206 protein-coding genes (2 of these 206 only partly in view) are annotated in these 227,145 nt (G+C 71.7%); 79 read left to right on the forward strand and 127 right to left on the reverse strand.

All coding sequences use genetic code 11. The features are described 5' to 3' along the window. The 4 genes from FXF65_RS16355 to FXF65_RS16370 all read right to left on the reverse strand — a co-directional run. Window positions 1-450, reverse strand: the 5' portion of a protein-coding gene (locus FXF65_RS16355; RefSeq protein WP_187412335.1) for an STAS domain-containing protein. 21 nt of this gene lie to the left of the window's left edge; the window shows 450 of its 471 coding nt (coding positions 1-450); the start codon lies at window positions 448-450; its stop codon lies off the left edge, out of view. Window positions 451-576: 126 nt separating this feature from the next. After that, window positions 577-1,239 (reverse strand): sigma-70 family RNA polymerase sigma factor, encoded by a 663-nt coding sequence (locus FXF65_RS16360; RefSeq protein WP_148350821.1) that lies wholly within the window; start codon window positions 1,237-1,239, stop codon window positions 577-579. Between the two features lie 237 nt (window positions 1,240-1,476). Further along, window positions 1,477-2,505: an SAM-dependent methyltransferase gene (locus tag FXF65_RS16365; RefSeq protein WP_246198801.1), complete on the reverse strand. Its 1,029-nt coding sequence runs from the start codon at window positions 2,503-2,505 to the stop codon at window positions 1,477-1,479. After that, window positions 2,486-3,925 (reverse strand): tetratricopeptide repeat protein, encoded by a 1,440-nt coding sequence (locus FXF65_RS16370; RefSeq protein WP_148350822.1) that lies wholly within the window; start codon window positions 3,923-3,925, stop codon window positions 2,486-2,488. Before FXF65_RS16370 ends, FXF65_RS16365 begins: the two co-directional genes overlap by 20 nt. A 195-nt stretch (window positions 3,926-4,120) precedes the next feature. Between FXF65_RS16370 and FXF65_RS16375 the strand changes: the two genes are divergently transcribed. Beyond that, complete coding sequence (locus tag FXF65_RS16375) at window positions 4,121-4,588, forward strand: Pycsar system effector family protein (RefSeq protein WP_148350823.1); 468 nt, start codon at window positions 4,121-4,123, stop codon at window positions 4,586-4,588. On the opposite strand, the gene FXF65_RS16380 is transcribed toward FXF65_RS16375, so the two are convergent. From FXF65_RS16380 to FXF65_RS16390, 3 genes are all read right to left on the reverse strand, one after another. Further along, window positions 4,578-5,291, reverse strand: coding sequence for a Crp/Fnr family transcriptional regulator (locus tag FXF65_RS16380; RefSeq protein ID WP_148350824.1), 714 nt, complete (start codon window positions 5,289-5,291; stop codon window positions 4,578-4,580). The genes FXF65_RS16375 and FXF65_RS16380 overlap by 11 nt on opposite strands. A 37-nt stretch (window positions 5,292-5,328) precedes the next feature. Further along, on the reverse strand, window positions 5,329-6,294 hold the full coding sequence (locus FXF65_RS16385; RefSeq protein WP_222868591.1) for a hypothetical protein: 966 nt from the start codon (window positions 6,292-6,294) through the stop codon (window positions 5,329-5,331). Window positions 6,295-6,538: 244 nt separating this feature from the next. Next, window positions 6,539-7,426 carry an NAD(P)H-binding protein gene (locus tag FXF65_RS16390; protein ID WP_148350825.1) on the reverse strand — a complete coding sequence of 296 codons (888 nt, stop codon included), beginning with the start codon at window positions 7,424-7,426 and terminating at the stop codon, window positions 6,539-6,541. Between the two features lie 45 nt (window positions 7,427-7,471). Here FXF65_RS16390 and FXF65_RS16395 point away from each other — a divergent pair, with 45 nt between their 5' ends. Beyond that, window positions 7,472-7,858 carry a MerR family transcriptional regulator gene (locus tag FXF65_RS16395; protein WP_222868592.1) on the forward strand — a complete coding sequence of 129 codons (387 nt, stop codon included), beginning with the start codon at window positions 7,472-7,474 and terminating at the stop codon, window positions 7,856-7,858. 25 nt (window positions 7,859-7,883) lie between these two features. On the opposite strand, the gene FXF65_RS16400 is transcribed toward FXF65_RS16395, so the two are convergent. Beyond that, window positions 7,884-9,131 carry an alpha/beta hydrolase family protein gene (locus FXF65_RS16400; RefSeq protein ID WP_222868593.1) on the reverse strand — a complete coding sequence of 416 codons (1,248 nt, stop codon included), beginning with the start codon at window positions 9,129-9,131 and terminating at the stop codon, window positions 7,884-7,886. 181 nt (window positions 9,132-9,312) lie between these two features. Between FXF65_RS16400 and FXF65_RS16405 the strand changes: the two genes are divergently transcribed. Then, window positions 9,313-10,515 (forward strand): sensor histidine kinase, encoded by a 1,203-nt coding sequence (locus FXF65_RS16405; protein ID WP_148350827.1) that lies wholly within the window; start codon window positions 9,313-9,315, stop codon window positions 10,513-10,515. Further along, entirely contained in the window at window positions 10,473-11,252 is a 780-nt protein-coding gene (locus FXF65_RS16410; RefSeq protein ID WP_246198803.1) for a response regulator transcription factor, read from the forward strand. The genes FXF65_RS16405 and FXF65_RS16410 overlap by 43 nt, the downstream gene beginning before the upstream one ends. An 8-nt stretch (window positions 11,253-11,260) precedes the next feature. Here the strand turns inward: FXF65_RS16410 and FXF65_RS16415 are convergent, their stop codons facing one another. Then, entirely contained in the window at window positions 11,261-11,743 is a 483-nt protein-coding gene (locus tag FXF65_RS16415) for an SRPBCC family protein (protein WP_148350828.1), read from the reverse strand. Window positions 11,744-11,745: 2 nt separating this feature from the next. Then, window positions 11,746-12,063 carry an ArsR/SmtB family transcription factor gene (locus FXF65_RS16420; protein ID WP_222868594.1) on the reverse strand — a complete coding sequence of 106 codons (318 nt, stop codon included), beginning with the start codon at window positions 12,061-12,063 and terminating at the stop codon, window positions 11,746-11,748. A gap of 62 nt (window positions 12,064-12,125) precedes the next feature. Between FXF65_RS16420 and FXF65_RS16425 the strand changes: the two genes are divergently transcribed. Both FXF65_RS16425 and FXF65_RS16430 read left to right on the forward strand, forming a co-directional pair. After that, window positions 12,126-13,106: a threonine ammonia-lyase gene (locus tag FXF65_RS16425; RefSeq protein ID WP_148350829.1), complete on the forward strand. Its 981-nt coding sequence runs from the start codon at window positions 12,126-12,128 to the stop codon at window positions 13,104-13,106. A gap of 158 nt (window positions 13,107-13,264) precedes the next feature. After that, window positions 13,265-13,669: a hypothetical protein gene (locus FXF65_RS16430; protein ID WP_148350830.1), complete on the forward strand. Its 405-nt coding sequence runs from the start codon at window positions 13,265-13,267 to the stop codon at window positions 13,667-13,669. A 97-nt stretch (window positions 13,670-13,766) separates the two neighbouring features. Here the strand turns inward: FXF65_RS16430 and FXF65_RS16435 are convergent, their stop codons facing one another. Then, window positions 13,767-14,372 (reverse strand): TetR/AcrR family transcriptional regulator, encoded by a 606-nt coding sequence (locus FXF65_RS16435; protein ID WP_148350831.1) that lies wholly within the window; start codon window positions 14,370-14,372, stop codon window positions 13,767-13,769. Between the two features lie 63 nt (window positions 14,373-14,435). Here FXF65_RS16435 and FXF65_RS16440 point away from each other — a divergent pair, with 63 nt between their 5' ends. The 4 genes from FXF65_RS16440 to FXF65_RS16455 all read left to right on the forward strand — a co-directional run bounded on the left by FXF65_RS16440 (window position 14,436) and on the right by FXF65_RS16455 (window position 18,609). Beyond that, window positions 14,436-15,209: an ABC transporter ATP-binding protein gene (locus FXF65_RS16440; protein WP_148350832.1), complete on the forward strand. Its 774-nt coding sequence runs from the start codon at window positions 14,436-14,438 to the stop codon at window positions 15,207-15,209. Next, window positions 15,206-16,042 (forward strand): ABC transporter permease, encoded by an 837-nt coding sequence (locus FXF65_RS16445; protein WP_222868595.1) that lies wholly within the window; start codon window positions 15,206-15,208, stop codon window positions 16,040-16,042. The genes FXF65_RS16440 and FXF65_RS16445 overlap by 4 nt, the downstream gene beginning before the upstream one ends. A 72-nt stretch (window positions 16,043-16,114) precedes the next feature. Further along, window positions 16,115-17,926 (forward strand): alkyl/aryl-sulfatase, encoded by a 1,812-nt coding sequence (locus tag FXF65_RS16450; protein ID WP_148351102.1) that lies wholly within the window; start codon window positions 16,115-16,117, stop codon window positions 17,924-17,926. Window positions 17,927-17,928: 2 nt separating this feature from the next. After that, complete coding sequence (locus FXF65_RS16455; RefSeq protein ID WP_148350833.1) at window positions 17,929-18,609, forward strand: GAP family protein; 681 nt, start codon at window positions 17,929-17,931, stop codon at window positions 18,607-18,609. Between the two features lie 15 nt (window positions 18,610-18,624). On the opposite strand, the gene FXF65_RS16460 is transcribed toward FXF65_RS16455, so the two are convergent. Then, on the reverse strand, window positions 18,625-18,864 hold the full coding sequence (locus tag FXF65_RS16460) for a hypothetical protein (protein ID WP_148350834.1): 240 nt from the start codon (window positions 18,862-18,864) through the stop codon (window positions 18,625-18,627). Between the two features lie 231 nt (window positions 18,865-19,095). Between FXF65_RS16460 and FXF65_RS16465 the strand changes: the two genes are divergently transcribed. The 3 genes from FXF65_RS16465 (at window position 19,096) to FXF65_RS16475 (ending at window position 22,252) form a co-directional block, all read left to right on the forward strand. Next, on the forward strand, window positions 19,096-20,310 hold the full coding sequence (locus tag FXF65_RS16465; RefSeq protein ID WP_222868596.1) for a sensor histidine kinase: 1,215 nt from the start codon (window positions 19,096-19,098) through the stop codon (window positions 20,308-20,310). Then, window positions 20,298-20,954 (forward strand): response regulator, encoded by a 657-nt coding sequence (locus FXF65_RS16470; RefSeq protein ID WP_148350836.1) that lies wholly within the window; start codon window positions 20,298-20,300, stop codon window positions 20,952-20,954. Before FXF65_RS16465 ends, FXF65_RS16470 begins: the two co-directional genes overlap by 13 nt. 119 nt (window positions 20,955-21,073) lie before the next feature. Next, window positions 21,074-22,252 (forward strand): serine hydrolase domain-containing protein, encoded by a 1,179-nt coding sequence (locus FXF65_RS16475; protein WP_148350837.1) that lies wholly within the window; start codon window positions 21,074-21,076, stop codon window positions 22,250-22,252. Window positions 22,253-22,305: 53 nt separating this feature from the next. Here FXF65_RS16475 and FXF65_RS16480 read toward each other — a convergent pair whose 3' ends face one another. The 6 genes from FXF65_RS16480 to FXF65_RS16505 form a co-directional block, all read right to left on the reverse strand. After that, the gene (locus FXF65_RS16480; RefSeq protein WP_148350838.1) at window positions 22,306-23,517 is read right to left on the reverse strand and encodes an NADase-type glycan-binding domain-containing protein; all 1,212 of its coding nucleotides are present in this window, start codon (window positions 23,515-23,517) and stop codon (window positions 22,306-22,308) included. Further along, window positions 23,514-24,026: a phage tail protein gene (locus tag FXF65_RS16485; RefSeq protein WP_222868597.1), complete on the reverse strand. Its 513-nt coding sequence runs from the start codon at window positions 24,024-24,026 to the stop codon at window positions 23,514-23,516. Before FXF65_RS16485 ends, FXF65_RS16480 begins: the two co-directional genes overlap by 4 nt. Window positions 24,027-24,138: 112 nt before the next feature. Further along, complete coding sequence (locus FXF65_RS16490) at window positions 24,139-26,091, reverse strand: putative baseplate assembly protein (RefSeq protein WP_148350840.1); 1,953 nt, start codon at window positions 26,089-26,091, stop codon at window positions 24,139-24,141. Next, window positions 26,091-26,564, reverse strand: a complete 474-nt coding sequence (locus FXF65_RS16495) for a GPW/gp25 family protein (RefSeq protein ID WP_148350841.1) — start codon at window positions 26,562-26,564, stop codon at window positions 26,091-26,093. Before FXF65_RS16495 ends, FXF65_RS16490 begins: the two co-directional genes overlap by 1 nt. A gap of 14 nt (window positions 26,565-26,578) precedes the next feature. Continuing rightward, entirely contained in the window at window positions 26,579-28,363 is a 1,785-nt protein-coding gene (locus FXF65_RS16500) for a VgrG-related protein (RefSeq protein ID WP_148350842.1), read from the reverse strand. Window positions 28,364-28,385: 22 nt separating this feature from the next. Continuing rightward, window positions 28,386-29,090, reverse strand: a complete 705-nt coding sequence (locus tag FXF65_RS16505; protein ID WP_148350843.1) for a CIS tube protein — start codon at window positions 29,088-29,090, stop codon at window positions 28,386-28,388. Window positions 29,091-29,223: 133 nt separating this feature from the next. On the opposite strand from FXF65_RS16505, the gene FXF65_RS16510 reads away from it, so the two are divergent. Then, complete coding sequence (locus tag FXF65_RS16510) at window positions 29,224-30,396, forward strand: RNA-guided endonuclease InsQ/TnpB family protein (RefSeq protein WP_246198805.1); 1,173 nt, start codon at window positions 29,224-29,226, stop codon at window positions 30,394-30,396. A gap of 32 nt (window positions 30,397-30,428) precedes the next feature. Here the strand turns inward: FXF65_RS16510 and FXF65_RS16515 are convergent, their stop codons facing one another. Continuing rightward, window positions 30,429-30,857, reverse strand: coding sequence for a phage tail protein (locus FXF65_RS16515; RefSeq protein ID WP_148350845.1), 429 nt, complete (start codon window positions 30,855-30,857; stop codon window positions 30,429-30,431). 10 nt (window positions 30,858-30,867) lie between these two features. Beyond that, complete coding sequence (locus tag FXF65_RS16520; RefSeq protein ID WP_148350846.1) at window positions 30,868-31,272, reverse strand: dihydrolipoyllysine-residue succinyltransferase component of 2-oxoglutarate dehydrogenase complex; 405 nt, start codon at window positions 31,270-31,272, stop codon at window positions 30,868-30,870. Between the two features lie 910 nt (window positions 31,273-32,182). Between FXF65_RS16520 and FXF65_RS16525 the strand changes: the two genes are divergently transcribed. Next, window positions 32,183-33,031, forward strand: coding sequence for a hypothetical protein (locus FXF65_RS16525; RefSeq protein ID WP_148350847.1), 849 nt, complete (start codon window positions 32,183-32,185; stop codon window positions 33,029-33,031). Window positions 33,032-33,601: 570 nt separating this feature from the next. Beyond that, window positions 33,602-34,066 carry a hypothetical protein gene (locus FXF65_RS43775; protein ID WP_187412337.1) on the forward strand — a complete coding sequence of 155 codons (465 nt, stop codon included), beginning with the start codon at window positions 33,602-33,604 and terminating at the stop codon, window positions 34,064-34,066. Here FXF65_RS43775 and FXF65_RS46235 read toward each other — a convergent pair. Genes FXF65_RS46235 through FXF65_RS16540 form a run of 4 tightly spaced genes read right to left on the reverse strand, consistent with a single transcriptional unit; the run spans window position 33,970 to window position 36,586 of the window. Beyond that, complete coding sequence (locus FXF65_RS46235) at window positions 33,970-34,173, reverse strand: DUF6760 family protein (RefSeq protein ID WP_378234324.1); 204 nt, start codon at window positions 34,171-34,173, stop codon at window positions 33,970-33,972. The two genes, FXF65_RS43775 and FXF65_RS46235, sit on opposite strands and share 97 nt — an antisense overlap. After that, a complete protein-coding gene (locus FXF65_RS16530; protein WP_222868598.1) occupies window positions 34,110-34,514 on the reverse strand; it encodes a hypothetical protein in 405 nt (134 codons plus the stop codon). Before FXF65_RS16530 ends, FXF65_RS46235 begins: the two co-directional genes overlap by 64 nt. Next, window positions 34,514-34,963, reverse strand: a complete 450-nt coding sequence (locus tag FXF65_RS16535; RefSeq protein WP_148350848.1) for a phage tail protein — start codon at window positions 34,961-34,963, stop codon at window positions 34,514-34,516. The genes FXF65_RS16530 and FXF65_RS16535 overlap by 1 nt, the downstream gene beginning before the upstream one ends. A 48-nt stretch (window positions 34,964-35,011) precedes the next feature. After that, window positions 35,012-36,586 (reverse strand): phage tail sheath family protein, encoded by a 1,575-nt coding sequence (locus FXF65_RS16540; RefSeq protein WP_148350849.1) that lies wholly within the window; start codon window positions 36,584-36,586, stop codon window positions 35,012-35,014. Window positions 36,587-36,871: 285 nt separating this feature from the next. Between FXF65_RS16540 and FXF65_RS16545 the strand changes: the two genes are divergently transcribed. Together FXF65_RS16545 and FXF65_RS16550 are read left to right on the forward strand one after the other, a co-directional pair. Continuing rightward, window positions 36,872-37,495 carry an eCIS core domain-containing protein gene (locus FXF65_RS16545; protein WP_148350850.1) on the forward strand — a complete coding sequence of 208 codons (624 nt, stop codon included), beginning with the start codon at window positions 36,872-36,874 and terminating at the stop codon, window positions 37,493-37,495. Window positions 37,496-37,589: 94 nt separating this feature from the next. Further along, window positions 37,590-39,041 carry a COG1470 family protein gene (locus tag FXF65_RS16550; protein WP_148350851.1) on the forward strand — a complete coding sequence of 484 codons (1,452 nt, stop codon included), beginning with the start codon at window positions 37,590-37,592 and terminating at the stop codon, window positions 39,039-39,041. A gap of 28 nt (window positions 39,042-39,069) precedes the next feature. Here FXF65_RS16550 and FXF65_RS16555 read toward each other — a convergent pair whose 3' ends face one another. The 7 genes from FXF65_RS16555 to FXF65_RS45880 form a co-directional block, all read right to left on the reverse strand. Further along, window positions 39,070-41,094, reverse strand: coding sequence for an ATP-binding protein (locus FXF65_RS16555; protein ID WP_148350852.1), 2,025 nt, complete (start codon window positions 41,092-41,094; stop codon window positions 39,070-39,072). After that, the gene (locus FXF65_RS16560) at window positions 41,091-41,705 is read right to left on the reverse strand and encodes a Pvc16 family protein (RefSeq protein WP_148350853.1); all 615 of its coding nucleotides are present in this window, start codon (window positions 41,703-41,705) and stop codon (window positions 41,091-41,093) included. The genes FXF65_RS16555 and FXF65_RS16560 overlap by 4 nt, the downstream gene beginning before the upstream one ends. After that, window positions 41,705-42,316 carry a helix-turn-helix transcriptional regulator gene (locus tag FXF65_RS16565; RefSeq protein WP_222868599.1) on the reverse strand — a complete coding sequence of 204 codons (612 nt, stop codon included), beginning with the start codon at window positions 42,314-42,316 and terminating at the stop codon, window positions 41,705-41,707. Before FXF65_RS16565 ends, FXF65_RS16560 begins: the two co-directional genes overlap by 1 nt. 4 nt (window positions 42,317-42,320) lie before the next feature. Continuing rightward, window positions 42,321-43,733, reverse strand: a complete 1,413-nt coding sequence (locus FXF65_RS16570; RefSeq protein ID WP_187412338.1) for a peptidase inhibitor family I36 protein — start codon at window positions 43,731-43,733, stop codon at window positions 42,321-42,323. A 267-nt stretch (window positions 43,734-44,000) separates the two neighbouring features. Continuing rightward, complete coding sequence (locus FXF65_RS16575; protein ID WP_148350855.1) at window positions 44,001-44,621, reverse strand: dihydrofolate reductase family protein; 621 nt, start codon at window positions 44,619-44,621, stop codon at window positions 44,001-44,003. A 97-nt stretch (window positions 44,622-44,718) separates the two neighbouring features. Beyond that, window positions 44,719-45,357, reverse strand: coding sequence for a response regulator transcription factor (locus FXF65_RS16580; RefSeq protein WP_148350856.1), 639 nt, complete (start codon window positions 45,355-45,357; stop codon window positions 44,719-44,721). Continuing rightward, window positions 45,335-47,299 (reverse strand): sensor histidine kinase, encoded by a 1,965-nt coding sequence (locus tag FXF65_RS45880; RefSeq protein WP_148350857.1) that lies wholly within the window; start codon window positions 47,297-47,299, stop codon window positions 45,335-45,337. The genes FXF65_RS16580 and FXF65_RS45880 overlap by 23 nt, the downstream gene beginning before the upstream one ends. A 111-nt stretch (window positions 47,300-47,410) precedes the next feature. Between FXF65_RS45880 and FXF65_RS16590 the strand changes: the two genes are divergently transcribed. Together FXF65_RS16590 and FXF65_RS16595 are read left to right on the forward strand one after the other, a co-directional pair. Continuing rightward, window positions 47,411-47,722, forward strand: a complete 312-nt coding sequence (locus FXF65_RS16590; protein ID WP_148350858.1) for a hypothetical protein — start codon at window positions 47,411-47,413, stop codon at window positions 47,720-47,722. Window positions 47,723-47,918: 196 nt separating this feature from the next. Then, on the forward strand, window positions 47,919-48,638 hold the full coding sequence (locus FXF65_RS16595; protein WP_222868600.1) for a barstar family protein: 720 nt from the start codon (window positions 47,919-47,921) through the stop codon (window positions 48,636-48,638). 17 nt (window positions 48,639-48,655) lie between these two features. Here FXF65_RS16595 and FXF65_RS16600 read toward each other — a convergent pair whose 3' ends face one another. From FXF65_RS16600 to FXF65_RS16645, 10 genes are all read right to left on the reverse strand, one after another. Then, window positions 48,656-50,164 (reverse strand): sensor histidine kinase, encoded by a 1,509-nt coding sequence (locus tag FXF65_RS16600; RefSeq protein ID WP_222868601.1) that lies wholly within the window; start codon window positions 50,162-50,164, stop codon window positions 48,656-48,658. Further along, on the reverse strand, window positions 50,161-50,922 hold the full coding sequence (locus FXF65_RS16605; RefSeq protein WP_222868602.1) for a response regulator transcription factor: 762 nt from the start codon (window positions 50,920-50,922) through the stop codon (window positions 50,161-50,163). The genes FXF65_RS16600 and FXF65_RS16605 overlap by 4 nt, the downstream gene beginning before the upstream one ends. Before the next feature lie 23 nt (window positions 50,923-50,945). Next, the gene (locus FXF65_RS45885) at window positions 50,946-53,084 is read right to left on the reverse strand and encodes an ArnT family glycosyltransferase (protein ID WP_148350860.1); all 2,139 of its coding nucleotides are present in this window, start codon (window positions 53,082-53,084) and stop codon (window positions 50,946-50,948) included. Next, on the reverse strand, window positions 53,081-54,391 hold the full coding sequence (locus FXF65_RS16615; protein ID WP_148350861.1) for a bifunctional glycosyltransferase family 2/GtrA family protein: 1,311 nt from the start codon (window positions 54,389-54,391) through the stop codon (window positions 53,081-53,083). Before FXF65_RS16615 ends, FXF65_RS45885 begins: the two co-directional genes overlap by 4 nt. 178 nt (window positions 54,392-54,569) lie before the next feature. Beyond that, complete coding sequence (locus FXF65_RS16620; RefSeq protein WP_187412339.1) at window positions 54,570-56,747, reverse strand: MMPL family transporter; 2,178 nt, start codon at window positions 56,745-56,747, stop codon at window positions 54,570-54,572. Window positions 56,748-57,070: 323 nt separating this feature from the next. Continuing rightward, window positions 57,071-57,727: a Rieske (2Fe-2S) protein gene (locus FXF65_RS16625; RefSeq protein ID WP_246198878.1), complete on the reverse strand. Its 657-nt coding sequence runs from the start codon at window positions 57,725-57,727 to the stop codon at window positions 57,071-57,073. 10 nt (window positions 57,728-57,737) lie between these two features. Beyond that, window positions 57,738-58,358, reverse strand: a complete 621-nt coding sequence (locus tag FXF65_RS16630) for an RNA polymerase sigma factor (RefSeq protein WP_148350863.1) — start codon at window positions 58,356-58,358, stop codon at window positions 57,738-57,740. A gap of 167 nt (window positions 58,359-58,525) precedes the next feature. Then, complete coding sequence (locus tag FXF65_RS16635) at window positions 58,526-59,467, reverse strand: metallophosphoesterase family protein (protein ID WP_222868603.1); 942 nt, start codon at window positions 59,465-59,467, stop codon at window positions 58,526-58,528. Then, the gene (locus tag FXF65_RS16640) at window positions 59,464-59,922 is read right to left on the reverse strand and encodes a cupredoxin domain-containing protein (protein ID WP_148350864.1); all 459 of its coding nucleotides are present in this window, start codon (window positions 59,920-59,922) and stop codon (window positions 59,464-59,466) included. Before FXF65_RS16640 ends, FXF65_RS16635 begins: the two co-directional genes overlap by 4 nt. A gap of 20 nt (window positions 59,923-59,942) precedes the next feature. Next, window positions 59,943-61,259 carry a vanadium-dependent haloperoxidase gene (locus FXF65_RS16645; protein ID WP_148350865.1) on the reverse strand — a complete coding sequence of 439 codons (1,317 nt, stop codon included), beginning with the start codon at window positions 61,257-61,259 and terminating at the stop codon, window positions 59,943-59,945. 160 nt (window positions 61,260-61,419) lie between these two features. On the opposite strand from FXF65_RS16645, the gene FXF65_RS16650 reads away from it, so the two are divergent. Next, window positions 61,420-61,884 carry a hypothetical protein gene (locus FXF65_RS16650; protein WP_148350866.1) on the forward strand — a complete coding sequence of 155 codons (465 nt, stop codon included), beginning with the start codon at window positions 61,420-61,422 and terminating at the stop codon, window positions 61,882-61,884. Window positions 61,885-62,004: 120 nt separating this feature from the next. Here the strand turns inward: FXF65_RS16650 and FXF65_RS16655 are convergent, their stop codons facing one another. From FXF65_RS16655 to FXF65_RS16725, 14 genes are all read right to left on the reverse strand, one after another. After that, the gene (locus FXF65_RS16655) at window positions 62,005-63,165 is read right to left on the reverse strand and encodes an LLM class flavin-dependent oxidoreductase (protein ID WP_148350867.1); all 1,161 of its coding nucleotides are present in this window, start codon (window positions 63,163-63,165) and stop codon (window positions 62,005-62,007) included. Window positions 63,166-63,233: 68 nt separating this feature from the next. Further along, a complete protein-coding gene (locus FXF65_RS16660) occupies window positions 63,234-64,235 on the reverse strand; it encodes an ABC transporter substrate-binding protein (RefSeq protein WP_148350868.1) in 1,002 nt (333 codons plus the stop codon). After that, the gene (locus tag FXF65_RS16665; RefSeq protein ID WP_148350869.1) at window positions 64,232-64,969 is read right to left on the reverse strand and encodes an ABC transporter ATP-binding protein; all 738 of its coding nucleotides are present in this window, start codon (window positions 64,967-64,969) and stop codon (window positions 64,232-64,234) included. The genes FXF65_RS16660 and FXF65_RS16665 overlap by 4 nt, the downstream gene beginning before the upstream one ends. Then, entirely contained in the window at window positions 64,942-65,769 is an 828-nt protein-coding gene (locus FXF65_RS16670) for an ABC transporter permease (RefSeq protein ID WP_148350870.1), read from the reverse strand. Before FXF65_RS16670 ends, FXF65_RS16665 begins: the two co-directional genes overlap by 28 nt. A 189-nt stretch (window positions 65,770-65,958) precedes the next feature. Further along, window positions 65,959-66,480, reverse strand: coding sequence for an NADPH-dependent FMN reductase (locus FXF65_RS16680; protein ID WP_148350871.1), 522 nt, complete (start codon window positions 66,478-66,480; stop codon window positions 65,959-65,961). A gap of 36 nt (window positions 66,481-66,516) precedes the next feature. Next, on the reverse strand, window positions 66,517-67,653 hold the full coding sequence (locus tag FXF65_RS16685) for an LLM class flavin-dependent oxidoreductase (RefSeq protein ID WP_148350872.1): 1,137 nt from the start codon (window positions 67,651-67,653) through the stop codon (window positions 66,517-66,519). Next, window positions 67,650-68,846 (reverse strand): LLM class flavin-dependent oxidoreductase, encoded by a 1,197-nt coding sequence (locus FXF65_RS16690; RefSeq protein WP_148350873.1) that lies wholly within the window; start codon window positions 68,844-68,846, stop codon window positions 67,650-67,652. Before FXF65_RS16690 ends, FXF65_RS16685 begins: the two co-directional genes overlap by 4 nt. Then, window positions 68,843-70,171 carry an NtaA/DmoA family FMN-dependent monooxygenase gene (locus tag FXF65_RS16695; RefSeq protein WP_148350874.1) on the reverse strand — a complete coding sequence of 443 codons (1,329 nt, stop codon included), beginning with the start codon at window positions 70,169-70,171 and terminating at the stop codon, window positions 68,843-68,845. Before FXF65_RS16695 ends, FXF65_RS16690 begins: the two co-directional genes overlap by 4 nt. 31 nt (window positions 70,172-70,202) lie before the next feature. Then, window positions 70,203-70,715, reverse strand: coding sequence for a flavin reductase family protein (locus tag FXF65_RS16700; RefSeq protein ID WP_148350875.1), 513 nt, complete (start codon window positions 70,713-70,715; stop codon window positions 70,203-70,205). After that, a complete protein-coding gene (locus tag FXF65_RS16705) occupies window positions 70,712-71,911 on the reverse strand; it encodes an LLM class flavin-dependent oxidoreductase (protein ID WP_148350876.1) in 1,200 nt (399 codons plus the stop codon). The genes FXF65_RS16700 and FXF65_RS16705 overlap by 4 nt, the downstream gene beginning before the upstream one ends. A gap of 246 nt (window positions 71,912-72,157) precedes the next feature. Next, complete coding sequence (locus FXF65_RS16710; RefSeq protein WP_148350877.1) at window positions 72,158-73,381, reverse strand: FAD-dependent monooxygenase; 1,224 nt, start codon at window positions 73,379-73,381, stop codon at window positions 72,158-72,160. 14 nt (window positions 73,382-73,395) lie between these two features. Then, window positions 73,396-74,094, reverse strand: coding sequence for a maleylpyruvate isomerase family mycothiol-dependent enzyme (locus FXF65_RS16715; RefSeq protein ID WP_148350878.1), 699 nt, complete (start codon window positions 74,092-74,094; stop codon window positions 73,396-73,398). After that, on the reverse strand, window positions 74,094-74,927 hold the full coding sequence (locus FXF65_RS16720; RefSeq protein WP_148350879.1) for a fumarylacetoacetate hydrolase family protein: 834 nt from the start codon (window positions 74,925-74,927) through the stop codon (window positions 74,094-74,096). The genes FXF65_RS16715 and FXF65_RS16720 overlap by 1 nt, the downstream gene beginning before the upstream one ends. Before the next feature lie 73 nt (window positions 74,928-75,000). After that, complete coding sequence (locus FXF65_RS16725) at window positions 75,001-76,122, reverse strand: cupin domain-containing protein (protein ID WP_148350880.1); 1,122 nt, start codon at window positions 76,120-76,122, stop codon at window positions 75,001-75,003. Window positions 76,123-76,200: 78 nt separating this feature from the next. On the opposite strand from FXF65_RS16725, the gene FXF65_RS16730 reads away from it, so the two are divergent. Beyond that, window positions 76,201-76,974: an IclR family transcriptional regulator gene (locus FXF65_RS16730; protein WP_148350881.1), complete on the forward strand. Its 774-nt coding sequence runs from the start codon at window positions 76,201-76,203 to the stop codon at window positions 76,972-76,974. On the opposite strand, the gene FXF65_RS16735 is transcribed toward FXF65_RS16730, so the two are convergent. Then, window positions 76,971-77,627 carry a TetR/AcrR family transcriptional regulator gene (locus FXF65_RS16735; RefSeq protein ID WP_222868604.1) on the reverse strand — a complete coding sequence of 219 codons (657 nt, stop codon included), beginning with the start codon at window positions 77,625-77,627 and terminating at the stop codon, window positions 76,971-76,973. The genes FXF65_RS16730 and FXF65_RS16735 overlap by 4 nt on opposite strands. A 195-nt stretch (window positions 77,628-77,822) precedes the next feature. Between FXF65_RS16735 and FXF65_RS16740 the strand changes: the two genes are divergently transcribed. The 8 genes from FXF65_RS16740 (at window position 77,823) to FXF65_RS16775 (ending at window position 85,445) form a co-directional block, all read left to right on the forward strand. Continuing rightward, window positions 77,823-79,376 carry a bifunctional 3-(3-hydroxy-phenyl)propionate/3-hydroxycinnamic acid hydroxylase gene (locus FXF65_RS16740; RefSeq protein WP_148350883.1) on the forward strand — a complete coding sequence of 518 codons (1,554 nt, stop codon included), beginning with the start codon at window positions 77,823-77,825 and terminating at the stop codon, window positions 79,374-79,376. A 43-nt stretch (window positions 79,377-79,419) separates the two neighbouring features. Continuing rightward, window positions 79,420-80,361 carry a VOC family protein gene (locus FXF65_RS16745; protein WP_148350884.1) on the forward strand — a complete coding sequence of 314 codons (942 nt, stop codon included), beginning with the start codon at window positions 79,420-79,422 and terminating at the stop codon, window positions 80,359-80,361. Then, window positions 80,361-81,206 (forward strand): alpha/beta fold hydrolase, encoded by an 846-nt coding sequence (locus FXF65_RS16750; RefSeq protein ID WP_148350885.1) that lies wholly within the window; start codon window positions 80,361-80,363, stop codon window positions 81,204-81,206. Before FXF65_RS16745 ends, FXF65_RS16750 begins: the two co-directional genes overlap by 1 nt. A gap of 612 nt (window positions 81,207-81,818) precedes the next feature. Next, window positions 81,819-82,541 carry a S1 family peptidase gene (locus tag FXF65_RS16755; protein ID WP_148350886.1) on the forward strand — a complete coding sequence of 241 codons (723 nt, stop codon included), beginning with the start codon at window positions 81,819-81,821 and terminating at the stop codon, window positions 82,539-82,541. A gap of 33 nt (window positions 82,542-82,574) precedes the next feature. After that, window positions 82,575-83,135 carry a snapalysin family zinc-dependent metalloprotease gene (locus tag FXF65_RS16760; protein ID WP_148350887.1) on the forward strand — a complete coding sequence of 187 codons (561 nt, stop codon included), beginning with the start codon at window positions 82,575-82,577 and terminating at the stop codon, window positions 83,133-83,135. Window positions 83,136-83,327: 192 nt separating this feature from the next. Continuing rightward, entirely contained in the window at window positions 83,328-84,008 is a 681-nt protein-coding gene (locus FXF65_RS16765; RefSeq protein WP_148350888.1) for a hypothetical protein, read from the forward strand. A 13-nt stretch (window positions 84,009-84,021) separates the two neighbouring features. After that, the gene (locus FXF65_RS16770; RefSeq protein WP_187412340.1) at window positions 84,022-84,903 is read left to right on the forward strand and encodes an MBL fold metallo-hydrolase; all 882 of its coding nucleotides are present in this window, start codon (window positions 84,022-84,024) and stop codon (window positions 84,901-84,903) included. After that, window positions 84,900-85,445: a carboxymuconolactone decarboxylase family protein gene (locus tag FXF65_RS16775; protein WP_148350890.1), complete on the forward strand. Its 546-nt coding sequence runs from the start codon at window positions 84,900-84,902 to the stop codon at window positions 85,443-85,445. Before FXF65_RS16770 ends, FXF65_RS16775 begins: the two co-directional genes overlap by 4 nt. A 3-nt stretch (window positions 85,446-85,448) precedes the next feature. On the opposite strand, the gene FXF65_RS16780 is transcribed toward FXF65_RS16775, so the two are convergent. From FXF65_RS16780 to FXF65_RS16815, 8 genes are all read right to left on the reverse strand, one after another. Then, window positions 85,449-86,264 carry an SDR family oxidoreductase gene (locus FXF65_RS16780; RefSeq protein WP_148350891.1) on the reverse strand — a complete coding sequence of 272 codons (816 nt, stop codon included), beginning with the start codon at window positions 86,262-86,264 and terminating at the stop codon, window positions 85,449-85,451. 49 nt (window positions 86,265-86,313) lie between these two features. After that, window positions 86,314-87,417 (reverse strand): ABC transporter substrate-binding protein, encoded by a 1,104-nt coding sequence (locus tag FXF65_RS16785; RefSeq protein WP_148350892.1) that lies wholly within the window; start codon window positions 87,415-87,417, stop codon window positions 86,314-86,316. A 61-nt stretch (window positions 87,418-87,478) separates the two neighbouring features. Then, window positions 87,479-88,642: an acyl-CoA dehydrogenase family protein gene (locus FXF65_RS16790; protein ID WP_148350893.1), complete on the reverse strand. Its 1,164-nt coding sequence runs from the start codon at window positions 88,640-88,642 to the stop codon at window positions 87,479-87,481. Further along, window positions 88,642-90,786 (reverse strand): acetate--CoA ligase family protein, encoded by a 2,145-nt coding sequence (locus FXF65_RS16795; RefSeq protein WP_148350894.1) that lies wholly within the window; start codon window positions 90,784-90,786, stop codon window positions 88,642-88,644. Before FXF65_RS16795 ends, FXF65_RS16790 begins: the two co-directional genes overlap by 1 nt. Further along, entirely contained in the window at window positions 90,786-91,538 is a 753-nt protein-coding gene (locus tag FXF65_RS16800; protein ID WP_187412341.1) for an enoyl-CoA hydratase/isomerase family protein, read from the reverse strand. The genes FXF65_RS16795 and FXF65_RS16800 overlap by 1 nt, the downstream gene beginning before the upstream one ends. Before the next feature lie 116 nt (window positions 91,539-91,654). Next, window positions 91,655-92,818 carry an ABC transporter ATP-binding protein gene (locus FXF65_RS16805; RefSeq protein ID WP_148350896.1) on the reverse strand — a complete coding sequence of 388 codons (1,164 nt, stop codon included), beginning with the start codon at window positions 92,816-92,818 and terminating at the stop codon, window positions 91,655-91,657. After that, a complete protein-coding gene (locus tag FXF65_RS16810; protein WP_187412342.1) occupies window positions 92,815-93,696 on the reverse strand; it encodes an ABC transporter permease in 882 nt (293 codons plus the stop codon). Before FXF65_RS16810 ends, FXF65_RS16805 begins: the two co-directional genes overlap by 4 nt. Further along, a complete protein-coding gene (locus tag FXF65_RS16815; RefSeq protein WP_148350898.1) occupies window positions 93,693-94,586 on the reverse strand; it encodes an ABC transporter permease in 894 nt (297 codons plus the stop codon). The genes FXF65_RS16810 and FXF65_RS16815 overlap by 4 nt, the downstream gene beginning before the upstream one ends. Before the next feature lie 341 nt (window positions 94,587-94,927). Here FXF65_RS16815 and FXF65_RS16820 point away from each other — a divergent pair, with 341 nt between their 5' ends. From FXF65_RS16820 to FXF65_RS16870, 11 genes are all read left to right on the forward strand, one after another. Further along, window positions 94,928-96,187, forward strand: a complete 1,260-nt coding sequence (locus FXF65_RS16820; protein WP_148350899.1) for a PucR family transcriptional regulator — start codon at window positions 94,928-94,930, stop codon at window positions 96,185-96,187. A 141-nt stretch (window positions 96,188-96,328) separates the two neighbouring features. Further along, window positions 96,329-97,762, forward strand: a complete 1,434-nt coding sequence (locus tag FXF65_RS16825; protein ID WP_148350900.1) for an aldehyde dehydrogenase family protein — start codon at window positions 96,329-96,331, stop codon at window positions 97,760-97,762. Then, the gene (locus tag FXF65_RS16830; protein WP_148350901.1) at window positions 97,759-99,420 is read left to right on the forward strand and encodes a thiamine pyrophosphate-binding protein; all 1,662 of its coding nucleotides are present in this window, start codon (window positions 97,759-97,761) and stop codon (window positions 99,418-99,420) included. Before FXF65_RS16825 ends, FXF65_RS16830 begins: the two co-directional genes overlap by 4 nt. A gap of 72 nt (window positions 99,421-99,492) precedes the next feature. Further along, a complete protein-coding gene (locus FXF65_RS16835; RefSeq protein ID WP_148350902.1) occupies window positions 99,493-100,122 on the forward strand; it encodes a PadR family transcriptional regulator in 630 nt (209 codons plus the stop codon). Between the two features lie 52 nt (window positions 100,123-100,174). After that, window positions 100,175-101,809 (forward strand): urocanate hydratase, encoded by a 1,635-nt coding sequence (locus FXF65_RS16840; RefSeq protein WP_148350903.1) that lies wholly within the window; start codon window positions 100,175-100,177, stop codon window positions 101,807-101,809. Continuing rightward, window positions 101,806-102,963 (forward strand): CaiB/BaiF CoA transferase family protein, encoded by a 1,158-nt coding sequence (locus FXF65_RS16845; protein WP_148350904.1) that lies wholly within the window; start codon window positions 101,806-101,808, stop codon window positions 102,961-102,963. Before FXF65_RS16840 ends, FXF65_RS16845 begins: the two co-directional genes overlap by 4 nt. Beyond that, entirely contained in the window at window positions 102,963-104,072 is a 1,110-nt protein-coding gene (locus tag FXF65_RS16850; protein WP_148350905.1) for a GDSL-type esterase/lipase family protein, read from the forward strand. Before FXF65_RS16845 ends, FXF65_RS16850 begins: the two co-directional genes overlap by 1 nt. A gap of 141 nt (window positions 104,073-104,213) precedes the next feature. Next, entirely contained in the window at window positions 104,214-105,434 is a 1,221-nt protein-coding gene (locus FXF65_RS16855) for a M20 family metallopeptidase (protein WP_148350906.1), read from the forward strand. Then, on the forward strand, window positions 105,427-106,716 hold the full coding sequence (locus tag FXF65_RS16860; RefSeq protein WP_148350907.1) for a M20/M25/M40 family metallo-hydrolase: 1,290 nt from the start codon (window positions 105,427-105,429) through the stop codon (window positions 106,714-106,716). Before FXF65_RS16855 ends, FXF65_RS16860 begins: the two co-directional genes overlap by 8 nt. Then, a complete protein-coding gene (locus FXF65_RS16865) occupies window positions 106,713-108,188 on the forward strand; it encodes a flavin-containing monooxygenase (protein ID WP_148350908.1) in 1,476 nt (491 codons plus the stop codon). The genes FXF65_RS16860 and FXF65_RS16865 overlap by 4 nt, the downstream gene beginning before the upstream one ends. A 4-nt stretch (window positions 108,189-108,192) precedes the next feature. Further along, window positions 108,193-108,861 carry a carboxymuconolactone decarboxylase family protein gene (locus tag FXF65_RS16870; protein WP_148350909.1) on the forward strand — a complete coding sequence of 223 codons (669 nt, stop codon included), beginning with the start codon at window positions 108,193-108,195 and terminating at the stop codon, window positions 108,859-108,861. A 51-nt stretch (window positions 108,862-108,912) separates the two neighbouring features. On the opposite strand, the gene FXF65_RS16875 is transcribed toward FXF65_RS16870, so the two are convergent. Then, window positions 108,913-111,216: an outer membrane protein assembly factor BamB family protein gene (locus FXF65_RS16875; protein WP_187412343.1), complete on the reverse strand. Its 2,304-nt coding sequence runs from the start codon at window positions 111,214-111,216 to the stop codon at window positions 108,913-108,915. Window positions 111,217-111,495: 279 nt separating this feature from the next. Further along, complete coding sequence (locus FXF65_RS16880; RefSeq protein WP_148350911.1) at window positions 111,496-111,819, reverse strand: hypothetical protein; 324 nt, start codon at window positions 111,817-111,819, stop codon at window positions 111,496-111,498. A gap of 230 nt (window positions 111,820-112,049) precedes the next feature. Here FXF65_RS16880 and FXF65_RS16885 point away from each other — a divergent pair, with 230 nt between their 5' ends. After that, window positions 112,050-112,862: a helix-turn-helix domain-containing protein gene (locus tag FXF65_RS16885; RefSeq protein WP_148350912.1), complete on the forward strand. Its 813-nt coding sequence runs from the start codon at window positions 112,050-112,052 to the stop codon at window positions 112,860-112,862. Then, on the forward strand, window positions 112,859-113,050 hold the full coding sequence (locus FXF65_RS16890; RefSeq protein WP_148350913.1) for a DUF397 domain-containing protein: 192 nt from the start codon (window positions 112,859-112,861) through the stop codon (window positions 113,048-113,050). Before FXF65_RS16885 ends, FXF65_RS16890 begins: the two co-directional genes overlap by 4 nt. A gap of 152 nt (window positions 113,051-113,202) precedes the next feature. On the opposite strand, the gene FXF65_RS16895 is transcribed toward FXF65_RS16890, so the two are convergent. Next, window positions 113,203-113,604, reverse strand: coding sequence for an NUDIX hydrolase (locus FXF65_RS16895; RefSeq protein ID WP_148350914.1), 402 nt, complete (start codon window positions 113,602-113,604; stop codon window positions 113,203-113,205). A gap of 59 nt (window positions 113,605-113,663) precedes the next feature. On the opposite strand from FXF65_RS16895, the gene FXF65_RS16900 reads away from it, so the two are divergent. Both FXF65_RS16900 and FXF65_RS16905 read left to right on the forward strand, forming a co-directional pair. Then, complete coding sequence (locus FXF65_RS16900) at window positions 113,664-114,023, forward strand: hypothetical protein (protein ID WP_148350915.1); 360 nt, start codon at window positions 113,664-113,666, stop codon at window positions 114,021-114,023. A gap of 222 nt (window positions 114,024-114,245) precedes the next feature. After that, complete coding sequence (locus FXF65_RS16905; RefSeq protein ID WP_148350916.1) at window positions 114,246-114,737, forward strand: hypothetical protein; 492 nt, start codon at window positions 114,246-114,248, stop codon at window positions 114,735-114,737. Between the two features lie 263 nt (window positions 114,738-115,000). Here FXF65_RS16905 and FXF65_RS16910 read toward each other — a convergent pair whose 3' ends face one another. From FXF65_RS16910 to FXF65_RS16925, 4 genes are all read right to left on the reverse strand, one after another. Continuing rightward, complete coding sequence (locus FXF65_RS16910) at window positions 115,001-116,881, reverse strand: RCC1 domain-containing protein (RefSeq protein ID WP_222868605.1); 1,881 nt, start codon at window positions 116,879-116,881, stop codon at window positions 115,001-115,003. A gap of 200 nt (window positions 116,882-117,081) precedes the next feature. Beyond that, window positions 117,082-118,056: an NAD(P)/FAD-dependent oxidoreductase gene (locus FXF65_RS16915; RefSeq protein WP_148350918.1), complete on the reverse strand. Its 975-nt coding sequence runs from the start codon at window positions 118,054-118,056 to the stop codon at window positions 117,082-117,084. Continuing rightward, a complete protein-coding gene (locus FXF65_RS16920; RefSeq protein WP_148350919.1) occupies window positions 118,053-120,314 on the reverse strand; it encodes a LodA/GoxA family CTQ-dependent oxidase in 2,262 nt (753 codons plus the stop codon). The genes FXF65_RS16915 and FXF65_RS16920 overlap by 4 nt, the downstream gene beginning before the upstream one ends. Before the next feature lie 10 nt (window positions 120,315-120,324). Then, window positions 120,325-121,755, reverse strand: coding sequence for a ferritin-like domain-containing protein (locus FXF65_RS16925; RefSeq protein WP_148350920.1), 1,431 nt, complete (start codon window positions 121,753-121,755; stop codon window positions 120,325-120,327). Between the two features lie 62 nt (window positions 121,756-121,817). On the opposite strand from FXF65_RS16925, the gene FXF65_RS16930 reads away from it, so the two are divergent. Both FXF65_RS16930 and FXF65_RS16935 read left to right on the forward strand, forming a co-directional pair. Next, a complete protein-coding gene (locus FXF65_RS16930; protein WP_148350921.1) occupies window positions 121,818-122,780 on the forward strand; it encodes a M28 family peptidase in 963 nt (320 codons plus the stop codon). 9 nt (window positions 122,781-122,789) lie between these two features. Further along, window positions 122,790-124,046: a M14 family metallopeptidase gene (locus tag FXF65_RS16935; RefSeq protein WP_148350922.1), complete on the forward strand. Its 1,257-nt coding sequence runs from the start codon at window positions 122,790-122,792 to the stop codon at window positions 124,044-124,046. Between the two features lie 85 nt (window positions 124,047-124,131). Here the strand turns inward: FXF65_RS16935 and FXF65_RS16940 are convergent, their stop codons facing one another. From FXF65_RS16940 to FXF65_RS16950, 3 genes are all read right to left on the reverse strand, one after another. Continuing rightward, entirely contained in the window at window positions 124,132-124,971 is an 840-nt protein-coding gene (locus FXF65_RS16940; RefSeq protein ID WP_187412344.1) for an NAD(P)H-binding protein, read from the reverse strand. An 86-nt stretch (window positions 124,972-125,057) separates the two neighbouring features. Next, entirely contained in the window at window positions 125,058-125,528 is a 471-nt protein-coding gene (locus FXF65_RS16945) for a methyltransferase family protein (protein WP_222868606.1), read from the reverse strand. A gap of 591 nt (window positions 125,529-126,119) precedes the next feature. Further along, window positions 126,120-127,436, reverse strand: a complete 1,317-nt coding sequence (locus FXF65_RS16950) for a methyltransferase (protein WP_187412345.1) — start codon at window positions 127,434-127,436, stop codon at window positions 126,120-126,122. On the opposite strand from FXF65_RS16950, the gene FXF65_RS43780 reads away from it, so the two are divergent. Continuing rightward, window positions 127,428-127,883 carry a hypothetical protein gene (locus FXF65_RS43780; protein WP_187412346.1) on the forward strand — a complete coding sequence of 152 codons (456 nt, stop codon included), beginning with the start codon at window positions 127,428-127,430 and terminating at the stop codon, window positions 127,881-127,883. The two genes, FXF65_RS16950 and FXF65_RS43780, sit on opposite strands and share 9 nt — an antisense overlap. Before the next feature lie 358 nt (window positions 127,884-128,241). On the opposite strand, the gene FXF65_RS16955 is transcribed toward FXF65_RS43780, so the two are convergent. Then, window positions 128,242-130,212, reverse strand: coding sequence for a right-handed parallel beta-helix repeat-containing protein (locus tag FXF65_RS16955; RefSeq protein WP_222868607.1), 1,971 nt, complete (start codon window positions 130,210-130,212; stop codon window positions 128,242-128,244). A gap of 251 nt (window positions 130,213-130,463) precedes the next feature. Between FXF65_RS16955 and FXF65_RS16960 the strand changes: the two genes are divergently transcribed. The 4 genes from FXF65_RS16960 to FXF65_RS16975 all read left to right on the forward strand — a co-directional run bounded on the left by FXF65_RS16960 (window position 130,464) and on the right by FXF65_RS16975 (window position 134,737). Beyond that, window positions 130,464-131,924 (forward strand): MFS transporter, encoded by a 1,461-nt coding sequence (locus FXF65_RS16960; RefSeq protein ID WP_148350926.1) that lies wholly within the window; start codon window positions 130,464-130,466, stop codon window positions 131,922-131,924. Window positions 131,925-132,122: 198 nt separating this feature from the next. Beyond that, the gene (locus FXF65_RS16965) at window positions 132,123-133,232 is read left to right on the forward strand and encodes a zinc metalloprotease (protein WP_222868608.1); all 1,110 of its coding nucleotides are present in this window, start codon (window positions 132,123-132,125) and stop codon (window positions 133,230-133,232) included. A gap of 30 nt (window positions 133,233-133,262) precedes the next feature. Next, on the forward strand, window positions 133,263-133,589 hold the full coding sequence (locus FXF65_RS16970) for a hypothetical protein (protein ID WP_148350927.1): 327 nt from the start codon (window positions 133,263-133,265) through the stop codon (window positions 133,587-133,589). A 140-nt stretch (window positions 133,590-133,729) separates the two neighbouring features. Beyond that, window positions 133,730-134,737 (forward strand): DUF2278 family protein, encoded by a 1,008-nt coding sequence (locus tag FXF65_RS16975; RefSeq protein ID WP_148350928.1) that lies wholly within the window; start codon window positions 133,730-133,732, stop codon window positions 134,735-134,737. Window positions 134,738-134,780: 43 nt separating this feature from the next. On the opposite strand, the gene FXF65_RS16980 is transcribed toward FXF65_RS16975, so the two are convergent. From FXF65_RS16980 to FXF65_RS17020, 9 genes are all read right to left on the reverse strand, one after another. Beyond that, window positions 134,781-135,938: a hypothetical protein gene (locus FXF65_RS16980; protein ID WP_148350929.1), complete on the reverse strand. Its 1,158-nt coding sequence runs from the start codon at window positions 135,936-135,938 to the stop codon at window positions 134,781-134,783. A gap of 21 nt (window positions 135,939-135,959) precedes the next feature. Continuing rightward, complete coding sequence (locus FXF65_RS16985; RefSeq protein ID WP_148350930.1) at window positions 135,960-136,433, reverse strand: peptidoglycan-binding domain-containing protein; 474 nt, start codon at window positions 136,431-136,433, stop codon at window positions 135,960-135,962. A 134-nt stretch (window positions 136,434-136,567) separates the two neighbouring features. Further along, a complete protein-coding gene (locus FXF65_RS16990; RefSeq protein ID WP_148350931.1) occupies window positions 136,568-137,896 on the reverse strand; it encodes an FAD-dependent oxidoreductase in 1,329 nt (442 codons plus the stop codon). After that, complete coding sequence (locus FXF65_RS16995; RefSeq protein ID WP_148350932.1) at window positions 137,893-138,696, reverse strand: aspartate/glutamate racemase family protein; 804 nt, start codon at window positions 138,694-138,696, stop codon at window positions 137,893-137,895. Before FXF65_RS16995 ends, FXF65_RS16990 begins: the two co-directional genes overlap by 4 nt. A gap of 2 nt (window positions 138,697-138,698) precedes the next feature. Beyond that, window positions 138,699-140,150: an FAD-dependent oxidoreductase gene (locus tag FXF65_RS17000; protein ID WP_148350933.1), complete on the reverse strand. Its 1,452-nt coding sequence runs from the start codon at window positions 140,148-140,150 to the stop codon at window positions 138,699-138,701. A gap of 12 nt (window positions 140,151-140,162) precedes the next feature. Beyond that, window positions 140,163-140,816 carry a cysteine hydrolase family protein gene (locus FXF65_RS17005; RefSeq protein ID WP_222868609.1) on the reverse strand — a complete coding sequence of 218 codons (654 nt, stop codon included), beginning with the start codon at window positions 140,814-140,816 and terminating at the stop codon, window positions 140,163-140,165. After that, window positions 140,813-141,589 carry an SDR family NAD(P)-dependent oxidoreductase gene (locus FXF65_RS17010; RefSeq protein ID WP_148350934.1) on the reverse strand — a complete coding sequence of 259 codons (777 nt, stop codon included), beginning with the start codon at window positions 141,587-141,589 and terminating at the stop codon, window positions 140,813-140,815. Before FXF65_RS17010 ends, FXF65_RS17005 begins: the two co-directional genes overlap by 4 nt. Then, window positions 141,583-142,992 carry an FAD-dependent oxidoreductase gene (locus tag FXF65_RS17015; RefSeq protein WP_148350935.1) on the reverse strand — a complete coding sequence of 470 codons (1,410 nt, stop codon included), beginning with the start codon at window positions 142,990-142,992 and terminating at the stop codon, window positions 141,583-141,585. The genes FXF65_RS17010 and FXF65_RS17015 overlap by 7 nt, the downstream gene beginning before the upstream one ends. Continuing rightward, window positions 142,989-143,948, reverse strand: coding sequence for an isocitrate lyase/PEP mutase family protein (locus FXF65_RS17020; protein ID WP_148350936.1), 960 nt, complete (start codon window positions 143,946-143,948; stop codon window positions 142,989-142,991). Before FXF65_RS17020 ends, FXF65_RS17015 begins: the two co-directional genes overlap by 4 nt. Before the next feature lie 246 nt (window positions 143,949-144,194). Here FXF65_RS17020 and FXF65_RS17025 point away from each other — a divergent pair, with 246 nt between their 5' ends. Genes FXF65_RS17025 through FXF65_RS17045 form a run of 5 tightly spaced genes read left to right on the forward strand, consistent with a single transcriptional unit; the run spans window position 144,195 to window position 149,158 of the window. Then, entirely contained in the window at window positions 144,195-145,370 is a 1,176-nt protein-coding gene (locus FXF65_RS17025; protein WP_148350937.1) for an acyl-CoA dehydrogenase family protein, read from the forward strand. Beyond that, on the forward strand, window positions 145,367-146,284 hold the full coding sequence (locus FXF65_RS17030; protein WP_148350938.1) for a VOC family protein: 918 nt from the start codon (window positions 145,367-145,369) through the stop codon (window positions 146,282-146,284). The genes FXF65_RS17025 and FXF65_RS17030 overlap by 4 nt, the downstream gene beginning before the upstream one ends. Then, window positions 146,281-147,129: an alpha/beta fold hydrolase gene (locus FXF65_RS17035; RefSeq protein ID WP_148350939.1), complete on the forward strand. Its 849-nt coding sequence runs from the start codon at window positions 146,281-146,283 to the stop codon at window positions 147,127-147,129. Before FXF65_RS17030 ends, FXF65_RS17035 begins: the two co-directional genes overlap by 4 nt. Beyond that, entirely contained in the window at window positions 147,126-148,301 is a 1,176-nt protein-coding gene (locus FXF65_RS17040) for an acyl-CoA dehydrogenase family protein (protein ID WP_148350940.1), read from the forward strand. Before FXF65_RS17035 ends, FXF65_RS17040 begins: the two co-directional genes overlap by 4 nt. Further along, a complete protein-coding gene (locus FXF65_RS17045; protein ID WP_148350941.1) occupies window positions 148,298-149,158 on the forward strand; it encodes an alpha/beta fold hydrolase in 861 nt (286 codons plus the stop codon). Before FXF65_RS17040 ends, FXF65_RS17045 begins: the two co-directional genes overlap by 4 nt. 361 nt (window positions 149,159-149,519) lie before the next feature. Here the strand turns inward: FXF65_RS17045 and FXF65_RS17055 are convergent, their stop codons facing one another. The 10 genes from FXF65_RS17055 to FXF65_RS17100 all read right to left on the reverse strand — a co-directional run bounded on the left by FXF65_RS17055 (window position 149,520) and on the right by FXF65_RS17100 (window position 158,813). Then, window positions 149,520-149,987, reverse strand: coding sequence for a hypothetical protein (locus tag FXF65_RS17055; RefSeq protein WP_148350943.1), 468 nt, complete (start codon window positions 149,985-149,987; stop codon window positions 149,520-149,522). Window positions 149,988-150,096: 109 nt separating this feature from the next. Beyond that, a complete protein-coding gene (locus tag FXF65_RS17060; RefSeq protein WP_148350944.1) occupies window positions 150,097-150,522 on the reverse strand; it encodes a VOC family protein in 426 nt (141 codons plus the stop codon). Window positions 150,523-150,551: 29 nt separating this feature from the next. Then, window positions 150,552-150,896: an ArsR/SmtB family transcription factor gene (locus FXF65_RS17065; protein WP_148350945.1), complete on the reverse strand. Its 345-nt coding sequence runs from the start codon at window positions 150,894-150,896 to the stop codon at window positions 150,552-150,554. After that, window positions 150,893-151,354 carry an SRPBCC domain-containing protein gene (locus tag FXF65_RS17070; protein WP_148350946.1) on the reverse strand — a complete coding sequence of 154 codons (462 nt, stop codon included), beginning with the start codon at window positions 151,352-151,354 and terminating at the stop codon, window positions 150,893-150,895. The genes FXF65_RS17065 and FXF65_RS17070 overlap by 4 nt, the downstream gene beginning before the upstream one ends. A gap of 177 nt (window positions 151,355-151,531) precedes the next feature. Then, a complete protein-coding gene (locus tag FXF65_RS17075; RefSeq protein ID WP_187412347.1) occupies window positions 151,532-153,085 on the reverse strand; it encodes an APC family permease in 1,554 nt (517 codons plus the stop codon). Between the two features lie 62 nt (window positions 153,086-153,147). After that, window positions 153,148-153,780: a DUF1989 domain-containing protein gene (locus tag FXF65_RS17080; protein ID WP_222868610.1), complete on the reverse strand. Its 633-nt coding sequence runs from the start codon at window positions 153,778-153,780 to the stop codon at window positions 153,148-153,150. Window positions 153,781-154,071: 291 nt separating this feature from the next. Continuing rightward, window positions 154,072-154,782, reverse strand: coding sequence for an ABC transporter ATP-binding protein (locus FXF65_RS17085; protein ID WP_148350949.1), 711 nt, complete (start codon window positions 154,780-154,782; stop codon window positions 154,072-154,074). 10 nt (window positions 154,783-154,792) lie between these two features. After that, window positions 154,793-156,487, reverse strand: coding sequence for a branched-chain amino acid ABC transporter ATP-binding protein/permease (locus tag FXF65_RS17090; RefSeq protein ID WP_148350950.1), 1,695 nt, complete (start codon window positions 156,485-156,487; stop codon window positions 154,793-154,795). Between the two features lie 4 nt (window positions 156,488-156,491). Further along, window positions 156,492-157,406 carry a branched-chain amino acid ABC transporter permease gene (locus tag FXF65_RS17095; protein ID WP_148350951.1) on the reverse strand — a complete coding sequence of 305 codons (915 nt, stop codon included), beginning with the start codon at window positions 157,404-157,406 and terminating at the stop codon, window positions 156,492-156,494. 60 nt (window positions 157,407-157,466) lie between these two features. Beyond that, window positions 157,467-158,813, reverse strand: a complete 1,347-nt coding sequence (locus FXF65_RS17100; RefSeq protein ID WP_187412349.1) for an ABC transporter substrate-binding protein — start codon at window positions 158,811-158,813, stop codon at window positions 157,467-157,469. Between the two features lie 191 nt (window positions 158,814-159,004). On the opposite strand from FXF65_RS17100, the gene FXF65_RS17105 reads away from it, so the two are divergent. From FXF65_RS17105 to FXF65_RS17120, 4 genes are all read left to right on the forward strand, one after another. Beyond that, on the forward strand, window positions 159,005-159,640 hold the full coding sequence (locus FXF65_RS17105; RefSeq protein ID WP_148350953.1) for a TetR/AcrR family transcriptional regulator: 636 nt from the start codon (window positions 159,005-159,007) through the stop codon (window positions 159,638-159,640). A gap of 5 nt (window positions 159,641-159,645) precedes the next feature. Next, a complete protein-coding gene (locus tag FXF65_RS17110) occupies window positions 159,646-160,266 on the forward strand; it encodes a TetR/AcrR family transcriptional regulator (RefSeq protein ID WP_148351112.1) in 621 nt (206 codons plus the stop codon). Between the two features lie 113 nt (window positions 160,267-160,379). Next, on the forward strand, window positions 160,380-160,895 hold the full coding sequence (locus FXF65_RS17115) for a flavin reductase family protein (RefSeq protein ID WP_148350954.1): 516 nt from the start codon (window positions 160,380-160,382) through the stop codon (window positions 160,893-160,895). 75 nt (window positions 160,896-160,970) lie between these two features. Then, a complete protein-coding gene (locus FXF65_RS17120) occupies window positions 160,971-162,032 on the forward strand; it encodes an isoaspartyl peptidase/L-asparaginase family protein (RefSeq protein WP_148350955.1) in 1,062 nt (353 codons plus the stop codon). Between the two features lie 5 nt (window positions 162,033-162,037). Here FXF65_RS17120 and FXF65_RS17125 read toward each other — a convergent pair whose 3' ends face one another. Together FXF65_RS17125 and FXF65_RS17130 are read right to left on the reverse strand one after the other, a co-directional pair. Continuing rightward, on the reverse strand, window positions 162,038-163,666 hold the full coding sequence (locus tag FXF65_RS17125) for a TerD family protein (protein WP_148350956.1): 1,629 nt from the start codon (window positions 163,664-163,666) through the stop codon (window positions 162,038-162,040). A 6-nt stretch (window positions 163,667-163,672) separates the two neighbouring features. After that, window positions 163,673-164,242 carry a TerD family protein gene (locus FXF65_RS17130; protein ID WP_148350957.1) on the reverse strand — a complete coding sequence of 190 codons (570 nt, stop codon included), beginning with the start codon at window positions 164,240-164,242 and terminating at the stop codon, window positions 163,673-163,675. A 166-nt stretch (window positions 164,243-164,408) separates the two neighbouring features. Here FXF65_RS17130 and FXF65_RS17135 point away from each other — a divergent pair, with 166 nt between their 5' ends. Further along, window positions 164,409-164,939 (forward strand): DUF6939 family protein, encoded by a 531-nt coding sequence (locus FXF65_RS17135; RefSeq protein WP_148350958.1) that lies wholly within the window; start codon window positions 164,409-164,411, stop codon window positions 164,937-164,939. 112 nt (window positions 164,940-165,051) lie between these two features. Beyond that, window positions 165,052-167,145 carry a peptidoglycan recognition protein family protein gene (locus FXF65_RS17140; protein WP_148350959.1) on the forward strand — a complete coding sequence of 698 codons (2,094 nt, stop codon included), beginning with the start codon at window positions 165,052-165,054 and terminating at the stop codon, window positions 167,143-167,145. Between the two features lie 51 nt (window positions 167,146-167,196). On the opposite strand, the gene FXF65_RS17145 is transcribed toward FXF65_RS17140, so the two are convergent. The 5 genes from FXF65_RS17145 to FXF65_RS17165 all read right to left on the reverse strand — a co-directional run bounded on the left by FXF65_RS17145 (window position 167,197) and on the right by FXF65_RS17165 (window position 172,369). Then, window positions 167,197-167,820 (reverse strand): DUF305 domain-containing protein, encoded by a 624-nt coding sequence (locus FXF65_RS17145; protein ID WP_148350960.1) that lies wholly within the window; start codon window positions 167,818-167,820, stop codon window positions 167,197-167,199. A gap of 74 nt (window positions 167,821-167,894) precedes the next feature. Beyond that, on the reverse strand, window positions 167,895-168,299 hold the full coding sequence (locus tag FXF65_RS17150; protein ID WP_148350961.1) for a DUF6153 family protein: 405 nt from the start codon (window positions 168,297-168,299) through the stop codon (window positions 167,895-167,897). A gap of 46 nt (window positions 168,300-168,345) precedes the next feature. Continuing rightward, window positions 168,346-168,978, reverse strand: a complete 633-nt coding sequence (locus FXF65_RS17155) for a response regulator (RefSeq protein ID WP_148350962.1) — start codon at window positions 168,976-168,978, stop codon at window positions 168,346-168,348. After that, window positions 168,975-170,195 (reverse strand): sensor histidine kinase, encoded by a 1,221-nt coding sequence (locus FXF65_RS17160; RefSeq protein ID WP_148350963.1) that lies wholly within the window; start codon window positions 170,193-170,195, stop codon window positions 168,975-168,977. Before FXF65_RS17160 ends, FXF65_RS17155 begins: the two co-directional genes overlap by 4 nt. 5 nt (window positions 170,196-170,200) lie before the next feature. After that, window positions 170,201-172,369, reverse strand: coding sequence for an MMPL family transporter (locus FXF65_RS17165; RefSeq protein WP_148350964.1), 2,169 nt, complete (start codon window positions 172,367-172,369; stop codon window positions 170,201-170,203). A gap of 155 nt (window positions 172,370-172,524) precedes the next feature. Between FXF65_RS17165 and FXF65_RS17170 the strand changes: the two genes are divergently transcribed. Both FXF65_RS17170 and FXF65_RS17175 read left to right on the forward strand, forming a co-directional pair. Next, complete coding sequence (locus tag FXF65_RS17170) at window positions 172,525-174,003, forward strand: MDR family MFS transporter (protein WP_148350965.1); 1,479 nt, start codon at window positions 172,525-172,527, stop codon at window positions 174,001-174,003. Between the two features lie 176 nt (window positions 174,004-174,179). Next, window positions 174,180-177,914, forward strand: coding sequence for a multicopper oxidase domain-containing protein (locus FXF65_RS17175; protein WP_148350966.1), 3,735 nt, complete (start codon window positions 174,180-174,182; stop codon window positions 177,912-177,914). Between the two features lie 73 nt (window positions 177,915-177,987). Here the strand turns inward: FXF65_RS17175 and FXF65_RS17180 are convergent, their stop codons facing one another. The 9 genes from FXF65_RS17180 to FXF65_RS17220 all read right to left on the reverse strand — a co-directional run bounded on the left by FXF65_RS17180 (window position 177,988) and on the right by FXF65_RS17220 (window position 188,157). Further along, window positions 177,988-178,704, reverse strand: coding sequence for a lasso peptide biosynthesis B2 protein (locus tag FXF65_RS17180; RefSeq protein WP_148350967.1), 717 nt, complete (start codon window positions 178,702-178,704; stop codon window positions 177,988-177,990). 39 nt (window positions 178,705-178,743) lie between these two features. Continuing rightward, window positions 178,744-180,621 carry an asparagine synthase-related protein gene (locus FXF65_RS17185; protein WP_148350968.1) on the reverse strand — a complete coding sequence of 626 codons (1,878 nt, stop codon included), beginning with the start codon at window positions 180,619-180,621 and terminating at the stop codon, window positions 178,744-178,746. 4 nt (window positions 180,622-180,625) lie between these two features. Continuing rightward, the gene (locus FXF65_RS44680) at window positions 180,626-180,826 is read right to left on the reverse strand and encodes a lasso RiPP family leader peptide-containing protein (RefSeq protein ID WP_222868612.1); all 201 of its coding nucleotides are present in this window, start codon (window positions 180,824-180,826) and stop codon (window positions 180,626-180,628) included. Window positions 180,827-181,065: 239 nt separating this feature from the next. After that, a complete protein-coding gene (locus FXF65_RS17195) occupies window positions 181,066-182,277 on the reverse strand; it encodes an ROK family transcriptional regulator (RefSeq protein WP_187412350.1) in 1,212 nt (403 codons plus the stop codon). A 232-nt stretch (window positions 182,278-182,509) separates the two neighbouring features. Then, window positions 182,510-183,577: a glucokinase gene (locus FXF65_RS17200; RefSeq protein ID WP_148350971.1), complete on the reverse strand. Its 1,068-nt coding sequence runs from the start codon at window positions 183,575-183,577 to the stop codon at window positions 182,510-182,512. Continuing rightward, a complete protein-coding gene (locus FXF65_RS17205; protein ID WP_148350972.1) occupies window positions 183,574-183,963 on the reverse strand; it encodes a hypothetical protein in 390 nt (129 codons plus the stop codon). Before FXF65_RS17205 ends, FXF65_RS17200 begins: the two co-directional genes overlap by 4 nt. Further along, on the reverse strand, window positions 183,960-186,773 hold the full coding sequence (locus FXF65_RS17210; protein WP_148350973.1) for an NACHT domain-containing protein: 2,814 nt from the start codon (window positions 186,771-186,773) through the stop codon (window positions 183,960-183,962). Before FXF65_RS17210 ends, FXF65_RS17205 begins: the two co-directional genes overlap by 4 nt. A 210-nt stretch (window positions 186,774-186,983) precedes the next feature. Continuing rightward, a complete protein-coding gene (locus FXF65_RS17215) occupies window positions 186,984-187,409 on the reverse strand; it encodes a DUF7144 family membrane protein (RefSeq protein ID WP_148350974.1) in 426 nt (141 codons plus the stop codon). A gap of 145 nt (window positions 187,410-187,554) precedes the next feature. Beyond that, a complete protein-coding gene (locus tag FXF65_RS17220; RefSeq protein WP_148350975.1) occupies window positions 187,555-188,157 on the reverse strand; it encodes a TetR/AcrR family transcriptional regulator in 603 nt (200 codons plus the stop codon). A gap of 65 nt (window positions 188,158-188,222) precedes the next feature. Here FXF65_RS17220 and FXF65_RS17225 point away from each other — a divergent pair, with 65 nt between their 5' ends. The 4 genes from FXF65_RS17225 (at window position 188,223) to FXF65_RS17240 (ending at window position 191,394) form a co-directional block, all read left to right on the forward strand. Then, window positions 188,223-189,218, forward strand: a complete 996-nt coding sequence (locus tag FXF65_RS17225; protein ID WP_222868613.1) for an ABC transporter ATP-binding protein — start codon at window positions 188,223-188,225, stop codon at window positions 189,216-189,218. Window positions 189,219-189,223: 5 nt separating this feature from the next. After that, window positions 189,224-189,958 carry an ABC transporter permease gene (locus FXF65_RS17230; protein ID WP_148350976.1) on the forward strand — a complete coding sequence of 245 codons (735 nt, stop codon included), beginning with the start codon at window positions 189,224-189,226 and terminating at the stop codon, window positions 189,956-189,958. Window positions 189,959-190,039: 81 nt separating this feature from the next. Next, window positions 190,040-190,645: a TetR/AcrR family transcriptional regulator gene (locus FXF65_RS17235; protein ID WP_148350977.1), complete on the forward strand. Its 606-nt coding sequence runs from the start codon at window positions 190,040-190,042 to the stop codon at window positions 190,643-190,645. Window positions 190,646-190,710: 65 nt separating this feature from the next. Beyond that, the gene (locus FXF65_RS17240; protein WP_246198807.1) at window positions 190,711-191,394 is read left to right on the forward strand and encodes a GntR family transcriptional regulator; all 684 of its coding nucleotides are present in this window, start codon (window positions 190,711-190,713) and stop codon (window positions 191,392-191,394) included. Between the two features lie 8 nt (window positions 191,395-191,402). Here FXF65_RS17240 and FXF65_RS17245 read toward each other — a convergent pair whose 3' ends face one another. Continuing rightward, window positions 191,403-192,227 (reverse strand): ATP-binding protein, encoded by an 825-nt coding sequence (locus FXF65_RS17245; protein WP_187412351.1) that lies wholly within the window; start codon window positions 192,225-192,227, stop codon window positions 191,403-191,405. Window positions 192,228-192,279: 52 nt separating this feature from the next. Between FXF65_RS17245 and FXF65_RS17250 the strand changes: the two genes are divergently transcribed. From FXF65_RS17250 to FXF65_RS17260, 3 genes are all read left to right on the forward strand, one after another. After that, entirely contained in the window at window positions 192,280-193,236 is a 957-nt protein-coding gene (locus tag FXF65_RS17250) for a LysR family transcriptional regulator (RefSeq protein WP_148350980.1), read from the forward strand. 74 nt (window positions 193,237-193,310) lie between these two features. Then, entirely contained in the window at window positions 193,311-193,979 is a 669-nt protein-coding gene (locus FXF65_RS17255; protein ID WP_148350981.1) for a GntR family transcriptional regulator, read from the forward strand. Between the two features lie 137 nt (window positions 193,980-194,116). Continuing rightward, on the forward strand, window positions 194,117-195,361 hold the full coding sequence (locus FXF65_RS17260) for a S1 family peptidase (RefSeq protein ID WP_148350982.1): 1,245 nt from the start codon (window positions 194,117-194,119) through the stop codon (window positions 195,359-195,361). Window positions 195,362-195,436: 75 nt separating this feature from the next. Here FXF65_RS17260 and FXF65_RS17265 read toward each other — a convergent pair whose 3' ends face one another. Beyond that, window positions 195,437-196,879, reverse strand: coding sequence for an aminopeptidase P family protein (locus FXF65_RS17265; protein WP_148350983.1), 1,443 nt, complete (start codon window positions 196,877-196,879; stop codon window positions 195,437-195,439). A 168-nt stretch (window positions 196,880-197,047) separates the two neighbouring features. Between FXF65_RS17265 and FXF65_RS17270 the strand changes: the two genes are divergently transcribed. The 5 genes from FXF65_RS17270 to FXF65_RS17290 are packed head-to-tail and all read left to right on the forward strand — an operon-like array spanning window position 197,048 to window position 202,569. Next, complete coding sequence (locus tag FXF65_RS17270; protein ID WP_148350984.1) at window positions 197,048-198,733, forward strand: ABC transporter substrate-binding protein; 1,686 nt, start codon at window positions 197,048-197,050, stop codon at window positions 198,731-198,733. Further along, window positions 198,730-199,677 (forward strand): ABC transporter permease, encoded by a 948-nt coding sequence (locus tag FXF65_RS17275; RefSeq protein ID WP_148350985.1) that lies wholly within the window; start codon window positions 198,730-198,732, stop codon window positions 199,675-199,677. Before FXF65_RS17270 ends, FXF65_RS17275 begins: the two co-directional genes overlap by 4 nt. After that, a complete protein-coding gene (locus tag FXF65_RS17280; protein WP_148350986.1) occupies window positions 199,674-200,663 on the forward strand; it encodes an ABC transporter permease in 990 nt (329 codons plus the stop codon). The genes FXF65_RS17275 and FXF65_RS17280 overlap by 4 nt, the downstream gene beginning before the upstream one ends. Continuing rightward, window positions 200,660-201,622, forward strand: a complete 963-nt coding sequence (locus FXF65_RS17285) for an ABC transporter ATP-binding protein (RefSeq protein ID WP_148350987.1) — start codon at window positions 200,660-200,662, stop codon at window positions 201,620-201,622. The genes FXF65_RS17280 and FXF65_RS17285 overlap by 4 nt, the downstream gene beginning before the upstream one ends. Beyond that, entirely contained in the window at window positions 201,619-202,569 is a 951-nt protein-coding gene (locus FXF65_RS17290; protein ID WP_148350988.1) for an ABC transporter ATP-binding protein, read from the forward strand. The genes FXF65_RS17285 and FXF65_RS17290 overlap by 4 nt, the downstream gene beginning before the upstream one ends. 81 nt (window positions 202,570-202,650) lie before the next feature. On the opposite strand, the gene FXF65_RS17295 is transcribed toward FXF65_RS17290, so the two are convergent. The 4 genes from FXF65_RS17295 to FXF65_RS17310 all read right to left on the reverse strand — a co-directional run bounded on the left by FXF65_RS17295 (window position 202,651) and on the right by FXF65_RS17310 (window position 214,327). Continuing rightward, on the reverse strand, window positions 202,651-205,203 hold the full coding sequence (locus FXF65_RS17295; RefSeq protein WP_246198829.1) for a collagenase: 2,553 nt from the start codon (window positions 205,201-205,203) through the stop codon (window positions 202,651-202,653). Between the two features lie 223 nt (window positions 205,204-205,426). Further along, complete coding sequence (locus FXF65_RS17300) at window positions 205,427-206,581, reverse strand: serine hydrolase domain-containing protein (RefSeq protein WP_148350989.1); 1,155 nt, start codon at window positions 206,579-206,581, stop codon at window positions 205,427-205,429. 93 nt (window positions 206,582-206,674) lie between these two features. Next, window positions 206,675-207,481 carry a leucine-rich repeat domain-containing protein gene (locus FXF65_RS17305; protein WP_148350990.1) on the reverse strand — a complete coding sequence of 269 codons (807 nt, stop codon included), beginning with the start codon at window positions 207,479-207,481 and terminating at the stop codon, window positions 206,675-206,677. Window positions 207,482-207,496: 15 nt separating this feature from the next. Next, window positions 207,497-214,327 carry a polymorphic toxin-type HINT domain-containing protein gene (locus FXF65_RS17310; RefSeq protein ID WP_148350991.1) on the reverse strand — a complete coding sequence of 2,277 codons (6,831 nt, stop codon included), beginning with the start codon at window positions 214,325-214,327 and terminating at the stop codon, window positions 207,497-207,499. Window positions 214,328-214,669: 342 nt separating this feature from the next. Here FXF65_RS17310 and FXF65_RS17315 point away from each other — a divergent pair, with 342 nt between their 5' ends. After that, window positions 214,670-216,400 (forward strand): hypothetical protein, encoded by a 1,731-nt coding sequence (locus FXF65_RS17315; RefSeq protein WP_222868614.1) that lies wholly within the window; start codon window positions 214,670-214,672, stop codon window positions 216,398-216,400. On the opposite strand, the gene FXF65_RS17320 is transcribed toward FXF65_RS17315, so the two are convergent. From FXF65_RS17320 to FXF65_RS17350, 7 genes are all read right to left on the reverse strand, one after another. Further along, complete coding sequence (locus FXF65_RS17320; RefSeq protein ID WP_222868615.1) at window positions 216,388-217,566, reverse strand: low temperature requirement protein A; 1,179 nt, start codon at window positions 217,564-217,566, stop codon at window positions 216,388-216,390. The genes FXF65_RS17315 and FXF65_RS17320 overlap by 13 nt on opposite strands. A 28-nt stretch (window positions 217,567-217,594) precedes the next feature. Then, on the reverse strand, window positions 217,595-218,560 hold the full coding sequence (locus tag FXF65_RS17325) for a lysophospholipid acyltransferase family protein (RefSeq protein ID WP_148350993.1): 966 nt from the start codon (window positions 218,558-218,560) through the stop codon (window positions 217,595-217,597). An 18-nt stretch (window positions 218,561-218,578) separates the two neighbouring features. Beyond that, window positions 218,579-219,574: an NAD-dependent epimerase/dehydratase family protein gene (locus FXF65_RS17330; protein WP_148350994.1), complete on the reverse strand. Its 996-nt coding sequence runs from the start codon at window positions 219,572-219,574 to the stop codon at window positions 218,579-218,581. Window positions 219,575-219,620: 46 nt separating this feature from the next. Then, window positions 219,621-219,719: a 30S ribosomal protein bS22 gene (locus tag FXF65_RS17335; RefSeq protein WP_018654693.1), complete on the reverse strand. Its 99-nt coding sequence runs from the start codon at window positions 219,717-219,719 to the stop codon at window positions 219,621-219,623. A gap of 392 nt (window positions 219,720-220,111) precedes the next feature. Further along, entirely contained in the window at window positions 220,112-220,315 is a 204-nt protein-coding gene (locus FXF65_RS17340; protein ID WP_021591693.1) for a helix-turn-helix domain-containing protein, read from the reverse strand. A gap of 352 nt (window positions 220,316-220,667) precedes the next feature. Then, on the reverse strand, window positions 220,668-221,513 hold the full coding sequence (locus tag FXF65_RS17345) for a phosphatase (protein ID WP_281288913.1): 846 nt from the start codon (window positions 221,511-221,513) through the stop codon (window positions 220,668-220,670). 7 nt (window positions 221,514-221,520) lie between these two features. Continuing rightward, complete coding sequence (locus FXF65_RS17350; protein ID WP_148350995.1) at window positions 221,521-222,732, reverse strand: acetoin utilization protein AcuC; 1,212 nt, start codon at window positions 222,730-222,732, stop codon at window positions 221,521-221,523. A gap of 144 nt (window positions 222,733-222,876) precedes the next feature. Here FXF65_RS17350 and FXF65_RS17355 point away from each other — a divergent pair, with 144 nt between their 5' ends. After that, on the forward strand, window positions 222,877-223,911 hold the full coding sequence (locus FXF65_RS17355; protein WP_246198831.1) for an alpha/beta hydrolase: 1,035 nt from the start codon (window positions 222,877-222,879) through the stop codon (window positions 223,909-223,911). 3 nt (window positions 223,912-223,914) lie between these two features. On the opposite strand, the gene FXF65_RS17360 is transcribed toward FXF65_RS17355, so the two are convergent. The 4 genes from FXF65_RS17360 to FXF65_RS17375 form a co-directional block, all read right to left on the reverse strand. Further along, window positions 223,915-224,349, reverse strand: coding sequence for a hypothetical protein (locus FXF65_RS17360; protein WP_148350997.1), 435 nt, complete (start codon window positions 224,347-224,349; stop codon window positions 223,915-223,917). A 72-nt stretch (window positions 224,350-224,421) separates the two neighbouring features. After that, window positions 224,422-225,216: a pyrroline-5-carboxylate reductase gene (gene proC, locus FXF65_RS17365; protein WP_148350998.1), complete on the reverse strand. Its 795-nt coding sequence runs from the start codon at window positions 225,214-225,216 to the stop codon at window positions 224,422-224,424. A 67-nt stretch (window positions 225,217-225,283) separates the two neighbouring features. Next, window positions 225,284-226,204, reverse strand: coding sequence for a proline dehydrogenase family protein (locus tag FXF65_RS17370; RefSeq protein ID WP_148350999.1), 921 nt, complete (start codon window positions 226,202-226,204; stop codon window positions 225,284-225,286). Window positions 226,205-226,306: 102 nt separating this feature from the next. Further along, window positions 226,307-227,145, reverse strand: the 3' portion of a protein-coding gene (locus FXF65_RS17375) for an LCP family protein (protein ID WP_148351000.1). The gene runs 358 nt beyond the window's last position; the window shows 839 of its 1,197 coding nt (coding positions 359-1,197); the start codon falls outside the window, past its right edge; its stop codon occupies window positions 226,307-226,309.

Below are 227,145 nucleotides of genomic sequence, written 5' to 3' on the forward strand. Positions count from 1 at the left end.
CTGAGCCGTGGGCCGGTGCGGGGTTCGTGCCCGTCCCGGCGCGGTCAATACGGCGGCCAGGGCCTGCCGCACCGTGTCGTGGACGGGAATGTGCTCGCCGAGCCGCAGCACCCCGAAGACGCGCCTGACCAGCGGAGGAAGGGCGGCGACCCGCACGGTGGCGCCGTTCCGGGCGGCGGCCAGGTGCGCGTCCAGCAGGATTTGGAATCCGCTGGAGTCCATGAAGGTCACCTCGGACAGGTCGAACACCACGTGCCGCGCACTTTCGGGTGGCGCGTGCCGTTCGCAGTAGGCACGCAATTGCGGCGCGGTGGCGAGGTCGACCTCACCGGCGACGGCGATCAAGGTGACCCGGTTCAGCAGGACACGGTGAACGAGCTGCAATTCGTCCGCCGACGCCTCCCAGGTACTGCGGTGGACGGTTCTGGTCATGGCCGCGTCGGTGGTCACTGTTCCTCCACTGCTTCTTTCAGGTTCGTTTTGGAGCGTCATCAACAAATGTCGTCGGAATGGGCGCGCCCGGGACCCGGGTGAGTCACTGGGCAGGTCCCTGGCCCGGTGCCCCGGGCCCGGGGATCACGCGACTCGGCAGCCGTGCGGGGCGGCGGGCCGTGCCGCGTCCGCGGCGAAGAGGTCTTCGAGGGGGGCGGTGTCCCCGGTCTGGGCGGCGTTGACGAAGACCGTCAGGAGGCGGCGGTGCTCGGCCCGGTCGATCGGCCCGCGCCGCCGCGCGGTCAGGCGCTTGCGGGCCCGGCTCACGAGCTGGCGGGTGTTGGCCTGGCCGAGCTGGAGGATCTCCGCGATCTGCGGATACGGGTAGTCGAACGCCTCGCGCAGGACGTAGGCGGCCCGCTCGGTCGGGGAGAGCCGCTGGAGCAGCAGCAGGAGCGCGAGTTCGAGGGCCTCTCCCCGCTCGGCTTCGAGCGCGGGGTCGGCGCCGGTGTCGACGGGTTCGGGCAGCCAGGGCCCGATGTAGGTCTCGCGCTGCGACCGGGCGGAGGTCGCGCTGTTGATGGCGAGGCGCGTGGTGACCAGCGCCAGGAACGCCGACGGGTTCGCGACGGCCGGACGGTCGGCGCGCTGCCACCGCAGCCAGGCGTCCTGCACGACGTCCTCGGCCTCGGCGGCGCTGCCGAGCATCCGGTAGGCGATGCCGAAGAGGCGCGGGCGCTCCCGGGTGAAGACGGACGCGGCCTGATCGAGGGAGCCGTCCACCGGCTCTGGCGCGTGGTTGGTCATGAACGGTCGTCCCTTCCGTCCGGCTGCCCGGTGCGGTTGCCGATACCGATCACGATCACCGGACCAGGGACGAAAGGGCACCAGTGAGCTCCCTAGCCCACCCCCCGGCCCCCACCCCCGGTCACGGGCACGGGCCCCGCCCGCCAGGGACACCCCCTGGCCGCGCTCCCACGACCACTCACGCGAAAGCGCCGCCCCGCATCCGCGGGGCGGCGCTCTAGGGCCAGGGAGATTCTTTTAGGGCTTTCGGGCTATGGCGCCGTAGCCGTTGACGTGGGCGGGTAGGCCGTTTTCGGGGTTGTCCGGGCGCCATTGGGTGATGGGGACGAGGCCCGGGTCCACCTTTTCCAGGCCGTCGAAGAAGCCGTCGAGTTGTTCGACGCTGCGCAGGATGTAGGGCAGGGTTCCGGAATCGGCGTATTGGTCGGTGCTCTGCTTGGCTGCCTCGGAAGTGTCGGTGCAGTCCCACAATGCCAGCAGGCTGCCCGAGGGGACGCCCGCCATGGTGTCGGCGACGATCTGCTTCGCGGTCTCGTATTCCTGGCAGAACCCGAGGACGCCCATGAACATCACCGCGATCGGCTGGCCGAAGTTCAGGACGTTCGCGGCCTGTTCGAGGATCTGCTTGGGGTCGTGGTAGTCGGCGTCGAGATAGTCGGTGACGCCCTCCGGGGTGGTTCCGCGCATTAACGCGCGTGCGTGGGCCAGGACCATCGGGTCGTTGTCCGTGTAGACGATGCGCGCCTCGGGTGCGACACTTTGGGCGACCTCGTGGGTGTTGGTCTCTGCGGGCAGACCGGAGCCGATGTCGAGGAAGTTGCGGATGTTCTCCTCGGCCGCCAGGTGCCGCACGACGCGGATCAGGAACGGGCGTGACGCCCGGGCCAGCGTGATGACCTCGGGGTTGATCGCGGCGGTGGAGTCGCCGACCAGCCGGTCGGCCGCGTAGTTGTCCTTGCCGCCCATCCAGTAGTTCCACGTCCGCGCCGGGGACGGAATGTCGGTCCTGAGCCGTTCGTGAGCGTACTGAGGCAGGTGGGGAGGAAATTCAGCGGTGGGGTCGCCGGAAGAATTTTCGGCAGGAGACATCATCGGCTCCTCGAAGGGGATTGACCGGTCGAGAGAATCTAACGGGCGATGCATCGCACTTCGCGCCCCTATTATGCCCTTCGCCGGGCCACTGGCGGCGGTTATGCGTTTGATCGTTCCGATCAAACGCAATGTGCGGGCTTTTGAACGCGGCGCCTCACCCGGGGTTGTGGTCACCGCTGATGGTGATGACGCGGTCATCGAGGTCGAAGAGCACGGTCAGCCGGTACGGGTCCCCCCGCCGCTCGCCCTGGATGCGGGCGGGCGTGTTCGCGACGATCCTGGCGTTGTCGCGCCCGAGGACGGCGGCGACCTCCGGGTGCTCCTTGGCGTTCGCGAACGGGCAGCGGACGGTGACGCGGTGCCCGTCCGCCGATTCGACGACGATGACGGCAGGCGACTCGGAGACCTCGAACCCGTGGCGTTCCATGAAGCCGCGAACCACCCGGTGCTGCTCCTCCGGCCAGACTTCGGCGGCGTGCGTGAGAAGCCGGGGAACGGCTAGCGGATCGAACGTCGCGGTCGGGATGCCCGGGTCGTCGACGGCCAGGACGAGACGCCCCTTCCCGCCGTTCACGGTGACGAGGCTGACTCCCTTGGCGCCGATCAGCGCGGCGGCGGAAAGGGCCATCGTGGACGCGCCCTCGGCCGGATGGTTGAACCGCGAGAAGTCCAGGTGGCCCTTGACCAGTTCGGGGAGCTGGTGCCGTTCACCGAATCCGCGAATGGTGCGCAGTTCCGCCAACGCGGGCAGGTCCTGGTCCCAGCTCGGGTTGTCCCATGCCCACAGCCAGCTTTGGGAGAGGTTGGAGAAGCTGCCGAGGACGGTGAGTCCGCGCAGGGTGCGACCGTCCAGTGTCACGGTCGCGGCCTCCGGGTCCCATTCGATGTGGTTCTGCGCGAAGGCGTCGTTGAAGACGTCCTGCTGCTGGATTCCGACGGCGGAGATCTCGCTCGCGAACGCCTGGAATTCCGGGCTGTAGAAGGTCGGGCCGTCCGGGAATCCGCTCCAGAACCGGGCCATGCGGTGCCGTCCCGCATTCGCGTAGATGTCGCCGAGCCTGCGCGCGGCCTTCTCGTTTCCGACGTCCAGCACCGCCCTGCGCAGCCACGCGACCCCCTCGTTCACGTCCTGCCGTGAGAGATGGATGTCCGCTAGCGCGTAGGCGGCGTCGGGGTGCTTGAGGTCGGCGGCGCGCCGCCAAGCGTCAAGGCGCTTTTCGGGTTCGCCCCGGTCCTGCCAGACGAACCCCAGGTTGTACGCGGCGATGGCGTTACCGAGGTCGGCCGCCCGGCCATACCATTCGGCGGCGGCGATCAGGTCGCCCTTCCCTTCGTCGTCGTAAATCGCCCCGAGGTTGGAGGCTGCCTTGTCGTTGGCTTCCAGTTCCCACGCACGCAGGTAGCACCGCTTCGCCTCGTCCACGTCCCCGCGCTCGCCCAGCAGGACTCCGAGGTTGAGGCAGGCGCCCGCGTGGCCCTTCTCGGACGCCTCTCGGAAACAGCGTTCCGCCTCTGCGGGGTCGTCCTCGCGTAGGGCGCGGAGGCCCTTCTCGAACAGGGCGGTCGCCTCTGCCGGGTGTCCGGCATCGCTCATGGGAGCACTCCCCGTGATCTCGTGTTCGCCGATCGTTTCGTAGTGACCGACGCCGAGAGCGGATCACCGGTTCGCCGCGAGCCGTTGCCGTGAGGTCGTCTACGTCACTCCGGCATTTGGCATTAGTACCCATTCTCGGGGGTGCCGGGCTGGTTCGCTGAACAGACGCGAGGCCCCCGCCGCTGAGGAGAGAACGTGGATTCCGAATCCATCGCTCATGACCCCGCACACGACGCGATGGTCGCCCTGAACGCCATGGGAACCTTCCAGAACTATCTGCAGCACGCCGACGCGAAGGTCTCCGTCCTCTACGCGGTGCTCGCGAGTTCGGCGGCGGCGATGCTGAGCGCGGCGGGCGACACGTCCGCGGTGTTCGCCCTCGTCTACCTGGCGGTGTTCCTCGGCGCGGGCGTCCACCTCACCCAGGCGATCCGGCCGCGTCTCAACGGCGAGCCCACGACCAGCGCGTTCGGCATCCTGGGGATCACCGAGCGGCTGCCCGCCGACGCCGTGTCCCAGCGGGACGAGGCGTGGGCGATGGCGCGGGCGCTCGCCGAGGCGGCCGCGCTGAAGCACCACCACGTCGTCCGGGCGATCCCCTGGACGGCGGCGTCCGTGGTGCTCGCCCTCGTCCAGGTCCTCTGGGGCGCGGTCAGCGGCTGACCATGGCGAACTCCCGCAGCCCCTCGAGGTCGGACACCACGACGCAGCGGTAGCCCGTACTGATCAGCCCGGCGCCGCGCAGTTGCTTGACGGCCTTGACCGCCGACTCCCGCGCGGCGCCGACCAGCTTCCCGAGCTCCTCCTGGGTGAGCTCGATCCCGAGGTTGACGCCGCCCGCGACCGGGTGGCCGTGCCGTTCGGCGAGCTGGACGAGCACCCGCGCGAGCCGCTGGTCGACGGGGTATCCCGCGAAGTCCAGCCGCCGCTGGTTGGCCCAGTCGAGCCGGTCGCCGATCATGGTCGCGAGCAGCCGCCACGCTTCCGGATTGCGGTGCAGGAAGCCCAGGAACCGCTCCTTCGGCAGCCGGTGGACGGCCCCGTCCGTGCACGCGATCACGGTCGCGGACCGGTCGGTGTCACGGATCGCCGCGAGCTCCCCGACCAGGTCGCCGCTGACCCTGACGCCGAAGAGGACCTCCGCGCCGTTGTCCAGGCCGCCGACGACCTTCACGCACGCCGGGGACTTGCTGCCCCGCGCCCGCAGCACCAGCACCTGGTCGGTGGACGCCCCCTGCGCCATCAACCGCTGTCCGGCGCGTACGCTCTGCTCGGGCGCGATCGCCAGCAGCTCGCTCTGGAGGGACGCCTTGAGCCCCGCCATGAACGTGCCGATCGGCCAGTTGTCTCTCCCCGCATCGCCCACATTCTTACTATCCCCGTCCGAGGCGGGGCGATGGGTGTCAAGTGGTGCAGTGTTTGTCGGTGTCGCGGCGTACGGTGGCGCCGGTGAACTCCTCGACGATGGCGAGGTTCGCCGGGGAGTAGTTCGTCGCGGTGATCTTGTCGGCGTCGGGGCTGCCGAGCTTGCCCGTGTAGGGCGCGGACCTGTCGAGCCAGTACGCGGTGCGCAGGAACTGGATCAGGACGAGTTCGCGGAGTTTCGGCTCGTTCTTGATCTGGGACCAGTAGTCGGGGTGCTTGTCCTTGGCGACCCGCAGGTAGAGGAGCAGGTAGCGGAGGTTGGTGGCGGCGATGTCGCGGGCGTTGCTGGCCCCGACGCCCTTGATGTACTCCTGCACGACGGTGACGGCGGGCAGCCCCATCAGCCCGGCGTTCAGTTCCGCGAGGACGCCCTGCAGTTTGTACTCGCCCTGCTGGGAGTCCCGCAGGTAGATGCCGTCCATGCTGTCGCTGAGCTTGTCGGTGATCAGCGGCAGGATCTCCTTGCGGGGGAAGCCGCCGTGCAGCGGGACGGCCGTCGTCTGCTGCGAGGCGTTGATCCAGGACGCTATTCGCACGTCCCACTGCGTCCGGGACGGATCCAGATCCCACATATGGGTCTCCTCGTGGATCGCCACCATCATCGACTCCGCGAAAGACTCGAAGCTCTTCGTGTTCACGAACTGGCTCCAGTACTTGTCGCCCGCCTGCGCGACGGCGAGTTTCTCCCCGCTGGGCCAGCGCCGCCGGTACATCTCCTGAAGGACCGGCATCCAGTTCGACGGCCCGAAACGGCCCTTGAGGTCGCTGACGTCGGCGGTCGGGGTCGAGGGCTCCCCGTAGCAGAACGGCTCGGCCGCGGCGGGACGGCCCGGCGGGGAGGCGGCACTGGACGACGAGGCACTGGACGACGAGGCACTGGACGAGGCGGCGGCCAGCGGGCCGGTTGCCAGCGACAGCGCGACGGTGGCGGACAGGAGGGTCAAACGACGGCCGGTACGTTTCACGGGAGACCTCGCTTCGGCAGAGCCGTGTCGGCCGCGCCCTGCTCCGCTAGGGGCTCCGTAAGGGCGCGACGCATGTCTGCCCGGCGATGGTATTTTGCGTCGTCCTTCTCCGCCTCTGTCGATTGCCGTGAATCGCGGTCAAGTAGGCTCTGAAACCGCAGCTCAATCCCGGCTCGTCAGAGCGTGCGGGTCTTGGAAATTCGATTCCACGCGGGACGTTGATTCAGGTTTCGTCCGGCCGGTTGAATTCGGCGGCGTGGTCGGCGGCCCATCCGGCGAACGTGCCGGGCGAACGGCCGGTGAGGCGTTCGACGTCGCCGCTGACGCGGGACGACGGCGGCCGCGACACGGCGGCGGCGATCAGCGCCTCGACCAAGGGTTCCGGACGGCCGTCCGCGAGCATCCGCGCTCGCGCGAGGTCGGCGGGGACCGGCTCGAATCTCAGCGGGCGGCCGAGGGCGGCACCGAGGCGGGCGACCATGTCGGCGCGGCTCAGCGCCTCGGGCCCGGTCAGCACGTACGGGCCTTGGTCTGGTTCGCCATGCGGCGCGAGCAGCACGGACACGGCGGCGTCGGCGACGTCGCGCTCGTCCACGACCGGCGTGGGCGCCATGTCCGGGCCCGACACGACGTCGCCCGCCCGCAACTGCGCCGTCCAGCCACGGGTGTTGGAGGCCAGCGTGTCGCTGCGCAGCACCACGGGACGGACGCCGCCGTCGCGGAGCAGGGCCTCCATGTCCGCGTGCACCTGGACGATGGGGTCGCTCTGGCGATCGGCGAGATCGTCGACGGCGGCCGAGGACACGTAGACGACGCGCGCCGTTCGCAGTTCCGCGACCAGCGGACGCGCCGGAGCGGAGTCGAGCAGCGGCCAGATGAGGAAGACGGCGTCGATCCCGATGAGCGCCTCGCGGAGAACGGCCGGATCCGTGAGGTCGCCCACCACCGGCTCGGCTCCGGGACGAGGGCTGCTCCGCCGCCGCTCCAGCGTCCGGACCTGCGCGCCGCGGCCGAGGAGCCGGGCGGCGACTTCGCGGCCGAGGTTGCCGCTCGCGCCCGTGACCAGGATCGATGGACGGCGACGGGTGCCGGTGAGGTGAGTGTCGGGCATGATCGGAACGGTAGGGGTTCAGGTCGACATGAAGGCAAGGCGCGCGTGACGAGAACGATCGGCAGGACGATCGGACAGGCCGCCGCGGAGCTCGGCGTCGAAGCCCACGTCCTCCGGCACTGGGAGGACGTGGGCGCGCTCGCCGTGCCCCGCGACGCCAGCGGATACCGCAGTTACGACGACCATGCGCTGGAGCAGGCGCGCACCGTCCTGAAACTGCGGCGGGTGGGGCTCTCGCTGCCCGAGATCACGGCCGCCATGTCGCCGAAGAAGGCCACGGCGCAGGCGGTCGTGAAGGCGAAGATCGAGGCGCTCGAAACGGAGGTCGTCCATCGGCGGCGGGCGATTTCATTTCTGCGGCACACCGTCGAATGCCGGCATCGGTATCTCGACGAGTGCCCGGACTGCGCGTCCTTCGCCCGCGAAGCCTGAACACCCTGAATTTGCCCGGAATTCGTCAGGGCTTGAGGCCGTCGAACCAGGTCAGGATCTCGGGAAGCGCGGCGCGCTTGGACGCCCCATGCGGCACGTCCCCGAAGTCGGTCAGCGGCGCCTCAACGCCGTTGGCGCGAAGAGCCGCGACGCAGTGCTTGGCGTTGAGGATGCTCACGTCCTTGTCACCGGTCGCGGCGTAAAGCCGGACGGGCACCCGCGGCTTCCAATCGGTGCAGGTGGTGTCATTGGAGCGAAGGGCGTTCAGCAGATTCCCCGTCGGCTCGGACGCCCACGCGATGAACCGCGGAGTGAGCAGTTCCTGCGGCGTCGCCGGAAGTGCCATCGCCACGTCGCGGTCGGTGTGCTCGCCGTCGAACAGGTCCTCCACGATCCCGGCGTACGGCTCGTTGAACACCTCGGACGGCTGCTCGTAGAAGTGGTGGATCCGGTTCAGCGCGGTCAGCGAATAGGCGAAATAGAGCGTGGCCCGCCTCGGATCCAGCGAATCGCCTGACAGTGCCGCCGGAATTTCCGCGTTCTGCACGTCGTACGCGCCACTGATCGGCGCGACGGCCGCCAGCCGGTAGTACGGAACCTGCCCGCGCTGGAGCGCCCGCGCCAGCCCCATCGCCGCCGCGCCACCCTGCGAGAACCCTGAGACCAGCACGCGGGAGCGAAGGCGCCGCTGCTGCTTCGCGGCGAACGTCCGGGCAGCCCGAAGCAGGTCCGCCGACGCGGTGACCTCGGACGACACGTCCCCGTACGGATGGCGGCCGGGCCCGAGCCCGAGACCGAGGTAGTCGGGCGCCACGGCGGCGTAACCGGCCGACCCGAAGAGGAACGCGTCCGCCCGCTGCTGCGGCTGGACGGACGGCGCCTGCGCCTTGGAGATCATCGTCCCGTGCTCGTACGCGACGACCCGCAGGTCGCGGCTGCCGTCGCGGGGCAGCACCACCAGTCCGCCGGCGGTGGTCGGCCGCTTGTCGGGCGCGATGGTGCGGTAGACGATCCGGTAGGCGTCCAGGCCGTGGCGCGCTCCGGCGGTGTCCGCGCCCGCCTGCGCCAGGTATTGGACGACCTCGTCCCGCGTCATACCGGCGACGGCCTCGGCTGAGACGATCGTCCCCCGCGCCGCACGCGCGTCCGACGCCGTGACGACTACACGTTCAGGTGTCTCCGCCTGGGCTTTCACGGCCCAGGTCACGGGCGCCGCGGCGGCTGTCAAGGCCGCGGCGGCCAGCGCGAAAAGTCGCATTCGGGCCCCGGTCATCGTTCTCATTCGCTGTCCAAACCCTTCGGGTCCTGGTTCTCGCATCGGTCAGATGGAGACGCTAAGAGAGCGTGATGGGACACGGCGTCGGCCCGGAAGACGGTTCTGAAATGGCCGGGGCAACCTTCGATGCGTCCCCGAGGAGGATCATCGGCGCCCTTTCGCCGAATAGCCTGCGGCAATGACGACAGCCCGGACGGCGGCCGTCCTGCGGGACGCGCGGCGGCGCCTCGCGGACCGGCCGAGGCTCGCCGACGCCCTGCTCGGCGGCGGCCTGACCGCGTTCGACGTCGCGGCGATCCTGGTCCGGGAGCCGCCGCCGGGCGCGGCGGCCGTCGCGCTGTGGGGAGCGCAGAGCCTTCCGCTCGTCTGGCGACGCACCCGTCCACTGGCGGTGCTGGCGGCGATGACCGCCGCGTTCGTCGCGTTCGAGGCGGCGCACGCCATTCCGCACACCACGCCGGGCCCCTATTTCCTCGTGTTCGCCGTATACACGGTGGCCCGCTGCGTCCGGTATTCGTCCAGCCTGGGTTGGACGGTGCTAGCAGCGACCGTCGTCATCGCGACTGAGCTGCTCACCCGGCAGGACGCGGCGCCGCGCCTGTGGTCGCTGGAACCGGTCAACGCGACGACGTTCGCCGTGTTCTTCGCCGTCGCCTGGCTCGTCGGCGCGGGCCGCCGCCGGATCGACGCCGACACCGCCCGGCTCACGCGGCTCAACGACCTCCTGCGCGCCGAGCGGGCGGAGAACGCCGAACGCGCGGTGCTCACCGAGCGGGCGCGCATCGCCCGCGACCTGCACGACGTCGTCGCGCACCACGTGTGCGCCATCGCCGTGCAGGCCCGCTCCACCGAGGAGGTGATCCAGGACGACCCGCGCGTCGCCCGCCGGGGCGTCGCGCTGATCGCGGACACGGCCGACGTCGCGCTGGAGGAGATGCGCCGCATCCTCGGCCTGCTCTCCGCGCGGGAGGAGGAACTCCGGCCCGAGCCGTCCCCGCGCGTGCTGGACGACCTCGTCCGGACGGCGGAGGCGGCGGGCTGCCGTGTGAAGGCGGTCCTGGACGAGGCGGCGGTCGGCGGCGCACCGGCCGCCGTCCAACTGTCGGCGTACCGGATCGTCCGGGAATGCGTGACGAACGCGATGAAACACGCCGGGCCGACCGACGTCCGGATCGAGATGCGGGTCGAGGCGGGGGCGCTGGTCGTCCAGGTCGAGAACGGGCCGCCGCCGGACGGGCACCGGCCCGTCCCCGGCTCCGGCCTCGGGCTGATCGGCGTCCGGGAGCGCGCCGCCGCGTTCGGCGGCACGCTGGAGGCCGGGCCGATCCCGGACGGCGGATGGAGCGTCCGGGCCACGCTCCCGATCGGCGGGCGGCCGTGACCGTCCGCGTCCTCGTCGTCGACGACCAGGACATGGTCCGGGCCGCGTTGCGCGCCGTCATCGACCGGCGGGACGGCCTGCACGTCGTAGGCGACGCGGCCGACGGGGAAAGGGGCATCGCGGAGGCGCGGAGGCTGCGCCCCGACGTCGTGGTCATGGACGTCCGCATGCCTGGCATGACCGGCGTCGAAGCGACACGTCAGATCCTCGCCGACTGGCAGCATCCGGAGCCACCGCCGCGCGTCCTGATCCTCACGACGTTCGACCTGGACGAGTACGTGCACGCGGCGCTTCGCGCGGGCGCGGCGGGCTTCCTGCTGAAGAACAGCCCGCCGGACCAGCTCGCCCACGCCATCCGCGTCATCGCGGACGGCGAGTCGATGCTCGCCCCGAGCGTCACGAGGCGGCTCATCGACACCTTCTCGGCACTGCCTCCCGGCATCGCGGACGGACGCTCCCGCCTCACGCCGAACCGCCCGCTCGGCAGGCTCAGCGAGCGGGAGATCCAGGTACTCGTCCAGGTGGCGCGGGGTCTGTCGAACGCGCAGATCGCCGTGGAACTCGGCCTGACGGAGGCCAACGTGAAGAGCCGCGTCAACCGCGTGCTGACCAAGCTCGGCCTGGCCAACCGCGTGCAGGCGGCGATCTTCGCCCACGAGGCCGGGCTCGTCCCGGCAGAGGAGCCGCCTCCCCGCCCGGACGAGCCCGGCCTCCCCGCGAACAACGGAAGGCCGTAGCCTCCGGCTCAGCCGGACTTGGCGACGAGGGCGGCGTACCGGTCCAGGTAGAGCGGCCAGCCCCCGTCGTTCTCGACGCCGTCGCGAACCGACTCCCAGCCGGGCCCGTGCCGGTCGAGGTGGCGGTGCTCCAGCTCCACGCGGGTGCGCTCGGGGGTCTCGGCGACGAACCGGACCTCGACCTCGCTCGTGTTGTCCGGCTCTGTCTCGACCTGCCACTGCGGGCTGATGTCCCAGCTGAACACCACGCGGTCCGGCGGGTCGTAGGCGAGGACGCGCGCCCACCGGCACTCGGCCCCGTCCTCGCCCCGGTCGTAGATGTGTCCGCCGACCTTCGGCTCGAACACGGTCTCGGCGATCGGCGCGCCGAGCAGGTTGTGCTCGGGCGGCTTGAAGTCGCCGAAGCGCGCGGTGAATATCTCGAAGGCCCGCTCGATCGTCGCGTCCACGACGATCTTCCGGCGGACCACCACGTCCGCTGCCTGAGTCATGATCACTCCTCGGTGGGTCGGTCGACGACGTCCTGGTAGCCGGTCAGCGCGCGGTCCCAGAACGTCTCGAGCTGGTCGCGCAGCGCCGCGAGGCCCGCCGGGTTCAGCCGGTACACCCGCCGCGTCCCCTCGGCGCGGTCGGTGACCAGCCCGGCGTCCTTCAGGACCTTCAGATGCTGGGACACCGCCGGCCTGCTGATCGGCAACCGCTCCGCCAGCTGGCCGACGGCCTGCGGCCGCTCGGCCAGGCAGACCACGATGGCACGCCGGGTGGGATCGCCCAGCGCCGCCCAGCCGGAACCGCTTCGGTAAGCATCCACGAACCGTAAGCTACGGCTTACGGTTGGAGCGTGTCAAGGAATCGTCGCTACGCTGCCGTACCGTGCCGCAGACGCGCCTCGACCTCGCCCGGATCCGGGCGGCCCGCCGGATGATCGACCCGCTCTTCCTCGACTCCCCGCTCTACCGCTGCGAGGCGCTGGAGCCCGTCCTCGGCTGCGCGGTGAGCGTCAAGCTCGAAACGGCGAACCCGGTCCGGAGCTTCAAGGGCCGCGGCACCGAGCTCGTCTCAAGCCTGCTCGCCGAGGGCGATCGACAGGCGGCGGTGTGCGCCAGCGCGGGCAACCTCGGCCAGGCCCTCGCCTGGTCGGGACGCAAGCGCGGGCTGGACGTCACCGTCGTCGCATCCCGGTTCGCGCCCGCCGCCAAGCTCGACCGCATCCGCGCGCTGGACGCGACGCTGGAGCTGGTGGACGGCGACTTCGACCTCGCCCGCGAGCGGGCGGCGGCCATCGCGCGGCACGACGGCGTCCGGCTGGTCGAGGACAGCCTGGACATCGAGACCTGCGAGGGCGCGGCGACCATCGGCCTTGAGCTGGTGGACGCCGTCCCGCGGTTCGACGCCGTCCTGATCGCGCTCGGCGGCGGGGCGATGGCCACCGGCGTCGGCCACGTGCTGAAGGCGCTGGCGCCGGACGTCGAGGTGATCTGCGTCCAGCCGGCGGGGGCGCCCGCGATGACGCTGTCGTGGCGCGGGCGGCGCGTCGTCACCACCGACTCGACCGACACGATCGCGGACGGCGTCGCCGGTCGTCGCCCCATCGCCGCCGTCCTGGACGATCTCCTCCTCGTCGCCGACGACGCCGTCCTGGTCGAGGAGGCGTCGATCGTCGCCGGCATGCGGCTGCTCCTCGACCACGCGGGGCTCGTGGTCGAGCCGTCCGCCGCGCTCGGCGTCGCGGCGGTCCTCGAAGACCGCGACCGCTTCGCCGGACGGCACGTGGCCGCCATCGTGTGCGGCGGCAACGTGGACATGGACGCTTATCGCCAGTGGGTGGGCATATCCACCCCTCACCGGGCTTGACAATTCAGCCATTCGGCCGACAAGCCCGAATATCAAGGCACCCGGCGCTCCGCGGGCACTGATCGTTGCCCTTCGGGCTGCCTTTCCGAGGCTTACCTCCCCACCACCGGGATGGAATGGTGAATATGCAAGAACATCCTGCGCAAAAGGAGAGTGTGATGCGCAAAGCAATCCTGGCGGGAGCTTCCCTGGTCGTCGCCGCCCTGGCGACGGGACCGGTGGCCGCCCCCGCCCTGGCCGCTCCCGGCAAGCCCGCTCCCGCCAAGGCCAACGCGTCGTGCGAGGCCAGGCTGTTCGCGGACGAGGTGACCGTCCGCGACCTGGGCCCGGACGGCATCGCCGCGGACGGCTGGTCCGTCCGCTGCTCGGCCGACAGCCAGGTGAGGGTGGTCATCGACTACGTCACGGGACGCCATGTCACCTCGGCGGCGAACGTCGCCGCCGGCGACCAGTGGCAGGGCCTCGACCTCACGCCGTCCCCCGACGGCCGCGGCACGAACGCCGTCGTCTCCGTCTACGAGGGCCGCGAACTCCTGACCCAGGAAGCCATCAACTGGGACTGATCCCACTGCCTACTGAAGATCATTGACCACGCCGAACAAGGGCCGGAAGAATTGCACGACCGGCCCTTGTTCGGCGTGGCATTACCGCATTCCCGCCTTACTCGGCCGGACCCGCGCCGCATACGCGGAGGGCGCTTTCCAGGAGGAGGGCCGAGGCCCTGGAGGTGGTCAGGCGGCCGGTGGCGACCTGTTCGGCGGCGGTGTGGGTGAGGCCGAGGACGGCGTCGGCGAGCCAGGACGCGGTGAGCCCGCGGTCGAAGTCACCGGTGCGCTGGCCCCGCAGGACGACGCGTTCGAGGCGGGCCGTGGCGGCGCGGTGGACGGCGTCGCCCTCCGCGCGGTGGTTCCGGGTGAGGGCCGGTTCGAGCAGCAGCGGGTACCGCCGGACCAGCTCCCAGCAGATGTCGAGGACCTGGCGGAGCGCGTCGGCGGGCGGGACGGCGTCCAGGTGCGTGGCGTCGAAGGCGGCGATGGTCTCGGCCGCCGCGTTGCCGACGAGCGTCGCGACGAGCGCGTCCCGCGACGGGAAGTGCGCGTAGACGGTCTGCCGGGTGACCCCGGCCGCGGTCGCGATCTCCACCATGCTCGCGTCCGGACGCTCCCCGAGCACGGCGCGGGCCGCGTCGAGGATGGCGTCGATGTTGCGCCGGGCGTCGGACCTGCGGCGGCGCGCGGGCGTGGAGGGGTCCAGGGTCTCGGCCATCGGAGCAAAGATACCCGGCGGTGAAAACTTGACAGCATGTAAGAGCTTGTTAATGTTGACAGCATGTCAAAGAACGGGGACGGCCTCGCGGTCGAGGCACACGGCCTGGTCAAGGTCTACGGCGACACCCGGGCGCTGGACGGGATCGACCTCGCCGTCCGGCGCGGCCAGGTCTTCGGCTTCCTGGGCCCGAACGGGGCGGGGAAGACGACCACGATCCAGATCCTGGCGACCCTGGTCCGGCCGGACGGCGGCACCGCCCGCGTCCTGGGGTTCGACGTGCTGCACGGGCGGCGGGAGATCCGGTCCAGGGTGGCGGTGACGGGCCAGTTCGCGTCGCTCGACGACGACCTGACCGGCTACGAGAACCTCGTGGTGTTCGGCCGCCTGCGCGGCCTGTCGCGGGCCGCGAGCAGGCGGAGGGCGGACGAGTTGCTCACGGCGTTCGACCTGACCGGCTCAGCCGGACGTCCGGTGCGCGGCTATTCGGGCGGGATGCGCCGCCGCCTCGACATCGGGGCCAGCCTCATCGTCACCCCCGACCTCCTCTTCCTGGACGAGCCCACCACCGGCATGGACCCGCGCAGCCAGATCCAGGTGTGGGAGCTGGTCCGCCGGATCGCGGCGGCCGGGACCACGGTGCTGCTCACCACCCAGTACCTGGAGGAGGCCGACCGGCTCGCCGACCGGATCGCGGTCGTCGACCACGGCCGGATCGCGGCCGAGGGGACGAGCGCCCAGCTCAAGGCCCAGGTCGGCGCGGGCACCCTGCACGAGGTGTTCTTCGCCCTCACCGGCGATCCGGCCGGCGCCGACCGCGCGGAGGCGGCGTCGTGAGCGTCACCGACTCCCGCGACGTGCCGGAGGCCGACCGGCTCGGCGGCCTGCTCGCCCCCGCCGGGCCGCCCCGCCGCGCCGGAGCGCTCGCCGCGACGGCGACCTTCGGCTGGCGGGCCATGCTCAAGATCAAGCACGAGCCCAAGCAGCTCGTGGACGTCGTCGCCATCCCGGTGGTGTTCACGGTCCTGTTCACCTACGTCTTCGGCGGCGCGCTCGGCGGGACGCCGGGCGAGTACCTGCGGACCCTGCTGCCCGGGACGCTGGTCATGGGCGTCGTGTCCTGCACCATGTACGGCGGCGCGCGCCTCGCGCAGGACGTGACCACCGGCGTGTTCGACCGGTTCCGCGCGCTGCCCGTGTGGCGCGGGGCGCTCGTCCTCGGCGGCCTGCTCGGGGACGCCGGGCGCTACCTGATCGCCGCGTCCATCTCGGTGGCCCTCGGCGTCGCCATCGGGTACCGGCCGGACGGCGGCGTGCCGGGCGTGGTCGCCGGCGTGGCGCTCGTCATCGCGTTCGGGCTCGCGCTCTCCTGGCTGTGGGCCGCGGTGGCGCTGCTCGTCCGCGACCCGGCCACCGTCATGAGCCTCGGCCTCGCCGTGCTGATGCCGCCGACGTTCGCCAGCAACATCTTCGTCCAGCCCCGGACAATGCCCGGCTGGCTCCGCGCGTTCGTCGAGGTCAACCCGATCAGCCATGTCGCCGACGCGGCGCGGGGCCTGATGAACGGCACCGGCGGCGCGGCGCCCGTCGCGTGGTCCCTCGCCGCGACGGCGGCCATCACGCTCGTGTTCGCCCCGGTCGCCCTCCACCTCTACGCCAGGCGGGCGTGACGCTGCGTCCGCGCGAAGAGCCTTTGCCAGCAGGGGGCTTTGGGTTGGTATGGGGCTGGACAAATGGACGTCATGGGAGATCTCGCCTTCACGGACCGGACGGATTTCGAGAACGCGGAGCGCGGCCTGCTCGGGTCGCTGTCGCCGGGGGTGGTCAGGGACGCGGGCGGACGGGTCGTGTGGGACAACGACGTCTTCGCCTTCCTCGACGCCCCCTGCCCCGACACGGCGAACCCGTCCCTCTGGCGGCAGTCGCAGTTGTGCGCCAAGCAGGGCCTCTTCGAGGTGACGGACGGCATCTACCAGGTGCGGGGCCTGGACCTGTCGAACATGACGCTGGTCGAGGGCGAGCGCGGGGTGATCGTGATCGACCCGCTCGTGTCGGTGGAGACCGCCGCCGCCGCGCTCGGGCTGTACCGGGAGCATCGGGGCGACCGGCCGGTGACCGGGCTTGTCTACACCCATTCGCACGTCGACCATTTCGGCGGCGCGGAAGGCGTCATCGAGGCCGGGAATCCCGACGGGGTGCCGATCGTCGCGCCCGCCGGATTCGTGGAGAACGCCGTCGCGGAGAACGTGTACGCCGGGACGGCCATGGCCCGCCGGGGCATGTACCACACGGGCGTCCTGCTGGATCGGGGCCCGGACGGAATGGTCGGCACCGGTCTCGGCCAGACCGCGTCGTCGGGGCGCGTCTCGCTCATCCCGCCGAACACGCACATCACCCGCACCGGGCAGGAGGAAGTCCTGGACGGCGTGCGAATCGTGTTCCAGTTGACGCCGGGAACCGAAGCCCCGGCGGAGATGAACTTCCATTTCCCGGAACGGCGCGCCCTGTGCATGGCGGAGAACGCCACGCACAACCTCCACAACATCCTGACTCTGCGCGGTGCGCTCGTCCGCGACGCGCGGGTGTGGGCGCGCTACCTGGACGAGGCGATCACGCTGTTCGCCGACTCCAGCGATGTGGCGTTCGCGTCCCACCATTGGCCGATCTGGGGACGCGACGCCATCGTCGCCTTCCTGTCGCAGCAGCGGGACCTCTACGCCTACCTGCACGATCAGACGCTCCGCCTGCTCAACCAGGGCCACACCGGCATCGAGGTCGCGGAGATGATGGAGCTGCCGCCCGCGCTGTCCAACGCCTGGCACGCCCGCGGCTACTACGGCTCGGTGAGCCACAACGTGAAGGCGATCTACCAGCGCTACATGGGCTGGTTCGACGGCAATCCCGCGCACCTCTGGGAGCATCCGCCGGTCGAGAACGCGAAGCGGTACGTGGAATGCATGGGCGGGGCGTCCAAGGTGATGTCGATGGCCCGCGACTACGCCGGCCAGGGCGATCTGCGGTTCGCCGCGACCCTTTACAACCATGTCGTTTTCGCCGACCCGGACAACGCCGACGCCAAGTCCGGGCTCGCCGACGTCTACCAGCGGCTCGGCCGGGGCGCGGAGAACGGGACGTGGCGCAATTTCTATATGACCGGGGCGATGGAACTGCGCGAGGGAATCAAGCCGGTCCCGATGAGCATCTCCGGCGGGATGACCGCCGGGCTGACGGTCGAGCAGGTCTTCGACTCGATGGCGATCCGCGTGAACGGCCCCAAGGCGTGGGACGAGCGCGTCACCATCGACTGGGACTTCAGCGACACCCGCGAGCGGTACCGGATGATGCTGTCCAACGGCGTCCTCATCCATCGGCGGGTGACCGGCGAACCCGACGGCGCCGATCTGACGCTCACGCTCGCCCGTCCGCAGTTGTTCGCGCTGATAGCGGGGAAAGGCTCGGAAGGCATCACCAGTTCCGGTGACGCGGGGGCGCTGCGCAGGCTGCTGGCCGTCATGGACGCGCCCGAGCCCGACTTCCCGATCGTCACCCCCTGACCGTGGGCGAGGTCATCGGAGACCTGCTCCCCCTCGCCGTCGGGGTGGCGATCAGCCCGATCCCGATCATCGCGGTGATCCTGATGCTGCTGGCGCCCCGGGCCCGCGACGCGGGCCTCGGGTTCCTCGGCGGGTGGGTGGCCGGGATCGTGGTCGCCACGACGGTGCTGGTGGTGATCGCGAACGCGATCGGCATGACGGACACGTCCGGGCAGCCCAAGACGCCGGTGTCGTGGATCAAGCTGCTGCTGGGCGTGCTCGTGCTGACGCTGGCCGCCAAGCAGTGGACCGCGCGTCCCGGACCGGGCGCGCCCGCCGAGCTGCCCGCCTGGATGAAGGCGATCGACAGGCTGACCCCCGTGAGATCCGCGTCGCTGGGGGTTCTGCTGTCGGCGGTGAACCCGAAGAACCTGGTCATGTGCGCCGCCGCCGGAATAGCCATCGCGCAGGGCGAGCTGAGCATCGGCGGCGAGGTCGTCGCGGTCGCCGTCTTCACCGTCATCGCGGCGTGCACGGTCGCGATTCCCGTGGCCGTCTACGTCACCGACGCCGAACGGATGCGCGGGCCTCTGGACTCGCTGAGAGCGTGGCTGGAGCAGAACAACGGCACGGTGATGTTCGTCCTGCTGCTGGTGATCGGGGTCGTCCTGGTCGGGAAGGGCCTCTCCGGCCTCATCGGCTGACCGGCACGTTCCCGGTCAGCCGCGGCGGTTCCGGTAGTGGTGGACGATGAGGCACGTCGCGCAGGCCATCGTGGCCAGCCCGAACGCCGTGTCGACGACCATGTTCGCGTCGAGCCTCGACAGGACCATGTCGGCCGCGGCGAAGAACACGAGGAGCACCCACAGCACCGGCCGCACGGCCCTGCTCCGCGCGCTCGGGGACGCCCCGCCGGCGGCCGGGGTGGTCGCCTCCGACCGACCGTGAGGATCATTCATCTTTTTTCTCCGAGTACGGGGTGACGATCGCCGCGAATCACTCTAGGAACTACGAACGCGGCGAACGATCCAGCCTTCCCGTCCACGTTGGTATAGCAGGCTGTACTCCTGCCCCGCCCTTCGGGCGATTTCCGACTTGTCGTCTTAAAGTCAGGGGGCGCGAGGAGGGTGCGGATGGTGGCGGGCAGGCCGGAGCCGGCGGTTCCCCGGTATGCCGGGCATGGTCTCGTCATGCGCCGCGCCCGCGCCGTCCTCGACGCGCTGGAGCATCTCGTCGGCGGGCTCGGCACCGCGCTGCTGGCGTTCGTCGCGATGGCGTGGGTCACCTCGGTCGCGGTGCTGTGCCTCGCCGGGGTCGGGCTGCTGCTCGCGCCGAGCGCGCTGCGCGGCGTCCGCGCGGTGGCGTCCCGGGAGCGGGCCCGGCTGTCCCGCTGGGGCCCGGAGATCATCGGGCCGGGGCCGGTGCCGTCCCGGCTCAGCGCCGCCCTCGCGGACCCGGCCGTCCCCCGCGAGCTGTGCTGGGTGCTCGGGCACGGGACGGCGGGCCTGCTGTTCAGCGCGGCCGCCATCACGATGCCGGTCGCGTCCGCGCAGGACATCACCTACCCGCTGTGGTGGCGGTTCCTGCCCGCGCAGAACCGCGAGCCCACCGGCGTGTTCTGGACGGTCCGCGACTTCTCCGACGCCCTGCCGGTCACCCTCCTCGGGATCGGGCTGGCGCTGGCGTTCGTCCTGCTCGGCCCGGGGATGGCCCGGTTGCAGGCGTGGCCGGGACGGCGGCTCCTCGCGCCCACCGACGACACCGACCTGTCCCTGCGGGTCGCGCAGCTGTCGGCGACCCGGGCCGCCGCGCTGGACGCGCACGCGACGGAGCTGCGGCGGATCGAGCGCTCGCTGCACGACGGCGCGCAGAACCGCCTCGTCGGCGTGACCGTGCTGCTCGGCGCGACCCGGCGCGCCCTGGCGCGCGACCCGGCGAGCGCGCCCGCGATCCTGGAACGCGCGCAGGTGGCGGCCGAGGAGGCGCTGGCCGAGCTGCGCGCGGTGGTGCGCGGCATCCTGCCGCCCGTCCTGGACGACCGGGGCCTGACCGGCGCGCTGACCGGGCTCGCGGCGAACTGCGGCGTGCCCTGCGAGGTGGACGTCGACATGCCGGGCCGGTGCGCGGCGTCGGTCGAGGCGACCGCGTACTTCGTCACGGCGGAGGCGCTGACCAACGTGTCCCGGCACAGCCGGGCGCGGCACGCGCTGGTGACCGTCCGCCGCGACGGCCCGCGCCTGCGGCTGCGGATCGAGGACGACGGCGTCGGCGGCGCGGACGCGCGCCGCGGCTCCGGCATCGCCGGGATCCGCAGCCGGATCGAGGCGCACGACGGGCGACTCGTCCTGACCAGCCCACCCGGTGGGCCGACGATCTTAGAGGTGGAGCTCCCATGCGGATCGTGATCGCCGAGGACGACCCGCTGCTGCGCGAAGGGCTGGCGTTACTGCTGCGCGCCGAGTCCTTGGACGTGGTCGCCACCACCGACTCCGCCGACGCGTTCCTCACGGCCGTCGACGACCACGAGCCGGACACCGCGATCGTCGACGTCCGGATGCCGCCGACCCACACCGACGAGGGGATCCGGGCGGCGGTCGAGGCGCGGCGGCGGCGTCCGGACCTCGCCGTGCTCGTCCTGTCGGCGTACGTCGAGCAGGCGTTCGCGACGGAGCTGCTGCACGGCGGCGCCCGCCGGGTCGGCTACCTGCTCAAGGAGCGCGTCGGCCGCGTCGAGCAGTTCCTGGACGCGCTGTACCGCGTCGCGGGCGGCGGCACCGCCATCGACCCCGAGGTCGTCGCGCAGTTGCTCACCCGCACCCGCTCCGACTGCGCGCTGGAGCGGCTGACGCCGCGCGAGCTGGACGTGCTCGCCCTGATGGCGGAGGGCCTCGGCAACACCGCGATCGCGGAGGGCCTCGTCGTCACCGAGGGGGCCGTGCACAAGCACATCCGGAACATCTTCGCCAAGCTCGGCTTGGAGCCCACCAGTGGCGCGGACCGGCGCGTCACCGCCGTCCTGCGCTATCTGGAGGCCAATTCCCGGAGCTGAACCGGGCGGATGGTGGGGCTGGCTACACCCCATTTCTGGGGCCGCGCTGTCTCGTTCCGGCGGCGGCGAGTGGAGATGCTTTGTGCATCCGAGAAAACGCCACTCGCAAGGAGCTCCCGATGGTTTCTCCCATCAAGTCGAAGATTCCCGTTTTGCTCGCCGCGCTCACCGTGTTCGGCGGAACCGTCGCGGTGGGCGCGCCCGCTCTGGCCCGTACGGAAAAGGGCGGCGGGGCGCCTGGCAATTCCGCTGTTCGGGCGAAGATGGACGCTCTGGTGCGCGACGGGTTCCCTGGCGTGCTCGCCGCCGTCCGGGGGCGGGACGGGCGCGCCGCCGACTACGTCGCGGGCGTCGGCGACCGCGCCACGGGCGCGAAACCACCGGTGAACGGCCATGTCCGGATCGCCAGCAACACCAAGACGTTCACGGCGACGGTCGTCCTGCAACTGGTGGGCGAAGGGAAGGTCGGGCTGGACGCCCCGATCGAGAAGTACCTGCCGGGCCTCGTCCGCGGCAAGGGAATCGACCCGAACAAGATCACAGTGCGGAACCTGCTCCAGCACACGAGCGGCATTCCCAACTACTCCCAGGACCTCGACCCGAACGCCTTCAACACGCGCGACGTCTACCGGGAACCGCGCGAACTGCTCGACATGGGGCTCCAGCACCCCGCCGATTTCCCGCCCGGCGCCAAATGGGAGTACAGCAACACCAACTATGTGATCGCGGGGCTGCTCGTCCAGAAGGTGACGGGACGTCCGATCGGCGAGGAGATCACCAATCGGATCGTCCGGCCGCTCGGGCTGCGCGACACGTACTGGCCGCAGGTCGGGGAGCGCGGCATCCGCGGACCGCACCCGAAGGGCTACGACGCGGCCAAGCCCGGCGGTCCGCTGCGCGACATCACGAGGCTCGACCCGTCCGCGGCCTGGGCGGCGGGGCAGCTCGTCAGCACCCCGCGCGATCTGAACCGCTTCTTCGGCGCGCTGCTCGGCGGCCGGTTGCTCCGCCCGGCGGAGCTGACGGAGATGAAGCGGACCGTCCCGGCGCCGGGCGAGACGCCGGGCGCGTCGTACGGCCTCGGCCTCATGAAGGCGCCACTGTCCTGCGGCGGCTACCTGTGGGGCCACGGCGGCGACATCAACGGCTACGAGACGCGCAACGGCGTCACCACGGACGGGCGGGCCGCCACAGTCGCGGTCACCGCGCTGCCGAGCGCGATCAGGACGACGGAGGACGAGATGATGAAGGTGCACCAGCACGTCCTGGACACGCTGGACACCGCGCTCTGCTCCTGACCCTCCCGCAAGGCGAAGCTCCCGGCGCCCCGGCGGCCGGGAGCTTCGCCTTGTCAGAGGTTCCTGACGGTCGATCGCGTGAAGAACTCGACCTCCGCTATGCAGACCTGCCGGTTGGGCGCGGCGCCGTAGGCGGAACGGATGGTGAGCCGGACGCGGACGACGTTCTCCCCGCGCAGCTTGAGCTTCTGCGGGCCGGGAGCGTCGTCGAGGCGCAGCTCGGTCGTCCTGCTCATGCCGTCGGACGAGAAGACCGTCGCGTCCAGGATCTGCGGGCGGGCCTGGGTGGCGTACTGGTCCGGCTGCTTCGAGACACCCGGGGTAATGATCACGTTGAGCAGGCGGCGGGGCTGGACGAACGACGCCTCCAGGAAGACGCCCTGGCTGCCGCCGCCGAAGCCGGTCCCCCAGAAGGTGTTGCTGAGGCCGTCGACCGCGAGCTGCGGACCGTGCTTCGGGTCGGTGTGCGACGCCTTCGCCGCGTTCGGCGGGGCGGGCGCCCGCTTGACGAAGTGGTCCACGACGCCGTTGGCCACGTCGTCGGCCTTCACGACCGCCGTCCCGACGACGGCCACGCCCGCGAGGACCAGCACGGCGGCGGTCAGCAGGTTGCCGGGCCCGCGCCTTATCCGCGGCCGCTCCCCCGCCCACGGCACCTCCCGGTTCCGGTCGCCGTGGACGAGCCGCTGCCACCAGGTGCGGGTGCGGAACCCGTCCTTGTCCGCCGCCGCGAGCGGCATCGCGCACTGGCGGCAGAAGTGCCGGTCGGGCGGGTTCAGCGTGTCGCACCAGGGGCACGGGACGCCGCCCGTCATCTCCGGGCCCCGCGCCCGCATCCGCGGGCGGGCCGCCTCCGGACGTCCCGGCAGCACGGGCGCCGGGCCCGCGGGAGGGGGTTGCGCCGGGGTCTCCGGAGTCACCGGGATCAGCAGGCGCCGGGCCCGGTCGTCCCGCGCGGGCGGCCGCCCCGGCAGCGGTGCGACCCGCCGGTCTGGCGGAGCCGCCTCCGGCGGCCCCGCGGGCGGGCGCGGCAGGCTGGCGGGCCGTTGACCGGGGGCGCCGCGCGGCGGGGCCGGTGGGAGGGGCCGTTCGATCCGCGTGTCGGGCGGCGGGGGCGGCGGTTCCGCGGGCGGCGGCTCGTCGGGGGCGGGCAGGGGGACGCCGTGGGCGGGCGTCCAGTTCAGCACCGCGCCGCAGCGGTCGCAGAACGAGCCGCCCTGACCGGTGGCCCCGCAGTCCGGGCAGACTCCTCCGGGGGACGTCATTGGGCCGCTCCTTTCTCCAGGACGTGCACGGCATAGGGGACGTGGGCGGGACGGACCGCGCCGACCAGCGCGTCCAGCCGCCGCGCGTCCACCCGGGACGGGTCGGGGACGCGCAGGATCACCTCAAGGCGCGGCGCCGCCTCGCCCGGGAACGCGCCGAGCGGCCGTTCCGACCAGGTCGCGCCGCCGCTCTCGACGATCTCCGGCGCCACGCCGAACGCCATCAGGACGGCCGCCGCGACACCGTGCCGGGTGCCGCGCAGACGGTGCAGGCCCGTCGCCTTCGCGACCGCGTCCCGGGCCTGCTCCTCGGGCTCGTCGCCCCGCAGCTCGGCGCCGACCCACCCGGCGAGCCAGCCGACGAAGTCGGCCGGGGCGAGCGCGGGCGAGAAGTACGCCTCCATGTTGTCGAGGACGGCGAGCAGCGGCGCGAACAGATCGTCGAGCCCGGCCACGAACCGCTGGGCGAGCTCGTCCTCCGCGAACACCGACGGCAACCGCTCCCCCAACGGATAAGCCGACCGCACCCCATCAACCCCACCCCTCAAGACGCCCTGCCTTCCTGGGGGGCGCCCCCCAGACCCCCGAAGGGGGAGCGCCGTGATCCTCGCTTCGCTCCGGTCACGACGCTCCTCCCCTCACCCGAATTTTGTGGTCGTAGGAGAAGACCAGGGCGGAGGGGTCCAGGTCGATGCGGTCTACGGCGTCGCCGCGTTTGCCGGTCAGAGGGTCGGCGGCGTGCAGGCGGACCTCGTCCACGAGTTCCACGCCCGGCACCCGCTGCAGGACGGCGAAGATCTCGCCCGCCTGGAGGGGGCGGCCGAACTGCCAGCCCTGGCCGTCCGCGCCGCCGGTCAGCGGGTCGAGGTGGGCGTAGAGGGCGTCGAGCGAGGCGCGGCGGACGGACTCGGCCTCAAGGGTCCCGAAGGCGTGCACCGTCGCGACGACCGTGACGCCCTGGTAGAACGGCGGGCCCACGGCGAGCCTGACCCCGATGGGGCGGCGGTCGTCCAGGTAGCGGGTGACGCGGCGGAGCAGGTCGTCGCCGGGGACGAGCTGCTCGAACCGGAGCCGTCCGTCCGTGTCGGCCACGGCCTGCGGCACCACCAGGACCCGGACCGCGCCCGCGCCCGCGTCGTCCACGGGCAGGCAGCGGATCCGGGCCGTCTCGGGCGCGGCGCGGCGGGCCAGTTCCTCGTAGTCGCGGGCGGTGACGGCGCGGTCCTGGGCGCGGAGCGCGACGGGGGTGCGGCGCTTGGCCTCGTCGAGGGTCTCGGCGTCGACGCCGCCGCGCGCCGCCTCCCGGTTCTCGACCTGCGCGACGTACGGGATCGACGTGCGGAGCACGCTCAGCGCGCCGCGCGCCACGTTCCCGGCGCGGCCGCCGCCGGTCCGGTAGCGGCGGGCGCGTAGCACCGCGCCCTTGTCCGGGACGGCCCCGTACTGCCGGAGCAGCCCGTCCGGGGCGCGGACGGCCGGGCCGAACGAGACCTCGCCGGTCGCCGCGTCCAACCGGAAGTGCCGGTCGTCCGGCCCGGACGCGGAGAAATGGTCGACCACCTCCCATTCCTGCCAGCCGTCGCCGTCCGACAGCTCCAGGACGAGCGGCGGGTCGCCCGCCACGACGGGCGCGTTCTCGGTCCGGAACCGCTCGCCGGGGACGCCCGCGGACTCGCCGAGCGTCTCGTCCCGGACCGTCTCCGCGTGGACGGCGCCGGTCGTCCCGCCGACCGTGGCGGCCTCCGCGTCGCGGACGGTCGGCGACACCGAGTAGAACGGCTGGCCGGGCAGCGGCTCGGTGACCCGGCAGCGCAGCCATCCCGCCTCGTGGACGCCGAGCCGCGACATGACGTGCCCGTCCGGGACGTGCAGCACGACCTCCCCGGCCCGGTTGAGCCCGCCGGTCCCGTCGGAGGCGACCTCGCACTCCCGCCAGCCCTCGCCGGTCCACGCCTCCCAGCGCAGCGGCGGCTGCCGCGGGTCGACGCCGACGCCGTCGACGCGGCTGTCCAGCCTGATCATCACCGCGCAGGACGGGACGGCCGCCGACAGCCCGAGCGCCAGCACGTCACCGGGCCGGGGCACGGCGGAGAAACACGCGAAATCCTCTCCGGAGCGGACGTCGGCGGTGTGGTCGGCGACGGTCCCGCCGTCCGGCTGCGCGATCACGGCGGACAGCTCGCACGGCACGACGCGCAGGTCGCGCTCGGTGGTGAACACGACGGCCTCCTCGTGCTCGGTGCGCAGCGTCGCGATCTCCGCCCCGGCGGGCAGCACGACGTCCTCCTCCTGCGGCGCGGACAGCCAGAACGTCACGTCCGTGCGGGCGGCGGCGGGCGGCAGCAGCGTGACGCCGAGCAGGTCGAGGAACGCCGCGTAGTTCTTCTCCGGCACGCGGTTGAGCCGGTACACGAGCTGGTCGACCATGTGCGCGACGGTCTCGATCAGCGTCACGCCCGGGTCGGAGACGTTGTGGTCGGTCCATTCCGGGCAGCGCTGCTGGATGTAGCGCTTGGCGTCGTCCACGAACTGCTGGAAGCGCCGGTCGTCGAGGTTGGGCGCGGGCAGGGGCATCAGGTTCCGCTCTCGAAGGACGGTCGGCGGCCCGGCAGGGATGTCGCGTCTGTTGCGTCCGCCTCATCCGCCGGGTCGTCGTGGGACGGGATCACATAGAACGGGAAGACCAGGTTGCGCGGGTTGTTCGTGCCGCGGACCTCGTACCGGACGTCGATGAACAGCACCGCCGCGTCGTCCGGCGCCACGCTCACCCGGACGTCGGCGACCTCGATGCGCGGCTCCCAGCGGTCCAGGCTGCCGCGCACCTCGTAGGCGATGCGCCCGGCGGTCTCCTCGTTGACGGGCGCGAACACGAGGTCGTGGATCGCGCAGCCGAACTCGGGCCGGGACGGGCGCTCGCCCGGCGCCGTCGCGAGCACCAGCCGGATCGCCTCCTCGATCTCCCGCTCCCCGGTGACCAGCACGATCCCGCCGGACGCGCTGACCCGCATCGGGAACCCCCAGCCCGCGCCGACGAACTGCTCCCCCATCGAAATCCCCCCGTTCAGCCCGCTGGAATGATCATGACCGGCGCGTGGTTCTGGGTGAGCAGCCCGGTGACGTTGACCTTGCCCTGCACCTCGACGATGCCGTGGACCATGAGGTTCGCCGCGCGGAGCCCGATGCTCGCCGCCTGGAGGTCGAGCCGCGTGGTCGCGCTGACCCGGATGACCGGGCCGCTGACCGTCACCGTCCGGTTGCCGGATATCTCCACGCTGCCGTCGCTGTGGACGGTCAGCCGCGTCCCCGTCTCCCGCATCTCGACCGTCATCCGGTCGTCGCCGCTGGACACCTTCACGCCCTGCTGGCCGGGCGCGTCCACCAGCTCGATCCGGTTCCCGGTGCGGGACGCGACGCTGCGCCAGTTCACCCGGCCGGACGTCCCGACCACCGGCATCCGCCGGTACTTCGGCAGCCGGTCGACGCCGTTGTAGAGCCCGCCGATGACGTAGGGATGGTCGAGGGCGCCCCGGTCGAACGCGACGAGGACCTCGTCGTTCACGTCCGGCATGAGGAGCCCGCCGCCGCGCACCCCGCCGTACTGCACCACCCGGGCCCAGTCGCTGACGTAGTCGTCGCTCAGCCAGGGGAAGCGCAGCTTGACACGTCCCTGGTTGCGCGGGTCCTGGATGTCGGTGACGATCGCGGACGCGACGCCCGGCACCCTCGGCGCGGCGGGCGCGGCGCCGCCCGACGCCAGCCCGAACAGCGACCGGTGCTGGCGGCCGGACACCGTCAGCCACGTCTCGTAGGAGTCCCCGATCCCGAACACGTGCCGCGCGGTGGTGACCGTGTACCGGCCCTCGAAGGGGCGGCCGATCCGGTTCACCGCGACCGGCAGCCCGGGGCGCAGCTTCGGGTCGCCGTCCGCGGCGAGCTCAAGCTCGGCGAACGCGCCGCTGACGTCGCCCGCGAGCGCCTTCGCGGCCTCCTTCACCTGCGCGTGCGTGTCGTAGGGGACGCCGGTCTCGACCAGCTCCGCCTTCCCGAACGGCCGGACGGCGTCGACGCCGGTCAGCCCGATGTCCAGCTCGGGGTTGCGGGTGGCGTCGGCGCGTCCGATCACCTCGCGTTTGCGGCGGACGTCCCAGCCCCGCACCCGCACCGTGCCGACCTGGTCGGCGGCGGTGACGCCGGTGCGGCAGCGGCGCAGGTTCGCGCCGAACTCCAGCACGTACGGGCTGGACGCGGCCTTCGCCGCCTTGCCGGGCGCGCCCGACGCGGGCTTCGGCTCGACGAACCGGAACTCGCCCTCGTCCGAGAAGTAGGCGTCGACGCCGTTCTCGTGCGCCAGCCTGATCAGGAACTCCCAGTCGGTGACGTTCGGCTGGGTGATCGTCTCGTACAGCGTCCGGGTCGGGTCGATCCGGCCGATCCGCAGCCGGTTCCGCGACGCGATCTTCCGCGCGATGTCGGACGCGGTCATGTTCTGGTAGCCCTCGACGCGCCGGTTCCGCAGCAGCCGGTGCCCCGGGTCGTGGCCGCGGACCACGCTGAACTTGCCGGTGTCGTCGAAGTCGGCCTCCAGCGCGGTGACCTCCCCGGTGAACAGCGGCCTGCCGCCGTCCCGGCCGACGGAGAGGGCCCGCAGCACCACCTTCGAGCCGATCTTCACGCCCAGTTCGCCGAGCAGCCGCCGGTACTGGTCCCGGAAGGTCAGCTGGAAGGACGCGGGGACGTTCACGCTGGAGTCCACCCATGCCTGGACCAGGCTCCGCCGCTGCTCGCGCGTCAGTGGACGGCCGTCGACGGTCACCGAGAGCTGGTTGGTGTATGCGCCCTTCGACACGTTTCCTCTTCTCCTGGGCTTCCTAGGCCCGGACGTCCTCGGCGGCGGGCAGCAGCAGCTCCCGTCCCGGCTCCAGCCGCGTCGGGTCGTCGATCTCGTTGGCCTCGGCGATCACCCGCCACGCGGTCGCGTCGCCGTACTCCCGCCAGGCCAGCGACTGGAGCGTGTCGCCCGCCACCAGCCGGTGCACGCTCCGCGCCGTCAGCGCGCCCGACGTCGGGTTCTGGTTCGGCGTGTCCTGCGGGATCTCCTCAAGCGACACCCGGCACGTCGCCCGGACCGGCGACCCGGTCGGGCTGAACAGCGTGTACGTCGCGCTGACCCGCCGCACGTAGGCGACGAACTTCACGGTCGCGAACTTGCCCCACTCGAAGATCACCCACGGCGGGGACGACCGGTCCGGCAGGCTGGACGGCGCGGGCCGCAGGCAGGAGAACAGCGTCTCGACGTCCTCCCGCACCCGCGTGCCGTCGGGGCGGTTCGACGAGTCGAGGAAGATCTCCAGGTCGAGGCTCTGCTGCTCGGAGCCGAGGAACTCCACCTTGGCCCCGTCCCTGGTCGCGACCGCCGGCGTGTACTTCCAGTTCGCCGACTTGCTCAGCTCCAGCTGCGCCGGGTTGAACTGGAACTTGATCTCCTTCATCTGCGCGCCCGGCTGCGTCCCGGTCCCCGCCGGCGGGTTGTGGAGGGCGAGCGTCGCCCGGACATGGCTCGCGTTCCCTGCCATCAGGTTTGCGCGGAGGGACCGCCTGCTTCAGCAGACGGGGGAATCCGCGCTCCCTCCCTTCGGATTTTGTCGGTGCCGGTCGGTACCGTCGGCCGGGTCTGGTTCTGGTGTGGGGGTGAGTGTGCGCAGGTCGTTGAAGTTCCCGCTGCGCCTTACCGCGCGGCAGGCCGGGTCTTTGGCGGCGTGTCTGGAGGACCACCGGCAGTTGTACAACGCCGCCCTTGAGCACCGCCGCACCGCCTACCGCAAAGCCGGGGTGACGATCCGGTACGGCGACCAGTCCGCCGACCTGAAGCACATCCGTGCCGATGACGCGGGTGGGCAGGGCCGCTGGTCGTTCTCTTCCCAGCAGGCCACACTCCGCCGGTTGGACAAGGCGTTCGCGGCATTCTTCCGCCGCCTCAAAGCCGGACAACGGACCGGGTTCCCCCGCTTCAAGGGGCGGGGCTGGTTCGACTCGGTGACCTGGCCCCGGGACGGTGACGGGTGCCGCTGGAACTCCCAACCCCAGCACCCGGCCACCGCCTTCGTCCGGCTTCAGGGGGTCGGGCACGTCCGCGTCCACCGGCACCGTCCCGTCCACGGCGTGGTGAAGACCATCAGTGTGAAGCGGGAAGGACGCCGCTGGTTCGTGATCCTGTCGTGCGATGACGTGCCCGCTCAGCCCTTGCCCGAGACCGGTGCGGCAGCCGGGATCGACATGGGTGTGGCGTCGCTTGCCACCACCAGTGACGGGGAGCACCTGTCCAACCCCCGCCACCTGCGAACCTCCGCCGAACGCCTCGCCCGCGCCCAACGCGACCTGGCTAGGAAGAGGCGCGGGTCCGCTCGTCGTCGTAAGGCGGTGGCGCGGGTGGCCGCGCTGCATGCCAAGGTCCGCCGTCAGCGGTTGGACGGTGCGCACAAGGCCGCGCTCACTCTGGTCCGCGCCTACGACGTGATCGCGCACGAAGACCTGCGGATCACCAACATGACCCGCTCGGCGTCCGGCACCGCTGAGGAGCCGGGACGCAACGTCGCGCAGAAGTCCGGCCTGAACCGCAGCATCCTGGACGCGGGTTGGGGGGTATTCCTGCGTGTGCTCGCGCACAAGGCTGAAAGCGCCGGTCGAGAGCTGATCGCAGTCAACCCCGCCAACACCTCCCGCACCTGCTCGCATTGCGGGCACTGCGCGAAGGAGAACCGTGTCACCCAGGCCGAGTTCGCATGCACGGCGTGCGGGCACACCGCACACGCCGACGTAAACGCGGCTATCAACATCTTGAGGGCAGGGCTTGCCCTTCGCGACGCCTCGGAAGCGGCTTAGCGAGAAGCCGCTTCCTTCGGGGAGCGGAGGAGTCACCAGCCCATGAACCCGTGATGCGCGATCTCCAGGACCTCGGTCGCGACGGACGAGGTGTCGGGGTCGAGCGTCGGGCCCGTCCAGCTCACCGGCACCACTTCGAGCAGCGACCAGCGCGCGACCAGCGACCCGTTGGCCCGCAGCGCCTCGATCTGCGCGGTCGGACGCTCGATGCCCGTCGCCACGGAGGAGATCCAGGCCATCACCTTGGCCGTCTCCTCGTTGATCGGACGGGTCAGCCGGATGTTCGAGTGCCGCACCCGCGTGGGCAACTGCCACACGTGCCCGTTGTTGCCGCCTTCTTCACGCTGCTCGATGTCCACCTGGGCGTCGAGCCCCTCGCACCCGTTGAAGTTCCCCAGGCTCTCCCCGTCGATGAGGAGCCTGAAGAACGTCGTCGAGCCGGGATCGTTCTTCTTCGGCATCGCATTCCGTTCAGTAGGTCCGCGGGTCGCGCAGCCGCCCGACCCTTTCCCGGTCCAGTCGCAGTTCCGCCCGCAGGAGCCGCGTCAGCGGCCCGATGAGGCGGCGGGCGAGTTCGTCCAGGTCGATCTCCGGTTGCCGTTCGGCCTTGCGCTGCGTCCCCGAAGTCCCCGCGGTCTGCGTCCGCCGCTGAATCGGCGCGGACGCGGCCGTTCTGGCCACCGGCGCGGGCGGGGACCGCTTGGGCGGCGCCGCCGCCGGTTCCGTGGCCTGCTGTTTCTGAGGAGGCGGCGGCGGCGTCGGCGGCGCCATTTTCCGCTGAACGGGCAGGGCCGCGGACGGGGGACGGGATGCGGGCCCGGCGACCTCCCAGGCAAGGGCGGTGTCGAAGGAGGCCGCCGGGCGCGCAACGGGCATACCCGGAGCCGATTGAAATCCGGGTGCCCGGCCCATCGGAACACGCGACGCAGTGGAGGATGGGGCAACCACGCCGCGCTGAACCGATGGCCGCGAAAGAGCGACCGGTCGAGCCGCACCAGCGCGCTCGACCCGCCGCATTACAACAGGAGCCCCCGCCGCCTGGGGGACATCCCTACGAGCAGGTGCGGTAATCGTGCTCCCCGTCCGAGCCGCCCGCCGAACCGGCCGAACAACTCCGACGGGACGCGAAGAACCCGCCCCCTCATCACCGCCCGCCGAAACCGGAGCAACACCGGCCAACGCGGCACCCGGCACCGCCGAACGCTGAATCGGGCGAACGACCACGGGCGGCCGAGGCACGGAGGCATCGCCATGCGAATCAGCAGGCGGCGAAGCCGTCCCGCCATCCGCACCCTCAGAAACCGGAGCAACGCCGGTCGCCGCGACACCCGGCGCCGACGAACGTTGGATTGGACGAACGACCGAAGGTGGCTGTGGCGCCGAAGCACCGCCTCCCCTATCGGGCTTCGGTGCGTCTGGCACAGCGCGCGGCATCGGAGAGCGTTGGGGCGGGGTCGGGTGCGGATCCGCCGTCGAGCGTTGGACGGGTGGGCCGAGCCCCACCCGCCGTCCCGCCCGTGCGGTGGGCGGAACGACGGGTGAGGGACCGGGAACCTGAGCGGAGACGCGCACGGCACGGAGCGCGCTCTCTTCTCCCGCCGGTTCCGCGGCCGCCCGTCCCATCGAGGTGGGACGGGATCCAGGACGATCAACTCGAGCTTCCGGTGAGGGGGCGTTCGCTTCCCCGCCCGGTCCTTTCACAGGCGGTTCCACGCTCGAAGCCTCCGGAGTTTCCGGAGTCACTTGCGATGGGGCTGCCGCCGCCTTGCGCTGGACCGGACTCCCGATGGTCGGCGGCACGGACAACGGCGCTCCCAACCCCGCGCGCCTCCCAGCCCGCGCCACGTCCACCACATCGCGCGCGGCAGGCGCGGAGGCACTCGACGGCCGCTCCGAAACCGGCACCTCCGCCGAAGGCCGAACCGGCGAATCGGACTTAGGCGCGGCAGGTGCGGCAGGTGCGGCAGCGTTCGGCGGCGGCCCCGAAACGGGCCCCTTCACCGAGCGCTGCACCGGCAGTTCAGGCTCGGGCTCCGAACGCTCAAAAGATGTGGGAGCGGCCGACGGCGGCCTCGAAACCGGGCTCTCCGTCGAGCGCTCAACAGGTCGTTCGGGCTTGGACGCGGCAGGCGTGGGCGCGGTCGACGGCGGCTCCGACACCGGCGTCCCCGCCGAGCGCCGAACCGGCGGCTCAGCCTCCTTGGGTACGGCAGGCGCGGGAGCGCTTGGCGGCGACTCCGCAACCGGCCCCTTCGCCGAGCGCTGCACCGGCAGTTCAGGCTCGGGCGCCGAGCCCTCGACGGGCGTGGGAGCGGTCGACGGCGGCCCCGGATTCGGGGCCCTCACCGAACGCTGGACCCGCAACTCAGGCTTGGACGCCGCACGCGCGGGCGGCGCGGAAGCATTCGAGGGCCGCTCCGAAACCGGTGCCTCCACCGAACGCTCAACCGGCGATTCGGACTTGGGCGCGGCAGGCGCGGTGGGCTCGGCAGGTGTGGGAGCACTCGAAGACGGCGAGATCCGTGCCTCCGCCGAGCGCCGCACCGGCGGCTCAGCCTTAGATGCTGCGCGGACGGGAGGCGCGGGAGGGCTCGAAGGTGGCCGCTCTGAAACCGGTGCCTTCGCCGAGCGCTGAACCGGGAGGTCGGGGTCGGGCGTTGAAGGTTCGGAGGGGGCAACGGCGTTCGGCGGCGGGGCCGACATCGGTGGCCCCGCCGAGAGTTGGGCCGGTGGCTCGGGTTCGGGTGCCGGACGTGCCGAAGGCTTGGCAGGGCTCGGCGGCGGCTCCGAGACCGGTGGCTTCGTTGAGCGCTGTACCTGGCGTCTGGGTTCGGAGATCGAGCGTGCGACTCGTCCTCCGCGTGACCGCGACCGCGCGGGCGCGGCGGGCGGCTTCGCCGTTGTCCCCCCGCTCGGTTCCGCGACCGAGCGCATCGGCGTGCTCTCCTCAGTTGGCGACGGAGGAGTGCTCGGAGCCGCCCGCCGCGCGGTCGGTGTCGTCCCTGGAGCCGCCGCCTTGCGCTGAACCGCACGTCCGCCAGGCCGCGACGCGGACACCGGGCCCACCGAACCGGAACTCGGCGGCGGAGCGTCAGCCGGTGCGGCAGGCTCGGCGTCGGCCGGGAGGTCGCCGCCGGCGTCGGCCGGAGGGGCCGCAGGCGTGGGCGTCTCCTTTCGCTGCACCGGTGGTTCGGCGGGGCGCGACTTGAGCGGGCGCACCGGGCGAGGTACCGCCCGCGCGGCCGTCAAGGGCGTCGCCGGGCGCGGCGCCGGGTCGGGCTCCGGAGCCGCCAGCGGCATCGGCGGAGACGTGCCCTCGTGCGCGGGACGGGGCGGGTCCCACTCCATGCTGCTCGGCGCGTCCGACCGGACCTGGCGCGCGATCTCCCCCGAGAGCGACGGCGACCGCCACGTGGCCAGCGCCGAACTGAACGACGTGCTGGAGATCGTCCCGATCGGCGGCGCCGTGCGCGGCTCCGGCAGCGAGCGCCATCCGGGCGTGCCGGACGGAGCCGCGGCCGCGGCCGAGGCCGGGCGCGGGCGGCGGGTGAACAGGTCGCGGAGGCCCATCGGTCAGTCGCTCACCAGGGAGGCGATCTGGGTGACGTACCGGCGCCGGTCGGGATGCTCCAGGTTCATGATCTCCTCAAGGGACCAGTGGAAGTGGTAGGCGATGTAGGCGATCTCCCGGTGCAGGCGGTCCGGCGGGTACGTCACGATTCCCCCAGGCGGCTCCCGGCGAGGTCCACCTGGAAGGACTCCGCGCAGGACGGGCATTCCACGCTGGCCAGGGTGTGGCCCTCGGCGTTGATCTGGCGGTAGAAGTCCTGGAGGAACGCCAGGTCGGAGGCGAACATCCCCTCCACGACGCCGTCGTGGACCTCCGTCAGCGAGCCCAGCCGGGTGATCACCCGGGCGAGCAGCACCACCGAGAGGTACGGCGGGTTCTCCCGGACGCGCACGTCCTGGAGGGGGATGAGCTCGTCCTTGGCCGTGGCCAGGCGCATCGCGCCCTCGCGGTGGACGGTCCCGCTCTTGTCCACGTAGCCGCGCGGGAGTTCGAAGGTGAACTCGGTCCGCATCCGGACCGAGTCCACGGCGGGCGCTGACCGGCGCATCAGCCGCCTTCGACCTTCATCTCTTCGTAGGTGATGGTGACCGTCTCGGTGACGGGCGAGGTGCTGCCCGCCTCCAGGTCGTCGAACTTCTGGCTGCTGCACCAGGCGTTGCGGAGGTTGAACCGCCGCACCGGGTTGTTCTGGTAGTCCATCTGGATGATCGTGGCGTTCTTGCGGGCGGAGCTCATGTCGCCCTCGAACGACTTCTTGATCCAGTCGGAGAACGCCTGGCTCTGCGTCGTGGCGCGGACGACCTGGATCTCCCCGGCCTTGGCGACGCCGGGCATCTTCGCGGTCGCCGGCTGGCCCTTCGCCGAGTTCTGCTTGAACTCGATGACGTCCTGCTCCTGGCCGAGCCCGCTCACCCGCTGCAGATACTCGACGGTGGTGCCGTCGATCTGGAGGCCGAAATTGTGCGCGGCCGCCGAGTCGGCTTTGTTGAATGCCATGGTTCTCCCTGTCCTTGAAGACCGTCACGTATTGAGCGGCGGGGCGCCCTACTCCTCCAGCTCGCCGCCGCCGGAGATCTGCGCCAGCCGGAAGACGACGAACTCGGCGGGCTTCACCGGGGCGACGCCGATCTCGCAGACCACACGTCCCAGGTCGACCGACTCCGGCGGGTTGGTCTCCTCGTCGCACTTCACGTAGAACGCCTGGTCGGCGGTGGCGCCGAAGAGCGCGCCGTCCCGCCATTCGGTGACCAGGAAGGCGGAGATGTTGCGGCGGATCCGCGCCCACAGTTCCTGGTCGTTCGGCTCGAAGACCACCCATTGGGTGCCGATGAGGATCGACTCCTCCAGGTAGTTGAAGTAGCGCCGGACGTTCAGGTACCGCCAGGCCGGGTCGGACGCCAGCGTCCGCGCGCCCCACACCCGGACGCCCCGTCCCGGAAAGGCGCGGATGCAGTTCACGCCGATCGGGTTGAGCAGGTCCTGCTCACCCTTCGTGACCTGGAGCCCGAGGTCCACGGCGCCGCGGACGATCTCGTTCGCGGGCGCCTTGTGCACGCCGCGCTCGACGTCGCTGCGCGCCCAGATCCCCGCCATGTGGCCGCTCGGCGGCACCAGCCCGGTCTGCCCGGACGACGGATCGAAGACCTTGATCCACGGGTAGTAGAGGGCGGCGAAGCGCGAGTCGTACCCGGCGGTCTCCTGCCGCCACTCGTGCACCTGCCGGACGTTCAGCCCCGGCGGCGGGTCGATGATCGCCACCCGGTCGCCCATCAGCTCGCAGTGCGCGATCATCCCGAGCTGGACGGCCTTGACGCTCTCCAGGTCGAGGACGCCGCGCTCGTAGGCGCTCATCAGGTCCGGCGCGGCGACCATCGTGACCGCGTCGATGGCCTCCAGGCCGCCGAAGCCGGTCCGGTCGGCGGTGTCGCCGAGGTAGTGCTCGGGCGTGATCGCCTGCCCGTCGGCGGTCGGCGCGGCGGGCGCGGCCGGGACGGTCAGCGTCACGCTCTGGTTGTCCGGCCGGACGAGCTGCCCCGCCGCGGCCTCCGACACCGTGATGAGCTTCGACCGCTCACGCACCTGCGTGACGACGTAGTTGCGGGTGTTCTTCTTCGTCGAGACGTTGAAGCTCTCCACGACCGAGCCGTCGACCTTGACGACCAGCTTGAACCGGTCGTCGGACTTCTCGCCGCCCTTGTCGCCGCCGTCGGCGTCGGCGACCTCAACCGTGACGCTCGCGGCCTCCGCCCCCGCGACGGCCGCCACGTCGAACCCGCCGAGCCGGGCGGGCTCCGCCGCGGGGAGCTGCTTCGGCGCGCCGCCCGCCCCGTTCCCGTTCGCGTTCCCGTTCTGGGCCGTCCCGCCGACGCGGATCACGTAGCAGGTGGCGCCGCCGTTGTTGAAGAACCCGTACACGGCGTGCGCGAGGTAGTAGCCGTCGGCGAAGTCCCCGAACGAGGCGACGTACTGCGACCAGTTCGTGACCAGCACGGGCTCGTTCAGCGGGCCTTCGGGAGCGAATCCGACGAAGGCCGCCACGGACGTGCCCACCCCCTCGATCGGGCGGGACCCGCTGGCCACCTCCTCGACGTAGACGCCGGGCGACAGGTACGTGGGCATTGGCAGCTACTCCCCCGGTTCGGGACGGCTTGGTCTACCGAAACCTTGCCGTCCCGCCGCTTTGCCCGGAACGTCCGTTCGTCCCGTCCCGGGGGCACCCTCGACTGCCCGCCCGGACCACCCGGACCGCCCGCCCGCCCTCGACAGCGTCGGGCGCCGCTTGGTCCGGGTGTCCGTTCGGGCATCTCCCCGTGCCGCCTTCGGTGCCCGCGCGTCCCTTCACAGGCGGCGATGGCACGAACCACCCTTGGCGCGAGGAACGGACTCGTCGTGGAGGTGCGTGCTGTGCGTGAGCTGAGGAATCAGCGGGACGACGACGGGGCGCGGCGGACGCCGAGCGCCGGGAAGGCCCGCGCCGGCGACGCCGCCACGGCCGGGGTCACGCCGTCCGCTCGGTCGGTGGTCGCGCTGCAACGGCTGGTGGGGAACGCCGCCGTGGCCCGCATGCTCTCCGCCCGGTCCCAGGGCGAGGACGGCGAGCAGGCGGCGGCCGTCCAGCGCGAACACGTCGAACAGGTGCTCCGGTCGCCGGGACGTCCGCTGGAGGCGCCCGTCCGCGCGGAATGGGAGGCCCGGTACGGCACGGACCTGTCCGGCGTCCGCGTGCACACCGATTCGACGGCGCATCAGGCCGCCGTCTCCGTCCAGGCTGTGGCGTTCACGTCCGGTTCGCACATCGCGTTCCAGCAAGGCCAGTACGCTCCCGGCTCGCCGGGCGGCAACCGGCTTCTCGGGCACGAACTGTCGCACTACAACCAGCAGCGTTCCGGGACGGTCCCCGGCACGGACAACGGCAACGGCCTCTCGGTGTCGGACCCGTCCGACGCCCTGGAGAAGGCCGCCGACGCCGACGCGGACGCCGCGCTCCGGCGTCCCGTCCCGGCCGAACCCGAGCACGACCACACGTAGCGAGCGCCAGTGTCAGCGGGGGCAGGGAAGCGTGCACCCGAGGGTGCACGCGGGGCCATGCCCGCCGCGTGCGGGCGCGCCTAGTGTCCGGTCGGTGAGCATCTGGAGTTCTCTTGATCCGGCGTCCGCCACCGTGGACCCCGGTGCCGCCGCGACCGTCACGCTGCGGCTGCGCAACACGACCGACCTGGTGGAGGAGTACCGCGTCTCGGTCGCGGGCGGGCCCGCGGTGTGGGCCGCGGTCGAGCCGCGGTCGCTGCGCCTCTACCCGGGGACGACCGGCACCGCCGAGATCACGTTCCGGCCGCCGCGCACCCCGGACGCCCCCGCCGGCGGGCACCCGTTCGCCGTCGAGGTGGTCCCGACCGAGCAGCCCGGGGACAAGACCGTCGTCGAGGGCCACCTCACCGTCACGCCGTTCACCGAGGTGCGGGCGGAGCTGCTCCCGCACACCGTGGCCGGACGGTTCCGCGCCAAGCCCAAGTTCGCCCTGGACAACCTCGGCAACACCCGGCTGACCGCGTCGCTCACCGGCAAGGACAACACGGGGCAGCTCGGCTTCGAGCTGCATCCCGCGAACGTGCAGGTCGATCCGGGCCGGGCCGCGTGGGTGCAGGGACGGATCAGGCCCGGCTCCATCACCTGGTTCGGGCAGCGCGAGTCGCACCCCTACACGGTGAACGTGCTGCGCTCCGGGGTGGAGCCGGTCGAGGTGGGGGGCGTGTTCGTCCAGCGGGCGGTGATGCCGCGCTGGCTGCTCGGCTTCATGGGCGTGCTCGTCTCGGCAGCCGTCGCTTTCACCATCGCCTGGTTCGTCTTCGACCCGAAATTCGGCTCGCGGGCGCGCGACGGCGGAATGGTCCCGGTGGGGAATCCGCTGAGCATGCCGGACGGAAAGCCGTCCAAGGCGCCGGAGCCCGACCAGGAGCCGCGGAAGGCGCCGCCCGCGCCGCCGCCCGGCGGCGGCGAAGAGGAACCGCAGGGCGGCGACGGCGGGGAGCGGCAGCTCGGCGGCCCCGGCCGCCGGCTCCTCTACCTGAGCAGGGCCGCCCCGTGGCCGGACCCGCCGAAGCCCGAGGAGCAGCCCGCCACCTGGCCGTTCCCCGTGCAGAGCCCGGGGTTCGAGCGGCTGAACGACGAGTGGAAGTGCACGTGGAGCTCCGTCCGGTACACGCTCTGCGGCATGAAGTACGCCTACGTCCCGGGCAGCGAGACGACGTTCGACTTCTGGGTCAAGTCGAACGGCGACCCCAACGCCAGCATTTCCGTCATCTTCGACTGGAACTTCGACGGGGACAAGGAGGTGCTCCAGCGCCGCGAGGTCTTCAAGCCGTTCAAGCTCGAACCGAACCAGGAATGGCAGAAGTACACCGAGGAGGTCGGCCTCCAATTTGCCGAGGGCCAGGACTTCCGCGACATCAACGGAGGAAAGCTGAGCGTCGGCTTCTGGGTGCGGTCGGGCGACTCCCCGATCGAGGTCCGCTCGAACGTCCCGCTCGACCAGGACCAGATCTCCGCGATGCGCATCCCCTACGACCCGCGATGAGCCGGGCCCAGCAGACGGAGACGGCGGGTCAGAGGTCCGCCGCCGGGATGTCGCCCGGCAGCAGGCGGCCCAGCTTGCGGTACTCGCGGCGCGCCCCGGCGAGCAGGTCGGCCATCGCGACGGGACGTCCGGCCGCCGCCGCCAGGTACCCGGCGGTGACGGCCGCGCCGCGGATCGCGCCGCCCGCCAGCTCGAACTCCCGGGCGCACCGGTCGAGGTCGACGGCGCCGTCCACCGGGACGGGCGGGGCGAGGCACTGCTCCCACAGCGCGCGGCGCTGCGCCGCGTCCGGGAACGGGAAGTCGATGACGATGTCCAGGCGGCGGGTGAAGGCGTCGTCGATGTTGGCGCGCAGGTTGGTGGTGAGGACGGCGATCCCGCCGAACGACTCCAGCCGCTGCAGCAGGTAGGCGCTCTCCAGGTTGGCGTACCTGTCGCGGGCGTCCCGGACGTCGGAGCGCTTGCCGAACACGGCGTCGGCCTCGTCGAACAGGAGCACCGCGTCCATCCGGTCGGCCTCGGCGAAGATCCGCTCAAGGTTCTTCTCGGTCTCGCCGACGTACTTGTCGACGACGGCGGACAGCTCCACGACGTACAGGTCGAGGCCGAGTTCGGCGGCGAGCACCTCCGCCGACATGGTCTTGCCGGTGCCGGAGTCCCCGGCGAACATCGCCACCACGCCCCGGCCCCGGCCGCCGCCGCTGCGCAGCCGCCATTCGCCGAGCACCCGGTCGCGGTGCCGGGCCCGCTGGATCAGCTCGCGCAGCCGCCCGGCCGGTTCGGCCGGCAGGACGAGATCGTCCCAGCCGACCGCCGGGACGATCCGCCGCGCGTGTTTGTGCAGGCCGCCGGCGTTCTGCAGGCGCGCTCCCCGGTGCAGGTGCGCGGCCGACAGCGGGACGCCGTCGAGCGCCGCGTGGTCGAGCGCCGCCCGCACCGCCCGCCGGACCTGGTCCGGGGTGAAGCGGTAGGTGGCGGTGGCGGCGTCCAGGTCGAAGCCGGGTTCGTCCGGCAGTTCCGCGCGCCAGGCCCCGGCGGCGTTCTCCCGCGCGGGGACGTCCAGGACGAGCGGCTGCGCCTCGCTCCACCCCGGGTCGAACGGCTGCGGGCCGGTCAGCAGCACCGGGACCTTCGCGGACGCTTCGGCGAACGCGCGCAGCAGGGCGCCGCCGTCCGGGAGCGGGCCCGCCACGACGGCCGCGCCGCGCATCGCCGCCTCCCGCACGACGACCGGGACGAGCGCGGCGTCCAGCCGGTCCGGGTCGGCGGCGAGCACGGGCAGCCCGGCGGACGCCGCGGCGGATCGGGCCGCCGCGACTCCCGCGCCGGGCCGCGGTTCGTGCAGGTAGACGAGCGGCGGGTCGGCGGAGCGCAGCCGCTCCGCGAGCCCGGGCAGCGGCCCGCCGGGCGCGGCCTCGTCCTCGGCCTCGGCCTCGTCTTCGGCCTCGCCGTCGAGGCGGACCACGCCGGTCAGCTCGCCGTCGGGCGCGTCGTCGCCGAGCAGGAACGCGGCGACCCGGTCGGGGACGAGCAGCGCCCGGCTCAGGAACGGGCGGTCCGCGTCCTGCGTGACGATCAGGCGCCCGGCGATCAGCGGAGCCCCGGCCGCGAAGCGAGCGCGGCCCGCCGCCGAGGACACGGGCGTCCCGCACAGGTCGAGCGCGAGCCCCACCGACGCGCGGCGGCGGCTCACGTCGTCGTTGAGGTAGCCGTACAGCGCCTCGAACGAGCGGTCCAGGTCGGGCGCGACCGCGATGAGCAGGACCTCCAGGTCGAGGGCGGTGAGCCCGAACGCGGCGGCGAGCCGGTGCACGCGCGCCTCCGAGCCCGCCGCCTCCGCCAGCTCCCGCGCGGCCCGGTCGTAGCGGGGGTCGGGGACGGGCTCCGGCCCCGGCCCCCCGGCCAGCCACTTCGCCGTCTCCGGCGGGACGTACAGGCCCCGGTACTCGTCCCCGGCGGACGGGTCCGCGCCCGACCGCTCCTCGACCAGCCGCCGCACCCGGGTGCGCAGCAGTTCGATCCGGGCCAGCAGGTATCCGGCCGGGTCGGTCACGTCAGCCGCTTCCGCCGGACGTCCACCAGCGCGGACACGCTCTCGCGCACCGTCACCTCCACCTCGGTGACCGGCGGCGCGGCGCCGACGTCGGGCGCGAGCGGGAACGGCGCGAGGACGACGACGTCCAGCGACGGTTTCAGCTCGCCGCCGAGCGCCGACCACAGGTCGGTGATCGACCGCGGCTCCGCCGGCGGGACGGCGACCGTCACCGGGATCGCCATCCCGGTAGCGGCGAGCACGCCCCCGTCCGGCAGCGTCTCCGCGGGGAGGGTCTCGTAGCGCAGGAGGCAGCCGAGCACCGCCGAGAGGAGGCGGTGCTCGTCCTCGGGCCGCTTCGTCCACGCGCTGATCAGGTAGGAGAGGCGGTAGTGGCGGGGCGGCCGCCGGTAGCCGGTCACCCGCCCGTCCCCGCCGTGCACGCGGACCGGGCCGAGCTCCCGTCGCGCCATGTCCTCGCGGACGTCGTACAGGTAGGCGTTCACGGTCGGGGTGTTGCGGCGCGCCGCCCAGTCGCGGGTCGGCGCGTCGAACACGAGTTGCACGTCCCCGCCCGCGAGCGCGCGGGCGCTCAGCAGGGCGCGGAGCGCGGCGTCCACTTCGTGGAGCATCAGATGTAGCCCTCCTTGAGGGCGTAGGCGACGGCGTGGGCACGGTTGCGCAGGTGGAGACGGGTCATCAGGCCGTGCAGGACGTTCTTCACCGTCCGCTCGGAGTAGGCGAGCTTCCCGGCGATCTCGGAGGTGTCGAGCCCGTCCGCGACGAGGCACAGCACCTCGCGCTCGCGGTCGGCGAGGCCGGCGGCGGCGAGGCCCTGGGCCTGCGCGCCGCGCTGCATGCGGCCGACCTGCTTGAGCAGGCGCCCTTGCAGGTCGGGGGGCAGGCTGCCGCCGCCGCCCGCGGCCGCGACGACGGCCCGGACGATCCCGTCCGGGGTGGCCTCGCGGCGCCACAGCATCGCGACGACGCCGCATTCGACGGCCTCCAGCAGGTGCGCCTCCTTGAGGTCGCTCACGATCAGGACGGGGCGGGCCCCGACGGTCCGGGAGAACCGCCGCAGGACCGTCTTGACCTGCTCGTCCACGACCTCGGCGACGACCACCACGACGACCGCCTCGGCCTCGCCGACCAGGTGCAGCTCGGGACGGCGGCGCAGCCCGCCGACCACTCCCTCGTGCGTGATGGGGTCCGGAGCGTGCACCGCCACGGGAATCGTCTGCACGGCGTCACCGCCTCCCCGCCGGGGCCGGGCCGGGCGCTTCGGCGTCCGGCGGCTCGGCGTCCTTCGCCAGCAGGTCGGCAGGCGGGACGACCGTTCCGTCGCGGCGGACGGGCCAGATCGTCCCCGCGCGTTCCGGACGCCCGACCGACACGACCGCCGAACCCGGCGGGATCTTCCCCGGCACCTCCATGCCGTCGTCGATGAACACGACCCGGCCGAGCTCGGCCCCCGCCTCGGGCTCGATCGACGCCTCCGGCGGGAAGCCCACCGTCCGGACGCGGACCGTCCAGTGCCACGGGTCGTCCCGCAGCCGCCGCGCCATCCCGAGCGCGGCTCTGCGCGCGGCCTTCCGGCCGCCGACCAGCGCGATCGGCCCCGGATACGCGGCCAGGTTCACCCACATGCCGGGGCGCAGCCCCGCGAGCAGCGGGTAGGGCGCGTCCGGTTGGACGTCGTCGGTCAGCTCGTCGATGTCGCTGACGAGCAGGCGCCAGCGCCGCCCGCCGGGGGCGACCCGCCACGGCTGCGGCGCGGCCTCGTCGGCGCCGGCCAGGTGCAGCGTGACCTCGGTGTCGTCGATGGTGACCGCGCGGACCTTCGGCACGTCGCGGCCCGCCTGCTCGCAGTCGACCGCCAGCAGCAGGAGCGCGCTGTGGACGCGCCCGGCCGCCCCGGGGTCGGTGCTGGTGCGGGGCGCCGGGACGGCGGTGGTGCGGCGGCGGCCCCAGGCCCAGCCGCCCGCGCCTAACGCGAGGAGCGTCGCCACCGTGCCGCCGACGGCGCCGACCACCCCCCACGGAACGCCGCCGGAACCGTCGGCGGGCTCGTCCGCCGACGCGTTGACCGGCGGCGCCTTGGGCAGCTTCGGCATCGCGTCCAGGGACGGCAGCGCCAGGCTCGGAGAAGGGTCGACCGGCTCTTCGGACTTCTTCGGACGGTCCGCCGGAATGTCGGTGTTCTGCGCGGACGGCGCCTCCACCGGCCTGGTCTTCTTCGGCTTCGGCTTCGGCCGTCCGGCGGACGCGGGTTTGCCGCACGCCGCCGAGCTGGTCGGATGGATGCGCAGGGAACTGACGCCCGCGCCGATCCCGTTCAGCGTCGAACTGGGCGGGAGGCACGCCATCAGGCCCTTGAAATCGATGTCGTCGTAAAGACCCAGGTAGCTCCCGCTCCGATTGCTGACCGAACGTGTCCGGTCGTTGAAGAACGTCCAATCACCGTCCATTTTCAGGTCGGTGTCGCCATTGTTGGTGCCGATGAGCCCGCCGCCGTCCTGAAGGTCGGGCTTTCCGTAAAGGCACCAGAACCCCTCCTGGTCGCGGCACGGGACGGCGTCCCGCGCACGTGCCGGAGAGCCCGTCATCGCGGCGGCCACGAGCAGCGCCCCGGACACCGCACCGGCTCTCAGGAAAGACACCGGCGGCCCTTGCCTCATGCGACGCCCCGCCCGAAGGCGGCGGCCGCGACCATGTCCCCCTTCGCGGCGGGCCCGCGGGCCCCCGCGATCACATGTCGACTCATGTCGACAAGCCTCGCGAAGGCCGCCCTCCCCGGAATCCCCGGAGGCTACCCAATCGCCGGTACAGGCTGCTGTACCCGCCGAACGATCCCGCAGTTCAGCGGCGCCCCCGCCACACCTCTCGTGTTTCGCCGCCCGACCCCGCCGGTCGGGAAAGCGAAACGGTTACTCCTCGTCTTGCGGAAGGCTCGTCTTGGCCGTGCCGTAGTCGCCGGTCGGCGCGTTCTGGTCGCGACGGTAGACCAGGTGGAGAACGCCCGTCTCGAACGTCTTGGACGACACGAGCTCCAGCGGCAGCGGCGCGTCGCGGTCCTCGAACAGCCGCGTCCCCTTGCCTACCACGATCGGGTGGACGAGCAGGTGCAGCTCGTCGAGCAGCCCCGCCTCCAGCAGTTGCCGGACGATCGAGACCGACCCGCTGATCCCGATCTGCGACGTGGCCGGCCCCTCCTCCTTCAACGCGGCCACGGTCTCGATGAGGTCGCCCTGGAGCTGCTCGGAGTTGCGCCAGGTGAAGTCGAGCCGCTGCCCGGACGCCACGATCTTGCGCGCCTCGCCGAGCTTCTTCGCGAACGGCGCGTCCTCGCCCCCGGCCTGCTCCCGCTCCGGCCACGCGCCGGCGAAGCTGTCGTAGGTCTTCCGCCCGAACAGCAGGGTGTCGGCGGCGCCGAGCTGGCCGTCGACGGCCTGCCCCATCTCCTCGTTGAAGTACGGGAAGTGCCAGTCCTGCGGGTCGTCGATGACGCCGTCGAGCGAGATGAACAGCCCTGCCGAGATCTTCCGCATGGTGCGGTTCCTTCCGATCGGTTCCTCGTGTCACCAAGTACGACCAGGGCCGCGCGCCGAACTCATCGGCGTCGAGCCGACTTTTCACCGGGATCCGCTAGCGGGTCACGTAGGCGAGGACGGCGAGGACGCGGCGGTGCCGGTCCCCGTCGTCGGTGATGCGCAGTTTCTGGAAGATGCTGCGCATGTGCGTCTCGACCGTCCGTTCGGCCAGGCACAGCCGCGCGGCCACGCCCGCGTTGGTGTGGCCTTCGGCGACCAGGGCGAGGACGTCGTGCTCCCGCTCGGTGAGCGCGGCCAGCGGGTCCGGGCGTCCGGCCGGGGCGAGGAGGGCGCCGACCACCTCCGGGTCGAGCGCGGAGCCGCCGGAGGCGACGCGGTTCAGCGCGTCCAGGAAGTCGTCGACGCGGAGCACCCGGTCCTTCAGCAGGTAGCCGAAGCCGCCGGACGCCACCAGCGACACCGAGTGCCGCGTCTCCACGTGCTGCGACAGCAGGACCATCGGCAGGCCGGGCGTCGCCGCGCGGAGCCGCAGCGCGGCGCGGGCGCCGTCGTCGGTCATCGCCGGGGGCATCCGCACGTCGATCACGGCGAGGTCGGGGCGGTGGACGGCGACGGCCGCCTCCAGCGCGTCCGCGTCCCCGACGGCGGCGACCACGTCGTGGCCCGCCTCGGTCAGCAGCCGGACGATCCCCTCCCGGAACAGCACCGAGTCATCGGCCACCACGATCCGCATGCGGGATGCTCACCTCCACCAGCGTGCCGCCGCCCGGCGGGCTGGACACCGCGAGGCCGCCCCCGGCGGAGGCGACCCGGTCCCGGACGGACCCGAGCGCGCCGCGCGCCCCGCCGACCCCGTCGTCCGCGACCATGATGCGCAGGACGCCGCCGTCGTCGTCCACCCGGATGGTGACCGTTGCGGCGTCGGCGTGCTTGAGCGCGTTCGCGTACGCCTCCGCGACGACGTAGTACGCGGTCGTCGCCGCGACCTCGTCCACCCGGACGTCGCCGGGGACCGACAGCCGCACCTCGACCGGGCTCGCCGCGACCAGCGCGCCGAGCGCGGCGGCGAGCCCGTCGTCCAGCCGGGCCGGGCGGACGCCGTGCGCGAGCCGCCGCAGCTCGACGACGGTCGCCTCCAGCGTCTCCACCACGGCGTCGAGGTCGCGGTGCTCAGCCGTGCCGGGACGGAGCCCGCGCTGCACGGACCGCAGCCGCATGCCCGCCGCGACGATCTGCTGCTGCGCGCCGTCGTGCAGGTCCCGTTCAAGCTGGCGGCGCTCCCGCGCGGACGCCGACAGCAGGCGGGCGCGGCTGGTGCGGACCTCGTCCAGCGCGGCGCGCAGCTCCAGCCGCAGCCGGGTCACCTCGATCGGGAGGCGGGCCTGCACCGCCGCGTGCCGGGCGCGGCGCAGCCGCCGGGCGGACGCCGCGCCGAGCACGACCACGCCGACCTCGATCTCGCCGGTGCGGAGCGGGATGCGCGTCCGTCCCTCCGCCGGGACGGCCGCCTCGCCGGACAGGCCGACGTACTCGCCGGGCGGCCCGTCCGGCAGCCGCACCAGGAGCCGCAGCTCCGGGTCGCCGAGGACGTCGCGGAGCACGGCTTCGACCGTCTCCGGCTGGGCCGTGCCGTCCCGGACGTCGCGGACGAAGTCGCGCACGCGGGCGTCCAGGACGAACCGCTCCCGGTCCACGAGCCGCCCGACCCGGTCGTTGACGTGGCGGTGCAGGACGGGCAGCGCCAGCGCGGCGACGAACGCGGCGCCGCTCACGCCGAGCCGGGCGTCCGCGCCGAGCAGGCTCCCGGCCGCGTATCCGACGCACGCGAACACGGCGGCGGAGGCGAGCGAGGTGAGAAGCCAGGCCAGGGACGAGCCCAGCAGCCGGTCCACGTCGAACAGGTCGTGGCGCAGGACGGCCACGACGACGGCGGCGGGCACCGCGACCAGCATCGCCAGCAGGAAACCGGTGTAGGCGACGGTGTCGCCGGCGTCCCACCAGGTCTGCGCCGCCCATCCGCAGGCCAGCAGCACCGGCACCGAGCCCGCGCCGAGGATCAGCCAGCGGAGCTGCGTCCGGGTCGTCCGCGTCCCGCGCCGGTACCGGACGACGAGGCTCAGCACGGACGCGCCGAGCGCCGCGAGCAGCACGCCGAACGCGGTCAGCACGGCGGGGGTCTCGGCGGGGCCGTCCCGCAGGTTCGCCGCCGTCCAGGACACCGTCGCGTTGACCGCGACGCCCGCCGCCGCGACCGTCCACGCGACGGCCCGCCACCGCGGCCCCGGCAGCAGCCCGGACGGGAACACCAGGCACAGCGCCGCGAACCCGGCGAGGTTCCACACCCACGCGCCGAGTTTCACCAGGTAGACGGCGTGCGCACCCGGCCACGGGCTGGACGTCAGGTCGGTCTCGCCCCACATCTCGACCGCGAACACGGCCGCGGGCGCCGCCCCGACCCAGGCGAGCGCCGCGCCGACCTGGCCGTCGGGTACCCGCGTGCCGACCAGGCAGCCCAGCACGACGGGGATCGCGAGGACCGCGAGCGTGACCGCCAGCACCGGCGCCGGGTCCCCCTGCCCCGGACGCGCCGTCAACGCGACCTGCAACCCGGCCCCCACCGCGAACACGCCCGCCGGAACCGCCGCACGCGGGCGCGACGCGAGACCGATGCCCATCCCGACATCATGCGCCTTCGCAGGTCACCTGCACATCCGTGCCAGCACGTGCCCGCACTCCGGCACTGGCCCGGATGTGCCGCTCACCCCCGTTTCACGACGCTTGGCGGCATGGAACTCATCCTCATGGTGCTGCTGCCCCTCCCGCTGGGCTACCTCGTCCGCAACCGGACGGCCGCCTACCTGACGTACGTCGGCGTCCACTCGTTCGCCTTCACCTTCCAGACGATGACGCTGACCAGGGCGTGGGTCGGCGGCGAGACCCGCGCCTTCGCGAAGGACCCGGACTCCGTCCCGTGGAGCTACGCCGCCGTCAACGTCGCCATCTACGCCGCCGGGCTCGGTCTCGTGACCCTGGGCGCGTGGCTCCGCTCGCGCCGCGCCTCGACCCCCGGCCCCAAGCCCGTCGACATCTCCGGCTGATCCCACCGCCCGCCCGGACTTTCCGCCTGGGCGGGCCTGATGTCCGCGGAATCGGGCAGACTCCGAAGTTCTCGGAGAGGGGCAGGCACTAGGAGATGCGGCGGGACGGATGCGCATAGACAAGGTCTCTTTGGAGGACGCGGGCGAGGCCCGGTTCGCACTCATCGGCGGTGTCGAGGACGACGAGCTGTTCTGCGTGTTCACCGAACTCGAAGGGTTCTTCGTTCCCGACGCCGACGACGAGGCCAGGCATATGACGTTGCGCGGCGTTTCGCTGCGTGGGTGGCTGCGCGAGGAGATCCTCGATCGGGAGAAGCGCCGGGTCGATGCGGGCACCCTCGACATCTACGTCCTGAACGGCGAAGGCGACGTCATCGGCGAGTACGCGCTCGCGTCCGCGGTCGTCGAAGCGGACGCGGCGCTTCTGGACGCCGGGGAGTTGAGGCTCGTCGCCGCGCCGATGAATCCACCGCACCCGGAGGCGGGCGAGGTCTGGAAACTCTGGCAACAGCGGCAGCCGAATGAGAGGGGTCAGTGGGTTCCGCTTTCGCGGTCGCGCCGGGAGGCTTGGCTGGAAGCAGTCCGGCTGCATCACTCCCGCTTCTACGGCCGGTACCGCGACAAGCCCCCGAATGAGACCTACACCCTCAACGGGCGAAACATCACGGACGGCACATCGTTCTACCTCGCGATCGGCGAGGCGATCAACGGGCCCGGCGGGTATTTCGGCGCCGGGGCCGACGGGCTCAACGACTGCCTCGCCGGGGATTTCGGCGCCGAGACGCCATTCACCCTGGAATGGCCGGACGCCGACGTCGCGCGGGCCGGAATGGGCAGGCTCCCCAGCGGGATCGACCATTTCCAAAAGGTCAACGAAATCCTCACGGAAAGCGGCGTGACGGTGCTCCTGCGATAACCGCGAGCAGCGGCGACTCAGGTCGTGGTGGGCGGGAGAACCAAGCGGAACGTGCAGCCCTGGCCGGGGGCGGTGTCGAGTTCGAGGCGGCCGCCGTGGTTCTCGGCGATGGCGGCGGCGATGGCCAGGCCGAGTCCGCTGCCGCCGTGGTCGCGGGACCGGGACGGGTCGACGCGGTAGAAGCGCTCGAAGAGGTGGGCGGCCTTGTCCGGGGCGAGTCCGGGGCCCTCGTCGGCGACCTCGATGACGCGGACGCGCGTCCCGTCCTCGATCGGCGGGGACGGGCTGACCCGCCCGTCGCGGTCGGCGCCGCAGGCCGGGCCCGCGTACGCGGTGCCGACGCGGACGTGGATCGGCGTGCCGGACGGCGTGTGCGCCAGCGCGTTGGACACCAGGTTCGTCAGCACCTGCCGGAGCCGGTGCGGGTCCCCGGTCGTCTCGACCAGCTCCAGTTCACCCGTGTCGTCGTACAGCGGTTTCAGGCCGATCGGGCGGCCGGGGTGCCGGACGGCGGCGGTGCCGATCGCGTCCGCCGCGATGGCGAGCAGGTCGACCGTCTCGCTGCGGTAGATCGGCTCCTGGTCCAGCTTGGCCAGCAGCAGGAGGTCGTCGACCAGGACGCTCATCCGCTCGGCGTTCTGCCGGATCAGCCGGTCGGCGGCGCGCCGCTGCCGCTCCGGGAGCTCGGCGTGCCGCAGCGACAGCTCGGCGAAGCCCTGGATCGACGTCAGCGGGGTGCGCAGCTCGTGCCCGGCGTCGGCGACGAAGCGGCGGAGCCGCGCCTCCGACGACTCGTGCTCGCGCAGCGCGCCCTGGAGCTGTTCGAGCATGGCGTTCAGGACGCCGCCGAGGCGTCCGATCTCGGTGCGGGGGTCGGCGTCGGCGACGCGCTCGTCCAGCCGTCCGGCGGTGATCTCCTCGGCGGTCCGCTCCATCCGGGTCAGCGGGAGCAGGCCGAGGCGCACCACCCAGCGTCCGGCGACGACGAGGGCGGCGAGCGTCAGCGCCAGGACGACCGCGTTCAGCCACAGCAGCCTGGACAGCGCGCCGTCGACGGTGTCCATGGGGAGGGCGACGATGAAGGCGTGGCCGTCGGGCCCCGTCCCGCGCCGCACCCGCCAGCGGCCGTCGCCGGCGGACGCGGGCAGCGTCCCCAGCCCGCCCGGACGGACGTCCAGCTCCGCCAGGGTGCGCGGAAGGCGGGGCGCCGACTTCGGGCCGCGGCCGAGGGTGTGCGGGGAGAGGCGTCCGGAGGCGTCGTAGAAGTAGAGGCGGAACTCGGACGGCAGCTCCGCGCCGTCGGGCGGCGGGTGCGGCGGCTCCCGCCGTCCGGACGACGCGTCGAGATGGCGCGGCGCCGGAGGGAAGCCGCGGAGCTGCTCGTCGACCTGGCCGAGCAGCCAGGACCGCATGACGACGTACCCGATCGCCTGCGAGGCCAGCACCGCCGCCGCCGCGAGCGCCGTCGCGCCGAGCACCAGGCGGCGGCGCAGCGACCCCGGCCCGCCGGGCAGCGCGCGGATCACGGCTCCGCCGTCTCCGCGCGCCCCGCCGTCTCGGCGCCCTCGCGGGGCAGGCGCAGGCAGTAGCCCACCCCGCGGACGGTGTGGATGAGCGGCGGGTCGAAGCGGTCGATCTTGCGGCGCAGGTACTTCACGTAGGTCTCGACGATGCGGCCGTCCCCGTTGAAGTCGTACCGCCAGACGTGGTCGAGGATCTGCGCCTTGCTCAGCACCCGGCGCGGGTTCGCCATCAGGTACGCGAGCAGGCTGAACTCGGTGGGCGACAGCCGGATGTACTCGCCCGCCCGGTGCACCTCGTGGGCCGACTCGTCCAGGACGAGGTCGGCGTAGCGCAGGACGTCGTCGCGCGCCGCCGCCCCGTTGCCGGTCGCGCCGGACCGCCGCAGGATCGCCTGGACGCGCAGCAGCACCTCCTCCAGGCTGAACGGCTTCGTGACGTAGTCGTCCGCCCCCGCGGCCAGCCCGGCGACGCGGTCCTGGACGTCGCCGAGGGCGGTCAGGAACAGGATCGGGGTGTCGACGCCCACGGCCCGCAGGCTCGCGGTGACGGTCAGGCCGTCGACGTCCGGGAGCATCACGTCGAGGAGGATCAGGTCCGGGTGGAACCGCTCGACGGCGAGCAGCGCGCCCTGGCCGGTGCCGCGGCTGTCCACCTCGTACCCGGACAGCCGCAGCGTCGACTCCAGCAGGACGCGGATGCCGTCGTCGTCCTCCACGACCAGCACGCGCCGGGGGGTGTGCTCGGCGTCCGTCGCAGCCACGATCGATCACCTCGCCCACGGGGTCAGCGAGCCGCGCAGTCGTAGAGGGTAGCGCCGCGCCCGAAGCCCATCGGGCCGCCGCTGGTCGGCGCGGCCGCGCCGCCGTAGGCGGACGGCGGGACGGCCCGGCAGTGCCCGGACACCCACGCCGTCCGCCGTGCGGGCGCGCCGCCGCGTCCGGGGAAGGGGCCGCCGCCGGGCATCGCGGAGCCGAGGACGAAGCGGAGCTCACCGCGCCGCGTCCAGCGCTCCAACTGCCGGACGGACGGGGCGTCGTCCGCCGACATGAAGCCGCCCATGCCGATGACGCGCGAGTCGCTGTGCAGGATGTACGGCGACGCCGCCATCGCCCCGCCCTCGACGGCGAGGGTGATCCGCGCGCGGCCCGACTCGCGGCGCGCGTAGTCGAGGATCTTCCGCTGGTCGCCGCTGAGCCCGGCCCCGTCCCGCGGCCCCGGCCCGGGTGGGAACGGCCCCGGCGGAAGGGCCCCGCCGCGCGGCACGGCTCCGGGCATGCCTCCGGGCATCGGCGGGCCGGGCGGGAAGCCGCGCGGCCTGCTTCGTCCGCTCCCGCCGAAGGGCGTCATCATCGGGCCCGCCGCCGGGATGACGCCGCCCATCGACCCGGACCCGTCCGCCGGGACGGCCACCGCCCACGCGCCCGGCGCGACGAGAACCGCCGCCGCACCGACCGCGAGCGCGACGGGCAGCAACCGCGCTGGACGCCACGCCGCCGCGCACAGCAGGACCACGCCGACCGCGCCGGTCGCGGCCACCGGCCACACCAGCCAGCCGTGCCACTCCGGCGTCCGGCGGATGACGACGACGGCCCACGCCACCGTGACCGCGACGATGACCGCCGCGACCGGGGCGGGCCACCGGGCGCCCGCCCGATGCGCGCGGACCAGCACGGTTACCAGCCCTCCGCACAGAGCGCCGACCGCCGGGGCGAGCTGCGTCGTGTAGTACGGGTGGAAGATCCCTTCCTGCATGGAGAACACGCCGGCGCACACCAGCAGCCAGAGGCTCCACAGGACCCATCCCGAAGCGGGGGGCAGAACCACGTCGGCCAGCCGTCCGCGGCGGCGCAGCACGGCCACCGCCAGCGCGGTCGCGATCGCCGCCGCGCACACCGGCAGCAGCCAGCTGATCTGGCCGCCGACCGCGTCCCCGAACATCCGCAGCGGGCCGGTGCCGCCGCCGAACATCGCGCCCGGTCCGCGCGGCGCCCCCGACCCGCCTCCGGGCCCGCCCCACGGCGGCGGCCCCCCAGGGCCGGGACCGCCGCCGGGGCCGGGTCCCTGGCCGAAGACACGGCCGAGGCCGTTGTATCCGACGACCAGGTCCCAGGCTGAACCGTCCTCGCTGCCGCCGATGTACGGCCGGTCGCCCGGCCACAGCGCCACCATCGCGACCCACCACAGCGACGAGACCGCGAGGACCACACCGGACGCCGCGAGCCGCCCCAGCCTGCCGAGCCACGGGCCGCCCGCGCCGACGAGCCACGCGGCCGTGAAGGCGGGCAGGACCATCCACGCCGCCAGCATCTTGGTGACGAACCCGCAGCCGACGAGGAACGCGGCCCCGCACAGCCACCACGTCGCGGCCCGTCCCGCCCGCGCTTCGAGGGCCCTCGTCAGCGCGTAGGCCGCGCACACCAGCAGCAGGAGCAGCGGGGTGTCGAGGTTGTTGCTGCGGGTGATCGCGACGGTGATCGGCGTCAGCGTCAGGACGAGCGCGGCGGCGAGCCCGGCGCCCTCGCCCGCCCAGCGGCGCACCGTCCGGTGCAGGACCAGCACGGCGAGGACGCCCTCGACCACCTGCGGCAGGACCAGCGCCCACCCGTGCGGCCCGAAGACTTTCGCGCTGAGCACCTGCGGCCACAGTCCGGCGGGCGGCTTGTCCACGGTGACGACGCCCGCCGGGTCGTAGGAGCCGAACATGAAGTTGGTGAAGCCCTCGCCCATCGACTTCACGGCGGCGGAGTAGTAGGTGTTGCTCCACCCGAGCGATCCCAGCGCCCACCCGTACAGGACGCCGGCCAGGACGAGGATCGCGCCGAGCGCGGCGGTCGGCGCCCAGCCCGGCAGGACGCGCGGGCGGGCTTCGGACGGCCCCGTCCGGGACCCTTCCGAGGCGACGACGTCGGAGGAGGAGCTCATGAGGGGTCGCTTTCATCGGAGGCGGGAGCGGAGGCCGGACGGCGGCGGAACACCGCCGTGCGCAACACGACGAAACGGATCGCGGTGACCAGCACCGACGTGATCGCCAGAACGAGCGTCTCGGCGCCGTGCGAAGCGCCGGGATCGGCCCGCTGGAACAGCAGCACCGCCGCGGACGTCACCGTGTACCCGAGGGCGAACAGGGCTCCGGCGCCCAGATGCGCGCGCCTCGCGCCGACCGCCGACCCGCGGAACGTCAGCCGCCGGTTGGCCTCGGTGTTGAGCACCGTCAGCACCACCAGGGAGACCAGGTTGGCCAGCGCCGCGGGCCACCACGAGCGCAGCAGCCAGTAGAGCAGCGCCTGCCCGGCCGTCGAGACGACGCCGATCGCGACGAAGCAGACCAGCTCCCAGGTGAGCGCCGCCCGCCTCCGCGCGGGCGCGAGCACCGCGTCCGGGTGCTCCGCGCACGGATCGGCCCGGCGCGGCACCGCCACGTCCGCGGCCCCGGACGCCTTCCGCCTCGCCATCCGCCACATCCCCTTGAGGTCGTCGAGCGCGGTCCGGACGACGTTGACGCGGGTGTCGACGTCCTCCACCCAGTCGACCGGCACCTCGTGGATGCGCAGCCCGTTGTGCTCCGCTAAGACGAGCAGTTCGGTGTCGAAGAACCACGCGTCGTCCTCGGTCGCCGCGAGCAGCGGCCGGACGACCCGCGTCCGCGCGGCCTTGAAGCCGCACTGGGCGTCGCTGAACCGGGCGCCGAGCCCGTAGCGGAGCAGCGCGTTGTAGCAGCGCGAGATCAGCTCGCGGCGCGGGCCGCGGACGGTGCGGGCGCCGGGCGCGAGGCGGCTGCCGATCGCGATGTCGGAATGCCCGCTGGCGAGCGGGGCGATGAGCGGCAGCAGGCCGTCCAGGCCGGTGGAAAGGTCGACGTCCATGTAGGCGACGATGTCGGCGTCGCTGGTCGCCCAGGCGGTGCGGAGGGCCAGGCCGCGTCCCTTGCGGTGCAGGTGCACCACGTCGACCCCGGGCAGGTCGGACGCCAGCCACTGCGCGACCCGGAGGGTGCGGTCGGTGCTGGCGTTGTCGACGACGGTGATGCGCCACGGGAACGGCAGCCGTTCGAGCAGGTAGACGTGCAGCGTGCGCACGCAGCCGGGCAGTGCCCGCTCCTCGTTGTGGACGGGCAGGACGATCTCGACGGTCGATGTCCCCGGCACGGACACGTCCGGGACGGCGGGGGGCTGGTAGGGCCCGGTCGCGCTGTGCGCGGCCGGGCCCAGCTCGCTGGGAGCGGGCGTCATGGAGACCTCGGAGGGCAGGGAGCGGGGAGCGCCCGCCGCACCGGGTGCGGGGACGCCTGCCGCGTCCCGGGGCGGGGACCCCATGACACTTCCGGCGCCCCCGGAAGATCAACGGGGAGGACCCTGGGAATTGCCCGAGAATCCCGAAACCGCCGCTCGCCCCTTTAACGGCCCTTCCCTAATGGCGTTCCAGCTCGACCCTCGGGAGGAGCCGGGCCAGCGGCGCGGGGAGCCACCAGGCGCGGCGGCCCATCAGCTCCATCGCCGCCGGGACGATCAGGCAGCGGATGACCACCGCGTCCGTGAAGATCGCCACGGCCATGCCGAACCCGGTCTGCTGGAGCAGCCGGTCCGGGCTGAGCATGAACGCGCCGAAGATCACCACCATGATCGCGCCCGCCGCCGTGATCACCGAGCCGGTGTGCGCGAGGCCCTCCCGGACGGCGTGCGACGGGTCGTCCGACCGCGTCCACTCCTCGTGGATGCGGGAGATCAGGAAGATCTCGTAGTCCATGGACAGCCCGAAGACGATGGCGAACACCATCACTGGCAGGTACGCCTCGATCGGTCCCGGCTCCACGCCGAACAGTCCGTGCTGGAAGACGAGCGTCATCGCGCCGAGCGCCGCGCCGATGCTGAGCAGGTTCAGCAGCGCGGCCTTCAGCGGGACGAGCACCGACCGGAACACCGCCATCAGCAGCAGCACCGACAGCCCGACGACGATCGCCATGAACAGCGGCAGCCGTTCGGCGACCTTGTCCGAGTAGTCCTCGGACGCGGCCGTCGCCCCGCCGACCAGGTACCGCGCGCCGTTCTTCGCGGACAGTCCCGGCAGGACGTCGTCGCGCAGCGTGCCGACGAGGTCGGTGGTCGCCTCGTCCTGCGGCGCGGAGGACGGGAACGCGAGGACGGTCGCGGCCCGTCCGTCCGGGGTGGGCACCGGGTCGGCGGCGGCCTTCACACCGGGCGTGTCGTACAGCGCGAGGACCGCCGCCGCGGCGGCCTTCTGAGCGCCCTCCCGGCCGCCGTCGGTCACGACCAGCAGCGGGCCGTTGAACCCGGGACCGAAGCCCGTGGACAGCAGGTCGTACGCCTTCCGGCTGGTGGTGCCGGACGGGTCGCTGCCCGCGTCCGAGAAGCCGAGCCGCATCCCGAGCGCCGGGACGGCGAGCGCGCCGAGCAGCACGCCCGCCGCGAGCAGCGCGGCCAGCGGACGCCGCTGCACCACGCCCGCGAGCCGCCGCCAAGCGGTGCCCGGCGCGGCCTTGCCCTTGGCCTCGCGGCGCTCGGCGCGGCGGGTGAACCGGCGGGCGAAGCGGCGGCCGAAGACGCCGAGCAGCGCGGGCAGCAGCGTCAGCGCGGCGACCATCGTGACCAGCACGGTCAGCGCGACCGACAGCGCCATGCCCTGCAGCGAGCCGAGCCCGAACGCGACGAGGCCGAGCAGCGCGAGGATGACGGTGCAGGCGGCGAAGAACACCGAGCGCCCGGCGGCGTCGAGCGCGTTCACGGTGGCGCGTTCCGGATCCGCGCCGCGCACCAGTTCGGCCCGGTAGCGGGCGAAGATCAGCAGCGCGTAGTCGATGCCGACGCCGAGGCCGACGAGGATCATCACCGGCGGCGTCCAGTCGGCGATCGTGAAGACGTGCGACGCCGCGACGATGACGGCGACCGTGGACCCGACGGCGAACAGCGCGATGACGATCGGCAGCCCGGCCGCGATGACCGTGCCGAACATCAGCACCAGGACGACCAGCGCGGCGAGCAGGCCCGCGCCCTCCGCCGCGCCGGTCCCGCCCGCGCCGAGCAGCCGGGCCGCGTCGCCGCCCAGCTCGACCTGGAGCCCGCCGCCCGCCGCCTTCCGCGCGGTGTCGAAGATCCGCTGCGTGTTGGCCTTCGGCATCTCCCGCGCCGGGACGTCGAGCATGACGGTGGCGTACCCGATCCTCCTGTCCGCGCTGACGGCGGCCTTGTCCTGGTACGGGCCGCGGACCTGGCCGACCTCGGGCAGCTTGGCGACGTCGCCCAGCATGGCCGTCACGCGCCGTCGCACGTCGGGCTCGCCGAGGCCGCCGTCGTCGTGCAGGACGATCTGCACCGTGTCCCCCGCCCGCGCCGCGCCGTGCCCGGCCAGCACGTCGGCGGCCTGCTGCGACTCGGTGCCGGGCAGCGAGAAGTCGTTGCGGTAGTCGTCGCCCGCGACGGACGCGACCGCCCAGGTTCCGGCGAGCACCCCGACCCACAGGATCAGGGCGAGCCATTTCCGGCGGTGCGCGAAGCCCGCGACGCGCACGAACACCCCGCGCGGCTCGGGCGGCCGGGTGCCCTCTTCTCGGTTCGTCTCGGTCAGCGTCATGTTCTCCCCCCGAAGGGTCGTCCGCGGGTGGACCCCGTTCGGTACTTGACGAAGCGGCCCGCCGAGCTGTGACGCCGATACCGGCGATGTCACATCCGGGCGGGCCGAGCCGTCACCGGGACATGGGACGGACGGGATCGAACGCCGAAGACCCGCTCGCCAGGTCCTTCGAGGAGCACCGGCCGCGGCACGCTGCCGTACGAGTTGCGGGAGGCGGCGCGGGTGGCGCCGATGCCGCTCGCCCGCGCGCAGGGCTCCGGCCCCCTGGACGTCCGCCCCGCCGCGGTCAACGGCGCCCCCGGCCTGGTCGTCCCCCTGGCCCGTCAGGCGGGGCCCTGCGGGACGAAGACCTCCACGACCCCGTTCCGCTGCCGGATCGCGAGGCGCGGCAGGGCCGGGATCGGGGCCTTGAGGCGGTGGTACAGGACTTCGCCGTCGAGGGCGAAGAGGGCGCCGTGGCAGGGGCAGCGCAGCTTGGTCCGCTCATGGACGCCGAGGCGGCAGCCCTGGTGCGTGCAGGTGCCGGACACCGCGCGCAGCCGTCCGCCGTCGCGGGTCAGGAAGCCGTCGACGCCGCCCGCGGAGAACCCGTGCACGGCGCCCTCGGCCACGTCCGCGGCGTTCACGACGGGATGCCAGGCGCCGATGTCGGGGGTCAGGCGCTCGGCGGCGGGCACGGCGGCCGGCGGGCCGACGATCATCCGGTCGGCGAAGACCCCGGCGGCGGCCCCGGCCGCGCCCACCGCGCCGCCGACGAGGATGCGGCGGCGTACCGGCACGGGCGCGGCGTCGGCCTGGTCGCGGGCGAGGCGGCGGTGCAGCCCGGCGATGAACTCCTCGCGGGGCGCGCCGGAGCCGGGACGGGCCGCGCGCAGCTCGATGGCCACCCGCAGCGCGTCCGCGTCGGCGTCGTCCGCCGGGAACGGGCGCGGCCGGCCGCCGTTCAGCAGCTTCTCGACGAAGCGGTGCAGTCGTCTCATGGTCACCTGCTCATCCCTGGGGAGCCTGGGCGGGCGGGTCGTCGCGGTCCAGTTCGGCCGCGCGGCGGAGCGCGCGGTGCTGCAGCACCTTGACGTTGCCCACGCTGAGCCCGAGCTCCGCCGCGGTCTGCTTGATCGTGTACGAGTGCAGGAACCGTAACTCCAGGACGCGCCGGTAGCGCTCGGGCAGCGCGGCGAGGAGCCGTTCCGCCCGCCGCTCGGAGCCGCCCGTCCCGGGCGCGACACCGGACTCGGCGCCCGGCGCCGGGTCGTTGTCGGCCAGCAGTTCCAGGTCGATGCTGGTGATCTCCCTTCCGAGGGTGCGCCGCCAGTGCGCGGCCAGCACCGTGCGGGCGGTGGCGAGCAGGTACGCGCGGACCTCGCCGACCGTCGCCGACACCCGCAGCGGCCGCAGCGCGGTGAGGAACACCTCGGCCGTGAGGTCCTCGGCGTCCGGCCGGTTGCCGACCTTGCTGAACATCAGCCGGTAGATCCGGTCCACATTGTGCAGGTAGATCGCCTCCCAGTTCGCGTACGTCTCGCCGTGGACGAGGTGCAGCCGCGCCCGCGGCTCGGGCTCGTCCCCCGCCGGTTCGGCGGTGCCGCGCCGGGCTGACTTCCAGTAGCGCATGACGGTTCCCTCTGCCTCCTGCCGCCGTGCCGGAGCGTCTGCCTGGAACACGTCCGCCGGACCCCGGAGGATCACCCGCCCGGCCGAGAGGACGGGTGATCCGGTCCCGGGAGCCATGTCCGGCGGCGTCGCCAGGCCAGCCGCCAGGCCAGTCGCCAGACCAGCCGCTAGGCCAGCCGCCGGTCCTTCACGGCCAGCGCCCTGCGCCCCTTCACGTAGCCGACCTCGCGGACGCCGAGCGCGTCGCGGAGCCGTCCCGCCGGGAGCGTGACCGGGGCGGGCGCGGGCCCGTCGCCCGGGTGCGGCAGCGGGTACGCGGTGGTCGTGGCGCTGTGGAACGTCACGTTTCCCTCCGTCTTCGTGAAGAGCTGGTGGACGTGCCCGTTCAGGCAGGTCACGGACGAGAACCGGCGCAGGAGCGACAGGACCTGCGCGGCGTCGTCCGTCCCCCAGCCCCAGTTCGGGTACATGGCGAACAGCGGGATGTGGCTGAACACGACGACCGGAGTGTCGGACGACAGCCCGGCCACGTCCTTGCGGACGAAGTCGACCTGGTCGGCGCCGAGATGCCCGAGCTTCTTCAGGTGCAGCGTGTTGACGAGCGCGATGAAGTGCACGCCGCGCACGTCGAAGCTGTACCAGCCGTCGCCGCGCGAGCCCGCGCCGAACGCCGTCCGGTACTTCTGGCCCGCGTCGTCGACGGAGTCGTGCTCGCCGGGGACCGTCCACACGTGGCCGGTCTTCAACGTCCCCATCATCTGCTTCACCTGGTCGAACTGGGCCGGTGTCGCGAGATGGGTCAGGTCGCCGGTGTGGATGACGAAGTCCGGCCGCTCGTCCAGTGCGTTGATCTGCGCGATCGCCCGCGAGAACGAGCCGGTGACGTCGGTGTTGGCGGGCCCCTTGAAGCCGAGGTGGCTGTCGCTGACCTGCACGAAGCGGGGGGACGCGTCGTCCGGGATCCCCCCGCCGCCGTCGTCGGCGTCGCCGACGACCTTGCTGACCACCTCGCCGCCGGCCACCGCGAGGACGACCGCGCCGCCGAACCACGCGCCGTGCCGCAGCAGCCCGCGCCGCGACATCCCCTCGGCGGCGTGCTCTCCGCTCACGGCTTCACCACCACCGTGCCGTGCATGAACGGGTGGATGGTGCAGATGTAGTCGTAGGTTCCCGGACGGGCGAAGCGGTGGCGGTAGGTCGCCTTGGCGTCCATCGCCGGGGAGCGGAGCGGCCCCTTCCCGGACGTGACGGTGTGCGGTTCCTCGTCGTCGTTCGTCCAGGTGACGGTCGCGCCCGCGTGGACGGTCAGGGTCGCGGGCACGAACGCGAAGCCCTTGATGGACACCGCGTTCCCCGCGACCGGGGCCGCCTGCGTCGCCGGGGCCGACGACCCGGACGGCATCGTCATCCCAGGCATCGGCGCCGTCTTCGACGACGCCGCACCGGACGGCGACTTCCCGGCCGCGTGGCTCGTCCCGCCGCCGCAGGCCGCGAGCAGCAGCATGAGCCCGCCCGCCATCGCGACCGCTCCCGGCCATCGCGTCCGGACGGCGATCTCGCTCATCGGACTCCTCACTCCGGCCCTCAGCGGGTCGCGCCGTGGGCCAGGTCGAACCGGGCGACCCGCACGCCGAGCAGCGCGCCCGCGAAGTGGTCGGGACGGGTGTGGACGCCCGCGTAGATGCGGCTGATCCCGGCCTCGTCCGCCGCGTCCTGGTAGGACGTGAACGACCGGGTGACCCCCGGCAGCGACTCCGAGCTGACCGTGAACGTGTCGTCCGGCCCGAAGAAGGACCCCAGCACGATCGCCCCCGCTTCGGCGACGACGCTGTGCGCGCCCGGATAGGACGGGTCGGCGGGCGTCGTCGCGAGCGGGTTCCAGCCCGAGTCGGCGTGCGTGTCGGGGTTGCCGTCGGTGTCGGCCTCGCGGATCGCCGTGATCGGACGCCACACCCGGTAGTGGTACTTGCCGTCGTAGAACGCGATGACCGAGTCGGCGAACGTCCGGTCGAGCGCGGCGAACAGCGCGGCGGTGGCGGCGAGGCCGATCCCGTGGCGGCGGGCGGCGTTCTGCGCGATCTCGTTCCAGTAGTTCCAGATCGGCGCGGCCCAGAAGCGGGCCTGCGTGGTCTGGTCCGCCGTCCGGGTGGTGCTGGTGTCCTGGCCCAGCGACTGCACCTCGTTGATTCCCCTGGCGTAGGCGCGGGTGGTCAGCGCCGGGGGCGGGACGGGCCGGAACCTGTCGCCGCGTCCGAGCGCGAACGGCCGCACGGCCGCCCAGTGCGTGAACACCGGGGCGGGGAACGACGGCGGCGTCGGCCGGTAGTCGCCGGGACTGCCAGTCGGCACGTACGGCGGCGGCGTCGCGTCCGACCCGTCGTGCGCGCGGTCGGCGAGGACGGCCGCGGCGGCGCGCTGCCCGGCACGGATCCCGGCGGCCTTGGCCGGGCCGTCCGGGATGTCGGCCAGCTCGTCGGTCAGCCTGCGGTCCAGGTCCGCGCGGCGCGCCGGGTAGAGGGCGGCCAGGCTGTCGTGCCCGGCCTGCGCCGCCGCGGCCTCCCCCGACGCCGAACCCGACGCCGAACCCGACACGGAGCCCGACGCGGAGCCCGATCCCGCCGCGCCGCGCCCGGTGGCGGCGACGCCGCCCGCGATCGCCGTGTGCAGGATCGCGAAGCTCCGCGTCGGATGGACGGTCGCGGGCTGCGCGCCGGGCGTCCGCACGATCTCCAGCAGGGCCCGGTTCCAGTCGATCACCACCTCCCGGCCCTGCGCGGCACGCGCGCGCCCGCTGCCCTGGATCCCGTCCGGCTGCGCCCCGACTGCCTGGGCTCCCGACGTCGCGGCCACCGCGAACACCGTCCCTACCGCGAGGCCCGTGACGGCCAGCGTTCTCCTCATCTCCCCGTCCCTTCGTCGACAACGGTCGAGAAGAAGTAGGCGGGCGGGTTACACGACCTCGATCCCCGAGCCGATTCCCAAGCCGGATTCCCGAGCCGTGTAACCCCCGCGCCTATCCATTCACCGAGACGAACCACCGCTCAGGGGGAGGAGAACGACGATGCGAATTCGAGCAGGGGCCGGGCTGCTGGTCGTGGGGGCGCTCGCGCTGTCCACGGCCGTCGCCGCGGGGGGCGCCGCTCAGGCGAAGGAACGCCCGTGCGGCCGTCCCGTGTCGACTTCGGGGCACGGCACGGCGGGCACGCCGTGGACGCTCAAGTCGCAGTACGACGACGACGGCACGCCGCCGAACCGGCTCGTCGCCGGGGAGGAGTTCGAGATCGACACCGGCGTCGCCGGGCAGCACTGGTCGGTCGTGTTCACCGACAACGGCACGGAGTTCTTCCGCAACAACGACGACGTCTCCATCGCGACCGGGATCCGGGAGGTCCACCCGAACCCGGTGCCGCGGGGGCTGCCGAACGTGATGGCCGCGCACGCCGAGCGCAAGGACGCGGCCGGCAACGTGATCGAGACCATCGACGGCTCGGTCAAGCTCGACCCGCCGCCGCCGCGCTGCGGCTGACCGGACGGGCGTCCGGCGGCCCCAGTGCCGCCGGGCGCCCTCCACCCTCCCGGGCCTGCGCAGGGCCTCCGGGGGTCTACTCGGTGCTCACGCGGTGCTCACTCGGTGCTCACTGGGTGCTCACGCGGAGCTGCGGCGCAGCCGGGCCTCGGACACGGCCGCCGCCTCCCGCCATTCGGCGGCGAGCAGCTCGTAGGAGCGGACGCGGTCCGCGTGGCCGTGCGTGACCGTGGTGATGAGCAGCTCGTCCGCGCCGGTGACGCGCTGGAGGACGTCCAGCCCGGCGGCGACGGTCCGGGGCGAGCCGAAGAACTGCGTCTCGACCCGGTCGGCGACGAGGTCCAGCTCGTCCGGTTTCCACTGGTGCGCGGCGGCGTCGTCCGCCGTCGGGAACGGGACGGCGCCGAGCCCCGTCCTGATCCGGTGCACCCACAGCGAGTACGGGGACGCGAGCACCTCCGCCTCGTCGTCGGTCGGCGCCGTCACGACGTCGGCGGACACGATGACGTACGGCGCGTCCAGGACGGCCGACGGACGGAACGCCGCCCGGTAGGCGTCCACCGCCTGGAGGACGGTCGCGGGGCTGGAATGGTAGTTCGCCGCGAACGGCAGGCCGTGCCGCCCGGCGATCCTGGCGGTCCGGTGGTCGTCGCCGAGGATCCACGGTTCCAGGTCGGCGCCCTCGCCCGGGTTCGCGCGGACGCGCTGCCCGTCCTGGACGTAGGAGCCGTCCAGCAGGGCGAGCACGGCGGCGACGACGTCGGCGAACTCGGCCGGCATCGCGCCGAGCTGGACGAGCAGCGTCTCCTGGAGCTTGAGCGCGGCGGACCGCGCGAGCCCCGGCGGGTCCGACGCGACGGGGATGAGGAGCCCGTCCACGAACTCCACCGCCCGGCGCGGCGGGCGCCGCCTCCCGCCCGCCGCCCGGACGGTGGCCCGGTCGCGTTCCCGGTCGGAGCGGCCGAGGCCGAGGTCGATGCGTCCGGGGTAGAGGGCGTCGAGCGTGCCGAACTGCTCGACGATCGAGAGCGCCGTCCGGTGCCTGGTCTGTAAGGCGCCCGACCCGACGCGGATCCGGGACGTCGCCGCCGCGACCGCCGCGATGAGGACGGGCGGGGCCGCCGCCGCGAGTCCGGGCGCGAGGTGGTGCTCGGCGATCCAGTACCGGCGGTAGCCCGCCCGTTCCGCGTGCCGGGCCAGGTCGAGGGAGTTGCGCACCGCGTCCGCCGGGCCGCCGCCCGCCGGGACCGGCGCGAGATCGAGAACGGAGAGGGGGATCATGGGAGACCGTCCGTCCGGGAGCGGAGGGCGGCGGGCGGGTGACCCGCCGCCCTGGGGATGGTGAAGGGTCACGTTCCTTGCTGGGGCCGCGCCGTCACGGCCAGGTCGTTGAAGCGCCGGTCGAAGAACCCGGCGATCGAGACCTTGCGCGGGACCAGCCCGACCCCGGCGAAGGAGTCGGCGATCTGCTGCTCCGAGGCGATCACGGAGTCGTCGATCGGGATGGTCGTGGTGAGCCGCCGCTGCACGGCGCGCTGGGCGACGGGCCCGGGGAGCCGGGTCTGCTTCGCCCAGATGGCCGCCCACTGGTCCGGATGCGAGCTGGACCACTGCACCGCCCGCTGGTACCGGGACAGGAAGTCCTTGAGCGCGGCGCTCCGGGCCTTGTTCTTGAGGGTGCCCTTGGACGTGACCTGGAATCCGTAGCCATTGGTGTAGCCGGTGCCGTCCGCCAGGATCCGGGCGCCGTTCTGCAGTTCGGCCTGGGCGGTGTACGGCTCCCAGGTGGCCCAGGCGTCGACTCGTCCGCCGGTGAGGGCGGTGAGGGCGTCGGCGGGCTGGAGGTACTGCGGCTGGACGTCGCCGAACTTCAACCCGTTCTTCGTCAGCACCGACAGCAGGTGGTAGTTGGCGGAGCTGCCCTTGGCGACCGCCACCTTCTTCCCCTTGAGGTCGGCCGGGGTGCGGAGCGGCGAGTCCTTGGGCACCACGATCGCCTGCCCGGTCAGCCGGGACGTGGTCGCGCCGACGAGCACGATCCGCGCCCCGGACGCCGCCGCGAACACCGGCGGCGTGTTCCCGACCACCCCGAAGTCGACCGACCCGGCGTTGATCCCCTCCAGGATCGGCGGCCCGGACGTGAACAGCGACCACTTGACCTTGTAGGTGAGGCCGTCGAGCTGACCGGCGGCGGCCAGCATGTCCTGGAGGCTGGCGCCCTTCTGGTCCCCGACCCGGAGGACGACCTGCCCGTTCTCCTCCGCCCCGTCGCCGGACGAGCACCCGCCCAACGCCGCGACCAGCGCGCCCAACGCGACCAGCACGAGCGCCGCACTCCGCGTCCCGCTCACTTGGATCCCTCCAGAGCCACACCCAGCCGAGTGAGAAGAACCGAGCGCAGCTCGACCAGCTCCGGGTGGTCGCGCTCGCGCGGCCGGGGCAGGGCGACCTCGGACTGGTGGGCGATGCGGCCGTCGTCCAGGACCAGGACGCGGTCCGCGAGCAGCAGCGCCTCGTCCACGTCGTGCGTCACCAGCAGCACGCCGGGGCGGTGCCGCTCCCACAGGTCGAGCACCAGCCGGTGGACGTTGATGCGCGTCAGCGCGTCGAGCGCGCTGAACGGCTCGTCGAGCAGCAGCAGGTCCGGGTCGCGGACGAGGGCGCGGGCGAGGGACACGCGCTGCGCCTCCCCGCCGGACAGGGTGAGCGGCCACACGTCCCGCCGCTCGGTCAGCCCGACCTCGGCGAGCGCCGTGTCGGCGGCGGCCACCGGGGCCGGGACGCGCAGCCCGAGCGTGACGTTGCCGAGCACCCGCTTCCAGGGGACGAGCCTCGGCTCCTGGAACGCGACCGCGACCGTGCCGTCGACGCGGAGGTCGCCGGAGGTGTCGCGGTCCAGCCCGGCGAGCACGCGCAGCAGCGTGGACTTGCCCGAGCCGCTGCGGCCGAGCAGGGCGACGAACTCGCCGCGCGCGATGTCCAGGTCCAGCCCGTCGAGGACGACCCGCGACCCGAACCGCTTGGTCAGCCCCTTCACCTGGGCGGCGGTCGTGGAGGTCACGTCCCGAGCAGTCCGCGTCGCCATGACAGGGCCCTCCTCTCGGCCAGCCGGACGAGCGCGTCCGTCGCGAGCCCGAGGACCGCGTACACGAGCAGCCCGAGGACGACGATGTCCACCCGCAGGAACTCGCGGGCGTCGTTGATCATGAAGCCGAGGCCCTTGCTCGCGTTGATCTGCTCCGCCACGATCAGCGCGAGCCAGGCGACGCCGAGGCTCTGCCGGAGCCCGACCAGCGCCTGCGGCAGCGCGCCGGGCAGCACGATGTGCCTGATCAGCGCTATCCGGCCGAGCTGGAGAACGCGCCCGACCTCGGCGAGCTTGGCGTCCACGCCGCGGATCCCGGCGTAGGTGTTGAGGTAGATCGGGAAGAGCACGCCGAAGGCGACGAGGATGACCTTCGGGGTCTCCCCGATCCCGAACCAGAGGATGAACAGCGGGATCAGCCCGAACAGCGGCAGCGCCCGCAGCATCTGGAGCGGCGGGTCGAGGAGCCCCTCGCCCGCGCGGCTGAGCCCGGCGGCCAGCGCCAGCGCGAGCCCGGCGGCGGCGCCGAGCGCGAAGCCGATGAGGGCCCGCTGGAGCGACACGGCGACGGCGTCGCCGAGCGTCCCGTCGGCGGTCAGCGTGGCGGCGGTGCGGGCGACGGTCGCGGGCGCCGGCAGCAGCCGGTCGGACAGGAGGCCCGTGCTGCTCGCGACCTGCCAGAGGATCAGCAGGGCGGGCGGGCTGACCGCGCGGAGCCCGAGGCGCGGCCGCGGAAGCGCGGGGAGTCGGGGACGCGCCCGGGTCGCCGGGCGCGCGATATCGACGGACGATGTGGACATGGACCTGCGAGTCCCTTCGTGAGAACCGGTCGGCTGGACGGCCGGTCGGCGGTCGCCGCGGCGTCCGGAGTCGCGTTCGTCAGCGCGGACACAGGGCGCTCGCCTGCAGCCGCAGATCCACGTGCAGCCGCGCGACGAGGGTGATCAGGGCACTCACGGGAACCACGATGAACGACATTTCCTACCAAGTCAATAGGAAATACATGAAACGGCGGCCTCGACCTGGGGGGCGACGCGGCGGGCCCAGTCGTCCAGGACCTTGTCCGCCTGCTCGAACTGGCTCTCCAGCAGCACGCCGCCCGGAGTGGGGACGAACGCGCCCAGCTCGACCAGCACCGGACGCAGGTGGACCTCCACGGCGAGCGCGTGCCGCGCGTCGCCCATCACCATCAGCGGCAGCGCCACGGTCGAGGCGAGCGCCCCGCTGGACAGGCGGTCCAGGAACGTCTTCAGCAGGCCCGTGTAGGCGCCCTTGTAGGTCGGGCTCGCGACGACGAGCACGTCCGCGTCGAGGACGGTCTGCACCGCCGCCTCCACCGCCGCCGACGCGGACGGCGAGCCGAGCGCGGGCGCCAGCGCCGACAGGTCGAGGATCTCCTGCTCGACCGGCCCTATCCGGCCGCCGACCAGCTCGGCGGCCTGGACGGCGGCGGCCCGGGTGCGCGACCCCGGCCGGGGATTGCCGATCAACGAGACGAGGCGCGTGGCCATCGGCCCTTCCTTTCGGTCTGAATCCGGTGGAGCGGTTTACGTGAGGGCCCATTCGGCGGCGAGCATCTCGTAGGAGCGGACGCGGTCGGCGTGGTCGTGGGTGATCGTGGTGATGAGCAGCTCGTCCGCGCCGGTGACGCGGCGGAGCGTCTCCAGGCGTTCCACGACGGCGCCGGGCGCGCCGGTGAACTGGGTGTCGACGCGGTCGGCGACGAGGGCGCGGTCGGCGTCCGTCCAGCGGTGGGACGCGGCGTCCGCCGGGGACGGGAACGGCACGGCGGCGAGCCGCGAGCGGATGCTGTGCACCCACACCCCGTACGGGGACGCCAGCTCGCGGGCGTGCTCGTCGGTCCGCGCCACGACGACGTCGGCGGACACCATGACGTACGGCTCGTCCAGCTCGGCGGACGGCTTGAACGCCTCCCGGTAGGCGGTGACCGCCTCCAGCACCTTGGCGGGCGCGACGTGGTAGTTCGCCGCGAACGGCAGCCCGCGCTCCCCCGCGACCCGCGCGCTCTCGCCGCCGCTGCTGCCGAGGATCCACAGCCGCAGGTCGGCCCCCTCGCCCGGTATGACGTGGGCCGGGTGCCCGCGCGCGGAACGGTAGGCGCCCTCCAGGAGGGCGATGATGGCGTCGACCTGGTCGGGATAGTCGGGCGGTTCGGCGCCGGGCTGCTGGAGCAGCTCGTTCATGAGCGCGACCGTCGCGGACTCGGCGAGCCGGGCCGGGTCGAACGGCTTCGGGATGAGCAGCCCGTCGACCACGCGCGCCTCGGGCGGCGGCGGTTCTTCGTCGCCGTTCTTCGCGCGGCGCGCGGCATCGGCCCGCCGCCGCTGCCCGGAGCGGCCGAGGCCGAGGTCGATGCGTCCGGGGTGGAGCGCGTCGAGGGTGCCGAACTGCTCGACGATGGAGAGCGGCGTCCAGTGCCCGGTCTGCACCGCGCCCGAGCCGACCCGGATCCGCTCGGTCGCGGCGGCCACCGCGCCGATCAGGACCTGCGGCGCGGAGCTGGCCACGCCGGGCGCGAAGTGGTGCTCGGCGAGCCAGTAGCGGTGGTAGCCGAACTCCTCCGCGCGGCGGGCGAGGTCGAGCGTGCCGCGCAGCGCCTCGCGCGGCGTGCCCCCGGCCGGGATCGGCGCGAGGTCCAGGATGGACAGCGGGACGGCGCTCATGATCCTCCTCCGGTGGTCGCGGCGGCGGGCGCGCTGTATCGGCCCTCCGGGCGGGAAAGGCCGAGCCGGGCGCGCAGCGTCGTCTCCCGGTACGCGGTCCGGAACGCGCCCCGGCGCTGGAGCTCCGGCACGAGCCGCCGGGTGATCCCGGTCAGGTCGTGCGGCAGGACGCCGGGCCGCAGCCGGAACCCGGTGAGGCCGGCGTCGAGCCGCTCCTCCAGCAGGTCGGCCAGTTCGGCGGCGGTGCCGGTGAAGACCTCGACCGCCGACGCGGGTCCGGCGCCGTCCAGCTCGTCCAGCCGGGCCTTGCGGACGGCCGCCGCGCCCGGCCGGTCGTCGATGAAGACCAGCAGGTCGGCGAACACCCGGAGCGGCTCGCCGCCGCGCCCGGCCGCCGCCTCGGCGGCGCGGACGCGGGAGACGGCGGCCCCGGTCCCGGCGCGCGAGTCCGGGGTCAGGTAGACGACGTCGGCGCCGCGGGCGGCGAACTCGTAGGCGGGCGGGCTGTCCGCGAGGACGGTGACGACCGGCTGCCCCTGCGGCGGACGCGGCGTGATCGACGGCCCGCGCACGTCGAAGTAAGGGCCCTCGAAGTCGATGTAGTGGAGCCTGTCACGGTCCAGGAACCGTCCGGTGGAGGCGTCGCGGATCTCGGCGTCGTCCTGCCAGCTGTCCCAGAGCCGCCGGACGACCTCGACCGCGTCGGCGGCCTCCGCGTTCAGGTCGGCGTCGGAGGCGATCCGCCCCGGCGGCGCGGCGGCGGACGCCCGGCGGCGGCCGAAGTGCCCGGCCTCCCGCACCCCGGCCGAGACGCGCGGACGCCAGCCCGCGCGCCCGTAGGACGCGAAGTCGAGCGACGCGACGCCGATCGAGACGTGGAACGGCTCGGTGTGCGTGACGTCCGTGGTCGGCACCAGCCCGATGTGCCCAGTGACCGGCGCGAGCCGGGCCGCGACCAGGACCGCGTCCAGCCCGCCCTGCAACCGCCCGGACGGTCGCGGGGTCAGTGCGTCCTCGATCGTGACGAAGTCGAGCAGGCCGCGCTCCGCCTCCCTCGCGAGGTCGGCCCAGTAGCGGGCGGTGAACAGGTCGGCCGGACGGGCGTCCGGGGCGCGCCACGCGGCCGGATGCCAGCCGACGCCTTCCAGCGCCACGGCCAGGTGCAGCCCGGTCCCGCCGTAGAGGCCGGTCATGACACGGCCTCGGCATGTGCGCGCCGCACCGCACCGCGCGGCGGGCCCAGGCCGAGATGGTCGCGCAGCGTCGTCCCGGTGTAGTCGGACCGGAAGACGCCCTTCTCCTGGAGCAGCGGGACGACGTGGTCGACCAGGTCGTCCAGCCCGCCGGGGGTCAGGTGCGGGACGAAGATGAACCCGTCCGCGACGCCCGTCTGCACGAACTCGTCGATCCGGTCGGCGACGGATCGGGGCGTGCCGACGAACGTCTGCCGCCCGGTCGCCTCGATCACCAGTTCGCGGATGCTGAGGCCGCGGTCGGCGGCGAGCGTCCGCCACCTGCGGACGGTCTCGCCCCGGTCGCCGCGGAACTGCGCCCGCCCCTTCGAGACGCCCTCGTCCAGGTCGGGTTCGACGTCGGGGAGGGGGCCGTCCGGGTCGTAGGCGGAGAGGTCGCGTCCCCACACGCCCTCCAGGTAGGCGATCGCGGTCTCCGGGCCCACCTGCGCGCGGCGGATGTCGGCGGCGCGCTCGGCCGCGTCCTCCTCGGTGTCGCCGAGGACGTAGGTCACGGCGGGGAAGATCTTCAACTCGTCGGGGTGCCGCCCGTACCGGGGCAGGCGGCGTTTCACGTCCGCGTAGAACGCGCGTCCGGCGGCCGGCGCGCCGTGCCTGCTGAAGATCACGTCGGCGTCGGAGGCGGCGAACTCGCGGCCCTCCGCCGAGTCCCCCGCCTGGATGATCACCGGATGGCCCTGCGGCCCGCGCGGCGTGCCGAACCGTCCGGCGATGTCGAAGTGGCGCCCGCTGTGGGCGAACTCGCCCTCCGCCCCGCCGTCGTCCGACCACGAGTCCCACAGTTCGCGGGCGGTCTGGAGGAACTCGGCGGCGCGGGTGTACCGGTCGGCCTCCGCGAGGAACCCGCCGCGCCGGAAGTTCTCGCCGGTGAAGGCGTCGTAGCTGGTCACGACGTTCCAGGCGGCGCGTCCTGCGCTGAGGTGGTCGAGCGTCGCGAGCCGTCCGGCCACCTCGTAGGGCTCGTTGAAGGTGGAGTTGACGGTCGCGGCCAGCCCGAGGCGCGTCGTGACGGCGGCGAGCGCGGACAGCACCGTCAGCGACTCGGGACGCCCCGCCACGTCGAGATCGTGGATCCGGCCCTTCATCTCCCGCAGCCGCAGCCCCTCGGCCAGGAAGAAGAAGTCGAACTTGCCGCGCTCGGCCGTCCGCGCCAGGTGGACGAACGAGGCGAAGTCGATCTGGCTCCCGGACGCCGGGTCCGACCAGACCGTGGTGTTGTTGACGCCCGGGAAATGCGCCGCGAGATGGACCTGCCTTACGGGCATCGCGAGAACTCCCTCCGTCGGAAGACCTTCGTCAGGGCAGTCGGTGGAAGCGGCTGGCGTGGAAGACGAGCGGGGAGATTCCGGCGGCGGCGTCCAGGTCGTGGACGCGCAGCACCACGATGTCGTGGTCGCCGGACCTGACCTGCTGCTCGACGGCGCAGTCGTACCAGGCGGCCGCGTCCTCGATCAGCACGCAGCCGGTCGCGGTGGCGCGCCACGCGATGCCCGCGAAGCGGTCGCCGCCGCGCGCGCCGAGCCGCCGTCCCGTCTCCTCCTGGTGGGCGCCGAGCACGCTGATCCCGATGTGCGGGAGGTCGCGCAGCAGCGGCCAGGTCGTGGACGTGTGCGCCATGCAGACCGACACGAGCGGCGGGTCCAGCGACACGGGCACGAACGAGCTGGCGGCGAGGCCGACCGGCCGGCCGCCGACGAGGCCCGCGACCGCCGCGACGCCGGTCGGGTACGTGCCGTAGACGCGGCGCAGGTCGAGCTCCGTCAACGCCGCGCCCGGCGGCCCGCCGGGCGCGGTGCCGGTGGCGCTCACGCCGGGGCCCCCACCGCGCCGGACGCCGCGCCGGGGGCGGGGGCGGGCCGGGTCTCGCCGCGACGGCGCAGCTCGGGCAGGACGCCCTCGCCGAACCAGTACGCCTCCTCAAGGTGCGGGTAGCCGGACAGGATGAACTCCTCGATGCCCAGCTCCGCGTACTCCTGGATCCGGTCGGCGACCTCGGTGTGGCTGCCGACCAGCGCGGTGCCCGCGCCGCCGCGCACGAGCCCGACGCCCGCCCACAGGTTGGGGTAGATCTCCAGCTCGCGGGCGTCCGTGCCGTGGGCGACCTTCCCGTTCGCGCGGTACCGCTCGTGCAGGGCGCGCATCCGCCGCTGGCCGACCGACTCGCTGGCGGCGAGCGCCTTCTGCGCCTGCCCGACGGAGTCCCGGTCGAGGCTGTCGAGCAGGCGTCCGGCCTCGCGCCACGCCTGCGCGGAGGTGTCGCGGCTGAGGGTGTGCAGCCGGATGCCGAAGCGCAGCGTGCGGCCCTCCGCGGCCGCGAGCCGGCGCAGCAGGGCGATCTTGGCGGCGACCTGGTCCGGCGGCTCGCCCCAGGTCAGGTAGACGTCCACGTGCCGGGCCGCGACGGGCCCCGCCGCGTCGGACGAGCCGCCGAAGTACACCTCCGGGACGGGCTCCGGCCGCCGCCGCACCGTCGCGCCCTCCACCCGGTAGTGCTTGCCGGTGAAGTCGAACGGCTCGGCGCCCCAGGCGCCGCGCACGACCGACAGGAACTCGTCGGTGCGGGCGTAGCGCTCGTCGTGGTCGAGGTGGTCGCCGAACCGGCGCTGCTCGGTGCTCTCGCCGCCGGTGACGACGTTGAGCGCGAGGCGTCCGCCGGAGATCCGCTGGTACGTCGCGGCCATCTGCGCGGCGAGCGTCGGCGAGACGAGCCCGGGGCGGAACGCCACCAGGAACTTCAACCGGCTCGTCTCGCGGATCAGCGCGGCGGTCACCAGCCAGGCGTCCTCGCACCACGTGCCGGTCGGGGTCAGCACGGCCTCGAAGCCGAGGTGCTCGGCGGTCCGCGCGATCTGGGCGAGGTAGTCGATGTCGGGGTCGCGGAACCGGTCCGCGGCGCCCCGCCGGGCGGCCGGGAGGCCGACCCCGCGGGGCACGTTGTGGCCGCCGCCGATCAGCGTCCGGCCGTCTCCGTTGGTGGGCAGGAACCAGTGGAATCGCAGCGTCATGGCGTCCCTTCCGTCGTGCTGCTGCTGCGCCGCGCGCCGCTCCCGGCGCGGGCGGCGAGGTCACCGGGTTCTCAGCGTGGACAGAGGGCGCTGGCCTGCAACCGAAGGTCGACGTGCAGCCGCGCGACGAGCAGGATCACGACAGCAAGGACGTGGTGGTACACACCAGACACTCTGCTGAAGATTTCCTATCAAGTCAATAGGAAATATGGGTTGCGCAGGCGACGAGCCGCCACGCGGCCCCCTCTAGAGCGGGATCGGCTTGAACATCTCCGGTTCCTGGCCCGGCTCCAGAGCGGTCGGGCCGTAGAGCCAGTCGACGAACGAGTAGTCGCGGACGTCGCGGTCGCGGAGCAGCGCGTTGCGCCGGTCGCGGCGCGGCCCGTCGAGGTGCCAGAGGCCGCCCCAGTCGCGGGCGGTGGACTGCACGCGGCGGCAGTGCTCGGGACGGACCGCCTGGTAGGCCGCGAGGGCGGCGTCCCAGTCGACGTCCCCGGACGCGGACCGCCGTCGGGCGGCGTGCTCGGCGAGCACCCAGCCGTCCTCGATCGCCATGACCGCGCCCTGCGCGAGGTACTGGAGCGGCGGGTGCGCGGCGTCGCCGAGCAGCGCGACGCGGCCGAACACCCAGCGGTCGACCGGGTCGCGGTCGAACATCCGCCAGAAGCGGTCCCGCCACATCAGCGGGATGCCGCGCTGGACCTGGTCGCACGCGCCCTCGAACGCCTGGTCCAGCTCGTCGGGGAGGCCCCAGTCGGCCTGCCCCGCCTTGGCGCGGGGCGACTCGAACACGGCGACCTGGTTGAACATCGAGCCGCCGCGCAGCGCGTACTGGACGAAGTGGCAGCGCGGCCCGACGTACACGACGACGGCGTCCTCGTGGACGTCGTTGCCGCGCACGTCCTCGATCGGCATCGCGCCCCGGTAGGCGACGTAGGACGAGCTGACCGGCGCGTCCGCGACGAACGACGCCCGCGCGACCGAGTGCAGGCCGTCGGCGGCGATCACCACGTCCGCGCGCTCAATCTGGCCGTCCGCGCGGATGACGCCCGTCCCGTCCGGGGCGAGCCCGTCGACGCGGCCGTCGGTGACCAGCTCGACGCCCGCCCGCTCGCAGCCCCGGAGCAGCAGCGCGTGCAGGTCGCTGCGGTGCATGACGAGGTAGGGGAAGCCGTAGCGGCGTTCGAGGTCGCGGAGGTCGAGCCGGGTCAGCTCGGACGCGTCCAGCGCGTCGAACATGATCATGTCGGCGGGGGCGACGCCGAGTTCGCGGGCCTCGTCCAGGAGGCCGTACTCGGCGAGCACGCGCGTGCCGTTCGGAGCGATCTGGAGCCCGGCCCCGACCTCCCCGAACGTGGACGCCTGCTCCAGCACCCGGGCGCGCAGCCCCTTCCGGGCGAGCGCGAGGGCGGCGCCGAGGCCGCCGATTCCGCCGCCGACGATGATCGCGTCGGGGTCGCTCTGGGACATCGAGGTTTCCGTTTCTACAGCCAGTCGGGGAGCGTGGGCGCGTCCGGGAGAGCGGCGGCGCGTCCGGTGAGATAGGCGGCGACGTCGGCGAGCCGGGCGGAGACGTGCGCGGGGGCGCCGTCGCCGGGCAGCTCCCAGCGGTCGCCGGAGTCGGTCGCCGTCAGGACGACCCAGGGCCCGGGACGGGTGCGGCGCTTGCCGGCCGCGTCCTCGCACAGCGCGCTGAGGAAGGCCGCCGGAAGATCGCCGAACCCGACCCCGGCGTCCAGGTCCACGGCGTGGACGCAGACCTCGCGGGCGCGCATCCACGGCACCTCCGTCGCGGGGATGGTGCGGCCCTGCGCGGTGACGACCTCGTGCGCCCACTGCTCGGGGGTGAGCGCGGACATCGCCGCGTCCAGCTCCATGGCCGAGTTCCGCAGCCAGCCGACCAGTTCCGTGCGGCCGAGGACCGCGCCGCGCTCGATCCCGGCCTTCCGCTCCTCCAGCGAGGCGTACATCGGCGTCGGCTCGCCCGTGGCCGCCCAGTGGAGGAGGTTGCCGAGCCCCTCGGCGTTGGCGGCGACATGGGCGGCGACGTGCTTGCGCGTCCAGCCGGGCAGCGGGCTCGGCGCCGCGAACGCGGACTCGTCCAGGCCCGTGGCGGCGTTGAGGAACAGGCGGGTGCCGAGGGACGTCCAGCGGCGGGCGTCGGCGAGCGTCCTGCCGTCCATCAGGCGTCCTTGACCACGCGGTTGACCAGGCGGCCGATGCCCTGGATCTCGGTCACGACCGTCTCGCCGCCGAGCAGGTAGCGCTTCGGGTCGCGGGCGTGCCCGACGCCGCCCGGCGTGCCGGTGGCGATCAGGTCGCCGGGGTTCAGCCGGACGATCGTCGAGACGTACTCCACCAGCGCGACCGGGTCGAAGAGCAGGTCGCCGGTCGTGTCGGACTGCATCTGCTCGCCGTCCACCGTCAGCTTCACGTCCAGCGCGGGACGGACGCCGCCGGGCAGCTCGTCCGGCGTCACGACGTACGGGCCCACGGGCGTCGTCGAGTCCCATGCCTTGCCCTGGAGCCATTCGCGGGTGCGGAACTGCCAGTCGCGGCAGGTGACGTCGTTGAGGACGGTGAACCCGGCGATCGCCCGCTCGGCCTCCGCCGTGCTGGCCCGCCGGACCTGCGCGCCGATCACGACCGTCAGCTCCGCCTCCCAGTCGAACTCCGCCGTCTCGCCCGGACGGACAATGTCGTCGCCCGCGCCGATGAGGCTGTCCGCGAACTTGGCGAAGAGGGTCGGGTGGCTCGGCAGGTCGCGTCCCATCTCCAGGATGTGGTTGCGGTAGTTGAGGCCGACGCACACCACCTTGGACGGACGCGGAACGACGGGCGCGAAGTCCGCGCCCTCGGCCGGACGGACGGGGCCGGTCGCGTCCGCCGCCCGGTCCCGCCAGTCGGCGTGCGCGAGGAACGCGCCCACGTCGGTCGAGCCGAGGTCGATCAGCCCGTCGCCCTCCGCCTTCACGGCGCGGGTGCCCTCGGACGTGCGAACGGTGGCCAGCTTCATCGGTTCCTTCCTTTCTGGGGGGCGACCCCCAGACCCCCGGGGCGGAGCCCCGACGATCCTCGCTTCGCTGCGGTCATCGGGGCTCTCGACGATTGAGGCGAAGCGCCTCGAAGATGGGCGCGTCGCTGAAACGGAACAGGTCGAGGGATCCGGAGTCGGAGTCGGACGGCCCCGCCTCGGACTTGGCGGAGAACGGCTCCCAGGACGGCACGACGAAGAGGTCGCCTCGGGTGACCGTCCAGGTCGTGTCGCCGACCGTCACGGTGCCCGACCCGTCGAACACCGTGTAGACCGACGAGCCGGTCTCGCGGACGGGCGCGGTCTCCGCGCCCCGCACCACGCGGTGGAACTCGGCGCGGACGGTCGGCAGGACGTCCCCGCCCGTCGCGGGGTCGGTGCAGCGCACCGCCGCGTGGCCGGGCTCGACCGTCCCGCCCGAGTCGAGCTGGTCGGCGAGGGCGCGGTCGGTGACCTCCCACGGGTAGCGCAGCAGCGGGGTTCCGGTCCCGGCGGGCGCCCCGATCGGGCGCAGCCCGGCGTGCCCCCACAGCCGCTCGGACCGGGAGCGCTCCGGCGTGGCGTGCTCGTCCGCGGAGATCTGGTCGCGGCCGAACTCGAAGAACTGCGCGTCGGTCGCGTACTGGAACGGGATGTCGAGCCCGTCGATCCAGGCCATCGGCTCGGCGGCGGCGTTGTGGTGGGCGTGCCAGTTCCAGCCCGCCTGGGGCAGGAAGTCGCCCCGGTTCATCGGGACGGGGTCGCCGTTCACGACCGTCCACACGCCGGAGCCCTCGACGACGAAGCGGAAGGCGTGCTGGGTGTGGCGGTGCTCGGGCGCGTCCTCGCCCGGCATCAGGTACTGGATCGCCGCCCACAGCGTCGGCGTCGCGAACGGCCGCCCGCCGAGGCCCGGGTTGGCGAGCGCGATCGCGCGGCGCTCCCCGCCGCGCCCGACCGGCACCAGCTCGCCCGCCCGCGCGGCCAGCTCCAGCAGGTTCCGCCACCTCCACAGGTGCGGGACGGCCCGCGACCGCGGCCGCCGCGGCATCAGGTCGCCGATCTCCGTCCACAGCGGGACGAGCAGCTCGCGCTCGAAGCCCCGGTAGAGGTCCTCCAGGGCGGGCGTGACGGCCGGCTGGTCCGGCGCGTCGGCGGCCCGGAGCCGGACCGGGGTTTCGTCGGGGATGGTGGCCATACCCTTACCATGGCCTGGATTACGCAAGACGGAAAAGGACATTCTGTCTTACAGAACCGCCCTGCGGAGAGGAGCCGCGTGGACAAGCCGCTGAAGACCCCGCCGCCGTACGCGGTGGCGAGCGTCGACAACGCCCTCCGCATCGCCGCGATGCTCCAGCTGGAGGGACCGATGACGGTCACCGAGGTGGCCGGACGGCTCGGCGTCGCCGGGTCCACCGCGCACCGGCTGCTGGCGATGCTCGTCTACCGCGACTTCGCCGTCCAGCAGCAGGACCGCTCCTACCGGGTCGGGCCCGTCCTCGAACTGGCGGCGCACTCGCAGTCGGCGGCGTCCCGGCTGCGGGCGGCGGCGCTGCCGCACCTGCGGCGGCTGGTCGACCTGCTGGACGAGTCCGCGAACCTCGCCGTCCGCACCGGCGACACCGTCCGCTTCATCGCGAGCGTCGAGTCGGGGCAGGCGGTGCGGGTCGGGTCGCGCGAGGGCATGGTGTTCCACGCGCACCGCACGACCGGCGGCCTCCTCCTGCTCGCCGAACTGCCGCCGGACGAGCTGGACGACCTCTACCGCGACACCCGGCGGGACGCGGCGGCGGGCGACCGTCTCGCCCTCGCCGACCTCAGGGCGGAGCTGGCGCGCATCCGGCGCAACGGGTTCGCGGTCAACGACGGGCGCTCCGAGCGCGGCCTCGTCGCGGTCGGCGTCCCGGTGCGCGACCCGGACGGCACGGCGGTCGCGGGCCTGTCGGTGTCCATGCCGAGCATCCGGTACGAGAAGGAGCGGCTGCCCAAGCTGGTCGCGACGCTCCGGACGGCGGCGGCCGCGCTCGAACGCGGCCTCCAGCCGGGTTAACCGATCTTCGCGGCCGCGCGCAGCCTGGCCACGCGCGCCTCGCCGAGCGCGGCCACGGCCTCGGCGAGCAGCCGCATCGGGGCGGCGATGCCGCGCTCCGGCTCGGCCTGCATCGCGACGAAGGCGCCGTCGAACCCGGCGATGGCGAAGTAGTCCAGCTCGTCCGCGACGGCCTGGGCGATCTCTGTGCCCGCGGCCGCGAAGGACGCGGCGATCATCGTGTTCATGTGCGCGCGGCCGTCCCGCCTGACCTGCTCGATCAGGGCGTCCACTTCGGCCTCGGCCGCCTCGGCGCTCATCACCAGCAGCAGGTGCAGGCGCAGGAAGTCGGTGCGCGCCTGGAAGACCTCCCCGGTGCGCAGGAGGTACCAGGTCAGCCGCTCCAGCGGGGTGTCGCCCTCCGGGCCGTCCGCCTGCGTGTCGCGCATCGCCGCGTAGAACTCGTACGCGCCGCGCGCCATGACCGCCGAGAGCAGCCCGGCCTTCGACTGGAAATGGTGGTAGACGACGCTCTTCGGGAGCCCGCTCTCCCGGCTCAGCACGGACAGGGACGTCGCGGCGTATCCGCGCTCCGCCATGACCCGCGCGGCGACGTCCAGGATCTCGTCCCGGGACCTGCGGCCACGGCGGTTGCCGGTCTTCTCGCTGTCCACGCGATGAAGCATAGGCACCCTCCGGCCCGCCCCGTCCCGGCTCCGTCCCGGCTCGGTCGCCCCCCGCCCCACCTGCCGTTCTGCACAGCGGAATTCCATGGACGGCCACCCGATGGTCATGTGAGGGTGGTCACGATCGTACCGAACGATCGGTACAATACTTGTTCCGAACCGGCACGTCATTCCGGAGTCCGCATGACCCAGCAGTTCGACGCCGACGTCGCGATCGCCGGCTACGGCCCCACCGGCGTGACCGCCGCGCTCACCCTCGCCCGGCACGGCCTGCGGGTCGTCGCGTTCGAGCGGGACGCGGCGATCTACCCGCGCGCCCGCGCCGTCACCGTCAACGACTGGACGATGCGGATCTTCCAGAGCCTCGGCGTCGACGAGCGCGTCGAGAAGGTGATCGAGCCGCAGCGGGCGCTGCGCTGGGTGACCTACGACGGCGCCGAGATCATGCGGGTCGAGCACCCGCCGTCCTCGCTCGGCCGCGAGCCCCGCTTCTACAACATCTACCAGCCGGTGATGGAGGCGGAGCTGCGCGCCTGCGCCGCCGACCACGGCGACCTGATCCAGGTGCGCACGGGCGTCGAGGTCAGCGGCCTCGACCAGGACGCCGACGGCGTCACCGTCACGACGACCGACGCCGTGACCGGCGAGACGCGCGCCACCCGCGCCCGCTACCTGATCGGCGCGGACGGCGGCGGCTCCGCCACCCGGAGCATGATCGGCGCGAAGCTCCTCGGCGACACGATCGACGTGCAGTGGATCGTCATCGACTGCCGGGTCAAGCGCTGGTGGCCGGACCGGGACGTCCTCACCTTCTGGTCCGACCGGGAGCGCCCGGTCGTCGACATCGCGCTGTCCGCCGGGAACCACCGCTGGGAGATCCCGCTCAAGCCCGGCGAGACCGAGGCCGACTTCGCCGCCGAGAACGACGTCTGGCCGCTGCTCAAGGCGCTCGGCGTCACGCCGGACGACGTCTCCATCCACCAGTGGGCGTTCTACCGCCACCACACCCGGGTGGCCGACACCTGGCGCGCCGGGCGCGTGTTCCTCGCCGGGGACGCCGCGCACCTCATGCCGCCGTGGGCCGGGGCCGGGATGCAGACGGGCATGCGGGACGTCCACAACCTCGGCTGGAAGCTCGCCCGCGTCCTCAAGGGCGAGCTGGACGAGGGCTGGCTCGACACCTACGAGGCCGAGCGTCGTCCGAACGCCGCGTTCTACACCGGGCTCGCCGTCCAGCTCGGCCGCGTCATCAAGCAGGAGGCGACGCCCGCCGAGATCGAGCGGATGAACCGCGTGCCGGAGAACACCGTCACGCCGTTCGAGCCGCCGCTGACCGCGCCGCCGGTGCTCGACGCGGGCTGGATCCGCGGCCCGGTCGGGGACGCGAGCGTCGTCGGCCGCATGGTCCCGCAGCCCATCGCCGGGGACGTCGCGGGCCGCATGGCGCGGCTCGACGACCTCCTCGGGGACGGCTTCGTCCTGCTCGGCGCGGACGTGAACCCGGCCGAGCTGCTCACCCCCGAGGAGAAGGCGGGCTGGGACGCGCTCGGCGCCCGCTACGTGGCGGTCCGCCCGCGCGCCGCCTACACGCGCGGCCCGGACGAGCTGGTCGACCTCGCCGAGACGCTGCTGCCGTGGCTCGCGCGGTACGGGGCCCGCGCGGTCGCCGTGCGCCCGGACCGGTTCGTCGCGGCGGCGGACGTGTCCGGCCTCGCCGTCCCCGACCTGCCCGCCTGAACCCGCCCCACCCGAGAGCCGCACCTACGAGGGAAGGAACGTGATGACCGGAGTCAACGAGCTGGCCTACGTCGTGTACGAGGCGAGCGACCTCGCCGACTGGGAGCACTTCGCGGTCGACCTGCTGGGCATGCAGCTCGCGAGTAAGGACGCCGACACGCTCACCCTTCGCACCGATGAGAAGGCGTACCGCTGGCTCGTCCGGCGCGGCCCCGCCGACGACCTGGTGGCGAGCGGCTACGAGGTGGCGGACGGCGCCGCCCTCGACGCGATCGCGGCCCGGCTGGCGGCGGCGGGCGTCGAGGCGACCGAGGGCGACGCGGCGCTCGCCGCGTCCCGCAAGGTCGACCGGATCCTGCTGACCGCCGACCCGATGGGCAACCGGATCGAACTGGTCACCGGATTCGCCGACGCCGAGAGCCCGTTCCATTCCGACGTGCTGCTCGGCGAGTTCGTCACCGGCTCCGGCGGCGCCGGACACCAGGTGCTGCTGTCCAAGGGCGTCGCGCGCGAGACCTATCTGGAGTTCTACGAGGGGCTCCTCGGATTCCGCATCTCCGACATCATCGTGGAGGAGCTGGCGCCCGGCGTCTTCGCGGACCTCATCTTCCTGCGCTGCAACCCGCGCCACCATTCCGTGGCGTTCGGCGACATGCCGCACCCGAAGCGGACGCACCACTTCATGGTCGAGGTCACCGACATCCGCGACGTGGGCACCGCCTACGACCGCTGCATGGACGCCGGGCAGCCGTTCGAGATGACCCTCGGCATGCACCCGAACGACCACATGTTCAGCTTCTACGTGCAGACGCCGTCCGGGTTCAGCGTGGAGTACGGCTGGGGCGGCCTGCTCGTCGACGACGAGACGTGGGAGGTCAAGACCCTGGACCGGCTGCACAGCTGGGGCCACCGCCCGCCCGGGGCCGTCGCCTCGCTGCTCGCCAAGGCCACGCCCGCCCCCGCTCCCGGAGAGGACGCCCGCTGATGACGCTCACCCAGGCCGAGGCGGCGCGGACCGTCCAGACCAAGGACTGGAACCTCCGCTACTACGAGGCGGGCGATGGGCATCCCGTCGTCCTTCTCCACGGAAGCGGTCCGGGCGCGACCGGCTGGAGCAATTTCGCCGGGAACATCGAGGCGCTCGCCGAGCACTTCCACGTCTACGCGGTGGACATGCCCGGCTGGGGCGACTCGGACGCCGTGACCGTCGACCGGCTCGACCACGTCGAAGCCGCCGTCCAGTTCCTGGACGCGCTCGGCATCGACAAGGCCGCGTTCGTCGGGAACTCGATGGGCGGGCAGACCTCGCTCCGCCTCGCCACCGAGCACCCCGACCGGATCACGCACCTCGTCACGATGGGCCCGCCCGTCGGCCGGGCGCCGTCGCTGTTCGCCCCGGGCGACGGGCCGTCCGAGGGACTCAAGGTGCTCATCGAGGCGTACCGCGACGCGAGCCCGGAGAACATGCGGCGGCTCGTCGAGATCATGTGCTTCGACAAGGCCCGCTTCGCCACCCCGGAGCTGTGCCAGGCCAGGTCGGACGCGGCGCTGGCCCGTCCCGAGCACCTGCGCAACTACGTCGACGGGCTCCCCGGGGGCGCGCCGCTGCCGGTCTGGGTGAGGCCCGAGCTGCTGCCCGGGATCGCCGTCCCGACGCTGCTGATCCACGGCCGGGACGACCGGGTCGTGCCGTTCGAGAACTCGCTCCGGCTGCTCGCCACCATCCCCGACAGCCGCCTGGTCCTGCTCAACCGGTGCGGGCACTGGGCGATGATCGAGCACGCCGACGAGTTCAACCGGCTGGTGGCCGACTTCGTCCGGAACGCCTGACGAAACCCCACGTCAACGGGCCTTTATCACACACCGTAACGGTTTCAGTGCTGATTGAAATCAACATTGAACATCTAGTCGTTTCACCCGGTGGTAAAGGCCCGTATAGCTCGACTACCCTCCCGTAGTTGTGGCAACCGCGAGAGAATTAATGGAGCAGCGCAGCGCCCTGTGCAAGCGTTGCTCCATTATGCCGTTCCCTGGCGCCATTCTCGCAACCGGATTCCCGTGCCGTCTGCCGGGAAATTGTCAGGGCGAGCACGTCTCGCCGGCGGAGATCGACACCGCATCGTCGACGAAGGCCCAGGTGGGCTACTCCCAGGTTCTCTGGTGGGCACTTCGCGACCGGCTCCCAGCTCCCGGGTCGACACGCCGCGACGAAATCGCCATTGAGAGTTACAGTCCCCTCGCCAAACCGGACTCGCATGGCCCGGCAACGCCATGCCCGACCATTCGCGCCGTCGGCGGTCGCGAGGAATCCAGGCCACGTCCGGGACACGGAGACAGGCTCCGATGTCCCGAGCGAACCCGCCGTTCCGGGACCGCGCCACCCCGCTCCGATCGCGTAGCGGGAGCACCTCCCCGGAACGAACCGCCGATTGGAGAATCACCATGCGCAAGCTGATGCGAGCGACGGTGGCCGCCTGTGCGGTCGCCCTCGCGCTGAGCGGCGCGTCCGCCGCGAACGCGGCCGGCCCCGACAGCGGGGGCGGCCAGCCGATCATCGGTGGCCACAACGCCACCGAGACCTACCCCTGGATGATCGCCCTGAGCAACGGCTGCGGCGGCAGCCTCGTCTCGCCCCAGTGGCTCATCACCGCCAACCACTGCGGCTCCGCGTCGTCGGGCCGCATCGGCTCGAACAACAAGAGCTCCGGCGGCGAGGTCGCGCAGATCGACCGGCGCGTCACCAACCCGGGCACCGACCTCACGATGATGCACCTCAGCTCCCCGGCCAAGTCCACCCCGGTGAAGATGGCGCAGTCCAACCCCGCCGCGAACACCCCGGTGCGGCTCCTCGGCTTCGGCTGCATGAGCTGGCCGAGCTGCCAGCAGGCCAGCTACCTCCAGGAGATCGACCTCACGATCCTGCCGAGCAGCAGCTGCTCCGCGGGCGGCGGCACGGCGAACGACGTGTGCGTCTCCGGCGGCCAGGGCCGGTCCGCCTGCCACGGCGACTCCGGCGGCCCCGCGGTCACCGGCAGCAGCGGCAACTGGACGCTCGTGGGCGAGACCCACGGCCCCGGCGACAACCGCGGCGAGTGCGCCACCAGCACCCTCTACACCGGTATCGCGCCGTACCTGACCTGGATCAACCAGCAGATCGGCGCCTGACCCCCCGCGTCCTCGCACCAGAGGAGTTACCGAATGTCCTTCCGCAAGATCATGGCGGCGCTGTCCGTCGCCTTCGGTGTGGCCTTCCTGGTCCCCACCGTCACCACCGCTCCGGCGTCGGCCGCCGCTCCCGTCGCGGTCCGCACGATCTACTACGACGCCAGCATGTCCCAGGAGTTCAAGGCCGCCGTCGACGAGGGCGCCGCCGCCTGGAACAAGGCCGTGCCGATCATCGAGCTCAAGCCCGCGACCGCCGGGCAGGCCACCATCCGGATCACCGCCGACGACGGCTGGCCCCGCACCTACATGCAGGGCTTCGGCCGCGCCGACATCGTCATGGGCCGCCAGGCCGTCCAGGACGGTTTCTACCCGCCGCGGATCGCCGCGCACGAGCTGGGGCACGCCCTCGGCCTGCCGGACAACCGCAACGGCCGCTGTGACTACCTGATGTCGGGCCACAGCTCGCCGACGTCCTGCCAGGTCACCGCCCCGCACCAGACCGAGGCCGACCAGGTCCGGCGGAACGCGGGCGGCCGCCTCCCGGCCGCGCTCGCCGCCAAGCAGGCCCAGTACGCGGACTGCTTCGTCTTCTAAGCGGTCGCACTTCCCGGGCCCCACCGCGGACACACCGTCATCGCCGTGTCCGCGGTGGGGCTTCGGCATTTCCGGAGGATCTTGCCGGGGCGCTCTCGGCGACCCCGGCCGCGCGGGGTCGATCACCGATCTGACATGCTACGGAGTGCATGATTCATTTCGGATGGTCCCGGACGCGGAGGTAAGCGCTTCATGGGGAGGCAGCCGTTCAGTTGCCCGTTCTTCCTGGCCGTGGGACTGCGGGCCGAACCGGGCGAGCCGGAGGCCGAACTCCGCGCGCTCGCCGACTTCTACGACTCGGTCCATCTCGACGAGGTGGTCCGTCTCAACGAGGGCTTCGTGAGCGCCGCGCGATATGAGGTCATCGATCCGGTGGACGACGAAGGCGTCCCCCATTGGCTGGCCGTCTACGGGATCGGCGACGAGCAGTCCGCCCGCGACTTCCTGAAGCGCGAGCGTCCCGTTTACATGGCGGGGCCGGGCGCCTGGCAGCGGGCCACCGCGGTATGGCGGATGGTCTGGGAGAACACCGGTTCGGTCGGGGCGGCCGATGTCGATCCCGGCCGGATGTCCATGATCGGGATGGATCCCGCCACTGACGCGACCGCCGCCGAGATCGCGGAGTTCGACGACTTCTATACCGGCGTCCATCTCCCCGAAATCCTTCCGCGATTCGGCTATGACCGGGGGTCGCGTTTCCGGCTCTGGCACGAGTTCATCCACCCTGCGCCCGGCGCTCCTCGGTACAACGCCATCTACGAGGCGGACGATCCCGAGCCGAAACCGCCGTCCGGAGAACCGCTGACCCCCGGACCGCGCGCCTGGGAGGAACGCCAGGTGCGGTGGCGGGTCAAGTTCCGGCGGGCGTCCTGAAATGGAGCGCGAAATGGCAGTCCCTTCGGCGACCTTCGCTATTGGCCGGACCCGGATATCGCATCTCAGCGACGGCGTGGCCACCGGGCCGCGCCGCTTCTGGTTCACCGGGGCCGAGCCGTCCGAATGGATGCCGGTCGTCGGCGTCGACGACCCGGACACCCCGTTCCCCGTGACGTTCGGCGGGTTCGTCGTCACCGGCGACGGCCACGTCACGCTGGTCGACGGGGGCTGGGGCCACCGCGCGCACGAGATCCCGGGCCTCGCGGGCGCCGGGAGACTCCTGGACGGCCTCGCCGCCCTCGGCATAGCCCCCGCCGACGTCGACCAGATAGTGCAGACCCATCTGCACGCCGACCATTGCGGCTGGCTGATCCGGGACGACGAAGGCTCGCTGACATTCCCGAACGCGACCGTCCACGTCCATGAGCGCGAGGCCGCCTACTGGACGGGCGACGACGTGAAGGCCATCCCCTTCAACCACGGAATGGCCGACAAGGTGCGCGCCCGCCTGCGCGCCGTCGAGAACGCCGGACGGCTCCGCCTCTTCGACGGCGACCTCGCCCTCTCCGAGGAAATGCGGATCGTGCGCACCCACGGCCATACGCCCGGACACGTGTCGGTCGTCGTCACGGACGGCCCCGACACCGCGATCCTCGCCGGGGACCTGGCGCACCATCCGGCGCATGTCGAGCACCATTGCTGGCTGCCGTCCGTCGACGAGGAGCCGTCCGAGTCGGTGCGCAGCCGGGAGAAGATCGCGGCGCTCGCCGCCGACACCGAGGCGATCGTCCTCGCGCCGCACTTCCCCATTCCGACCGCCGTCCAGGTCGGCCGCGACCCCGGCGGCAAGATCAAGACCGTTGCCCGCGACGACCTTCAGGAAAAGGAATGACCGAGCCGCGCATAGCACCACTGGACATCGACGCCTACCACCGCCTGGAACGCGAGGCGTTCGGCGCGGAAGGATGGACGGGAACCGCGCACGTCTCCCGCATGTGGGCGCACAGCCCCGGCCTGATGAAGGCGCAGCGTCCGCTCCAGCATTACCTGCTCGACGAATCGCCGCTCCCCGCCCGCGAACGCGAACTCGCCATTCTGCGGGTCGTCTGGCGCCGCCGCTGCGAGTACGCCTTCGGGCAGCACGTCAGGATGAGCGCCGACGCCGGGGTAACTCCGGACGAGATCGAGCGCGTCACCCGCGGCCCCGGCGCGGAGGGCTGGACGCCTTTCGAGGCGGCCCTCCTCCGCGCCGTGGACGAACTGCACGACGACGGCAACATGGCAGACGCCACCTGGGCGGAACTCGCCGAGACCTACGACCGCGCGCAGCTCATCGACCTGATCGCCGTCGTCGGCCGGTACTGGACGGTCGCCACCACGCTGAACACGCTCGGCGTCCCGCCCGAGCCCGGCCTCCCCGGCTTCCCCGCGTAGCGGCTATCGCGCGGACGCCGCCGGGGCGGCGGCGTCCGCGATCGGCGGGCCGTAGATCTGCGTGCCGAGCGACTGCCCGCCGTCCGCGGTGAGGATCGAGCCGGTGACGTACCCGGCGCGGTCGCTCAGCAGCAGCCCGACGAGGTCCCCGACCTCGGGGGCGCTCGCGAACCGGTTCAGCGGGACGGACGCGAGGACGCGCTCGCGGTCGGCGTCGTCCGCCCACAGCGCCGCGCCCGCGCCCTCCGTCTCGGTCGGGCCCGGCGCGATGCAGTTCAGCCGGATCCCGTAGCGGGCCCATTCGACGGCGAGCGTCCGGGTCATGGCGACGACGCCCGCCTTCGCCGCCGCGCTGTGCACGGTGCCGGGGTGACCGGTCCAGGCGTAGGTGGCGATCACGCTGACGATCGAGCCGGGGGTGCCCGCCTCGATCATCCGGCGGGCCACGGCGGACGTGCAGTTCCACGTCCCGTTGAGGACGATGTCGACGACCGCCCGCCAGCCGTTCGCGGACAGCCGCTCAGCGGGCGCGACGAAGTTCCCGGCCGCGTTGTTGACGAGGCCGTCGAGCCGTCCGAACCGGGCGAGCGCGGCGTCGGCCGCCGCCTCGACGGCGGCCGGGTCGCGGACGTCGGCGGGGTGCGCCAGGGCGTGCCCGCCCTGGCGCTCCACGTCCGCGACGACCGCGTCCAAGGGTTCGCTGCGGCGCCCGACCACGGTCACCGACGCGCCGAGCGCGGCGAGGCGGCGGGCGGTGGCCGCGCCGATGCCGGTGCCGCCTCCGGTGATGAGGTAGGCGCGGCCTGCCAATGATTCCACTGCGTTCTCCCTTGGTGCGCGTACGGGCGGCCGGTTCGTGCGGCGCCGGTCAGGACTTCGAGAACTCCTGGAAGCGCTTGAGCACGGTGTCGCGGTTCTTGCCCCACCATTCGGCGTCCTGGAGGAACTGCACCTCCACGTTCTGCGGGTGGGAGGGCAGCGTCTTCGCGAATTCCTTGTCCATCAGGTCGAGCGCCTTGGCGTTCGACGGGCCGTTCGGGTACTTGCTCCAGACGCTCGCCTGGATGTCCGGACGGACGGAGAACTCCATCAGCTTGAAGGCGTTCTCCTTGTTCGGCGCGCCCTTCACGACCGACCAGGCGGCCAACTGGAACATGCCGCCGTTCCACGTGAAGTCGAGCGGCGCGCCCTTCTGCTTCAGCTCGCCGATGCGGCCGGAGAAGATGCTCGACGCGCCGACCTGCTTGCTGACCAGCATCTGGCCCGGCTGGGCGCCGGACGTCCACCACTGCGGGACGTGCGACTTGAGCTTGTCGAAACTGCGGAACGCGCGGTCGACGTCGATCGGGTAGACCGACTTCATGTCGACGCCGTCCGCGAGGACCGCGAACTCCATGTCCGGCGGGACGCCGTTGTCGGCGCCGCGCAGCGAACGCCGACCCGGGAACTTCTCGGTGTCCCAGAAGTCGGCCCAGCTCTCCAGCTTCTTCCCGCTGCCGACCACCGACGTGTTCCACGCCAGGACGATCGAGAAGAGGTAGTAGGTGAGCCAGTTCGGGTCGACGTAGGACTTGTCGACGCCCGGGATGTTGAGCAGTTTGTCGGGCAGCGTCTCGAAGTACTTGCGCCCGATCGGCAGGACGGTGCTCGGGCCGCCCGCGATGAGGTCCCATTCGATGTTGCCGGTCTCGACCATCGCCTTGATCTTGGCGGGCGTCGGCGGCCCGGCGACGACGACCTCGATGCCGGTCTCCTTGCTGAACGGTTCGAAGATGTACTTCTTCTCCGCCTCGACGAGCGCGCCGCCCCAGTCGGCGACGACGACCTTCTTGCTGCCGCCGCCCCCGCCGCCGGAGCCGCCGCAGGCGGACAGCAGCGGCGCGGCGGCGATGCCGCCGGCGAGCAGGGCGCCGCCGCGCAGCAGGTTCCTGCGGGACAGTGCGGGACTGTGCGAGGTGCCGGGAATGTTCATGATTCGTTCCTTCGTTGGGGCGCGGAATCAGGGGTGGGTGGTGACCTGGCCGAGGCGGGAGTCAGCGGAACATTCCTCGTTTGAGCAGGTTGCGGGCGATGATGATGCGCTGGATCTCGGAGGTGCCCTCCCAGATCCGCTCGATCCTGGCGTTGCGGTAGGCGCGCTCGACGTACGTCTCGTTCATGTAGCCGGTGCCGCCGAAGATCTGCAGGACGCGGTCCGCGACCCGGCCGAGCGCCTCGCTGGCGAAGAGCTTCGCCGTGGACGCCTTGGCGTGCACCGTCTTCGGCGGCTGCCCCTGGTCGGCCGCCCACGCCGCCTCGTACGTCATGAGCCGGGAGGCGTGCAGGTCCGTCGCGCAGTCGGCCAGCATGAACTGGATCGCCTGGTAGTCCGCGATGGGCCGGCCGAACTGGACGCGCTGCTTCGACCACTCCAGCCCGTCGTCGATCAGCCGGGCCATCGGGCCGAGGCAGCGCGCGGCGGTCATGATCCGTCCGGCGCTGAGCGCGCCGTGGCCGAGGCTGAACCCGCGTCCCGGCTCGCCGAGCACGTTCGCGGCCGGGACGGCGCAGTCGTCGAAGACCAGCTCCGCCTGCCGGTAGCCGCGGTGTCCCATCGTCTTGTGAAGCTGCCCGACGCCGAACCCGGGCGTGCCCTTCTCGACCAGGAACGCGGTGATGCGGTCCTGCTCGCGGTCGGGGTGGGTGAGCGCGAAGACGATCGCGAAGTCGGCCGTGTCGCCGTGGCTGATGAACCGCTTCCGCCCGTTGATCACCCACGAGCCGTCGTCGCGGAGCGCGGCCCGGGTGCGGATCGCGGCGGCGTCCGACCCGGTGTCCGGCTCGGTCAGCGCGAAGCACCACTGGATGTCGCCGCGCACACACGGGATCAGGAACCGCTCGCGCTGCTCCTCGTCGCACGCCAGCATGACGCTCGGCGTCGTCGGCACGCATTCGGCGACGCCGCCGAGCGCGCGGAACAGCTCCTCCGTCACGAGGACCTGGCCGAGGACGTCCATCCCTCCCCCGCCGACGTCCTCGGGCATGCCCATCGAGTTCAGCCCGATGGCGAGCGCGCGTTCCCGGATGCGCCGTTCGACGTCCTCCGGGAGCGCGTCGTGCTCCTCCACGTAGTCCTCGTGCGGGATGAGCTCGGTCTCGGTGAACCTGCGGACCGTCTCGCGGAACTCGACGAGATGGTCCGGAATCGCGAAGTCCATCAGTCCGCTCCTCCTTTCCTTGCCGGGTCCGCGACGATGAGCGCGTCCAGCGCGAGGCAGCCCTCGCCCTTCGGACGGCACAGCAGCGGGTTGACGTCGATCTCGGCGATCTCGGGATGGTCGGAGAGCAGGCGTCCGACGCGGAGGGCCGCGTCCGCGAGCGCCTCCACGTCGGCGGGCGGGCTGCCCCGGTGGCCGCCGAGCAGGGCGTTCACGCGGAGCCGCGACAGGGCGGCGTGGACGTCGTCGCGGCCGAACGGCCAGAGCAGGCCCGCCGCGTCGTCCAGCAGCTCGGTCAGGACGCCGCCCGCGCCGAGCACGACCAGCGACCCGGCCGCGTCGTTGCGGCCGCCGACGATCAGCTCGACGCCCGGCCCCGCCATCCGCTCCACGAGCATGCCGGGCGGCGGGCCGCCGTCGCGGCCGTCGAGCGCGGCGGCGGCGCGGCGCATGATCTTGTGGAACGCCTCCCGCACCGCCGCGGCGTCGGCGAGCCCGACCTCCACGCCGCCGATGTCGGACTTGTGCGCGACGCCCGGGGCGTGGAGCTTGCCGACCACCGGGTAGCCGAGCCGGTCCGCGATCGCCACGGCCGAATCGGCGTCGGACGCGACCTCGCCGCCCGGCGACGCCACCCCGTACAGGGTCAGCAGCCGCTTCGACTCGGTCTCGGTCAGAGCGCCCGTCCGTCCGTCCAGCAGCTCGGCGGCGCTCCGCCGCGTGGCCGAATCGGTCGGGTCCGCCTCCTCCGCGCGGACGGACGGGCGCGGCATTCCGGCGAGCGCGATCGCGCGCAGCGCGGGGCGCGCCCCCGCGAGCAGCACCACCCCGTTCCGGCGCGCCAGCTCACCCAGCTCAGGGGTGACGTCGGTGGTCATCGTCAGCAGCACGACCGGGACGTCCAGCTCCGCCGCCGCGTCGCCCGCGCCGCCCATCATCTCGGGCCAGCCGAACTCGTCGAGGGGGTCGGAGTGCGTCGGGGCGTCGCCGGAGAACGCGACGACGTCGACCGCCGGGCACTCGCCCATCGCGCGGGCGGCGGCGTAGTAGGAGTCCCGGTCGCCCCACGCGGACGCGCCGAGGTCCATCGGGTTGCGCGGCCGCTGGTACGGCGGCACGGCGGCGGCCAGCGCGGACTCGGCGGCCTCGTCCAGGTCGGCGAGCCGGACGCCCGCCGCGTCCGCGACGTCGGCGGTCAGCCCGCACTCGCCGCCGGAGCTGGCGAAGAACCCGATCGCGTTTCCGCGCGGCCGGTTCGGGACGGCGAGCAGCGAGCACAGCGCGACCATCTCGTCCAGGTCGTCGACGCGGTACACGCCGGTCTGCCGGAACAGGGCCTCGTAGGAGGCGTCCCGACCGGCGAGCGTCCCGGTGTGCGCGACGGTCGCGGCCTCGCCGCCCGCCGACCGGCCCACCTTCAGGACGATCACCGCGACGTCTCGTTCCGCCGCCCGCTCCGCGAGGGCGCGGAACCGGGTGAGGTCCGCGAGCCCCTCCATGACGAGGCAGACGACGCGGACGCCGGGGTCGGTGAGGAAGTACTCCAGGCAGTCCGCCAGGTCCAGCACCGCCTGGTTCCCCGCTGACACCGCGTAGCCGACGGCGGGGAGGCGTCCGGACAGCATCGTCGTCAGCGCCATGTTCCCGCTCTGCGCCGCGAGCGCCACCGTCCCGTCCGCGCCCGCGTGGACGTAGGGCATCTCGATGCCCCACAGCGCGGCGCGTCCCCGGTAGCTGACGGTCCCCAGGCAGTTCGGGCCGATCAGCGGGAGGCGTCCCTCGGCGGCGGCGACCAACTCGGCCTGGAGGGCGCGGCCCGCGTCGTCGCGCTCGGCGAACCCGGCGCCGTAGACGACCATCGAGCCCGCGCCGACCCGCGCGGCCTCCGCCGCGAGCGCCGGGACGCCCGCCGCCGGGATCGCCGCCGCCACCGCGTCCGGAGCCTCCGGCAGGTCGCCCAGCGACGGGTACGCGCGGACGCCGCCGACCTCCGTCCGGCCGGGGTTGACGACGTAGAGCCGTCCCTCGAACCCGACCCCGCGCATGTTCCGCAGGATCCGCAGCCCGTACCCGCCCTTGGGCGACGCCCCGACCACCACCACACTCTGGGGCCGGAACAGGCGGTCGAGCGGATGCCCGTTCATCAGCGGCCCTTGAAGACGGGACGGCGCTTCTCGACGGCGGCGCGGAGGCCCTCGGCCATGTCCTCGGTGTGGACGCAGGCGTGGCCGCCGCGCTGCTCGTTGCGGAGCGCCTCCTCGATCCCGATGGTGTGCCCCATCCGGATGTTCTGCTTCGCGATGCCGATCGCCACGGTCGGACCGGCGGCGAACACCGCCGCCTGCTCCAGCGCGCGGTCCATCAGCTTCTCCGGCGGGACGACCTCGCTCACCACGCCGATCCGCAGCGCCTCGTCCGCGTCGATGATGCGGCCGGTGTAGATCAGCTCGGCGGCGCGGGCCTCCCCGACGACGCGCGGCAGCAGGTAGGAGCCGCCCGCGTCCGGGCAGATGCCGCGCTGCGCGTAGACCTGGCCGAACCGGGCCGCCGCCGACGCGATCCGCATGTCGGCGGTGAGCGCGATGTCGAACCCGGACCCGGCGGCGACGCCGTTCACCGCCGCGACCACCGGCTTCGGCAGCCAGTAGAGGCGCGCGATCGTCCGGTGCATCTTCGCGGGCCAGGACTCCTCGTCGGCGTCGGCGCGGGCCGCCCACTCCTTGACGTCCGCGCCGGAGCAGAAGCCCCGTCCCGCCCCGGTGACCACCACGGCCCGGACGGCCGGGTCCTTGCCCGCCCGCATGATCACCCGGTCCAGCTCGTCGATGTCCCGGTTGGAGATCGCGTTGAGCCGGTCCGGACGGTTCAGCGTCAGCACACCGACGTCGCCGTCCATGTGCCACGTACAGCACGTGAGTGCCGGTGAATCCATTGGTCGCCCTTCCGTGCTAGCAGGCATGCCGAAGAGAGGTCGTGGCGGGAGGCGGTATCGAGAGAGATCGAGAGGTGTCGTCAGTCGACGCGGGGGAGGAAGCGGCAGTCGTCCGGGCCCCAGCTCAGCCAGTGCGGCGAGCCGACCTCGAAGTCGGCGCGCAGTTCCGCGGGCACCATCGCCTCCAGTTCGGCGCCCTCGGCGGTGCGCAGGTGCACCTCGATCTGCGGGCCGAGGTAGACGTGCGCCGCGACCGTGCAGCGCGCCGCGTTGCGGTCGGCCGCGTCCGGGCGCTCCGCGGAGATCCGCAGCCGCTCCGGACGGATCATGAACTCGGCGTCGTCGGCGGTCGAGCAGTCGTTGCCCGCCTCGACCAGGACCCGCCCGTCCACCCCGGACACCTCCAGGACGGTGCGCGCCCCCTTCTCCACCCGCCGCGCGGGCAGGCAGATCGACTTGCCGAGGAACTTCGCGACGAACGAGTTGACCGGCGCCTCGTACAGCTCGTGCGGCGGCGCGGTCTGCTGGAGGACGCCCCGGTGCATGACGCCGATCCGGTCGGAGAGGGCGAGCGCCTCGTCCTGGTCGTGGGTGACGTACAGGACGGTCGCGCCGATCCGCTGCTGGAGCGCCTTCAACTCGAGCCGCATGTGGTCGCGGAGGTTGCGGTCGAGGGCGCCGAGCGGCTCGTCCATCAGCAGGACGCTCGGGTCGAACACGAACGCGCGGGCGAGCGCGACGCGCTGCTGCTGCCCGCCGGAGAGCTGCCGCGGGTAGCGGTCCCGGAACTCGGTGAGCTGCGTCATCGTGAGGACGCGGTCGATCTCGCGGGCCGCGTCCGCCTTCTTCATCCGCCGCATCTTCAGCGGGAACGCGATGTTCTGCGCGACGGTCATGTGCGGGAACAGCGCGTAGTTCTGGAAGACGAGGCCGATGTTGCGCTTCTCGGGGACGTCGTCGGTGACGGCCCGTCCGGCGAGGTAGACCTCTCCGGCGGTGGCCGACTCCAGGCCCGCGAGGATGCGCAGGCTCGTCGTCTTGCCCGACCCGGACGGCCCGAGCAGCGTCACGAACTCGCCCTTGCGGATCGCGAGGTTGAAGTCGTGGACGGCCAGCGCGTCCCCGTACCACTTGTGGATCCCGGAGAACACCACCTGGTCTTCGGCGGCGGCGGGCGGGTCCGGCCTCGCCGGGCGCTCGTCGGTCACCGGCGCGCCGACGCCGGCGCTTGCTTGCTCGCTCATCGGCGCTCCCGCCGTTCACGGAGGATCTTGATCAACTCGGACAGGAGGAACAGCCCGACGCAGACGGCGATGAGGATCGTCCCGGCGACCGCGAGCGTGGGCGTGAGGTCGTAGCGCACGCTGTCCCACAGCTTGCGCGGCAGCGTGACCGAACCGGTGCCGGACACGAAGAGGATGATGACCGCCTCGTCGAAGGCGATGACGAACGCGAACAGCGCGCCCGCGGAGATGGCCGACGTCAGCGACGGCAGCGTGATCCGCAGCAGGGTCTTCGGCAGCGAGGCGCCGAGCGTCCGCGCCGCGTTCTCCAACTCGGAGTCGAACTGCTGGAGCGCGCTCGACACCGCCACGAGGACGTACGGGACGCCCATCACCGAGTACGCGACCGCGATCACCTGCCAGTGCCCGATCACGCGGAAGTCGGCGAACGTGAAGTAGTAGCTCATCGCCAGCACGATGATCGGGATGACCAGCGGCGAGTACATCAGCGCGAACACGAGGCCCTTGCCGCGCGCCGGGCTGCGGGCGAGGCCCCAGGCCGCCGCCGTCCCGACGACGGTCGCGATCGCCGCCGCCAGCAGCGCGATCCGCGCGCTGAGCAGCGTCGCGTCCACCCACGCGGAGTCGGCGAAGAACTCCCGGTAGTGGGTCAGCGACCAGCCCTCCAGCGGGAACGACAGGTAGTCGACGCTGTTGAAGGACTCCAGGACGACGATCAGGATCGGGATCACCAGGAACGCGAGGATCAGCGCGACGAGGCCGCGCAGCGCCCAGCCGAGCGCGCGTTCCGCCCTGGTCGCGGGGCTCCGCTTCCCGCGCCGCCTCCCCGGCGGAGGCTTCGGGCGCGCTGGCGCCGGGGTGATCAGGTCGGCGGTCACAGCGTCACCAGCCCCTTCACCTTGGTGAGCCGCCGCACGATCATGGTCAGTGCGGTGGCCAGGATCAACAGCAGGGTGGCGAGCGTCGCGGCCATCCCCCAGTCGAAGTTCACCTGGACGGCCTCCGCGATCACCACCGCGATCGTGCTCTGCTTCGGCCCGCCGACCAGCGCGGGCGTCACGTAGAAGCCGAGCGCGATGACGAACACCAGCATCCCGCTGCTCACGATCGCCGGGACGGCCAGCGGCAGGTACACGTGCGCGAACGCGCGGACCGGCCCGGCGCCGAGGGACCGCGCGGCGCGCGGCAGCGAGGCGTCGATCTGGTCCAGCGTCCCCTTGATGATGAGAATGGGGAACGGCAGCAGAATGTGCGTCATCGCGATGATCACGGCGCTCTCGCTGTAGAGCATGCCCTGCCCGTCACCGGTCAGCGGTTCCAGGATCTTCGTCACCAGGCCGTTGTCGCCGAGCAGGACGATCCACGCGAACGAGCGCACGAGAATGCTCGTCCAGAACGGAATGACGACGAGAAGCACGAGGAATCGCGCTTTTCGTTTCGACGTCCGGGCGAGGAAATACGCCACCGGGAATCCGAGCAGAACGGTCAGCACCGCGACTTCGGCGGACATCCGGACGGTGATCCAGAGGACGTGCCACATCGTGCGGTCGGTCGCCGCCTCGGTGAAATTCCCGAATCCGGCCGTCGGCTCGGTGACGCTTTTCAGCAGCATCGCGCCGACCGGATAGGCGTAGACGATCGCCATGAACGCGACCGGCAGGCCGAGCGCCGCGGTGACGAATCCCGGCCGCCGGGCCCGCCGCCGCGCCGCCGGCGGGCGGATGTCAGCGGCGGGTGGCGGACGCTTCGCCGAGGTCTGCGCCGTCACGATTCACCGTCCCTCCGTTCCGGGGCGCCCTCGAAGGGCGGGTTGCCGTGCCGGGCCGTCGCGGCCCGTGCCGTTGTCGACACAGTGAACGTTTACGGTCTGCCATATGTCATGGGGGCAGGGTCACAAAAGTCCCTGGGGGTGCCTGTGTGGGGCACACAGTTGCCCAGGAATCGGACGCCTCCGAAGGGCCCGCCGAACTACCGCTTGCCTGGCCGGAGCGGCGCGCGGGGCCCGGCGCAACACCGTTGACGTGGGCCGAAATAGCGTGATACACCTCCACGGACCTGGGTCAGGACCGTGACGCGTGTCTCCCTGACCCCGGTCCGGGGAAGGTGATCATGGCATCATCCGACACGTCCGCGGCGCTCGCCGGCCACCTGTCGGCCGTTGCCCGCGATCTGAGGTCGGCGTCCACCGCCATCGCGAACGAGTTCGTCCGGCAGTACGTGAGCACGACCGAAACCGGCACCGTGGACCGCCAGGCGCCCGTCGAGGCGTTCGAGATGGCGGTGCGCGTGATCGAGCTGTGCGGCGACGGGCTCGCCGGCGGCGGCGCGGTGCCCGAACTGCCGACCGGCCGCGGCGCGCGGGTCGCGTTGCAGGGCAGGTCCGTGGCCGAGGCGGTCGAGTGGCTGCGGCTGCTGGAGCGCGTCCTCACCGACCACGTGCTGGCGCACACCGAGTCCGGCATGGACGAGATCCGCATCGTCCTCGGACGCCTCGGCGAGCTGTTCGACGTGCTGTGCACGCACGAGCTGGAGGCGTTCACCAGCACCTACAACGAGCTGGCGGGCTGGCAGGCGCGGGTCAGCACCGACCTGCTGAGCTGCCTGATCGCGGGCCCGGCGGTCGACGCGAGCACGGTCAACGACCAGGCCAGGATGCTCAACATCAACCCGCACCAGCCGTTCCGCGCGGTCGCCGCCTACCACGATCCGGCGCCGACGGCGCAGCAGTGGATGCGGGTCCGCCGCCGGGTCATGGAGGCGCTGTGGAAGCACGACCCGCGCCGCGAGATCCTGATCCGCGAGCGGCGCGGCGTGCTGCTGGCACTGGTGCCGACCGACCGTCCGGGCCCCGGCCTGGTGCCCCTGCTGGGCGAGATGCTCGACGGCGAGCCGGGCCGGTCGCTGTTCGTGTCGGCGGGCGAGCCGGGCGCGACGCTGTCGGCCGCCGGGCACAGCTGCCGGCAGGCGCTGTCCGCGCTGGAGATCAGCATCTACCGCGACCAGCGCGGCCAGGTCACGCAGTGCACCGACGTGATCCTCGAAGTCCTGCTCGCGCACAACCGGTGGGTGTCCAAGCGGCTCATCGAGACGCGCATCGGGCAGCTCGTCGAGAAACCGCACCTGCTCGACACGCTCCGCGTCTACATCGCCTGCGATATGGCGTTGCAGCGGACGGCGGAAGAACTCGTCGTCCATCCGAACACGGTCGCCTATCGGCTGCGCCAGATCGCCACGCTGACCGGACGGGATATGCGCCGCATCACCGACATCGGGGATCTCAATGTCGCGCTGATGGCGTTCGACGCCGTCCAGATGCGGCGCGACCGGGAAGAGGCGCGCACCGATCTGCGCGCCCGGCTGTTCGCCTGACGGTTCGGGGCGCTGTGTCCCGAACATAATGCCCGGTGGATTTCTTTGGTGGTCCGGCCTGAACAGTTTCGCGGTGGATGATTCTAGGCTTCGAGCCGATCGCGCAGAACTCGATCGCGCAGGACTGGTGAGCGGAGCGACATGGACCACCGTGCGGACACATACATCGACGGAGAATGGGTCGAGAGCAATGGCGAGGACGTCATCGCCGTCATCGATCCCTCCACCGGGCAGTGCGTCGCCACGGTCCGCGAGTCGTCGACCGCGGACATGGACCGGGCGGTGGCGGCGGCGTCCCGGGCCCGGACGGTGCTGCGCGGGATGCCGCCCGGCGAGCGGGCCGCGCTGCTGGAGCGGGTCGCCGACGAGATCGAGGCCCGGCTCGGCGGCCTCGCGGAGCTGATCTCCAGCGAGATGGGGATGCCGCGCAAGCACGCCCCCGACTACCAGGTGCGGACCGCGATCGGAACGTTCCGCAACACCGCGCGGGCCGTCGCGGACGTGGCGTTCACGGCCGAGACGGCGGGCTCGACGGTGCTGCGCGAGCCGGTCGGCGTGGTCGCGGCGATGACGCCGTGGAACTTCCCGCTGCTCCAGACCGCCGCGAAGATCGGCCCGGCGCTCGCCGCGGGCTGCCCGGTGGTGCTGAAGCCGAGCGAGGTCGCGCCGCTGGACGCGTTCGTCCTCGCCGAGGCGATGGCGGCGGCGGGCGCCCCGCCCGGCGCGTTCAACCTGGTCTTCGGCAACGGGATGCACGTCGGCGAGTACCTCGCCCGGCACCCCGGCACGTCGATGGTGTCGCTGACCGGCTCGACCCGCGCGGGACGCCGGGTCGCCGAGGTCGCGGCCGAGTCCGTCAAGCGGGTGACGCTGGAGCTCGGCGGCAAGTCCGCCGCCGTGGCGCTGCCCGGCGGGGACCTCGCCGGGGCGGTCGAGAAGAGTGTGCGGACCGTCCTGATCAACAGTGGTCAGACGTGCACGGCGCTGTCCCGGCTGCTCGTCCCGTTCCAGTCGCTGCCGGAGGCCGAGGAGCTGGTCGCGGCGGCGATGGCGAAGTACCGGGTGGGGCTCTCCGACGACCCGGACGCCGACGTCGGCCCGCTGGCCAGCGCGAACCAGCGGCACCGGGTGACCGACCACGTCGAGCGCGCCCTCGTCGACGGCGCCCGGACGATCTGGTCCCACCCCGACTCCGACCTCCCCCAGGGCGGGTACTTCGCGTCCCCCGCCGCGTTCACCGTCACGGACCCGCGCATCGCGCTCGCCCAGCAGGAGGTGTTCGGCCCGATCCTGGCCGTGATCCCCTACGTGGACGAGGACGAGGCCGTCGCGATCGCCAACGGCACCCAGTACGGCCTGGCCGGGGCGGTGTGGGGCGTGGACGACGAGCACGCCCTCCGGTTCGCGGCGCGGATGGAGGCGGGCAGCATCCAGATCAACGGCGCCCCGTTCGACGGCCTCGCGCCGTTCGGCGGCTACAAGCAGTCCGGGTACGGCCGGGAACTGGGCGCGTACGGGATCGCGCAGTTCACCGAGCTGAAGGCGATCCAGCGCCCGGCGGGGAGCGGACGATGACCAGCCCCGAGAAGCCGACACGCAATGGCGGAGACCTGGTCGCGGAGGCGCTGGCGGCGCTGGACGCGGAGGTCGTGTTCGGGGTGGCGAGCGTCCACAACCTGCCGATCCTGGACGCGGTCCGGCGGCGGGGCGGGGCGCGGTTCGTGGCCGTCCGGCACGAGCAGGCGGCGGTGCACGCGGCCGACGGGTTCTCCCGCGTCACCGGACGGCTCGGCGTCGCGCTCGCCTCGACCGGCCCCGGCACGGCCAACACGATGGGCGGCCTGTTCGAGGCGCAGTTCGCGGGCTCCCGCGTGCTGCTGATCACCGGTCAGATCGAGTCCGGCTACCTGGGGCGCTCCAAGGGCTACCTGCACGAGGCCGACCAGCAGCAGGCGATGTTGCGGACGTTGACCCGGGAGACGTGGTCGGTGCGCCGCGCCGAGGACGTCGGCGACGCGGTCGTCGCGGCCGGACGCGCGGCGGGCGCCGGATGGCCGCGTCCGACCGCCGTGGAGATCCCGGTGAACCTCCAGTACGCGGAGGTGCCGGAGGCGCTGACCGTCCCGGAGCCCGCGCCGCCAGTGCCGGGCGTGCCGCCCGGGGACCGGCTGCGCGCGGCGGCGGACCTGCTGGCGGACGCGCGCCGCCCGCTCATCTGGGCGGGCGGCGGCGTGCTGAGCGCGGGCGCCTGGCCGGAGCTGCGCCGCCTGGTCGAACGGCTGGAGATCCCGGTGGTGACGTCCGTCCAGGGACGCGGCGCGCTGCCCGAGGACCATCCGCTCTGCCTCGGCGCGCTGGTCACGACGCCGCCGCTGCGCGGGACGGTCGAGAGCGCCGACGTCGTCCTCGCGGTCGGCGCGCGGTTCCAGATGTACACGACCGACGCCTGGACACTGCGCCTCACCGACCGGCTGATCCACGCCGACGCCGACGCGAGCGTGTTCGGCCGCACCTACCCGCCCGCCGTCGCGCTGCACGGCGACGCCCGCGAAACACTCCGCGCCCTGGACGGACTCGTCGCGACGAGCGCCGCCGACGCGGACTGGGGCCCGTCCGCCCGGCGGGCCGCGGCCGCCGCGCGGGACGCGGCCCTGGAGACGCTCGGCCCCGACCACCGGGCGGTGATGGCCTCGATACGGCGGCATCTGCCGCGCGCGGGCGCGGTCGTCCGCGACTCGACGGTCCCCGCCTACGCCTGGGGCGACCGGCTGCTGCCGGTCCTCGCGCCGCGCACGTCGCTGCACCCGGCGTCCGCCGCGATCGGTCCGGGCCTGCCGCTCGCGCTCGGCGCGGCGGTCGGGACCGGGGAGCGCGCCGTGGTCATCCACGGGGACGGCGGCATCATGCTGTCGATCGGCGAGCTGGCGACCCTCGCGCAGGAGGACGCGCCCGTCACCGTCTGCGTGTTCAACGACCGCGGTTACGGGGTGCTGCGCGACGTCCAGGAGGCCACCTTCGGCGGCGACCGGCACGACGTCGACCTGCACACCCCCGACTTCGTCGCGCTCGCGGCGGCGATGGGCGTGCCCGGCGAGAAGGTCGCGTCGGCGGACGGCTTCGACCGCGCGTTCGCCCGTTCCGCCGAGGGCTCCGGGCCGTACCTGATCGAGGTCGACCTGACCGCGCTCGCGCCGATGAAGCGGCGCGCGGGCCGCCAGCGCCTGCTGAGCTGAGAGACTCCGTGTCGCGACTCGGGAGCGGGGCGGGCTCGTCAACCGTCCAGAATAGATGGTACGGTTTGCACTATGGTTCGCCTCTCGTCCAGCTCCTATCTCGTGCTGGGGTTGATCGGACTGCGCGGTCCGAGCTCGTCCTACCAGCTCGAACGCGCGGTCGAACGCTCGATCGGGCACTTCTGGCCCTTCCCGCACAGCCAGCTCTACGTCGAGCCGCGGCGGCTCGCGGAGGCCGGGCTGCTGGACGAGTCCGCCGAGACCGAGGGGCGCCGCCGCCGCACGTACTCGCTGACCGAGCGCGGGCGCGAGGCGCTGCGCGAGTGGCTGAACGACCCCGACACCGAGGTCTTCCAGGTCCGCAACGAGGCCGAGCTGAAGCTGTTCTTCAGCGAGCTGGGCGACGAGGGGACCGTGGAGCGGCTGGCCGAGTCGCAGATCCGCAGCCACCGCGACCGGCTGGCCGAGTTCCACAAGACGCTGGAACGGCTGTCGGACGTCCCCGACCTGGAGAAGCGGGTCGTCCCGCTGGTCCTCGGCGTGCGGATCGAGGAGGCGTGCCTGTCCTTCTGGCGGGACGTCCGCGACAACGGCGTGCGCGATGTCCTCGCCCGCGCCGGAGTGACACGGCCCGGCAACGAACAGCTCCCCGACGAAACGTCCGAACCACCCGGTGGCCGTGCGGGGCGTCACCCGGGCTGAGTCAGCCACCCCGTGAACGGCGGTCCGCATAGCGGACGGGAAGGGGACTTCAATGGCCATCACCACCTCCGAGATCGGGAGCCAGGGGCTGCGCTGCCGGGGGCCGCGGCAGGAGACGCTGCTGCGGATGCTGGAGAACACGCTGAGCCACGCCGAGCGGCCGGACGACCTGATCGTCTACGCCGGGCTCGCGAAGGCGGCGCGCGACCACGCCGCGCTGGAGAAGATCGTCCGGGCGCTGACCGAGATGGAGGAGCACGAGACGCTCGTCATCCAGTCCGGCAAGCCGATCGGCGTGTTCCCGACCGGGACGCGGGCGCCGCTCGTCCTGATGGCGAACAGCAACCTCGTCGGCCGCTGGGCCACCAGCGAGCACTTCTACGAGCTGGAGAAGCGCGGCCTCATCGCGTGGGGCGGCTACACGGCGGGCGACTGGCAGTACATCGGGTCGCAGGGCATCGTCCAGGGCACGTACCAGACGCTCGTAGCCGTCGCCGACGAGCACTTCGACGGCGACCTCGCCGGACGCCTTATGGTGACCGCCGGGCTCGGCGGGATGGGCGGCGCGCAGCCGCTCGCGACCGTGATGGCGGGCGGCGTCGCGCTGTGCGTCGAGGTCGACGCCGACCGGATCAAGCGCCGCGTCGACAGCGGCTACCTGGAGCGCGGCACCGAGTCCCTCGACGAGGCCCTGACCTGGACGCGGGAGGCGATGGACGCGAAGCGGCCCGCCTCGATCGGGCTGCTCGGCAACGCGGCCGAGGTGCTGCCCGCGCTGCGCGAGCGCGGCCTCGTCCCGGACATCGTCACCGACCAGACCGCCGCGCACGACCTGCGGTACGGGTACGTGCCGGTCGGGATGTCGCCGTCCGAGGCGGTCGACCTGCGCGACGGCGACCCGGAGGAGCTGGCCCGCCGCGCCCGCGCGTCCATCGCGACGCACGTGGAGTGCATGCTCGCCTGGCAGGACGCGGGCTCGGTGGTCTTCGAGTACGGCAACAACCTGCGGGCGCAGGCCGCCGAGAACGGCGTCGACGCGTTCCGCATCCCGATCTTCGTGGAACGCTACATCCGGCCGCTGTTCTGCCGCGGGCTCGGCCCGTTCCGGTGGGTCGCGACGTCCGGCGAGCAGGCCGACATCGACTTCATCGACGACCTGGTCATGCGGGAGTTCCCGGACAACCCGCTCGCCCAGCGGTGGATCCCGATCGCGCGCGAGTTCGTCCGGCAGGCGGGGCTGCCGTCGCGGATCTCGTGGCTGGCGCACGGCGAGCGGGCGAAGCTCGCGCTGCTGGTCAACGAGGCGGTGCGGAGCGGCGAGCTGCGCGGCCCGGTCGCCTTCACCCGCGACCACCTCGACCCGGGCGGGGTGTCGCAGCCGCTCCGCGAGACCGAGAACATGCCGGACGGCTCCGACGCCGTGTCCGACTGGCCGCTGCTGAACGCGCTGCTCAACGCCGGTTCGGGCGCCGACCTCGTGGCGATCCACGCGGGCGGCGGCGGGTACGCGGGCTACATGCAGAGCGCAGGCGTGACGCTGATCGCGGACGGCACCACCGCCGCCGACGACCGGATCACCGCCGCGCTCACCGCCGACACCGGCATCGGGATCATGCGGTACGCCGACGCGGGCTACGAGACGGCGGCCGACGCCGTCCACGCCAGCGGCCTCCGGTGGTTCGGATGACCGCGCTGGACGGTGTCCGCGTCCTCGACATGAGCCGCGTCCTCGCGGGGCCGCTGTGCGGACGGATCCTCGCCGACCTCGGCGCGGAGGTCATCAAGGTCGAGTCCCCGGCGGGCGACGACGCGCGCCTGTTCGGCCCGTTCACGGACGCGGGCGACAGTACGTTCCACCGCCTGCTGAACCGCGGCAAGTTCGGCATCACGCTCGACCTCAAGGACCCGGCCGACCGGGAGCGGTTCGCCCAACTCGTGGCCCGCTCGGACGTCCTCATCGAGAACTTCCGGCCCGGCGTCCTCGACCGGCTCGGCTTCCCGCCCGACGAGCTGCTCCGCCTCAACCCGCGCCTGGTCGCCGTCGCCATCAGCGGTTTCGGCCGGACGGGGCCGCTCGCGGACCGTCCCGCCTACGACCTGATCGTGCAGGCGATGTCCGGGCTGATGTCGGTGACCGGGCCGGACGGCGGGCCGGGCGTGCGCGTCGGGATCAGCGTCGGCGACGTCGTCCCGGCCCTGTACGCGGCGGTCGCCGTGTTGTCCGCGTTGCACCAGCGCGGGGAGAGCGGAGGCGGGCAGCACATCGACGTGTCCATGTTCGACGGGCTCGTCTCCGTCCTGGAGTCGGTCGCGATGCGGGCGCTGCACACCGACGAGGAGATCAGCCCGAGCGGCGGGCACCACGCGATCAGCGCCCCGTACGGGACGTTCGCCGTCAAGGACGGCACGATCACCATCGCCGTCGCCAGCGACGCGCTGTTCGCGCGGCTCGCGGACGTCCTCGACCGGCCCGGCTGGCTCGCGGACGACCGCTACGCCAGCGACGCCGAGCGCGGCCGGAACCGGGTCGCGCTCCAGCACGAGATCGAGGCGGCGCTCGCCGACGTGACCCACGAGGAGGCGCTCGAAAGGCTCGCCGCGGCGGGCGTGCCGTGCGGGCCGGTCCTCGGCGTCCGGGAGGCGTTGTCGCATCCGCACACGCTGGCCCGCGGCCTGGTCGTGGACGAGCCGGACGGCTTCCGCACGCTCGCGGGCGGCGTCCGCACAACGGGGACCGTGGGTGAGTTCCGGCCCGCGCCCGCGCCCGGCGAACACGACCATCTGCTGGCGCGCTGGCTCGCGGAGGAGCCGCGCGCCGCCGTCCGGGAGGGGTCGCCGTGATGTCCGTACCGCACAAGATCGACCTCCTGGACGGCCCGGTCACGATCGCTGGCGCGCTCGATGTCGAGCACACCGACACGGGCCTGATCCCCCGGCGGCTTCCCGCGTGGACGCGGCCGCAGCTCACCGACTCCTACATGCGGCTGATGGTGCCGCGCCCGGCCGGGGTCCGGCTCGTGTTCCGCACGGACGCGGAGGTCGTGGAGCTGGACGTCTTCGTCACGCGCTACCGCAATGCCTACCACCAGCTCTTCCCGGTCACGTTCGACGCGGTGATCGGCGGGAACCGGATCCTGTCGGTCCCGGTCACGCGCGGCGACCTCGGCGTCGTCCGCGCGGGCCAGGTCGTGGAGACGGTGCCGGGCGAAGCGGAGACGATCCGGTTCGACGGGCTCGGCCCGTCCTGGAAGGACATCGAGATCTGGCTACCGCAGGCCGCCCTCGTGGAATTGCGGGAACTGCGCGCCGATGGGGACGTCGCACCTGGTGAACTCCCGTCCCGCAAATGGATTCACTACGGAAGTTCGATCAGCCATTGCGCGGAGGCGGGCGGCCCGACCGATGCCTGGCCCGCATGGGTGGCACGGCGCGCCGGGCTCGACCTGACCTGCCTCGCGTTCGCCGGGAACTGCCATCTCGACCCGTTCGTCGCCCGGACGATCCGCGACCTGCCCGCCGACGTCATCACCCTGAAACTCGGCATCAACGTGCAGAACCTCGATTCGCTGAAGGAGCGCACTTTCCTCCCGGTGTTGCACGGGTTTCTCGACACCGTCCGGGACGGCCATCCCGACACGCGGCTGCTCGTCGTCTCGCCGATCGTCTGCCCGACCGCCGAGGACCGGGCCGGGCCGTGCGTCCAGAACGGGACCGGCCGCTACGTCGCGACCGGCGCCACGTCCGGGGGCCTCAGCCTGCACCGGATCCGGACGCTGCTCGAAGAGGTCGTCGCCGTCCGCGCCGACCCGAACCTGACCTACCTCGACGGACGATCACTGCTCGGCCCGGACGACGCGGCCGACCTCTACGACGGCCTCCATCCGAACGCGGCCGGATACCGCCGCCTCGGCGAACGCTTTCACGACCTGGTGTTCAAGAACCCGCGATAGGCGCCTGTGCGCGCCCCATAGCCGCACCCGGAATTCTTTGGTGCGGCGCCCCGAAGACGTCCGAGAGAAACAATCCTAGGCTCGACAAGAATCGCCTGGAACGCACCAATCCAGCCGCGCCTCGACCGGAGAACGAACGCCATGGCACCCGTAGTGACGGACGATCACGCGGCACACGTGATCGACATCATCGACCGGAACGAGTCGGAGATCATCGCCTTTCTGCGCGATTTCATCCGCATTCCCAGCGTGTGGGGCGACGGCCCGAACCTGACCGCCGCCGCCGAGCACCTCGCCGCCGCGCTCACCGACGCGGGCGTCGCCGCGGAGCTGCCCGGCTCCGGCACGGACGGCATGCCGAACGTCCTCGCCCGCGCGGCCGGAGCGGCGGCGCCGGGCGAGGCGCTCATCTTCAACGGCCACATGGAGGTCTACCCGCCGTCGGAGTCGTGGCGGCGCGACCCGTTCGGCGGCGACGTCGACGACGGGCAGATCTACGGCGTCGGCGTCGCGGACATGAAGGCCGGGACCGCCGCCATGACCATGGCCACGGTCATGCTGGCGAGGTCCGGCGTGCCGCTGCCGAGGGACGTCGTGGTGCTCGCCGTCCCGAACCACTTCGAGGGCGGCGAGGGGACGCGGCAGGCGATCCGGGACGGCCTGCGCGGCGCGTACGCGATCAACTGCGAGCCGAGCGAGCTGCGCGTCCTCACCGGTCAGCGCGGCATCGCCTACGTCACGGTGACCGTGACGGGCCGGGCCGCGCACACGACCGCGCTGGACATCGGCGTGAACGCGGTCGCGCGGGCGGCCGAGGTGATCCGCGAGGTGCTGGCGATGCCGATCACCGACGCGCGCGGCGACGTCCTCGACGAGGTGAAGATCTGCAACGTCGCGCAGATCTCCGGCGGGGTCGCGCACAACCTCGTCCCGGAGAAGTGCGAGATCACGTTCGACTTCCGGTTCCCGGCCGAGCAGACGCAGGACGACGTGTTGCGCGACGTTCGCGCCGCCGTCGAGCGCGCCGTCGACCGGCTCGCGGAGTTCCCGGTGGACGTGTCGCTGGAGGCGACCTGCCTGAAGAACCCGCGCAGCTCGCTGCGGGTCCCGGACGGCGAGCGGCTCCTCGCCGACGTCGCCGCCGCGCACCGCCGCACCACCGGGCAGGACGCGCGGCACGGCTTCCACCAGGCGTGGCCGGACACCCCGATCTTCTGGGAGTCGGGCATCAGGGCCGTCACCTACGGGCCCGGCTCGATGGACTGCTACTGGGACGACGAGTCCGTGCCCGTCGCGGACTACCTCACCGCCGTCCGGACGTACGCGGTCGCCGCGCTCACCGTGGGGAACGGCGATGGCTGAGCCCACCCTCCCGCCGCCGGTCGAGGAGATCTGCTCGGACCTGATCAGGTTCGACACGAGCAACCCGGGCTCGTCCGAGCGGAAGGCGGCCGAGTACGTGGCCGCGCTCCTTTCTGAAACGGGGCTGGAACCGCAGATCATCGAGGCGGAGCCGGGACGCGGCAACGTCGTTGCGCGTGTTGCGGGCACCGATCCGAGCCTGCCCGCGCTGCTCATTCAAGGCCACCTGGACACCGTGCCGGCCGACGCCTCCGCCTGGACGCGCGACCCGCACGGCGGCGACATCGCGGACGGTTACGTCTGGGGACGCGGCGCCGTCGACATGAAGAACGCGGTGGCCATGACACTGGCCGCGGTCGGCGGCACGTTCGCCCGGGGCCGCCGACCGCGCCGGGACCTCGTCCTCGCGTTCCTCGCGGACGAGGAGACCGGCGGAAAACTCGGGGCGGGCCACCTGGTGGCCGAGCACGCCGACCTGTTCGAGGGCTGCGGCGCGGCGATCGGCGAGGTCGGCGGCTTCAACGTCCCGGTCCCTTCGGGCTCGCCCCTGTTCGTGGTGTCGGTCGCGGACAAGGGCCTGCGCTGGTACGAGGTGCGGGAGGAGGGCGTCGCCGGGCACGGCAGCATGCTGCCGCAGGACAACCCGATCCCCCGGCTGGCGGAGACGACGCTGCGGCTGCTGTCGTCCGAGCAGCCGTTCACGGTGACCGAGCCGATGCGCGTCCTCGCGGCCCGGATCGCCGGGCGCGAGGTCACCGACCCGGCCGAGGTCGCGGACGTGCTCGCGACGCGGACCGGCCCGTTCGGGCGGATGTTCGCCGCCGGCGTCCGCACCACGGTCAACGTCACGCGGGTCGGCGCGGGCTACAAGGAGAACGTGATCCCGGGCGAGGCGTGGGCGCGGTTCGACTGCCGGTTCGTCCCCGGGCACGAGGACGACCTGCACGAGCACATCACGTCGAGCGCCGGTGAGCGGGCCGAGGTGTCGCTGCTGCGGCGCAGCCCGCCGGTCCTCTCCGACCACGAGAGCGAATGGTTCGGACGGCTCGGCGAAGCGCTCGAAACGGTGAGCCCGGGATGCGCGGTGGCGCCGTTCGTGTTCAGCGGCGGCACCGACAACAAATGGTTCCGGACGCTGGGCATGGAGACGTACGGCTTCACGCCGATGCTGTTCCCGCCCGGCTATGACTATCCGGCGATGTTCCACGGGGTGGACGAGCGCTGCCCGGTGGACGCGCTGCGTTTCGGGGTGCGAGTGATGGAAAGTCTGATGTCCCTATGAGTCGGACAGGGAGCCGGAGCATCGGGCCCCGGGTCGCGATCGTGGGCTGCGGTTTCGGCGGTATCGCCGCCGCGGTGAAACTGAAGAAGAAGGGCGTCACCCGCTTCACCGTGTTCGAGCAGTCGGACGGTCCGGGCGGCACCTGGTGGGACAACCGCTATCCCGGCTGCGAGGTCGACATCGCCTCGCACGCCTATTCGTTCTCGTTCCTCACCTACGACTGGAGCCGCACCCACGCCGGGCAGGAGGAATTGCAGGAGTACGCGGAGCACGTCCTCGACCGGTTCGACGTGCGGCGGCACTGCCGGTTCGGCGTCCGCGTCGAGTCGGCGACGTGGGACGAGTCGGCGTCACGCTACGACGTGCGGCTCGGGGACGGAACGGTCGAGCGGTTCGACGTCGTGATCAGTTGCCTGGGGCTGCTGAGCCGTCCCCGCTATCCCGAATGGCCTGGCCTGGACGAGTTCGAGGGCCCGAAATTCCACACGGCCCGCTGGGAGAGCGAGCACGACCTGGCCGGGAAGCGGGTCGCGGTCGTCGGCACCGGCTCCACCGCGACGCAGATCGTCCCGGCGATCGCGGGCAAGGTTTCGCAGTTGTACGTCTTCCAGCGGCAGCCTGGGTGGATCCTGGCGAAGGGCGAACGCGACTTCACCGCGCGGGAACGGGCCATGTACCAGCGGTTCCCGATCCTCCAGAAGTTGCGGAGGCTGCGCCTGTTCTACCAGTTCAGGGTGATGTACAAGGGCTATGACCTGCACGGCAAGCGGCAGCAGGAGAATCTCCGTAAATGCCGCGAGTACATTCGGGAAACGATCAACGACCCGGCGCTCCGCGAGCGGCTCACCCCTGACTATCCTTGGGGATGCAAGCGGCCCGTGCTGGCGAGCGGTTTCTATCCGGCGCTGAACCGGCCGAACGTGGAACTCGTCCCGCACGCGGTGACGCGGATGACGCCGAAAGGCATCGTGGACGAGACCGGCACCGAACGCGAGATAGACGTCCTGGTCATGGCCACCGGATTCCACGCGACGAAATTTCTCGCCTCCATGGACGTGCGCGGCGTCGGCGGAATCTCCATCCACGACACATGGAAGGACGACCCGAAGGCGTTCATGGGCATCACCGTTCCCGGATACCCGAACTTCTTCATGCTGTACGGCCCGAACACCAACGGCGGTTTCTCCATCATCGCCCAGCTCGAACGGCAGGCCGAGGTCGCGGCGCGGACGGTGGCGCGAATGCGGCGCCGCGGGGTGCGCGCGGTCGACACCCGTCCGGAGGCGGCCGACCGCTGGGTGCGCTGGGTGGACGGCCAGCTCGTGAAACACGCCTCCGCGATGGGCGCGAACTGCACGAACTACTACCGGTCGGAGTCGGGGCGGAACGTCACCCAATGGCCGAAGCCGCACGGCGAGTACTACCTGCTGACGAAGGCGCTCCCCTTCGTCGGCTTCGTGGAGCGGCGCTGACCTGATGGACGTCAACCCGGAGGTCGACCCCGAATTCGAGGCCGCGGCCGCGAGACTGGCGGACGTCGCGTCGCGGCACCCGTCCTTCGACCCGAAGATCCGGGAACTGGTCGCGCTCGCCGTGAACGCGGCGGTGACGCATCTGCACGAGCCGGGAATCCGGCGGCATGTGCGCGGGGCGCTGGAGAACGGCGCGACGCGGGCGGAGATCCTGGAGACGTTCCAGCTCGTGTCGGTCCTCGGAATTCACGCGGCGAGCGTCGGTTTCCCGCTGTTGCATGACCTGCCGCTCCCGCCGGCCGACGTGGACCTGGACGAGATCCGGGCGGAGTTCGTCCGGCGGCGCGGCTACTGGGACACCGGCTGGGACGAGGTGCTGCGCCGCGCGCCCGGCTTCTTCGCCGCCTACCTGGACTTCTCGTCCGTCCCGTGGCGGCGCGGCGCGCTGGAGCCGAAGGTGAAGGAGCTGATCTACGTCGCGATCGACGTATCGGCGACGCACCTGTTCACCGAGGGGCTGCGGGTCCACATCGGGAACGCGGCCCGGCTCGGCGCGACGCCCGACGAGATCGTCGCGGTGCTGGAGATCGCCAGCGCGATCGGCGTCCAGACGTGGGACGTCGGCGTCCCGATCCTCCTCGAAGAGCTCGACAGGCTGGACGGCTCCCCCTGAGCGCCCCGCCGGGCGGACCGTCCGCGAACGGTCCGCCCGGCGGGCAGCCACCTACCGGTAGCGGTAGGAGTAGACCGACAGGCCCGCGCCCACGGCGACCCCGGCGCCGCCTCCGGTCGGCGCGACGTCGATGCCGTGGCCCTGCTGGAAGCGCGGGCTCGTGGCGAGGACGCGGCCGTCCAGCGACAGCACGTGGACCTTGGTGCGGTTGCGTCCGCCGCTCTCGCTGACCGCGATGACCGGGTCTCCCCCGGCCTGGGGCAACACGGTCAACGGCCCGGCGATCGCGGCCTCGGAGACGATCCGCGTGCGGAACGAGATCCGACCGGTGGCGGCGTCGAGGAGCGCGACCTCGCCCGCGTCGGTGGAGACGGCCACGCCCGACCGCTGCGGGACGAGCACGCCGAACCCGACCTTCGAGCCGAGGCCCGTCCGCCAGCGCGGCGCTCCGTCCGCGGCGGACACGGCGGCCACCGAGCCGCTGTTCGACCTGGACCCGTAGATGACGGCGCCGCCGGAGACGGTGAGCCAGTCGCGGATCTCGCCGTCCTCCTTCTTCCACCGGACGTCGCCGGACGGGGACAGCAGCGCGAACGTCCCCGGCGTGTCGGGCGGGTACGGCTTGCTGGCGAAGGCGATCTCGTCGAGGCCGTCCCCGTCGGCGTCGGCGGCGGCCAGCGCCCCGCCGGCCGAGCCGATCAGGTGCTCCCAGAGCGTCGCGCCGGTGCGGGCGTCGAACGCGGCCACCCCCGACGACCCGCCCCGCTGGAAGACCCCGATGATCGCCTTCGGCCCCGAGGCGGTGAGCTTCGCCGTGGTGAGCTCGAGGATATCGCCGTCCGCGCGGCCCGTCCACAGCTCGGCGCCGCGCCCGTCGTAGGCGCGGACGACGCCGCCGCCCTGCCCGCCCGCCCCGGCCGCGACGACGGCCGGTTCGTCCCGTCCGACGTCGGCGATCGCGACGTCACGGGCGGCGGCCTCGTCGTCGCCGCCCAGCCAGCGCCGCCACAGTTCCGTTCCCCGTTCGTCGGAGAGGACGACGTGGCCCTGGACGTCGGTGTGGGCGATGGCGTCCGTCCGGCCGATGCGCGCGGACGCGACGCCGGTGACCCAGCTGTGGCCGAGGTAGTCGAAGGCGGTCTCGCCGCTGTCGGCCCAGACGGCGTGGACGACGGCGTCGTCCGCCCCGGCGGTGGCGACGCGGCGTCCGTGCCAGGTCCCGACCGTGAAGTCATTGATGCGGCCGTAGACGGTGGACTGCCAGGTCCGGCGGTCGTCGGTTCGCTCCGGGTCGACGGCGACGAGCCGCGACACGCGGTTGGCGATCGAGACCGCCGCCAGGAGTTTCCCGCCCTTGCCGAGGTCGGCGGGCTCCAGCTTGGTGACCTGCCCTTCCATGGGCTGCGACCAGAGCCGCTTGCCCGCCGCGTCGAAGGCGACGACGTTGTCGTCGGCGGCGGCGTAGACCCGGCCGCCCTGGACGGCGACGGCGCCCACGGACCCTTCTCCCGCCTGGACGCGCCACAGCAGTTCACCGGTCGGCGAATAGGCCGCAACATGGCCTTGGTTGTCACCCGCCACGGTTTCGGCGAGCCCGTCTCCAGTGACGTCGCCCGTGACCATGAACGTGGTCTGCCCTCCGGGTTTCACCTCCCACAGCCGCTTTCCGTCACCGCTGTAGGCGAAAAGGTGACCGGTGCAATCGGGGCCGCCGCCGGGCCCGCAGTCGGACTCCGCGGCGAACACCACGCCCGGGTTCGTGCCCCGGCTCAATTGCGCGGCGGTCACCCAGCCGGGCGCGAAATCGCCGTCCGGGACGGTGGCCGTCCAGAGCGGACTGCCGTCGGCGGTGGAATAGGCGGTCGTCCCGTATTCGCCGACGATGGCCGGGGGCTTGCCCTCGCCCTGCGAGACGAGGCTCAGGCGGTCGCCGAACGTGTAGAGGAACGCGTCGTTGCGGCGCCAGACGATCCGTCCGGTCCGGCCGTCGAACCTGATCAGCTCGTTCTCCGAGGTGGACGTGATCAGGTCGGTGCGTCCGGTGGCGGGGTCGCGGAGCGGCTCCACGGCGGTGATCCACTGGTTGTCGCCGCCCTGGCCGCGCACGGCGAAGTCCCCCCAGTGGTAGGACCAGCGCGGCTTGTGCGTCTTGAGCGAGTTGTCGTCCAGGACGGCGAGCCCCCGCCCGCCGAGAACGACCTGATCGCCCGTGCCGCCCAGCGGGACCATCGCCATCGCGAAACCCTCGCCGAACCCTTCGTAGACGCCGACGTCGGTGAGCGCGGCGGCGGCGTCCGCACGCCCGACGGGCAATGCCGACGCGGCCAGCACGACCAGCGCGGCGCCCGTTCTCAACAATGTTGTCCTGCCTGCGAGAATCAAAACTCCTGCCCTTCCCTTCATGGCCGAGTCGCCTTGATCATGTACACGCTCGGAGCACAAAAGGAAGAACAAGACAAAATACTGCCCTTGCGCACCGACCATTCGGGCAGACAACTCTGGCCGACAGGGCAGCATTCGCCGCCAAGGGAATAGGCCGGACGAATAGAAAGCCCCCGGGACCCCGAGTGGGGGGTCCAGGTCCCGGGGGCGCTCACGCGGGAAGCACGGGGGCCACGCCTCCCGCATGAGAGTTCACCGCCCGCGCCCGGAGCCTCCCGCCAAGATCTCCATCACCACGCGAACCCCGACATGAAGCCGCCCGGCATCAGCCAGCCACCGCGTCTCACCACCCCAACCCGTCACGATCCACCACGCGCCGCGCTCCCGGTGGTAAGCGCAACCGACCAACAAAGATCCGCCGCCGTCCAGCCGCGCGACCCGCAGGGCCGGATATCCGCGATCTTCGGTGATGACGGCCGCCAGTCGCCTGTCGGGCGTCAGGAGTTCCTGCATCGTCCGGAGAATCGTCAGCCGCTCGGAATGCACGGGCGAAAGCACGTGCAGCACGTCCAACATCGCGGATGCGTCCGGCACATCCGGAACGTCCGGAATGCGGCGAGCCTGGACATCCGGAGAAGTCCGCGCCGTCCGATCATTTGCCCGAGTTCGACCAGATTTCCTTTCATGTAAACCCATGCCCGACACCGACTCCCAGGCCAGATGTTTGTTTCTTCGGGCCCAATGATGCGCCCGCGCGAGGTAAATTCGCTACGTTCGCGAATCGATTGCAACAGGGAGGTGAAGCTGTGGTAGAACGACTCGATCTAGACCCCGACCGCTCGCTCTGGCACTTAATCGCGGTCCAACTGCGCTTCCACCGCGAGCAACGAGGCTGGTCAGGCACGCGCCTGGCGGACCAGATAGACCGAACTCGTTCGGTGGTTTCGCGCTATGAATCGGGGGCGATTCACCTTCCCGCCAAGCTCGCCAAGGTGATTGACGAGGCTTGGGACACAAATCTGCTGTTCACCCGTCTTGTCGGATTCGCCAACGCGGCGCAAGATGGAGACTGGCTGGTGGGCCTCACGGACTGGGAGCGACGCGCAACACGGCTACGGCTGTGGGAACTCGCCCTCATCCCGGGGCTCTTCCAGACCGAGGCATACGCGCGGGCCCTCCTCTCCTCCGGAGTGTTCGCCGACCTTGAGGAGCGACTGGAGCGGAGGTTGGACAGACAGAAGGCCGTGTTCGAGCGCGACGAACCCCCGCAGGTCTCCGCCCTGATCAACTGGGCGTGCCTCGCGCAGCCCATCGGCGACAAGGACGTGATGCGGGAACAGATCGAGCACCTCGCCCGACTGGCGGACCTCCCGCACGTGAGCATCCGACTCGTCCAACCGGAGGCGAGCGCGCACCCAGGGCTGGACGGAGCCTTCGAGCTCCTGACCGTGGACGCTCGCGACGTGGCTTACACCGACGACCCCGAGGAGGGGCGGCTCATCATCAGCCCACCGGACGTGCAGCGCTACGCACTTCGGTATGACCGGATAGGCGAACTGGCCGCTCCGGTGGGCCCGTCCAAGGCCCTACTGATGGAAGCACTGGAGAAGTACTCATGACGATCAAGTGGCGCAAATCGAGCCGGAGCAATACGGGCAACGGCGCGTGCGTCGAACTCGCGAGCCTTCCCGGACGGGTCGGCATCCGCGACAGCAAGGCCCCCACCGCCCCCGCTCTCGCCCTCACCCCGGACTCCTTCCGCGCCCTCCTCCACAACGCCAAGGCCGGACACCTCGACCTCCCCTAGCCCCCGCCACCCCCCAACGACAACGAACCCCGGCCACCTCGGTGGACCGGGGTTCTCTCGTCTCACACTCAATAGAGGCCGGACACCTGGACTCCTCGTAGCACGGCCTGGCTCAGGATGAATGGTCGGTGCCTGGGGATCGGGTTTTCGTGTCAGTGGAGTTGGCCGGTTTGGTGGAGGTGGTCGAAGATGATCTGGTCGACCGGGGATACCTGGTCGCGGTCGGCGTAGGCGAGCCAGACCAGTTCCGCGATTTCGTTGCTGGGAGTCGGCTGACCCTGGTGGTCGGCGGTGTAGCAGGTCATCTGCACGGTGATGCCGACGGTATGGCCGTGGGCTTGCGCCCGGAAGGTGCCCACGTGTGCGGCGGTGGCCGGGACGAGGGTGATGGCGAGTTCTTCGTCGATTTCTCTGACCAGGGTGTCGAGGTCGCTCTCGCCTTCTTCGCGTTTGCCGCCCGGGAGGTAGTAGACGTCCTTACCGTGCGAGCGGGTGCTGAGGATCTTGCCGTTCTCCAGGTGGATCCAGGCGATCTTGTCGATGGTCGTGGTCACCGCCCGATCTTCTCGTACGAGGCTTTCCGCCTGGCGTTGACGCGACGGATACTGGGCTGGTGCGGCAGGCGTTCGTTCATGACGCGGTGGTGAGCTTGGCGGCGGGCGGGGATGTGCGGGCGCCGGGAGCCGCCATCACCGTCGCGCTCTGCGGGCATTGGGAGCATGAACCGCCGTGCCCGCTCGCGCCCCACCACACCGCTGCGGAGCGGTCCGGCGACGAGGTACGGCTACGGGTGCTCTTCGCCGCCGACCCCGCAGACGAGGCCGAAGTTCGCAGCCGAATCGAAGCGGGCCTCTCCCGAGCCAGCCTCGACGGCCCAGACGGCGTCACCACACACTGGCAACTCCGCAGCGCACACCCCGGCCACATCCGGCGCGACGAAGCCGCCCACGCCGAACAACTCGTCCAATCCTGAGCCCCCGGTCACCCAGCACTGCAATCGCCGCGATCACGGTCGGTGCCTGGAGCGTCGGCCGAGCCCGACCTCAGGTCATCGACGGCACGGGCGATATGAGCGACTTGGACATCCGGCCGTCGTCCCAGAACGTGGGCACCCATGAGTTCAGGGGCCCGGCCACCTGGCGCGCAGGTACCGTTGCCACCGCACCGACCAAAGGCCAGGACTAGCGGAGGACATATGCGACTGCCCAGGTGGGCGCCGTGGATCGAGGACGTACTGAACGGAAGTCCATCCGTCACCGGAGTACAGACGTTCGCGGCCGCAGGGATCAAGGACAAGCCCTGTGGCCACGTCATCACACTCCGGACCGGCGCGACAGTTGCCCTCCAGTGGGTGCGGACCGCAGCGACCGGCGGCGAGGATCAATCTCAACCGGAGGAGCCGGTCACCGGAAAACCATCCGCACCCGTGGAATTGCCCGACCTGCCTGCCTCGGGACGTATCCAACTATCGCTCATCGAGGCACACGTGGCCGCACTGATCGCCAACGGCGGCAGCGACGAGGTCTCCTCCGTAGAGAGGACGTCGCAGCGCCCGGATTCCAAGAAGTGCGGCGTCAATGTGCGCATGCACTCTGGTGCCAACGTATACGGCGTTTTCCTTTACACCGCACCCGCCGGTGCGAGCTTCAACTCCGGGGGCGAGTACCAACAGCGAGAGGAGGTGTGACCATGGCCAGCTGCCCAAGTTGCGGCCAGAGCACGTCGGCGGGATCGGGCAGCCCGACCCCGGCGCACCAGAAGCCGGGCAGCCGGGAGACGTGCCCAGGCACAGGCAGCCCCGCCACCTGAGGCAGCCCCGCACACCACGATGGACCCCGGCTCACTTCGGTAGATCGGGGTTCTTCTGTTGGGTCGGTGGCTGATGGAGATGGTGGAACCGGGGCCGCTCAGGCTGGGTGGCTGAGCGGGCCCCGGTTGGGTTGGTGTCGGTCAGTGGTGTTTGGTGCCTGTGACCTTGGTTGTGGTGGTGATGGTGCAGTCCCAGCGGACCTTGTTCGTCTCGGGTGCGCGGCAGTGCCAGGTGACGTGGTTGTGCAGCTTGCCGGGCTTGCGTGCGACGAACGTGTAGGTGATCTCGGCTGTCGCGCCGGGTTCCAGGTCGCCCACCCAGTGCAGCCTGGGCGGCGTGTAGGTGACGTGCCCGGTGCTGGCGTGCGGGGATCCGACGAGTTGGGCGTCGTCCAGCACGCCGGACAGGTCGTCGGTGAAGGCGGCGTCGCGGAAGACGGTGTCACAGGTGTTGGTGACGCGGACGCGGTAGGTCACGTGCTCGCCGACCTTGACCTTGGTCCGGTCGACGGTCTTCTCCACCTTGAGCTTGTCCCAACCGCACGGCCCCGGCGGCGTGGGCTCCTCGGTGATGGTGACCGTCACCGGCTCGGACGTGGAGGGCGGGCATCTGCCGTTCCCCTCGTATCGGGCGATGATCTGACGCCGGCCCGGTTCCAGGCTGCTGGTGGTCAGGGTGGCGGTGCCGTCGGCGCCCAGTTCGGCGGTGCCGATGACGGTGTCACCGTCCAGGAAGGTGACGGTGCCGGTCGGGGCGCCCGCGTTGCAGGTCACGTTCGCGGTCAGGCCCACCTCTTGGCCCGGGGCCGCTTCGGTGGGCACGGCGGTCAGCGACGTGGCGCTCCTCGCCGGTTCGGCCAAAAGGAGGGAGTGGTAGGCGCCGCCGGAGAGCGCGGTCACCACCTCTCCCTCCGGGAGAATCATGAAGACCGGTGTGGTGCGTCTGGTGGTGGAGCCGTCCCCCAACTGCCCGAAGGAGTTGGAGCCCCAGGCCAGGACCCGTCCGTCTGAGGCCAACGCGAGACTGTGGAACTGCCCGGCGTCGGTGTCGGTGACGGTGACGCCCTCAGGCAGAGCCACCTCCACCGGAGTGCTGCGGTTGACGGTGGTGCCATCTCCCAACTGTCCGTCGAGGTTCCGGCCCCACGCCAGTTCCCTGCCATCGGACGTCACCGCCAGGCTGTGGTAGTAGCCCGCGGCGATCTGGGTGATGGTGGTCCCTGAAGGCAGCGCCACATACACCGGCGTGTGGCGGTCGGTGAGGGTGCCGTCGCCCACCTGCCCGTACTGGTTCCGACCCCAGGCCAGACCCCGCCCGTCCGAGGTCACCGCCATACTGGTCTGCTCATACGTATCGACCTGGGTGATGGCGGCGCCCGCGGGCAGCAGCACGAAGACCGGCGTGTGGCGCTCCGTGGTGGTGCCGTCCCCCAGTTCGCCGTACTGGTTCCAGCCCCAGGCCAGGCCGCGCCCGTCCGAAGCCACCGCCAGGCTGTGGTACTCGGCGGCGGCGACCTGGGTCACGCTGACGCCCGCGGGCAGATCGACGAACACCGGGGTGTTGCGCGGGGTGGTGGTGCCGTCGCCCAACTGCCCGTGGAGGTTGCCGCCCCAGGCCAGCACTCGGCCGTCGGACGTCACCGCCAGGCTGTCGCTCCAACCGGCGGAGACGTGGGTGATGGTCACACCCGCGGGCAGATTCACGTACACCGGGGTGGTGCGCTGGATGTTGGTGCCGTCCCCCAGTTGCCCGGAGAGGTTTTGGCCCCAGGCCAACACCCGGCCGTCGGACGTGACCGCCAGACTGTGATTACCTCCGCCGGAGACCTCGGTGAGGGTGACGCCCTCGGGCAGCGCCACCTCTACCGGCACGGTTCGCTCGGTGGTGGTGCCGTCGCCCAACTGCCCGGATTCGTTGTAGCCGGTCGCGAGAGCGAGATCGGTGGGCGGGGCCGCCGCGGCCGGACGGCGGGCCGCCGCCGGATCGGCGATCAGACACATGGCCGCCATCACCAGGGCCATCAGGCCGGTCAGCCATACCCGGCCCCATCGCCGTCTTCGGTCTTTCCTCATGCCGACCCGAGACATGGTCATCGCGTATCCCCCCGAGATTGCCGCTCACCGGTCTGAGAAGCCGTCCGCGGTATTCAGCGCGACGGTCTCGCCCCACGGACCTCGGGCGGCTAGATCAACTCATCATGACTCTCTGTTCCCTCACAAGATCAGAAAGTAACCTCGGTTTGTTTATGGCGAGTCGTCCAGAAGGGGGTGGTGTGGCCGGGGAGAGTCAGATAGTGGTGGCGGTTTTTCAGATGCTCGTCGACCATTGTTTGGACGGTTTGCGCGTAATGGCGGGCGGGGGCCGTGTCGCCGTCCAGGAGGCCGAGTGCGGCGTCGGCCGCTGGGGCGGCCAGGCTGAGTGCGTTGTACAGGCCGGACGATGACAGCGGGTCCACCGCCATGGCCGCGTCGCCTATTGCGATTAGTGCGTCCGACCAGGGTGGATTCGCGTGGCCGATCGTCGCTACGCGGTATTCGGACGAGGCGGGGAGTGGGCGGCCGATGCGGTGCGCCGTGTGCGGTGGGGGCGCGGTGTCCGTTGCCAGGTGGTCACCTACTCGCATTACGGTCAATTGTCCGTCGGCGGCGTCGGGAGCCGTGTACCACCAGCCGTCCGGAGCTGCCTCTACCAATGACCACGGTTGCGGCGTTGGGGCGGCCGTTTTCCACAGGGTGCAGCGCAGGCGGTCTATGCGCGTCCAGGGGAGGCGGGTTCGGGACGCGGCGCGAGTTGCGCCTGTCGCGTCGATCACGATCCGGCCTACGACGGCTTCTTGGACGAGGCGGGCACCCGCCTTTAAGGCGGCATCGCGGAGCAAAGCGTCCAGGCGAAGCCGGTCGACGGCGAGCGGCGGGCCGAACGGGCTCAGGATGGCCGGGCGGCAGACGACCTCCGGGCCCGGCCACGCGCTGCGCGCCTCATGGACGGGTGTGGACACGGCGGTCACCGCGTCCAGCACCCCCATCTCCTCCAATATCGGACGGGCAGGCGCTGCCAACTCCTGGCCCACCGGCCGCCACCGCTCCCGCCCGTCGTGGACGAGCGTCACCGCCGCCCCCGCGACGGCCAGCCGCCACGCGACGGCCGCGCCCGCCGGTCCGCCGCCGATCACGGCGACGTCGGGCGGTCGGGTCACGGCAGTTCGTCCGTCCGCAGGAGGCGCTCCCGGACGAAGGGATGCCCCATCGGCGACGTCCCCGTCACCTGAATCCGCAGGTGCTCGGCCTTCTGGATGGCGACCTGACCCGCGACCCGGTCGGCCGCCGCGCCGGTAGCGCCCTCCGACCGCAGCGCGACCTCCTCCAACTCCAGTTCCGGCGACAGCGGCTGGACGACGGCCGTGCCGTCGCTGATCGGCGCCCCGGTGAAGTCGACGCGGGCGCTGATGGAGCCGTCCTGCCCGGCGGTCGTCACGGCCGGGAACGTGATCAGCGAATCGGCCGTGGCGGCGAACTGGTACACCACCTCGCGGTCGGCGCTCACGTCCACCCGCCACAGGCCCGCCCGCGCGTAGCGGCCCGCCTGGACGTGGAACGGCAGCTCGACCCGCAGTTCCAGGCGCCCGTCCGCGCGGGACGTGACGAGGCCGAAGTCGCCGGGTGCGAGGGCCGGGCCCATCGGCGGCGCGAGCCTGACCTCCAGCCGGTCGAGGTCCGCGCAGCGGATCTCGACGGTCAGCTCCCCGTCGAGTTCGGTCAGCCAGAGCGGCCAGGTGTGGGGACGTTCCTTCTCGGTCGTCGCCTGGCCGAAGGAGAGCACGGCGGCTCCGGCGAGGTCGGCGGCGAGGCGGCCCACGTCCGGCCACAGCGGCTCCGGGCCGGAGACGGCGGCGCCGACCTCGTGGACGACGCGGGTCAGCTCCCGCGCGGTCGGACTCGGCAGGCTCCGCGCGACCTCCACCCAGCGGCCGTCGGCGTCGCGCAGCACATAACCCAGTTGCGACCATTTATTGATCATTCCTTCGTCGACGCTGACATTCCTGTCCCACGCGACGTAATTGGTCTTGTTCCGGGGGACGACCTCGTTCGGACGCGGCGCGGGCCACCATACGGGGCCGCAGGCGTAGAAGTCGGCCTGCCAGGGGATCGCCATCCGCGCGGTGACGTCGCCCGGCTTCACATGGGACGCGAACCGGAGCCGCGGATAGGGCGTCTTCCAGTTCTTGGGCTTCCCGTCCTTCTTCTCGATCAGGAACCGGCCGCCTTCGATGCCGGGGAAGAACGCGGCCCCGACGCAGGCGTGCAGCGCCGCCCGGTCCAGGCCGTCCGGAGTGATCGGGAAGGACGCGAACGGCGGCCTGTCATATCCCCATTCCGCCTTCCAGTCGTTGTCGAAGGTCCCCGCGTGCCATTTCTTCATGATCTCGTACTGGCGCGGTGTGAGGCTCGGGTACTCCTTGGTGAGCTCGGTCAGCTGCGGCATGAGGGAGTCGGTGCCGCCGGTGCCGTTCTTCGTGGGGTCCCCGATCCGTTTGAAGACGCGCCGGCGGGTGGGCTCGTCGGTGACGGGATGCCGCCAGCCGTGATGACCGGCCGACGCCTGGCTCACCCCCTTCATCGTCCGCGGGCTCTGCAGGATGGGAAAGACGTCGTGCACATAGGACGGCCGCGCCGGGGCCTTGACGCCGAAGGCGTGCATGATCTGGTCCCACAGCGAGGTCGGGCTCTCGGCCTCGGGCGCGAACTTCGGCGGGGCGGCGAGCACCCAGGCGGGCTCCGCGGTGAACTTCCGCTCCGCGCCGCCGACCTTGATCGTGGCCTCCGCCCGCACGGGGCCGTCGGAGACGTCGTCGCACCAGTTCGCGTTGTTGAACGTCTCCTCCAGCTTCGCGCCCGGATGGCGTTGCGAAAGGCCCCGGCCGCCGAGCACCAGGAGGCAACCGTTCTCGTCGGTGCGCAACTCGCCGAGATAGATCTTGTCGATCACCTTCGCGACGGTGCCGATGGTGAACTTCACCCGGCCGTTGTCGAAGGCGACCGGCGCGGGCGGCGTCGTCGTCTTCGTTCCGACGATGCCGCGCGAACCGGGGGCGATGATCAGGTCCTTTTCCTGCTGGCCCTTGTTGCGCCGCTCCTCGCCGTCCGGGAACACGGGCGCCGCCGCCTTCTTGTTGGCGAGGGTGACCTCCCATTTGATGGTCACCTCGGCCTTGCCGGTCAGCTCGACGTATTTCCCGTGGTCGTCGTAGCCGAAGCAGCGGAACCGCGCCGCCTGCCGTTTGACGCGGCCCTGCGCGTCCTTGAACTTGGTCTCCAGCGTGTTCCCGGGCGGCTCGGGCACGGCGCCCGGCACCTCCGGACCGATGAAGTACTCGTCGCTGTCGCCGACCCTGGCGATTCCGATGGCGGGATGGATCTCGACCTTCGTGACGTCGGCGATGCTGATCTCGGCCATTGCCAGCCCCTCAGTCGGTGAGCGCGGCGGCGCGGCCCGCCGATGCGCGGGTGTCGGCTCGCGGAACGGGCGGGGGTGTGAACTCCGGGCCGTAGATCTTCGGGAGCCCCTTGCCGACCTGGTACTTAATGAGTTCGGCGGCGCCGTCCTCAAGGTTGCGCATCCGGTCGACGGCCTGGTCCATGTCGTCCTCCCGGCCCGTCTTCCAGGCGGTTTCGAGGTCGCTCAGGACGAGGTGGTAAGTGTCGTTGCATTCCTTGAGCTTCTTCTTCAACTCAGCGCTCGGGGACGGGACGCCCGACGCCCCGAGTTTCTCCAGCGGATACACGGCGGGACGTTTCATCACCGGGCCGTCGAACTTCCATTTATGCTGCGCCGTGTTGTATTTCAGGTGGTGGCCGGTCCAGATCTCTTTGAAGCGGTAGTAGTGGGCGACTTTCGCGGGGCTCTGGTCGGCCGGGAGTACTTCGAGCGTGCCGGGCCCGGTCTCGGGCCTGCCTTCGCCTTGGTCGATGATGAGGTCGATGGCCTTGTTCGCGTCGGCCAGTTTGGCGATTTTGAACAGGCCGATCGCCCGCGCCGTCTGCTGCGTCCCGCCGAACTGCGGGGAAAGCTTGTTGACGCATTTCTTGACCGCCTGGTAGAAGGCGCCGATGGTGGGGAACGTCTCCCGGCCCCCGGAGCCGTCCGTAGGCGCGAACGCCACCGGGTGCTCCGGCATCTCGATCTCCATGTAGACCTTCTTCACCACGTCGCCCGGCTTGTTCGGCGCGGCGGCCAGACCTTCGAGATAGACGGGGAAGTTCTCCCGCACGCCGCCGGGCAGCTTCGCGGGATAGTGCAGCGCCGCCGCCGAGATCCGGGGGTGGCCGCCGACGGCCGAGAGCAGATTGCACGCCAGGCCCATGTGCAGCATCTCCTGCATCACGATGGCGTGGATATGCCGGTAGACTTCCTGGGATTTGTCCTTGATCGACCACATTCCGTAGAGATAGGGCGGAATTGTCGCCAGTTCCACGGCGATGGCCGCCTGCAAACTCTCACGCAACCAGGTGATGTCCCGATCGTCCTCGGGCACGGTGAGCTGCGCCGAGATCGTGTCGACCAGTATGGCCATCGCATACCCCGCCTTTCCCAACGTCCTGACGCGCGTCGCACCCCCATGGCCCTCTAACCGGATCGCGCTCGGCGCAACCGCTCCGCGAGGAAATACCGGGGTGAACCTTTGGTCAAGCAGGCGTACCCTTGCCGCGCCGCCGAACGTCCTCCCGGCCGCCCCGTCCGACCTCCGGGTTTCTAGATCACAGAACCGGAGTGCCGCGCCCGGCGCCCGAAGTTGAATACGTTTCCTTAATTCAAGGCCGTTGACCGGCATTTTCGATGCGTTGTAGAAAATTCGTCGGGCGTTGCCGTTTACCCCGCCAATGACCGCGTATAGCATCCACCGAAATCCCCCCTCTGGCGCGGCATGCGCCAGAGCCCCCCGCCAGGAGGAATTGCGAAATGCGCGACACGACACCTGCCAGGCTCCTGAAACGCAGAAGCCTGCTCGGCTCGGCCGCGATCGGCGCCGGGCTCCTCGCCGCGCTGCTGGGAGTCCCCGGCGGCGCGCTGGCACAACCCGCCCCGCGTCCGGCGCTCGTCGCCGTCCAGTCGCCGGACATTCCGGCGGCCAACTCGTTGGCGCACGCCCAGCAGCTCCAGTCCATCGCCACCGCGAACGGCGGCAACCGCGCGCACGGCAAGGCCGGATTCAAGGCCTCCGCCGACTACGTGAAGTCCAAGCTGGACGCCGCCGGATTCCAGACCACGCTGCAGTCGTTCTCCTACAACGGCTCCACCGGCTACAACGTGATCGCCGACTGGCCCTACGGCGACGCCAACCAGATCGTGTTCCTCGGCTCGCACCTCGACAGCGTCCCCGCCGGGCCCGGCATCAACGACAACGGGTCGGGGACCAGCGCCGTCCTGGAGACCGCGCTCGCCGTCTCCCGCGCCAACGCCCGTCCGACCAAGCGGCTGCGGTTCGGCTGGTGGGGCGCCGAAGAGCTCGGCATGATCGGCTCGAAGTACTACGTGCAGCAGCTCCCCGCCGCCGAGCGGTCGAAGATCAGCTCCTACCTCAACTTCGACATGGTCGGCGCGAAGAACACCCGCACCTGGGGCGTCTACACCGACTCCTCCACCCTCGGCGCGACGTTCACCGAGTACTTCCGCAGCAAGGGCCTCGCGACGAACGGCATCAACGTGGGCGCGCGGTCCGACCACGCCTCGTTCAAGAGCGCGGGCATCCAGGTCAGCGGCATCAGCAGCGGCGACGACCCCTGCTACCACACCCGCTGCGACGACATCAACAACATCGACTCCGCCGTGCTCGGCACGGCCACGAACGCCGCCGCGTACGCGGTGTGGAAGCTCGCGGGCATCCCCGCCACGCCGGCCGTCCCGTACCGCCCGGCCGCGTAGGGGCCCGGGATGAGATCACGAAGCCTCAAGGCGGTCCTCGCCGCGGCCTGTCTGTGCGCGACGGTCCTGCCCGCCGGACAGGCACAGGCCGCCGCGCCACCCGCGCCGTCCGGTTCCGCCCGGTATCTGGTGACGGGGCCGAAGACGTCCGAGCAACGGACGCAACTCGCCCGCACCGGCGCCGCGATCGACCTGCAACGTCCGGACGGCGGGATCGAGGTCAGCGCGATCCCGGCCGAGACCGCCGCGATCAAGAAGCTCGGCTTCAAGGTGCAGCCGCTCGGCGCGTTCCCCCGCTACCCGGCGAGCGCCGCGTCGTACCACACCCACGCGGAGACGATGGCCGAGCTGGACCAGGTCGTCGCGAACTACCCGCAGATCGCGAAGAAGTTCACGATCGGCAAGACCTACGAGGGCCGCGACATCGTCGGCGTCAAGATCAGCGACAACGTCGCGACGGACGAGGACGAGCCCGAGGTCTTCTACCAGGCGAACATCCACGCCCGCGAGCGCCTCACGAACGAGCAGGCGCTCTACTTCATCAACATCCTCACCAAGGAGTACGGCTCCACCAAGCGGATCACCGACCTGGTCAACAGCCGCGAGTTCTGGATCATCCCGATCCTGAACGTGGACGGCCAGATCTACGACATGACCAGCGACACCCAGGCCGGGCGGATGTGGCGCAAGAACCGGCAGGGGCCGGGCACCGACCTCAACCGCAACTACGCCTTCAAGTGGGGCTGCTGCGGCGGGTCGTCCGGCGACACGGCGAGCGAGACCTACCGCGGTACGTCGCCGGAGTCGGCGCCCGAGCTGAAGGCCGTCACGAACTTCATCCGGAGCCGGAACATCGGCGGCAAGCAGCAGATCAAGATGTTCCTCGACATCCACTCCGTCGCGAACCTCGTGCTGTGGCCGTTCGGGTACACGACGGCCAACACCGTCCCCGGCTCGATGTCGGCGGACGAGGAGGCCGCGCACCGCACCATCGGCACGCAGGTCGCCCGGATCAACGGGTACACGCCTGAACAGTCGAGCGACCTCTACATCAACGACGGCAGTTCCGACGACTGGACGTGGGGAGACCAGCGCATCTTCTCCTACACGTTCGAGCTCGGCGGCGGCAGCTTCTACCCGGCGCCGTCGCAGATCGAGTCGCTGACCCAGATCAACCGGGACCCGCTGCTGATCCTCGCGGAGTTCGCCGACTGCCCGTACCGGGCCATCGGAAAGCAGGACCAGTACTGCAAGGCGAGCCACTGAACCGTTGCGTAGCGGCTAGTCGCATTTAGGACGCGCCGCCGGGCCGCATTCGCTGCCCGGCGGCGCGTCCATGTGCTTCTCCGGTTCAGGGCCGGGTGGGGGCGAATCCCGCTGTGGCGGCCCATTCCGCGTAGGTGAAGGCTGGGCGTCCGGTGACTTCTTCGACCGTTGGGAGGACGTCGGCGCTCTTTCCGACGTTCTCGGCGAGCAGGTCGAGGAGTTCGTCGACGCCCGCTTCGGGCAGTCCGGCGAGCCGCCGGAGGATCAGTTGCCGGTGTTCGTCCCGGGACAGTTCCTCGAAACGCACCGGCCATCCGACCGTCTCCGCGATGATCCGCACCCGCTCGATCTGGGTGAGCGATTCCGGGCCGGTGAGGGTGAACGATTCTCCGGTGCGTTCATCGAGCAGGGCCCGGACGGAGACGGCCGCGATGTCGCGCGAGTCGACGGGCGCCGTCGCGGCGTTCCCGTAGGCCGCGCGGACGACCCCGGCCTCCTGGATCTCCCGCTTCCAGGCCAGGTCATTGGTCATGAACGCGCCCGGCCTGACGAACGTGGAGGGGATTCCGGACGCGCTGACCTCGTTCTCCAGTTGCAGATGCTTCTCGCCTATCCAGCCGAGCCGGGGAAAGGTGACGGCCGCCGACGACAGCATGACGAGGTGGCGGGTGTCGGCGCGGCGCGCCGCGTGCAGAAAGCCGTCGAGTCCGCTCATGACGGGGAACAGGAACACTCGGGGAGCGCCGGACAACGCTTCCGACAGTGTCTCCGGACGCCTCAGGTCGCCGGGGACGACCTCGATCTCGTCCGGAAACGAATGCGCGTCAGGGTCGCGGGTGAGAACCCGCACCTTCTCCCCCGCCTCGACCAATTGGCGGACGACATGACCGCCCACATTTCCGGTGCCGCCGGTGACCAGAATCACGGCGAACTCTCCTCCTTTTCGATGTCGGGTCATTCGTTCAGTGTTGGGTTATTCGTTCGGTGTTGGGTTATTCGTTCGGTGTCGGGTCACCCGTGCCAGGGGCGCAGCCGGGGCACCCAGCCGGGGACGGCCGACCGGTAGCGCTCGTATTCCTCGCCGTACTGCTCGATCAGCAGCGGCGCTTCGTGGAAGGTCGCGAACACCCACATCAGCGCGGCGACGACGACCGAGTAGCCGAGGAGGACCGGGCGTCCGAGCAGCAGCGCCTGCCCGATGACGGCGACGACCAGCGCGATGTACATCGGGTTGCGCACGTGGCGGTACATTCCGCCGACCACGAGGCGCTCGGGCATGCCGACCGGTGCGGGTGTGCCCCGGCCCTCGAACACGAACTTGGCGAAACTGTGCAGGAGCACCGCCCCGCCCGCCACGACCAGGACCGCGCCCAGCGCCCGCGCCGGGAGCCACCACGAGTTCGTATTCCATTTCGTCAGTAACCAGGGGACGAGTCCGGCCACCGTGCCCGGGGCGAGAGCGAGGAACACCGAGCTTCCCATTGCCGCAGTTGAGGTACGCACATGATCAAGTATCCACACCGGCAATGGGAATGCCAGAGCGGATGAAGAGCCTCTGTATCCACATAGCAAGTTTCGGTCATCACCATTCTCACTTTGTCTGACAACGATGGTGTGTGATCGGGTGCGTCCGCTGACCTGCGCCGATGCGGGGACGAACTCGTCTTGCCGGGAATTACCGATAAAACCCGCTTGGCGGGGTATGGAACGGCGTAGTCCCGCTGGCCGGGGCTGCGGTCCTCGTCGTGGACGGTGATGGGTCGGTGTCGCGATCAAGTCGGGGCGCGTTCGCGGTCCCCTTCTGTTCGCGTTCGGACTTCGTCAGACGAAATCGAGCGGCGGAGCGTGAGACGCCTGGTCGTGGGCAGCGAGGTGGTGGCGCGCTCTGGTGGGGCGCCGCCGTGCGGCCACGACGCAGTCGACGCGGCCGTGAACGGAGAGCGACGAGCCGACGATTTCGGCCACCCGGCGAAGGGTCTCGGACGACCACCCGCGACGGCGTTCTCGCGACAATGGCCGATATGGAGGAGGTCGAGGTCGCGGATGTGACACCGCGCGGCTGCTCGTAGCGGATCAGCCCGGGAGGATCTCGCTTTCCGGTGTTTCGTGGACGCGGGCGACGGTGACCGAGATGTCGAGGCGGAGTGGGCGTTCGCCGATGACCGTGAATCCCGCCTTGCCGAGGAGGCCGCGGTATTCGTCGCGGGTTCGTTCTCGTCCGCCGACGTTGTTCACCAGCATGTTGAGGTCCCACAGCGCGGACACGCAAGGGGCGCTGGGATCGTCGGAGAGGGGACGCTCGATGACGAGCAGCGTGCTTTCGGTGGTCGCCGCGGCGCGGATGGCGCGCAGGATCGAAAGGCACTTCTCGTCGTCCCAGTCGTGCAGGATCCGGGCGAGGATGTAGACGTCGGCGCCGACCGGCATGTGCGCGCTGTCGGTGAAGGAACCGGGGAAGAAGGTACAGCGGTCCAGGTGACCTCGGGCGTCCAGGTTGTCCCGGGCCGCGCCGATGACCTCCGGCCGCTCCAGCAGCGCGCATTTCAGGTGCGGGTGGGTGTCGCACAACTGGGCGAGCAGTTCGCCGTTCCCGCCGCCTATGTCGGCGACGATCGCGGCGTCCGAGAGGTCGACGACGGTCGCGACGTCCGCGAAGAAGGCCGATCCCTCGGCCATCGCCCGGGTGAAAAGGTGCCGCTGGTGCGAATGGTCGGTGAGGTAGTCGAACGGCGCTTGCCCGTACACGCTCGTGAAAGGCTGCGCGCCGTCCCTGATCCCCTCGGTCAGCGCTTCGAAGCTCGTGTAGAAGAGGTCTCCGTACACCCGCGCGAGGTGGTGCATCGAGTTCGGTGCGTCGCGCGACAGGCGGCGTCCCAGGTCGGTCAGCGCGAAGGCCGCCCGCCCGGACGGTGTCAGCGCGCCGATCCACGGGTGGCACAACGCGCGCAACAGCCGGTGGAGCCGGTCGGCGTCGACGCCGGTGAGGTTCGCGAGTTCCGCGCACGTCAGGGGACGTTCGGCGAGGTGGTCTGAGAGGTCGAGCTCGGCCATCGCGCGGAGCGCCTGGGTCGCCCAGGCGCCGGTCAGGCGGCGCATCAGCCGCCGGTCCTCTTCCTCGGCTTCACGGGGGGCGGTCTCGGCGGCGAAATGGCGCAGCAGTGTCTCGGTGTGCCGTCCCGAGGCGATGACTCCGAGGCGGCGCGGCCAGCCCAGCTCGGTGCGGCCGTCCGCGCGAAAGTGCAGCACGGTGGCGCCGATCTCGCCGTGGCCCGGGTCGTAGCCGCCGCCATCGGCGCGTGGGCCGCCGGGACGTCCGAGAGCGACCCGCACTTCCTCCAGAAGGGCGGGGTCGGTGAGCCGCACGGCGAGATGGTTCTCGTGTTGCGCCACGCGCTCGTCGCGCAACGCGAGCGCGTCGAGTTCATCGCCCGGATCGACGCAGAAGAGTTCGACGCCACGGGACATATCGTCGGGGAATTGCGCCTGAATAGCCTTGACGTCAAGGCACCCGGACTTCAACCGCGTTTCCGGTACGCCATACCGGGCGGCGAGCCGGTCGCGCACCAGCCCCCCGGAACTCGGCCTCGCCAACCGAAACCCGAGATCCCGCAGATGGGACCGCACAGCCTGAATATCGGGGCAGAAGACGAGACAGCCGACGTGATCGACCGCGCAGTTCGCGGTCACGGCCTCGACCATCTCAAGTGGAGCGTTCACGGGCAGGGCATCGGCCACGGCATCGGAGTCACTCCGGGACCGCAGATAGTCACGGACTTCCCCGATTCGCCGCCGGTCATCACCGGTGACGCGGGACGCGGGAGCGACAGCCCTACCTGAGCCGCTTTCCATGCACACTCCATTTAAAACTATGGTTTTCCCGCCCTCGGCGAGAGTACCACTCACCCCTTAATAGCCGTTCTCCGCACCACCCCGAAGCGGCTCCCCCTATTTATGACGAGCCCCATCACATGATCTTGCTCGCCCTCTAATAAGAAAGCTGGAGCGCCGCGCTTGGCATCGAATCGGAGGGCCGGGATTAGCAGATGGTGCGGAACCTCTGCCCAAGGACGTACCGCGCCCATTCTTCGCGGGTGAGCGAACGTCCGGCGTCTGGAACAGACGGCCGCGCAGAGGTCAGGGCGCCGGGGACGTCCAGCGCCGCGCCCGCGGCCCCGCCCAGTGGATCACCCGAGTGTCACGGCGTTAGGAGGAGGTGGCGGTAGGGCGGGAGCAGTCCGGCGTTCCGGACGATCGCCACGCACCGCGGATCGCCGTCGCACGCCCGCCCTGGATTGGCAGGGGTCAGTTTCGTGTTGCCCGCGAATTGCAGTTTCCGCGGCTCGCCGCACCCTTCTTCCGGGTTCTGCTCGTCGGCCGGCGGCCAGGCTCCGGGGAACTCGCGGCGTTTCAGCCAACTAGGAACGGCGTCGTCCCAGAAGTTCCCGCGATACCGCACGTTCTGGACGGGACGGTTCCCCCACTCCTCGCTGCACCCGCCGATCGAGGCCACGTAGTCGTAGACGACGTTGCGGTCGACGGTGACCCAATTGGTGCTGTCGTCGGTGTAGATCCCGACGTTCCATTCAGGGTTGAACTTGCTCTCGGTGACGACGTTGCCGCTGATGACGGCGCCGTCCGCGAAACCCGTCCCCTGTTCGCCGCGCAGATAGATGCCGCCGCCGTCGGCCAGGAGCCGGTTGGTGCGGAACACCCGGTTATCGAGAATCCGGTTGCCGCGCATGATTCCCCGCAGGTCCTCGCTGGGCCCGGACAGGATTCCGCCGTACGGGACGTCGTTGACCTGGTTATGCGCGATGGTCGTGTGCTGCGTCGCGGTGTCCCAGATGGCGGACGACGCGCTGTACTCGGCCCCCGTCCCGTGAATCCAGTTGTTGGTAACGCGGTTGCCGCGATTCGTGCCCTTCATGTCGGGCGGGACGACACCCAGCAGGATTCCCCCGTCCGAGACGTCCGTGATGACGTTCCCGTCGACGACGTTGTACGAGCTGTTCTTGGAGAACTCCAGTGCCTGGGCGCCCAGGTGAGCGAAGCGGTTGCCCTCCACGGTGATGCGCTCGGACCTGCGGAAGGCGACGTTCCCCGGCACCGTCAACGCCGTCATGCCGTCCTTCGCCGGACGCATGTACATGCTCCACGCGGCGGCGAATCCGCCCGGCTCATTCGGCGCGAGCCACGTCGCGTGGGCGAACGTCAGGCCCTTGAACGCGACGTCATGCAATGGGCGTCCGGGCCGTCCCGCCCCATTCACGAGAGATTGCAGAACAGGGGCCGTCACCCGCACGCGGCCCATGTCCTCCCCCGGCAGCGGACGGTAGAGCAGCACGTGCCGTCCAGGCCGGGATCGGTCGAGATACCAACTGCCGGGCTTGCTCGGAAAGCTAGGCGAGTTCTCGACCGCGAACCATTCCTTGAGGGCTTCGGCACCGTACAGGTTGCGGGCCATGTCCCAGCACGGCTGGTCCATGGTGATCGTGGTCTTACCGGCGCCGCCGGAGATCCCCGCCACTCCGCACCGGCCTTCGACATACGAGTACCGGTAGACGAACTCGATGTCACCGGGATTGCGCCACGTCTTCGGGACGCGGCTCGTGGTGGTGTAACCGGTCTTCGTCAGTTTCAGCACGCCACCGTCCAAGCCCGAACTCCCACGGCTGAGGCGCGGCGCCCGCCGGTCGTTGACGTAGAGCTGGCGAACGTCCATTCCCCTGACGTCGGCCTGCCAGAACCCTTTTAAGTTCTCGGCGGGCCGCCAGCCGGTGACCTCGCGTCCGCCGCTGAGCGTCACCTTCTCCTGGTGCGGCGTCCCGTAGCCGTGCGCCTGGTAGATGACGCGGTGGCCGTTGCGGCCGGAGTCGCCCGCGTCATCCCTCAGCGTGAGCGGCTCCGCCAGCCGGTACAAGCCCGACCGGAAATCCACCACGACGTCCGACGCCATTGTCGCCGTCTTCTTCCGAACGGCCCGCTGCGCGCGTTCCGGCGTCGCGAAGGGGCGCTCGATGGTGCCCGGCCAGGCGTCGTTGCCCCACGGCGCGACGAACAACCGCAGGCCCGGCCCCGCCGACGCCGACCGCGGCAGCGTCGCCAGCGGCACGCCGATCACCAGCATCGCCGCGACCGAAGCCGCGGCCGTCCGCTTGATTCCCATTCCGCCTCCCGAAACGGATCGATGAGCCTCCCCTCGACCCTCTCCGGAGGCGGGCGGCCCGCGCGTCGGCTGAACGTCGATCGGGCCCTCGTCCTCAGGTACCGGACGACGACGACTTTCGGACCGACGGCCTACGACGATCGGCCGACCCGCCGCACCCCGACCTGGGCTTGACGTTTCGGATATACCCCCCTAGGGTAAGCCCCGTTTTCCGGATATATACCCCCTGGGGGTAGGAGAAGGAGAAGGTCATGTCCGCTCGTTCCGCACCGCCCGCGAGCCGCCGCTGGTGGGCGCTCGCGCTGATCGCGCTGGCCCAGTTCATGGTGATCATGGACACCTCGATCATCGGGGTGGCCCTGCCGCGCATCCAGGACGACCTGGGCTTCTCACAGGAGAACCTGTCCTGGGTCTTCAACGCCTACGTCGTCGCGTTCGGCGGCCTGCTGCTGCTCGGCGGCCGATTGTCCGACCTGTTCGGCGCCCGGCGGCTGTTCTCCGCCGGTTGGGTCGTCCTGCTCGCCGGGTCCGCCGTGGCGGGCGCCGCCGGGAACGTCCAGGTCGAGCTGACCGGACGCGCGCTCCAGGGCGTCGGCGCCGCGCTCATCGCGCCCGCCGCGCTCACGCTGTTGATGATGTTGTTCGGCTCCGAGCCGCGCGAGCTCACCCAGGCGCTGTCGCTGTACGGGGCCGCGGCCCCGGCGGGCGGCACGGCCGGGGTGTTCCTCGGCGGCGTCATCACCGAGTACGTGTCGTGGCCGTGGGTGTTCTACGTGAACATCCCGATCGCCGTCCTGGCGCTGGCCGCCGCGCCCGCGCTGATGCCCGGCGGCAGCGGCCGCGCCCGCGGCTCGGTGGACGTGGTCGGCGCGCTGACCTCCACCGCCGGGCTCGGCGCGATCGTGTTCGCCGTCGTCCGCGCCCCCGAGGTCGGCTGGGACGCGGGCGAGACCTGGCTGGTGCTGGCCGCCGGGCTGGCGCTGCTCGGCGCGTTCCTCGGCGTCCAGGCGTCCAGGCGCGCCCCGCTGATGCCGCTGTCGATCTTCCGCGCGCCGAACCTGGGCGCCGCGAACCTCGCGCAACTCCTGCTCGGCGGCGCGTGGATCCCGATGTGGTTCTTCCTGAACCTCTACCTGCAGCAGGTCCTCGGCTACAGCGCCTTCCCGTCGGGGGCCGCGCTCGTCCCGATGACGGTGCTGATCATGCTCGGGATGATCGTCCTGGCGCCGCGCGCGATCGGCCGGTTCGGGCCGAAGGCCGTCACCGTCGCGGGACTGCTGGTGCTCGCCGCCGGAATGGGCTGGCTGTCGCTCGTCCGCTCGGACGGCTCGTACTGGGTGGACGTCCTGCCCGCCTCGCTGCTCGCCGCGCTCGGCATGTCGCTCGCGTTCATCCCGTCGCTCGGCACCGCGATCTCGGCGGCGCGGCCGGAGGAGGGCGGGCTCGCGTCCGGCATCGTCAACACGAGCTACCAGGTGGGATCGGCGCTGGGCCTGGCGGCGATGACCGCGATCGCCGCGTCGGCCGGCGCGGACCAGGTCGGGAACCTGCCCGCGCTCACCGACGGGTTCTCCGCCGCGTTCGTCGGCGCCGGGCTGATCGCCCTCGTCGGGGCGGGCCTCGTGGCCGCCACGCTGCGGACGCCGCGGCCGGACCGTCCGGTCCCCGCGCCCGTCTCCGGGGCGGAGCACGAGAAGTCCGCGGGGCGTTGACCGTCCCAGGAGATTGTGCGGGGGGCCGCGATCGGGCGGCCCCCCGCACAATTCATTATCGGACCGAAGTATTGAAGCGCCAATGAAATAGAGCTTTTGGCAGGTTTTGAGGTTATTACGACGCGCCTCAGAAACGGCGGCTGATAGGTCTGGCGACGAGGCGGTTTTCAACCGAGACGCGAAAGGACGGACCCCGCCATGACCGAGACCAGCCCATTCCCGCCGCCGAGACGCGACCTGTGCGGGGCCATGCAGGTGCACCGCAGGCTCCTGAACGAGAGCATGACCTACCGGGCGCAGCGGCAGCGGATCGAAAACCGGGCGCTCATGTACGAGACCGGACGGCGCAGCGCCGCGCGCCGCGGGGTGGTGACGTTCCCCGTCGTCGTCCACGTCGTCTACAACGACGCGGGCCAGAACATCGACGGCGCGCAGATCGCCAGCCAGATCGACGTCCTCAACCGCGACTACCGGGCGGCCAACCCCGACGTGTCGAAGGTGCCGGACGTGTGGCGCTCGCTCGTCGTCGACAACGAATGCCAGTTCGCCCTCGCCACGACCGACCCGCTCGGCAAGCCCACGGACGGGATCGTCCGGGTCAAGACCGACCAGACGAGCTTCGACGCCAACGACGGGGTGAAGGCCGCTGCGACCGGTGGGTCCGACCCATGGCCGACCGACCAGTACCTCAACATCTGGGTGTGCCGGTTGGGCGGCGGCCTGCTCGGCTACGCGCAGTTCCCGGGCGGACCGCCGCAGACGGACGGCGTCGTCATCCTGGACACGGCTTTCGGGACGACCGGCACCGCCGCGCCCCCCTACGACGGGGGACGCACCGCCACCCACGAGATCGGCCACTGGCTCGACCTCTTCCACATCTGGGGCGACGACGACGGCGCGTGCACCAACGACGACCGCGTCGCCGACACGCCGAACCAGGCGGACTCCAACACCGGCAAGCCGAAGTTCCCGCACGTCACCTGCGACAACGGGCCGAACGGCGACATGTTCGTGAACTACATGGACTACGTCGACGACGACACCATGTTCATGTTCACCAAGGGGCAGGGCGAGCGGATCAACGCGTGCCTGGACGGTCCGCGCGCCTCGTTCGTCGTCGCGCACCAGGCCGCGGCCACGCCCGCGCCCGCCGCCGCGTCCGCGCCCGGCGCGAAGGAGCCCGCCGGGGTTCCCGGGCAGAACGGCGACGTCGAGAAGCTCCTGTACGACTCCGAGCGCCTGACCAGGGAGGTCCTCACCGACATCCAGAACATGCTGGGGCTCGTCGGCCACGGCTCCGGCTCGTGAACGGCTCCGGCTCGTGAACGGCTCCGGCTCGTGAACGGGGCGCCGCCGGACGTGACCGGCGCCTGGATCCACGCCTTCGAGGAGGACACCGAGGAGGCCGCCGTGTACCGGCCCGCCGACCACCCGTTCCGTCCGGCGCGGCGGCCCCGGCGCCGCATCGAGTTCCACGCGGACGGCACGTTCGCCGAGTACCGTCCCGGTCCGGACGACCGTCCGCGCGAGGTGCGGGGCCGCTGGGAGCGGCACGGCCCCGACCGGATCGCCGTCGCGTTCCCGGCCGGACGGGGCGCGCCGTACGGCATCACCGTCCTGTCCAGGACGGCCGACCGGCTCGTGATCGCCAAGCCCGCCGGGTGACCGAACGGCGGCGGACCATTACCGGTTATGGCCAACTACGGGAAAGTGGCTGTACGGGTCGCGGTGTTACTGCGACCGTCGAGATGTGCGAGGGCGGCGCGTTCGGGGCCGCCGCCCCGACGAACGCGAGGGTGGCTGCGATGCCGATAGACGGTTATGGCGTGCTCAAAGGGGCGGTCGCCGACCGGCGTATCGAAACGACCGATACGCCGCATTATCAGATTCATCTGAAGGCCGGGGAAACCGATTTCCGCTGCGCGGTGAACATCCGCTCGCAGACCTCCCCGCCCGACCTCCTCTACCTGGCCGTCGACGACTTCAGGCATCCGGTCACCGATGCCGTCGCCGGGCTGGCGGACGGCTTCACCGCGCTCGACAGCAAGCCGGGCGGGGCGGCGCTCGACTTCGTCCGGGCGAACCTGTTCGACCGGGCGGCGATGCGTCCCGCGCCGACGAGCCTGCCCGGCCCCGACAACGATCTCGGGGAGTTCCTCGACCACCACGTCCAGAAGGCCCTGAGCGACCCGGACGCCCGCGTGTTCGCGTTCGGGCAGCGCTGGGGCCCGGAGGACAAGCGCGACAAGATCTTCGGGTTCGCGCCGGGGAACGGCGTCCACGACATCCACATGAACCAGGGCAACACCGGACGGTTCACAGCCGACGACGGCGTCTGGCAGGACGGCGGCCTCCTCATCCGGCTGTCGTCGGGACGCTGGATCGCGCTGTTCCTGGCGTTCGGGTCGCAGTCGTGGCACACCGACGACACCACCGGGCACACGATCCCCGACACCGGCGAGCCCGGCCCGGCCCCCGGCCCGGGCTCGCCCGACAGCCTGGTGCGGATCGTCGGCGCGCTGGTGAACCCGGTCGGCCCCGCGCCCGAGCACGAGACCGTCACGCTGCTGAACGCGTCGCCGGGACGGATCGTCCTCGACGGCTGGTCGATCGCCGACCGGTTGAAGAACCGGCTGCCGCTGTCCGGGACGGTCGAGCCGGGCGCGGCGCTCGCCGTGCCGCTCGCGCCTCCCGTCCAGCTGGGCAACGGCGGCGGCGCGATCACGCTGCTGAACGCGGACGGCCTCAAGGTGGACGGCGTCGCCTACACGCGGGAGCAGGCGTCCCGCGAAGGCTGGACCCTGGTGTTCTAGGAGACGGTCAGGTCTTCTAGGAGACGGTCAGGGCGGCTGAGGGTCAGGGCGGCGGGGCCCGGCCCGTCGCGGACGCGGGCGCGGCCGGCGCGGGCCGCGGCGGCGACAGCGTGGCGGGCACGGGCTCGCGCACGCTGTCCAGCACGGCCTGCCCCTGCCGGTCGACCCACCGGGTGAACAGTTCCTGCGAGTATCCGAGGACGACCGCCCAGGCGATGATCTGCGCCGACGAGTCGAGCGCGCTGAGCCCCGGCACGAACGAGCCGCGCATCAGCAGCAGCCCGAGCACGGCGGTGAGGGCCCCGGTCGGGAGCTTGAGCATGGCGAGCGCGACCGGGATGCCGAACGCGGTGGACGTCCCGCGGATCTTGCGCAGCGCGGTCGCCGCCGCGATCCCGGCCGCGACGATCCCGACGATCTCGACCACGACGTAGTCGGCCCACCCGGCGGTCTGCCGGGTGGCCGCCGCGACGTCGGCCTGCGGGACGTCCATCCGGGAGCCCACCGGGCAGACGACGCTGACCTCGCCCTTCGAGCCGGGCGCCGACACGGGGAAGAAGCACAGCGGGACGGCCGAGTCCCGCCACGCCGTGAGTACCCCGATGACGACCACGAGCAGGAACAGGAAGACCGTGATCCAGTGGACGATCCGCACGAAGCTGTTGGCGCGCAGCTTCTCCCGGAGCGCGGCCTGCCGCGCCGCCGACACCGACGCGACCAGGGTGACGAGCTGGTCCGCGGACAGCCGCGCGGGACGCCCGGTGACCTGCGCCTTCCGCACCCGGACGGCGATCTGCTCGACCACGGCCCGGTTCTCGTCGGTCGGCACCAGGTACTGCTTGACCGTGGCGATCATGGCGGGCAGGTAGCACTGGAGCTCCCTCGGCGACAGCGTCCGCATCCACAGGGAGCGCCCGGAGTTCAGGTGGAGCTGGGCGCTCGTCACGTGCGACGCCGTGTGGCATCTGCGGTGCCCGTCGAACGCGATGATCTGCGACGCCTCGTCGAGGGCCTCGTCGGCGCCGCGCAGCAGCTCGGCGTCCTGTCCGGACACCTTGCCGTTGTTCTTGCGGGCGGCGACGAGGACGTCCATCTCGCGGATGCCCGCGCGCACCTCCTCGCAGAGCACCCAGGAGCCCCGCTCGCGCAGCCGCTCCCGGAGCCGCGCGGCGCCGGGGATCCAGTCGGTCCAGCGGCTCATCCGGCCTCCCGGCCGTCGGGGCTAGGCGGGGGCCTCTTCGCGCCAGGCGGCGTCCCAGGTCTGGTAGTCGACGTTGCCCGTCACCGGCAGGCCGTAGGCGGCCTGGAGCGCCTTGCAGGCGGCGGCGGACTCCTCGTCGAAGGAGCTGTCGACGTGCTTGATCGGCCAGCCGCGGTTGTCCGCCTGCTCCTCCCAGACGGCGACGGCGTCGCCGTAGGAGCCGACGTGCAGGACCTCGGCCGGGGCCTGCGGGGCGAGCGTGCTCGGGGCCTCCCAGGCGGCGCGCCAGGTGATCGGGCCGACGATGCCGTCCGGCTCAAGCCGGTGCTCGCGCTGGAAGTTCACGCAGATCCGCTCGCTGATCGGGCCGTACTTCCCGTCCGGGACGAGGTTCCAGCCGCGGTTCTTCAGCTGCTGCTGCCACTGCCGGACGGTCGCGCCGCTCGTGATCGGCGGGTACTTCATCTCCGGGGGCTGGAACGGTGGGGCCGGCATGGTGATCTCCTCTCTCGCGCATTTCCTCCAGTCAAACAAAGCGATTTAGGAAAAGACCACCAAGGGACCGTAGGTCGTCGACAGGGTTGCGCCCATAGGCCCGGCGTGTCTCCATGGCAGGCAAACCGGCGCGGCTACGCGGGGACGGCTGCGAGGGCGTCGCCGATGATCCAGCCCATTCCGAAGGCGGACAGGAGGCCGTTGCCGGAAAGGTAGCCGTCCGAATGGGGCCCGGCGAGGCCGCAGGCGGTCCCGCCGCCCGCGTAAAGGCCGGGGATCGGCTCGCCTTCGGCGTTCAGCACGCGCCCGGACGGGTCGATCACCAGTCCGCCCTGGGTGGTGAGGAGGCCGTGGGTGACCCAGGCGAAATGGTAGGGCGCGGTGAGGGAGCGGCGGCCCGGAAGCGGCGTCAGGGCGCGCTCGGTCGCCGCCGTCGTCAGGCTTAGGGAACCGGCGAGTGCCTCAATGGTCGGACGGTCCTGAATGGCCCCCGCGGCGAGGCATTCGCGCATCATCTCGGATTCGCGGGTGGCGGCCATGGCGGTGGCGTCCCAGACCATCGCGGCGCGCTCGCCCGGCTGGTGCCGCAGCACTCCCGCCATGGACGAATAGCCCTTCGACTCCTCGTCCACGAAACGCTCGCCGTCGCGGTTGACCAGGACGGCGCCGTTGAACGGCAGCGCCGGGGACACGCGGGTCCCGTGGCCGACGACGACCAGTCCGGAACGCAGTCCGGCTCCCATGTTCCGCAGTTGCCCGCCGAGGCGCAGCGCCCAGGCGAGCGCGTCTCCGGTGGACGTGGACACTCCGCCGTAGAAAGGCGTCCCAAGGTGCGGGAGGTGTTCTTCGACCAACGCCGGGGCGTTCGCGAAACCGTCGGACGCGAGGACTACCGCGTCGGCCTTGACGCGCTGGAGAGAGCCGTTCTGCGAGACGACGACGCCGACCGCCCGGCCCTCGTGCGACACGAGGTTCACGACGGGCGCCTCGTCGACGAAGGCGACATTGTCGTGGGTTTCGAGAACGGCGCGCAGGTGGCGCATGAGCCGGGCGCCGCCGAGCCGTCCGGTGTCGGTGTGCAGCCGCCGCGCGGTCATTCCGGCGCGGGGCATGTCGGTGCCGAGTTCGATGGGGTATCCGGTGTCGGCGATCCATTCCACGAGGTCCGCGGCGGCGGCGCAGAGCGCTTCCACCACCGGACGCCATTCCTCGTCGCCGCTCGCGCGCAGAATGTCGTCGGCGTGCTGCTTCGGGGAATCCTCGATGCCCGCCGCCGCCTGCCAGCGGGTGCCTCCGGCTGCGAGCGAACCCGAGGAGATGGCGGCGTTGCAGCCCTCGCGCGTGGACTTCTCGAATACGGCGACGAGACGGCCGGGATCGCGCGCGGCGCGAAGCGCGGTCATCACCCCGCAGGCCCCGCCGCCGACTACGGCGACATCGACCTCGGTGTCCCAGGCGGTCACGTCAGGGTCCTGTTCGTCCCGTAGAAATCGCGGGCGGCGTCGACGAGCGGGCGCGGCGGGCGCGCGCCGTAGAAGCCCCGGCGCGCCGGGATCAGACCGGTGCCCCGGAATTGCGCGGCGCGCAGTTCCGCGACCCGGACGCACGTGCCGAGGGAGTCGAGCACGGGCACGTCGTCGACCCGGGAGACGCCCTGGTCGGCGAGGAACACGTTCAGCGGACCCTCGCCGGGGACGATGACGTTCGCGCCCGCCTCGATCGCCTTTCGCGCCGCCCACGCGAACGCGTTCAGCAGCGGTTGCGGATCGGCGTAGGCGGCCATGACGTCGGAGAATTCGGCGTCCACCTGGACGATGGGGCCGACCAGCGAGTCGAGCCGGTAGTCGCGCATGTTCCGGCGGAGCTGCGGTTCGAGGGCGCCGATGAAATTGACGATCCCGATGCGGTCGCCGAGCTGCGCGGCCATGAGCACGGAGGTCTGGCCGAACGCGACGACGGGGATGTCGACCAGCGTCCGGACCTCCTCGTACGCGGTGTCGGGAATGGTGGCGATGAGGAAGGCGTCGTAGCCTTCGTCCTCGGCCTGGAGCGCGGCGTGCGCGAACTGCTCCTTGTGCAGCCCGGAGAGGTAGGCGTAGCCGATGTGCGTCCCCGGATAGTCGGACGGATACGTGCCCGGCTTCATCCCGTGGAATTCGATCTCGGTGTCGGGACGGGCCTGCGAACGCAGGTGCCGGGCCAGCGCGTCGCGGTAATGCGGGACGTCGTCCAGAACAGTGAACGACTGGTGCCAGATGCGCATGCTCACGCTCCCGGCGCGAGGGCGGCGGCGTTCGCGCCCGCGATGCGTCCGAACGTCGCGCCGCGCAGCACGGACGTCGAACCGGTGTAGTTGGAGTAGTACAGCCCGGTCAGTTCCCCGGCCGCGTAGAGGCCGGTCATCGGGCGGCCGTCGCGGTCGACGACCTCGGCCTCGGCCGTCGTCTTGAGACCGCCGAAGCTGAACACGTTCGCCGCCATTATCGGGTAGGCCGTGAAAGGCCCGTCCGCGATGGGACGGCTCCAGTTCGACTTCGCGGGAGTGAGCCCACTGGTCGCGAGCCCGTCCGGACGAGTGTGGTCGAACCCGTCCGGCGGCGGGCAGGCCGCGTTGTACTCGGAAATGGTCGACTCGACTGCCTCGACGGGCAGTTCGAGCCGTAGGGCCAGTTCGCCGATGGTGTCGGCGGTGACGGGCGCGATGTCGGTGCGGACGCCCGCCATCAGGTTCGGGACCGCCGTTCCCCGCCGGTCGAGAATGACCCAGGCGATCCCTTCGGGCTGGGCCTGGATGGCGCGGGTCGTCCGCTCGTACCAGGCGTCGACGGTGCCGCGCGCCTCGTCCACGAAACGGCGCCCGTCCTTGTTGACCAGCACGCCGTAGGGGAAGCAGAAGACGGCGGCCTCGGGCTCGCCGCTGCGCGGGTCGACCGGCTCGGCGTGGAAGAGGGCGAAGTTCCCGGCGGTGGCGGCGCCGAGCGCGAGCGCCATTTCCAGCCCCTCGCCCTTGTTGTAGTTCCCGCCCTTCGCGACCGGGCGGCAGGTCAGCGCCCGGTCGCCGTGATAGCGGGCCATCAGTTCGAAATTCCCCTGGTAGCCGCCGCTGGCCAACACGACCGCGCCTTCGAACGTGACGGGCCCGTCCGGCGTGTGCGCGACGACGCCGTTGATGCCCTCTTCGGAGAAGGTGAGCCGCCGTGCGGTCGTCTCGAAATGGAACTCCACGCCGAGGCCGCGAGCGGCCTTGCCCATCGTCTCCACGATGGCGAGCCCGCCGCCGACCGGCGCCATTCGCGTGGTCGACTGGGTGAGGAACGGGGTCGGCATGAAATCGAACCGCACACCGTGCCCGGACATCCAGCGCAGCGTCGGCGGCGCCTTCTCCGCCAGCGCCGCGACGTATTCCGGGTCGACGGTGTGGGTGGCGCGATAAAGCGCGCTCTGCCGACGCGGCGGAAGGGCGGCGTCATTGACGATGGACGGATCCGGGTGCCCCATGAAGTCGTCCACGAGGGCGTCGGCGAAGCCGTCCGCTACCTCGTCCAGCGACTTCATGCGCAGGAACGCCTCGGTGTAGCGGGTGTTGCCGCCGGTCTCGGCCTCCGGCGAGCGTTCCAGGACCGCGACGCGGGCGCCGTTCTCGGCGGCGGAGACGGCGGCCGAAAGGCCCGCGACGCCGCCGCCGACAACGACGACGTCATAACGGTGACTCTGCAAAGCCGTCTCCTCTCAGAATTCCAGCTCTGCGGAACCGGCCACGGAACCGAAGAGCGGCAGCATGTTCGTCACGGAGAACTCGTGGAAATCGGGGCGGAAGGAGGCGCACATGTCCTCGACCACCGTCACCTGGAGTCCGGAGTCGGAGGCGTGCCGCGCCGCCGACTCGACCACCAGGTTCGTCGCGACGCCGCCGAGTACGACCTCCGTCACGCCTTCGGCGGCGAGCATCTCGCGCAGCGGCGTCCCGACGAACGGGTCGACGCAGCCCTTGTCGATCACCGGCTCACCCGGCTGCGGCGCGAGCGCCTTCACGATCTGCGCCTCCGGCGAGTCGGCGAGCATCGCGCGCTGCCCCTCGTACGGGTCGAAGCGCGGCAGCCGGTTCGTGCGCAGCTTGTAGGACGGGTCGAACGCCAGCCGGACGTGCACGACGAGAGTCCCGGCGGCGCGGGCGGCGGTCAGCACCCGCTCCGCCGTCGCGAGGACGCCGCGTTCGGCGATCTGCGCGGCGAGCGGCGGCATCCGCAGGTGCGGGCCCTCCTCACACAGCGCGACCTGGTAGTCGAGCATGAGCAGGGCCTTCTTGGCGGCGGCGGTCATTGAAGTCTCCTCGGTCGGGTCGGTCGGGTCGGTCGGGTCGGTCGGGTCGGTCGGGTCGGTCACCACGCGGACCAGCCGCCGTCCACGTACACGACCTGCCCGGTCATGTACGCGGCGGCGGGGCTCGCGAGCAGGAGCAGGGGCCCGGCGAAGTCGGCGTCCGGGTCGCCGAGGCGGCCGAGCATGGTGCGTTCGCCGAACCACTTCAGCCGGTCGGGCTGCGCGCCCAGTGCGGCCGTCATCTGCGTCGGGTAGAAGACGCCGGGGGCCAGGCAGTTGACGTTGACGCCGTGCGGGCCGAGTTCGGCGGCGAGCGCCCGCGTAACGTTCACAACCCCGGCCTTGGACGAGTAGTACGCCGACTCCGGCACCGGTCCGACCCGTTCGGCGTAGACGGTGGTGAGGTTGACGATGCGTCCGCCGCTTCCCTGCCGGGTGAGTGCCTTGCCCGCCTCGCGCCCGACCAGCCAGGTTCCGGTGAGGTTGACCCGGACGACGTGCTCGAACTCGTCCACCGTCGTCTCGTCGTAGGGCTTGCGCAGCATGACGCCCGCCGCGTTGACGACGATGTCGAGCCGTCCGTGCGCGGCGACCACACCGTCGACGGCGGCTGTTACGGATGTTTCGTCGGTGACGTCGATCTCGTGCGTGCTCACGTCGCGGTCCCGCGCGGTGGCGGCGAGGTCGGCGGCGCGGGACGGCAGGTCGGCGGCGGCGACCGTCGCGCCCGCGTCCGCGAGGGCCCGCGCCGCGCGCTCCCCGAGACCGCCGGACGCCGCGCCGACCACCAGCGCCACCTGCCCGGACAGGTCGAACAGTTCCGCTGACCTCACCATTCGAGCTCGCTTTCCTCATGTGCCGCGTTGCGTCCGGCGAGGCGGCCGAAGACGCCCGACTTTCCGATGGACGTGCCGGTCATGTAGCCCGCGCCGTGCAATCCGCCGGTGATCTCACCGGCCGCGTAGAGGCGCTCGATCGGCGCGCCCCACCAGTCGAGGACGCGCATCCGCGTGTCGACCGTGAGCCCGCAATAGGTGGCGAGCATGACCGTTCCCGACGGGTGCGCGTAAAAGGGCGGACGGTCGATCGGCGTCGGATTCCCGACTCCCCCGGACAGGTGTGCCCGTCCGAGCGGATCGGGTTCGCCTCGCTCTATCGCCATGTTGTATTCGGCGACCGTCCGCTGCAAAGAGCCTTCGGGGAGGCCGATCTCGGCTTCGAGCGCGGCGATCGTGCCGGCCTTGGCGAGCATTCCGGCGCGTTCCCGTCCGGCGAACTCGTAGATCGGGACCTCGTCGTTGGCCTGGGCCATCGCCTGGGCGTCGAAGACCTGCCAGGTCGTCACGCCGGGCTGGACGAGCGCGGCGTCCCCGATCTCCTTGTAGTTCCTCGACTCGTCCACGAACCGGCGGCCTTCGCGGTTGACCGCGATGGCGCCCTTGTAGACGGCGAGGATTCCGGTGCCGTCCTCGTCCGGATGCTCGACGTGGAAATGGCCGTAAGTGCCCTTGATATAGGGGGTGTCGCGCAGGCCCGCGCCCAGGGCCATGGCCATTTTCAGGCCATCGCCCTGATTGCCCGCGCCGCCTTGGCGGAGCGCGTGCTCCATCTGCGGCGCGAAGGTGGCGAGCAGTTCCGGGTTCATGGAGAAGCCGCCGGTGGCGAGGACGACGGCGTCCGCGCGCACCTCGCGTCCGTCCGCCAAACGGACGCCGGTCACCCGCGAGCCGTCGCGCAGCAGCCGGTCCGCCGGAGCGTCGAACATGATCCGCGCGCCGCGCTCACCGGCTGCCCTGAGCAGCAGTTCCAGCATTCGGGTGGTGTCGGTGGGGTGGCTGCGCGGCGCCGACTGCCCGGACGCGGCGTGGATCTCGCCGTACCGGACGCCGTGCCCCTTCAACCAGCGGTACGTCGCGAGCTGATGCTCGCAGTACAGGTCGACCAGCGCCGGGTCGTTGCGGTTCTTGCCGACGTCGAGCAGATCCTTGCGGAGCAGGTCGACGGAATCGGCGATGCCCTGCTCGACCTGCTCGTCCGTCCCGGAAAAGGCGGAAAGCCCGGCGGACTTCACGGTGGAGCCGCCGATCTCGCCGGTCTTCTCCAGCAGCAGGGCATATTGCCCGGCCTCGGCGGCGGCGAGCAGCGCGGCGCATCCCGCGAGCCCGGCGCCCAGCACCAGGACGCCCACGCGCTCGGGCAGCTCGGTCTCGACCGGCAGGCCGCCGGGGGCGGAACTCACCCGAAGCTCCCGAACTCGCGGTCGAGCGCGCTCTCGGCGGCGCTGAATCTCGGCAGGTTGAAGAGGTTCTGCCGTTGCGTCCAGTCGGCCATCCGTCCGGCGCGGGACGCGGTCTCCCCGTGTTCCCGCAGGTGCGCGAGCGCCTCACGGCCCGCGAAGTGCATCGAGCGCATCAGGTAGTTGGCGAAGAGCACGATCCCGAAGCCGAGTTCCGCGTATTCCGGGACCGTGAGCTGCGGGGTCTTGCCGCCCTCGACGACGTTGACGACCAGCGGGATCCCGGCCAGCTCGCGTCCGACGAGGGCCAGCTCGTCCACCGTCCGCGGCGCCTCGACGAACAGCACGTCGGCCCCGGCCTCGGCGTAGGCCCGGCCCCGCTCGATCGCCTCGTCGATCCCGTGGACGGAGCGGGCGTCGGTGCGGGCGATGATCACGAGCTGGTCGTCGGTCCGCGCCTCGCAGGCCGCTGCGATCTTGGTCTGCATGTGCCCCGCCGGGATCAGCGCGTGCGAGTCGAAATGCCCGCACCGCTTCGGCATCTCCTGGTCCTCGAGCTGGAGGCCCGCGACACCGGCGCGCTCCAACAGCCGGACGGTCCGCATCGCGGCGAGCGGCCCGCCGTAGCCGGTGTCGGCGTCGCAGACCAGCGGGACGCGGGTCGCCTCGGCGAGCCGTCCGGCGTGCTCGACCACCTCGGCCTGGGAGATCAGCCCGATGTCGGGCAGGCCGTAGCCCGCGTTGACGAGCCCGGCGCCGGTCGCGTACGCGGCGGCGAAGCCCGCCTCCTCCACGAGCCGGGCGCCGAGCGCGTCGGTCACGCCCGGCAGCACCAGCGGAGCCCCGCCGGAGGTGAGCGCGGAGCGCAGCGCGACCCGCTTGTCGTGGGCGCTCGGACCGGGCCCGACGCCGGTCAGCGACGCGAGCAGGCCCGGCTCCCAGGGCGGGGTGTGCGGCACGACGACTCCTCCATGTAGTGATTACTACAGAGCTTAACCGTGACAGCAGTCACCGCCGCAACGCAACCCCGGAGGAGAGCGTCCGTCTTCAGCTCACAATTTACGTCGGAGCCTCTTGCCTTCCCTGGAGCGATCGCTCTACGGTCCATGTAGTGACTATTACAGAGATGCCGGTCACCTGGTGACCGTCCGCCCTGACCATGCCGACCACGCCGACCACCCCGACCACCGAAGGAACTGACGCCGATGACCGTCCTGGACGAGATCCGCCGGTTGGAGCCGGAGTTTCGCGCCGAGGAGGACCTGTCGGCCGAGCAGCGCTCGCTGACCGGCCGGGCCTTCACGTTCATGCAGGAGTCCGGCCTGATGCGCGGCCTCCAGCCGAAGCGCTGGGGCGGCGCCGAGCTGTCGCTGCGCGAGCACCTCACCGCCGTCTACGAGCTCGGCCGGATCGCGCCGTCGGCGGGCTGGGTGGCCGGGGTCATGGGCTCGCACCCGTGGCAGCTCGCGCTGTTCCCCGCGGAGACGCAGGCCGAGATCTGGGAGTCCGACCCGGACTGGAACGCCTCCTCGTCCTACGCCCCGACCGGGAAGATCGAGCCGGTCGACGGCGGCTACCGGGTGTCGGGACGCTGGTCGTTCTCGTCCGGCTGCGACCACGCGCAGGGCGTGATCCTCGGCGGCTTCGCCGGGAAGATCGAGGCGGCGCCGGGCGTTGAGGTGCCGAACTACGGGTCCGCGCTGCTGCACCGCGACCAGTACGAGATCGAGGACACCTGGCACGTCCGCGGCTCGCGCGGCACGGGCAGCAAGGACATCGTCGTCGCGGACGCGTTCATCCCGGCGCGGCGCTTCCTGTCCAGCCCGCTGTACGAGTACAACCCGGACCGTCCCGCGCCCGGCATGGAGACGAACCCGTCCGCGCTCTACAAGTTGCCGTGGGCGGTGATGTTCAACCTCGTCCTCGTCGCGCCGATGCTCGGGCTCGGACGCCGCGTCCTGGACGACTGGACGTCCGACACCAGCGTCCGCAAGGCGAACTGGGGCGGCACCTACGCCGACGACCCGCTGATGCAGATGCACCTGGCCGAGGCCGAGTGGGTGCACGACGCGGCCGTCATGAAGATGTACGACGCGATCGACACGATCACCGAGGCCGCCGAGGCGGGCGTGCACCTCGACAAGCGGCAGCGGGCGCGGCTGCGCTGGAACGTCACCAAGAGCTGCCAGGAGGTCGGGTTCGCGATCAACAAGCTGATGCGGGTCGCGTCCGGCCGGACGGTCTTCGTGGACCACCCCCTCCACCGCGTCTACCAGGACGTGATCGCCGAGCTCGGGCACGCGTTCCTCGTCTCCGACGGCGTCGGCCGGTACTACGGCGCCGCGCTTCTCGACTCGTCCGCTCCGGAGGTCATGCTGTGATTTCGCAACTCGCTTACCTGGGGATCGCGTCCCCGAAGGCCGAGGAGTGGCGCGACTACGCCACCCGGCTGCTCGGCGCGGTCCTCGCCGAGGACGGGTCGGACGGCGCCGTCCGGGTCAAGGTCGACGACCGGGGCTACCGCATCGCCGTCCACCCGGCGGAGCGGGACGAGCTTCGCTACGTCGGCTGGGACTGCGGCAACGAGACCGTCCTGCGGTCGTACGTCGCGGAGCTGCGCGGCAAGGGCGTGGACGTGCGCGACGGCGCCGCGGACGAGCTGAAAGAACGGCAAGTCGCGGAGCTGTACTGGTTCACCGACCCGTTCGGAAACCGGCATGAGCTGGTCTGGGGCCAGTACTCGAACCCGAACTCGTTCTTTCCGGGACGTCCCATGCGGGGCCGCTTCGTCACCGGCGACCTCGGGCTCGGGCATATCGTCCTCATCGTCCCGAATCTGGACGAGGCCAACGCCTTCTACGCGGACACGCTGGGCTTCCGCCTGTCCGACCGGGTGAAGAGCGACATCTTCAACCTGCGCTTCTACCACTGCAACGGCCGCCACCACTCGCTGGCCGTCGCGGAGATCCCCGGCATGACCGGGATCAACCACCTGATGCTGGAGGTCGAGTCGTTCGACGACCTCGGCGCGGCGATCGACCTGTTCACGGCCGACCCGGAGCGGGAGATCCTGCTGTCCCTCGGCCGGCACACCAACGACCTGATGACGTCGATCTACGTGCAGACGCCGTCCTCGATGCAGATCGAGTACGGGCACGGCGGGATCACGGTGGACGACCTGACCTGGGTCGCGGGCACGCACGACCTGCCGTCCATCTGGGGCCACCACCGCTCCCAGGCGTACCTGGACGGCCCGCCCGGAATTTTCCGGACTATCCCCGAGGCGGGCGAATGAGCGCCGCGATCCGGGCCGAGGACGTCGCGATCGGCGGCGGCCGCCACCTGCGCGTCAACCAGACGGGCACGCCGGGCGCGCCCGCGCTGCTCTTCCTGCACGGTTCCGGGCCGGGTGTGACGGCCGCGTCGAACTGGCGGGAGGTCATCGAGGGGCTCGGCGACACTTTCCACTGCATCGCGCCCGACATCCTCGGCTTCGGCGACTCCAGTTATCCGGACCCGCAGCCGAAGGGCTTCAAGGCGCAGGCCGAGGTCCGCATCGACGCGCTTTTCCAGCTCGTGGACGCGCTGGGCCTGGAGAAGGTCGTCCTCGTCGGAAACTCGATGGGCGGGATGTACTCGCTGCGCATGGCGCAGCTCCGTCCCGAACTGATCGAGGGGATCATCCTGATGGGCTCGGGCGGCATGCCCGGCCTGGAGCCGACCCCCGAACTGATCAAGCTGATCACGTACTTCGACGACCCGACCGTCGAAGCGATGGCGGATCTGCTGATCCAGTTCGTCCATGACAAGGGCGCGTTCGGCGACACGGTGGAAAAGGTCGCCGCCGAGCGGATGCCGATCGTCCGGCGGCCGTGGATCGAGGCGGGGCACCGGGCGATGTTCGGCCCCGAGATGCTCAGCTTCACGCCGGACGACCTAGCGAAGATCGACTTTCCAACACTCGTGGTGCACGGCCGCCAGGACGTGATCGTCCCGCTGGAGTGCAGCTACTACCTGGCCGAACACCTGCCGCAGGCGGATCTCTACGTGATCAACGAGTGCGGGCACTGGACGCAGATCGAGCAGGCCGCGCGCTTCCAGGCGATCGTGCGGACCTTCCTCGGAGGACGGGACGAATGAGCATGATCGACAAGGCGCGGACGGCCGCGCCGGCGCTCGCGGCGGCCGACGCCGCAAGCGCTGAGCAGGGAAAACTCACCGTGGAGGCGGTCGAGGCGCTCGACTCGACGGGCGTGCTCCGCGCGCTCCAGCCCGCCCGGTGGGGCGGCCGGGAGGTCCATCTCGCCGAGTACGCCGAGACGGTGATCGAGATCGGACGGGCGTCGGCGTCCGCCGGGTGGGTGGCGTCCGTCGTGGGCGTCCACCCGTGGCAGATCGCGTTGTTTCCGGAGGAGACGCAGAAGGAGATCTGGGGCGCGGACCCGGCACGGCGGATCGCCTCGTCCTACACGCCGACCGGGAAAATCGAGAAAGTCCCCGGCGGGTACCAGGTGTCGGGCCGCTGGTCGTTCTCGTCCGGCAGCGGGATCTGCTCCGGCGTCATCCTCGGCGGCATCGCCGGACGGCGCGACCTGAACGGCGTCGAGTACCCGGACTTCACGTCCGTGATCCTCGACGAGGGCGACTACCGCATCGAGGAGACCTGGAACGTCGCGGGCCTGCGCGGCACCGGCTCCAACGACATCGTTGTGGACGGCGTGTTCGTCCCCGAGCACCGCGGCCAGTCGCACGTGTTCTACACGCACGGGCTCGGCACGCCCCTGCCCGGCCAGGAGTTGAACGACGGCCCGCTGTACCGGACGCCCTGGGCCGTCACGTTCAACCTGATCATCGCGGCGGGCGCGCTGGGCGCGTGCCTCGGCTTCTACGACCAGTGGGTCAGCGAGACGCGCGGCCGCCGGACCAATTACGGGCAGCTTCTCCGCGAGGAGGTCACCGTCCAGAACCAGGTCGCGGAGGCGGCCTGGCAGTTGGACGCGGCCGTCCTCAAGGTGCGACGCACCGCCGACGAACTGATGGAACACGCCGAACGCCACGAAATCCCATCGTTGGAGCAGCGCGCCTTCTGGCGCTGGGACGTGGCCCGCTCAGCGAACGCCGCGCTCGACACCGTCCAAGCGCTGATGCGGGTGTCGTCTGGGCGTTCGGCCTTCATCGACCACCCGCTCCAGGCGAAGTTCCAGGACGCGGTCGCCGCCGGAAGCCACGCCTTCCTCTTCGGCGACCCCCTCGCCAAGGCGTGGGGCGGACGCCACCTGGGCGCCGAGAAGCCCGCAGAGGTGCACCTGTGACCTCCCCGATCACCTCCTCCGATATCGCGGTCAGCGTCGGCGGAGACAAACTGACGTTCCGCCTCCACGAGTCCGGCACCCGCGCCACGGAAGCCGTGCTTTTCCTGCACGGCTCCGGCCCCGGCGCGACGGGCCTGTCGAACTGGGAACGCATAATCGCCGACCTCGGCGACCGCTTCTGGTGCCTCGCACCGGACCAGATCGGCTTCGGCGACTCCTCCCACCCGCTCGACCCACCCCGCGGAATGGGCCCGTTCAACGAACTCCGAGCCGAAGCCCTACTGGCCCTAGTGGACGTCCTCGGCCTGAAAAAGGTCCACCTGGTCGGCAATTCCATGGGCGGCCAGTTGGCCATCCTGATGACGCTGGCCCGCCCCGACCTGGTCGGCAAGGTGCTGCTCATGGGCAGCGGAGGCGCACCGAACATGCCGGTCAGCCCCGGCCTGACACACCTCCGCGAGTTCTACGCCTCACCGAGCGCGGAATCCCTAAAGGGCCTGCTAAGCGAGTTCGTGTACGACCTGGACCCGATGCTCGACACCGTCGACCGCGTGGTGGCCGAGCGAATGTCCTACGTGAACCGCGACGACGTCCGCCGGTCGCACGAGGCATCCTTCGACCCGAACGGCACCCGCCGCTTCTTCACCCGCGAAGAACTGGCGACCATCACCCACGACGTCCTATGCGTCCACGGCCGAGACGACCGCATCATCCCAGTAGACGCAAGCCGCTACCTCGCCGCCGCACTCCCAAAGGCGAACCTCTACGTGATCGCCCAATGCGGCCACTGGACCCAAATAGAACACCCCGAAAAATTCGAGAACCTCCTACTAAACCTCCTCAACAACCAGATCTAACGCTGCCATCAGTGGTCGGTGTCCTTTGGGTGGCGAGGGGATGCGTAGACGATCCAGAGGGTTCGGTCGTCATCGTTGATCACATAGCGGACGCGCCCGCCGCTTGTGACTTCGTACTCCCACTGCTCAAGGTCCCGACCGTTGTGTCGGTGCGTTGCGAGATCTCCGCGGAGTCGGTGCTGTCGCTCGTGGTTCGCGCGGGATCGCGGCTCGGAACGTAAGGTCTCCAGGCAACGGCGGGTATTCGACACAGCGAGGCGGCACAGTTCTTCCCAACCTCGTACCGCCTCGCTGGTGCCGAACCTGACGTCCCATTCGCCGTCCGGCGGAGGGACGGTGACCCTGTCTCCTCGCTTGGGACTCAAGGCGTCACCTCGACCGGGCCGAAGTCGCCAGAGGTCGGCCGCGAGGCTTCCTCGTGCTGTGTGCGGTCTGCCTTGATCCGTGCCGTGGCGCGCCAGCCGGTGATGACCTCTTGAGCGCTGCTGTCGAGATCGAGTTCGGCGGCGTCGGACAGCGCCTCGACCAGTTCCACGGTGAAGGCGCGGACCTCTTCGGTGCTCAGGTGACGGATCCAGGGGAACACGTCGGGCATGGCGAGGAGCAATGCCCGAGCGCTCGGATCATGCTTCATCAGCGCCAGGAAGATCCGTGACGCGGTAGTCAGACTCTCGTCGCGCTGCTCTTCCCGGTCGGCGGCCGTGAGGTAGAAGTCGGGAGCGTCGCGGTGTGTGACACGCAGTCGGCCGAGACGTGCGGCGCGCTCGGCTACGGACTTGGGATTACGAGACAAGTCGGAGAACGTCACTGCGTCCGCGGGAGAGCTCATGCCGCCATCGTACTCAGATTACGTTCTGAAGTCGACACTGCGTGACCACTGGGGTCGTCGTACTGGGTACCGCGATCGACCTGTGAGGTCTGGGGCCCAGCGGGTCCTGTCAGTTGCCCTCGTATCTGGAGAGGTCTTCGTTGGTGCCGACCAGGCGGAACACTTGGCCTCCTGGGGCTTGGAAGTACAGGTGCGGGTCCGGGACGTCGAGTACTTTGACGCCGAAGTCGACGATTTTCTGCCGCGTTTTCTCCACGTCCGCCGCCTTCAACTCCAGGAAGATCGCCTTCAGGAAGTCGTCATCGCTCAGGGCATCCTCCGCGGCGTAGGCCACGCCCTCGTCCACCTCCCGTCCGTCGCCGCTCCCGTAGAGGAACGCGATATAGAAATCGTCTCCCAGTCGAAAGTCGTCCTTGTCGTCGAACTCCCTGGTGAGTTCGCAGCCCAGGACGTCGCGGTAGAACTTCCGGATTCTGTCCCGTTCCGTGCGGCGCACTCGAAGCGCTGAATGGTTCCCGAAGATTACCTTTGTCATGACCTTCCGATCTCCTGTATGCGGCGGGCCTACTCGACTTTCGAGCGCAGCTCCTGGATCGACTCGGCGATCGTCTTGATGCGGCGTAGGCGCGCGTCCCACGCCGCGCCGACCGAGGCCAGTTGCTCGACGGCGCGGGAGAACTGCGCTTCGTTGACGACGTAACGCACCTCGCGACCGTCCTTGCGTGACACGACCAGTTCGGCGCGCTCCAGGACACCCAGATGCTTCGCAACGGCCTGGCGCGTCACTGGCAGATGGCCGCTCAGGCTCGTCGCCGTGCCGGAGCCGTCGGCGAGCAGCACGTCCAGCAGGCGACGCCGGGTCGGGTCGCCGATAGCCGCCCACAGCTCGTCGTCGATCGTCGAGGTCATGACCGCACCAGGCCCGCCGTATACGCCGTCAGGTTCGAGAGGTGCTCATCCCAGCCGACGCGGTGGCTGCGGTAGTGCGCCTCAAGCTGTGCGGCCTCCCAGCCGATCTCCCGGAAGCCGACCTCGGTCAGGCGCAACAGCGTCCCGCCGTTGGCGGGCATCAGCTCGAACGTCACGAGGAGCGAGTTCTGCGGCGTCGACTGCTGACCCTCCGGGTGAACCCAGCGGAAGACGAACCGCCGCGGCGCGTCTGCCTCGACGACATGGATCGGCACGACGAGCGTTCCAGCACCGTCCCGCCGTTGCCTGGCCATCCGCCCGTCGCCGCCCGGCACGGCCGGGAACGACGCCTCAAAGCCCCACCATTGCGCAACGTGCTCGGGCTTCGTGATGACCTCATAGACCACGTCGGGAGGGGCCTCGATGTGGATCTCACGCACTATGGAGCCGTACTCCATGACCCCTCCCCACAACCAGCAACCATTGGTTGCACTTTAGATCACGGGCCCCTGATGCGCAACCACCGGTTGCATCTAGGTGTGATCAAGTGATCACTGGGCGGAGTTCTCGGGTACATGCCGAGGCGCTCGGCCGAGGCTCCCGGCCGAGCGCCTTTCGCGATCTGGAACTCGTTCTTATGTGGAAGTCTGCACGTCGTTGGTGGGTGCGGGTTGGGCTGCGTGTTCGGCTCGGGGGCCTGGGTCGCGGCGGCGTTGTACGAGTAGGTAGTACGCGAGTCCTACGAGGAAAAGCACGCCGGGGACGGTGAAGGCGCCCCACTGGAGGTACCAGTGGTCGTCGCCGTAGACCGCTGCTCTCGGCCAAGCGATGTTGATGACGATCAGCAGCGCGCCGAGGACCGCTCCGATGTTCACCGGCAGGCCCCAGCGGCCGAGCGAGAAACCGGCTTGGTCGTCCTTTGGTGGCCATGTGCCGCGAAGGCGCGCGATCAGCATTGGGCCGATGACGAGCAGGTAGCAGATGTAGTAGAGGACGATCACGACGCCCGTGATCGTGGAGAAGATGCGCGAGTTGCCGTAGTTGAGCAAGAGCAGGCTGGTTGCGACCACCGCGACGAGCAGCGTGGGGATCACCGGCGTGTTCCAGCGAGTCGAAATGGAGGAGAGCTGGCGGCTGAGCGGCAGTTGGTGGTCGCGCGCCATTGAGAAGACCACACGCACGGCGGTCGCCTGGGCGGCCACGATCGCGCCTATGACGGCGATCGCGACGCAGACCAGCAATATGTCACCGAAGGTGGAACCGAGGGTCGACTTGACGATGTAGGGCAGGCCGCTCGTGCTCAGTTCCTCCGCCGCCAGGTTCTTCGTCGCCATCAGCGCGACGAGAACGAGCAGCGAGATGACGAGGATGCTGAGCAGCAGCGCCCGCATCATCGCACGAGGTCCGAACCGTCGCGGATTGGTGGTCTCCTCCGCGAGTGTCGCGGCGCTCTCGAAGGCGTAGAACACGTAGGCGGCGCTGAGTGAGGCGACCAGCATCGCGCCGAAGTAACCCGTTCCGTGGCCGGCGCCAGTGCCATTTGTTTGGAACACTACGTCGGGTCCTCGTCGGGCGTGTGTCGCCAGTCCTACGATTACCACCACGGTGGCGACGAGTTCGATGATCACCGCGATCTCGGTGGCACGGCCGGTCCACTTCACGCCGACGATGTTGATGAACGTGATGATCGCGAGTGCGGCGCAGCCGAGGATCACCGCGTTGATCGCGCCGTCCTTCGTCGTGGCGGTGCCGACGGCGCTGCCGTCCCCGACGAACTGGAAGAAGTCCGAGACGGGTGTGAGCACCACCTGCAGCGTCGGCCCGATCACGCTCGGGACGATCATCTGAGTGGCGATGAACAGCCAGCCCGCCATCCAGGGCAGGAATTTGCTCGACGACAGATGGCGCGACCATTGGTACAGCGAGCCGGTGAGCGGTATGTGTCCGGCCGCCTCGGCGAGGCACAGGCCGACGAGGATCGTCAGGACGCCGACGATCGGATAACTCCAGGCGAAGGCCGGACCGCCGAAACCGTAACCGAAGTAGAAGAGGCCGGACGCACCCGCAAAGATCGCGACACAGCCGTAGGAGATGGCGAATGCGGAGAAGGCGCCGAGACGGCGGCTCAGCCGCTGCCGGTAGCCGAACGCCTGGAGGTCGTCGGCGTCACGATTTTGCGGATGCGACATTGTGCGTGGCCCTTTCGTGTCATTGAGGAACGCACGATCCGTGGTCGGGGGCGACCGGTCGCTCAGAGCAGGCGGATGCGCATCGGCGTCGGGCGTCCGCCGTTGCATGCGCTCTGTGACTCCGGGCAGGCCGAGACGGCGACGACGGCGTCGATCAGGGCCGTGAACCGAGCGGCGTCGCCCGGACGGGTGAGCGGCGCCTCAAGGTGGAATTCACCCTGCTCGTCCCGCCGCTGGTTGATGAAGATGTTGACGCCGTTGTCGGCGGCGAGATCCGCGTGGGCCGGTGACACGCCTTCGGCGCTCAGCGCCTCGACGAAGTTGTCTCGGCAGTTGCGATGGCCGGGCGGGAGTGCGAAATCCACCTCGTAGCGGTAGCGATCGCAAATGCCGAAGAGCGTGTCGTGTGTGCCGACGGGATCGTCGTCGAGCCGCACGATGCCGCGGCGGCGGTCCGTGAGGAGGACGTCGCCGTGCCGGAACTCGGCCCGGCCGAGCGCCAGCCGCGTCACGGGCAGGAAGATGTGCTCGTCGTGGCTCTCCGCCGCCACCGCGCACAGGTCGGCGACCTGCTCGCCCTCCACGTCGATGATCTCGAACTGCTGACCGGCGCGCACCCGGAACGCGCGCCCGTATCCGGCGGGAACGTCGATCTGTTCAGGCACTTCGCCTCCAGAGGTGGGGGTGCTGCTCACGATGCGAACCATAGTTCGTATACTGGATGAGGCACGATCTCACCTCTGTCGAGCGAGCGTCAAGAGGCGTTGGCCGTCGTCTTGGCCCGGCCGCGACGAGCTTGCTGGATGGCCCGACGACCGAGGTCGAACGAGGGCGTGGCGAGTGGCGTCCCCGCGGGATCCAGCCTTCGGGGAGAGTGTTGATCTAGGCCACACCGCGCGCAAGCGTCGTACGTTTTGCGATCTGGCGTTCACATAGTGATCAAGCCACGGTCGAGCGGGAACTCGGCCGTGGCTTGATGACTTGGCTTAGAAGAGGTCCCAGAAATCGGTGCGCTGCTTCATTTGTTCGGCCGTCTCCTCAAGGATGATCTGGCCTGAGCGCATTACGTAGGCGCGGTCGGTGACCTGGAGGGCCTGTTTGACGTTCTGCTCCAGGAGCAGGATGCCGATTTGTTCGTCGTCGGCCAGGGAGCGGAGGCGTCCGAAGATCGCCTCCACGACGGACGGCGCCAGGCCCAGGGACGGTTCGTCCAGGAGCAGGAGGCGTGGGCGGGCCATTAGGGCCATTCCCAGGCTCACCATTCGTTGCTGGCCGCCCGACATTGATCCGGCCGGTTGCTTTTCGCGTTCGTCCAGGATCGGGAACAGTTCCTTGACGACTGCGAGGCGTTCGGCAGTGTTCGAGCCGGACGGGGCGTTCGCGGCCCCGAGCAGGAGGTTGTCGTGTACTGAGAGGTCGGGGAAGACGAAGCGCTCGGACGGGATCATCGCGGCGCCCGCCGCCACGGCACGGCGGACTGGACGGCGGGTCGTCTCATGTCCGGCGATCCGGACCGTCCCGGAGCGGGGGCGGACGGCCCCTAGCACCGACCTGATCGTGGTCGTCTTTCCGGCGCCGTTGTGGCCCATCAGCGTGACGATCTCGCCCGCGTCCACTCGGAGGGCGACGCCGTGCAGTACTTCCTTGCGGCCGTAGCCTGCTACGAGGTCGTTTACGTCGAGCAGTGGCTCGTTCATCGCGTCCCCCTTACTGTGCGCCGAAATAGGCTTCGGCGAGCCGGGCCGAGCCGGTCAGTTCCGCGAGCGTGCCCGATGCGGTGATCTCGCCCAGTTCCATGAAGTAGGTGTGGTCGGACAGTTCGCGCACCACGTCGAGGTTGTGTTCCACCAGGCAGACGGTGCGGCCCTCGTCTCGGACGGCGGCGACCATGCTGAGCATGGTCTCGACCCAGGTCGCGTCTACTCCGGACGCGGGTTCGTCCAGCAGCAGGACGTCCGCGCGGGTGGCGAGAGCCCGTGCCAGCGAGACGAGTTTCGACTGCCCGTAGGAGAGGGCGTCGGCGGGCGTTCCGGCGTGGTCGGCCATGCCGACGAAGTCGAGCCATTCCATCGCCTGCGCGGCGACGGCGCGGTCCGCGCGGGAGACGCCGCGGCCGGGCACGAACAAACGGCCGAGGCGTTCGCCCGGCTGGTCGGGCACGGCGAGCATGACGTTCTCCAGGCAGGTCAGCCGGTCGAGCAGCCGGACGTCCTGGAACGTGCGCACCAGCCCGGCCCGGACGATCAGGTCGGGACGCATCCCGACCAGCTCCGCGCCGTTCAGCCGCACCGATCCCGTGTCCGGGACGACGGTGCCGGTGAGCAGGTTGAACGCCGTCGTCTTCCCCGCGCCGTTCGGGCCCACGAGCGCCGTGATGGTGCCGCGCCGCAGTTCGAGGGCGATGTCCTTGGCGGCGGTGATCCCGCCGAAGCGCTTGGACAGGCCGTCCGCCCGCAGCACGACCTCCGCGTCCGCGTAGGCGACCCCGCCGGACGGCGAACGCGGCGAAACGTCCGAACGCGCCGTGCCAGGCGCTGCCACGCGCTTCGACCGTTCCGGGAACAAGCCCTGCGGCCGGACGATCATCACGAGCACCAGCAGCGCCCCGTACAGCACGACCTGCCACAGCGCGGCCTGCGTGCTCTGCACGCCGAGCACCTCGCGCAACACCGGCTCGATCATCGTCAGCACGACACCGGCCACGATCGAGCCGACCAGGTTGGCGTTGCCGCCGACGATCACCATCGCGAAGACCGCCATGGCGAGCGGGAACCCGAACGCGGACGGCGTCGCCTGCCCGAGCCAGCCCGAGTACACGCCACCGACGAGCCCGCTCAGTCCGCTCGTGATCGCGAAGATGCCGACCTTGCGGCCGAAGGTGTTCTTGCCGAGCGCGCGGGTCGCGACGGTGTCCTCGCGGATGCCCTTGAGGACGCGCCCATAAGGCGATTCACCCAGGCGGTGGCACACCGCGAACACCAGCACGAGCACCAAAGCAGACGGAATGAGCCAGTCGGACGGCCCGTCCAACTCGAAACCGAACAACCGAAGGCCGTCGACGCCCGTAAGCCCCATGACGCCGCCGAGCGAGTCGAACGTGGCGAAGACGCCGATGATCCCCAGCGAGAACGCGAGCGTCATCAGGATGAGGAATTCCTGCGCGAGCCCGAGCGCGATGAGCCCGATCAAGACCCCGAACGCCGTCGCGACCAGCACGGCCACGACCAGCGACGCGAGGTAGGGCCAGCCGTGCACGCCCGCCAGGAAACAGACGGCGTACCCGCCGACACCCGCGAACGCGGCGTGCGCGACCGACACCTGCCCGGCGTAGCCGACGAGCAGGTTGACGCTGACGGCGAGCGCCGCGAGCAGCAGCGCCTGGTCCAGATAGTTGATCCACATGGCGTCAGGCCCTCCGCAGCGACACAGAGCGAATTCGTGGCAGCCGTCCGCGAACCGCGAGGAACGCGAGGTACCCGGCGAGGACGGTGAACACGGCGGTCTGTGTCCATTGCAGCGACAGCCAGATCGACGCCCACTGCTCCAGCAGCCCGAGCCCGATGCCGACCGGCAGCGCGCGCAGCGGGGACGAGCGCGTCCCGGCCAGGAAAGCGACCACGAATCCATAGATGACCGTCGTGTCGCCCATGGTCGGCTGCACCGTGTAGAGCAGGCCGTACCAGAGCGCGCACGCGCCGGAGATCAGCCCGGCGATCGCGAAGCAGACGAGGTTGACCCGCCGGACGCTGATACCCAGCACGGACGCCAGTCCCGGGTTGCTGCGCACTGCCTTGATCGAACGTCCGATCGGCGTGAAGGCGAGGAACGCGGCCAGCCCGGCGACAAGGACGAGGCACGTCGCGACCTGGTCGATCTCGAAGTTGGAGATCCGGACCGGGCCGATGTCGTGCCGCACCTGGTCCGGACCGTAGAACGGCAGGCTGCTGGTCCCGAACTTGAGCTGGAGCAGGGCGATGCCCGCCGTGCTGACGCCGATCGACGTCACCAGCACGGCGAGCATGGCGCGGTCGGCGGCGCGGCGCGCGACCGGCTCGTACACCCCGGCCTCCAGCAGGACGCTCACCACGACCGCCGCGCCCAGCCCGATCAGCGCGGACGGCCAGAACGGCACGCCGAGAGCGTCCATCACCCAGAAGGCGATGTAGGGCGCGACGGTGTAGGTCAGCGCGTAGGCGAAGTGGAAGCGGGTGGTGACCCCGATGACGAGCGCCAGCCCGGCTCCGAGCGCCGCGTAGAACGCGCCTCTGACCAGGCCGTTCGCGGTCAGCTGCCAGAGTTCGGCGTCCAGCAGGTCATGCATGGCTCCTCCGGAGTCGAGGCACGGGGGACGGCCCCGGCGGGCCGTCCCCCTACGAACCGATCAGTCCGCGAGGCGGAAGTCCTGACCCTTGACGTCGTAGGTGGCGAGCGGCTTGACCTTGCCGTCCTTGTACTCGAAGACGCCCATCGGACGCTTCGCGACGCCGTGCGTGGCGAGGTCGATCTGGAGGGTGCCGACCGTCCCGCCGTCACCGCCGTAGACCGAGGCGAACTTCGGGTCCTTCTCCAGCGCGGCCTTGAGCTGGGTGCTGTCTGACGGGTCTCCCCCGGCGGCCACGACGCGGCGGACGAGGTCCCAGACCATCAGGGTCTCCTCGTAGGCGTTCGCGGCGTAGAAGTCGGCGGGCTCCCCGTACGCCTTCTCGTAGGCTTCGGCGAACAGCTTGGCCAGCGGGTTGGACGGCTTGGCCGCGTCGAAGTAGTCCATCGCGAACTTGAAGCCGTCCTTGTCGAGCACGCCCTTGGACGCCTTGACGGCCTCCTGCGTGAACTCGATGCCGAGCAGCTCGCTGCCGATTCCGGCGCTCTTGGCCTGGGCGACGAACGCGCCGGGCGCGGCGCCGCCGAAGGCGACCCAGAGCAGGTCGGGCTCGTTCTTCTTGACCTTGGAGATCATGCTCGCGTAGTCCTGCGAGCTGGGCGAGACGGTCTCCCACAGGCCGTTGAAGGTGAGGCCCGCGGCCTCGATCTTCGCCTTCATGTCGGCCTGGATCGCCGCGTTCAGCGGACCGAGGTCCACGCCGACGAGGCCGACCGTCCTCCCCTTGGGGTTGGCGCGCTTGAACCACTCCAGCGCGCCGGGCACGGCGTCGGACGGCGCGACCTCGCGCGTCCCGTAGAAGTACTGGGTGCCCTTGGTGAAGACCTGGGCGCCGCCCACGCCGTCCAGGCTGAGGATCTTGTTCTTGTCGGTGTCGGCGAGCATCGCGCCGAGCCCGTCGCCCATCGAGGTGATCTTGGCCGGGACGCGCTCGGACGCCAGCTCGGACGCGGCCTGCTTGGCGGCGACCGGGTCGGGTCCCTTGATGTCCTTGACGCTCAGCGTGATCGTCGGGCCGCCGGCCGCCTTGATCTGCTTGGTGGCGAGCTCGATGGCGTTCTTCATCGACGCGCCGTTGCTGGCGGACGGCCCCGACAGCGTCAGCGCGGCGCCGAGCTTGAACTCGACCTTGCCGCCGAGGTCGGTCCCGTCCTTGATGTTCAGGAGTTTGACCAGGTCGGTGGCCTGGCTCTGGGCGTCCTCGGCGCTGACTCCGGCATCGCCGGAGCCGCAGGCCGCGAGGGTCGCCGCGGTGAGCGCGGCGACGACGGGGGCGATCAGCCGCCGCCGACGCCGGGCGGTCGTGCCGCGGTGGCTGGTGCGAGGGATGGGCATCCGGGTGGGCATCGTGTTCTCCGTTTCGCTGACCAACGCCGCGGCGTTGCCAGGAAGCACATGCGTCCGGGAAAATCCGTACTGATCACTACACTGACTGGAGTGATCACTACAGGGACGCAAGGCGACCGTACCCATGATGTGATGGGCGGCACAACCCCCTGCCGGGGCCGAGTTTCCAAAGGCCAGAGGAGTAGAAGCGGATGCGGAAGACGGCGCGTCGCCATCAACGGGGCGAGGAGTCGAGGTCGCGGATCCTGGAGGCGACGCTCGCGATCGCCGCCGAGCGCGGCTATGACGGCACCTCGATCGCCTTGGTCACGGAGGCGACCGGACTGCCGGCGAGCTCCGTCTACTGGCACTTCCGCAACAAGGACGAACTGCTGGCCGAAACCCTGGAGTTCAGCTACCGGCGCTGGCGCGAGACCGCCCCGACCTGGCAGGACCGGGTCGGCATCTCCGACCCGGCCGAGGAGATCCGGGACCGGTTGCAGCGCGCCTCGCACGCGATCGCCGACCAGCCCGAGTTCTGGCGGCTCGGGCTGATGCTCGGGCTCGCGAACCGGCCGAAGGAGCCCGCCGCGCGGCGCCGCTACATCGAGGTGCGCGGCGAGACCCGCGTCGCCATCCGCGACTGGTGGGAGCAGGTCCTCCCGGACGGCGACCCGGAGCGCGCGCGCGAGGTCGCCGACCGGATGTCCCGGTTCCACCTCGCCGTCATGGACGGGCTGTACATCGGCGTCCACTCGGGCCGCGGCTGGAACCTGGAGCGGATCGTCGACCTGATCGCCGCGGGCGTGCACGCGCAGGCCCTGACCTGGCTGGACGAGGCGGCGTGAGCACGATGCCCACCACCTCGAACTCCCCCGAGGAGCAGGAGATCTCCCGGGTGCGCATCCTGCGGGCGGCGGCCGAGATCGCCTCGGAGCTCGGCTACGAGGGCACGACGATCTCCCGCGTCACCAAGCGCTCCGGCCTTCCGGCGAGCTCGGTGTACTGGTTCTTCCGCGACAAGGACCACCTGATCGCGGAGGTCGTCCGGCACAGCTTCGAGCAGTGGATCGCCGCGCAGCCGCGCTGGGAGCGCGACCCGCGCGACGAGCGCTCGCTCGCCGACGGCCTGCGCGCGATCCTGTCCCGGTCGGTGCGCACGCTGCCCGACGCGCCCGACTTCCTCCGCATCGGGCACATGCTGCTGCTGGAGTCGCGCGAGGTCGAGGCGGAGGCGCGGCAGTACTTCCTCGCCACCCGGGACGCCGTCGCCAACAGCATCGCGGCCTGGTTCACCTCCTACTTCGACGCCGAGCTGCAGGCCCGGCGGCCCGAGCTGGCGATGGACCTGGCGCGGATCGTCCTGGCCTCGACGGACGGGCTGTTCCTCGCCCACCAGATCCACGACGACTGGGACCCGGACGACTTCATCGAGGTCATCGTCGCCATCGTCCAGCGGGCCGTCGCGGGCTGAGCCGGAGGCTCGTCGAGGGCCGAGCCGGAGGCCCCGGCGCGAACGAGACGGTTGTCACGCCGGGGTCTCTCATGGCAATCTCTGTAGCGATCGCTACAGGGAGGAGTTCCGTCATGCCGCTGACCGCCAACGGGGACGGCGCGCCGGTCATCGATCAGGCGCGCTTCCGCCACGTGCTCGGCCGCTACCCGACCGGCGTCGTCGTCGTGACCGCGCTCGACGCGACCGGCACGGCCCTCGGCATGACCGTCGGCTCGTTCACCTCCGTCTCGCTCGACCCGCCGCTCGTGGCGTTCCTGCCGGACAAGAGCTCCAGCTCGTGGCGGGCGCTGCGCGAGTCGGGCGAGCGGTTCTGCGTGAACGTCCTGGCGGCCGCGCAGGAGGACGTCTGCCGCGCCGTCGCGATGCGCAAGACCGACAAGTTCCACGACATCGGCTGGCGGCCGTCCCCCGCCGGGAACCCGATCATCGACGGCGCGGTCGCCTGGATCGACTGCGTCACCGAGCAGCTCCACGACGCGGGCGACCACCAGATCGTCGTCGGCCGGGTCGAGCACCTCCAGCTCGGCGACGACGACACCCCGCTGCTGTTCCACCGCGGCGCCTACGGGACGTTCACCCCGCACTAGCGGTTCGGCAGGGATTGAGCGTGTCGGCGGGACCCGCCCCGGGGACGATCATGATCATCCACCGAGGAGGTTGTGATGTCGTCTTCCAAGCGCCCGTTGCTGGTCTCCGCAGGACTTGCCGCGCTGGTCATCGGGCTGTCGGGCTCCCAACTCCCGGCCGCGGCGGCCTTACCCGCGCGAGCCCCGGCCGCCGCTCCCGGGGGCGGTGTGCGGGACGTCGTGTTCGCCGTCCACGGCGGCGCGGGCTCGCTGCCGCGCGGCAGCCTCACACCCGAGCAGGAGAAGGCGTACCGGGACGGGCTCGCCAAGGCCCTGCGCACCGGCTACGGCCTGATCAAGGATGGTAGGCCCGCGCTCGACGCGGTCGAGAAGGCGGTCAACGTCCTGGAGGACGACCCGCTCTTCAACGCGGGCAAGGGCGCGGTGTTCAACACCGACGCCGAGCAGGAACTGGACGCCTCGATCATGAACGGGAAGGACCAGCGGTCGGGCGCGGTGGCGGGCGTCCACCACACGAAGAACCCGATCTCGCTCGCCCGGCTGGTGATGGAGAAGTCGCCGCACGTCTTCCTCGCCGGGAAGGGCGCGGACGAATTCGCGCTCCGCAACGGCGTCCCGTACACCACGCAGGACTATTTCTGGACGCAGCGCCGCTGGGACCAGCTCATGGCGGCCAAGGGGAACCCGTCCGCGCGGCAGTCCGAGGTGGGTGGGACGGTCGGCGCGATCGCCCTGGACGGCTCCCGGAACGTGGCGGCCGCGACGTCCACCGGCGGCCTCACGAACAAGGAGGTCGGACGGGTCGGCGACTCCCCCGTCATCGGCGCCGGGACGTACGCGAACAACCGCACCCTCGCCATCTCGTGCACCGGCACCGGGGAGGTCTTCATCCGGGGCGTCGCCGCGCACGACGTGTCCGCGCTGATGGAGTACGCGCACCTGCCCGTGACCAAGGCCGCCGCGACGGTCGTCAACCAGAAGATCACCGCGCTGGGCGCGACCGGCGGCGTCATCGCGCTGGACGGCCGCGGCACCCTCGCCACCCCGCACAGCACCAAGGGGATCATCAACGGCTACGTGACGAAGGACGGCGAGATCGTCACGCGCCTCTACGACGACGAGACCCCGGCGGAGTAAGCGGGCTAGTCGAAGGAGGCGATGGCGCGGGCGTGCTCGCCGAGGACGTGCGCGAGCAGCGCCGGAATCCGGGTGCCGTCGCCCGCGTCCGGCAGCACCTCGGGGGTGAGCGTCCAGTCGATGCCGACCCACGAGTCGCCGATCGTGCCCTCGCTGGACGGCAGGTTGTTGCACGTCTGCCGGAGCCGGATCGCGCGCACCGACTCGGCGGCCGGGGTGTCGGACTCGACCAGCAGCACGGGGACGCCGACCAGCGGCCCGTCCTCCACGAGGCGGAGCAGGTGGTGGGCGTCCTCGCCGTCCAGGGCGGCGCCCGCGTCCATGATCACCACGAGCCGGACCGGCGGCCCGGCGGCGGCCGGGTCGTCGTCGGAGCCGCCGATCCGGCGCAGGTCGACGAGGTCGAGCAGCCGCCGGACCCGGTCGGCCGCGGCCGGTCCGGTCGCCACGCCGCCGCCGAGCAGGCGCGTCCCGGCCGGGTCGAGCGTGTTCAGCATGCCCGCGCCGGACAGCCCGGTCGGGTCGATCACCTCGAGCCCGACCAGCCCGGGAGGGACGGCGGCGAGGAACCGCGCCACCAGCGACCAGGCGTAGGCCGCCGCGTCGCCGGGCGCCGTCCCGCTGGAGATCCACACGCCGCCCCGCCACGGGACGCGCAGCACGAGCGGCACCCGCAGGTCGGGCAGCTCGGCGGTGGACAGGCGGCCGAGCAGCATCCCCTCGGCCAGGTCGGCGCGGGGCCGCCAGGTCAGCCAGGACGGCGCGTCGAACGGCGCCGCCTCGGCCGTGACGTGCGGCTCCACGTGCGCGAGCTCGTCGCGGAGCTGCGCGGCGTCGTCGCGTAGCCGCCGGTCGGCCGCCGCCATGAGCTCGTCGAACCGTCCGCGCGGCGTGCGTCCGGTCACCTCGTCGTTGCGGACGTTGAGCGCGTGCTCGGTGGACGCGCGGAACGCCGCCACCGAACGGCTCGCGTCCTCCCAGACCAGCCAGCACCGTTCGAGATACCCGACCTCCGAGGAGGACGGCCCCGGCGAGGACGGCCCCGGCGTCGGCGGGGGCCCGGTGGGAGTGCTGGGCGGCGCGCCGAGCGACGGGCCGGGCGGCGCGGAGCGGAGACCGGCGTCGGCCGCCTCGCCCGGGTCGTCCACCTCAACGCCGTGCGCCTCGACCAGCTCGGCCAGCCCGCCCGCGTAGCCCTGCCCGACCGCGCGCACCTTCCACTGGTCGGCGCGCCGGTAGACCTCAAGCCCGATGATCGCCTTCTCCGCGCCGAGGCCCGCGACGGTGAACCCCGCCACCGCCTCGCCGCCCGCGACGGCGACCTGGACCTGCGGGGGCGGGACCGTCCCAAACGAGACGCCGCCGCCGGTCAGGCTGGCCGCCACCAGCACCGCGTGGACGCCCGCCGGGACCGCGTCGAGGTCGAGCTCGACGCGCTGCCGTCCGGCGCCGTCGACCCACCGCACGCCGGGAACCTCGGGCGCGTTGAAGAACACGAGGTCGTCGTCGGACCGGACGCGCATGTCCGGCCCGACCAGCAGCGCGCTGACGTCCACGGGCACGGCGCAGGACACCGTGACCGCCACCCGGCGCGCGGGCAGCGGCGCGTTGGCGCCGGACGAGAGTTCGAGCATCGGCGGTCAGGCCAGGCCGGCGATGGTCGGCAGCATGTCCTCGAAGGTGCGGCCGTGGCACGGCTCGCCGATCGCGTTCATCTTCCACGCCTCGCCGTGCCGGTAGAGGCGGACCATCACCATGGCGGTGTGCGGCCCGCCGCCGGTCAGCGTGTAGCGGGCCAGCTCGCCGCCGTCGGTCTCGTTGACGAGGCGGCAGAACGCGTTCTCGACCTCGTTGAAGGTCTGCCCGTTGAACGAGCTGACCGTGAACACCAGCGACGTGACGTGCACGGGCAGCCGCGTCAGGTCGACGATCACGGACTCGTCGTCCCCGTCGCCCGCCCCGGTCAGGTTGTCGCCGGTGTGCCGGACGGACCCGTCGTCGCTGGTCAGCTTGCCGAAGTACACCACGTCCGCGATGCGGCCGTCGGCGAAGAGCACGCAGGACGCGTCGAGGTCGATCTCGCGCTCCCGGGAGCCGAAGAAGCCCTTCTTCTTCACGGCGTCCCAGCCCAGACCCATCCGGACCATGCGCAGCGCCCCGCCCGGCTTCTCCAGCGAGATCCGCTGGCCCTTCGTCATAGAGACGGTCACAGCCGTCGCCTCCTCATGTCCCCTGAACGGCGACCCGGTCCCCGGAAAGGCGGACCAGGTGCGACGAAAGCCTGGCAGCCCGGCCCGCCGTTGTCATCCCATTCGCCCGCCCTGGTCATTCTCGCCTTGAGTAGAACTGTCGTACCCGTGCGGGAGGCTGGCCGCCATGTCCATCCATGTGGCCGGCCGCCGCCGCACGACGCTCCAGCGCGACTTCCCCGACGCCCTGATCCTGGACGTGACGTCCCGCGCCCCTGAACCCTGGACGCGGCTCAGCCCCTTCTATCCGCACGGCGGAATCCCGGTTCCCGGCCGTCCGGACCTGACCTCGCAATCCGTGGAGGGCGTCTGGCAGGCGCTGAAGGTCTTCGCCTCCGAAGCGGAGGACTTCGGCAAGCTGAACGTCACGACCATGAAAGGCATCAAGCGCACGGTTCGGCGTCTCGGGCCACCACTCGGCCATCGCCTGGGCGACCGCCTTCTCGGCTATGAGGAGGCGAGGCGTCTGATCTACCTGCCGACCTATTCATGGATGCTCGACAATCGCGCCGCGGACCTGGTCGCCGAACTCCGCGAGCTGAGCCGCGCCAGAACCGTCGTCCTTCTCGATTACACGACGAATGGCGACGTGAGCGACCTTTCCAAGCCCCTTTCCCACGCCGCTTTGATAGCGCGCCGAATCGGCGGTCCCACGTAGACCCGGCCGGGGCCGGATGATCGGAAACGCCATCCGACATCCCGGACATGTGTGACAATTGGGGCAGCCGTGGCGCTCCCCTGATCATGAGCTCGGCCGTGAACGGAGAAGCATGCTGAAGCGTACGTTGATCGGGGTGTCGGCCGCCGCCGCCGTGGCGGTGGCCGGAACCGTGACCTGGACGGTCTCCGCCCACTCGACGGCCACCCGGGCGTCCGAGGAGAAGCCGGGCCGCGGCCGGGTGCAGGCACGGGCGCTCGCCGACCTCCCCGACTCCGGTTCCACGGCCAAGCCCGCCGGACGCAAGGTCGTGGGCCTGCCCGCCGCGCGGACGGAGCCGTTCAGCCTGGTCGGCGTCACCTGGGACAAGCCGAGGGACGAACTGCGCGGGACGGTCCGCCTCCGCACCCGCGACGCCCGCACCGGCGCCTGGTCCGGCTGGCGTTCCGTCGAGCCCGCGTCCGCCGACGCCCCCGACCGGGGCGGCCGCGGCGGCACGAGCGGGCTGTGGGTCGGGCCGTCCAACGGCGTCGAGGTGCGCGTCACCGGGCAGGGCCGCACCCTCCCGGACGGCCTGCGCGTCGACCTGGTCGACCCCGAGACCGGCCGGACGGTCGCGCCCAAGCCGCGCGCCGCCGCACCCGGCACGGGGATGAAGCTCGTCGCCGCGACCACTCCGCTGGCCGGGCCGGTCACCGCTCCGAAGCCGACGATCGTGCCGCGCTCCGGGTGGGGCGCGGACGAGTCGATCGTCCGGAACCCGCCGACCTACGACACCTCGGTGCAGGCGGCGTTCGTCCACCACACGGACACGGGCAACGACTACACGTGCGCGCAGTCCGCGTCCGTCATCAAGTCGGTGTTCCTGTACCACGTGCAGAGCCAGGGCTGGGACGACATCGGCTACAACTTCCTCGTCGACAAGTGCGGCACCGTGTTCGAGGGACGGGCCGGAGGCGTCGAACGTCCCGTCCACGGCGCGCACACGTACGGGTTCAACACCGACAGCACGGGGATCGCCGTCCTCGGCACCTACACCGCCGCCAACGACCCGCAGGTGCCCGGCGTCACGCCGACCAAGGCGTCGCTCGACGGCGTCGCGAAGATCGCGGCGTGGAAGCTCGGGCTGACCGGCGTCGACCCGACCGCGAAGACGACGCTGACCTCGAACGTGCCGGACGGCAAGTACCCGCTCGGCCAGAAGGTCGACTTCTACACGATCTCGGGCCACCGCGACGGGTTCGCGACCGCGTGCCCGGGGGCGCAGCTCTACGCCGCGCTTCCCGCCGTCCGGACGGCGGCGAAGCAGATCACCGTCCCGGCGCTGGCCACGACGCTGACCGGCGCGAAGGCCACCGGAGGCCGCTACTACACGACCGGCCCCGCCACGCTGAACTGGACGCCCGCCGACGGCGCGTCCTACACCGTGAGCGTGGACGGCGCGACCGCCGCGTCGCCCGCCGCCGGAGACAAGTCCGCGACGGTCGATCTCGCGCCCGGCACGCACGCGGTGCAGTTGAACGCGACCTTCGCGGACGGCACGACGTCCGCGTCCCCGCAGTTCACGGTGGTCGCGGACACGACGCGACCGGCCGTCTCGTCCCTGGCGCTCGCGCTGCGCAAGTCGACCGTGAACAGCACCGCGATCCCGGTCACGTTCGGTTGGAAGGCGACCGACAACACGCTGCTCGCCGCGCTGAAGGCGACGTCCCCGGCCGCGAAGACGTTCACGCCGACCACGACGACCTGGGCGGCGAGCGCGAAGCCGGGTGCCACGCAGTCGTGGGCGCTGGCCGCCGCGGACGCCGCGGGCAACACCGGAACGGCCGCCATCAGCCGCTACGCGGGCGGGATCAGCGAGGGCTCGGCGCGCCGGACCGGCACCTGGAAGGTCACGACCACCAAGTCCTACCTGGGCGGACGCGGCCTCTACAGCAGCGCGAAGGGCGCCACCGCGAGCTGGACGTTCACCGGCCGCACCGCCGGGCTGATCTTCAAGCGGGCGACCAACGTCGGCGCCGTGGTCGTCTACGTGGACGGCGCCAAGATCGGCACGCTGGACACGCGGGCGTCGTCCACCGCCTACCGCCAGCTCCTGTGGACGCGCACCTGGAGCAGCGGCGGCAAGCACACCATCAAGATCGTCGTCGCGGGCACGAAGGGACGCCCGACGGTCGGCATCGACGGCCTGGTCTACCTGCGCTGACACGCGGGTCGGAGCGGGCGGGGCGCAGGGCCCCCGCCCGCTCCCCACCTCTTACCGCTTGAGCAGGGACCGCATCTTCTCGATCTCAGCGGACTGCGACGAGACGATGTCCCCCGCCATCCGCTTCGCCGCCGGGAAGCGTCCCGACGCCTGCTCGGCCTTCGCCATCTCCACGGCGCCCTGATGATGCTTGATCATCATTTCCAGGAAGGACGTGTCGAAGGCCCGGCCCTTCGCGGCCTCCAGGTCCTTCATGTCCTTCGCGGACATCATGCCGTCCATGCCGCCGTGGTGCATGGAGCCCATCCCGGACGACGGCACGGCAACGCCCCAGGACGTCAGCCAGCCGGTGAGCTGGGTGATCTCCGGGTCCTGCGCCTTCTTGATCGCGGCGGCGAGCGTGCCGACCTCGGGCGAGGACGCCCGGGACGCGGCGAGATCCGCCATCTCGATCGCCTGCCGGTGATGCGGGATCATCATCTGGGCGAACATGACGTCCTGGTCGTTGTGCGCCCCGGGCTGCGTCTCTGGCCGCGTCCCCGGCTGCGTCCCCGCGCTGGAGGACGAACCGGCCCGCATCGAATGCTCCGGCATCGAGCCGGAACCGTCGTCGCCGCAGGCCGTCAGCGTGACGGCGAGCACGGGGACGACGGCGAGCGCGAACACGCGCTTCATCGTGAAACCTTCCGTGTCGAGTTCTGTGACGGACCGTCCGGCGCACGCCAAAGGGCGCGTGCGCCACGGCCCCGTCACAGCCGCAACACGCTCAACAAATGCAGGGACGGTGTCGGCGGAGGCCGTCCACCCCGCAAGGTCCGGACGAGAGCCGACGTCCGCGGGGCCGGGACGACCCGTTCGCGCGACCGCAGAGCCAGCAGCACGGCGGCGGCGACGAGCACGAGCATCGTCAACATGGCCAGGCACACCTGGCCGCCCGGATGGTGATCGCCCGAGTCGTCGGGGGCCGCCGGAGCCTGATCGACGCCGTGCTGCCCGGCGCTCATCGACGTCAGCGGAACACCGGACATCTCCATCTGGTTCGGCGACGCCTGGAACCCGTGCATCGCCAGCACGCAGAACAGGAGGAACAGCCCGACGGGCAGCAGGAAGGCCCGCCCGTCACGGCGCCGATCCGCGCCCTTCAGCCGTCGCACCCGCCACTCCCGAGCCGTCCGTTTCCGGGGCCAGGGTAGTCGACGATCAAGGCCGGGCGATGAGGCCGCGGTCGAGGGCGACGATGACCGCGTGGGTGCGGTCGCTGACGTCGAGTTTCGCGAACACGCGCAGGAGGTGCGTCTTGACGGTCGCCTCCGCGATGACGAGGCGGCGCCCGATCTCGGCGTTGGACAGGCCGTCCGCGACGGCGTTCAGCACGTCGACCTCGCGCGGCGTCAGCGCGACCGGGGCGGGCGCCCGCATCCGCGCGACGAGCCGCTCCGCGACGCGCGGCGCGAGGACCGTCTCCCCGCGCGACGCGGCGTGGATCGCGTCCACGAGCTGCGCGCGGGTCGTGTCCTTGAGCAGGTAGCCGATCGCCCCGGCCTCGATGGCGTGCTCGATGTCGGCGTCGGTGTCGTAGGTGGTGAGGACGAGGACCCGCGTCCCGGCGGCGACGATCTCGGTGGTGGCGGCGACGCCGTCCAGGACGGGCATGCGCAGGTCGAGCAGCGCGACGTCGGGCCGGAGCCGTCCGGCCAGCTCGACGGCGGCGCGCCCGTCGCCCGCCTCCCCGACGATCTCGATGGACGGCTCGGCGGCGAGGAGCGCGACGACGCCCGCGCGCATGACGGTGTGGTCGTCCACGACGATGATCCGAATGGTGCGGCCGGTCATGCCGTGCCCTCCTCGGGGAAATCACGGACGGGGACGACGGCGAGGATCCGGGTTCCCTCGCCGGGCGAGCTGGTCACGGTCAGCTCGCCGCCGAGCTCGGCGAGGCGGCGGCGCATGCCGTCCAGGCCGAAGCCGCGCGAGTCCGCGACGGTGAAGCCGCGCCCGTCGTCGGTGATCTCCAGTTCGACGCCGCCCGGACGTCGGCCGAGGACGACGCCGACCGTCCCGGCGGCGGCGTGCTTGCGGACGTTGGCGAGCGACTCCTGCGTGCAGCGCAGCAGCGCGATCCGGGTCGTCCGGTCACAGGCGACGTCGGGCAGGTCGGCGGTGACGGTGAGGCCGGTGTCCTGCGCGAACCGGTCGAGGGTGCGGCGCAGCGTCGGCGCGACCGACGCGGCCGCGACGCTCTCCGGGCCCGCGCCGCCCGCCGTGCCGCCCGCCGTGCCGCCCGCCGCGCCCGACGCGACCAGCACGCGCGCCTCGGCGAGGTTCTCCCGGGCGGTCCGCTCGATCGACGTGAGCTGCTCCGCGCTCCGGCCCGGGTCGGCGGCGAGGCCGTCGCGGGCCGCCTCCGCCAGCACGACGATGGACGCGAACCCCTGCGCGAGCGTGTCGTGGATCTCGCGGGCGAGCCGTTCCCGCTCGTCGGCCGCGCCCTGGCGGCGCTGCGCCTCGGCGAGCCGCTCCCGCGCGTCCGCGAGGTCGGCGGTGAGGACGCGGGCGCGCTCGTCGCGCTGCCCGACGACCCGGTGCATCCAGAGGCCGAACAGCACCCCGGCGGCGTAGCCGACGAGGGCCGCGACGGAGTTGCCGGTGAGCAGTTCGCCGTCCGTCCCCTGCTGGACGGCGTTCCCGGCGACGGCCGCCGCGGTGGCCGCCCCGCTGAGGGCGACCGCCCGCCGCGGCCCGCCGCCGAGGATCCAGAAGTGCGGCAGCGACACGATGAGGAGCGAGGCGGCGCCGTCCATCAGGTAGGAGACACCGCCGAGCCCGGCGATCAGCAGGCCGAGGAACGCGTACCGGCGGACCACGATCGCGCCGGAGAGGATCTCGGTGAGCGGGTAGGCGAGGCCGAGCACGACGAGCAGCGCCAGCGTCGTCGAGCGGGTCGAGTCGGGCCGGTCCCCCACGGCGATCGCGTTCGGGACCAGCCCCAGCAGCACCCACGCGGCGGCGTACCACCTGCGCAGGGCCGCGTTCTGGCGCGCTCGCTCCATGCGCGTCAGCCTACTTTTCGGAGCGACCGCCCGGTCACGTCCGGGCCGGGGGCCGCCGCCGTCCGGGCGCGGCCCGGCCACCAGGTCCGCTCGCCGAGCAGCAGCAGGAGCGACGGCAGGACCACGATCCGGATGACGACGGCGTCCAGCAGAACGGCGACCGCCAGCGCGAACCCCATCTGCTTCATCTCCATGATGTGCAGGGAGACGAAACTCGCGAACACCGTGACCATGACGAACGCGGCGCTGGTGACGACGCCCGCCGAGCCGCGGATCCCGTCCAGCACGGCGGTGCGGGTCGGGACGCCGCGCAGCGCCGCCTCCCTGATCCGGCTGAGCACGAAGACCTGGTAGTCCATCGACAGGCCGAACAGGATCACGAACAGGAACAGCGGGACGCGGGAGCCGATCGAGCCCGTCGAGGTGAAGCCGAGCAGGCCCTCCGCCCACGTCCGCTGGAAGACGAGGGTCAGCATGCCGAGCGACGCGCCCGCGGACAGCAGGTTCAGCACCACCCCGACCAGGCCCAGGACGACCGACCTGAACGCCCACGCCGTCATCGCGAACGTCGCCAGCAGCAGCGCCCCGATGACGAGCGGGAGCTTGCGCTTCTGATGCTCGGGATAGTCGGCGTAGCGGGCGACGTCGCCGGTGACGGCGGTCTCGACGCCGAACCGTCCGGTGGACGCGGGCACGAGGTCCCCGCGGAGCGCGGTCAGCGTCGCGCGCGCGGCCTCCGACCCGGCGTCGCGCGGGACGGAGATCTCCAGCACGCCGATCCGCCCGTCCGGGGAGGTGCGCGGCGCGGACGTCCCGGCGAACCGGGGATCGGCCTGGACGCGGGCGGCCAGCGCGCCGAGCGCGGCCGCCGTGCGTTCCCGGTCGGCGCGGACGACGACCCGGTGCGTGGCCTTCAACTCGGGGAACGCCGCGTTGAGCCGGTCGAACACGCGCATCGCGGGAATGGCGCGCGGGTGGGTCTCGCGTCCCATGTCGGTGAGGTTCAGGCTCAGCAGCGGCGCGGCGAGCGCGAGCATGACGAGCACCCCGGCGGCGAGCGTCGCGGCGGGACGGCGTTCGACGGGACGCAGCATGGCGGCGGTGATCCGTCCGCCGCCCCGCCGGTTGCGGATCCGGCCGGGCCTGCGCGCGGCGCGCCGCTCCGCCCGCCGGCCGAGCTTCGCGAGCAGCGCAGGCAGGACGGTGAGCGAGCTGACGACCGCGACGAGCGTGACGACGATCGCGGCCGTGGCGATGGACGAGAAGATGACGTCGTCGGCGAGGTAGAGCGTCGCGCTGGACACGGCGACCGCCAGCCCGGACAGCACGACGGCCCGTCCGGACGTCGCGGCGGCCAGCTCCACAACGGCTTCCGGGGAGAGCCGTCCGCCGGAACGGGCCCGCTCCTCCCGTTCGCGCTTCAGATAGAACAGCGTGTAGTCGACGCCGACCGCCATGCCGATGAGCAGGATGACGCTGACGCCGACGCCCGCGTCCGGGAAGACGTGCGAGGCGAGCATCGACAGCCCGACCGCCGCCGCGATCGAGGACAGCGCCAGCAGCACCGGCACGACGGCCAGCGACACCGACCCGAACACGACCAGCAGGGTGAGCAGCGTGACCGGCAGGGCGATGACCTCGGTACGGGACAGGTCCGCACCGCGCAGCTTGTCCACGCCCTTGCCGATGGACGGCCCACCGGTCTCCTCGACCTTCACGCCGGGATGCGCGGCCTGCACCTTCGCCGTCTCCGCCTGCAACGGCGCGACGTGCTTCTTCCCGTCGAGTTCGGGGCCCCTCATGGTGATTTCGACCCGGACGGCCGTCCCGTCGTCCGACCGGATCGGCCGGGACACCGACTCGACCTCCGGCAGGAGGCGCATCCTGGACGCGGCGTCCCGGGCGGCGGCGTCGAGGGCCGCGCCCGGCCCGGCGGTGATCAGGATCTGCTCGACGGGCCGCTGCTGGAGGCCGCCCTCGGCGGCGATCGCCTCCGCGCGCCCGGCCTCGCCGATCCGGAAGTCCTCAGTGGACGCGGCGTTCCCGCCGATAGCGATCCCGGCGCCGAGGCACAGCGCGACGAACAGGAACCATCCGGCGATCGCCCGCCAGGGATGCCTGGCGCTCCAGCTTGCCGCCCGTGTAGTGAAGTTGCGAAGTGGGGGTTGCGTCATGCCGAAAATGCTCGTCCCCGACCCCCACCCGGCATGAGCCTCAACCGACTGAACCTCCCGTCCACCGATCGGTGGACATCCCCCCACGTGGACGTGATCAGTCACACATCACGGAAGGCCGATGAGTTTTCGGGATGTTCGGGGTCTGTTCTGGCATGACGACTTCCTATGAGCCCGCGGGGCGGACGCCTGCCGTGGTGCGGTTGCTGGTGCTCGCGACGTTCGTCGTGATCCTCAATGAGACGATCATGATCAACGCGATTCCGCGGTTGATGACGGATCTGCGGGTCGGCGAGCAGGCGGCGCAGTGGCTGTCGACCGCGTTCATGCTGACGATGGCCGCGGTGATCCCGGTGACCGGGTGGTTCCTGCAGCGGGTCAGCACCCGGCGCGCCTACGCCACCGCGATGGGCGTGTTCCTCGCCGGGACGGCGCTGGCCGCGGTCGCGCCGGTGTTCGAGGTGCTGCTGATGGCGCGGATCGTCCAGGCGTCGGGGACGGCGGTGATGATGCCGCTGCTGATGACGACGCTGATGACGGTCGTCCCGGAGAAGGACCGGGGCCGCGTGATGGGCAACGTGACGATGGCGATCTCGGTCGCGCCCGCGATGGGGCCGACGGTGTCCGGGCTGATCCTGCAGCTCGGCTCGTGGCGGCTGCTGTTCGCGGCGGTGCTGCCGATCGCGGCGCTGATCACCTGGCGCGGGCTCGGGAAGCTGGAGAACGTCGGGGAGCCGCAGCTCAGCACCATCGACTGGTTCAGCGTCGTCGCGGCGGCGGGCGGGTTCGGCTCCCTCGTGTACGGGCTGAGCCGGTTCGGGGAGGGCGGGAAGGCGCTGCCCGCGGCGATCGTCGTGACCGGGCTCGTCCTGATCGCGGTGTTCGCGGCGCGCCAGCTCCGGCTCCAGCGGCGCGGCGCTCCCCTGCTGGACCTGCGCGTCCTGCGCCACCCGACGTACGCGCTGTCGCTGCTGCTGATGTCGCTCGGGTTCATGGCGATGCTCGGCTCGATGATCCTGCTGCCGATCTACCTGCAGAACCTGCGCGGCCTCTCGCCCTTGCAGACCGGGCTGCTGGTGATGCCGGGCGGCCTCGCGATGGGACTGATCGGCCCGACCATCGGACGCCTCTTCGACCGCTTCGGCGCGCGGGTCCTGATCGTCCCCGGTTCGGTGGGGATCGGCCTCGCGCTCGCGGGCTTCACCCAGATCTCGCTGACGATGCCGTACTGGCAGGTGCTCGGCCTGCACGCGCTGCTCATGATCTCGCTGGCGACCACGTTCACGCCGGTGTTCACGCTCGGGCTCGGCGCGCTGCCGATGCGGCTGTACTCGCACGGCAGCTCGATGCTCGGCACGCTCCAGCAGGTCGCCGCCGCGTTCGGCACGGCACTGGTCGTCACGGTCATGGCCGGACGCGCCGAGAGCCGCGTCGCCGAGGGCGTCGGGCAGGCCGCCGCCCAGCTCGACGGGATGCGGCTGGCGTTCGTCATCAGCGCCGTGCTGTCGGCGGTGATGGTCGGGGTCGCGGTCCTGCTGCCGAAACGCCCGAAGCCCGTTGTGGAAACGGCCGCACCGGACGATGCGGCCGAACTCGGCGCGACTCCCGACGCGGGTCTCGAATCCGTCCACTGAACTGCGATAACAGAGTTTTTCAAAGCTGATCTGATCTCCCTGGAACTTCCTGACTTTCCGAGTCGTCAAACTGTCAACAAAGCGCAACACCCCGCGTACCCCGCGCAGCACGAGGGCCGCCAGGAAACGGGCCGGCGGCCTCCGCACCGAACGGGAGTTCCAGGGGAATTTCGCACATGCCAGTGAAAAGGGTGTACGACGTCGTGGCGATGCACGTGCCGATCGTCTACGACGCACACGGGGACCATGACCGCAACGGAATGATCTTCACCCTCGCGGAGCACGAGGGGACGCTGACCGAACTCCGAGAGACCTTTCCCACTCCTTTTCCCGACCCGCTGAAGGAGCCGGAGCGGCTCCCGAAACCCCATCCGCTGGTCCGGCCGCTCGTGCTGCGGGCGCGGGCCGGGGAGCGGGTCGTCGTCCGGTTCCGCAACGAGTTGCGGCGGCGCGCCGGAATCCACGCCCAGGGCGTCGGATACCGGGTGCGGAACGCCGACGGCGGCGCGGTCGGGCGCAACCCCGACTCGTCCGTCGAGCCGGGCGGTACCGCCACCTACGAATGGGACGCCTGGCACGAGGGCGTCTTCCACTTCGGCGACCTCGCCGACCTGCGCGGACGCGAGGACGGCTCGCAGGCGCACGGCCTGTTCGGCGCCCTCGTCGTCGAGCCGGAGGACGCCGCCTGGACCGACCCGGTCACCGGCGACCCGCTGGTCGACGGGCTGTACGCCGACGTCCACGTCCCGGGACGGCCGAGCTTCCGCGAGTACACGCTGTTCATGCAGGACGAGACGCCGAACGACAACCCCGTCCCGCCGCCGCACCCGACCTACGAGTGCGAGCGGCCCCGGCCGCACACGCACTCCCCGGCGGCGGGCGGGGAGCGGCTCGCGCCCGTCCTGTTCCCGGAGCACGGCGGCGACCACGACGGCGGCGGCCACGGGGACGGGCACGGGGACGGGCACGGGGGCGGGCAGGACGAGCACGCCATGTCGATGATGCTGATGAGCTACCGCACCGAGCCGATGGGCTGGCGCTCGCTCGCCTACGAGCGGCTGCTCGAACGCGGCGAGATCGACCCGGCGCGGGACGCGATCGTCGGCGAGGAGCAGCACCACAGCTCCTGGCTGTTCGGCGATCCGGAGACGCCGATCTTCCGCGCCTACGGCGGCGACCCGGCCAAGATCAGGCTGGTGCACGCCGGGGTGAAGGAGACCCACGTCTTCCACCTCCACCTGCACCAGTGGCGGGCGGCGCCGGAGCACGACGAGTCGCCGATCATCGACTCGATCACGCTCGGCCCGCAGCAGGCGTTCACGATCGAGCCCGTCCACGGGGCGGGCTCGGTGCAGGAGGCGACCGGCGACATCATCTTCCACTGCCACCTGTATCCGCATTTCCATTCCGGGATGTGGGGGATGTGGCGGGTGTTCGACGTCCTCCAGAACGGCGACGGGCACTACCCGGACGGCACGCCCATCGCGCCGCTCCGCCCGCTGCCGACCCGTCCGGCGCCACCCGCGCCTACGGCGGAACTGCCGGGATTCCCGGCATTCATGGACGGCTCGTACCCGCAGAAGTCGCCGCGCCCGCCGCGCACTCCGGGAATGCCTGCCGGAATGGGACGCGAGCCGTCCGCGCTGGAGCGGAACGCGTTCGTTCCCGACCCGCAGCCCGGCGAGGCTTTCACCAAGGTCACGCTCAATCCGGACGCCCCGGTGCGTCGCTATCACTTAGTGGTCATGCAGGGCACGCTGCACTATTTCCAGGGCAAGGAAAGTGGCGGGCACCACAACACCTGGCATGACCATCGCGGGGTGTTCTTCGTCCTCCAAGAGGAAATCGACGCGGCGGGCGGCATCGAGAAATTCCAGCGCGAACTAGAGGAGGGGAAACGGCGGATCGAGCCCATCGCGATCCGCGCCCGGAAAGGCGAGGTCCTCGAACTCACGCTCACCAACGCGCTGCCGCCCGGCTGCCACGAGGCGACGGCGTTCGACACCGTCCTGCCGTTCCAGCCGGAGGGCGGGCTGCACGTCCACCTGGTGAAGTTCGACCCGCTGGTGGCGGACGGCGCGAGCGTCGGCTGGAACTACCTGTCCGGGACGACCACCGCCGACGCGGGCGAGCGGGACCACGAGCGCTACCGCTCGTGGATCTACCGCTGGTACTGCGACGAGGAGTTCGGCGTCGTCTTCTTCCACGACCACCTGCTGGCCAACGAGCGGCAGCGGCACGGCCTGTTCGGCTCCATGACGGCCGAGCCGGAGGGCGCCGTCTGGGTCGACCCGCACGACCTCGACCGGGAGGTCCGCAACGCGGCGACCGCCGTGGTGAAGCTCCCGGACGGGACGGCCTTCCGCGAGCGGGTGATCCCGGTGGCGGACTTCGTCCCGCTGTTCGAGCACGGCGCCGGGGAGACCGGCAACCCGATCAACCCGCCGTCCTTCCCCGGCGCCATGGACGACCAGGGCTCCATGGCCGTCGGCTACCGGTGCGAGCCGCTGCACGAGCGTCCCGGCGACCCGGCCGACTGGTTCTCCAGCGCCGTGCACGGCGACCCGCAGACCCCGATGCTGCGCGGCTACCCGGGCGAGAAGGTGCGCGTCCGGCTCTACCAGGGCTCGCACGAGGAGCAGCACGGGTTCACGACCAGCGGGCTGCGCTGGCACGCCTGGCGGGACGACCCGCGCTCGCCGCTGCGCACCCAGCAGACGATCGGGATCTCCGAGGCGTTCAGCCTGCGCCTCGGCGAGGCGCCGGTGCCCGGTGACTACATGTGGTCGTTCTCGGCCATCGACGACACCTGGCTCGGCTGCTGGGGGCTGTTCCGCTTCCACGAGGAGGCGCAGGCCGACCTCCCGCCGCTGCCCGGCGCGTTCGCGGGCGACGGCCTCCCGCCGTTCGACCCGGCCACGGCGCGCCGGTACGACGTCCGGGCGGTCGCCCGCGAGATCGCCTACAGCGACCGGCGCAGCGACCCGTTCGGCCTCGTCTACACCGTCGACGGGACGGACGACGACGGGCCGCTTGTGCTGCGCTGCCGCGCCGGGGAATGGGTCGAGGTGACGCTCACCAACGAGGTGGACGTCCCGCCCGAGCCGACCCCCTACGACCCGCGGCTCCCGGCGCTCGACGAGCCCGCCGAGCGCGAGGTGTCGGCGCGCGTGTCGCTGCACCCGGTGGGGCCGCTGCGGTACGACGTCCGCGACAGCGACGGCGCGTACGCCGGGCACAACGGCGACGGCACCGTCAAGCCGGGCGCGGCCGTCACCTACCGCTGGTTCGCGGACACCCCCGGCGTCGTCCTCCTGGAGGACCGCGCCGACCTCCGCACCCACCGGCACCGCGGGCTGGTCGGCGCGCTGGTGGTGGAGGCGGCCGACGCGACGCCGAGGGGCGGCGCGTGGACGGGCCACCAGGCGACGATCCGCCGCCCGCAGGGCGACGACGTCCACGAACTGGTGCTCGTGCTCCAGGACGGCGTCCGCCAGTACCACCACGGCGACCCGACCCAGCCGGTGACCGACCTGGAGGACGAGCCCGAGGACTCGGGGCAGAAGGCGTTCAACTACCGCAGCGCCCACCTGCTCCCCTCGCGCCCGTCGCTGGCGGTCGACGAGCCGGGGACGCCGCTGCTCCAGTGCCGTCCGGGCGACCTCGTCCGGGTGCACCTGGTGATGGCGGCGGACCGGCCGCGCAACCACACCTTCCAGGTCCACGGCCAGACGTGGCCCATGGAGGAGCACCTCGAAGCGCCGCGCGTCGGCGCGATCGGCGGGCTGGCCAACGGGTCGCTGCGCACGCTGACCTTCAGGGCCGGTCCGCCCGGTGACTACGCCTACCGGACGGGCGCGTTCCGCTGGGCGCTGACCGAGGGGCTGTGGGGGGTGATCCGCGTCCGCTGACGCCTCTGCTCACGTCACTGAGCACCGCTGGCCGGTGGGGATGGCCCACCCCCACCGGCCTGCGGTTCCCCTTCTAAAGGGCGAGGACGCGGAGGAAGCGGTGCGGCTGGGCGGCGTCGCCGGGAGCGACGACGGGCGCGTCCGCCGCCTCGACCCAGGCGTGGAACCGGTACGGGTCGGGGACGGCTCCGAGGCACCAGTTCAGGCGGCGTCCGGTCAAGGCCGTCATGAGGACGGCCGCGAGGGACTGCTCCATGCACGCGGCGCGGAACGGGTACCGGCGGGCCGCGCGCTCGACGGCCGCGACGATCCGGGTGGCACGTTCTACCGGGACGTCCGCGCGGCACCACAGCCGGGTCAGCGACACGGCCGCGCAGGCGGCGCGGAACGGCGCCTTCGTCAGCAGCACGGCCGTCACCAGGAACGGGAACGCCGCCACCGCGAGGAAGCGGCCGGACGCGGACCGGGCGGGCACGGGGGCCTCGACCATGGTGGCCGCCTCGCCCGCCGTGCATGACGCCGGGTCGGCCTTGACGAGCCCGCGTTGGACGAGGTCGCCGAGCAGGCGCGCCGCGTCCTCGCGCAGTTGGTCGGCCGGGACGTCCGGGTGCCGTCCCGCGACGGCGGCGACGGACTGCTCGAACCCGGAGCCCTCGCTCCAGTGTCGCCACAGCAGCCCGGCGGTCGTGTTGAGCGCGTGCCATTGGCCGGTCTTGCGGTTGAGCACGACCACCCCGCCGTGCGCGTTGGACCGGTGGTCGAGATGGGCGGGCACTTCGATGGCGAGCATGGCGAACCTTCTCGGTCTGATGGGACTGCGGAAACGGAGTCAGGGGCGCGCGGCGGGCTCCGGGCCCGGCGGCGCGGGCAGGCTCGGCACCGGCGGCGCGGGCGAGCGCAGCCACGCCTCGGTCGCGAGCAGCGCGTTCAGCGACCCCAGCGGAACCTCCACGCCCGCCAGCAGGCGGTCGACGGTGCGCCCGACCGCGGCGGGGTCGACGATGCCGAGGTCGGCGAGCCGGGAGCCGGTGAGCAGCCCGCGGATCGCGGCGGCGGCGCGGCGGGCGCCGCGGTAGTCCTCGCCGGTGTAGTCGCCCTTGGTGCGGCGGCTCAGCACCTCGCCGGGCACGAGGCCGTGCACGGCGCGGGCGAGCAGCGGTTTGAAGGCGTCCGGCGCGACCTTCGCGGACGCCGGGACGCGCAGGCACGCCGCCACGACCGCGTCGTCCAGGAACGGCGCGTGCACGGCGACGCCGAGCCCCGCGCCGAGTTCGCGCAGGTGCCGTTGCGTGTCGGCGGAGTGCCTCAACTCGGTCCGCGCCGCCATGTCCGCCGCCGAGCGGACGCCGGGCACGGCGCTTCCTCCGGCGAGGTCGGCGAGGTCGGCGCGGGCGCGCGGGGTCAGCCAGCGGAGGGCCTCGGGTGCGACGGGCCACCAGGCGACGCCGTCCGGCCAGCCGAAGGCGCCCGGCTCCGGGGGCCGGGTCAGGGTCGCGGCCAGCGCGGACAGCGCTTCAGCCGGGCTGGACGCAGCCGTCCGCCGGGCCCGGACGGCGAGCCCGAACGCCGACGTGTGCCGGAGCCTCGCCTGCCGCGCGCAGTGCGCGGCGAACCGCCGCGCGGACCCGGGACGGGCGAGTTCGGCCAGGTAGGACGGGGCGGCTCCGAGCAGCGCGTCGGCGCCCTCCCCGGTCAGGTGCAGCCGCGCCCGCACGGTCGCGGCGTGCTGGAGCCGCAGCGCGGAGCGCCGCCAGGCGAGCGCGCCCGGCGCGGGCTCACCGAAGACGGCGGGCTCCCCGAGTGCCTGGTAGGGCAGGGTGTCGTCGGTGCCGTGCACGACCGCCGGACGCAGCCGGGAGTCGAGCGCGGCGCTCCGCGACGCCTCCGCGAGGTCGGCCGCCGGGACGGCGGGATGGTGGTAGGTGACGGCCTCGACCGGCGCGGCGGCGTGCCGGGCCGCGAGGAACGCGACGGACGTCGAGTCGAGCCCGCCGCTCAGATCGGCGGACACCGGCTCGGACTCGGTCGCGCCCGCGCAGCGCAGCCGGACGGCCTCGTCCAGTGCGGCGCGCAGTTCGCGGGCCCCTTCGTCCAGGGACACCAGTTCATGGGCGGAGCCGCTCGACGTGGCCTGTCGGCCGGACGCGGCGATGTGCATCCAGGTGCCGGACGGGAGCCGCGTGACGTCCTCGTACGGGGAGCGGTCGCCCCACAGGGGCATGACGTGCGGGCAGGCGATGCGCCCCGCGAACGACAGCGGGTCGAACGCGCGGCCGTGCGCCTCTGCCACGAGATTCGGATGGGTGCCGACGACCGTCTCCCTGGCCCGCCCGGACGAGTACAGCGGGAACTGCCCCGCCAGGTCGGTGCGCGCCTGGAACTCGCAGGCGTACGGCGGCCCGCCGGGACGCGGAAGCCGGACGATCAGGATGAGGCAGGCGCCGAAGCGCCCGGTGAGCCGGTCCGGGTCGCCGGATTCCATGGCGGCCCGGAAGTCGGCGGCGACCGTCCCGGCGTCGGCGAGGCGGTGCCCGGCGACGAGGAGCCGCGCGGACGGATGCCGGACCCGGATCACCTCTTCCGGGCGCCATCCGCCGTAGAGGCGGACGCCGGGGACGTCGTCCCACACCGGGCTCCCGGCGAGGGGCGGCAGGATCCCGGACGCGGACGCCACGGCGATCACGCCGGGCGGTGTGCCGCGGGCCATGGCATTACCAGTAGTACTGGGAATTGGCGTCGGAACTGCCGCTCGCGGAGCTGCCCTTGACGAGGTCGCGGACCGTGCCGACGTCCAGGACGGCGGGCGCCTCGTAATTCGATTCGGTGATCTTGGAGAGCGGGCCGGCAAGGTGGTCGGCGCCTTGGTCGGTGCGGCCGGGGAGGATGTCTCCGGAAAGGCTGGGAATGGTCATGGCGTTCCTCGCGTTCGCGGACATGGCCTGCTCATGCGCGCCGCCACCGCCGAGCACAACCTCGGGTTTCTTGAAAAAGCGTAACACCGAACGCGGCTCTGTAAAGCCGAACGCAGGCAAACTCTGGGTGGCAAAAATGGAGGATAGATTCAGAGAATTGGAGACTTTGAATCTAACGGTGCGCCGGACGCGCCATTGCGGCACCGTTAGAATCAGCCGACCGGAAATCGAGTACCGAATCAATCCCGGTAGGTGGTGCCCTCCAGGCCGAGCAGCAGCGCGCCCTGCGCGGACGCGTGCTCGACGGTGCTGGCCTCCACCACGAACCCGGTGTCGGCCTCGTAGGCGGCGGTCATCGCGGTGGCCTCGATCGCGTCCCGGCACGGGCCGAGCACCAGCGACCCGGCCTGCGCGAGGCTCCCGCCCACCACCACGACGTTGGGGTTGATGATGTTGCAGACGTTCCCGATGGCGTACCCGAGTTGCGTCCCGGCCTCGCGGAGCATGCGGCCCGCGAGCGCGTCCCCGGTGCGGGCCTTGTCGATCATGTCGGCCAGCCCGCGATAGGCGGTGATCTTGTCGCCGAGCACCAGCCGGGCCCGGTCGACCAGCCGGTCCGCGCCGATCAGGGTCTCCAGGCAGCCGCGCCCGCCGCACAGGCAGAACCGGCCGTTGGGGTCGACCATGACGTGCCCGAGCTCGCCCGCCACCCCGTTCGCCCCGCGGAACAGCCGCCCGCCCACGAACAGACCGGCGCCGACGCCGGTCGACGCCTTCACATAGAGCAGGATCTCCCGGCCGGAGTGGGCGTAGACGCTCTCGGCCAGCGCGCCGAGGTTGGCGTCGTTGTCGAGGAGGGGCCGCGGCAGCGACGGCCGCCCGCCGCCCCCGGCGGCGGCCCGCAGGTCGGCGAGCTCCTCGGCGAGCGAGACGTCCGGGACGCTCTCCTTCTCCCAGGGCGGCAGCGTCGGGGGCGCGAACCTGCCGGTCCGCGGGGAGATCATCCGCGGCACGGCGAGCCCGAGGGTGGCGAGGTCGTGCGGCTCGCCGAACTCCGAGACGAGCTCCTGCACCGCCACCGCCACCGCGCGCACCCAGTGCGTCTCGCCGCTGGACGCCCCGACCTGCAGGGTGCGGCTCACGCACTCGTGCCGCTCCTGGTGGGCGAGCCGGCCGACGATCACCGTCTTCTGGTAGCCGAGCTCGACCCCGACCGCGACGCCCTCCACCGGGGCGAGCCGGACGAGCGTGTCCCGGCCCTGCTTCTCCGTCCGCACGATCCCGTTGCGCTCCAGCTCGCGGACCGCCTCCGAGACCGTGGCGGACGACATGCCGCTGCGCCGGACGAGGTCGGTCTGGTTGCCCGCACGGCTCAGCACGGCCCGGATGATCTTCTGCCGGTTCTCCTGCTTCGCACCCCTGGCCCCGCTCAACAGCTCACGCAGCCGCACGCCCGTCCCCCTACCGTCGAGTCGACCCCGCCTCATTTCTCGGCCTTTTCAACATAAATGAGGCGGACATCGCTCGAAGTGAACTGACGTTCGGCTTGATTAAGCCGTTATGCGAAGCCCAAGACGCGCCGGATTCTCCGGTATTACGGCGCGCCGCAAACAGAATTGTGCGCCGTCCGACAGAGCTGGATCGGCGATGCCGGACCAGCGGCGGCGGATCAGCGGTGGTGGATCACGTGCCTGACCGGCTGCGCGCGAAGGCGCCCTTGGCGGCGACGTGGCGGTCGGTGATGAGCAGCACGGGTATTCGGCCGAGCATGTCGGCGTGCTGCGCGCCGCGGCAGATCATCCGTTCCCGGAACGGGGTGTCGGACACCAGCAGCTCGCCTATCCCGGGGGCCTGCAGAACGCTCCCGCCGAGCCACACCTCCGCGCCCTCCGGGTGCGAAACGAGCAGCAGGTCGCGGAGGAACTGGCCGAGGATCCCGCCGTACAGCGCGAGCAGTTCGCGCGCGAAGCCGTCGCCCGCACCGGCCGCCGCCGTGAGCACCGGGCCGAGCTCCCCGCCGCCCGCGATCCGCTCCGCGACCCGTTCCCGCAGGTCGGGGCCCGCGTCCCGGCGCGTGCCGAGGAAGTCGTACAGGTGCCGGAACCCGGCCAGGCCGCCGAGCACCTCCTCGACCGTGACGACCGGCCCGCCCGCCGACGCGCGGACGAACCGCAGCAGTTCCTCCTCGTCGTCCGTCACCGGCTGCCACGACATGTGGCCCGCCTCGCTGGACCGGACGGCGCCGTCCGCGTCCACGACGGCCGCGCCGACGCCGGTGCCGATCGCGACGACCGCGCGGGCCGCGCCGCCGAGCCTCGGGACGTCGGGCAGCAGCGCGCGGTAGCCGTCCCCGCCGAGCTCCCCCGCGCCCATCGCGGTCGCGACCAGGTCGTTGACGACCACGACGTCCACGCCGTGCGCGGCGCCGAACACCGCCCGGCGGAACACCGGCCAGGCGGGCCGGTTCGTCACGTGCACGTCGCCGTCCGGCAGCACCCGGCCCGCGACGCCCGCGACGAGCGCGCGCGGAACGCACCCGGCCAGCCGGAAGCAGTCGCTCAGCAGGTCGTCCAGCGAGTCGTACCGCTCGCACCGCGTCTCCACGGACCGGACCTCGCCGGTGCGCGGATCGGGGAAGCGCATGTGCGCCTTCGTGCCGCCGACATCGACTCCGGCGCCGCCGGTGCGCGGCAGTCCGCGCCCGGGTCCGTCCGTCCTGGCCGTCATCACCACTCCCTCTGGGACGTTCATGGCACTTCCCGCTCCTTTCCCTGGACGTCCTGCTGGGGCCCGCCGAAATGCACTGACCTGATCCAGCGCAGTCGGCGCAGGACGTGTTCGATGTCGTCGACGGCCGAGCGCAGCGCAGTGCCCTCGCCGTCCGGTTCCCGGACCGCCGTGGACAGGACGAGTTCCGCCGCGCACGCGACCAGCTCGCCGGTCGCGCGGACGACCCGTCCCTCGTAGCCGGTGGCGCTGCTCGCGGCGGCCAGCGCCGCGAGGCGGTCGAGCGCGGCGTCCAGCGCGGTCGCGGCCTCCTCGGCGGTCGCCGGTCCCGAGGCCGCCGGTCCCGAGGCCGCCGGTCCCGAGGTCGCCGGTCCTGCCGCCGGGGCGGTCGTCTCGGCGTCCGCGGTCATTCCGACGTCCCGGAGCGGCCGCGGATGAGCAGGCGGGGCAGGCTTTTCAGCATGTGCGTGCTCTCCACGTGGGTACGCGCGATGTTGAGGTCTTCGAGCGCGGTCAGCTTCGCCAGCGGCGACACGTCCCGTACCCGGGTGCCCTCCAGGTCGATGGACCGCAGTTTGGTCAGGTTGGCGAGCGGCGACACGTCCACGACGGGCGCGTCCACGAGCGACAGCTCCTCCAGCCGGGTCAGCCCGGCGAGCGGGCCGAGGTCGCGGACGGACGTCCCGCTCAGGTCGAGGACGCGCAGCATCCGCAGCGGCGCCAGCTCCTCGGCGTCGGTCAGCGCGCACGACACCTCAAGGTGCCTCAGCCGCGGCACCGAAGCCAGGTACGGAAGGTAGGCCGGGTCCTGGACGACGACCGGGATGCCGGTGAGGTCCATCCCGGCGAGGACCTCGGTGGCGAACGCCTCGGGCGTCTGCGAGTCGAACCAGGCCCGCAGCACCTCGGCCCGGACGGCCTCGTTGTGGTGCCCCTGGAAGCGCTTCAGCATCCCGAGCGTCTGCGGCCCGCCGACCAGCCGGATCGTCAGCACCGTCGCGGCGGCCTGCTCGCCGCGCGGCGGCCGCCCGTCGATCGCCTCCGCGAGCAGGTCGAGCACGAACTCCCCGGCCGCCGCGAGGCTCGCCGCCTCGTCGGCGTTGCGCGGCGGCAGCAGGCCGCGCGTCTTGCTGCGGATGCGCTCCGACAGCTCGGGGTCGACGATGTCGACGTCGGCGATGCAGGCCGCCGCGAGCAGCCACAGCCGCCGCGCCTCGGTGGACCCGCCGCGCTTCTCGGCCCGCGACACGAGCCCTTGGAGGATGAGCCGCTGCCGCTGGTCCTCGCGCTGCTGCTGCCCGACGACCATGATGAGGACGTCCTGGAAGAGCGGGTCGTCGGCGTTGCGGAGCAACTCGTCGACGTAGTTCTTGCGGAACACCTCGATCCCGGCGAGGTAGTCCTGGAAGCTCGGATGGCAGAACTCCATCAGGTCGCCGTCGAACTGGAGGACCCCCGACCGCTCCACGAGGCGGCGCAGCACGAGCGCCGCCGCGCTCTGCCCGCCCGTGTGCCCGCCTGTGTGTACGCCTGTGTGTACGCCCGGATGCCCGCCCGCGTCCGGGAAGTGGACGCGGACGCTGGGCAGCAGGTCCTCGATGAGGTTGAGGGCGTCGCGCTCCGGGATCGTCCGGCGGAAGTTGTGGGTCATCCACATCGCCATGTTGGCGAGGAACGCCTCGCTCTGGACGTAGGTGAGGCTGACCGTGTCCTCCGGCACCCCGCGCTCCCGGTCGAGGTTCTCCAGCAGCATCTCCAGCGCGGCGCGGTACAGCGCGATGCGCCCGCGCGGAAGCTCGGCGCTGCGCACCCGGTTCAGCGCGCACAGCACGCTGCACAGCAGCGGGTTGGTCGCCAGCCTGGACAGGTCGCGCCGCTTGAAGAGCGCCTTCTTGAGCGCCTCCTTCGGGTCGGGACGGGCGTCGGCGTCGGCCGAGACGACCCGCGCGCTCCCGTACCAGCGGTCGATGAACCGGTCCACCTGGAGCGGGGTCATCGGGTCGAGCGTGGTGGTCACGTAGCCGCGGCGGCGCAGGACGCGCTGCTCCTCGTCCAGCTCACCGGCCGGACGGGAGGTAACGACGAACCGCGCGTCCGGGAACGCCTCCTCCAGCTCGCGCAGCCAGTCGAGCACCCCGCGCCTGCACCGGGACGGCACCTCGTCCAGGCCGTCCAGCAGGACGGCGGCGCGCCCGCTGAGCAGCAGTTCCGAGGCCCAGCCCTCCGGGATCGTCCCCTGGAGCGTCCGCAGGGCCTGCTCCGGGAAGGTCTCCGGGACGGGCAGGTCGAGGTCCCCGTTGCGCAGGAACTGGCGCAGCCGGAGCGGGAACGGCACGACGTCGCGCCAGGACTGGAGCTGTTCGGGGAGCCGGTCGCGGCACAGGTTGAGCGTGAGCATCTTCAGCAGCGTCGACTTGCCCGCGCCCGCCGACCCGATCAGCAGCACCCGGGAACTGGTGGCGAGCAGGCTCTCGAACGGACGGCCGCGCGCCGTGGTCCGCCCCTCGCCGCCGTCCGCCGACTCCGTCCCGCGGTCGGTCCGCACCCGTGTCGACAGTTCCACGTACGCGGTGTCGAGCGGGTACTCCACGTCCTCCTCGGGCAGCGCCAGGCCGAACAGCCTGGTGTTGCGGTACCGCCGGGAGAGCAGCGCGCGGTAGCGCTCCTCGAACGGCAGCGTGACGCGGTCGCCGCCGGGGAGGCGCTCGTCCAGCTCGCCCAGCTTGCGGAAGATCTCCAGGAGCGTCCGCGCGGTGAACTCGGGGTTGCGGGTGAAGTACTCGACGATCTGCGTGGCGCAGGGCCCGACCATCAGCTCGTAGAGCCGCAGGCCGCGCTCGCTCAGCCCCCGCGCCGGGTCGTTCGCGGCCTCGGTCATCGCGGCGGCGAGCCGGTCCGGGTCGGCGTAGACGTCGTGCAGGGTCTCCCAGGTGACGTCGCCGAGCGCCATCAGCGTCTGCGCGACGGCCTCCACGACGGCGTCGCCGTCGTCCTGCAACCGCAGGTCGGGGTGCTCCTCGGTGACGACCCGCGCCATCTTCCCGGCCAGCCTCCGGACCTCCCGCGCGACGATCGTCCGCGCGTCGCCCCGGCTGAGGACGCCCCGCCCCTTGAAGCCGATCTGGTCGGCCAGCCCCGCGCCGGGCAGCGGAGCCGGCATGAGCTTGCCGATCAGCGGTTTCACCACCGCCGCCGCGAGCGGGCCGATCGGTACGTCCACGAGACCACCCCTCCCGCGACCGCCGGGGGACGGTCGCGGAATTACCGCCGAAATCAACGCCGCCGGGAGTGTAACGCGGAATGGAAAGGCGTCCCGTTTCGATCTTGAATGAAGGCCACATTTGGACACTTCATTTCTAACGGTCGGATCGTGCGATCCAATGTCGCGGCATTTTCTTTTCGACGGAAAAGGGCGGCCCGGCGGCCGCGGTCAGCGGCCGGTGGAGCCGGCGGGCGGGGCGGTGAGCGCGTAGATCAGCAGGACGCACATCGCGATCGTCAGCACCGACCACAGCGGGAACGCCTGGAGGAACGCCAGGTGCCCGATCGCGGCGACGACGGCGAAGAAGACGCCCACCGCGCGGGCCCACAGCTTCCCGGACAGGATTCCCGCGCCGACCGCTATCTGGACGATCCCGAGGATCAGCCAGATCCAGCCCCACGCGGTGTAGTCGAAGACGAGGATCCTGTTCTCGCCGACGAGGTAGTAGTTGTCCCGGAAAAGGGCGACCAGCCCGTCGATGATGTTGAACGCGCCGACCACCAGCGAAAGGGTCCCGGCGAAGGTCAGCCAGCCGGACGTCCGGTACCGCCGCTCCGGGACGGAGCCGGCGCCATGGGTCATCCTGCTCGTCATCGAACCTCCCTGAATCAGGTACCGGGGTGCTAATCACGTGGTACCGGGGTGCAGGGAGAAATGCCACAGATCGACCCCCGCAAACCCTGATCAATGGCCGCTTGTCCATTTCTTGAACGGCGATTTACCGTCGTCCGGCGCGGGGTCAGTCAGACGTGACCGCGCCGAGGCTGCGCAGGACGAAGGTCGTCACCCGCGCGACGGTCTCGGCCAGGTCGCGGGTCCCCTGGCCGAGCGGGTAGCGCTCGGCGCCGAGGCAGGCGAGGACGAGGTGCGCGGTCCCGGCGGGGTCGCACGGCGCGAACTCCCCGGCCTCGACGCCGTCCTCGATCATCTCCGTGAGCAGCTGCCCCAGCGGGCGGACGTGGGCGTGCATCTCCCGGTAGCCGTCCGGCCCGAGGAGCGTCGCGAGCTCCGGCCCGGCGGGCTGCGGGTAGGCGACGAAGTCGGCGAGCTGCTCCCGGACGTACACGGTGATGCGCTCGGTCGGCCCGGCGGCGTCCGCCAGCGCGCGGTGCAGCTCGTCGGTGAAGCGGGTCGTCTCGTGCTCGGCGTGCGCGATGATCAGCGCGCGGACGTCGGGGAAGTAGTTGTAGACGACGCTGCGGTTCAGCCCCGACCGGCTCGCGACCTCGGCCATGGACAGCCGGTCGACGCCGTCCTTCGCCATGATCTCGCGAACGGCCACGAGGACGCGCTCGCGCGTCGCGGCGCGGTGCTCGTCGAGGGATCCGGTGATGCGGGGCACGCCCGCATGCTAGAAGGCCACAATACTACGAGACGTAGTAGCAAACTGTCTGTATCGTTGCCCGCGTGAAATCCGACACGGGCACAACGACCCCCGACGCCGACAGCGACACCGACGTCGACGTCAGCGCTGCCTGCGCGGTGAACGGCCTGGTCCGCGCCTACCGAGGCGCGGACCGCCGCGCGGTCGACGACGTCTCGTTCGACGTCCGCCCCGGCGAGGTGTTCGGCGTGCTCGGCCGGAACGGCGCGGGAAAGACGACGCTGGTCCGCATGCTGGTCGGCCTGCTGCGCCCCGACGACGGGACGGTGCGCGTCGCCGGAGCCGACGTGACCGGACGAGCCGCCGACGCCGCCGCGCACGTCGCCTACCTGCCGCAGGCCGAGTCCGCGCTGACCGACATGAGCGTGCGGACGGCGGTCGAGACGACGGCCCGGCTGCGCGGCCTTCCCCGCGCGGGCGCCCGCGCCGAGACCGCCGACCTGCTCGCCGAGCTGGAGCTGACCGGCCTCGCGGGCACGCGGGTCGGGAAGCTGTCCGGCGGGCAGCGCAGGCTCGCCGGGGTCGCGGCGGCGCTCGCCGGCGGCCGCCGCCTCCTGGTGCTGGACGAGCCGACCACCGGCCTCGACCTCGACGCCCGCCGCGCCGTGTGGCGGGCGCTCGACCGGCGGCGGGCCGGCGGCGCGGCCGTCGTCCTCGTCACGCACAACGTGCTGGAGGCGGAGACCGTCCTCGACCGCGTGCTGGTGCTGCACCGGGGCCGGACGGTCGCCTGCGACACTCCGGGGCGGTTGAAGGAGCGGTTCGGCGGGCTCGTCCGGCTCGACCTGTCCTGGCGGGACGCGCCGCCGCTCAGCCCCGCCGATCTCGGCGGCGACGTCCGCGCGACGGGGAACCGCTGGTCGGTGCGGCTGCCGGTGGAGGACGCGCGGCGGGCGCTCGACGCCGTCCTGACCGGGGCCGCCTACGCGGCGCTCGACGACTTCGGCCTCGCACCGCCCAGCCTGGAGGACGTCCTGCTCGCCTGCGACGCCGACTCCGGCCGGGAGGAGAGCGCATGATACCGATGATCACGAGCATCGCCGCCGTGCACTCCGCGCAACTCGGCCGGGCCCGTGCGGGCGGCGGCGCGGTGGTGGTCGTCGCGACCGTCCAGTCCCTCGCGATCCTCGCGCTGCTGCGCGGCGTCGGCGGGACGGCCGACGCGGGCGCGCGGGCCGCCGTCGTCTCCGGCGCCGTCCTCACGGTCGTCGCGTTCATCGCCTGGAACCTGCTCGCGCAGCGGCTCGCCGCGCTCAAGGCGGGCGGCGGGCTGGACTACTACGGGACGCTCCCCGTCCGCCCGGCCGCCGTCGTGCTCGGGTTCTGCTCCAGTTACGCGGTGTTCGCCGTCCCCGGCGTCGTGCTGACGGCGGTCGCGGGGATGGCGCTGTTCGGGCTGCCGTTCGCGCAGGTCTGGGTGCTGATCCCGGCGGCGGTCACGGGGGCCGTCGCGTTCGGCGGGCTCGGCGCGCTGAGCGGGCTCGGCCCGGCCCGCCCGGAGACCGCGACGCTCGCCGGGCAACTCGGCCTAACCGCCGTGATGTTCGCCGGGCTGATCCCGCCCGGACCGCTGCCCGGCTGGGTCGCGGCGGCCCGCGCCGCGACACCGCTCGCCTACGACGTGGACGCGTTCGCGTCCGCGCTCACCTCGCACCCCGACTGGCCTGGCATCGCGCTCCGCCTCGCCGGATCCGCCCTGTTCGGCGTGTGCTGCCTGGCCCTCGCCGCCCGCGCGTACGGCCGGTCCCTGAACCGCTGACGGGCCCCTCCAGGTTCGCCCGTCCCGGTACGATTCGGCGGGCGAGTACGGATTTCGGTACCAGCGACCTTCGGGTGAGGCATGGCAGCGAGCGGGCGGACGCCCGGAAGGCGGCCCGGCGCCGCGCGGACCCGCGAGACGATCCTCGACGCGGCCCGGCGGTGCTTCGCGGAGGACGGCTACGCCGGAACCTCCATCCGGCGGATCGCCCGCGACGCGGACGTCGACCACGCGCTCGTCCTCCACTTCTTCGGCACGAAGGACGCGCTGTTCGGCGTCGTGCTGCGGTCCGTCCCGCTGCTCTCGGGCCTCGTCCGCGAAGTGGACGAGGGCGGTCCGGACGGCCTCGGCGAGCGGTTCGTCCGCGGCTACCTCGCCCTCTGGGAGGACCCGGACGCCGGGCCCTGGCTGCGGGTCGTCGTCCGGGCGGCGTCCGCGTCGCCGAACGCGGCGGCGGCGCTCGCGTCCCTCGTCGCCGACGAGGTCATGGCCGTCCTCGCCCGCCGCGTCGGCGGGGCGGACGCGGAGCTGCGCGCGAACCTCGTCGGCGCCCAACTCCTCGGCGTCGCGACGGCCCGCTACGTGATCCCGACGGAGCCCCTCGCCTCCGCCGCCCGCGAGGACGTGGTCGCTCACCTGGCCCCACTGGTCCAGCACCTCATGACCGGCGAGCCCACCGCACCCTGACCCGATCGTGCCACCCGCCCGGAACACCTGCCGGAGTAAGGGTGCAATGTCATATGTTGTTGAGCATGAAGTTGGATCTGCCGTCCCTGGGACCCCGGCAGAAGGTCCGTGAGCAGGTCGCGCACGCGCTGCGGGCGGCGCTCGTGTCCGGGGAGATGCGGCCGGGCGTCGTGTACTCGGCGCCGGCGATCGCCGTCCGGTTCGGGGTGTCGCCGACGCCGGTCCGCGAGGCGATGATCGACCTCGCGCGGGAGGGGCTCGTCGCCGTCGTCCGCAACAAGGGGTTCAAGGTCACCGAGCTGTCCGACCGCGAGCTGGACGAGATCACCGAGGTGCGGGAGCTGATCGAGGTGCCCGCCGTGGTGCGCGCCGCCGAGCGCGGGCAGGCCGCCCGGGTCCGCGCGCTGCGCCCGCTCGCCGGGGAGATCGTGGCCGCCGCGGAGCGCCGCGACGTCCTCGCCTACATCGACGCCGACCACCGCTTCCACCTCGAACTGCTCGGGTTGTGCGGCAACGAGCACCTCGTCCGGCTGGTGAGCGAACTGCGGTACAAAGCGCGCCTGTACGGGGTGCCGCGGCTCGCCGAGCGCGGCGAGCTGGAGCCGTCCGCCCGCGAGCACGAGGACCTGCTCGACGCCGTCGCGGCGGGCGACGGCGATGGCGCCCGCACCCTGATGCGCCACCACCTCCGCCACATCCGCGGCATCTGGGCGGACCGACCCGAACGGCACCGTCCCCAACAGCGCTGACCGGCGCGTCACGCCAGGTCCTCGCAGTGCCGGACGACCTGCTCGACGACCTCCACCTCGTCCGACGGCGGGTACCGGACGGCGACCCGGCCGGGACCGTCGAGGTGCAGCGCGTCCCGGCTCACCCAGACGCACCGTCCCGCCCCGAGGTGCACCACGGTCAGCTCGTGGTCGGCGAAGACGCGCGGCTGGAGGCCCCGCGCGGCCGCGAGCGCGCAGATGCGCTCGTGCGACGGCCACCGCGACTGCGGCGCGGCGTGCCCCGGCACGGGGACGGTGAAGTACACGGCCTTGCCGGGGACGGGCCGCGCCCCGAGCCGTCCCCGCGTCGGATGGACGCCCCACCGGCCGCCCGCGTCCGCGGTCAGCGCGCCGACCAGCGTCAGCCCGCGGCCGCCCGCGGCGTCGATCGGCCGCGGCACCGGGCGCCGCCAGGGCGCCGCGTCGAACACCTTGAAAACGATCTCTGGATTCGTCCGGCCGCGCAGGTAGGCCCAAACCTCGGAACGTTCCCGGCCGCCGTGCAGAATGGCGTTCGCGGCCAACTCCGAAATGATCAATTCCGCGTCGGCGGCGGTTTCCGGCGGCAACTCGAATTGGGCGAGGACGGTGCGGGCGATGCCCCGCGCGGCCCCCGCCGCGCGGGGTCCGGGCGGCAGCGCCCAGGCCGGGAAGGCGCCGCCGCCCACGTCGGTCATGTCCAGCTCGGCCAGTCGCGGCTTTTCCGCCATGACGATCACTTTCCATGAGACGGACGGGACGGACCGGCCGGGAAGCCGCCGGGAGAGGGAGGCGGTGAGGAGGCCCTCTCCCGGCGGGAGGAGTACCGGCATTCTGTCCGCACTCCCGGGCCGCACGTCATCCGTTAGTGCATAATTTCCGGCTATGGATCTCGATATCAGCCATCTGCGCATGGTGTGCGCGATGGCGGAGACCGGGAGCATCACCCAGGCGGCGGCCCGGATGGGCATGTCGCAGCCCGCCATGTCGAACCAGCTGCGCCGCGTGGAGGAGATCGTCGGCGGGCAGCTGTTCGTCCGCAGCCGCACCGGTCTGGAGCCGACGGCGCTGGGCGGCCAGGTCATCTCGCGGGCGCGGACCGTCCTGTCCGAGCTGGACACGCTGTTCGGCGACCTGCACGGCGGCGACGGCCCGGCCGGCACGCTCGGCCTCGGCTGCGTGCACCTGGCCTGCGTCGCGAGCATCGTCGCGCGGGTGAGCGAGGCGCTTCCCGGGCGCAAGGTGTCGCTCCGCATCGAGCCGTCGTCGATCCTGCTCGGCGACGCCCTGGCGCGCGGCCATCTGGACGCGGCGCTGATCGGGGTCATGGAGGGCTTCGACGTCCCGCTCAGCGCGCCGGTCGTGACCCGCACGCTGGTGCCGCGCTACCCGATCTACGTGACGCTCACCGCGGCGCACCCGCTGGCGGGCCAGGACGAGATCAGCCTCTCCGATCTGAGGGACGAGCACTGGATCGGTCCGCCGGGCGCGGACGACGGCTCGCTCGCCTCGCTGCGGGCGTCCTGCCGGAAGGCGGGCTTCGAGCCGACCGTCCAGTACGAGGCGCCGAGCGGCGCGGCGATCCCGCTGGTCGCGGCGGGGCAGGCGATCCGCTTGGTGGACCCGTCCTGGCCGCCGAACCCCGGCACGGTCGTCCGCCCGCTGGCGGGCGAACCGCAGGTGGCGAAGCTCCTGGTGGCCTGGCGCCGGGACCGCCTGAGCCCGGAGAGCGCCACCGCCCTCTACCGCGGCCTGGCCGCCGCCTTCGTGGAACACGTGGGCAACAACCCGTCCTTCGGCGACTGGTGGCGGTCCCACCCGGAAGTCCACCCGATCGTCTAGCCAGGACGGCAGGCCGCCAAGAACAGATCCGAACCAGCGAACCTATATTCTGATCGTTGGTGAGGAGGGGGCATATGGATCCGGTGGCCGATGCCCTGGTAGGGCTGCCGGAGCTCGGCGGGCGCGACAGCCTGCGCGGGCAGGTCGCCGAAGCGTTGCGGAACGCGCTGATCGGCGGAAAGCTGCGCCCCGGCGTGGTGTACTCCGCCCCCGCGCTGGCCGAGGAGTTCGGTGTGTCGGCGACGCCGGTCCGCGAGGCGATGATCGATCTGGTCCGGGACGGACTGTTCGAGGCCGTGCGCAACCGCGGGTTCCGGGTGGTTCCGCTGTCGGCGCGCGACCTCGCGGAGCTGACCGAGCTCCGGGAGATGGTCGAGGTGCCCGCGGTGGCGCGGCTCGCCGGCGCCCTCCCGGACGACGCGCCGCCGAGGCTCCGCGCCCTGGCCGCCGAGACCGCGACCGAGGCGGGCACGGGCGATCTCCTCCGCTTCCTGGACGCCGACAGCCGCTTCCACGCCGAGCTGCTCGCGCTGACGCAGAACAGGACGCTCGCGCGGACCGTCCTCGATCTGCGGAGCCGGTCCCGCATGTACGGGCTGGTGAAGCCCGCGGCGAAGGACACCATGGAGACGGCGGCGGCCGAGCACGCCGAGCTGGTGGACGCGCTGGCCGACGGCGACACCGCGAAGGCACGCGAGATCATGCTCCGCCACCTGGACCACGTGCGGAACGCCTGGAGCTGACGCTCCCCACGCTGAGGGGCCCCGGAACTTCGGGTCTTGGCAAGTAGGGTTTTACATTTTACAGTGCAATTTCACATTGTAGAGCGGACGCCACCGCCTCCGGTGGCAGCCCCCGTCCGCGAAGGAGGAACCCCCCGATGGTCCGCCCGAAACGCAGTAGCGCGGCCCTGGCGATCGCCTCGGCCGCCGCGCTGACCTCGGTCTTCACGGCCGTACCGGCGTACGCCGGTACGCCCGCAGGCCGTGGCGCGCCCCCCGTGCACCCGCAGAAGGAGGCGAGGCAGGCACTCGTCCAGCAGATCGTCAACGACCAGGGCGTCCCGGCGGCCGAGGCCGCGCGCCGCGCCGACCGGCAGCCCGCGCAGCTCAAGCTGGCCGCGTCGGTCGGCCGGACGCTCGGCGCCCGGTACGGCGGCGCCTGGATCGACCAGAAGCACGGCGGCAGGCTCACCGTCGGCGTGACGACGGGCAAGGCCGCGCCCGCCGTGACCGAGGCGGCCGCGACGGCCGGGATCGCAGACACCGCGACGGCCCGCGTCCGGTACGGGTACCGGCACCTCCAGCAGGTGTCGGACGCGCTCGCCAAGCGGGTCGCCAAAGCCAACAAGGGCGCGAAGGACGGCCTCCAGACGGGGATCGTCACGTCCGGGAACAGGGTGCGGCTGACCAGCCTGCGCGGCGCGCCGGTCACCGCCGCGCAGCGGGACGTCCTGCGCTGGGCGAAGCGCGAGTTCGGCGACGCGGTCGAGGTCTCGACCCACGCGCAGAAGTCGGTGCCGCGCTACTGCCAGGACGACTACGCCTGCGACCCGCCGCTGCGCTCCGGGCTCGCGATCTTCACCGGCGGCGCGCGCTGCACGTCGGCGTTCACGGCGTACTCCGGCGGCAGCTACTACATGATGACCGCCGGGCACTGCGCCGAGATCGGCTACTGGTGGGACGTCTCCACCTACAGCTACGGCTACCAGAACGTCGGGGGCGTCGCCGGCTACGAGTTCAGCTGGTACGGCGACTCGGCGATCGTCTCCGTCGGCGATCCCGGCTGGTGGCAGCCGCGCGGCTGGGTGCTGTACGAGTCGCCGGTCTCCGGCAGTGAGGCCGACTACGTCGGCGGCTACGTCTGCAAGCAGGGCTCGACGACCGGCTACACCTGCGGGACGGTCACCGAGGTCGACGCCACCGTCTCCTACCCGGACCGGACGCTCTCCGGCATGACCTGGAGCACCGCGTGCGACGGTCCCGGCGACAGCGGCAGCGGCGTGTTCGCGGGCAACTACGCCCACGGCATCCTGAGCGGCGGCCCGTTCTCCGGCTGCGGCATGATCCACGAACCGATCGGCCGGGCCCTGTCGGCCTGGGGCGTCTCACTGCTCACCGGCTGAGCCGCTGAACGCGAACGGTGCCGCGCGCGGGCCCCCGACCCGGCGCGGCACCGTCCGCGTCCCCGCTTCTCCGGCTCAGGCGAGCGACTGCACCCAGTGCTCGACCTCTTCCGGATGGCGGGGCAGCCCGGCGGACATCAGGCGGGCGCCGGTCTCGGTGACGACGACGTCGTCCTCGATCCGGACGGCGATGCCCCGCAGCTCCTCCGGGACGGTCAGGTCGTCGGGCTGGAAATAGAGCCCCGGTTCGACGGTCAGGACGTGTCCCGGTTCCAGCACGCCGTCGAGGTACTGGGACGCTCGGGCCTGCGCGCAGTCGTGGACGTCCATCCCGAGCATGTGCCCGCTGCTGCACAGCGTGTAGCGGCGGTACACCCCGGACGCCGGGTCGAGCGCCGCGTCCGCGTCGGGCAGCACGCCCCACTCCGCGAGCCCTTCGGCGATGACGCGCATCGCGGCCTGGTGGAAGTCGCGGAACCGCGCCCCCGGCCGGACGGCGGCGAGCGCCGCCTCCTGCGCGTGGTAGACGAGGTCGTACACCTGCCGCTGGCGCGGCGTGAACCAGCCGTTGACCGGGATGGTGCGGGTGATGTCGGCCGTGTAGAGCGTGTCGGTCTCGACGCCCGCGTCGAGGAGGAGGGTGTCGCCCTTGCGGAGCGGGCCGTCGTTGCGCGTCCAGTGCAGGACGCAGCCGTGCGCCCCGGCGGCGGCGATCGTGTCGTAGCCGACGCCGTTGCCGGACGCGCGGGCGGAGCGCTCGAACGTCCCCTCGATCCAGCGCTCGCCGCGCGGGCGGCCGAGCGCGCACGGGATGGCGGCGACGGCGTCGCAGAACCCGTCGACGGTGTGGCCGACGGCGGCCTGGAGCTGGGCGATCTCCCAGTCGTCCTTGACGAGCCGCAGTTCGGCGACGGCGGCGGCGAGCTCCCGGTCGAGCGCGGGGTCCTTGACGGGGACGGCGGTGTCGACGTCCGCGGCGACGCCGCGCAGCGCCCGCGCGGGGACGGCGAGCCGCAGCGCGCCGGGCAGCGCGTCCAGCGGGCGGCAGACGACCCCGAGCCGCCGCTCCGTCTCGCCGAGCGTCTCGCGCGGCCCGACCCAGAACTCGCCGTCGCGGCGGTCCCGGTAGAAGGCGTCGCCGTGGCGGCCGGACGGCGGCCGCCGGTACACGACCGCCTCGTGCCCGCCGCCGGCCGGCTCCAGGACCAGGACGGCGCCCGGCCCGGTGTCGGCCGTCGTGTCCCCGGTGAGGTGCGCGTACGCGGTGTGCGGCCGGTAGCGGTGGTCGCAGTCGTTGCTCCGCACCTTCGGCGGCCCGGCGGGGACGACGAGCCGCTCGCCCGGGAACCGCTCCGCCAGCGCGGCGCGGCGGAGGGCGGCGTAGGCCGCGACGGGGTCGGCGACGGCGGGGAACGTGGTGGGAGGCGTGGCGGGGGGCGTGGCCCATTGCGTCCGCATGAAGGCGGCGAGGGCCGGCGAGACCGGCAGGTCGTGGCTGCCGGTGGCGAGACGGTCCATGTGCGGTCCCGGGGGTCGGAGTCAGACGGGGTCGGAGAGTCAGGCGAGGTCGGGGAGTCGGACGGGGCAGGCGGAGTCGGGCGGGGTGGAGATTCGGTAACGCTTCTAGACGTACAATTTTACTGTACTATTTTATATGACACTTCGCCCACCGATGTTCGGAGTGTCATGACACGTCCTCTGGGCCGCGCGCGCGGTCCGCTGCGCACCACGGCCGCCCTCTCGCTCTCCCTCGTCCTCGCCGGCGGGCTCGCGTCCTGCGGGTCGGACGGCGACGGGTCCTCCTCCGGGGCGGCCGGCGGCACGCTCACCGTCCTGTACACGCAGGACGTCGCCCACCTCGACCCGCAGCGCAACTACGTGATGTTCGCGATGGACTTCGGCGTCCGGCTGCTCTACCGGACCCTCACCACCTACGCCGCGAAGCCCGGCCAGCCGGGCACCGAGATCGTCCCGGACCTGGCCGAGGACGCCGGGAAGACCTCCGACGGCGGCCAGACCTGGACGTTCCGTCTCAAGCAGGGCCTCAAGTACGAGGACGGCACGCCGATCACCAGCCAGGACGTGAAGTACGGCGTGGAGCGCTCCTTCGCCCCCGACCTCCCCGAAGGCCCCGGCTACGCCCGGACGATGCTCGCGGGCGGCGACAAGTACAAGGGTCCGTACAAAGGTGGGAGCCTCGCGTCGATCGAGACGCCGGACGCCCGCACGGTCGTGTTCCACCTGAAGGAACCGTCCATGGACTGGCCGAAGATCGCGACGCTGCCGACGTTCGCGCCCGTCCCGAAGGCGAAGGACACCGGGGTCAACTACGACAAGCGCCCCTTCTCCTCCGGCCCGTACAAGGTGGAGTCGTACGACCGGGGACGGCGGCTCGTCCTCGTCCGGAACCCGCACTGGGACAAGGCCACCGACACCGTCAGGCAGGGGAAGCCGGACAGGATCGTCCTGGAGGAGGGCCTCGCGCAGACGGCCATCGACCAGCGCCTCATCGCCGACCAGGGCGCGGACAAGCGCGCGGTCACCCTCTACAGCGTCGCGGCGGCGAGCATGCCGCGCATCCTGACCAGGGCGGACGTCAAGAAGCGGTTCATCAGCGCGACGAGCCTGTGCACCCGGTTCCTCGCGATGAACACGTCCAAGCCGCCGTTCGACGACCCGCGCGTCCGGCAGGCGATGCAGTACGCGGTGGACAAGGAGGCGTACCGCACCGCGCACGGCGGCAGCGGCGTCGGCGAACTGGCGGGCTCCTACCTCCCGCCGACGATGACCGGCGGCAAGGCGCTCGACGTCTACCACGCGCCGCCGAACGGCGACCCGGCGCGGGCCAAGCAGCTGCTCACGGCGGCGGGCAAGGGCGGCGGGTTCTCGATCACGCTGACGACGACCAGTACCGAGCAGGGCAAGGCGGAGGGCGAGGCGGTGCAGCAGGGCCTCGCCCGCGTCGGCGTGAAGGTCCGGCTGAACCCGGTCGCGAAGAGCGTCTACTACGACGCCATCGGCGACATCAAGAAGGAGGACGAGCTGGTCTTCTACGGCTGGTGCGCCGACTTCCCGTCCGCGTCGTCGTTCATCCCGCCGGTCTTCGACGGGCGCAACATCACGCCGAAGGGCAACACGGTCGTCTCGCAGTACGACGACCGCGCGCTGAACGACGCGATCGGCGCGGCGGTGAAGGGCGGCGACACGGCCGCCTGGCAGGCCGTCGACCAGCGGATCATGCAGGCGTCGCCGATGGTCCCGCTGATCCACGACAAGCTGCCGCTGCTGCGCGGCTCGAAGGTCACCGGCGCCTTCGGCCACCCGATCTGGGAGGGCGAGTTCGACTTCGCCACGCTCGGGGTGTCGGAGTGAGCGCACCCTCCCTGGCCGAGGGGCGGGCGGCGACCCCGCCGCCCCTCGGCCGCTCCCCGTGGCGGACCGCCGCCCGGCGCCTGCGGCGCGATCCCGCGGCCCTGATCGGGCTCGGGATCGTGCTGCTGTTCGTCCTGATGGCGCTGACCGCGCCGGTGCTGACCGCGCTCAACGGGCACGGCCCGAACGAGTTCCACCCGGAGAAGATCGACAAGGCGCTGGCGGGCGCGCCGAAGGGCGCGCTCGGCGGCGTGGACGGCGACTTCTGGCTGGGCGTCGAGCCGGGCACCGGACGGGACGTGTTCAGCCGCATGGTGCACGGCGCGCGGATCTCGCTGCTGATCTCCGTCCTCGCGACCGGCGTCGCGACCGCCGCCGGGACCGCGCTCGGCCTCCTCGCGGGCTTCTCCGGCGGACGGCTGGACGCCCTGATCAGCCGCGTCATGGACCTCGTCCTGTCGTTCCCGCAGCTCATCTTCATGATCGCGCTGGTGTCGGTGCTGCCGGAGGGGAACCGGACGCTGGAGCTCGTCTTCGTCATGGGCTTCTTCGGCTGGCCGTACGTCGGGCGGATCGTGCGCGGGCAGGCGCTCGTCCTGCGCAGCCGCGAGTTCGTGGAGGCTGCGCGGGCGGCGGGCATGACGCGCGCCCGCATCCTGTTCCGCGAGGTGCTGCCGAACCTGCTGGCGCCGATCCTCGTGTACGCGACGCTGACCGTCCCGATCAACATCGGGACGGAGGCGGCCCTGTCGTTCCTCGGCATCGGCGTGCGCCCGCCGGACTCGTCCTGGGGGCAGATGATGGCGACCGCGATGACCTGGTACCAGGTCGACCCGATGTTCTTCGTCGTGCCGGGCGTGTGCCTGCTGCTGACCGTCCTCGCGTTCACGCTGCTCGGCGACGCCTTCCGGGACGCCCTCGACCCGCGGAGCGCCACCCGATGATCCGCTACGTCGCGCTGCGGCTGGCCGGGATGGCGGGCGTCCTGCTCGTCATCTGCGCGGTCACCTTCACGATCTTCTACGTCTTCCCCGCCGACCCGGCCCTCCAGGCGTGCGGCAAGTCGTGCACGCCGGAACGGCTCGCGATGCTGCACCACCAGATGGGCCTCGATCGTCCGCTGTGGAGGCAGTTCACCGGCTACCTGACCGGCATCTTCGCCGGACGGTCGTACGGCGAGGGCCCGCTCGCCGTGCAGTGCCATTTCCCCTGCCTCGGCTTCTCGTACCAGAACAACACGCCCGTCTGGGACCTGATGATGCGGCGGCTGCCGACGACGCTGTCGATCGCGGCGGGCGCGGCCGTGCTGTGGCTGGCGGGCGGCGTCGCGGTCGGCGTGATGTCCGCGCTGCGCAAGGACACGCTGCTGGACCGGACGATGATGGTCGGCACGCTCACCTCCGCGTCCCTGCCTATTTACTTCACGGCGATGACGTTGACGGTGCTCGTCGTCCAGGTCGGTGGGCTGCTGCCTTACTCCAGCTACGTCCCGGTCGGGCAGGACCCTGCGGGGTGGGCTAAGAACCTCGTCTTGCCTTGGGTCGCGCTCGCCTTGCTGTACGCCGCGATGTACGCGCGTATGACGCGAGCGTCGATGGTCGAGACGATGGCCGAGCCGTTCATCCGCACCGCCCGCGCGAAGGGCCTCCCGGAGCGGACGGTCGTCGCGAAGCACGGGCTGCGTGCCGGGCTGACGCCCGTCCTCACCGTGTTCGGGATGGACCTCGGCGCGCTGCTCGGCGGCGCCGTGATCACCGAGAGCGTGTTCGGGCTGCCCGGCCTCGGACGGCTCACCATCGACTCCATCGAGACGTCCGACCAGCCGGTCGTGATGGGCGTCGCGCTGCTCGCCGCCTTCTTCATCACGTTCGCCAATCTGGTCGTGGACCTCGCCTACGCCGTCGTCGACCCGCAGGTGAGGTTCTCATGAGCTTGTTGGACGTCCGGGACCTGACCGTCGAGTTCCCGCATCGGAAGGGGCCGTTGCGGGCCGTGGACGGGGTTTCGTTCGCCGTCGAGCCGGGGCGCACGGTCGGGATCGTCGGGGAGTCCGGATCCGGGAAGTCCGCGACCAGCCTCGCGATCATGGGGCTGCACGCGGCGGCGCGGATCGGCGGGTCGATCGAGCTGGACGGCGTCCAGCTGGTCGGCGCGGGCCGCGAGAAGATCCGCGCGGTGCGCGGCCGCCGGGTCGCGATGATCTTCCAGGACCCGCTGTCGTCGCTGCACCCGCACTTCCGCGTCGGCGAGCAGATCGCGGAGGCGCGGCGGCTGCACTTCGGGGAGTCGCGCCGGGCCGCGCACGCGCAGGCGGTGCGGCTGCTCGCGGACGTCGGCATCCCCGACCCGGACGAGCGGGCCCGCGACCATCCGCACCGGTTCTCCGGCGGGATGCGCCAGCGCGTCATGATCGCCATGGCGCTGGCCTGCGAGCCGGACCTGCTGATCGCGGACGAGCCGACGACCGCGCTGGACGTGACCGTCCAGGCGCAGATCCTGGAGCTGATCGCGGGCGCGCAGCGGGAGCGCGGGCTCGCCGTCCTGATGATCACGCACGATCTCGGGGTGGTCGCGCGGGTCGCCGACGACGTCCTCGTGATGTACGCGGGACGGGTCGTCGAGCACGCCGACGCGGAGACCCTGTTCGCCGCGCCGCGGCATCCCTACACGCGCGGGCTGCTCGGCTCGCTGCCGCGGCTGACCGGCCCGGCCGGGGAGCTGAGCCCGATCCCGGGGAGCCCGCCGTCGCTGCTGGCCCCGCCGTCCGGCTGCCCGTTCCATCCCCGCTGCCCCGACCGGATCGCGGCTTGCGAGATCGCGCGCCCTGAACTGGAGGGCGCGACCCACCAGGCGGCCTGCCACCTGACCGCCGCAAAGGAGCCCCGATGACCGCGTTGCTCTCCTTGGAAGGGCTGACGAAGACGTTTCAGACTCGGCGCGGGAGTGTCCGTGCGGTGGACGGGCTCGACCTGGAGGTGCGCTCCGGCGAGACCCTCGGGCTCGTCGGCGAGTCGGGCTGCGGGAAGTCGACGACCGGACGGATGCTCGTCCGGCTGCTCGACCCGACGTCCGGCCGCATCACCTTCGACGGCACGGACATCACCGCGCTCCCCCAGCGGCGCATGCGCCCGCTCCGCAGCGAATTGCAGATCGTGTTCCAGGACCCGTACTCGTCACTGAACCCGCGGCAGACGGTCGCGTCGATCGTCGGGGCGCCGCTGCGGGTGCAGGGCGTCCCGGTGGCGGAGGCGCACGCCCGCGTGCGGGAGATGCTGGGCCTCGTCGGCCTGGACGCCGAGCACGCCGGACGCTACCCGCACGAGTTCTCCGGCGGGCAGGCGCAGCGCATCGGGATCGCCCGCGCGCTCGTGACCCGGCCGCGCCTCGTCGTCGCGGACGAGCCGGTGTCGGCGCTCGACGTCTCGATCCAGGCCCAGATCGTCAACCTGCTGTCCGGGCTGCGCCGGGAACTGGACCTGGCGCTCGTGCTGATCGCGCACGACCTGGCCGTCGTCCGGCACGTGTGCGCGCGGGTCGCGGTGATGTACCTCGGCCGGATCGTCGAGATCGGCGACCGGGACGCGATCTACGACGCGCCCGCGCACCCGTACACGCGGGCGCTGCTGTCCGCGATCCCGCTGCCCGACCCGGTGGCCGAGCGGGCGCGGGAGCGGATCGTGCTGCGCGGCGACCCGCCGAGCCCGGCGTCGCCGCCGTCCGGCTGCCCGTTCCATCCGCGCTGCCACAAGGCGGAGTCGCGGTGCCGGGTGGAGCGTCCCGTCCTTTCGCGGGTCGCCGGACGCGAAGTCGCCTGCCATTTCCCTGAAACCTCCTGAGTTCCGGACGAGAAAGGGCCGGGATCGGGCTGCGGGGCCCGATCCCGGCTTTCTTTCACGCAGGGTCACACAAGGCCGGAATCAGTACTCGACCTTTACCGAAGCTCCGTTGAAAGCCTCCTTTCCGTACATGCTGATGTAGTTGTAACCGGCCGGCGGGCTGCTGACCGTCAGGGTCTCCGCGTTGCCCGCGTTCATGGATCGCTGGCCGTAGGACGTCGGCGTCGCCCACGTGCTGCCGTTGTAGTAGAGGTCGGCGTCGCCGGTTCCGCCGGACGAGGTGATGGTGATCGACCGCGTCCCGGACGGGATGTAGATGTACAGGTAGTACGTGCCGCCCTTCGCGGCGGAGAGGTTGCTCCGCTGGCAGTTCCGGTCGAGCTGCCTGGTGTCGGAGCCGGTGCACTCCTTCGTCCCGCCGCCGCCTCCGGCGGACACCGAGACCTGCTGCGTCACGGTGTCGGTGCCACCGGCGTTGTCGGTGACGGTGAGGGACACGGTGTAGTTGCCGTCCGCGCCATAGGTGTGGGACGGGTTGGCCGACGTCGACGTGGTGCCGTCGCCGAAGTCCCAGCGGCGGGACGCGATCGTCCCGTCGGAGTCGGTGGACTGGTCGGTGAACGCGACCGCCAGGCCGTTCGCCTGGTAGCCGAACCGGGCGACGGGCGCCTGGTTGCCGCCACCGCCGCCGCCCGCGCAGGCGCCGGCGGCGCAGGCGGCGAGCCACGTCCACCAGTCGCTGTCGTAGCGGCTGCCGATGGTGCTGGTCAGGTACGTCCGGGCGGCGTTCCAGTTGCCGGTCCGGTAGTAGCCGAGAACGGTGGAGATGTCGCCGGGGTGCTTCTCGAACATGTACCGGACGGCGAGGTATCCCCAGTAGTAGATGCGCGTCGTGTCATGGCTGTACGTCGTGTTGAAAAGGGTGCTTAGCGCGTACGTCCGCCGGGCGGCCTCGGCGATGGCCGAGTCGTTGTTGACCTTCCGGTAGGAGTAGGAGACGTACTCGGCGAAGCCCTCGATCCACCAGATGGTCGGCGTGGTGACATTGGCGTTGAAGTCGCCGTACATGTCGAACCGGCCGTCGAGGTAGTGGGTGTACTCGTGGTTGAGGTTCCAGATCTGGAACGTCGGACGCACCCATTCGGCCTCGTAGGCGATGAACCTCGGCTGGTTCCCCGACGCGGCCGGGTCGCCCTCCAGGTACATTCCGCCGTTGTTGGTGTCGATGCCGAACATCGCACCGGCGTACGTCTGGTAGTCCGTACTGGAATCGAAGACGCAGACCTCGATCGTGGTGTTGTTGTCGTTCGCGACCGGCCGGTTGCCGTCCTTCACCAGGCCGTGGAAGTAGGCGTCCTGGTTCAGCAGGCTCGCGCACGAGTCGGACAACTGCGCCGCCGTCATGTCCTGCGCCCGGATCCGGATGCTGGAACTGCACGTGTGGTTGATGGTCAGCACGTTCTGCGCCAACCGCTGCTGGAGGTTGCACGTGTCGTAGTAGGTGCAGTTCGCCTTGTCGTAGAAGTCGGTCATCTCAGCGATGCCGACCCACAGCGGAGCCGTCTTCCCGGTCATGGCGCTCTGCCCGAGAAGGCCCTTGGCCTGCGGCCTCACCTTCGCCTGGAGCGGCGAGTGCTGGAGGAAGCGGGCCATTTCGCGGCCGGCGTTGGAGACGAGGTAGCTGCGGTCCGTTCCGAGCAGGGAGAGGTGTCCGGACGCGAACGAGTTGAGCGTGTCCAGGAGACTCGGATCGGACTGCACAGCGGACACGAACTCCGGCACCTGGTGGCCGCGGAACAGGATCGTGTATACGTTGTTGACCGCGTTGAGCATCCACCAGTAGGCGTCGTAGGAGCTGTTGTATCCGGTCAGCATCCGCTTGATGACGTAGATGTACCGGGCGTTCTCCTGGGCGCTGTCGACCAGCGTGACCGCCTCGGCGAGCACCTCGCCGTTGGCGTCGCTGACCGTCGACGACCTGGAGTTTCCGAAGTAGGCGTCCAGCCCCGACTGGATCGCCGTCTTCAACGACGCGCCATAAGCGCCCACGTCGGTCGGGTAGTACCACTGCACGTAATACCCGGCGCGCAGGTAAAGGACGAGCTGAGCGGTACCCGTGGTGTTGTCGCCCGGGTAGTAGAGGCCGTTGTCGCGCAGCGCGTACGCGACCGTCGACATCTGGGATTCGCGGAAGGCGTAGTAGGCGTCGCCTCCGGTCAGGCTGAACAGCGTGTTGACGCAGTCCGTCGTGCTGCTTTTGATCTGCTGCACGAGCGCGCTTCCGGAACGGCTGGTGAAGTCGCTCGGACTGCACGCCGCCGCCGCTTTCGCCTTCGGCGCGCCCTTCGGGGCCTGCTTCATGGAAGGCCGCTGCCGTTCCGCGGATTTCCGCGGCTTGTCCGGACGGCTCTTCAGCGCGTCGTCCGTGGCGGGGAGCGGCGGCCGGTCCTTGACCGGGAGCGGCGACTTCCGCAGGTGCCCGCTCGCGTCGTCTCCGGTGCGGGCCGTGACGGGGTGCGGGCGGGGCGTGGGAGCCGCGTTGGCGGGGTTGGCGGGCGAGACCATGAAGCTGATCCCAAGCACAAGGACCAGCGACGCCCGCAGGCATCTGATCGAGGTATGTCTTTTTCTCACGGGGGGTTCCTCCGGGGCATCCCGGCGAGGCCGGGATGGGATTCCGATGGCTCGTGGACGAAAAGGCGCCGCCGGCCTCCAACTCCCGACGGTCTAGGCGATCTCTGCGCCCGCAGTGTGAGCGCCCCGTCCTCCCGGCGGTCATACGCCGCCCCATACATCTCCGTTATGCAAGAACCCCGAGTCCGCGGCCGCGTGCTTTGGCGGTGAGCGTCCCCGCCGTTCAGTCGCGGGCGCGGGACTCGATGCCGAAGGTCAGTTCGACGTTCTGCTCGTCCAGGTTCCACCGGCCTTCGCTGTACGCCTGGTTGCTGATCCAGAACACCATGACGCGCTGGTCGGGGAACCGCGCGAACTCGCCGAACGACCAGTCGTTCCCGCCGTCGTGCTCCACGAGCCACCGATCACGAGCGTGGACGACGCCCCAGCCATATCCGTAGTACGCCTTGAGGCCGTCGCGTTCTCCGACGTAGACATGCGGCTTGAACATCTTGCGCTTGGCGCCGTCCGAAAGGACGCCGGTGCCTTCGAGGGCCCGATGCCAGAGGAACATGTCGCGCGGCGTCGACAGCACACCACCATTCCCGCGCAGGTACCAGTAGGGCCCGTCGGACGCCCACGGGTGCTCGTTCGGCCGTCCCTGCGACCGTCCGTGCTCGTCGTATTCGACCGCGATGTCGTCGCGCTTCCAGCGCGGCAGGACGTATCCGGTTCGCGTCATCCCGGCAGGCGCGAACAGGTTCGTCGCCAAGTAGCGCTCGTAGCCGACGCCCGAGACCTTCTCCACGATCGCGGCCAGAACACTGAATCCCAGGTTGGAGTAATGGAATTCGGAGCCTGGCGCCGACTGGAGCTTCGACCGGAGCGCCACTTTCAGCATCCCGTCGCGCGAGACCGGCTCGTAGTCGTCGCCGCCCTGCTCGTCGTCCAGCCCGGACGTGTGCGTCAGCAGGTGGTGCAGCGTGATTCCCCGCTTGTCGGCGGGCACGGGCCCAAGGTATTCGGAGATCGGGTCGCTGACCCGCAACCGCCCCTGCATTTCAAGCTTCACGATGGCGGCGGCGGTGAACTGCTTCGTCATCGACATGACGTCGTAGACGGTGTCGCACCGCGCCGGGATTCGCAGCTCGCGGTCCGCGAAGCCGAAGCCTCGGCAGTGCACGAGCCCGCCGTCATGGGCGGCGGCGACCGTCCCGCCGGGGCCGCTCGGAATCTTCGCCCGCAGAAACTCCTGAATGGACGAGTCCACGGGTTCGGCCGGACGTTCATCAGCCCGAAGCGCCGCCCGCTCGTGGTCGCCGCACCCGCTGAACGCACCCGCCACGGCGAGCAGAACGGCGACCATTCCGATTCCCCACACATAATGGCTCCGCCTCATCCCCGGAACGCTACGGAGACGACCGGCGGACGTCGTCCCCCCGCAAGGGGAACCGCGCGCCCCTCCCGCCGGGGACGCCGCCCACTCGTCCGGTCACTCGTCCGGGCGGACCACCACCGCGTCGGCGGGCAGGTCGTCGAGCGGGGACAGGTCACCGTCCAGGATGTCGGCGCGGATGCGCACCTCGCGCAGGGCCGGGAGTTCACGGAGCGGCCGAAGGGAGACGATCTCCCCCGTGTACACCAAGGCGATCGTCTCAAGGCCCTTCATGCCGGTGAGCACGGAAAGGTCGAGGCGCGTCCGCACCTTCGGCTGGTAACCGGGCATAAGGCGCAGCACCCGCAGGCCCGTCAGTTCACGCAGCGGCTCAAGACTCTCGACCTGAGCATCGCGGACCCACAATTCGCTCAGGTCACGACAGCCTTCAATACCGTCCAACGTCGCCAGTTGTTTCCTGCCTTCCAGGCGCAACGACCGCAACGGCGGCGGAGCATCGCCGAGAAAGGACAGATCCGTTCCCTTCCAGTACCAGATGAGCAACTCACGCAGCTGTCGCAGTTCCGCGATGTGCTCCTTGCCCGGACGGTCGTCGATTCCGAGCCGGGTCAAACCGGCCGCCGCGAAACCGGGGATCGCCCGCGGGCTGCGCGTCAGCAGAACCAGTTCCCGCAGATCCGGCAACCGGAACGACGCCAGATCGTCGCGGATGCGCCCGTTGACCTCCAGGTAGCGAAGGCCGGTGCAGTCTTCCAGGAAGTCGAGGCTCTTGAACGCCGCCGGATGCGTGAACCGCATGTTCAGGCCGTCATGCCCGCCCTGGAGGTACTGCTCGGTCAGGCGTGCGAGGTCCCAGGGGCCGTCTCCCGGCCCCCGTGACAGCACGTCATAGTCGCCTCTCATGCCACCGCCAGGCTCTCAGGGGACCTCGTTTCTGCGGTTGATCAGTGTACCGCCGCCGACTCCGCCATATGCCTCGATGAACTGCTGCTCGACGTATTGGATATCCTCCCAGTTAAGTCCCTTCAGCGAGGTGACCTTGATATCGCGGACGTCCCGTTTCGTCAGGCCCGCGGCGTTCACGGCCGACTTTGGATCGGTGAAGGCCGCGTGCAGCCGACTGTGCACGTTGGTCGAGCTTGAGCCGACATAGATCTCGCCGTTGTTAAATACGATCTCGTAGATTCCGGGGTACTCCGGCGCACTCGAAAGGTATCGGTTGAAGGTGCGGCAGGGCACATTGTGGACGAGTACCGTGACGGACCCGACCCGGACGTAGAAGGTGTGGAAACCGGCGACGGTCAGGTCATGGACCTGCGGATGTCCGGCACCGCGCTCCATGCGGACGACGTGGAGCGTCCGCCCCTCGGCCGTCCTGACCGTGGAACCGCGCTTGAGCTGGTCGGCGCGCACCCACCGTTCCCCGGACGGGTCCCAGAACGGATGATGCTCGGTCGCCGTGACCACCCCGGTCGCGTCGCCGCGCCTCCCGTCCGTGTCGATAGTGATGACGACGATCCGGCTGTATTCGAAGCCGTTGTAGGAGGCCGTGACCTCCTTGCGTTCGGTCTTCCCCGTTCGCGGATCGGTGGAGACGACCTCATCGCCCGGCCGCACATCCTCGATGCGCTTGTAGGCGCCGTTCGCCAGTAGGACGAGAGTCCCGGTGGTGAAGCTGTTGCAGAGCCTCGTGCGCTGCCCGAACTTGGCGCCGATGCCCGCCGCCATGCCGTTCTGGAGCATCTCGCCGAAGCTCGGTCCCTGCGGCCACGGCCATTCGATGCTCCGTCCGCTAGCCAGAGCCTCAAGGGGCGAGTTGCAGTGCAGATAGCGGCAGTAGTCCTTGCCGAGCGCCTCGGCGATGTCGACGCCGAACCCCTGCTTGATCAGCTCCCGCTGGACCTGGCAGATGACGTCGTCCGGACCGCAGATCCCGGACGGTCCCTGGTCGGCGAACGCCTTGAACAGCGGGTCGTTCATCCCGCGGCCCTTGAGGACGTTCTTGCTGCCTCCGCACCCTCCCTGCATGCGGCACACGGTCAGGATGAGCGCCGTCTTCACTTCGAGGTCGCGCTGGCTGCCGGGCCCGTACTCGTTGCGGCCGGGCGTGACGCCGTCCGAGCCCATCCCGTTGGGGATGCCGTCGTTGTCGGTGTCGGTGCAGCCGCCGAGGCCGGGCGCGCAGCGCGCCTGCTCGGGCGTCGGGCACACGCCGACGTCGCACTGCGTCTTCCCGTCCGGGTCGCTGGACGTGACCGGCGAGTTCCCGGCGTAGGCGTAGCCGTTCATCTGCTGCGGGTCGGTCAGGTCCATGACCGGGTCCACCGAGATGAAGCGGCCGGTCCCGGCGTCGTACTCGCGGGCCCCGAGATGGACGAGTCCCGTCGACGCGTCGTTCGTGCCGCCCACGAACCCGCGCTCGCCGGGCCAGGCGTCCGCCGGGTTCCCGCGCGCCTGCCCGAACGGGTCGAACCGCCGGACGGTCGTCGTCAGGTCGGCGGCGTTCGTGGCGATCTGCGCGGTGCCCTGGTGGTCGCCCGCGAGGTGGACGACGCCGGACGCCTTGCGCAGCGCGACCGTCTGCCCGTTGTGCGTGTAGTAGCGGGTGCCCGTCTTCACCGCCCCGGGCGCGACGTGGATCTCGGTGCCGGGCAGGTAGAGGGTCGTGCCGGACGAGTCCCTGCGGATCAGGCGGTTGCCCTCGGCGTCATAGACGAACGACGTGTCGTTCCCGCCCTGGGACGCCTTGGTGAGGAGCCCCTGGCCGTCCCAGTCGAACGTCTGCCCGCCGGGGGCGGCGCCCCGCGACGTCATGTTCCCGATGGCGTCGTAGCCGTAGGTGTCGGTGCGGGCTCCGGCGTCGCCGGTCTGCGCGACCTGGTTCAGCCTGCTGCCGTGCCCCGGGTCGGCGTAGGAGTAGGTGCGGACGGTGTCCGCCCTGCCGCCGATCCCGTGCCTGGTCTCGGTCTTGCGGTTGCCCACCTTGTCGTAGGCGAACGTCTGCCAGTAGGGCGCGGGCCCGCCGATGACGCCCGCGGACGGGGCGGCCGAGCAGGTGCCGTCGGACTCCGTCCACGCCTCGGTCAGCCTGCGCAGACCGTCGTAGCCGAAGCACTGGTCGTCGCGGCCGTCGCGGGACGCGTCGTCGATCGACAGGATGTTGCCCGCGTCGTCGTACCGGTAGGTGGCGTTGCGGTCGTCGCCCGCGACGGTCTCGCGGTAGGCGCGGGACGTCTGGAGCCGCTGCGTCCCGGGCTCGTAGGCGAACGTCTGCCATTGGCGCTTGCCGGTCGTGCCCAGCTCGACGAGCTTGGGCTTGCCGGTCGGCGTGTACTGCGTGGTGCCGACGTACGTGCCCAGTGGGCTGGTCAGGCCGATGGGACGCTGGAAATCGTCGTAGGTGTGGGTGACCGTCTCGGCCGGGAGGTCGCCCGCGGCGGGCAGCGTCTGGGTCTTGACCGTGCCGTCGAGGTTGTAGGTCTGGCCGAAGGTGTAGGAACCCGCGAGGTCCCCCTCCGACGCCGGAACGGCGACGGTGGTCGCCTCGGTGCGTCCGAGCACGTCGTAGCCGGTGACCTGGCTGACGTAGTCGCCGTTCGTCCCGTGCCGGACGGACGTCGCGAGCAGCCCCTTGCCGCGCGGCGCCGTGTCGTAGGTGAGCGAGGTCAGCAGCGGGCCGGACGGCGAGTCCGCCCGCGTCTCCGTCTTGCGGCCGAGACCGTCGTAGACGGTGAAGACCTTCTTGCCGCGCGCGTCGGTGCTGCTCGTCTCCCGGTCGAGGTCGTCGTAGGTGTAGGTGGCGTCGCCCTTGTCCGGGTCCGTCGTCGCGACCTTGCGGCCGCGCAGGTCGTAGCGGGTCGTCCAGGTGCTTCCGGTCGGGTCGGTCGCGCGGACGAGACGTCCTGCCGCGTCGTAGGCGTAGGTGGTCGCCTCGTACGCCCCGGTCGGCCCGTCGCCCGAGAACTGGCGGCGTTCGACGACCTGGCCGCGCGCATCGTAGACGGAGGCGGACGGGATGCCGCCGCGCGGCGGGTCGATCGTCGACCAGTTCCCGCCGTAGGCCATCGTCGTGCGCCACTTCTCGGTGGCGCCCGTCCCGGCCCCGGCGAGCGTGCGCTCGGCCGTCTTGCGGCCGAGGCCGTCGTAGGAGTAGGCCGTCTGCGTCTCGACCGCGCCCGGCGTGTCGACGCCGAACAGGGTCGCGGACGGCGCGCCCGCGGCCGAGTACGTGGCGTACGTCGAGGCGACCTGGCCCCGCGCGTCGTAGAACGTGTCGGTGATCAGCCGGCCCTCGGGGCCGGGCGACTGCTTCTGCCGGGAACGGAGCAGCCCGTCGAACAGCTCGACGGACGGCCGCTGCTTCCCGTCGTTGGCGAGCGTCTTCGCCGTGACCGCGACGATCTTCCCATCCGCGACCTGGTACGCGTACTCCAGGTTCGGGACGTCGCCCTTGCTCTTGGACCGGTCGGGCAGCCACACCTTCTGGAGGCGTCCGAGCGAGTCGTACAGCAGGTCCGTGCGCAGCGAGTTGGCGTCGATCTTCGCGGTGGCCTGGCCCCGGGCGGGGTCGATCTCCTGGACGGTGGTCTGCGCCGTGGTCGCGTCGCCCTGCTTCGCGGGCGGCGTGATCTGCGTTGTCTTCGTGGTCAGGCCGACCGTGTCGGTGTAGCGGGTCGTGGTGGTGCGGTCGGCGGCGTCGGTGACGGTCAGCGGGCGGCCGAACTTGTCGTAGGTGGTCTTCTTCTCCAGCACGTAGGTCGCCGTCGACCCGTCGTGCTCGGCGATCCTGTCGGTCTTGCTGATCTCGCCCTTGGTCGGCGCGGCGCCCAGACCTCCGCCGTCGTAGAACGTCCGCTTGTCGGAGACGACGTCGCCGGGACGCTTCGGGGTTTTGTCGCAGGCCACCGATACCGTCTCCGTGCGGGACGGGAACGACACCATCCACGCGCCGACGTTGTCCGCGTACTCGGTGGTGGTGCATTTGTCGTCGGCGGCCGTGGACACGTCGCCGAGGTCGCCGGCGGCCTTGAGCCGTCCGACCGTGGCGAAGTCGGTCTCGTAGGTGTTGGCGATCTTGGTCTGCCGCCAGCCGCCGCCGTCCATGGCGGTCCAGGTCTGGGCGTCGCCGACCTTGACGGCGTTGGCGGTGACGGTGCTCCAGGAGCGGGTGCGGGTGGCGGTCTGCTTGCGCCAGGGGGTGTTGACGGTCTTGTCGTGGACGGTGCCGCCGGGGGCGGTGTAGTGGACGGTCTTGAGCTCGAACCCGTCGAGCCCTTCGGCGTCGGTGTGGGTGCCGCCTTCGCCGTCGGGGACGGTGACGGTCTTGGTGCCGCCGTCGGAGGTGGCGCGGTCGCCGTGCATGCCGCGCAGGTAGTAGGTATCGGTCTGGGCAGATGGCGTGGTCGGGCTGCCGGTGGTGACCCGGACCTGCCCGTAGCCGCGCCACTGCGACCAGGTCTTGTTGCTCTCCCGGGTCAGCCCGTCGTCATCGTCGAAGTGCCACGCGGCGCCGCCGAGGTACTGGTAGCGGGTGGCCATGTCGGGCGCGCCGCCGGTGCGGTCTTTCTGCACGACCGCGGTGACGACGTACTTGTTGAACCAGTCGGGGATCGGGGTGGGCGAGCCGGGCACCCGGTACAGCAGCGGGTAGCAGCGTTTGGTGTTGGTCTCCGGGGTGGGCGGTGAGGCGCGCGAGCACTCCTGGTCGGAGTAGGTGACGTCGAGTTCGCCGCCGGACTCGTCGAAGACCTTGCTGAGCCGGTAGCGGGTGTAGGCGGGCAGGCCGTCCCCGGCTTGGTCGAGGCGGTTGGCCTTGGGGTCGTGTTTGAAGGTGACCTTGGGGAGCGCGATGTCGTCGGCGGTGGTGGGCCCGGCCAGGCCGGTGTGCTGGATCTCCTTGAGCAGAAGGTCACGCTCGTCGTTGACCGCGCCCCATTCGTGGTCGAAAGTCCAGGAGTCGATGTCGCGGGCGGGCCAGCCCGCGCCGCGGTTGATCCTGGCGGTGATCTTCTTGAGCCGGTACCGGGACCAGAAGGTGGGCGTGGTGGAGCCGTGGCCGTCCTTGCATTCGGTGCCGGCCTTGCAGTTCATGTCCCACGGGACGTCCCACCACTGGTCCGGACTGGTGTCGATCTTGGCGGGGGCGCAGTCGAAGGAGGCGGTGGGGATGCAGCGTTCGGCCTTGTCGAACAGGACGTAGGCGGGCGGCGCGCCAGCGAACACGTTGTCGCCGCGTAGGCCGTATTCGATGGAGGTGAGGTAGCCGCCGCGGGTGTAGGGGGTGGCGTCGGCCGGTTTGAGGTTGCGGCCGTAGTAGTTGGTCTCTTTCTCGTACAGGTAGATGGCGGCGTTGTCGTGCGGGTCGACGACCATGTCCAGGTTCCAGCGCCATGCCTGCTGGCACCAGGAGTCGGCGAAGCCGGAATCCTTGTGGCAGGGTTCTCCGGCGTCGTCGCCGAACACCGGCACCGTCCAGGCCGAGTTGGTCTCCGGGCCGCCCGAGCCGAAGCCCGGCAGCCGGTTCAGCCCGAAGTAGTAGCGAGTGCCGTCGGTCGTGGTGACCTTCCAGTACTCGCCCTCCTTGTCGCCGTTGCCGGTGTCGAGCGAGGTGAGCTTCTCGAACTTGGTGCCGTCGTCGTTCTTCAGCCGCCACGTGCCGTCGGCGGCCTTGACCAGCTCGCCGCCCTTGCCGTTCCAGGTGACGGTCGCGTTCTCATAGCCCCAGCACAGGTCGCCCGGGGACCTGCCCTGCGGGTCCTTGGGCGCGCCGTCCTCGGCACAGGGCTTGTATTCCTGCTCGATGAAACCCGGCCAGAAATCGAATCCCTCGCCGATCCAGGACGGCTGGCTATTGGTGTTGGTCGTCCGGCCGTCCACGCTCTGCGCGGAATACCCGAGCGCGATCGAGGGCTCCAACCCGCCCGGCACGGGCGCGCCCTTCATCGGATACGACCAGGTGAAATCGCCGGTGTTCCCCGACGCCTTCCATGTCGCGGACGGCACCAGTTTCGTCGCCGAATAGTCGCCCTGCGAACCCGCCGGAGCCGCCACCGCCGCCAGAACGGTCGGGCTGCCGGATGCCGTGGTCACATCGGCGGCCAGCGTGCGGGTCTCGCCGTTGTTGACGGTGGGAATCGGAGACGAGGAACGGCATTCCGGCTTGGCCGGAGTGGTCAGGGCGCACGCCGGGAGTTGGGCCAGGCGCAGCCGCGCGCCGTAGGAGCCGCCGAACGCCTGCGCGAACGCGGCGTAGTCCATGCGCACCCCGACACGTCCCGGCTCGGCGGCGGACAGGGTGAACAGCGGGCCACCGACCCCGCTCCGCCGGGCGGTCTCGCGGTCCAGGACGGCGACCTTCACCGCGCCCTTCAACGCGGGCGCCGTTCCGGGTCCCGGCGCCGCCAGCGCGATCGGCAGACCTTCCGCGCGCACGAGCCCCTGTGACGAGCCAGAACGTCCGGCCTCCCGGCCCGAGACGGTCAGCTCGGCCGTTCCGGGTCTGGGCCACGCCGCCTTGGCGGCGGGTACCGGCTTGCCCGCCGGATCGGGCTCCCGAGGGCGGACCTTCAACGCCCTGCCATCGACCGTCCGCTCATGGTCGGCGACCTTCGGGCGCTCCGAATGCGGCGGATCGGCCTGCGCGGCCGGAGCCGCGACCAGCCCCGCCGCCATGATCACCGCCGTCCCGGCGGCGGCCGAGCGGAGCGAGCGTCCCATGCGCAGCAGTTGCCGTCTGCCGGTCCCCGTCACCAGTTCCTCCACGACACGGGCGGCCTCGACGGCCGGGAGCGGACGCCGGCGGTGCGCCCCGCGGGGTTAGGGCGCGTGTCGGCGGTCGGACGTCCATGACGATGCGTCCGCCAGCGCGGATGATCAAGACCCGGAACGGTCGCGGGCCGGGTCCGGAACGCGGAACCGCAGGCCATCGACAAGATCAAGTCCGTTGTCGGACACCATGGCAACCAATCGGCCGGGAAAGGCGTCCGCGCGCCCGAAATTTATAATGTCCAACCGTCGAACAGATATGCGGACCCTAAATGACGAAAACGGTCGGGCTCGATGTTGTCGCGGGCCCGGCGAAATGTGATGATCATGACGACCCCGGATCGCGACATTTCCTGGATGGACTTGATGAGCCCGGCACGCCGACTCGCACCGGAACGTCCGCCACGACTCCGTCACCTCCGCCGACTCCGTGCCCGTCCCAGCGCGGCCCTTACGGTCGCCGCGCTCGCGGGCGCCCTCGTCGCCGCCGCCCCGGCGGCGGCCGACACCGCGCCGCCGCCCGGCCAGCCCGCCACCATCACCGCCGACCCGCTGCCGACCTGGCAGACCGACGGCGTGGTCTGGTCGGTCGCCGTCGTCGGGAGCACCGCCTACGTCGGCGGGAACTTCGACCATGTCCGCCCGCCCGGGGCGGCGCCCGGCGACGCGCGCGAGCAGACGCGCCACAACCTGGCCGCCTTCGACGTCGCCACCGGCGAGCCGCTGCCGTGGGCGCCGAATGTCGACGGCACCGAGTTCACCAGCACGACTCCCCAGCACGACTGCGACGATCTCGGCGGCAACCGCTGGCGCTGCGACGCGGTCTGGGAGGTCCGGCCCTCGCCGGACGGCTCCCGGCTCTACGTCGGCGGCGACTTCACCAAGGTCGACGGGCTGCGGCGCGGCAAGATCGCCTCGTTCGACCTGCCGGGCGGCGCCCTGAACGGCTTCCAGCACGAGGTCAACAGCCGGGTGCAGGCCCTCACCGCCAGCGCCACGACCGTCTACGCGGGCGGCTTCTTCACCAGCGTGGACGGCACGCCCCGCCAGCGCCTCGCCGCCTTCGCCGCCGCCGGGGGCGCGCTGACCGCGTGGGCGCCCACCGCCGACCGCGGCGTGCACGCGATGATCCTCTCGCCGGACGGCACCCGGGTGATCGTCGGCGGCGACTTCAACCGGCTCAACGGGAACCCGCCGCACGGGCTCGGGTCCGTCCTCGCGTCCACCGGGGCGAGCGCCCCGTGGGCCACGGGCGTCGACTACGTGTCCGACACGCGCCGGTCCTGGGTCACCGACCTGGTCACGGACGGCGAGGCGGTCTACGCGTCCGCGAACGGCGAGAGCACCTTCGACGGACGGCTCGCCCTCAACCCCGACGACGGCACCACCCGCTGGATCGACAATTGCCAGGGCGCGACGCAGGCGATCACCGTCCTGGACGGCCTGCTCTACAGCGGCTCGCACGCACACAACTGCGCCACCCAGCCGAACGGGTTCCCCGAGCTCACGCCCGGCCTGCCCTATCAGCGGCTCCTCGCCGAGCCGACCCATCCGGCGGCGGAGTACGACACCCCGCCGATCCTGTACTGGTTCCCCAACACCAACGGCGGCCCGACCACTGAGAGCCAGGGCCCGCGCGCGCTGGCCAACGACGGCCGCTACCTGTGGGTCGGCGGCGACTTCACCACCGTCAACGGCTCAGCCCAGCAGGGGCTCACCCGCTTCGGCTCCCTCGCCGTCACCCGCGACGCCGACCCGGCCGAGCTCATCCGCAAGCCCGTCGCCGCGAAGCCCGACGGGACGACCGGCCAGCTCACCGTCACCTGGACGGAGACCTGGGATCGCGACAACCAGAAGCTCGTCTACGAACTGATCCGCGACGACAACACCGTCATCGACACCTTGGAATCCACGTCCGTCTTCTGGGACTTGAAGACCCACACCTTCACCGACACCGGTCTGGTCCCCGGCAGCACGCACAGCTATTCCGTTCGCGCGATCGACCCGTTCAACAACCGCGTTCGGTCGTCCAGGAGCGTCCCCGTTCAGGCGGGCTGACTCTCACGCGAGGCGGACGACGGGCCGCGCGTCAGGATCGCGGCCAGCAGCAAGGCCAGCAGTACCGCGATGACGACCAGGGTCCCCGCCACTCCCACGGCGGGGGCCGTGAAGGTCGCGAGGAGGGCGAGGACGGCCGTCCCGACGATCAGTTCGGGGCGGACGGCCTGCCGTCCCAGCGGCGCGTGCAGGACCGCGAGCATCACGAGCACCACGGCGAGCGGCATCGCGACCGCCGCGACCACGGTCCGGTCGCCCGCCGGGATGTGCGGGCCCGCCGACACGACCGCGACCTCCAGGCCAGCGCCGAGCGCGGCCAGCGCGGCGAAGACGACGTAGTGACCGTAGCCCCAGACGAACGACCACTCGCGATTCTCGGCGAGCAGTTCTCCCGCGGGTTCGGAGAAGTAGATCCACCAGAGCGTGAACAGGATGGCCAGACCCGCCATCGCGATGGTGACGAGTTCGCCGCTGAGGCCGTGCTCGACCGCGTCCTGGACGGCGTTCGTCGCGGCCAGCACGCTCTCCCCCAGCAGGATGATCGTGAACAGGCCGTACCGTTCGGCGATGTGGTGCGGGTGCCAGGTCGTCATGCCGGGACGCTCCGCGATCAGCGGGACGGACACGTCCATCAGCGCCAGCACGAAGAACAGCCACGTCGGGCCGCCGCCGGGCAGCGCCAGCCGGGACACCCAGAACACCTGGACGATCGACACCCCGACCGCGTAGCGGAGCGCGGTCTGGCGGCCGTCCGGATGCTCGATCGCGGCGCGCACCCACATGCCGACCAGGCCGACGCGCATCACGAGGTAGCCGAACGTCACCGTGGTGAAGTCGCCGCCGAACGCGGCCGACACCCCGGCCGCCAGGAGCAGCACGCCCGCCATCTGCACGAACGTCATGACCCTGTACAGGACGTCGTCGGTCTCGTAGGCGGACGCGAACCACGTGAAGTTCATCCACGCCCACCAGATCGCGAAGAACACCATGAGGAACGGCTGCAACCCGTCGCCGGCGTGCCCTTCCTCGACGGTGTGCGCGAGGCGTCCGGCCACCTGCGAGACGGCGGCGACGAACGTCAGGTCGAAGAGCAGTTCCAGCGGGCTGGAGACGCGGTGGGGCTCGCCCAGGTCGCGCGCGACCATCCGGCTACGGAACGGCTGCATGCGTTCACCTTACGGACGCGGCCTCCGGTCAGAGGAAGGCGGGGCCGCGGCGCAGGAGCGCGTCGTCCAGCATGTGCTGGACGTTCTCCCGCACGTGGTCGGTGATGTCGAAGAGCGTCATCGGGTCGTCGGCGGTGTCGGCGTCGTACTCGTCCAGCGTCATCGGCTCGCCGAACCGGATCAGCCACTTGGACGGCAGCGGGACGAGACCCGCCGGTCCGAGCAGCGGGAACGTCGGCGTGATCGGGAAGTACGGCAGGCCGAGCAACCGGGCCAGCGGCCGCAGGTCGGCGATCTTGGGGTAGATCTCCTCCGCGCCGACGATCGCGCACGGCACGATCGGGACCCCGGCGCGCAGCGCGGTGCCGACGAACCCGCCGCGTCCGAACCGCTGGAGCTTGTACCGCTCCGAGAACGGCTTTCCGACGCCCTTGAAGCCCTCCGGGAACACGCCGACCAATTCGCCCTTGGCGAGCAGCCGCGCGGCGTCGGCCTGGCACGCGAGCGTGTGCCCCGCCTTGCGGGACAGGTGCCCGAGCAGCGGGACCTGGTAGATGAGGTCGGCGCCGAGCAGCCGGACCCGCCGGTCGGCGTGGTCGTGCAGCGCGACCGACAGCATCAGCGCGTCGATCGGGATGGTGCCGGAATGGTTCGCGACGAGGAGGGCGCCGCCGTCCGGGATGTTCTCCACCCCTTCGAGGTCGACGCGGAACCAGTGCTCGTAGAGGGCGCGGGCGAGCGGCAGCAGGACGGCCGAGTTGAACTCGGGGTCGAAGCCGAACTCGTCCACGGCGTAGTCGCCGGACAGCCTGCGCCGCAGGAAGGCCAGGCCGGACGCGATGCCACGTTCCAACGAGCCTCGCTCGGGCGCCTCACGGGACGTGTCGTCCTCCGCCCCGCCGTTGTCGCGGACGGAGGCCAGCCGGATGACCCGCGCGCCCGTCTCCGCGTCGTCCGAGTCGTGCGGGTCGTGCCGGTGGCGGGCGTTGTTCATCGTCGTCGTCGCCTTCCGTCAGCCGCGTCCGAGCAGCGTGGTCAGCGGTCCGTGGCCGAACCCCTGGGCCGCGGCGAAGTCGGCGAACGCGGCCTCGGAGCTGTACTTCGGACGCCACGACAGCTCGTCCTCCAGCGCCGCGGTGTCGATGACGCGGCCGTACGTCAGCCAGCGCAGCAGCTCCGGCGAGAAGCCGGTCAGGCCCGCGAAGCGCCGTCCCATGTCGCCGAGCACCGACAGGGACGGGGACGGGACCGGCAGGTACGGCCGCCCGGCGCGGCGCAGCGCCTGCGACAGCAGCAGGACGCCGTCGCCCGCGACGTTGTAGCAGCCGGGATGGTCCTCGACGGTTATCCGGCGCAGCACCTCGACGCCGTCGTCCTCGTGGACGAACTGGAGCCGCGGGTCGAAGCCCAGCACGGTCGGCACGACCGGCAGGTGCATGTAGCGGGTCAGCGGCGAGTCGACGCCGGGGCCGAGGAAGTTCGCGAAGCGCAGCACGGACACCGTGAGGTCGGAGCGGCGCCGCGTCAGCCCGCGGACGTAGCCCTCCACCTCGACCGCGTCCTTCGCGTACCCGGACTTCGGCGGGTCGACGGGCTCGTCCCACTCGCCGAAGACGGCCGGGTCCATCGGGGACGACCCGTACACGGCGGCCGAGGACCGCACGACCAGTTTGCGCGTGTCGGGCGAGCGCTGGCACGCGGCGAGGAGCTGCATCGTCCCGATGACGTTGAGCTCCTTCGCCTTCGCCCGCGACGCGGACGCGGACGTGACGAGGTTGAGGTGCACCACCGTGTCCACCCCGGCGGACTCGATGATCTTCGCGATGCCCGGGGTGCGGATGTCGACGCGGACGAACTCGGTGCGCCCGAGCGGCACGTCCGGCGCGACGGTGTCGACGCCGATGACGCGCTCGATGCCCGGGTCTGCCTGAAGGGTGTTCGCGACCCGCGCCCCCAGGAAACGGGAGACGCCCGTGACGAGGACGACACGGGCCGCGGCGGCGGGCATGGAGGTCACCGTGCGCCCCACCCCCTCAAGCGAATGGCCGGCGTGGTTACTTCTTGTTTCGGCGCTGGATGCGCGTCTTCTTCAGAAGCTTGCGGTGCTTCTTCTTGGCCATCCTCTTGCGACGCTTCTTGATGACAGAGCCCACGGGACCTCGCTCGGCGTATCGGGTGGTGTTCAGGAGGCGGGCGTGCCGCAGGCGAGCTTCACTCGATACGCGCACACGGTCCGCCGCCCAAGGGTACCGCTGTACCGGAGAAGTGCACGCCTCGGCCCCGGTGGCACGCCTGCCGTGGGATGTGCGGGCGCGTACGGGCGCCGGCACCGCGTGTGGCGCGGTGCCGGGCACCGTTCCGCGCGGGCCGAGGCCCCCCGCCCCTTTCGGGGGGCGCGCCTCGCCCGCCCGGTGTCCGGACCGTCGTCGCGGCCCTCGTCCCTGTTCCCCAGCTTCGGGGCGATCACGGGGATCGTCCCGACGCCCCCTGCGCGGCCGGGTATGGAGTTCGCGGCGGGGCCTGTCTCATGCCCCGCCCCTACCCGTTATCCGGCTTCGATGTACGCGTCGCGCAGGTAGTCGTGTACGGCCTGCTCGGGGACCCGGAACGAACGTCCCACGCGGATCGCGGGAAGCTCGCCCGAGTGGACGAGACGGTAGACGGTCATCTTGGACACCCGCATCACCGCCGCCACTTCGGCAACGGTCAGGAACCTGACCTCGCTCAGAGGTCGCTCGCCTGAGGTCATCGGACGCCCTCTTCCACACGTGCCGCGCACCGGTCCTTCGGGTGACTTTGATCACGCACGTGTACTTCTCCAGCGTAAATCGCGTATCGGCTGTCGCAAGAGGGGAGTTCCGCACATTTCCGTATCCGACCTGACCCCGAGGACACAGTCCTAATGCCACACGGAGGGTGGACCTGACGGCACAATGGGTGGCCCGGCGAACGGTTGTCAACCGATACCCCGCGCTGACCTGCGGTTCCGGTGTCACCGGCAGCATCGCGCGATCCCATCCGTCCCGTAACCCGCGTACTGTCACACGGAGTGACAGGAACGGGCTGCCGAGCCGTCCCGCCGCACCCGCCGCGCGCCCCGCTCAGCCGCCCGGCCGCAGCCCCGCGCGCGCGAGGATGTACGCGGTCAGCGGCGCGTAGTGGTGCGGCGCCACGCCGTCGTCGAGCGGGACGGCGACGTCGATCTTGCCTTCGGCGGCCCCCGCGAACAGCGCCGGATCGTTACAGTCAGCGAACCCGACGGTGTCGATGCCCGCCTGACCGGCCGCTCCGGCCCAGCCGTGATCGGCGATGGCCAGATCCGGCCAAATATCAGGTTTAGCTTCCGGGGAGTCCGTGGAGGCGCTATCGGTCAGCGCGCGGAGCATGGCCTCCATCGGCTTCGAGTCGTGCGTGTGGTGCGTCCTGCCGCGCGTGTCCTCCAGCATCGCGACGCCCGGCTCGGCGTAGACGATGCGGCGCAGGTCGGCGCCGCCGTAGCCGGTCTCGATCTCGTACGTCCATGTGGCGGCGGGGGTCAGCAGGCGGCATCCGGCGGCGGCGAGGGCCCGCGCGACGTCCTGGTACAGCGGCGACAGCGTCGACGGGTGGCCGGTCGCGAGGACCACGTTCTCCCGGCGGCGGGCGGCGAGGCCGATGCGGTCGCCCATCGCCTCCAGCGTGTCGATCGTGATGTCGGGGTCGATGGTGTCGTCGCCGTAGAGGTGCGCGGGGTCGGGGTCGACGCCGCAGCGCTCGACCATCATCTCCAGGACGGTCCGCTCCGTCCACGACGGCTTCAGTTCGAGCCCGAACTGGTAGTAGGGGTGGCCGTCGGCCATCCGCCGGTAGTGCAGCAGGTTGTTCTGCCGCGGCGTCGCCACGTCGCCGGCGATCATGGTGAGGACGAGGTGGGCGCGCAGCTCGTCCCGGGTGGGGGCATCGGTCACAGGGTGCTCATTCGTCCGTCATGGGATCGAGGCCGTGCTCGGGGAACACGGCGCGGCGGGTCGCGAGGATCGCCTGGTCGACGGGGCTCGCCGGGTCGTAGCCGTCGCCCCATCGGGTGAAGGCGACCACGTCCGTGCCGTCCGTCATGCGACGCGGGGCGACCTCTCCGGTGCGCTGCTGGACGAACTCGCGCCAGCCGTGCGGGGTCTGCGTCGCGGGCGGGACGGGCCCGCCCGCCGCCTCGGCGAGCAGGTGCGTCCACACCCTGGGGACGACCTGGACCAGCTCGTATCCGCCGCCGCCCGTGACGACCCAGCGGCCGTTCGCGGTCTCGTGCGCGAGCGCGTGCAGCAGGGCGTAGGCGGTGCGCTGGCCGTCGACGCTGAGGGTGAGGTGGGCGAGCGGGTCGAGGGCGTGGCCGTCCGCGCCGTGCTGGGTGAGCAGGACGTCCGGCCGGAACCGGCGCAGCAGCGGCGGGACGATCGCGTCGAACGCCCGCAGCCACGGCCGGTCGCCGGTGCCGGGCGGGAGCGAGATGTTGACCGACGTGCCCTCCGCGCCCGTCTCGTTCGGGAAGCCGGTGCCGGGGAACAGGGTGCGGGGCGACTCGTGAAGGCTGATCGTGAGGACGCGCGGGTCGTCGTAGAACGCGGCTTGCACGCCGTCACCGTGGTGGACGTCGATGTCCACATAGGCGACCCGTTCGGCGCCGTTCTCCAGCAGCCAGGCGATCGCGATGGCCGGGTCGTTGTAGACGCAGAACCCGCTGGCGCCGCCGCTTAGCGCGTGGTGCAGGCCGCCGGAGATGTTGGCGGCGTGCTCGGCGCGGCCCGTCCAGACCGCCTCGGCGGCGGCCGCCGACGCGCCCGCGACCAGGGCGGACGCCTCGTGCATGCCGGGGAACACGGGGTTGTCGGGGGTGCCGAGCCCGTGCCTCGGGTCAGGCTGGCCGGTCGCGCCCGCGTGCTTGACGGCCGCGATGTAGGGCTCCTCGTGGACGAGCCGCAGCAGCTTGTCGTCGGCCGCCTCGAACCCCGAGACCCGCACGTTCGGACGGTCGAGTACGCCCAGCTCCCGGGCCAGCGCCATCGTCAGCTCGACGCGCACCGGGTTCATCGGATGCCCGGCGCCGAAGTCGTAGGCGATGAGCCGGTCGTCCCAGAAGACCTCCAGCCCGCAGCTCTCCGGACGGGACTCCGGGTCGGACGCGTGACTCATGCCCTCACGGTATCGCGGCCGTCCTGTGACCTGGCCCACCTGCGCGGGCGCGAAGCCCCGCGAGCACTGCGGTCCCGTGATGTGGAACACGTTCTGCATTTGGGCATAACTCTGGGACGACGTTAACGACATATGAGGTTGCCGATGGAGCCGTCCGCATCGAGCGAGCCGTCCACGTTGATCGGGCCGGGCCGGGTGATCGGGCCGGGCCGGGTGATCGAGCCGAGCGTTCGCAGCCGCGCGATCGGGGGTGTGCTCCGGCTGGGCATCCGGCCGTTCGTCCACCGGCTGCCCGGCGGCGCGGGCGGCGTGCGCGCCGCGCGTTCGACGGTTGCCGCCGCGTCGCTGCTGGTCAGGGCCAGCGCGCGGGTGCGCGTGCTGCCGTTGAACGACCCGCAGCTGGAGTGCGGCGGACGTCCGGTGACCGGGGAATGGGTCGTCGCCCGCGACGCCGCCCCCGCCCAGGGGGCGATCCTGTACCTGCACGGCGGCGGATACGTGGCCTTCTCGCCGCGCACGCACCGTCCGATCACGGCGCGGCTCGCGCTGGACACGGGGCTGCCGGTGCTCGTCCCGCGCTACCGGCTGGCGCCCGAGCACCCGTTCCCCGCCCCGCTGGACGACGCCGTCGCCGCCTACCGGTGGCTGCTCGCGCGGGGCGTCCCGGCGTCCGGGATCGTGCTCGCGGGCGACTCGGCGGGCGGGCATCTCGCCGCCGCGCTGACCGGCGAGATCGTCCGCCTCGGGCTCGCCGCCCCGGCCGGGCTGGTGCTGTTCTCGCCGTGGGTCGACCTGACCTGCGAGCTGTCCTTGCAGGCGCAGCGGCTCGCCCGCGACCCCTACATCAGCGCGGCCACGGCGCACCGCGTCGCCCGCCTGGTGGTCGGCCCGGCCGGGTTCGAGGACCCGCGCATCGCCCTGCTGACCTGCGCCTGGACGGACGTGCCGCCCGTCCTCATCCAGGTCGGCGGCGACGAGGTCCTGCGCCCGGAGGCGGAGGCGTTCGCGGACGCCCTCCGCCGCGCCGGAACCGACTGCGACCTCCAGGTCTGGGACGGGCAGATGCACGTCTTCCAGATCCTGAACCGCGTCCTGCCGGAGGCGTCCGCGGCGATGCGGGCGGCGGCGGGGTTCGTCCGGACGGTCACCGCGGTCTCCGTCCGGACGGAGGCCGCCTGACGGTCAGACGCGGCCCGCGGGCTCGCGTTCGGCGACGTCCGCGCGCTCCCGCTTCGAGCGTCCGGCCAGGGCGAACCCGCCGAGCGCGGCCAGCGCGGCGACGCCCTCGCCGACGAGGCTGATCGTCTTCTCGGTGTACCAGACGGGCTCGTGCATGTCGGGCAGCGGACCGAGCGCGCCCACGTCCACGAAGTAGTAGAGGAGCAGCGCGCCGACCGCGCTGCCCGCCACGAGGAAGGCCAGTGCGTACGACCAGCGCGTCGCGTAGGTGAGGATCACGACCGCGACGACGCCCGCGACCCCGGCCTGGATCCGGAAGAGCAGGTCGCCGTCGATGGACCCGCCCTGGACGAAGGCCATCTCGTGGGCGAACCTCCAGTGCACGATCGCGTCCACCGCCAGACCGGCGGCGACGAGCAGGCGGAGAATGAGTCCCATACCACCTACACGCATGAACCCCCGGCCCGGCTCAAAAGTTGAAAGATGAACTTTGCCGGATGTGCGGGCGGGTCAGCCGCCCGCGAGCTCCCGGCCCCGGTTGCGGGCCGCCTCGATCGCCTCCAGCACGGCGGCGCGCACCCCGTGCCGCTCCAGCTCGCGGATCGCGGAGATCGTCGTCCCGCCGGGGGACGTGACGGCCTCGCGCAGCAGCACCGGGTGCTCGCCGGAGTCGCGGAGCATGACGGCCGCGCCGACCGCCGACTGGACCACCATCTCCAGCGCGGCGGCGCGCGGCATGCCGAGCAGGATGCCCGCGTCCACCATGGCCTCGACCAGGTAGTAGAAGTAGGCGGGACCGCTGCCGGACAGGGCGGTCGCGCCGTCCTGCAGCGACTCGGGGATGCGCAGCACCTTCCCGACCGGGGACAGCAGCTCCTCGGCCAGCTTCAGGTGCTCCTCCCCCGCGTGCGAGCCGGGCGAGATCACGCTCATCGCCTCGTCCACGTGGACGGGCGTGTTCGACATGACCCGGACGACGGGCACGCCGTCCGGCAGCCGCGCCTCGATGAACCCGGTCGTGATGCCCGCCGCCATCGAGATCACCAGCCGGCCGGCCGGGACGTGCGGGCCGACCTCGTCCAGCAGGGCGCCCATGTCCTGCGGCTTCACCGCGAGGACCAGCGTGCCGGCGGTCGCCGCGGCCTCCGCGTTCGGCACGATCTCGACGCCGTAGCGCTCCCGCAGCAGCGCGCGGCGCTCCTCGCGGCGCGCGGTCGCCACCAGCTCGGACGGACGCAGCCCGGCCCGGAGCACCCCGGACAGCAGCGCCTCGCCCATCTTCCCGGCACCCAGAATCGCGATCATCGACATACCTTGACGTGGGAGTTCCTCGATCGGTCCAGCCTATAGCGGGGCCCGCGCGCCCCGCGGGTCAGGACCGCCCGACCAGTGAGCGCATGAAGAAGCGCAGGTTCGCGGGGCGCTCGGCCATCCGCCGCATGAAGAACTCGTACCACTCGCGCCCGTACGCCACGTACACCCTGACCTGCGCGCCCTGCGCGGCGAGCCTGCGCTGCTCCTGCGGACGGATCCCGTAGAGCATCTGGTACTCGAACGAGTCGGCGTCGCGGTCGTTCAGGGTGGCGAGCGCGCCCGCGATCTCGATGAGCCGAGGATCGTGCGTGGCGATCATCGGATAGCCCTTGCCTGCCATCAGCACCTTCATGCACCGCACGTACGACCGGTCGATCTCCTCCTTGTCGGTGAAGGCGACGGCCGTGGGCGCGCCATAGGCGCCCTTGCACAACCTCACGCGCGAACCCTCGTAGGCGAGTTCCGCGCAGTGCTCCTCGGCCCGGCGCAGGTACGACTGGATGACGGCCCCCACGTCGGGGAAGTCACGCCGCAGTTCATGGACGATCCCCAGGGTCGAGTCGACCGTGGTGTGCTCCTCCATGTCGAACGTGACCGTCGTCCCGGCGGAACGGGCCGCCTCGCAGATACGCCGCGCGTTCTCCAGGGCGTAGTCGTCGCCGAGCGTCCGCCCGATGGCCGACAGCTTCACCGACACCTCGGCGCGCGTCCCGAGCGCCGCCGCACCGAGCCTTTCGAGCAACTCGACGTAATGCCGGACGTTCGCCTCCGCGTGCCCCTTGTCCGGGGTGTCCTCGCCGAGGACGTCCAGGGAGACGAGCAGGCCCTCGCCGGTCAGGTCGCCGGTGACGCGGGCGGCGTCGTCGATCGTCTCCCCGGCGACGAACCGGCGGACGACGTCGCCGGTGAACGGCGCGGTCCGCACGACCCTGCGCGCGCCGCCGCTGCGCGACGCGACGAGCAACGCCTGACGAAGCACTCTGCTGACCTCTTGTCGATACGGGATGTGTTCGGTGCGGGGGCTTTCCAGGTTATGCCCGGACGACACCCGCCATCACGGCCCGCCCTTACGACCCTGCCCCTACGACACCGTGCCCAGGGTGTTGCCGGGGCCGTTCTGCTGCACCCACTCCGCCATGCGCGCCGTCTTCACGGCCTCGAACAGGCCCTTCGCCTTCGTCCCGTCCAGGAACACGACGCTCTGCTTGCCGCGCATGCCGGTGCCCTTGTGCGGGGCGGTCATGAACATCACGTCCGACGCGCGCACGCCGCGCATGCTCAGCGCCAGCGAACGCATGTTCCCGCCGGACACGCCGTCGTCCACGCTGATCGACTTCGTCAGCGCGGACAGGAAGCGGTCGAGCTTCAGCGGGTTCGTGAGCGTCCCGCGGTCGGCGGCCTGCTTCGCGAGCGCGCCGAGGAACGCCTGCTGCCGCTTGATCCGGTCGAAGTCGCCGTTCGGCAGGTTGTACCGCTGCCGGACGAACAGGAGCGCGTCCTCGCCGTTGAGCTTCTGCTTGCCCGCCGTCCACTGCTTCTTGCGCGCCGGGTCGTACACGGACTGCTTGACGTTGACGGTGACGCCGCCGAGCGCGTCCGTCATCGACTTGAACCCCTCGAAGTCGATCGCGCCGTAGTGGTCGACGCGGATGCCGGTGAGGTTCTCCATCGTCTCGATCAGCAGCTTCGGCCCGCCGAACGAGAACGCCGCGTTGATCTTCTGGTTGCCGTAGCCGGGGATCTCCACCCACGAGTCGCGCGGGAACGAGATGACGTACGCCTTCTTCCGATCGGCGGGCAGGTGCAGCAACATGATCGTGTCGGTGCGCTGCTGGCCCGGCTTCCAGACCTGGTTGCCCTCGCCGGTCGTCTGCTCGTCGGCGCGCGAGTCCGACCCGACGAGCAGCCAGTTCTCGGTGC

The sequence above is a fragment of the Actinomadura syzygii genome, assembly GCF_008085905.1.
Classification (GTDB): domain Bacteria; phylum Actinomycetota; class Actinomycetes; order Streptosporangiales; family Streptosporangiaceae; genus Spirillospora; species Spirillospora syzygii.

What these genes read in the sequence shown, in the direction of transcription:
- FXF65_RS16360 (WP_148350821.1), bottom strand. Translation starts at nt 1,239, where the DNA reads ATGACCAACCACGCGCCAGAGCCGGTGGACGGCTCCCTCGATCAGGCC.
- FXF65_RS16370 (WP_148350822.1), bottom strand. Translation starts at nt 3,925, where the DNA reads ATGAGCGATGCCGGACACCCGGCAGAGGCGACCGCCCTGTTCGAGAAG.
- FXF65_RS16390 (WP_148350825.1), bottom strand. Translation starts at nt 7,426, where the DNA reads ATGCCCGACACTCACCTCACCGGCACCCGTCGCCGTCCATCGATCCTG.
- FXF65_RS16400 (WP_222868593.1), bottom strand. Translation starts at nt 9,131, where the DNA reads ATGACCGGGGCCCGAATGCGACTTTTCGCGCTGGCCGCCGCGGCCTTG.
- FXF65_RS16405 (WP_148350827.1), top strand. Translation starts at nt 9,313, where the DNA reads ATGACGACAGCCCGGACGGCGGCCGTCCTGCGGGACGCGCGGCGGCGC.
- FXF65_RS16410 (WP_246198803.1), top strand. Translation starts at nt 10,473, where the DNA reads ATGGAGCGTCCGGGCCACGCTCCCGATCGGCGGGCGGCCGTGACCGTC.
- FXF65_RS16415 (WP_148350828.1), bottom strand. Translation starts at nt 11,743, where the DNA reads ATGACTCAGGCAGCGGACGTGGTGGTCCGCCGGAAGATCGTCGTGGAC.
- FXF65_RS16430 (WP_148350830.1), top strand. Translation starts at nt 13,265, where the DNA reads ATGCGCAAAGCAATCCTGGCGGGAGCTTCCCTGGTCGTCGCCGCCCTG.
- FXF65_RS16435 (WP_148350831.1), bottom strand. Translation starts at nt 14,372, where the DNA reads ATGGCCGAGACCCTGGACCCCTCCACGCCCGCGCGCCGCCGCAGGTCC.
- FXF65_RS16440 (WP_148350832.1), top strand. Translation starts at nt 14,436, where the DNA reads ATGTCAAAGAACGGGGACGGCCTCGCGGTCGAGGCACACGGCCTGGTC.
- FXF65_RS16450 (WP_148351102.1), top strand. Translation starts at nt 16,115, where the DNA reads ATGGGAGATCTCGCCTTCACGGACCGGACGGATTTCGAGAACGCGGAG.
- FXF65_RS16460 (WP_148350834.1), bottom strand. Translation starts at nt 18,864, where the DNA reads ATGAATGATCCTCACGGTCGGTCGGAGGCGACCACCCCGGCCGCCGGC.
- FXF65_RS16465 (WP_222868596.1), top strand. Translation starts at nt 19,096, where the DNA reads ATGCGCCGCGCCCGCGCCGTCCTCGACGCGCTGGAGCATCTCGTCGGC.
- FXF65_RS16470 (WP_148350836.1), top strand. Translation starts at nt 20,298, where the DNA reads ATGCGGATCGTGATCGCCGAGGACGACCCGCTGCTGCGCGAAGGGCTG.
- FXF65_RS16475 (WP_148350837.1), top strand. Translation starts at nt 21,074, where the DNA reads ATGGTTTCTCCCATCAAGTCGAAGATTCCCGTTTTGCTCGCCGCGCTC.
- FXF65_RS16480 (WP_148350838.1), bottom strand. Translation starts at nt 23,517, where the DNA reads ATGACGTCCCCCGGAGGAGTCTGCCCGGACTGCGGGGCCACCGGTCAG.
- FXF65_RS16490 (WP_148350840.1), bottom strand. Translation starts at nt 26,091, where the DNA reads ATGCCCCTGCCCGCGCCCAACCTCGACGACCGGCGCTTCCAGCAGTTC.
- FXF65_RS16495 (WP_148350841.1), bottom strand. Translation starts at nt 26,564, where the DNA reads ATGGGGGAGCAGTTCGTCGGCGCGGGCTGGGGGTTCCCGATGCGGGTC.
- FXF65_RS16505 (WP_148350843.1), bottom strand. Translation starts at nt 29,090, where the DNA reads ATGGCAGGGAACGCGAGCCATGTCCGGGCGACGCTCGCCCTCCACAAC.
- FXF65_RS16515 (WP_148350845.1), bottom strand. Translation starts at nt 30,857, where the DNA reads ATGCCGAAGAAGAACGATCCCGGCTCGACGACGTTCTTCAGGCTCCTC.
- FXF65_RS16520 (WP_148350846.1), bottom strand. Translation starts at nt 31,272, where the DNA reads ATGCCCGTTGCGCGCCCGGCGGCCTCCTTCGACACCGCCCTTGCCTGG.
- FXF65_RS16525 (WP_148350847.1), top strand. Translation starts at nt 32,183, where the DNA reads ATGGTCGGCGGCACGGACAACGGCGCTCCCAACCCCGCGCGCCTCCCA.
- FXF65_RS46235 (WP_378234324.1), bottom strand. Translation starts at nt 34,173, where the DNA reads ATGCCCGTCCTGCGCGGAGTCCTTCCAGGTGGACCTCGCCGGGAGCCG.
- FXF65_RS16530 (WP_222868598.1), bottom strand. Translation starts at nt 34,514, where the DNA reads ATGCGCCGGTCAGCGCCCGCCGTGGACTCGGTCCGGATGCGGACCGAG.
- FXF65_RS16535 (WP_148350848.1), bottom strand. Translation starts at nt 34,963, where the DNA reads ATGGCATTCAACAAAGCCGACTCGGCGGCCGCGCACAATTTCGGCCTC.
- FXF65_RS16540 (WP_148350849.1), bottom strand. Translation starts at nt 36,586, where the DNA reads ATGCCCACGTACCTGTCGCCCGGCGTCTACGTCGAGGAGGTGGCCAGC.
- FXF65_RS16560 (WP_148350853.1), bottom strand. Translation starts at nt 41,705, where the DNA reads ATGCTCCACGAAGTGGACGCCGCGCTCCGCGCCCTGCTGAGCGCCCGC.
- FXF65_RS16575 (WP_148350855.1), bottom strand. Translation starts at nt 44,621, where the DNA reads ATGCGGAAGATCTCGGCAGGGCTGTTCATCTCGCTCGACGGCGTCATC.
- FXF65_RS16580 (WP_148350856.1), bottom strand. Translation starts at nt 45,357, where the DNA reads ATGCGGATCGTGGTGGCCGATGACTCGGTGCTGTTCCGGGAGGGGATC.
- FXF65_RS45880 (WP_148350857.1), bottom strand. Translation starts at nt 47,299, where the DNA reads ATGGGCATCGGTCTCGCGTCGCGCCCGCGTGCGGCGGTTCCGGCGGGC.
- FXF65_RS16590 (WP_148350858.1), top strand. Translation starts at nt 47,411, where the DNA reads ATGGAACTCATCCTCATGGTGCTGCTGCCCCTCCCGCTGGGCTACCTC.
- FXF65_RS45885 (WP_148350860.1), bottom strand. Translation starts at nt 53,084, where the DNA reads ATGAGCTCCTCCTCCGACGTCGTCGCCTCGGAAGGGTCCCGGACGGGG.
- FXF65_RS16615 (WP_148350861.1), bottom strand. Translation starts at nt 54,391, where the DNA reads ATGACGCCCGCTCCCAGCGAGCTGGGCCCGGCCGCGCACAGCGCGACC.
- FXF65_RS16620 (WP_187412339.1), bottom strand. Translation starts at nt 56,747, where the DNA reads ATGACGCTGACCGAGACGAACCGAGAAGAGGGCACCCGGCCGCCCGAG.
- FXF65_RS16625 (WP_246198878.1), bottom strand. Translation starts at nt 57,727, where the DNA reads ATGAGACGACTGCACCGCTTCGTCGAGAAGCTGCTGAACGGCGGCCGG.
- FXF65_RS16630 (WP_148350863.1), bottom strand. Translation starts at nt 58,358, where the DNA reads ATGCGCTACTGGAAGTCAGCCCGGCGCGGCACCGCCGAACCGGCGGGG.
- FXF65_RS16640 (WP_148350864.1), bottom strand. Translation starts at nt 59,922, where the DNA reads ATGAGCGAGATCGCCGTCCGGACGCGATGGCCGGGAGCGGTCGCGATG.
- FXF65_RS16645 (WP_148350865.1), bottom strand. Translation starts at nt 61,259, where the DNA reads ATGAGGAGAACGCTGGCCGTCACGGGCCTCGCGGTAGGGACGGTGTTC.
- FXF65_RS16650 (WP_148350866.1), top strand. Translation starts at nt 61,420, where the DNA reads ATGCGAATTCGAGCAGGGGCCGGGCTGCTGGTCGTGGGGGCGCTCGCG.
- FXF65_RS16655 (WP_148350867.1), bottom strand. Translation starts at nt 63,165, where the DNA reads ATGATCCCCCTCTCCGTTCTCGATCTCGCGCCGGTCCCGGCGGGCGGC.
- FXF65_RS16665 (WP_148350869.1), bottom strand. Translation starts at nt 64,969, where the DNA reads ATGGCGACGCGGACTGCTCGGGACGTGACCTCCACGACCGCCGCCCAG.
- FXF65_RS16670 (WP_148350870.1), bottom strand. Translation starts at nt 65,769, where the DNA reads ATGTCCACATCGTCCGTCGATATCGCGCGCCCGGCGACCCGGGCGCGT.
- FXF65_RS16680 (WP_148350871.1), bottom strand. Translation starts at nt 66,480, where the DNA reads ATGGCCACGCGCCTCGTCTCGTTGATCGGCAATCCCCGGCCGGGGTCG.
- FXF65_RS16685 (WP_148350872.1), bottom strand. Translation starts at nt 67,653, where the DNA reads ATGAGCGCCGTCCCGCTGTCCATCCTGGACCTCGCGCCGATCCCGGCC.
- FXF65_RS16690 (WP_148350873.1), bottom strand. Translation starts at nt 68,846, where the DNA reads ATGACCGGCCTCTACGGCGGGACCGGGCTGCACCTGGCCGTGGCGCTG.
- FXF65_RS16695 (WP_148350874.1), bottom strand. Translation starts at nt 70,171, where the DNA reads ATGCCCGTAAGGCAGGTCCATCTCGCGGCGCATTTCCCGGGCGTCAAC.
- FXF65_RS16705 (WP_148350876.1), bottom strand. Translation starts at nt 71,911, where the DNA reads ATGACGCTGCGATTCCACTGGTTCCTGCCCACCAACGGAGACGGCCGG.
- FXF65_RS16710 (WP_148350877.1), bottom strand. Translation starts at nt 73,381, where the DNA reads ATGTCCCAGAGCGACCCCGACGCGATCATCGTCGGCGGCGGAATCGGC.
- FXF65_RS16715 (WP_148350878.1), bottom strand. Translation starts at nt 74,094, where the DNA reads ATGGACGGCAGGACGCTCGCCGACGCCCGCCGCTGGACGTCCCTCGGC.
- FXF65_RS16720 (WP_148350879.1), bottom strand. Translation starts at nt 74,927, where the DNA reads ATGAAGCTGGCCACCGTTCGCACGTCCGAGGGCACCCGCGCCGTGAAG.
- FXF65_RS16725 (WP_148350880.1), bottom strand. Translation starts at nt 76,122, where the DNA reads ATGGCCACCATCCCCGACGAAACCCCGGTCCGGCTCCGGGCCGCCGAC.
- FXF65_RS16740 (WP_148350883.1), top strand. Translation starts at nt 77,823, where the DNA reads ATGACCCAGCAGTTCGACGCCGACGTCGCGATCGCCGGCTACGGCCCC.
- FXF65_RS16745 (WP_148350884.1), top strand. Translation starts at nt 79,420, where the DNA reads ATGACCGGAGTCAACGAGCTGGCCTACGTCGTGTACGAGGCGAGCGAC.
- FXF65_RS16750 (WP_148350885.1), top strand. Translation starts at nt 80,361, where the DNA reads ATGACGCTCACCCAGGCCGAGGCGGCGCGGACCGTCCAGACCAAGGAC.
- FXF65_RS16755 (WP_148350886.1), top strand. Translation starts at nt 81,819, where the DNA reads ATGCGCAAGCTGATGCGAGCGACGGTGGCCGCCTGTGCGGTCGCCCTC.
- FXF65_RS16760 (WP_148350887.1), top strand. Translation starts at nt 82,575, where the DNA reads ATGTCCTTCCGCAAGATCATGGCGGCGCTGTCCGTCGCCTTCGGTGTG.
- FXF65_RS16765 (WP_148350888.1), top strand. Translation starts at nt 83,328, where the DNA reads ATGGGGAGGCAGCCGTTCAGTTGCCCGTTCTTCCTGGCCGTGGGACTG.
- FXF65_RS16770 (WP_187412340.1), top strand. Translation starts at nt 84,022, where the DNA reads ATGGCAGTCCCTTCGGCGACCTTCGCTATTGGCCGGACCCGGATATCG.
- FXF65_RS16775 (WP_148350890.1), top strand. Translation starts at nt 84,900, where the DNA reads ATGACCGAGCCGCGCATAGCACCACTGGACATCGACGCCTACCACCGC.
- FXF65_RS16785 (WP_148350892.1), bottom strand. Translation starts at nt 87,417, where the DNA reads ATGAACATTCCCGGCACCTCGCACAGTCCCGCACTGTCCCGCAGGAAC.
- FXF65_RS16790 (WP_148350893.1), bottom strand. Translation starts at nt 88,642, where the DNA reads ATGGACTTCGCGATTCCGGACCATCTCGTCGAGTTCCGCGAGACGGTC.
- FXF65_RS16795 (WP_148350894.1), bottom strand. Translation starts at nt 90,786, where the DNA reads ATGAACGGGCATCCGCTCGACCGCCTGTTCCGGCCCCAGAGTGTGGTG.
- FXF65_RS16800 (WP_187412341.1), bottom strand. Translation starts at nt 91,538, where the DNA reads ATGGACGGCGACGTCGGTGTGCTGACGCTGAACCGTCCGGACCGGCTC.
- FXF65_RS16805 (WP_148350896.1), bottom strand. Translation starts at nt 92,818, where the DNA reads ATGAGCGAGCAAGCAAGCGCCGGCGTCGGCGCGCCGGTGACCGACGAG.
- FXF65_RS16820 (WP_148350899.1), top strand. Translation starts at nt 94,928, where the DNA reads ATGGCATCATCCGACACGTCCGCGGCGCTCGCCGGCCACCTGTCGGCC.
- FXF65_RS16825 (WP_148350900.1), top strand. Translation starts at nt 96,329, where the DNA reads ATGGACCACCGTGCGGACACATACATCGACGGAGAATGGGTCGAGAGC.
- FXF65_RS16830 (WP_148350901.1), top strand. Translation starts at nt 97,759, where the DNA reads ATGACCAGCCCCGAGAAGCCGACACGCAATGGCGGAGACCTGGTCGCG.
- FXF65_RS16835 (WP_148350902.1), top strand. Translation starts at nt 99,493, where the DNA reads ATGGTTCGCCTCTCGTCCAGCTCCTATCTCGTGCTGGGGTTGATCGGA.
- FXF65_RS16840 (WP_148350903.1), top strand. Translation starts at nt 100,175, where the DNA reads ATGGCCATCACCACCTCCGAGATCGGGAGCCAGGGGCTGCGCTGCCGG.
- FXF65_RS16845 (WP_148350904.1), top strand. Translation starts at nt 101,806, where the DNA reads ATGACCGCGCTGGACGGTGTCCGCGTCCTCGACATGAGCCGCGTCCTC.
- FXF65_RS16850 (WP_148350905.1), top strand. Translation starts at nt 102,963, where the DNA reads ATGTCCGTACCGCACAAGATCGACCTCCTGGACGGCCCGGTCACGATC.
- FXF65_RS16855 (WP_148350906.1), top strand. Translation starts at nt 104,214, where the DNA reads ATGGCACCCGTAGTGACGGACGATCACGCGGCACACGTGATCGACATC.
- FXF65_RS16860 (WP_148350907.1), top strand. Translation starts at nt 105,427, where the DNA reads ATGGCTGAGCCCACCCTCCCGCCGCCGGTCGAGGAGATCTGCTCGGAC.
- FXF65_RS16865 (WP_148350908.1), top strand. Translation starts at nt 106,713, where the DNA reads ATGAGTCGGACAGGGAGCCGGAGCATCGGGCCCCGGGTCGCGATCGTG.
- FXF65_RS16870 (WP_148350909.1), top strand. Translation starts at nt 108,193, where the DNA reads ATGGACGTCAACCCGGAGGTCGACCCCGAATTCGAGGCCGCGGCCGCG.
- FXF65_RS16880 (WP_148350911.1), bottom strand. Translation starts at nt 111,819, where the DNA reads ATGTTGGACGTGCTGCACGTGCTTTCGCCCGTGCATTCCGAGCGGCTG.
- FXF65_RS16890 (WP_148350913.1), top strand. Translation starts at nt 112,859, where the DNA reads ATGACGATCAAGTGGCGCAAATCGAGCCGGAGCAATACGGGCAACGGC.
- FXF65_RS16905 (WP_148350916.1), top strand. Translation starts at nt 114,246, where the DNA reads ATGCGACTGCCCAGGTGGGCGCCGTGGATCGAGGACGTACTGAACGGA.
- FXF65_RS16910 (WP_222868605.1), bottom strand. Translation starts at nt 116,881, where the DNA reads ATGGCCCTGGTGATGGCGGCCATGTGTCTGATCGCCGATCCGGCGGCG.
- FXF65_RS16920 (WP_148350919.1), bottom strand. Translation starts at nt 120,314, where the DNA reads ATGGCCGAGATCAGCATCGCCGACGTCACGAAGGTCGAGATCCATCCC.
- FXF65_RS16925 (WP_148350920.1), bottom strand. Translation starts at nt 121,755, where the DNA reads ATGCTATACGCGGTCATTGGCGGGGTAAACGGCAACGCCCGACGAATT.
- FXF65_RS16930 (WP_148350921.1), top strand. Translation starts at nt 121,818, where the DNA reads ATGCGCGACACGACACCTGCCAGGCTCCTGAAACGCAGAAGCCTGCTC.
- FXF65_RS16935 (WP_148350922.1), top strand. Translation starts at nt 122,790, where the DNA reads ATGAGATCACGAAGCCTCAAGGCGGTCCTCGCCGCGGCCTGTCTGTGC.
- FXF65_RS16945 (WP_222868606.1), bottom strand. Translation starts at nt 125,528, where the DNA reads ATGGGAAGCTCGGTGTTCCTCGCTCTCGCCCCGGGCACGGTGGCCGGA.
- FXF65_RS16955 (WP_222868607.1), bottom strand. Translation starts at nt 130,212, where the DNA reads ATGGGAATCAAGCGGACGGCCGCGGCTTCGGTCGCGGCGATGCTGGTG.
- FXF65_RS16960 (WP_148350926.1), top strand. Translation starts at nt 130,464, where the DNA reads ATGTCCGCTCGTTCCGCACCGCCCGCGAGCCGCCGCTGGTGGGCGCTC.
- FXF65_RS16965 (WP_222868608.1), top strand. Translation starts at nt 132,123, where the DNA reads ATGACCGAGACCAGCCCATTCCCGCCGCCGAGACGCGACCTGTGCGGG.
- FXF65_RS16975 (WP_148350928.1), top strand. Translation starts at nt 133,730, where the DNA reads ATGCCGATAGACGGTTATGGCGTGCTCAAAGGGGCGGTCGCCGACCGG.
- FXF65_RS16980 (WP_148350929.1), bottom strand. Translation starts at nt 135,938, where the DNA reads ATGAGCCGCTGGACCGACTGGATCCCCGGCGCCGCGCGGCTCCGGGAG.
- FXF65_RS16985 (WP_148350930.1), bottom strand. Translation starts at nt 136,433, where the DNA reads ATGCCGGCCCCACCGTTCCAGCCCCCGGAGATGAAGTACCCGCCGATC.
- FXF65_RS16995 (WP_148350932.1), bottom strand. Translation starts at nt 138,696, where the DNA reads ATGCGCATCTGGCACCAGTCGTTCACTGTTCTGGACGACGTCCCGCAT.
- FXF65_RS17010 (WP_148350934.1), bottom strand. Translation starts at nt 141,589, where the DNA reads ATGGTGAGGTCAGCGGAACTGTTCGACCTGTCCGGGCAGGTGGCGCTG.
- FXF65_RS17025 (WP_148350937.1), top strand. Translation starts at nt 144,195, where the DNA reads ATGACCGTCCTGGACGAGATCCGCCGGTTGGAGCCGGAGTTTCGCGCC.
- FXF65_RS17035 (WP_148350939.1), top strand. Translation starts at nt 146,281, where the DNA reads ATGAGCGCCGCGATCCGGGCCGAGGACGTCGCGATCGGCGGCGGCCGC.
- FXF65_RS17040 (WP_148350940.1), top strand. Translation starts at nt 147,126, where the DNA reads ATGAGCATGATCGACAAGGCGCGGACGGCCGCGCCGGCGCTCGCGGCG.
- FXF65_RS17055 (WP_148350943.1), bottom strand. Translation starts at nt 149,987, where the DNA reads ATGAGCTCTCCCGCGGACGCAGTGACGTTCTCCGACTTGTCTCGTAAT.
- FXF65_RS17060 (WP_148350944.1), bottom strand. Translation starts at nt 150,522, where the DNA reads ATGACAAAGGTAATCTTCGGGAACCATTCAGCGCTTCGAGTGCGCCGC.
- FXF65_RS17065 (WP_148350945.1), bottom strand. Translation starts at nt 150,896, where the DNA reads ATGACCTCGACGATCGACGACGAGCTGTGGGCGGCTATCGGCGACCCG.
- FXF65_RS17070 (WP_148350946.1), bottom strand. Translation starts at nt 151,354, where the DNA reads ATGGAGTACGGCTCCATAGTGCGTGAGATCCACATCGAGGCCCCTCCC.
- FXF65_RS17075 (WP_187412347.1), bottom strand. Translation starts at nt 153,085, where the DNA reads ATGTCGCATCCGCAAAATCGTGACGCCGACGACCTCCAGGCGTTCGGC.
- FXF65_RS17085 (WP_148350949.1), bottom strand. Translation starts at nt 154,782, where the DNA reads ATGAACGAGCCACTGCTCGACGTAAACGACCTCGTAGCAGGCTACGGC.
- FXF65_RS17090 (WP_148350950.1), bottom strand. Translation starts at nt 156,487, where the DNA reads ATGTGGATCAACTATCTGGACCAGGCGCTGCTGCTCGCGGCGCTCGCC.
- FXF65_RS17095 (WP_148350951.1), bottom strand. Translation starts at nt 157,406, where the DNA reads ATGCATGACCTGCTGGACGCCGAACTCTGGCAGCTGACCGCGAACGGC.
- FXF65_RS17100 (WP_187412349.1), bottom strand. Translation starts at nt 158,813, where the DNA reads ATGCCCACCCGGATGCCCATCCCTCGCACCAGCCACCGCGGCACGACC.
- FXF65_RS17105 (WP_148350953.1), top strand. Translation starts at nt 159,005, where the DNA reads ATGCGGAAGACGGCGCGTCGCCATCAACGGGGCGAGGAGTCGAGGTCG.
- FXF65_RS17110 (WP_148351112.1), top strand. Translation starts at nt 159,646, where the DNA reads ATGCCCACCACCTCGAACTCCCCCGAGGAGCAGGAGATCTCCCGGGTG.
- FXF65_RS17115 (WP_148350954.1), top strand. Translation starts at nt 160,380, where the DNA reads ATGCCGCTGACCGCCAACGGGGACGGCGCGCCGGTCATCGATCAGGCG.
- FXF65_RS17120 (WP_148350955.1), top strand. Translation starts at nt 160,971, where the DNA reads ATGTCGTCTTCCAAGCGCCCGTTGCTGGTCTCCGCAGGACTTGCCGCG.
- FXF65_RS17125 (WP_148350956.1), bottom strand. Translation starts at nt 163,666, where the DNA reads ATGCTCGAACTCTCGTCCGGCGCCAACGCGCCGCTGCCCGCGCGCCGG.
- FXF65_RS17135 (WP_148350958.1), top strand. Translation starts at nt 164,409, where the DNA reads ATGTCCATCCATGTGGCCGGCCGCCGCCGCACGACGCTCCAGCGCGAC.
- FXF65_RS17140 (WP_148350959.1), top strand. Translation starts at nt 165,052, where the DNA reads ATGCTGAAGCGTACGTTGATCGGGGTGTCGGCCGCCGCCGCCGTGGCG.
- FXF65_RS17145 (WP_148350960.1), bottom strand. Translation starts at nt 167,820, where the DNA reads ATGAAGCGCGTGTTCGCGCTCGCCGTCGTCCCCGTGCTCGCCGTCACG.
- FXF65_RS17155 (WP_148350962.1), bottom strand. Translation starts at nt 168,978, where the DNA reads ATGACCGGCCGCACCATTCGGATCATCGTCGTGGACGACCACACCGTC.
- FXF65_RS17160 (WP_148350963.1), bottom strand. Translation starts at nt 170,195, where the DNA reads ATGGAGCGAGCGCGCCAGAACGCGGCCCTGCGCAGGTGGTACGCCGCC.
- FXF65_RS17165 (WP_148350964.1), bottom strand. Translation starts at nt 172,369, where the DNA reads ATGACGCAACCCCCACTTCGCAACTTCACTACACGGGCGGCAAGCTGG.
- FXF65_RS17170 (WP_148350965.1), top strand. Translation starts at nt 172,525, where the DNA reads ATGACGACTTCCTATGAGCCCGCGGGGCGGACGCCTGCCGTGGTGCGG.
- FXF65_RS17175 (WP_148350966.1), top strand. Translation starts at nt 174,180, where the DNA reads ATGCCAGTGAAAAGGGTGTACGACGTCGTGGCGATGCACGTGCCGATC.
- FXF65_RS17180 (WP_148350967.1), bottom strand. Translation starts at nt 178,704, where the DNA reads ATGCTCGCCATCGAAGTGCCCGCCCATCTCGACCACCGGTCCAACGCG.
- FXF65_RS17185 (WP_148350968.1), bottom strand. Translation starts at nt 180,621, where the DNA reads ATGGCCCGCGGCACACCGCCCGGCGTGATCGCCGTGGCGTCCGCGTCC.
- FXF65_RS44680 (WP_222868612.1), bottom strand. Translation starts at nt 180,826, where the DNA reads ATGACCATTCCCAGCCTTTCCGGAGACATCCTCCCCGGCCGCACCGAC.
- FXF65_RS17200 (WP_148350971.1), bottom strand. Translation starts at nt 183,577, where the DNA reads ATGAACGTCCCAGAGGGAGTGGTGATGACGGCCAGGACGGACGGACCC.
- FXF65_RS17205 (WP_148350972.1), bottom strand. Translation starts at nt 183,963, where the DNA reads ATGACCGCGGACGCCGAGACGACCGCCCCGGCGGCAGGACCGGCGACC.
- FXF65_RS17215 (WP_148350974.1), bottom strand. Translation starts at nt 187,409, where the DNA reads ATGACGAGCAGGATGACCCATGGCGCCGGCTCCGTCCCGGAGCGGCGG.
- FXF65_RS17230 (WP_148350976.1), top strand. Translation starts at nt 189,224, where the DNA reads ATGATCACGAGCATCGCCGCCGTGCACTCCGCGCAACTCGGCCGGGCC.
- FXF65_RS17235 (WP_148350977.1), top strand. Translation starts at nt 190,040, where the DNA reads ATGGCAGCGAGCGGGCGGACGCCCGGAAGGCGGCCCGGCGCCGCGCGG.
- FXF65_RS17240 (WP_246198807.1), top strand. Translation starts at nt 190,711, where the DNA reads ATGAAGTTGGATCTGCCGTCCCTGGGACCCCGGCAGAAGGTCCGTGAG.
- FXF65_RS17245 (WP_187412351.1), bottom strand. Translation starts at nt 192,227, where the DNA reads ATGCCGGTACTCCTCCCGCCGGGAGAGGGCCTCCTCACCGCCTCCCTC.
- FXF65_RS17250 (WP_148350980.1), top strand. Translation starts at nt 192,280, where the DNA reads ATGGATCTCGATATCAGCCATCTGCGCATGGTGTGCGCGATGGCGGAG.
- FXF65_RS17255 (WP_148350981.1), top strand. Translation starts at nt 193,311, where the DNA reads ATGGATCCGGTGGCCGATGCCCTGGTAGGGCTGCCGGAGCTCGGCGGG.
- FXF65_RS17260 (WP_148350982.1), top strand. Translation starts at nt 194,117, where the DNA reads ATGGTCCGCCCGAAACGCAGTAGCGCGGCCCTGGCGATCGCCTCGGCC.
- FXF65_RS17265 (WP_148350983.1), bottom strand. Translation starts at nt 196,879, where the DNA reads ATGGACCGTCTCGCCACCGGCAGCCACGACCTGCCGGTCTCGCCGGCC.
- FXF65_RS17270 (WP_148350984.1), top strand. Translation starts at nt 197,048, where the DNA reads ATGACACGTCCTCTGGGCCGCGCGCGCGGTCCGCTGCGCACCACGGCC.
- FXF65_RS17280 (WP_148350986.1), top strand. Translation starts at nt 199,674, where the DNA reads ATGATCCGCTACGTCGCGCTGCGGCTGGCCGGGATGGCGGGCGTCCTG.
- FXF65_RS17285 (WP_148350987.1), top strand. Translation starts at nt 200,660, where the DNA reads ATGAGCTTGTTGGACGTCCGGGACCTGACCGTCGAGTTCCCGCATCGG.
- FXF65_RS17290 (WP_148350988.1), top strand. Translation starts at nt 201,619, where the DNA reads ATGACCGCGTTGCTCTCCTTGGAAGGGCTGACGAAGACGTTTCAGACT.
- FXF65_RS17300 (WP_148350989.1), bottom strand. Translation starts at nt 206,581, where the DNA reads ATGAGGCGGAGCCATTATGTGTGGGGAATCGGAATGGTCGCCGTTCTG.
- FXF65_RS17305 (WP_148350990.1), bottom strand. Translation starts at nt 207,481, where the DNA reads ATGAGAGGCGACTATGACGTGCTGTCACGGGGGCCGGGAGACGGCCCC.
- FXF65_RS17315 (WP_222868614.1), top strand. Translation starts at nt 214,670, where the DNA reads ATGACGACCCCGGATCGCGACATTTCCTGGATGGACTTGATGAGCCCG.
- FXF65_RS17320 (WP_222868615.1), bottom strand. Translation starts at nt 217,566, where the DNA reads ATGCAGCCGTTCCGTAGCCGGATGGTCGCGCGCGACCTGGGCGAGCCC.
- FXF65_RS17325 (WP_148350993.1), bottom strand. Translation starts at nt 218,560, where the DNA reads ATGAACAACGCCCGCCACCGGCACGACCCGCACGACTCGGACGACGCG.
- FXF65_RS17330 (WP_148350994.1), bottom strand. Translation starts at nt 219,574, where the DNA reads ATGCCCGCCGCCGCGGCCCGTGTCGTCCTCGTCACGGGCGTCTCCCGT.
- FXF65_RS17340 (WP_021591693.1), bottom strand. Translation starts at nt 220,315, where the DNA reads ATGACCTCAGGCGAGCGACCTCTGAGCGAGGTCAGGTTCCTGACCGTT.
- FXF65_RS17350 (WP_148350995.1), bottom strand. Translation starts at nt 222,732, where the DNA reads ATGAGTCACGCGTCCGACCCGGAGTCCCGTCCGGAGAGCTGCGGGCTG.
- FXF65_RS17355 (WP_246198831.1), top strand. Translation starts at nt 222,877, where the DNA reads ATGGAGCCGTCCGCATCGAGCGAGCCGTCCACGTTGATCGGGCCGGGC.
- FXF65_RS17360 (WP_148350997.1), bottom strand. Translation starts at nt 224,349, where the DNA reads ATGGGACTCATTCTCCGCCTGCTCGTCGCCGCCGGTCTGGCGGTGGAC.
- proC (WP_148350998.1), bottom strand. Translation starts at nt 225,216, where the DNA reads ATGATCGCGATTCTGGGTGCCGGGAAGATGGGCGAGGCGCTGCTGTCC.